This is a genomic window from Comamonas sp. NLF-1-9, from assembly GCF_019195435.1.
Taxonomy (GTDB): domain Bacteria; phylum Pseudomonadota; class Gammaproteobacteria; order Burkholderiales; family Burkholderiaceae_C; genus Comamonas_C.
The window spans coordinates 170,789-392,459 of record NZ_CP078069.1; the positions used below are offsets into that span (position 1 = coordinate 170,789).

The 221,671-nt window shown below is 67.3% G+C and carries 216 protein-coding genes, 7 tRNA genes and 1 pseudogene (1 of these 224 only partly in view); 115 read left to right on the forward strand and 109 right to left on the reverse strand.

Annotated features, from left to right (window positions below; genetic code table 11):
• Positions 1-285 precede the first annotated feature (285 nt).
• On the forward strand, positions 286-885 hold the full coding sequence (locus KUD94_RS00745; protein WP_218238023.1) for a hypothetical protein: 600 nt from the start codon (positions 286-288) through the stop codon (positions 883-885).
• A 61-nt stretch (positions 886-946) separates the two neighbouring features.
• On the opposite strand, the gene KUD94_RS00750 is transcribed toward KUD94_RS00745, so the two are convergent.
• From KUD94_RS00750 to KUD94_RS00780, 7 genes are all read right to left on the reverse strand, one after another.
• Complete coding sequence (locus tag KUD94_RS00750; protein ID WP_218238024.1) at positions 947-1,144, reverse strand: DUF2892 domain-containing protein; 198 nt, start codon at positions 1,142-1,144, stop codon at positions 947-949.
• A gap of 16 nt (positions 1,145-1,160) precedes the next feature.
• Complete coding sequence (locus KUD94_RS00755) at positions 1,161-1,370, reverse strand: DUF2892 domain-containing protein (protein ID WP_218238025.1); 210 nt, start codon at positions 1,368-1,370, stop codon at positions 1,161-1,163.
• 61 nt (positions 1,371-1,431) lie between these two features.
• Entirely contained in the window at positions 1,432-2,568 is a 1,137-nt protein-coding gene (locus KUD94_RS00760; RefSeq protein ID WP_218238026.1) for an NAD(P)/FAD-dependent oxidoreductase, read from the reverse strand.
• Positions 2,569-2,667: 99 nt separating this feature from the next.
• Positions 2,668-3,954: an NAD(P)/FAD-dependent oxidoreductase gene (locus KUD94_RS00765; RefSeq protein WP_218238027.1), complete on the reverse strand. Its 1,287-nt coding sequence runs from the start codon at positions 3,952-3,954 to the stop codon at positions 2,668-2,670.
• Positions 3,955-4,004: 50 nt separating this feature from the next.
• The gene (locus KUD94_RS00770; RefSeq protein ID WP_218238028.1) at positions 4,005-5,420 is read right to left on the reverse strand and encodes a TolC family protein; all 1,416 of its coding nucleotides are present in this window, start codon (positions 5,418-5,420) and stop codon (positions 4,005-4,007) included.
• Positions 5,417-8,659, reverse strand: a complete 3,243-nt coding sequence (locus tag KUD94_RS00775; protein ID WP_218238029.1) for an efflux RND transporter permease subunit — start codon at positions 8,657-8,659, stop codon at positions 5,417-5,419. Before KUD94_RS00775 ends, KUD94_RS00770 begins: the two co-directional genes overlap by 4 nt.
• Position 8,660: 1 nt before the next feature.
• Positions 8,661-9,674: an efflux RND transporter periplasmic adaptor subunit gene (locus KUD94_RS00780; RefSeq protein ID WP_255568936.1), complete on the reverse strand. Its 1,014-nt coding sequence runs from the start codon at positions 9,672-9,674 to the stop codon at positions 8,661-8,663.
• Positions 9,675-9,814: 140 nt separating this feature from the next.
• On the opposite strand from KUD94_RS00780, the gene KUD94_RS00785 reads away from it, so the two are divergent.
• The 5 genes from KUD94_RS00785 to KUD94_RS00805 all read left to right on the forward strand — a co-directional run bounded on the left by KUD94_RS00785 (position 9,815) and on the right by KUD94_RS00805 (position 13,931).
• Entirely contained in the window at positions 9,815-10,153 is a 339-nt protein-coding gene (locus KUD94_RS00785; RefSeq protein ID WP_218238030.1) for a helix-turn-helix transcriptional regulator, read from the forward strand.
• A gap of 123 nt (positions 10,154-10,276) precedes the next feature.
• A tRNA-Gly gene (locus KUD94_RS00790) sits at positions 10,277-10,350 on the forward strand.
• Positions 10,351-10,454: 104 nt separating this feature from the next.
• The gene (alaS, locus tag KUD94_RS00795) at positions 10,455-13,085 is read left to right on the forward strand and encodes an alanine--tRNA ligase (RefSeq protein WP_218238031.1); all 2,631 of its coding nucleotides are present in this window, start codon (positions 10,455-10,457) and stop codon (positions 13,083-13,085) included.
• A 2-nt stretch (positions 13,086-13,087) separates the two neighbouring features.
• Positions 13,088-13,426: a tRNA-binding protein gene (locus KUD94_RS00800; protein ID WP_146911741.1), complete on the forward strand. Its 339-nt coding sequence runs from the start codon at positions 13,088-13,090 to the stop codon at positions 13,424-13,426.
• 112 nt (positions 13,427-13,538) lie between these two features.
• On the forward strand, positions 13,539-13,931 hold the full coding sequence (locus tag KUD94_RS00805; protein ID WP_218238032.1) for a hypothetical protein: 393 nt from the start codon (positions 13,539-13,541) through the stop codon (positions 13,929-13,931).
• A gap of 16 nt (positions 13,932-13,947) precedes the next feature.
• Here KUD94_RS00805 and KUD94_RS00810 read toward each other — a convergent pair whose 3' ends face one another.
• A complete protein-coding gene (locus tag KUD94_RS00810) occupies positions 13,948-14,415 on the reverse strand; it encodes a winged helix-turn-helix transcriptional regulator (RefSeq protein WP_218238033.1) in 468 nt (155 codons plus the stop codon).
• 40 nt (positions 14,416-14,455) lie between these two features.
• Here KUD94_RS00810 and KUD94_RS00815 point away from each other — a divergent pair, with 40 nt between their 5' ends.
• A complete protein-coding gene (locus KUD94_RS00815; protein WP_218238034.1) occupies positions 14,456-15,868 on the forward strand; it encodes a D-amino acid dehydrogenase in 1,413 nt (470 codons plus the stop codon).
• Between the two features lie 101 nt (positions 15,869-15,969).
• Here KUD94_RS00815 and KUD94_RS00820 read toward each other — a convergent pair whose 3' ends face one another.
• The 4 genes and pseudogenes from KUD94_RS00820 to KUD94_RS00835 form a co-directional block, all read right to left on the reverse strand.
• Positions 15,970-17,163 carry an acetate/propionate family kinase gene (locus tag KUD94_RS00820; protein ID WP_218238035.1) on the reverse strand — a complete coding sequence of 398 codons (1,194 nt, stop codon included), beginning with the start codon at positions 17,161-17,163 and terminating at the stop codon, positions 15,970-15,972.
• Between the two features lie 32 nt (positions 17,164-17,195).
• Positions 17,196-18,155 (reverse strand): annotated as a pseudogene (locus KUD94_RS00825) (bifunctional enoyl-CoA hydratase/phosphate acetyltransferase); the annotation flags it as partial.
• 64 nt (positions 18,156-18,219) lie between these two features.
• Positions 18,220-19,053 carry an oxaloacetate decarboxylase gene (locus KUD94_RS00830; protein WP_218238037.1) on the reverse strand — a complete coding sequence of 278 codons (834 nt, stop codon included), beginning with the start codon at positions 19,051-19,053 and terminating at the stop codon, positions 18,220-18,222.
• A gap of 81 nt (positions 19,054-19,134) precedes the next feature.
• Positions 19,135-19,620 (reverse strand): nucleoside deaminase, encoded by a 486-nt coding sequence (locus tag KUD94_RS00835; protein ID WP_218238038.1) that lies wholly within the window; start codon positions 19,618-19,620, stop codon positions 19,135-19,137.
• A 62-nt stretch (positions 19,621-19,682) separates the two neighbouring features.
• Here KUD94_RS00835 and KUD94_RS00840 point away from each other — a divergent pair, with 62 nt between their 5' ends.
• Both KUD94_RS00840 and KUD94_RS00845 read left to right on the forward strand, forming a co-directional pair.
• Entirely contained in the window at positions 19,683-20,177 is a 495-nt protein-coding gene (locus KUD94_RS00840; protein ID WP_218238039.1) for a flavodoxin family protein, read from the forward strand.
• 86 nt (positions 20,178-20,263) lie between these two features.
• Positions 20,264-21,889 (forward strand): phosphoethanolamine transferase, encoded by a 1,626-nt coding sequence (locus KUD94_RS00845; protein WP_255568940.1) that lies wholly within the window; start codon positions 20,264-20,266, stop codon positions 21,887-21,889.
• A gap of 248 nt (positions 21,890-22,137) precedes the next feature.
• Here the strand turns inward: KUD94_RS00845 and KUD94_RS00850 are convergent, their stop codons facing one another.
• The 3 genes from KUD94_RS00850 to KUD94_RS00860 form a co-directional block, all read right to left on the reverse strand.
• Positions 22,138-22,719: a peroxidase-related enzyme gene (locus KUD94_RS00850; protein ID WP_218238041.1), complete on the reverse strand. Its 582-nt coding sequence runs from the start codon at positions 22,717-22,719 to the stop codon at positions 22,138-22,140.
• Positions 22,716-24,017, reverse strand: coding sequence for a class I SAM-dependent methyltransferase (locus KUD94_RS00855; RefSeq protein WP_218238042.1), 1,302 nt, complete (start codon positions 24,015-24,017; stop codon positions 22,716-22,718). Before KUD94_RS00855 ends, KUD94_RS00850 begins: the two co-directional genes overlap by 4 nt.
• A 236-nt stretch (positions 24,018-24,253) precedes the next feature.
• On the reverse strand, positions 24,254-24,565 hold the full coding sequence (locus KUD94_RS00860; RefSeq protein WP_218238043.1) for a c-type cytochrome: 312 nt from the start codon (positions 24,563-24,565) through the stop codon (positions 24,254-24,256).
• Positions 24,566-24,673: 108 nt separating this feature from the next.
• Here KUD94_RS00860 and KUD94_RS00865 point away from each other — a divergent pair, with 108 nt between their 5' ends.
• Positions 24,674-24,916 (forward strand): TIGR04438 family Trp-rich protein, encoded by a 243-nt coding sequence (locus KUD94_RS00865; protein WP_218238044.1) that lies wholly within the window; start codon positions 24,674-24,676, stop codon positions 24,914-24,916.
• A gap of 18 nt (positions 24,917-24,934) precedes the next feature.
• On the opposite strand, the gene ilvD is transcribed toward KUD94_RS00865, so the two are convergent.
• Positions 24,935-26,629: a dihydroxy-acid dehydratase gene (gene ilvD / locus KUD94_RS00870; RefSeq protein WP_218238045.1), complete on the reverse strand. Its 1,695-nt coding sequence runs from the start codon at positions 26,627-26,629 to the stop codon at positions 24,935-24,937.
• 165 nt (positions 26,630-26,794) lie between these two features.
• Between ilvD and KUD94_RS00875 the strand changes: the two genes are divergently transcribed.
• From KUD94_RS00875 to KUD94_RS00895, 5 genes are all read left to right on the forward strand, one after another.
• On the forward strand, positions 26,795-27,217 hold the full coding sequence (locus KUD94_RS00875) for a PaaI family thioesterase (RefSeq protein WP_218238046.1): 423 nt from the start codon (positions 26,795-26,797) through the stop codon (positions 27,215-27,217).
• 116 nt (positions 27,218-27,333) lie between these two features.
• Positions 27,334-28,116 (forward strand): 3-hydroxybutyrate dehydrogenase, encoded by a 783-nt coding sequence (locus tag KUD94_RS00880; RefSeq protein ID WP_218239146.1) that lies wholly within the window; start codon positions 27,334-27,336, stop codon positions 28,114-28,116.
• Positions 28,117-28,182: 66 nt separating this feature from the next.
• A complete protein-coding gene (lgt, locus tag KUD94_RS00885; protein ID WP_218238047.1) occupies positions 28,183-29,004 on the forward strand; it encodes a prolipoprotein diacylglyceryl transferase in 822 nt (273 codons plus the stop codon).
• Positions 28,994-29,815, forward strand: a complete 822-nt coding sequence (locus KUD94_RS00890) for an enoyl-CoA hydratase/isomerase family protein (RefSeq protein ID WP_218238048.1) — start codon at positions 28,994-28,996, stop codon at positions 29,813-29,815. Before lgt ends, KUD94_RS00890 begins: the two co-directional genes overlap by 11 nt.
• Before the next feature lie 52 nt (positions 29,816-29,867).
• Positions 29,868-31,433 (forward strand): malonyl-CoA synthase, encoded by a 1,566-nt coding sequence (locus tag KUD94_RS00895; RefSeq protein ID WP_218238049.1) that lies wholly within the window; start codon positions 29,868-29,870, stop codon positions 31,431-31,433.
• A 37-nt stretch (positions 31,434-31,470) separates the two neighbouring features.
• Here KUD94_RS00895 and KUD94_RS00900 read toward each other — a convergent pair whose 3' ends face one another.
• Positions 31,471-31,914 (reverse strand): universal stress protein, encoded by a 444-nt coding sequence (locus KUD94_RS00900; RefSeq protein WP_218238050.1) that lies wholly within the window; start codon positions 31,912-31,914, stop codon positions 31,471-31,473.
• A gap of 149 nt (positions 31,915-32,063) precedes the next feature.
• On the opposite strand from KUD94_RS00900, the gene KUD94_RS00905 reads away from it, so the two are divergent.
• The 3 genes from KUD94_RS00905 (at position 32,064) to KUD94_RS00915 (ending at position 35,590) form a co-directional block, all read left to right on the forward strand.
• Positions 32,064-32,576, forward strand: a complete 513-nt coding sequence (locus tag KUD94_RS00905) for a disulfide bond formation protein B (RefSeq protein ID WP_218238051.1) — start codon at positions 32,064-32,066, stop codon at positions 32,574-32,576.
• Positions 32,577-32,795: 219 nt separating this feature from the next.
• Entirely contained in the window at positions 32,796-34,334 is a 1,539-nt protein-coding gene (locus tag KUD94_RS00910; protein WP_218238052.1) for a 2-isopropylmalate synthase, read from the forward strand.
• Positions 34,335-34,498: 164 nt separating this feature from the next.
• On the forward strand, positions 34,499-35,590 hold the full coding sequence (locus KUD94_RS00915) for a D-alanyl-D-alanine carboxypeptidase family protein (RefSeq protein WP_218238053.1): 1,092 nt from the start codon (positions 34,499-34,501) through the stop codon (positions 35,588-35,590).
• 47 nt (positions 35,591-35,637) lie between these two features.
• Here KUD94_RS00915 and KUD94_RS00920 read toward each other — a convergent pair whose 3' ends face one another.
• From KUD94_RS00920 to KUD94_RS00930, 3 genes are all read right to left on the reverse strand, one after another.
• Entirely contained in the window at positions 35,638-36,396 is a 759-nt protein-coding gene (locus tag KUD94_RS00920; RefSeq protein WP_218238054.1) for a 3-hydroxyacyl-CoA dehydrogenase, read from the reverse strand.
• Positions 36,397-36,499: 103 nt separating this feature from the next.
• Complete coding sequence (locus KUD94_RS00925) at positions 36,500-37,567, reverse strand: extracellular solute-binding protein (RefSeq protein WP_218238055.1); 1,068 nt, start codon at positions 37,565-37,567, stop codon at positions 36,500-36,502.
• A 252-nt stretch (positions 37,568-37,819) separates the two neighbouring features.
• Positions 37,820-38,362 (reverse strand): phasin family protein, encoded by a 543-nt coding sequence (locus KUD94_RS00930; RefSeq protein WP_218238056.1) that lies wholly within the window; start codon positions 38,360-38,362, stop codon positions 37,820-37,822.
• A 219-nt stretch (positions 38,363-38,581) separates the two neighbouring features.
• Between KUD94_RS00930 and KUD94_RS00935 the strand changes: the two genes are divergently transcribed.
• The 6 genes from KUD94_RS00935 to KUD94_RS00960 all read left to right on the forward strand — a co-directional run bounded on the left by KUD94_RS00935 (position 38,582) and on the right by KUD94_RS00960 (position 44,774).
• Positions 38,582-39,049 (forward strand): thioesterase family protein, encoded by a 468-nt coding sequence (locus tag KUD94_RS00935; RefSeq protein ID WP_218238057.1) that lies wholly within the window; start codon positions 38,582-38,584, stop codon positions 39,047-39,049.
• Positions 39,050-39,059: 10 nt separating this feature from the next.
• The gene (gene pncB, locus KUD94_RS00940) at positions 39,060-40,259 is read left to right on the forward strand and encodes a nicotinate phosphoribosyltransferase (RefSeq protein WP_218238058.1); all 1,200 of its coding nucleotides are present in this window, start codon (positions 39,060-39,062) and stop codon (positions 40,257-40,259) included.
• 48 nt (positions 40,260-40,307) lie between these two features.
• The gene (locus tag KUD94_RS00945) at positions 40,308-41,720 is read left to right on the forward strand and encodes a sodium:proton antiporter (protein ID WP_218239147.1); all 1,413 of its coding nucleotides are present in this window, start codon (positions 40,308-40,310) and stop codon (positions 41,718-41,720) included.
• A gap of 17 nt (positions 41,721-41,737) precedes the next feature.
• A complete protein-coding gene (locus tag KUD94_RS00950) occupies positions 41,738-42,703 on the forward strand; it encodes a D-glycerate dehydrogenase (RefSeq protein WP_218238059.1) in 966 nt (321 codons plus the stop codon).
• Between the two features lie 64 nt (positions 42,704-42,767).
• Positions 42,768-44,387 (forward strand): DNA recombination protein RmuC, encoded by a 1,620-nt coding sequence (gene rmuC, locus KUD94_RS00955; RefSeq protein ID WP_218238060.1) that lies wholly within the window; start codon positions 42,768-42,770, stop codon positions 44,385-44,387.
• Positions 44,388-44,585: 198 nt separating this feature from the next.
• On the forward strand, positions 44,586-44,774 hold the full coding sequence (locus KUD94_RS00960; protein WP_218238061.1) for a hypothetical protein: 189 nt from the start codon (positions 44,586-44,588) through the stop codon (positions 44,772-44,774).
• Between the two features lie 46 nt (positions 44,775-44,820).
• Here KUD94_RS00960 and KUD94_RS00965 read toward each other — a convergent pair whose 3' ends face one another.
• Positions 44,821-46,101, reverse strand: coding sequence for an NAD(P)/FAD-dependent oxidoreductase (locus KUD94_RS00965; RefSeq protein WP_218238062.1), 1,281 nt, complete (start codon positions 46,099-46,101; stop codon positions 44,821-44,823).
• Between the two features lie 11 nt (positions 46,102-46,112).
• Positions 46,113-46,421, reverse strand: a complete 309-nt coding sequence (locus KUD94_RS00970; RefSeq protein ID WP_218238063.1) for a c-type cytochrome — start codon at positions 46,419-46,421, stop codon at positions 46,113-46,115.
• Between the two features lie 264 nt (positions 46,422-46,685).
• Between KUD94_RS00970 and KUD94_RS00975 the strand changes: the two genes are divergently transcribed.
• Positions 46,686-47,858: a cytochrome P450 gene (locus KUD94_RS00975; protein WP_218238064.1), complete on the forward strand. Its 1,173-nt coding sequence runs from the start codon at positions 46,686-46,688 to the stop codon at positions 47,856-47,858.
• 36 nt (positions 47,859-47,894) lie between these two features.
• On the opposite strand, the gene KUD94_RS00980 is transcribed toward KUD94_RS00975, so the two are convergent.
• The 14 genes from KUD94_RS00980 to KUD94_RS01045 form a co-directional block, all read right to left on the reverse strand.
• Positions 47,895-48,758 carry a TIGR00730 family Rossman fold protein gene (locus tag KUD94_RS00980; protein WP_218238065.1) on the reverse strand — a complete coding sequence of 288 codons (864 nt, stop codon included), beginning with the start codon at positions 48,756-48,758 and terminating at the stop codon, positions 47,895-47,897.
• A 77-nt stretch (positions 48,759-48,835) separates the two neighbouring features.
• A complete protein-coding gene (crcB, locus tag KUD94_RS00985) occupies positions 48,836-49,219 on the reverse strand; it encodes a fluoride efflux transporter CrcB (RefSeq protein ID WP_218238066.1) in 384 nt (127 codons plus the stop codon).
• 17 nt (positions 49,220-49,236) lie between these two features.
• Positions 49,237-49,968: a phosphoserine phosphatase SerB gene (gene serB / locus KUD94_RS00990; RefSeq protein ID WP_218238067.1), complete on the reverse strand. Its 732-nt coding sequence runs from the start codon at positions 49,966-49,968 to the stop codon at positions 49,237-49,239.
• A 25-nt stretch (positions 49,969-49,993) separates the two neighbouring features.
• Positions 49,994-50,983 (reverse strand): adenosine deaminase, encoded by a 990-nt coding sequence (locus KUD94_RS00995; RefSeq protein ID WP_218239148.1) that lies wholly within the window; start codon positions 50,981-50,983, stop codon positions 49,994-49,996.
• A 210-nt stretch (positions 50,984-51,193) separates the two neighbouring features.
• A tRNA-Pro gene (locus tag KUD94_RS01000) sits at positions 51,194-51,270 on the reverse strand.
• 25 nt (positions 51,271-51,295) lie between these two features.
• Complete coding sequence (locus KUD94_RS01005; protein ID WP_218238068.1) at positions 51,296-51,673, reverse strand: MerR family transcriptional regulator; 378 nt, start codon at positions 51,671-51,673, stop codon at positions 51,296-51,298.
• Positions 51,674-51,766: 93 nt separating this feature from the next.
• A complete protein-coding gene (locus KUD94_RS01010; protein ID WP_218238069.1) occupies positions 51,767-52,105 on the reverse strand; it encodes an integration host factor subunit alpha in 339 nt (112 codons plus the stop codon).
• On the reverse strand, positions 52,102-54,531 hold the full coding sequence (pheT, locus tag KUD94_RS01015) for a phenylalanine--tRNA ligase subunit beta (protein WP_218238070.1): 2,430 nt from the start codon (positions 54,529-54,531) through the stop codon (positions 52,102-52,104). The genes KUD94_RS01010 and pheT overlap by 4 nt, the downstream gene beginning before the upstream one ends.
• A 115-nt stretch (positions 54,532-54,646) precedes the next feature.
• A complete protein-coding gene (pheS, locus tag KUD94_RS01020) occupies positions 54,647-55,720 on the reverse strand; it encodes a phenylalanine--tRNA ligase subunit alpha (protein WP_218238071.1) in 1,074 nt (357 codons plus the stop codon).
• A 104-nt stretch (positions 55,721-55,824) separates the two neighbouring features.
• Positions 55,825-56,184, reverse strand: a complete 360-nt coding sequence (rplT, locus tag KUD94_RS01025; protein ID WP_146911700.1) for a 50S ribosomal protein L20 — start codon at positions 56,182-56,184, stop codon at positions 55,825-55,827.
• Positions 56,185-56,211: 27 nt separating this feature from the next.
• Complete coding sequence (gene rpmI, locus KUD94_RS01030; RefSeq protein WP_146914053.1) at positions 56,212-56,415, reverse strand: 50S ribosomal protein L35; 204 nt, start codon at positions 56,413-56,415, stop codon at positions 56,212-56,214.
• A gap of 176 nt (positions 56,416-56,591) precedes the next feature.
• Entirely contained in the window at positions 56,592-57,194 is a 603-nt protein-coding gene (infC, locus tag KUD94_RS01035; RefSeq protein WP_218238072.1) for a translation initiation factor IF-3, read from the reverse strand.
• An 81-nt stretch (positions 57,195-57,275) separates the two neighbouring features.
• Positions 57,276-59,195, reverse strand: a complete 1,920-nt coding sequence (thrS, locus tag KUD94_RS01040) for a threonine--tRNA ligase (RefSeq protein WP_218238073.1) — start codon at positions 59,193-59,195, stop codon at positions 57,276-57,278.
• Between the two features lie 222 nt (positions 59,196-59,417).
• Entirely contained in the window at positions 59,418-61,694 is a 2,277-nt protein-coding gene (locus KUD94_RS01045) for an arginine/lysine/ornithine decarboxylase (protein WP_218238074.1), read from the reverse strand.
• 147 nt (positions 61,695-61,841) lie between these two features.
• Between KUD94_RS01045 and KUD94_RS01050 the strand changes: the two genes are divergently transcribed.
• The 7 genes from KUD94_RS01050 to KUD94_RS01080 all read left to right on the forward strand — a co-directional run bounded on the left by KUD94_RS01050 (position 61,842) and on the right by KUD94_RS01080 (position 66,556).
• Positions 61,842-62,273 carry an NfeD family protein gene (locus KUD94_RS01050; protein ID WP_218238075.1) on the forward strand — a complete coding sequence of 144 codons (432 nt, stop codon included), beginning with the start codon at positions 61,842-61,844 and terminating at the stop codon, positions 62,271-62,273.
• A 51-nt stretch (positions 62,274-62,324) separates the two neighbouring features.
• Positions 62,325-63,242, forward strand: a complete 918-nt coding sequence (locus KUD94_RS01055) for an SPFH domain-containing protein (protein WP_218238076.1) — start codon at positions 62,325-62,327, stop codon at positions 63,240-63,242.
• A 42-nt stretch (positions 63,243-63,284) separates the two neighbouring features.
• The gene (gene pgsA, locus KUD94_RS01060) at positions 63,285-63,851 is read left to right on the forward strand and encodes a CDP-diacylglycerol--glycerol-3-phosphate 3-phosphatidyltransferase (RefSeq protein WP_218238077.1); all 567 of its coding nucleotides are present in this window, start codon (positions 63,285-63,287) and stop codon (positions 63,849-63,851) included.
• Between the two features lie 233 nt (positions 63,852-64,084).
• Complete coding sequence (locus KUD94_RS01065) at positions 64,085-64,357, forward strand: HU family DNA-binding protein (RefSeq protein ID WP_146911693.1); 273 nt, start codon at positions 64,085-64,087, stop codon at positions 64,355-64,357.
• A gap of 18 nt (positions 64,358-64,375) precedes the next feature.
• Positions 64,376-64,451, forward strand: a tRNA-Val gene (locus KUD94_RS01070).
• Positions 64,452-64,514: 63 nt separating this feature from the next.
• Positions 64,515-66,434: a SurA N-terminal domain-containing protein gene (locus KUD94_RS01075; protein ID WP_218238078.1), complete on the forward strand. Its 1,920-nt coding sequence runs from the start codon at positions 64,515-64,517 to the stop codon at positions 66,432-66,434.
• Positions 66,435-66,480: 46 nt separating this feature from the next.
• A tRNA-His gene (locus KUD94_RS01080) sits at positions 66,481-66,556 on the forward strand.
• Between the two features lie 252 nt (positions 66,557-66,808).
• On the opposite strand, the gene KUD94_RS01085 is transcribed toward KUD94_RS01080, so the two are convergent.
• From KUD94_RS01085 to gloB, 5 genes are all read right to left on the reverse strand, one after another.
• The gene (locus KUD94_RS01085) at positions 66,809-67,120 is read right to left on the reverse strand and encodes a HigA family addiction module antitoxin (RefSeq protein WP_218238079.1); all 312 of its coding nucleotides are present in this window, start codon (positions 67,118-67,120) and stop codon (positions 66,809-66,811) included.
• 12 nt (positions 67,121-67,132) lie between these two features.
• Positions 67,133-67,411 carry a type II toxin-antitoxin system RelE/ParE family toxin gene (locus KUD94_RS01090; protein WP_218238080.1) on the reverse strand — a complete coding sequence of 93 codons (279 nt, stop codon included), beginning with the start codon at positions 67,409-67,411 and terminating at the stop codon, positions 67,133-67,135.
• A 293-nt stretch (positions 67,412-67,704) separates the two neighbouring features.
• Positions 67,705-68,520, reverse strand: coding sequence for an alpha/beta fold hydrolase (locus KUD94_RS01095; RefSeq protein ID WP_218238081.1), 816 nt, complete (start codon positions 68,518-68,520; stop codon positions 67,705-67,707).
• Positions 68,521-68,561: 41 nt separating this feature from the next.
• A complete protein-coding gene (locus KUD94_RS01100; protein ID WP_218239149.1) occupies positions 68,562-70,088 on the reverse strand; it encodes a transglycosylase SLT domain-containing protein in 1,527 nt (508 codons plus the stop codon).
• Positions 70,085-70,861: a hydroxyacylglutathione hydrolase gene (gloB, locus tag KUD94_RS01105; RefSeq protein ID WP_218238082.1), complete on the reverse strand. Its 777-nt coding sequence runs from the start codon at positions 70,859-70,861 to the stop codon at positions 70,085-70,087. The genes KUD94_RS01100 and gloB overlap by 4 nt, the downstream gene beginning before the upstream one ends.
• Here gloB and KUD94_RS01110 point away from each other — a divergent pair.
• Together KUD94_RS01110 and rnhA are read left to right on the forward strand one after the other, a co-directional pair.
• Entirely contained in the window at positions 70,860-71,660 is an 801-nt protein-coding gene (locus KUD94_RS01110; protein WP_218238083.1) for a class I SAM-dependent methyltransferase, read from the forward strand. The genes gloB and KUD94_RS01110 overlap by 2 nt on opposite strands.
• Positions 71,657-72,106: a ribonuclease HI gene (gene rnhA, locus KUD94_RS01115; RefSeq protein ID WP_218238084.1), complete on the forward strand. Its 450-nt coding sequence runs from the start codon at positions 71,657-71,659 to the stop codon at positions 72,104-72,106. The genes KUD94_RS01110 and rnhA overlap by 4 nt, the downstream gene beginning before the upstream one ends.
• Before the next feature lie 93 nt (positions 72,107-72,199).
• On the opposite strand, the gene KUD94_RS01120 is transcribed toward rnhA, so the two are convergent.
• Entirely contained in the window at positions 72,200-74,449 is a 2,250-nt protein-coding gene (locus KUD94_RS01120) for a TonB-dependent hemoglobin/transferrin/lactoferrin family receptor (protein WP_218238085.1), read from the reverse strand.
• A gap of 238 nt (positions 74,450-74,687) precedes the next feature.
• Between KUD94_RS01120 and KUD94_RS01125 the strand changes: the two genes are divergently transcribed.
• Complete coding sequence (locus tag KUD94_RS01125; protein ID WP_370625876.1) at positions 74,688-76,409, forward strand: cytochrome D1 domain-containing protein; 1,722 nt, start codon at positions 74,688-74,690, stop codon at positions 76,407-76,409.
• Between the two features lie 151 nt (positions 76,410-76,560).
• On the opposite strand, the gene upp is transcribed toward KUD94_RS01125, so the two are convergent.
• The 3 genes from upp to KUD94_RS01140 all read right to left on the reverse strand — a co-directional run bounded on the left by upp (position 76,561) and on the right by KUD94_RS01140 (position 79,850).
• Positions 76,561-77,190, reverse strand: coding sequence for a uracil phosphoribosyltransferase (gene upp, locus KUD94_RS01130; protein WP_218238087.1), 630 nt, complete (start codon positions 77,188-77,190; stop codon positions 76,561-76,563).
• Positions 77,191-77,204: 14 nt separating this feature from the next.
• On the reverse strand, positions 77,205-78,179 hold the full coding sequence (locus tag KUD94_RS01135) for a pyridoxal-phosphate dependent enzyme (RefSeq protein WP_218238088.1): 975 nt from the start codon (positions 78,177-78,179) through the stop codon (positions 77,205-77,207).
• Between the two features lie 156 nt (positions 78,180-78,335).
• Positions 78,336-79,850: a helicase HerA-like domain-containing protein gene (locus tag KUD94_RS01140; protein ID WP_218238089.1), complete on the reverse strand. Its 1,515-nt coding sequence runs from the start codon at positions 79,848-79,850 to the stop codon at positions 78,336-78,338.
• A 63-nt stretch (positions 79,851-79,913) separates the two neighbouring features.
• Here KUD94_RS01140 and KUD94_RS01145 point away from each other — a divergent pair, with 63 nt between their 5' ends.
• The 7 genes from KUD94_RS01145 (at position 79,914) to KUD94_RS01175 (ending at position 84,820) form a co-directional block, all read left to right on the forward strand.
• Positions 79,914-80,633 (forward strand): YebC/PmpR family DNA-binding transcriptional regulator, encoded by a 720-nt coding sequence (locus tag KUD94_RS01145; RefSeq protein WP_218238090.1) that lies wholly within the window; start codon positions 79,914-79,916, stop codon positions 80,631-80,633.
• 27 nt (positions 80,634-80,660) lie between these two features.
• Positions 80,661-81,935, forward strand: coding sequence for a phosphoribosylamine--glycine ligase (gene purD / locus KUD94_RS01150; protein ID WP_218238091.1), 1,275 nt, complete (start codon positions 80,661-80,663; stop codon positions 81,933-81,935).
• Positions 81,932-82,870, forward strand: coding sequence for an oxygen-dependent coproporphyrinogen oxidase (gene hemF / locus KUD94_RS01155; protein ID WP_218238092.1), 939 nt, complete (start codon positions 81,932-81,934; stop codon positions 82,868-82,870). The genes purD and hemF overlap by 4 nt, the downstream gene beginning before the upstream one ends.
• A 100-nt stretch (positions 82,871-82,970) precedes the next feature.
• Positions 82,971-83,648: a ribosome silencing factor gene (gene rsfS / locus KUD94_RS01160; RefSeq protein ID WP_218238093.1), complete on the forward strand. Its 678-nt coding sequence runs from the start codon at positions 82,971-82,973 to the stop codon at positions 83,646-83,648.
• 12 nt (positions 83,649-83,660) lie between these two features.
• Positions 83,661-84,128 carry a 23S rRNA (pseudouridine(1915)-N(3))-methyltransferase RlmH gene (gene rlmH / locus KUD94_RS01165; RefSeq protein ID WP_218238094.1) on the forward strand — a complete coding sequence of 156 codons (468 nt, stop codon included), beginning with the start codon at positions 83,661-83,663 and terminating at the stop codon, positions 84,126-84,128.
• A gap of 83 nt (positions 84,129-84,211) precedes the next feature.
• Positions 84,212-84,502, forward strand: a complete 291-nt coding sequence (locus KUD94_RS01170) for a type II toxin-antitoxin system RelE/ParE family toxin (protein ID WP_218238095.1) — start codon at positions 84,212-84,214, stop codon at positions 84,500-84,502.
• A 15-nt stretch (positions 84,503-84,517) separates the two neighbouring features.
• Complete coding sequence (locus KUD94_RS01175) at positions 84,518-84,820, forward strand: addiction module antidote protein (protein ID WP_218238096.1); 303 nt, start codon at positions 84,518-84,520, stop codon at positions 84,818-84,820.
• A 144-nt stretch (positions 84,821-84,964) separates the two neighbouring features.
• Here KUD94_RS01175 and KUD94_RS01180 read toward each other — a convergent pair whose 3' ends face one another.
• The 5 genes from KUD94_RS01180 to KUD94_RS01200 form a co-directional block, all read right to left on the reverse strand.
• On the reverse strand, positions 84,965-85,906 hold the full coding sequence (locus KUD94_RS01180) for a hypothetical protein (RefSeq protein WP_218238097.1): 942 nt from the start codon (positions 85,904-85,906) through the stop codon (positions 84,965-84,967).
• On the reverse strand, positions 85,903-86,511 hold the full coding sequence (locus KUD94_RS01185) for a hypothetical protein (RefSeq protein WP_218238098.1): 609 nt from the start codon (positions 86,509-86,511) through the stop codon (positions 85,903-85,905). The genes KUD94_RS01180 and KUD94_RS01185 overlap by 4 nt, the downstream gene beginning before the upstream one ends.
• A 164-nt stretch (positions 86,512-86,675) precedes the next feature.
• Positions 86,676-87,503, reverse strand: a complete 828-nt coding sequence (locus KUD94_RS01190; RefSeq protein ID WP_218239150.1) for an ABC transporter permease — start codon at positions 87,501-87,503, stop codon at positions 86,676-86,678.
• Between the two features lie 5 nt (positions 87,504-87,508).
• Entirely contained in the window at positions 87,509-88,321 is an 813-nt protein-coding gene (locus KUD94_RS01195; RefSeq protein WP_218238099.1) for an ABC transporter ATP-binding protein, read from the reverse strand.
• Between the two features lie 6 nt (positions 88,322-88,327).
• Positions 88,328-89,353: an ABC transporter substrate-binding protein gene (locus KUD94_RS01200; protein WP_218238100.1), complete on the reverse strand. Its 1,026-nt coding sequence runs from the start codon at positions 89,351-89,353 to the stop codon at positions 88,328-88,330.
• Between the two features lie 99 nt (positions 89,354-89,452).
• Here KUD94_RS01200 and KUD94_RS01205 point away from each other — a divergent pair, with 99 nt between their 5' ends.
• The 3 genes from KUD94_RS01205 to KUD94_RS01215 are packed head-to-tail and all read left to right on the forward strand — an operon-like array spanning position 89,453 to position 92,201.
• Entirely contained in the window at positions 89,453-90,073 is a 621-nt protein-coding gene (locus KUD94_RS01205; RefSeq protein ID WP_218238101.1) for a nucleoside triphosphate pyrophosphatase, read from the forward strand.
• A gap of 29 nt (positions 90,074-90,102) precedes the next feature.
• Positions 90,103-91,584 (forward strand): ribonuclease G, encoded by a 1,482-nt coding sequence (rng, locus tag KUD94_RS01210; RefSeq protein WP_218238102.1) that lies wholly within the window; start codon positions 90,103-90,105, stop codon positions 91,582-91,584.
• Positions 91,585-91,619: 35 nt separating this feature from the next.
• The gene (locus tag KUD94_RS01215) at positions 91,620-92,201 is read left to right on the forward strand and encodes a DUF4124 domain-containing protein (protein ID WP_218238103.1); all 582 of its coding nucleotides are present in this window, start codon (positions 91,620-91,622) and stop codon (positions 92,199-92,201) included.
• 117 nt (positions 92,202-92,318) lie between these two features.
• On the opposite strand, the gene KUD94_RS01220 is transcribed toward KUD94_RS01215, so the two are convergent.
• The 4 genes from KUD94_RS01220 to lptF all read right to left on the reverse strand — a co-directional run bounded on the left by KUD94_RS01220 (position 92,319) and on the right by lptF (position 96,721).
• A complete protein-coding gene (locus KUD94_RS01220) occupies positions 92,319-93,470 on the reverse strand; it encodes a pyridoxal phosphate-dependent aminotransferase (RefSeq protein ID WP_218238104.1) in 1,152 nt (383 codons plus the stop codon).
• Between the two features lie 64 nt (positions 93,471-93,534).
• Entirely contained in the window at positions 93,535-94,476 is a 942-nt protein-coding gene (locus KUD94_RS01225) for a CysB family HTH-type transcriptional regulator (protein WP_218238105.1), read from the reverse strand.
• A 53-nt stretch (positions 94,477-94,529) separates the two neighbouring features.
• The gene (lptG, locus tag KUD94_RS01230; protein WP_218238106.1) at positions 94,530-95,630 is read right to left on the reverse strand and encodes an LPS export ABC transporter permease LptG; all 1,101 of its coding nucleotides are present in this window, start codon (positions 95,628-95,630) and stop codon (positions 94,530-94,532) included.
• Positions 95,627-96,721, reverse strand: a complete 1,095-nt coding sequence (lptF, locus tag KUD94_RS01235; protein ID WP_218238107.1) for an LPS export ABC transporter permease LptF — start codon at positions 96,719-96,721, stop codon at positions 95,627-95,629. Before lptF ends, lptG begins: the two co-directional genes overlap by 4 nt.
• 74 nt (positions 96,722-96,795) lie before the next feature.
• Here lptF and KUD94_RS01240 point away from each other — a divergent pair, with 74 nt between their 5' ends.
• The 4 genes from KUD94_RS01240 (at position 96,796) to KUD94_RS01255 (ending at position 101,041) form a co-directional block, all read left to right on the forward strand.
• Entirely contained in the window at positions 96,796-98,265 is a 1,470-nt protein-coding gene (locus tag KUD94_RS01240; RefSeq protein ID WP_218238108.1) for a leucyl aminopeptidase, read from the forward strand.
• 2 nt (positions 98,266-98,267) lie between these two features.
• The gene (locus KUD94_RS01245) at positions 98,268-98,627 is read left to right on the forward strand and encodes a hypothetical protein (RefSeq protein WP_218239323.1); all 360 of its coding nucleotides are present in this window, start codon (positions 98,268-98,270) and stop codon (positions 98,625-98,627) included.
• Positions 98,628-98,920: 293 nt separating this feature from the next.
• Positions 98,921-100,276, forward strand: a complete 1,356-nt coding sequence (locus KUD94_RS01250) for an FAD-dependent oxidoreductase (protein ID WP_218238109.1) — start codon at positions 98,921-98,923, stop codon at positions 100,274-100,276.
• 72 nt (positions 100,277-100,348) lie between these two features.
• Positions 100,349-101,041, forward strand: coding sequence for a Rieske 2Fe-2S domain-containing protein (locus KUD94_RS01255; protein ID WP_218238110.1), 693 nt, complete (start codon positions 100,349-100,351; stop codon positions 101,039-101,041).
• A 58-nt stretch (positions 101,042-101,099) separates the two neighbouring features.
• Here KUD94_RS01255 and KUD94_RS01260 read toward each other — a convergent pair whose 3' ends face one another.
• Positions 101,100-102,794 carry a thiamine pyrophosphate-binding protein gene (locus KUD94_RS01260; RefSeq protein ID WP_218238111.1) on the reverse strand — a complete coding sequence of 565 codons (1,695 nt, stop codon included), beginning with the start codon at positions 102,792-102,794 and terminating at the stop codon, positions 101,100-101,102.
• A 79-nt stretch (positions 102,795-102,873) separates the two neighbouring features.
• Here KUD94_RS01260 and ylqF point away from each other — a divergent pair, with 79 nt between their 5' ends.
• Complete coding sequence (gene ylqF / locus KUD94_RS01265; RefSeq protein ID WP_218238112.1) at positions 102,874-103,827, forward strand: ribosome biogenesis GTPase YlqF; 954 nt, start codon at positions 102,874-102,876, stop codon at positions 103,825-103,827.
• Here ylqF and KUD94_RS01270 read toward each other — a convergent pair.
• The 15 genes from KUD94_RS01270 to rpmB all read right to left on the reverse strand — a co-directional run bounded on the left by KUD94_RS01270 (position 103,824) and on the right by rpmB (position 115,533).
• Entirely contained in the window at positions 103,824-105,077 is a 1,254-nt protein-coding gene (locus KUD94_RS01270) for an MFS transporter (RefSeq protein WP_255568942.1), read from the reverse strand. The two genes, ylqF and KUD94_RS01270, sit on opposite strands and share 4 nt — an antisense overlap.
• A gap of 49 nt (positions 105,078-105,126) precedes the next feature.
• Positions 105,127-105,936, reverse strand: a complete 810-nt coding sequence (locus KUD94_RS01275) for a LytTR family DNA-binding domain-containing protein (RefSeq protein ID WP_218238113.1) — start codon at positions 105,934-105,936, stop codon at positions 105,127-105,129.
• Positions 105,933-107,024, reverse strand: coding sequence for a sensor histidine kinase (locus KUD94_RS01280; protein ID WP_218238114.1), 1,092 nt, complete (start codon positions 107,022-107,024; stop codon positions 105,933-105,935). The genes KUD94_RS01275 and KUD94_RS01280 overlap by 4 nt, the downstream gene beginning before the upstream one ends.
• The gene (locus KUD94_RS01285) at positions 107,021-107,503 is read right to left on the reverse strand and encodes a monooxygenase family protein (RefSeq protein WP_218238115.1); all 483 of its coding nucleotides are present in this window, start codon (positions 107,501-107,503) and stop codon (positions 107,021-107,023) included. The genes KUD94_RS01280 and KUD94_RS01285 overlap by 4 nt, the downstream gene beginning before the upstream one ends.
• Positions 107,500-108,159 carry a glutathione S-transferase family protein gene (locus KUD94_RS01290; RefSeq protein WP_218238116.1) on the reverse strand — a complete coding sequence of 220 codons (660 nt, stop codon included), beginning with the start codon at positions 108,157-108,159 and terminating at the stop codon, positions 107,500-107,502. Before KUD94_RS01290 ends, KUD94_RS01285 begins: the two co-directional genes overlap by 4 nt.
• A 6-nt stretch (positions 108,160-108,165) precedes the next feature.
• Positions 108,166-108,456, reverse strand: a complete 291-nt coding sequence (locus KUD94_RS01295) for a 2TM domain-containing protein (protein ID WP_218238117.1) — start codon at positions 108,454-108,456, stop codon at positions 108,166-108,168.
• A 13-nt stretch (positions 108,457-108,469) separates the two neighbouring features.
• On the reverse strand, positions 108,470-109,033 hold the full coding sequence (locus KUD94_RS01300) for a DUF6622 family protein (protein WP_218238118.1): 564 nt from the start codon (positions 109,031-109,033) through the stop codon (positions 108,470-108,472).
• A gap of 143 nt (positions 109,034-109,176) precedes the next feature.
• A complete protein-coding gene (locus tag KUD94_RS01305; protein WP_218238119.1) occupies positions 109,177-109,464 on the reverse strand; it encodes a DUF1330 domain-containing protein in 288 nt (95 codons plus the stop codon).
• A gap of 171 nt (positions 109,465-109,635) precedes the next feature.
• Positions 109,636-110,391, reverse strand: coding sequence for a cell division protein ZapD (gene zapD / locus KUD94_RS01310; protein WP_218238120.1), 756 nt, complete (start codon positions 110,389-110,391; stop codon positions 109,636-109,638).
• A 29-nt stretch (positions 110,392-110,420) separates the two neighbouring features.
• Positions 110,421-111,038, reverse strand: coding sequence for a dephospho-CoA kinase (gene coaE, locus KUD94_RS01315; RefSeq protein WP_218238121.1), 618 nt, complete (start codon positions 111,036-111,038; stop codon positions 110,421-110,423).
• Positions 111,039-111,044: 6 nt separating this feature from the next.
• Complete coding sequence (locus KUD94_RS01320; protein ID WP_218238122.1) at positions 111,045-111,941, reverse strand: A24 family peptidase; 897 nt, start codon at positions 111,939-111,941, stop codon at positions 111,045-111,047.
• Between the two features lie 3 nt (positions 111,942-111,944).
• Positions 111,945-113,162: a type II secretion system F family protein gene (locus KUD94_RS01325; RefSeq protein ID WP_218238123.1), complete on the reverse strand. Its 1,218-nt coding sequence runs from the start codon at positions 113,160-113,162 to the stop codon at positions 111,945-111,947.
• Positions 113,163-113,188: 26 nt separating this feature from the next.
• Positions 113,189-114,922 (reverse strand): type IV-A pilus assembly ATPase PilB, encoded by a 1,734-nt coding sequence (gene pilB / locus KUD94_RS01330; RefSeq protein WP_218238124.1) that lies wholly within the window; start codon positions 114,920-114,922, stop codon positions 113,189-113,191.
• A 187-nt stretch (positions 114,923-115,109) separates the two neighbouring features.
• Entirely contained in the window at positions 115,110-115,280 is a 171-nt protein-coding gene (gene rpmG, locus KUD94_RS01335) for a 50S ribosomal protein L33 (RefSeq protein ID WP_146911641.1), read from the reverse strand.
• A gap of 19 nt (positions 115,281-115,299) precedes the next feature.
• Positions 115,300-115,533 carry a 50S ribosomal protein L28 gene (rpmB, locus tag KUD94_RS01340; RefSeq protein ID WP_146911640.1) on the reverse strand — a complete coding sequence of 78 codons (234 nt, stop codon included), beginning with the start codon at positions 115,531-115,533 and terminating at the stop codon, positions 115,300-115,302.
• A gap of 269 nt (positions 115,534-115,802) precedes the next feature.
• On the opposite strand from rpmB, the gene KUD94_RS01345 reads away from it, so the two are divergent.
• Positions 115,803-117,566: a methyl-accepting chemotaxis protein gene (locus KUD94_RS01345; RefSeq protein ID WP_218238125.1), complete on the forward strand. Its 1,764-nt coding sequence runs from the start codon at positions 115,803-115,805 to the stop codon at positions 117,564-117,566.
• An 85-nt stretch (positions 117,567-117,651) separates the two neighbouring features.
• Positions 117,652-118,014, forward strand: coding sequence for a DsrE/DsrF/TusD sulfur relay family protein (locus KUD94_RS01350; protein WP_255568944.1), 363 nt, complete (start codon positions 117,652-117,654; stop codon positions 118,012-118,014).
• Positions 118,015-118,059: 45 nt separating this feature from the next.
• On the opposite strand, the gene KUD94_RS01355 is transcribed toward KUD94_RS01350, so the two are convergent.
• The gene (locus tag KUD94_RS01355; protein WP_218238127.1) at positions 118,060-118,518 is read right to left on the reverse strand and encodes a RidA family protein; all 459 of its coding nucleotides are present in this window, start codon (positions 118,516-118,518) and stop codon (positions 118,060-118,062) included.
• 52 nt (positions 118,519-118,570) lie between these two features.
• On the opposite strand from KUD94_RS01355, the gene KUD94_RS01360 reads away from it, so the two are divergent.
• Positions 118,571-121,069 (forward strand): DNA internalization-related competence protein ComEC/Rec2, encoded by a 2,499-nt coding sequence (locus KUD94_RS01360; protein ID WP_218238128.1) that lies wholly within the window; start codon positions 118,571-118,573, stop codon positions 121,067-121,069.
• A 4-nt stretch (positions 121,070-121,073) separates the two neighbouring features.
• Here the strand turns inward: KUD94_RS01360 and KUD94_RS01365 are convergent, their stop codons facing one another.
• From KUD94_RS01365 to KUD94_RS01375, 3 genes are all read right to left on the reverse strand, one after another.
• Positions 121,074-121,931, reverse strand: a complete 858-nt coding sequence (locus tag KUD94_RS01365; RefSeq protein ID WP_218238129.1) for a sulfurtransferase — start codon at positions 121,929-121,931, stop codon at positions 121,074-121,076.
• The gene (locus KUD94_RS01370) at positions 121,928-122,836 is read right to left on the reverse strand and encodes a DMT family transporter (RefSeq protein WP_218238130.1); all 909 of its coding nucleotides are present in this window, start codon (positions 122,834-122,836) and stop codon (positions 121,928-121,930) included. The genes KUD94_RS01365 and KUD94_RS01370 overlap by 4 nt, the downstream gene beginning before the upstream one ends.
• 68 nt (positions 122,837-122,904) lie before the next feature.
• Entirely contained in the window at positions 122,905-124,035 is a 1,131-nt protein-coding gene (locus tag KUD94_RS01375; protein ID WP_218238131.1) for an aromatic ring-hydroxylating dioxygenase subunit alpha, read from the reverse strand.
• A gap of 249 nt (positions 124,036-124,284) precedes the next feature.
• On the opposite strand from KUD94_RS01375, the gene KUD94_RS01380 reads away from it, so the two are divergent.
• From KUD94_RS01380 to KUD94_RS01395, 4 genes are all read left to right on the forward strand, one after another.
• Complete coding sequence (locus KUD94_RS01380) at positions 124,285-124,524, forward strand: exodeoxyribonuclease VII small subunit (RefSeq protein WP_218238132.1); 240 nt, start codon at positions 124,285-124,287, stop codon at positions 124,522-124,524.
• Positions 124,509-125,423, forward strand: coding sequence for a polyprenyl synthetase family protein (locus tag KUD94_RS01385; RefSeq protein ID WP_218238133.1), 915 nt, complete (start codon positions 124,509-124,511; stop codon positions 125,421-125,423). Before KUD94_RS01380 ends, KUD94_RS01385 begins: the two co-directional genes overlap by 16 nt.
• Before the next feature lie 78 nt (positions 125,424-125,501).
• Positions 125,502-127,403: a 1-deoxy-D-xylulose-5-phosphate synthase gene (dxs, locus tag KUD94_RS01390; RefSeq protein ID WP_218238134.1), complete on the forward strand. Its 1,902-nt coding sequence runs from the start codon at positions 125,502-125,504 to the stop codon at positions 127,401-127,403.
• A gap of 151 nt (positions 127,404-127,554) precedes the next feature.
• Complete coding sequence (locus KUD94_RS01395) at positions 127,555-128,637, forward strand: TRAP transporter substrate-binding protein (protein WP_218238135.1); 1,083 nt, start codon at positions 127,555-127,557, stop codon at positions 128,635-128,637.
• A 119-nt stretch (positions 128,638-128,756) separates the two neighbouring features.
• On the opposite strand, the gene KUD94_RS01400 is transcribed toward KUD94_RS01395, so the two are convergent.
• From KUD94_RS01400 to KUD94_RS01425, 6 genes are all read right to left on the reverse strand, one after another.
• Positions 128,757-130,613, reverse strand: coding sequence for a TRAP transporter large permease subunit (locus KUD94_RS01400; protein WP_218238136.1), 1,857 nt, complete (start codon positions 130,611-130,613; stop codon positions 128,757-128,759).
• Between the two features lie 19 nt (positions 130,614-130,632).
• Complete coding sequence (locus tag KUD94_RS01405; protein WP_218238137.1) at positions 130,633-131,256, reverse strand: TRAP transporter small permease subunit; 624 nt, start codon at positions 131,254-131,256, stop codon at positions 130,633-130,635.
• A gap of 151 nt (positions 131,257-131,407) precedes the next feature.
• Positions 131,408-132,484 (reverse strand): molybdenum ABC transporter ATP-binding protein, encoded by a 1,077-nt coding sequence (modC, locus tag KUD94_RS01410; RefSeq protein ID WP_218238138.1) that lies wholly within the window; start codon positions 132,482-132,484, stop codon positions 131,408-131,410.
• Positions 132,481-133,161: a molybdate ABC transporter permease subunit gene (modB, locus tag KUD94_RS01415; protein ID WP_218238139.1), complete on the reverse strand. Its 681-nt coding sequence runs from the start codon at positions 133,159-133,161 to the stop codon at positions 132,481-132,483. The genes modC and modB overlap by 4 nt, the downstream gene beginning before the upstream one ends.
• Positions 133,142-133,933 (reverse strand): molybdate ABC transporter substrate-binding protein, encoded by a 792-nt coding sequence (gene modA / locus KUD94_RS01420; RefSeq protein WP_370625904.1) that lies wholly within the window; start codon positions 133,931-133,933, stop codon positions 133,142-133,144. Before modA ends, modB begins: the two co-directional genes overlap by 20 nt.
• Positions 133,934-133,976: 43 nt before the next feature.
• Positions 133,977-135,221 carry a M20 aminoacylase family protein gene (locus KUD94_RS01425; RefSeq protein WP_218238141.1) on the reverse strand — a complete coding sequence of 415 codons (1,245 nt, stop codon included), beginning with the start codon at positions 135,219-135,221 and terminating at the stop codon, positions 133,977-133,979.
• Positions 135,222-135,328: 107 nt separating this feature from the next.
• Here KUD94_RS01425 and KUD94_RS01430 point away from each other — a divergent pair, with 107 nt between their 5' ends.
• The 6 genes from KUD94_RS01430 to KUD94_RS01455 all read left to right on the forward strand — a co-directional run bounded on the left by KUD94_RS01430 (position 135,329) and on the right by KUD94_RS01455 (position 141,852).
• Positions 135,329-136,834 carry a sigma-54-dependent Fis family transcriptional regulator gene (locus KUD94_RS01430; RefSeq protein WP_218238142.1) on the forward strand — a complete coding sequence of 502 codons (1,506 nt, stop codon included), beginning with the start codon at positions 135,329-135,331 and terminating at the stop codon, positions 136,832-136,834.
• Positions 136,835-137,187: 353 nt separating this feature from the next.
• Positions 137,188-137,961: an ABC transporter ATP-binding protein gene (locus tag KUD94_RS01435; RefSeq protein ID WP_218238143.1), complete on the forward strand. Its 774-nt coding sequence runs from the start codon at positions 137,188-137,190 to the stop codon at positions 137,959-137,961.
• 13 nt (positions 137,962-137,974) lie between these two features.
• Positions 137,975-138,688 carry an ABC transporter ATP-binding protein gene (locus KUD94_RS01440; protein WP_218238144.1) on the forward strand — a complete coding sequence of 238 codons (714 nt, stop codon included), beginning with the start codon at positions 137,975-137,977 and terminating at the stop codon, positions 138,686-138,688.
• Positions 138,689-138,724: 36 nt separating this feature from the next.
• Positions 138,725-139,942, forward strand: a complete 1,218-nt coding sequence (locus KUD94_RS01445) for an ABC transporter substrate-binding protein (protein WP_218238145.1) — start codon at positions 138,725-138,727, stop codon at positions 139,940-139,942.
• 37 nt (positions 139,943-139,979) lie between these two features.
• A complete protein-coding gene (locus KUD94_RS01450; protein ID WP_218238146.1) occupies positions 139,980-140,864 on the forward strand; it encodes a branched-chain amino acid ABC transporter permease in 885 nt (294 codons plus the stop codon).
• Positions 140,865-140,958: 94 nt separating this feature from the next.
• Positions 140,959-141,852: a branched-chain amino acid ABC transporter permease gene (locus tag KUD94_RS01455; RefSeq protein WP_255569283.1), complete on the forward strand. Its 894-nt coding sequence runs from the start codon at positions 140,959-140,961 to the stop codon at positions 141,850-141,852.
• A gap of 30 nt (positions 141,853-141,882) precedes the next feature.
• On the opposite strand, the gene KUD94_RS01460 is transcribed toward KUD94_RS01455, so the two are convergent.
• From KUD94_RS01460 to KUD94_RS01470, 3 genes are read right to left on the reverse strand one after another with little or no spacing between them, the layout of a single operon-like run.
• Positions 141,883-142,983, reverse strand: a complete 1,101-nt coding sequence (locus KUD94_RS01460) for a carotenoid 1,2-hydratase (RefSeq protein ID WP_218238148.1) — start codon at positions 142,981-142,983, stop codon at positions 141,883-141,885.
• Entirely contained in the window at positions 142,983-144,050 is a 1,068-nt protein-coding gene (locus tag KUD94_RS01465) for a PLP-dependent cysteine synthase family protein (protein ID WP_218238149.1), read from the reverse strand. The genes KUD94_RS01460 and KUD94_RS01465 overlap by 1 nt, the downstream gene beginning before the upstream one ends.
• A 26-nt stretch (positions 144,051-144,076) precedes the next feature.
• Entirely contained in the window at positions 144,077-146,650 is a 2,574-nt protein-coding gene (locus tag KUD94_RS01470; protein ID WP_218238150.1) for an FtsX-like permease family protein, read from the reverse strand.
• Positions 146,651-146,760: 110 nt separating this feature from the next.
• On the opposite strand from KUD94_RS01470, the gene KUD94_RS01475 reads away from it, so the two are divergent.
• Entirely contained in the window at positions 146,761-147,189 is a 429-nt protein-coding gene (locus KUD94_RS01475) for an Hsp20/alpha crystallin family protein (protein ID WP_218238151.1), read from the forward strand.
• An 81-nt stretch (positions 147,190-147,270) separates the two neighbouring features.
• On the opposite strand, the gene KUD94_RS01480 is transcribed toward KUD94_RS01475, so the two are convergent.
• The 3 genes from KUD94_RS01480 to KUD94_RS01490 are packed head-to-tail and all read right to left on the reverse strand — an operon-like array spanning position 147,271 to position 149,379.
• Positions 147,271-147,945 carry an ABC transporter ATP-binding protein gene (locus KUD94_RS01480; RefSeq protein WP_218238152.1) on the reverse strand — a complete coding sequence of 225 codons (675 nt, stop codon included), beginning with the start codon at positions 147,943-147,945 and terminating at the stop codon, positions 147,271-147,273.
• Positions 147,942-148,901, reverse strand: a complete 960-nt coding sequence (miaA, locus tag KUD94_RS01485; protein ID WP_218238153.1) for a tRNA (adenosine(37)-N6)-dimethylallyltransferase MiaA — start codon at positions 148,899-148,901, stop codon at positions 147,942-147,944. The genes KUD94_RS01480 and miaA overlap by 4 nt, the downstream gene beginning before the upstream one ends.
• A 40-nt stretch (positions 148,902-148,941) precedes the next feature.
• The gene (locus KUD94_RS01490; RefSeq protein ID WP_218238154.1) at positions 148,942-149,379 is read right to left on the reverse strand and encodes an HIT family protein; all 438 of its coding nucleotides are present in this window, start codon (positions 149,377-149,379) and stop codon (positions 148,942-148,944) included.
• Between the two features lie 356 nt (positions 149,380-149,735).
• Between KUD94_RS01490 and KUD94_RS01495 the strand changes: the two genes are divergently transcribed.
• The 5 genes from KUD94_RS01495 to KUD94_RS01515 all read left to right on the forward strand — a co-directional run bounded on the left by KUD94_RS01495 (position 149,736) and on the right by KUD94_RS01515 (position 156,783).
• A complete protein-coding gene (locus KUD94_RS01495; RefSeq protein ID WP_218238155.1) occupies positions 149,736-151,823 on the forward strand; it encodes a diguanylate cyclase domain-containing protein in 2,088 nt (695 codons plus the stop codon).
• Positions 151,824-152,008: 185 nt separating this feature from the next.
• Entirely contained in the window at positions 152,009-153,586 is a 1,578-nt protein-coding gene (locus KUD94_RS01500; RefSeq protein WP_218238156.1) for an ABC transporter ATP-binding protein, read from the forward strand.
• Complete coding sequence (locus tag KUD94_RS01505) at positions 153,573-154,646, forward strand: ABC transporter permease (protein WP_218238157.1); 1,074 nt, start codon at positions 153,573-153,575, stop codon at positions 154,644-154,646. Before KUD94_RS01500 ends, KUD94_RS01505 begins: the two co-directional genes overlap by 14 nt.
• Positions 154,646-155,566, forward strand: coding sequence for an ABC transporter permease (locus tag KUD94_RS01510; protein WP_218238158.1), 921 nt, complete (start codon positions 154,646-154,648; stop codon positions 155,564-155,566). The genes KUD94_RS01505 and KUD94_RS01510 overlap by 1 nt, the downstream gene beginning before the upstream one ends.
• A gap of 41 nt (positions 155,567-155,607) precedes the next feature.
• Positions 155,608-156,783, forward strand: coding sequence for a BMP family ABC transporter substrate-binding protein (locus tag KUD94_RS01515; RefSeq protein ID WP_218238159.1), 1,176 nt, complete (start codon positions 155,608-155,610; stop codon positions 156,781-156,783).
• Positions 156,784-156,846: 63 nt separating this feature from the next.
• Here KUD94_RS01515 and KUD94_RS01520 read toward each other — a convergent pair whose 3' ends face one another.
• Positions 156,847-158,232 carry an MFS transporter gene (locus KUD94_RS01520; RefSeq protein ID WP_218238160.1) on the reverse strand — a complete coding sequence of 462 codons (1,386 nt, stop codon included), beginning with the start codon at positions 158,230-158,232 and terminating at the stop codon, positions 156,847-156,849.
• Complete coding sequence (locus KUD94_RS01525; RefSeq protein ID WP_218238161.1) at positions 158,229-159,431, reverse strand: multidrug effflux MFS transporter; 1,203 nt, start codon at positions 159,429-159,431, stop codon at positions 158,229-158,231. Before KUD94_RS01525 ends, KUD94_RS01520 begins: the two co-directional genes overlap by 4 nt.
• 104 nt (positions 159,432-159,535) lie before the next feature.
• On the opposite strand from KUD94_RS01525, the gene KUD94_RS01530 reads away from it, so the two are divergent.
• The 12 genes from KUD94_RS01530 to KUD94_RS01585 all read left to right on the forward strand — a co-directional run bounded on the left by KUD94_RS01530 (position 159,536) and on the right by KUD94_RS01585 (position 171,486).
• A complete protein-coding gene (locus tag KUD94_RS01530) occupies positions 159,536-160,132 on the forward strand; it encodes a DUF1566 domain-containing protein (protein WP_218238162.1) in 597 nt (198 codons plus the stop codon).
• A gap of 4 nt (positions 160,133-160,136) precedes the next feature.
• Positions 160,137-160,688 (forward strand): DNA-deoxyinosine glycosylase, encoded by a 552-nt coding sequence (locus KUD94_RS01535; protein WP_255568950.1) that lies wholly within the window; start codon positions 160,137-160,139, stop codon positions 160,686-160,688.
• A complete protein-coding gene (locus KUD94_RS01540) occupies positions 160,688-161,446 on the forward strand; it encodes a spermidine synthase (protein ID WP_218238164.1) in 759 nt (252 codons plus the stop codon). Before KUD94_RS01535 ends, KUD94_RS01540 begins: the two co-directional genes overlap by 1 nt.
• Positions 161,447-161,467: 21 nt before the next feature.
• Positions 161,468-163,261 carry a GspE/PulE family protein gene (locus tag KUD94_RS01545; protein WP_218238165.1) on the forward strand — a complete coding sequence of 598 codons (1,794 nt, stop codon included), beginning with the start codon at positions 161,468-161,470 and terminating at the stop codon, positions 163,259-163,261.
• A 79-nt stretch (positions 163,262-163,340) separates the two neighbouring features.
• Positions 163,341-163,829, forward strand: a complete 489-nt coding sequence (locus KUD94_RS01550) for a tripartite tricarboxylate transporter TctB family protein (protein WP_218238166.1) — start codon at positions 163,341-163,343, stop codon at positions 163,827-163,829.
• 23 nt (positions 163,830-163,852) lie between these two features.
• On the forward strand, positions 163,853-165,364 hold the full coding sequence (locus KUD94_RS01555; RefSeq protein WP_218238167.1) for a tripartite tricarboxylate transporter permease: 1,512 nt from the start codon (positions 163,853-163,855) through the stop codon (positions 165,362-165,364).
• A 37-nt stretch (positions 165,365-165,401) separates the two neighbouring features.
• On the forward strand, positions 165,402-166,703 hold the full coding sequence (locus KUD94_RS01560; protein WP_218238168.1) for a DUF3422 family protein: 1,302 nt from the start codon (positions 165,402-165,404) through the stop codon (positions 166,701-166,703).
• Positions 166,700-167,638 (forward strand): DMT family transporter, encoded by a 939-nt coding sequence (locus tag KUD94_RS01565; RefSeq protein ID WP_218238169.1) that lies wholly within the window; start codon positions 166,700-166,702, stop codon positions 167,636-167,638. Before KUD94_RS01560 ends, KUD94_RS01565 begins: the two co-directional genes overlap by 4 nt.
• A 294-nt stretch (positions 167,639-167,932) precedes the next feature.
• Positions 167,933-168,862, forward strand: a complete 930-nt coding sequence (locus tag KUD94_RS01570; protein WP_218238170.1) for a branched-chain amino acid ABC transporter permease — start codon at positions 167,933-167,935, stop codon at positions 168,860-168,862.
• A 13-nt stretch (positions 168,863-168,875) separates the two neighbouring features.
• Positions 168,876-169,952 (forward strand): ABC transporter ATP-binding protein, encoded by a 1,077-nt coding sequence (locus KUD94_RS01575; RefSeq protein ID WP_218238171.1) that lies wholly within the window; start codon positions 168,876-168,878, stop codon positions 169,950-169,952.
• Positions 169,953-169,964: 12 nt separating this feature from the next.
• Positions 169,965-170,747 (forward strand): ABC transporter ATP-binding protein, encoded by a 783-nt coding sequence (locus KUD94_RS01580; RefSeq protein WP_218238172.1) that lies wholly within the window; start codon positions 169,965-169,967, stop codon positions 170,745-170,747.
• Between the two features lies 1 nt (position 170,748).
• Positions 170,749-171,486 (forward strand): ABC transporter ATP-binding protein, encoded by a 738-nt coding sequence (locus tag KUD94_RS01585; RefSeq protein ID WP_218238173.1) that lies wholly within the window; start codon positions 170,749-170,751, stop codon positions 171,484-171,486.
• Positions 171,487-171,510: 24 nt separating this feature from the next.
• Here the strand turns inward: KUD94_RS01585 and KUD94_RS01590 are convergent, their stop codons facing one another.
• Positions 171,511-171,930 (reverse strand): thioesterase family protein, encoded by a 420-nt coding sequence (locus KUD94_RS01590; RefSeq protein ID WP_218238174.1) that lies wholly within the window; start codon positions 171,928-171,930, stop codon positions 171,511-171,513.
• 58 nt (positions 171,931-171,988) lie between these two features.
• Between KUD94_RS01590 and KUD94_RS01595 the strand changes: the two genes are divergently transcribed.
• Positions 171,989-172,351 carry a DMT family protein gene (locus KUD94_RS01595; protein ID WP_218238175.1) on the forward strand — a complete coding sequence of 121 codons (363 nt, stop codon included), beginning with the start codon at positions 171,989-171,991 and terminating at the stop codon, positions 172,349-172,351.
• Between the two features lie 97 nt (positions 172,352-172,448).
• On the opposite strand, the gene KUD94_RS01600 is transcribed toward KUD94_RS01595, so the two are convergent.
• Positions 172,449-173,591 carry a hypothetical protein gene (locus tag KUD94_RS01600; RefSeq protein WP_218238176.1) on the reverse strand — a complete coding sequence of 381 codons (1,143 nt, stop codon included), beginning with the start codon at positions 173,589-173,591 and terminating at the stop codon, positions 172,449-172,451.
• Between the two features lie 52 nt (positions 173,592-173,643).
• On the opposite strand from KUD94_RS01600, the gene KUD94_RS01605 reads away from it, so the two are divergent.
• Positions 173,644-174,243 carry a hypothetical protein gene (locus KUD94_RS01605; RefSeq protein WP_218238177.1) on the forward strand — a complete coding sequence of 200 codons (600 nt, stop codon included), beginning with the start codon at positions 173,644-173,646 and terminating at the stop codon, positions 174,241-174,243.
• A gap of 100 nt (positions 174,244-174,343) precedes the next feature.
• On the opposite strand, the gene KUD94_RS01610 is transcribed toward KUD94_RS01605, so the two are convergent.
• The 8 genes from KUD94_RS01610 to KUD94_RS01645 all read right to left on the reverse strand — a co-directional run bounded on the left by KUD94_RS01610 (position 174,344) and on the right by KUD94_RS01645 (position 184,533).
• Entirely contained in the window at positions 174,344-175,249 is a 906-nt protein-coding gene (locus KUD94_RS01610; protein WP_255568953.1) for a DMT family transporter, read from the reverse strand.
• A 13-nt stretch (positions 175,250-175,262) separates the two neighbouring features.
• Positions 175,263-175,337, reverse strand: a tRNA-Arg gene (locus KUD94_RS01615).
• Between the two features lie 107 nt (positions 175,338-175,444).
• Positions 175,445-179,278: a translocation/assembly module TamB domain-containing protein gene (locus KUD94_RS01620; RefSeq protein ID WP_218238178.1), complete on the reverse strand. Its 3,834-nt coding sequence runs from the start codon at positions 179,276-179,278 to the stop codon at positions 175,445-175,447.
• 314 nt (positions 179,279-179,592) lie between these two features.
• Complete coding sequence (locus tag KUD94_RS01625) at positions 179,593-181,467, reverse strand: autotransporter assembly complex family protein (protein ID WP_218238179.1); 1,875 nt, start codon at positions 181,465-181,467, stop codon at positions 179,593-179,595.
• A gap of 158 nt (positions 181,468-181,625) precedes the next feature.
• Positions 181,626-182,813, reverse strand: coding sequence for a VWA domain-containing protein (locus KUD94_RS01630; protein ID WP_218238180.1), 1,188 nt, complete (start codon positions 182,811-182,813; stop codon positions 181,626-181,628).
• A 21-nt stretch (positions 182,814-182,834) separates the two neighbouring features.
• Entirely contained in the window at positions 182,835-183,434 is a 600-nt protein-coding gene (locus KUD94_RS01635; protein ID WP_218238181.1) for a GNAT family N-acetyltransferase, read from the reverse strand.
• Between the two features lie 3 nt (positions 183,435-183,437).
• Positions 183,438-183,677 (reverse strand): hypothetical protein, encoded by a 240-nt coding sequence (locus KUD94_RS01640; protein ID WP_218238182.1) that lies wholly within the window; start codon positions 183,675-183,677, stop codon positions 183,438-183,440.
• A 13-nt stretch (positions 183,678-183,690) separates the two neighbouring features.
• Positions 183,691-184,533: a MoxR family ATPase gene (locus tag KUD94_RS01645; protein WP_218238183.1), complete on the reverse strand. Its 843-nt coding sequence runs from the start codon at positions 184,531-184,533 to the stop codon at positions 183,691-183,693.
• A gap of 101 nt (positions 184,534-184,634) precedes the next feature.
• Between KUD94_RS01645 and KUD94_RS01650 the strand changes: the two genes are divergently transcribed.
• Positions 184,635-185,297 (forward strand): cytochrome c, encoded by a 663-nt coding sequence (locus tag KUD94_RS01650; RefSeq protein WP_218238184.1) that lies wholly within the window; start codon positions 184,635-184,637, stop codon positions 185,295-185,297.
• 65 nt (positions 185,298-185,362) lie between these two features.
• On the opposite strand, the gene KUD94_RS01655 is transcribed toward KUD94_RS01650, so the two are convergent.
• The gene (locus tag KUD94_RS01655) at positions 185,363-185,797 is read right to left on the reverse strand and encodes a DUF1841 family protein (RefSeq protein WP_218238185.1); all 435 of its coding nucleotides are present in this window, start codon (positions 185,795-185,797) and stop codon (positions 185,363-185,365) included.
• Between the two features lie 67 nt (positions 185,798-185,864).
• Here KUD94_RS01655 and KUD94_RS01660 point away from each other — a divergent pair, with 67 nt between their 5' ends.
• Entirely contained in the window at positions 185,865-186,707 is an 843-nt protein-coding gene (locus KUD94_RS01660; protein ID WP_218238186.1) for a fumarylacetoacetate hydrolase family protein, read from the forward strand.
• Between the two features lie 14 nt (positions 186,708-186,721).
• On the opposite strand, the gene kefC is transcribed toward KUD94_RS01660, so the two are convergent.
• The gene (gene kefC, locus KUD94_RS01665) at positions 186,722-188,590 is read right to left on the reverse strand and encodes a glutathione-regulated potassium-efflux system protein KefC (protein WP_218238187.1); all 1,869 of its coding nucleotides are present in this window, start codon (positions 188,588-188,590) and stop codon (positions 186,722-186,724) included.
• Positions 188,591-188,823: 233 nt separating this feature from the next.
• Here kefC and KUD94_RS01670 point away from each other — a divergent pair, with 233 nt between their 5' ends.
• Entirely contained in the window at positions 188,824-189,444 is a 621-nt protein-coding gene (locus KUD94_RS01670; protein WP_218238188.1) for a ParA family protein, read from the forward strand.
• Between the two features lie 8 nt (positions 189,445-189,452).
• Here KUD94_RS01670 and trmL read toward each other — a convergent pair whose 3' ends face one another.
• Together trmL and KUD94_RS01680 are read right to left on the reverse strand one after the other, a co-directional pair.
• Positions 189,453-189,935, reverse strand: coding sequence for a tRNA (uridine(34)/cytosine(34)/5-carboxymethylaminomethyluridine(34)-2'-O)-methyltransferase TrmL (gene trmL, locus KUD94_RS01675; RefSeq protein ID WP_218238189.1), 483 nt, complete (start codon positions 189,933-189,935; stop codon positions 189,453-189,455).
• Between the two features lie 31 nt (positions 189,936-189,966).
• Positions 189,967-190,674 (reverse strand): ComF family protein, encoded by a 708-nt coding sequence (locus tag KUD94_RS01680; RefSeq protein ID WP_218238190.1) that lies wholly within the window; start codon positions 190,672-190,674, stop codon positions 189,967-189,969.
• A gap of 35 nt (positions 190,675-190,709) precedes the next feature.
• On the opposite strand from KUD94_RS01680, the gene KUD94_RS01685 reads away from it, so the two are divergent.
• From KUD94_RS01685 to KUD94_RS01715, 7 genes are all read left to right on the forward strand, one after another.
• Positions 190,710-191,633 carry a class I SAM-dependent methyltransferase gene (locus tag KUD94_RS01685; protein WP_218238191.1) on the forward strand — a complete coding sequence of 308 codons (924 nt, stop codon included), beginning with the start codon at positions 190,710-190,712 and terminating at the stop codon, positions 191,631-191,633.
• A 324-nt stretch (positions 191,634-191,957) separates the two neighbouring features.
• Positions 191,958-193,121: a cytochrome c oxidase subunit II gene (coxB, locus tag KUD94_RS01690; RefSeq protein ID WP_218238192.1), complete on the forward strand. Its 1,164-nt coding sequence runs from the start codon at positions 191,958-191,960 to the stop codon at positions 193,119-193,121.
• A gap of 34 nt (positions 193,122-193,155) precedes the next feature.
• The gene (gene ctaD / locus KUD94_RS01695; protein ID WP_218238193.1) at positions 193,156-194,793 is read left to right on the forward strand and encodes a cytochrome c oxidase subunit I; all 1,638 of its coding nucleotides are present in this window, start codon (positions 193,156-193,158) and stop codon (positions 194,791-194,793) included.
• Between the two features lie 37 nt (positions 194,794-194,830).
• On the forward strand, positions 194,831-194,944 hold the full coding sequence (locus KUD94_RS01700; protein WP_218238194.1) for a cytochrome oxidase small assembly protein: 114 nt from the start codon (positions 194,831-194,833) through the stop codon (positions 194,942-194,944).
• Between the two features lie 3 nt (positions 194,945-194,947).
• Positions 194,948-195,574 (forward strand): cytochrome c oxidase assembly protein, encoded by a 627-nt coding sequence (locus KUD94_RS01705; RefSeq protein ID WP_218238195.1) that lies wholly within the window; start codon positions 194,948-194,950, stop codon positions 195,572-195,574.
• Positions 195,571-195,768, forward strand: coding sequence for a DUF2970 domain-containing protein (locus KUD94_RS01710; RefSeq protein ID WP_218238196.1), 198 nt, complete (start codon positions 195,571-195,573; stop codon positions 195,766-195,768). Before KUD94_RS01705 ends, KUD94_RS01710 begins: the two co-directional genes overlap by 4 nt.
• Before the next feature lie 52 nt (positions 195,769-195,820).
• On the forward strand, positions 195,821-196,702 hold the full coding sequence (locus tag KUD94_RS01715) for a cytochrome c oxidase subunit 3 (RefSeq protein ID WP_218238197.1): 882 nt from the start codon (positions 195,821-195,823) through the stop codon (positions 196,700-196,702).
• A gap of 81 nt (positions 196,703-196,783) precedes the next feature.
• Here the strand turns inward: KUD94_RS01715 and KUD94_RS01720 are convergent, their stop codons facing one another.
• Positions 196,784-197,011: a twin transmembrane helix small protein gene (locus KUD94_RS01720; RefSeq protein WP_218238198.1), complete on the reverse strand. Its 228-nt coding sequence runs from the start codon at positions 197,009-197,011 to the stop codon at positions 196,784-196,786.
• Positions 197,012-197,076: 65 nt separating this feature from the next.
• Here KUD94_RS01720 and KUD94_RS01725 point away from each other — a divergent pair, with 65 nt between their 5' ends.
• Genes KUD94_RS01725 through KUD94_RS01745 form a run of 5 tightly spaced genes read left to right on the forward strand, consistent with a single transcriptional unit; the run spans position 197,077 to position 201,211 of the window.
• Positions 197,077-197,790 carry an SURF1 family protein gene (locus KUD94_RS01725; RefSeq protein WP_370625905.1) on the forward strand — a complete coding sequence of 238 codons (714 nt, stop codon included), beginning with the start codon at positions 197,077-197,079 and terminating at the stop codon, positions 197,788-197,790.
• Positions 197,744-198,472, forward strand: coding sequence for a hypothetical protein (locus KUD94_RS01730; protein ID WP_218238200.1), 729 nt, complete (start codon positions 197,744-197,746; stop codon positions 198,470-198,472). Before KUD94_RS01725 ends, KUD94_RS01730 begins: the two co-directional genes overlap by 47 nt.
• Positions 198,469-199,644 (forward strand): heme A synthase, encoded by a 1,176-nt coding sequence (locus KUD94_RS01735; protein ID WP_218238201.1) that lies wholly within the window; start codon positions 198,469-198,471, stop codon positions 199,642-199,644. The genes KUD94_RS01730 and KUD94_RS01735 overlap by 4 nt, the downstream gene beginning before the upstream one ends.
• Positions 199,641-200,582, forward strand: coding sequence for a heme o synthase (cyoE, locus tag KUD94_RS01740; protein ID WP_370625877.1), 942 nt, complete (start codon positions 199,641-199,643; stop codon positions 200,580-200,582). The genes KUD94_RS01735 and cyoE overlap by 4 nt, the downstream gene beginning before the upstream one ends.
• A gap of 8 nt (positions 200,583-200,590) precedes the next feature.
• Entirely contained in the window at positions 200,591-201,211 is a 621-nt protein-coding gene (locus KUD94_RS01745; protein WP_218238202.1) for an SCO family protein, read from the forward strand.
• A 36-nt stretch (positions 201,212-201,247) separates the two neighbouring features.
• Here the strand turns inward: KUD94_RS01745 and rpoH are convergent, their stop codons facing one another.
• A complete protein-coding gene (gene rpoH, locus KUD94_RS01750; RefSeq protein ID WP_218238203.1) occupies positions 201,248-202,183 on the reverse strand; it encodes an RNA polymerase sigma factor RpoH in 936 nt (311 codons plus the stop codon).
• Between the two features lie 242 nt (positions 202,184-202,425).
• Between rpoH and cutA the strand changes: the two genes are divergently transcribed.
• The gene (gene cutA / locus KUD94_RS01755) at positions 202,426-202,824 is read left to right on the forward strand and encodes a divalent-cation tolerance protein CutA (protein ID WP_370625878.1); all 399 of its coding nucleotides are present in this window, start codon (positions 202,426-202,428) and stop codon (positions 202,822-202,824) included.
• 48 nt (positions 202,825-202,872) lie between these two features.
• Here cutA and KUD94_RS01760 read toward each other — a convergent pair whose 3' ends face one another.
• The 5 genes from KUD94_RS01760 to KUD94_RS01780 form a co-directional block, all read right to left on the reverse strand.
• Positions 202,873-205,521, reverse strand: a complete 2,649-nt coding sequence (locus KUD94_RS01760) for an EAL domain-containing protein (protein WP_218238204.1) — start codon at positions 205,519-205,521, stop codon at positions 202,873-202,875.
• Between the two features lie 385 nt (positions 205,522-205,906).
• Positions 205,907-206,239 (reverse strand): type II toxin-antitoxin system HicB family antitoxin, encoded by a 333-nt coding sequence (locus tag KUD94_RS01765; protein WP_218238205.1) that lies wholly within the window; start codon positions 206,237-206,239, stop codon positions 205,907-205,909.
• Positions 206,236-206,490: a type II toxin-antitoxin system HicA family toxin gene (locus KUD94_RS01770; protein ID WP_218238206.1), complete on the reverse strand. Its 255-nt coding sequence runs from the start codon at positions 206,488-206,490 to the stop codon at positions 206,236-206,238. Before KUD94_RS01770 ends, KUD94_RS01765 begins: the two co-directional genes overlap by 4 nt.
• A gap of 234 nt (positions 206,491-206,724) precedes the next feature.
• A tRNA-Arg gene (locus KUD94_RS01775) sits at positions 206,725-206,801 on the reverse strand.
• Between the two features lie 67 nt (positions 206,802-206,868).
• A complete protein-coding gene (locus KUD94_RS01780; RefSeq protein WP_218239324.1) occupies positions 206,869-207,171 on the reverse strand; it encodes a hypothetical protein in 303 nt (100 codons plus the stop codon).
• Between the two features lie 228 nt (positions 207,172-207,399).
• Between KUD94_RS01780 and rpsO the strand changes: the two genes are divergently transcribed.
• The 16 genes from rpsO to KUD94_RS01860 form a co-directional block, all read left to right on the forward strand.
• Positions 207,400-207,666 (forward strand): 30S ribosomal protein S15, encoded by a 267-nt coding sequence (gene rpsO / locus KUD94_RS01785; RefSeq protein ID WP_218238207.1) that lies wholly within the window; start codon positions 207,400-207,402, stop codon positions 207,664-207,666.
• A 217-nt stretch (positions 207,667-207,883) separates the two neighbouring features.
• Positions 207,884-210,121 carry a polyribonucleotide nucleotidyltransferase gene (gene pnp / locus KUD94_RS01790; protein WP_218238208.1) on the forward strand — a complete coding sequence of 746 codons (2,238 nt, stop codon included), beginning with the start codon at positions 207,884-207,886 and terminating at the stop codon, positions 210,119-210,121.
• A 69-nt stretch (positions 210,122-210,190) separates the two neighbouring features.
• Positions 210,191-211,189 (forward strand): NAD(P)H-quinone oxidoreductase, encoded by a 999-nt coding sequence (locus KUD94_RS01795; RefSeq protein ID WP_255568956.1) that lies wholly within the window; start codon positions 210,191-210,193, stop codon positions 211,187-211,189.
• 4 nt (positions 211,190-211,193) lie between these two features.
• The gene (gene tpiA, locus KUD94_RS01800; protein ID WP_218238209.1) at positions 211,194-211,967 is read left to right on the forward strand and encodes a triose-phosphate isomerase; all 774 of its coding nucleotides are present in this window, start codon (positions 211,194-211,196) and stop codon (positions 211,965-211,967) included.
• Between the two features lie 25 nt (positions 211,968-211,992).
• Complete coding sequence (secG, locus tag KUD94_RS01805) at positions 211,993-212,370, forward strand: preprotein translocase subunit SecG (RefSeq protein WP_218238210.1); 378 nt, start codon at positions 211,993-211,995, stop codon at positions 212,368-212,370.
• Positions 212,371-212,505: 135 nt separating this feature from the next.
• Positions 212,506-212,590 (forward strand) — tRNA-Leu (locus tag KUD94_RS01810).
• Between the two features lie 69 nt (positions 212,591-212,659).
• Positions 212,660-213,019, forward strand: coding sequence for an NADH-quinone oxidoreductase subunit A (locus KUD94_RS01815; protein ID WP_218238211.1), 360 nt, complete (start codon positions 212,660-212,662; stop codon positions 213,017-213,019).
• Positions 213,020-213,043: 24 nt separating this feature from the next.
• Positions 213,044-213,523 (forward strand): NADH-quinone oxidoreductase subunit B family protein, encoded by a 480-nt coding sequence (locus KUD94_RS01820; protein ID WP_146911550.1) that lies wholly within the window; start codon positions 213,044-213,046, stop codon positions 213,521-213,523.
• Positions 213,524-213,537: 14 nt separating this feature from the next.
• Positions 213,538-214,179, forward strand: coding sequence for an NADH-quinone oxidoreductase subunit C (locus KUD94_RS01825; protein WP_218238212.1), 642 nt, complete (start codon positions 213,538-213,540; stop codon positions 214,177-214,179).
• The gene (locus KUD94_RS01830) at positions 214,179-215,432 is read left to right on the forward strand and encodes an NADH-quinone oxidoreductase subunit D (RefSeq protein WP_218238213.1); all 1,254 of its coding nucleotides are present in this window, start codon (positions 214,179-214,181) and stop codon (positions 215,430-215,432) included. The genes KUD94_RS01825 and KUD94_RS01830 overlap by 1 nt, the downstream gene beginning before the upstream one ends.
• Entirely contained in the window at positions 215,429-215,920 is a 492-nt protein-coding gene (nuoE, locus tag KUD94_RS01835) for an NADH-quinone oxidoreductase subunit NuoE (protein ID WP_218238214.1), read from the forward strand. Before KUD94_RS01830 ends, nuoE begins: the two co-directional genes overlap by 4 nt.
• A complete protein-coding gene (gene nuoF / locus KUD94_RS01840; RefSeq protein WP_218238215.1) occupies positions 215,917-217,263 on the forward strand; it encodes an NADH-quinone oxidoreductase subunit NuoF in 1,347 nt (448 codons plus the stop codon). Before nuoE ends, nuoF begins: the two co-directional genes overlap by 4 nt.
• 14 nt (positions 217,264-217,277) lie before the next feature.
• The gene (gene nuoG, locus KUD94_RS01845) at positions 217,278-219,416 is read left to right on the forward strand and encodes an NADH-quinone oxidoreductase subunit NuoG (protein ID WP_218238216.1); all 2,139 of its coding nucleotides are present in this window, start codon (positions 217,278-217,280) and stop codon (positions 219,414-219,416) included.
• On the forward strand, positions 219,413-220,489 hold the full coding sequence (nuoH, locus tag KUD94_RS01850; protein WP_218238217.1) for an NADH-quinone oxidoreductase subunit NuoH: 1,077 nt from the start codon (positions 219,413-219,415) through the stop codon (positions 220,487-220,489). Before nuoG ends, nuoH begins: the two co-directional genes overlap by 4 nt.
• A 14-nt stretch (positions 220,490-220,503) precedes the next feature.
• Complete coding sequence (nuoI, locus tag KUD94_RS01855; RefSeq protein WP_146911543.1) at positions 220,504-221,019, forward strand: NADH-quinone oxidoreductase subunit NuoI; 516 nt, start codon at positions 220,504-220,506, stop codon at positions 221,017-221,019.
• A 38-nt stretch (positions 221,020-221,057) separates the two neighbouring features.
• On the forward strand, positions 221,058-221,671 hold the 5' portion of the coding sequence (locus KUD94_RS01860) for an NADH-quinone oxidoreductase subunit J (protein WP_218238218.1). 61 nt of this gene lie beyond the right edge of the window; 614 of the gene's 675 nt are visible here — the first part of the coding sequence; the start codon lies at positions 221,058-221,060; the stop codon falls past the right edge of the window.

Sequence of the window (221,671 nt, forward strand, 5' to 3'; positions counted from 1 at the left end):
GGAGGGCGCACGACGATGCCGGAGCTGTTCAGCTCTTGATGGTCGTGGTTTTGGTGGTGAACGCGCATGCCAGGTCGCCGTGCGGGGCGACGGGGTACAGCCGGAGTGACAGCGTGGCATACATGGCCCTGCATTTTAGGCCAAGCGGTTTTTGCACTGCAACATTGACCGCATCCGGGCTTTCGCAAAAAGGCAACATAGGGCCGCGCCCGGCGCGCCCTGCGCGGTGCCCGCCTATACTGCAGACGTTTTGAAACAATTGCAATTTCTTGTTGAGAGGCAGGCATGAAGCGCTGGATGGGCATGGTGGCGGTGGCGGCGCTCGCGGGTGCGGGCGGCGCGGGTGCGCAAACGATCTACGGCCAGTTGGGCACGACCGGCGCTACCGTCGGCTACGCGCAGCATTTCGAGGGCTTCAATCTGCGCGCCGACCTGAACTTCCTCAGCTATGGCCGCAACATCCATACGCGCCACATCGACTACGACGGCAAGCTCAAGTTCAGCTCCGTCGGTTTGTTCGGCGACTATTTCCTTGCCGGGCAGTTTCGCCTGACCGGCGGCTTTTTTCTCGGGCGCGACAAGATCGCGGTGGACGCCAGGGCCGAATCCATACTGCCTGGCGAATGGGTGCGCGGCGACATCCACACGCGCAATCTGCGGCCTTATCTTGGCGTGGGCTGGGGCTATTCGCCCAAGGCGAGCGGCCTGTCGTTTGCGGCCGATCTCGGTGCCAGCTATGGCGCGGTGCGCACCAGCCTGCAGGCTTCGCCCGGCATGGGCTGGACCCAGGGGCGGCTGGACCAGGAGCGCGCGGCGCTGGACGACAAGGCCAGCAAGTACAAATGGTTCCCGGTGGTGCGCGTGGGTCTGGCCTACCGCTTCTGAGTCGGCCTGCGCGGCAGTCCTGCGCCGCCGCAGCCTCGGGCCGCGGCGGCGTTCTCGTCTTTCACTCGGGCTTTTTCATCGGGCAGGTGCGTATGCCCAGCAGGCTGTAGGCCGGGCAGAAGCGAAACAGGCCGGTAGCGAGCGGCAGTACGCCAAGATAGCCCCACCAGCCCACGACACCGGTGGCGGCCAGGGCGATCAGCACGATGCCCACGAGGATGCGCAGGATGCGGTCGATGCCGCCGACATTGTTCAACATGGTTCTTCCTTTCGGTTCAGCAGCCGGGCTGGATGCCCAGCTTCTTGAGCATGTTGGCCATCAGACACCACTGCGTAAAGGCGCTCTGCAGCAGGTTCAGGCCGACAAATGCGGTGAATGCGAGCCACCACTGGCTCACAAAGACGGGGCTGCCCGGGATGCCCAGGGCGAGCGAGAGCAGGATGAAAAAGCCGGCTACGGCGCGGGTGACTCTCCAGGTGGTCATGGTGTGCTCCTTCAACAAAAAAATGCAATCGACGCGGGAGATGGGGTCTTGAGCGGGCCGCTCAGCGATAGCGTTCGAGGTAGCGCCGCTCGAAATGCGCCTTCGCCCAGTGCGCGGGGCGCAGCCAGGGCAGCGAGACGGTACGCGCCCCGGTGCGCCAGACCAGCTTGCCTTGCTCGAGCGTGTCGATGATGCACAGCAGCTCGGCCTTGAAGCCGGCAGTCTCCGGGCGGCCGGCCAGCGCGTCGATCAGGTTCTGCGCGGCGGCAGCCGCTTGCAGGTCGGCCATGTGGGCCTGCTTGGGCGCCCAGTCGGGGCCGGGAAAGCTGCCGGCGTCGCCGACGACGTAAGTCCTGTGCCAGCCCTGCACGCGGCATTGCGCGTCGGCGGCGATCAGGCCGCCGGGTGAGCGCGGCAGCGCGGTCGCGTCCAGCCAGGCCTTGCCGGTCATGCCGCTCATGAAGAGGATCAGGTCGGCGGGGATTTCGCCGCCCTCGGTCACCACCTTGTCCGCCTCGAAACGCAGCGGCTTGTGCCCCAGGTGCGTCTGAATGCCGCGGCGGCGCATCTCGGCGAGGATGCCTTGCACGGCCTGCTCGCCCAGGCGTTTGCCCGGCTCGGTCTTGGGGTGAAAGAAGGTGAGCGTGAATTTTTCGCGCCGACCCTCGCGGCGCAATTGCGTGTCGATGGCGAAGAGAAATTCGAACATCGGCCCGCCGCGCACCGCCGCAGGCTCCTTGGGGTTGCCGGAAAAGCCGACCGCGATCGAGCCGCCGCTCATCGCCTTCAGGCGCTCGCGAATCTTCTCGGCGGCGGCGATGCCCTCGCAGGGCGTGATGGCGTGCGCTATGCCGGGCAGCTTCTTGATGAAGCGCCCGCCGGTGGCGATCACCAGCGCGTCGTTGGCGATTTTTTCACCCGTACCGGTGAGCACGGTGCGGCCCTGGTCTTGCAGCCCCGTGACCTCGGCCGCGACGTGGCGCACCTTCATGCGCTCGAAGAAGGGCGCGAGCGGCACGACGAGGTCTTCGCGCTTTCGTTTGCCGCCGGGAATCCAGATGATGCCGGGCAGGTAGTGCAGCTCGGCCAGCGGTGAGACGAGCGTGATCGGCGCGGTGCACAGGCGTGCCCGCAGCTCGCGCACGGTGGACAGCGCGCCGAAGCCGCTGCCGAGGATGACGATTTCAGGAGTGCTCATGTGTTTCTCGGTTTGGGAGCGCCGTGGGGCATGGCGCATCATGAACCCGGCGCCTTGACCCTTTCAAGCACATCCATCGGCCGGGTGGCATCAAGGCGTTCACCGGGTTTTCTCCAGCCGCTCTATGCCCAGGGCCTTGAGCACGTGTTTCTCGTAAAACGGTTCGGGCGAGCCGGTCTTCATCTTGTGCATGAAGTATTTTTCGAAGGCGATCTTGCCCAGGTGCACCCACTTGCCCTTCTTGAACCAGTTGACGTTGCGCGGCGGGATTTGCGGCAGCGCGACGAAGGCGGCGCCGGTGTCGCCCATGTCGGCTAGGCAGATCGCGTTCCAGGTGGCCTTGGCGGTGGCGTCCTCGGGTCGGCCCGCAAGCTCGGCGGCGATGTTGTGGCAGATGGCCGAGACCATGGTCTCGATCATGTAGCCGGTCTTGGGCGCACCGGTGGGCACGGGCGTGACCTCGACCGGTGGGATGGCGACGCACACGCCGGCCGAGAAGATGTTGCGGTACTTCTTGCTGCGCTGGTACTCGTCGATCAGCACGAAGCCGCGCGGGTTGCACAGGCCTTCGACGGCAGCCACCGCGTCCACGCCCTTGAAGGCGGGCAGCATCATGCTGAACTTGAAGGGCAGCTCGTGCTCCTTCTTGGGCTGGCCGGCTTCGTCGAGTTCGGTGACGAACATCCTGCCCGCTTCCACGCGCGTGGTCTTGGCGTTGGTGATCCACTTGATGTCGAAGCTGCGCAGCTCGCTCTCCAGCAGCGTCTTGGAATCGCCCACGCCCGCCAGCCCCATGTGGCCGATCCAGGGCTCGCTGGTGACGAAGGTCAGCGGCACCTTGTGGCGCAGCTTTCTCTTTTGCAGGTCCTTGTTGAAGATGAAGGCGAACTCGTAGGCCGGGCCGAAGCACGAGGCGCCGGGCATCGCGCCGATGATCGCGGGGCCGGGGTCTTGCAGAAATTGCTGGTAGGCGGCCCAGGCGGCTTGCGCGTGATCGACGGTGCAGATCGATTGCGTGTACCCGCCCTGCGGGCCGCTGCCAGGCACTTCGTCGAACGAGAGCTTGGGGCCGGTGGTGATGATGAGGTAGTCGTAGGCCAGCTGCTCGCCGTTGGCCAGCGTCAGCAGCTTGCCCTCGGCGTCGATCTGGTCCACCTGCTGCGCGATGAAGGCGATACCTTTCTTGGCCAGACTGGGCGCGATGGGCATTGTCGTTTCCTGGCGCTCGCGCCAGCCCACGGCCACCCAGGGGTTGGACGGCACGAACTGGAAGTAATCGACCGCGTTGACGACGGTGATGCGATGCGTCTTGTCCAGCAGCGCGCGCAATTCGTAGGCGGCGGGCATGCCGCCGGTGCCTGCGCCAAGAATCACGATGTGGGCCATGTCTGTCTCCTGGTGGATGGTTGAAAGGGGCGTGTGACTGGGCGCGTGTTTCAGGGTTGGGGTGCGCTCGCGTCTTGCAGCGCGGCGGTGTCGAGCTGCCCCGCGCGCTCGGCCAGTTGCAGGCGCGCGAGCAGCGTGCCCACGCGCGCCTGCGCCAGTTGCAGGCGTGTGGCGGCGACGTCGTTGCGCGCACGCAGAACATCCAGCAGCGTGCGTTCGCCCGTTTCGTAGCCGGTGTGCGTGGCGTCCTCGCGCAGGCGGCTGGCGTCCAGCGCCGCTTGCAGCGCGCGGGTTTGCTGTGCGCCGGTGTGCATTGCCAGCCATGCCGCCTCTATGCTGCGCGCCAGTTGCTCGCGCGCGGCGTCTTCCTGCTGCTGTGCAGCAGCCAGGCGGGCGGCGGCTTCCTGTTCGCGGCCCGAGCGCATGCCGCCGGTGGAAATCGGGATCGTGAGCTGCACGCCCACCATCGCGTTCAGGCTGGTGTTGCGCGCAGCGCCGAAGTCGCCTCGGCCATCGAGCCGATCGTGCGCGGCCTGCGCGATCAGGTCCACGCTGGCGCGGCTGCCCGCAGCGTATTTGTCGAGCTCGGCCTGCGCCAGTTGTGTTTGCAGTTGCTGCTCGCGCAGCACCAGGCTCGTGTCTTCGGCCAGTTGCTGCCAGAGATCGAGTGCGCGCGGCTCGGGGCTGGCGCTGGCGGGCAGTTGCACCGCGAGGCGCTCGGGCGGCAGGCCCGTGATGTCGGCCAGTTCGCGGGTGCGCGTGGTGATGTCGGCCTGCGCGCCGGCGACTTGCGCCTGGATCAGGGCCAGTTCGGCGCCGGCCTCGTGCACCGCGGTGACGGGCGCGGCGCCGATGTCAAAGCGGTCTTGGGCTTCCTGCGCAGCGCTTTGCACGGCCTGGATCTGGCCTTGTAGCACGCGCAGTTTCTCTTGCGCCATCGCCAGATTCAAATAGCTGCTGGCGGTGCGCAGCATGGCGCTTTGGCGGGCCGCTTGCAGCGCGAGCTGCGCGCGATCGGCTTGCAGCGTGAGCTGATGCTGCTCGGCGCGGCGCGCCGGGTTGTACAGCGGCTGGCTGGCCTGCAAGGCCACGCGCGTGGCCGCGCCGCCGTGGATCGAGGTAGCGAAATCCACGCCGCTGGAGCTGCCCAGGCCGGGCGCGGAAAACTGCGCGCCGCGCATCTTCGTGTCGCTGGCGGCGAGGCCTGCCGAGGCGGTGAGCGCCAGTTGCGGGCGCCACAGCGCGCGCGCCTGCTGGCGCTGCGGTTCGGCCACGCCGGCGGCGGCGCGCGCGGCGGCGAGCTGGCGGTCGTGCCCCTCGGCCGCCTGCCAGGCTTGGGTGAGCGTGAGCGCGTGCGCGCTTGGGGCCAGCAGCAGGGCAGCGGCGAGCGGCAGCCAGAATTTCAGGCCAAATCGGCCTCTGACGCTTGCTGGGCAAGCGCGAGCAGCTATGGTTTTGATGGTCATGCGGCTTCTCCCTGGCCACGCACCACGTCCAGGTGCTTGCGGTAGGCCACGTAATAGAGCAGGGGAATGACGACCAGCGTCAGCACCGTGGAGACCGCGATGCCGAAGATCAGCGAGATCGCCAGGCCGTTGAAGATCGGGTCGCTCAGGATGAAGAAGGCGCCGAGCATTGCCGCCACGCCGGTGAGCAAGATCGGCTGCGCGCGCGTGATGGCCGACTGCACGATGGCCTGCTTGAATTCCATGCCCGCCTGCACCTGCAGCCGGATGAAATCCACCAGCAGGATGGAGTTGCGCACGATGATGCCCGCGAGCGCGATCATGCCGATCATGCTGGTGGCGGTGTACTGCGCGCCCAAGAGTGCATGCCCCGGCATCACGCCGATGATGGTGAGCGGGATCGGCGCCATGATGATCAGCGGCGTGAGGTAGGAGCCGAAGTGCGCGACGACGAGCAGGTAGATCAGGATGAGGCCCACGGCGTAGGCGGCGCCCATGTCGCGGAAGGTCTCGTAGGTGATCTGCCACTCGCCATCCCACTTGAGGCTGTAGGCGCGGTACGGGTCGGCAGGCTGGCGGATGAAATATTCATCGAGCCCCGCGCCATCGGGCGCGACGATGGTGTGGATCGCCGGGCGCGCGGCGAACATGCCGTAGAGCGGGCTATCGACCTTGCCCGCCATGTCGGCGACGACAAGATGAACCGGCAGCAAGTCCTTGTGATAGACCGGCTGCTCGCGCAGCGTGTCGCTGATCGTCACCAGCTCGCGGATGGGGATGAGCTGGCCGCCCACCGTGCGCACCGGCAGTTGCAGCAGCGCGTCCAGGCTGCCTTGCGCGCTGGCGGGCAGTTGCAGCACGATGGGCGTGGCGTATTTGCTCTGCGCGTCGTGCAGCCAGGTGGCGGCCTCGCCCGCCAGGCCGGCGTGCAGCGCGGAGACGATGGCAGCTTGCGACACGCCCATGAGCGCAGCCTTGCGCCGGTCGACCAGCACCAGTTGCCTGGGTGCATCGGCGATCGAGGAATCGTCCAGATCGACGATGCCCTGCGTTTTTTGTAGCGCTTGACGCACGTCCTGCGCCACTTTGCGCCGCCCTTGGGCATCAGGTCCGTAGATTTCGGCGACTATTGGAGCGAGCACCGGCGGGCCCGGCGGCACTTCCACCACCTTGACGTTGGCGCCCAGCCGGGCGCCGATCTCTTGCAGCGCGGGGCGCACGCGCATCGCAATCGCGTGGCTTTGCTCGCTGCGTTCGTGCTGGCCCAGCAGGTTGACCTGGATGTCGCCCACGTGGCCGCCGCTTCTCAGCTCGTACTGGCGCACCAGGCCGTTGAAGTTGATCGGCCCGGCGGTGCCGGCATAGGCCTGGAAATCGGTGACTTCGGGCAGGGTGGCGAGCATCGCGCCCAGCTCGTGCAGCACGGCGGCGGTGCGCTCGGGCGGCGTGCCTGCGGGCATGTCGACGATGACCTGGAACTCGCTCTTGTTGTCAAACGGCAGCATCTTCAGTTGCACCCAGCCGATGGCGGGTAGCAGCAGAGAGAGCGCGATCAGCCCGGCCACGGCGAGGCCCAGCAGCGCGCGCTTGCGCCGTCCGCGCCGGTCATCGAGCAGCGGGCGAAAGACGCGCTCGAACAGCGGCGCGAGGCGCGCCGCCAGCCCCGTGTGCTCTTGCGCCGCCGCGCCCGCGTGCGGCTTCATCCAGTGCTGCGCCAGCCACGGCGTGACGGTGAAGGCCACGGCCAGCGAGATCACCATGCCCATGCTGGCGTTGATCGGGATTGGCGCCATGTAGGGGCCCATCAGGCCGCTGACGAAGGCCATGGGCAAGAGCGCGGCAATGACGGTGAAGGTGGCGAGGATCGTCGGCCCGCCGACTTCATCGACCGCGCCGGGGATGAGTTGCAGCAAGGTTTTCTCGGGGTGCAGTGCCTGGTGGCGGTGGATGTTCTCGACCACGACGATGGCGTCATCGACCAGGATGCCGATGGAAAAAATCAGCGCGAACAGCGAGACGCGGTTGAGCGTGAAGCCCCAGGCCCAGGAGGCAAACAGCGTCGCCGCCAGCGTGAGGCCCACGGCGGCGCCCACGATCAGCGATTCGCGCCGCCCGAGCGCGAAGAACACCAGCGCGACGACGCTGAGCGTGGCGAAGATCAGCTTCTGGATCAGCTTTTGCGCCTTGTCGTTGGCCGTCGCGCCGTAGTCGCGCGTCTCGGCCACCTGCACGTCGGCCGGAATCACGGTGTTCTTCAGTTGCGTGACGCGCGCCATCACGGCCTGGGCCACGGCGATGGCGTTTTCGCCCGCCTTCTTGGTGATGGCCATGGTCACCGCCGGGTACTCCATGGCCTTGCCGTCTTGCACGATGCTGTGCCAAACGTAGCGCGTCGCGGGCGGCGGGCCGTCCTGCACGCTGGCCACGTCCTTGAGGAACACGGGCTTGCCGCCGTGGCTGCCGACGACGATGTCGGCCACTTCATCGGCACGGCTCAGGTGCGGCCCGGCCTCGATCGCCACGGCCTGGTTGCCCGTGAGCAGCTCGCCCAGCGGCAGTCCCTGGTTGGCCGACTGCAGCGCGCCGCGCAGCATCTCCACGGTGATGCCGCTGCCCGCCATGCGCACCGGGTCGAGCTGCACCAGCACCGCGCGCCCCGGCCCGCCTATGGTGCTCACCGTGCGCGTGCCGGGCACGCGCTTGAGCTCTACCTCCACGCTGTGCGCCACGCGCTCCAGGTCGTAGGCGCCGCTGTCCGGGTTCTGGCTGAAGAGCGTGAGCGTGACGATGGGCACGTCATCGATGCCCTTGGGCCGGATGATGGGTTCCAGCGCGCCCAGGCTGCGCGGCAACCAGTCGGCGTTGCTGCGCAACGTGTCGTGCAGGCGCACCAGCGCCTCGGTGCGCGGCACGCCCACCTTGAACTGCACCGTGAGCAGCGCCGTGCCGGGCTGGGAGACGCTGGTGACGTGCTCCACGCCTTGCATCTGCGCGAGCACCTGCTCGGCCGGCGTGGCAATCAGCGCCTCGACCTCGGCGACCGCCGCGCCGGGGAAGGGCACGATCACGTTGGCCATGGTCACGTCGATCTGCGGTTCTTCCTCGCGCGGCGTGACCAGCACCGCAAAAATGCCCAGCAGCAGCGCCACCAGCGCCAGCAGCGGCGTGATCTGCGCGTTCTGGAAGGCCTGCGCGATGCGGCCCGAGAGGCCCAGGGCGTGCTTGGTCGTGGTGCTCATCTCAGCGCGCCCGTGCAGCCACCTGCGGCTCTGTTGCCACCAACTCACCGGCGTTCAGGCCGCTGAGGATCTCGATCTGCTCGCCCGCCACCGGCCCCAGGCGCACCTGGCGCAGTTGCGGCTGGCCCTTGCTGTCTTGCACGTACACCCCCGTCATCTCCGCGCGGCGCACCACGCTCGCGGCGGGCACGAAGAGGCGCGGCGCGGCGCCCGGCGTGCCCGCGCCCTCGAACCACAGGCGTGCGAAGGCCCCGGGGACGGCACCCGGCAGCTGGGCGGGCAGGTTCACGCGCACCGTGCTGGTGTGGCTTTGCGCATCGGCCGTGGGCAACACCTGCACCTGCGCCATGGCGATTGCGCTGCGTTCCTTGCCCGCGCCGGGCAGCTCCACCAGCACCTGCGTGACGCCGCGCAGTGCGGCCACTTGCGCCTGGGTGAGCGCGGCCGTCACGCGCAAGGCGCCCGGGTCGATCAAGGTGATGAGCGGCTTGCCCGGCAGCGCCATGTCGCCCAGCGTCACAGGCACGCTGGCGACGACACCGTCAAACGGCGCGCGCAGTACGTGCAACCCGGTCTGCGTGCCGGCCAGCGCCGCCTGCGCCTGCAGCGCCTTCACCTGCGCCTGGCTGGCCTGCCACTGCGCCTGGGCATGGTCCAGCGCCGCCTGGCTGATGTAGCGCCTGGCAAAAAGCTGCTGCTGGCGCTCGTATTCCTTGGCCGCCGCTGCCGCCTGCGCCTGCGCGGCCACTACCTGCGCGCTGCTTGCGGCTGCGCCCTGGCTGGCCATGCGCGCGTCAATGCGCAGCAGCTCCTGCCCGGCCTTGACGGGTTCGCCCGCATGCACGTGCACGGCGGTGATGCTGCCCGCCACCTGCGCGGCGAGTGTCGCGTCGCGCACCGCTTCCACCTTCGCGTCGCTGCTTTGCAAGGGGGAGGCCTTGCTGGCCTGGACCGGCGCCCACTTCAGCGCGGCGGCATCGGCCGCGTGGCCCCAGGGCGCGAGTACGACCGTCAAAAAAGCAGCGGTGAGGGCGGCGCGCCAGCGGTGAGAGTGCATATCGGCGGACTGGATGGAGTTCATTGATGTACGATTGATTATTTACGCATTCACGCAATTAGTCAACAAGAGTATAATGCAGCCATGGAGATAGCGTCATGAAGCACATGCCTGCCGAGGTCATCGATCAAGTGGCCGCCTACTTTCAGGTGCTGGCCGAGCCCACGCGGCTGCGCCTGCTCAATCTGCTGCGCGAGCGCGAATACAACGTGGGCGAGCTGGCCCAGGCCTGCGGCTATACCTCGGCCAACGTCTCGCGCCACCTCTCGCTCATGAGCAAGCACGGCATCGTCGCGCGCGAAGAACGCGGCACCAGCGTCTACTTCCGCATTGCCGACGAGCGCGTGGACGAGCTGTGCGAACTGGTCTGCGGCAGCATCGCCAGCCGCATGCAGGCGGCCAGCGCCGTGCACGATGCCTTCAAGGCCTTGATCTGAGGCAAGGCTGGACAAGCCCCAGGCGCGTGGCGCACCCCGGCCTGCTGCGCTTTGCGCTTTGCCGCCTCTTGCCCTGCCGGGCGCGCCGGCGTGCCCGCCGTGCCTTAGAATCTGCGGTCTTGCGCGGGTGTAGTTCAATGGTAGAACGGCAGCTTCCCAAGCTTCATACGAGGGTTCGATTCCCTTCACCCGCTCCACCGAACAAGGCGCTTTGCACGAGCGCCTTTTTCATTGGTGCCATTCGCTATCGATTGATGAGCTGCTCGCGCATGCAGCACGGGCGCCAGAGGCATAAATCGCAATGAAATCGCAGAACCCGCCGACCAGCGTTGCACAAATCCGCCAGAGCTTTCTGGACTTCTTCGCCGCGCGCGGCCACACCATCGTGCCCTCCAGCCCGCTGGTGCCGGGCAACGACCCGACGCTGATGTTCACCAACAGCGGCATGGTGCAGTTCAAGGACGTATTCCTCGGCACCGACCAGCGCCCCTACACGCGCGCCACCAGCGTGCAGGCCTGCCTGCGCGCAGGGGGCAAGCACAACGACCTGGAAAACGTCGGCTATACCGCGCGCCACCACACCTTCTTCGAGATGCTGGGCAACTGGAGCTTTGGCGACTACTTCAAGCGCGAGAGCATCGAATGGGGCTGGGAGCTGCTCACCCAGGTCTACGGCCTGCCGCCGGAAAGACTGCTGGCCACCGTCTACCACGAGGACGACGAGGCCTACGACATCTGGACCAAGGTGATCGGCCTGCCGCCAGAGCGCGTGATCCGCATCGGCGACAACAAGGGCGGCAAGTACAAGAGCGACAACTTCTGGATGATGGCCGACACCGGCCCCTGCGGCCCGTGTTCGGAGATCTTCTACGACCACGGCCCGCACATCCCCGGCGGCCCGCCCGGCAGCCCCGATGAAGACGGCGACCGCTTCATCGAGATCTGGAACCACGTGTTCATGCAGTTCAACATGGCGGCGGACGGCTCGGTCACGCCGCTGCCCGCGCCTTGCGTCGATACCGGTATGGGCCTGGAGCGGCTGGCCGCCATCTTGCAGCACGTGCACAGCAACTACGAGATCGACCTGTTCCAGGCCTTGATCGCCGCTGCCGCGCGCGAGACCGGCTGCGCCGACCTGAGCAACCCCTCGCTCAAGGTGATTGCCGACCATATCCGCGCCACCGCTTTCCTGGTCAGCGACGGCGTGATCCCGGGCAACGAAGGCCGTGGCTATGTGCAGCGGCGCATCATCCGCCGCGCCATCCGCCACGGCTACAAGCTGGGGCAAAAGACCCCGTTCTTTCACAAGCTCGTGGCCGACCTGGTCGCGCAAATGGGCGAGGCCTACCCGCGCCTTGCCGAGCAGCAGGCGCACATCACCGGCGTGCTCAAGACCGAGGAAGAGCGCTTTTTCGAGACGCTGGCGCATGGCATGGAAATCCTCGACGCGGCACTGGCCGGCGGCGCGACGACCCTGCCCGGAGAAGTCGCCTTCAAGCTGCACGACACCTACGGCTTTCCGCTGGATTTGACCAACGACGTCTGCCGCGAGCGCGGCGTGGCGGTCGATGAAGCGGGCTTTGACGCCGCGATGCAGCACCAGAAGGAGCAGGCGCGGGCGGCGGGCAAGTTCAAGATGGACAAGCTGCTCGACTACCACGGCGACGCCAATACCTTCACCGGCTACGAGCATCTGGCAGAAGATTCAAAAATCGTAGCTATCTACGCAGGCGGGGAAAGCGTCAGCGAGCTGAAAGAGGGTGAAAACGGCGTGCTGGTGCTGGACGTGACGCCGTTCTACGCCGAATCCGGCGGCCAGGTGGGCGACGCGGGCGTCATCGGCGCGGGCGGCGCGCGCTTTGCGGTGCACGACACGCAAAAAATCAAGGCCGGCGTCTTTGGCCACCATGGCGAGCTCGCTTCGGGCAGCCTCAAGGTGGGCGATGCGGTGCAGGCGCAGGTCGATGCCGAGCGGCGCGCCGCCACCATGCGCAACCACAGCGTCACGCACCTGATGCACAAGGCGCTGCGCGAGGTGCTGGGCGCGCACGTGCAGCAAAAGGGCTCGCTGGTCGATGCCGACAAGACGCGCTTTGACTTTGCGCACAACCAGCCGGTGACGGCGGCGCAGATCCAGGAGGTCGAGCGCCGGGTGAATGCCGAGGTGCTGGCCAATACCGCGACGCAGGCGCGCGTGATGGACATCGAAGCGGCCAAGGCCACCGGCGCGGTGATGCTGTTCGGCGAAAAATACGGCGAGAGCGTGCGCGTGCTGGACATCGGCAGCAGCCGCGAGTTCTGCGGCGGCACCCACGTCGCGCGCACCGGCGACATCGGCTTGTTCAAGATCGTCATGGAGGGCGGCGTGGCCGCCGGCATACGCCGGGTGGAGGCGATCACGGGCGCGAATGCGCTGGCCTACCTGCAAGGGCTGGAGGCCACGGTGCGCGACGCCGCCGCTGCGCTCAAGGCCCCGACGGAAGAGCTCAGGCAGCGCATTGCCGCCACGCTGGAGCACGCCAGGGGGCTGGAGAAGGAGCTCGCCCAGCTCAAGGGCAAGCTCGCCGCGAGCCAGGGCGATGAGCTTGCGGCGCAGGCGGTTGAAGTCAAGGGCCTGAAGGTGCTGGCCGCGGTGTTGCCTGGGGCCGACGCCAAGGCCTTGCGCGAGACCATGGACAAGCTCAAGGACAAGCTCGGGGCCGCAGCCATCGTGCTTGCCGCGGTCGATGGCGACAAATTGCAGATTGCCGCTGGCGTGACCAGGGCCGAAACCGCCAAGCTCAAGGCGGGCGATCTGGTCAACTTCGTCGCCCGGCAGGTGGGCGGCAAGGGCGGCGGCAAGAGCGACATGGCCATGGCCGGCGGCAGCGACGCCGCCGCGCTGCCGGCGGCGCTGGCCAGCGTCCAGGCCTGGGTGGCAGAGCGCCTCTAGCCATGGCAGAGATCGGCTGGGACGACTTCACCAAGGTTGAGCTGCGCGTGGGCCGCATCGTCGCCGCCGAGGTGTTCAAGGAAGCGCGCAAGCCCGCCTACAAGCTGCAGGTGGATTTCGGCGCCGAGATCGGCGTGAAGAAGTCCAGCGCCCAGATCACCGCGCACTACACGCCCGAGGCACTGCTCGGGCGCCTGGTGGTGGCGGTGGTGAACTTCCCGCCCAAGCAGATCGGGCCGATGCGCTCCGAATGCCTGGTGACGGGCTTTCACGACGCGGCTGGCCAGGTGCTGCTGTGCGTGCCCGATGGCGATGTGCCGCTGGGCACGCGCCTGCTCTGAGCACCGCGCCGCTGCAAACTTCCTGAACATGGTGCGAGTTGCTCTTTGTTTGATAGCTGCTGGCGCGCTTGCTGCCTGCGCCAGCGACCAAAAACAACCGGATACTTCGGCGGTGCGGCCCGTCGCCGCGCCGGCTGCCTGCCCCGATCTGCTGCGCTGGGGCGCGCCCGAGCTCTACGGCCGCTGGCAACTGCAACTGCCCGATCTGGGCCAGCAGGGCACGCTGGTGCTGCGCCGCCATCCCGAATTCGGCGCCAGCCTGCGCGGCGAGTTCGAGATTGCCGGCCTGCGCTCCATCGCCTCGGGCGACCTCGAAGAGGGCGAATTCAACCTGGACGAGTCGCGCGACGGCAAGAGCCTGTTTGCCTTCTGGAGCGGGCGCCTCGTGCCCCATGCCTGCGGGCGCGAGATTCGCGGGCAGATGCAGCAGCTCGACCGCCCGGGCGCGCCGGGGCGCGAAAGCCGCTTCGTGCTGCGTCGCCTGAACGCGGCGCCCGGCTGGTAGGCAAGGGCGCGGCGCGCTACAAGCCCACGGGCAGTGGCCCGTTTTCCTGGATTTCCTCCATCACCACATAGCTGTTGCTCTGCGCCGGCACCGGAATCTGGCGCAGGATGTGGCCCAGCAGCTCGCGGTATTCGCGCATCGCCGACAGACGCACCTTGAGCAGGTAGTCAAAGCTGCCCGAGATCAGATGGCATTCGAGTACGCGCGGCTCCAGCAGCAGCGCCTGGCGCACCGCCTCGAAGGTCTGGGCGGACTTGGCCGACAGCGTCAGCTCCACGAAGACGATCAGGCCGCGCCCCAGCGCCTCGGGGTTCACGCGCGCGTGGTAGCCCTGGATCACCCCTTCGCGCTCCAGGCGTCTGACGCGCTCGGTGCAGGGCGAGGCGCTCAGGCCTATGCGCTGCGCCAGCTCGGTCATGGGCAGGCGGCCCTCGCGCTGCAGGGCTTCGAGGATTTTCCGGTCGATGCGGTCAAGCTCAATCATGTTCACTGCCTCGTTAGGCCACGTTCAGTGATTTTCACTGATGTTGCGGCATTTGGCCACGTATTTCAGTGAGACTTGCTGCGCGCTATTGCCTAAACTTTCAGCACAGCAGCGACTCAGACGCAATTCGGAGGCACACATGAAGGTTCTGGTTCTTGGCGGCGGCGTGATCGGTGTCAGCACGGCTTATTACCTGGCGCGTGCGGGGGCGGATGTGACGGTGCTCGAGCGCGAAAGCGGCGTGGCGCTGGAAACCAGCTTTGCCAATGCCGGCCAGGTCTCGCCCGGCTATAGCACGCCCTGGGCCGCGCCCGGCATTCCGCTGAAGGCGCTCAAGTGGATGTTCCAGAAGCACGCGCCGCTGGCCATCCGCCTCGACGGCTCGATGTTCCAGCTGCGCTGGATGGCCATGATGCTGCGCAACTGCACCGATGCGCGCTACGCGGTGAACAAGGAGCGCATGACGCGCATCGCCGAATACAGCCGCGACTGCCTGCGCCAGCTGCGCGAAGACACCGGCATCGCCTACGAGCAGCGCACCCAAGGCACGCTGCAGGTGTTTCGCACGGCCAAGCAACTGGCGGCCGCGCACCGCGACACCGAGGTGCTCGACGAATGCGGCGTGCCCTACCGCCTGATGACCGACCCGGCCGACCTCGTCCAATACGAACCGGCGCTGGCGCACGCGAAGGGCCTGGTCGGCGGCCTGCAGTTGCCGGGGGACGAGACCGGCGACTGCCAGCGCTTTACCGCCGCGCTGGCCGAAAAAGCCATCGCGCTGGGCGTGAAGTTCCGCTTCGGCGTGCAGATCGCCGAGCTGCAGCAGCGCGGCGGCCAGGTGAGCGGCGTGCGCCTGGCGGGTGAGGCCGCCGAAGTGCTCACCGCCGACCGCTACGTGCTCGCCCTGGGCAGCTACAGCCGCGCCATGGCGACGGGGCTGGGGCTCGATCTGCCGGTCTACCCCGTCAAGGGCTATTCGCTCACCATCCCGCTGGTCGACGAGAGCCGGGCGCCGGTTTCTACCGTGATGGACGAAACCTACAAAGTGGCCATCACCCGCTTTGATGAGCGCATCCGCGTCGGCGGCATGGCCGAGCTCGGCGGCTTTGACCTGCGCCTGAACCCGCAGCGCCGCGCCACGCTGGAGATGGTGACCAAGGGCTTGTTTGCCGGCGGCGGCGACCTGCCTGCGGCCACGTTCTGGACCGGCCTGCGCCCGATGACGCCGGACGGCACGCCCATCGTCGGCGCGACGCACTTGTCCAATCTGCTGCTGAACACCGGACACGGCACGCTGGGCTGGACCATGGCGGCGGGCTCGGGCAAGCTGGTCGCCGACCTCACGCTGGGCCATACGCCCGACATCTCGACTTCTGGCCTGGGCGTCGACCGCTATGGCAAGAATAGCGGCTCGCGCAATCCGGGCCTGGGCCACAAGCCGGTTCATGCCTGAATCTGCCTGGGCTCTAGCAGTGGCTTCAGGCACGAACGGCCTTCGGCGGAACTTGCTCGCGCCGAGCTGAAACCGGTCGGCTTCGGTCTGCGGATGCGGCTTCAGTCGCCAAGCCCCAGCAGTTCGCTCGCCTGCGTCGCCGCCATCCATTCCTCGTTGGTCGGCTCCACGCCCACGATCACGCGGCTGGCGCCGCTTGCGATCACCGGGGCGTGAGCCGCATTGGCGGCGCCGTCCAGCTGCACGCCCAGCCAGGCCAGAGGCGCGCAGATGCGCGCGCGCAGCACGTCGTTGTGCTCGCCGATGCCGGCCGTGAAGACCAGCATGTCCAGGCCCCCGAGCACGGCGGTGAGCGCGCCGATTTCGCGCACGATGCGGTGTACGTAAAGTGCAAGCGCCAGGCGCACGCGCTCGTTCGTCGTCTCCAGCGGCAGCAGCTCGCGCGGATCGGGCGAGACGCCCGAGACGCCCAGCAGGCCGCTGTCGTGGTAGAGCATCCGCGCCACTGCCTCGGTGCCCAGGCCTTGCTCTTGCATCAGATAGATCACCGCGCCGGGGTCGATCGCGCCGCAGCGCGTGCCCATCATCAGGCCGTCCAGCGCGGAAAAGCCCATGGTGGTCGCCACGCTCTTGAGCCCGTGCATCGCGCACAGGCTGGCGCCGCTGCCCAGGTGCGCCACGATGGTGCGCCCGCGCGCGGCCTCGCCGTGGCGCTCGGGCAGGGCGTGGGCCATGTAGTCGTAGGACAGGCCGTGAAAACCGTAGCGGCGCACGTCCGCCTGCCAGGCCGACCAGGGAAGGGCGAACATCTGCTCGACCTGCGCCGTGCTCTGGTGGAACGCGGTGTCAAAGCAGGCCACCTGCGCCACCGTGGGGTGCTGCGCCAGGATCAGGCTCATGGCCTTGAGCGGGAAGGGCTGGTGCAGCGGCGCCAGCGGAATCAGTGCGCGCAGCGCGTCGATCAGCGCCGCACTCACGCGTGTGGGCGCAAAGTAGCGCTGGCCGCCATGCACCACGCGGTGCACCACGGCTGCGAGTCGGCCCTGGCCGGCGATGTGCTGCTGGACGCGCTCCAGGATGAGCTCCAGCGCCGTGGTGTTGGGGTGCGTGGCGTCCAGCGCCACGGGCTGCGAGGGCGCGTCGCTCAGGTCGAGCACGGGCCGCGCCTGCCCTATGCCTTGCACCTTGCCGCCCCAGGCGGGCTGGCGCGGCAGTCGGCGCTGGCCGGCCTGGAACAGCGCGAACTTGATGCTCGACGAGCCGCAATTGAGCGCCAGGATCCAGTCGGTGTTCATCGGTATCTCCCTTGGCATGCAGGGGCGCTCGCTCAAGGCGGGGCGCTGCGCCAGCGCTCGGCCAGCAGCAGCGCAATGGCGCAAGAGGCCAGGCGCGTGGCGCGCGAGTCGGCGCGGCTGGTGAGCACCACGGGCACGCGCGCGCCCATGACGATGCCCGCGCTCTGGGCCCCGCCGAGAAACTCCAGTTGCTTGGCCAGCATGTTGCCGCTCTCCAGGTCGGGCACGACCAGCACGTCGGCCTGCCCGGCCACGCGCGAGGCAATGCCCTTGACCTGCGCGGCCTGCGGCGAGACGGCGTTGTCGAAGGCCAGCGGCCCGTCGAGCACGCCGCCGCTGATCTGCCCGCGGTCGGCCATCTTGCACAGCGCGGCCGCGTCCAGCGTCGAGGGCATGCGCGGGTTCACCGTCTCTACCGCCGCAAGAATCGCGACCTTGGGCTTGCTCACCCCGATCACCTGCGCCAGCGCGATCGCGTTGCGCACGATGTCGGCCTTGTCGTCGAGCGTGGGCGCGATGTTGATCGCCGCGTCGGTGATGATGAAGGGACGCGGGTAGCTGGCGATCTGCATCAGGTAGCAATGCGACAGGCGCCGCTTGGTGCGCAGCCCGGCCTCGCTTGCGAGGATGGCGCCCAGGTATTCGTCGGTGTGCAGGCTGCCTTTCATCAGCGCCTGCACTTCCCCCTTGCCAGCGAGTTGCGCCGCACGCGCCGCGGCCGCATGGCTGTGCGGCACGTCGATGACTTCGCAGCCGGCCAGCTCCACGCCCGCCTTGCGCGCGGCGGCGCGCAGCTTGGCCTGGGGCGCGACCAGCACCGGGGTGATGAGCCCGGCCTCGCGGGCGTCCATCGCGCCGCTCAGGCTCAGCGGGTCGCAGGGGTGTACTACCGCCATGCGCACCGGCCGTTTGCCGCGCACATCGGCAATCAGGCGGGCGATGCTGCTCTGTGGTGTGGCGGCTCGGCTGGTGGGCATGGGGCGGCTCGTCGTTGCGGGCAAAGAGCGCATGGTATGCGAGGCGCACCCGGCCAGGTCGCGCAGGGCCGCCGACGTCTCAAGCGCGAAACAGCTGGTTGAGCTCGCGCCCCGGCGCCGCGCCCGCAAAGCCATCGAAGCGCCCGTGCTCGGCCAGCTCTTGCGCCGCACGCATGAAGCCGCCCCAGGCGGCACGCGCCAGGCCTCCACCCACGCTCACGCGGCGCACGCCCAGCTGCGCCATGTCGGCCATGGTGAAGTCGCTGGCGCCGCCGATCAGCACGTTCACCGGCTTGGGCGCGCAGGCCGCGACCACGGCGGCAATCTGCTCGCGCGTGTGCAGTGCCGGGGCGTAGAGGCAGTCGGCGCCGGCCTCGGAGTAGGCGCGCAGGCGGGCGATGGCGTCGTCGATGTCGGGGCGGCCGACGAAGAAATTTTCTGCGCGGCCGATCAGCATCACGTCCTGCCCGCTGGCGTCTATCGCCTTGCGTGCCGCGCGGATGCGCTCAGCCCCGAGCGCGATGTCAAAGAGCGGCGCGTCGGGCTTGCCGCTGGAGTCTTCGATGGAGACGCCAGCTATGCCGGTATCGATCGCCAAGCGCACGTGCCGTGCCACGTCCTCGGGCGCATCGGCAAAGCCCTTTTCGAAGTCGGCGTTCACCGGCAGCGCGGTTGCCGCGACCATCTCGCGCAGGTGGCCGAGCACCGCGTCCAGCGACATGCCGCCATCAAAGCTGCCGCGCGACCAGGCCCAGCCCGAGCTCGTCGTGGCCAGCGCCTTGAAGCCCAGGTGCGCCAGATAGCGCGCCGAACCCGGGTCCCAGGGGTTGGGCAGCGCGAAGCAGCCCGAGGCGTGCAACTGGCGAAACGCGGCGCGCCGCTGCCGGATTTGCTCGGCGGTGGGGATGGTCATGGCGTGGTCTCCTTTGCGCCATTGTGCGGCGCCGGCGCAACCCGCGTGGTCGTGTGGCGATGGCGGCGCGACTATGCCCGCTCAGGCTTGCGCCGGCCAGGGCTCGTCGCCGTAAAGCTGGGCCGCGCGGATGCCGGTGGCAAGGCGTAGCAGCGGCAGCGGCGGGGGTTGCAGCGGCATGCGCAGGCGCTGGTAGCTCGCTTCGCTGGAAAGCTGCCAGGGGGCGGCATCGGCATTGTCGAAGGCAAAGAACACCTGCCGCGCGCCGGCCATGACGATGGCGGCCAGGCACATCGGGCAGGGGTGGCCGCTGGCGTAGACGTCGCAGCCGCGCAGCTGCGGCTCGCCCAGCGCGCGGGTGGCGGCGCGCAGCGCCTGCATTTCGGCGTGGGTGCTGGGGTCGTGCGTGCGGTGGATCTCGTTCACGCCGCTGGCCAGCGTCTGGCCGCCGCGTGCGATCACGGCTCCAAAGGGCTGGCCGCCCTCCTGGCGGTTGCGCCGCGCCAGCTCCACGGCGTGGCGCAGCAGGGCGGTGTCGGTATCGGTGTGCGTGGGTGTAGGGCTCATGGCCGGTGTGTAGCAGATGCGCGCAGCGCTTTCAAGGCGGGCAATGCCGGCACAATCGCCGCATGCTCAAATGCCTGCTCATGGTCTATCACACGCTCACCGGCGGCACGCTGCAAATGGTGCAGGCCGCGCGCGCGGGCGCCGAAGGTGAAGCCGAGCTAGAGGTGCGCATGCTGCAGGCCGCGCAGACCGGCGTGGACGAGGTGCTGGCCGCCGACGGCTATCTGTTTGCCACGCCGGAAAACCTGGCGAGCATGAGCGGCATGATGAAAGACTTTTTCGACCGGACCTACTACGGCGTGCTCGAGCGCATTGCCGGGCGCCCCTATGCAGCCATGGTCTGCGCCGGCAGCGACGGCGCGGGCGCGGCGCGGCAGATTGCGCGCATTGCCACGGGCTGGCGCCTCAAGGCCGTGGCCGAGCCGCTGATCGTCTGCACGCACGCGCAAAGCCCCGAGGCGATTCTCGCGCCCAAGCAGATCGCGCAGTCCGAGCGCGCGCGCTGCGCGGCCCTGGGCGAAGCGCTGGCCAGCGGACTGGCGCTGGGCGTGTTTTGAGCGGCCGGCACGCGCCGATGTCGGCAGATTCTCCGGGGCACGGGGCAGGGCGGCCAGGCGGCGCGCGCCGCTGGCTCGTCGGCCCAATGTCCGCCCAGCGCGCGGCGCTGTATTTGAGCCTGTATCTGCTCCTGGCCGCCAACTGGCCGCTGTGGCTGGAGCTCGCGCGCATTGCCAGTGCACCGGCGGAGCTTGCGCGCCTGGTGCTCGGCATGGCGGGCCTCAGTATGGCCGCCACGCTGCTGGTGCTCGCGCCGCTGGCGTGGACGCGCGCGGCGCGCTGGCTCTGGCCGCTGGTGCTGCTGGTGGCCGCCATCGCGCAGTACTACATGCTGATCTACAAGGTGGCGATGGACCCCGGCATGCTGGCCAACGTGCTGCAGACCGACGTGCGTGAGGCGCGCGACCTGCTCTCCTGGCGCATGCTGGCGGCGCTGGTGCTGGTTCTGCTGGTGCCTGGCCTGTGGCTTGCGCGCCTGCGCCTTGCGCCCGCGCCCTGGTGGCGCCAAGGGCTGGGCAATGGCTTGCTGCTGGTGCTGGCGCTGGCGCTGGCCGCGCTCAGCGTCGCCCTGGGTTCGCGCGACCTGGCGCCGCTGATGCGCAACCACACCGCGCTGCGCTATCTGATCAACCCGGCGGCACCGCTGTTTTCCACTGGCGTGGCCATCCATGAGCGCTGGTTCAGCCGCCCGCGCACGCTGGTGGGAATGAGCGATGGTGCGGCCCTGGGCGCGAGCTACGCGCCGGGGCAGCGGCCGCTGCTCTTCGTGCTGGTGGTGGGCGAGACGGCGCGCGCCGACCACTTTGCGCTCAACGGCTATGCGCGCGACACCAACCCCGAGCTGGCGCGCCGCGAGGTGCTGAGCTGGCGCCAGGTGTTTGCCTGCGGCACCAGCACCTATGCGTCGCTGCCCTGCATGTTCTCGCCGCTGGGGCGCGAGGCCTTCATCGCGCGCAGCCAGGACTACGAGAACCTGCTGGACGTGGTCCAGGCTGCGGGCCTGGCGGTGCTGTGGCTGGACAACCAGGGCGGCTGCAAGGGTGTGTGCGAGCGCGTGCACTTTGCCGATGCGATCGATGGGCTGGATGCGCAGCAGCGCGCCCGCCTGTGCCAGGGCGGCGAATGCAGCGATGAAGCCATGCTTGCCGGGCTGGACACCCGCATCGCGGCGCTGCCAGAGGCGCAGCGCGCGCGCGGCGTACTGCTGGTGTTGCACCAGATGGGCAGCCACGGCCCGGCCTACTACAAGCGCTCGCGCCCCGAGGAAAAGCGCTTTGCGCCCGAATGCCGCACCGAGGTGCTCTCCGACTGCGACCATCAGGCGCTGATCAACAGCTACGACAACTCCATCGTCGCGACCGACGCCTTTCTCGCGCGCACGCTGGACTGGCTGCAGGCGCGCGAGCGCGAGAACGACACCGGCATGCTCTACCTCAGCGACCATGGCGAGTCGCTGGGCGAATACGGGCTGTTCCTGCACGGCATGCCCTACGGCATTGCGCCCGATGCGCAAAAGCACGTGCCCATGATCGGCTGGTTCAGCGCCCCTTTGCGCGCGCGCCTTGGGCTGTCGACCGATTGCCTGCGCGCCGGTCTGGACCAGCGGCTGACGCACGACTATCTCTACTCCAGCATGCTCGGGGCGCTGGACCTGCGCTCGCCCAGCTACCAGCGCGCGCTCGATGTGCTGGCGCCGTGCCGCAGGCCTTGATGCGCCGGTCTTGCGCCGCAGCATGAGCGGTGCGCGCACAGCTCCTTCCCCCTTTGGGGGAAGGCGGGATGGGGGCGGCCGGATGCTGATCTATTGGTTGCGTTGCAGCGCGAACTTGCTGGCCCTCACCCCGGCCCTGCCCCAGAGGGGGAGGGAGTCAGGGCGCACGGGGGTATTCAGGTCAAATACGGCCCAAACGCTTGTTGCACAAGCGCGAACAGCTATGGATACAGGAACGACGCAGAGGCTCAGGCCTTCTTCTCGCGCGGCAGGCGGCCCATCAGGTAGAACTCGGGGTTGGGCTCGATGTGGGCAAAGCTTGCCATGCGGTTGGACAGGCCGAAGAAGGCGCTGATCGCCGCGATGTCCCAGATGTCCTCGTCGTCAAAGCCGTGCGCATGCAGGCGTTCGAAGTCGGCCTCTTCGACCTCGGCCGAGCGCTGGCTGAGCTTGAGTGCGAAGTCCAGCATCGCGCGCTGGCGCGGCGTGATGTCGGCCTTGCGGTAGTTGGCCGCGACCTGGTCGCTCACGAGCGGCTGCTTTTCGTAGATGCGCAGCAGCGCGCCATGCGCCACCACGCAGTACAGGCACTGGTTGGCGCTGCTGGTAGCGACGACGATCATCTCGCGCTCGCCCTTGGTGAGGCTGCCTTCCTCCTTGAGCATCAGCGCGTCGTGGTAGGCAAAGAAGGCGCGCCATTCGGCCGGGCGGCGCGCCAGCGCGAGAAAGACATTGGGGATGAAGCCGGCCTTTTCCTGCACTTCGAGGATGCGCGCGCGGATGTCCTCGGGCAAGCTGGCCAGTTCGGGTACGGGGTAGCGTCGTGTCATGGCTGTCTTCGCGGTGTCGCGCCCGCCTGGGGCGGGGCGTAGATGTATTCGCGGTTGAACGGGTACTGGCTCTGCGCGCCGGCGATCGGTCCGCTGTCGCGCTGGCCGTCGGGGCGGGTCATGAGAATCTGGTGCAGCGCCACCCAGCCCTGCTCGAAGCCCAGCGCGCAGCCCGCCAGATACAGGCGGTAGGCCCGCAGCACCTTGTCGCCGCGGTCTTCGCCGTGCTGCGCCACGAGGATTTCACGCGCGCGCGCGAGCTGCGCCTCCAGCGCGTCCGACCAGGCCCAGAGCGTGCGCGCGTAGTGCGGGCGGATGTTTTCCGTGTCCACCATCTCCAGGCCTGCGCGGGCAATCTCCTGCAGCGCCACGCTCACGTGCAGCAGCTCGCCGCCGGGGAAGATGTAGCGGTCGATGAACTCGCCCATGCCCGCGCCCAGCCCGGTGTTGTCCAGGCCGCCGGCGGTGATGCCGTGGTTCATCGCCAGGCCTCCGGGCTTGAGCAGGCGCTGCAGAGTGGAAAAGTAGGTAGGCATTTGCGCGCGGCCCACGTGCTCGAACATGCCGATGGAGGAGATCTTGTCGAAGGGCTCGTCCACCTGCAGCTCGCGGTAGTCCTGCAACAGCACGCGCACGCGCCCGCTCAGGCCGCGCTCTTCGATGCACTTTTGCACGTAGGCGTACTGGTTCTTGGACAGGGTGATGCCCGTGCCCTGCACGCCGTAGTGCTCGGCCGCCCACAGCAGCATGCCGCCCCAGCCCGAGCCCACGTCCAGAAAGCGCTCGCCTGGCTGCAGGCGCAGCTTGCGGCAGATGTGGTCGAGCTTGGCTTCCTGCGCCTGCGCGAGCGTCATGTCCGGCGTGCGGTAGTACGCACAGGAATACACGCGCCAGGGGTCGAGCCAGAGCGCGTAGAAATCGTCCGAGACGTCGTAGTGGAACTGGATGTTCTCGGCGTCCTTGGCCGTGGTGTGGCGCGCGCGCGAGACGTACCAGACCAGGGCCTGGCGCCACCATGTGGTGTGTTCGTCGTTCACCGGGTCGCTCTGCAGCAGCGCCTGGGCCGCGAGCATCAGATCGCGCACGCTGCCTTCGAACTGCACCCGCCCTTCAACGATCTCCGCACCCACGGTGCCGATCGCGCCCGAAGCGAGCGCCGCCACGGCGGCGGGGTCGTGCAGGCTCAGGCGCAGCGCCGCGTTGGCAGAACCGAGGTGGTCACCGCCGGGCAGCACGATGCAGATGGGAATGGGCGACTTTTCCAGCCTGGCCTCAAGCGAGCCGTAGGGCGGCATCATGGCGCAGTTCTCCTTCAATGCGAGCACAAAACCGGGAGAGGGTCTGCAAGACCCTCGCGCGCTGGCGACCACCGCAGGAAGTCGTGCAGACCCCCCGCGCATGGTCGCCTTGCCACTCGCAAATATAAAGGCATGCAGGCGCTTGCGTGCAAGCGCTGCGCGCCGCCCCCCGGCGGCGCAAAAGAAAAGGGCCGCCAGGCACAAGCCTGGCAGCCCTAGCACCGGCGCTTGCCGGATCACTTCATCGACAGAATCCAGTCCACCAGCTGCTTGGCTTCGGCCTGGCTCACGTTCTTGTTGGCCGGCATGGGAATGGGGCCCCACACGCCCTTGCTGCCTTCGAGCACGGCCTTGATGAGCTGCGCCTCGGCGTCCTTCTGGCCGGCAAACTTCTTGGCCACGTCCTTGTAGGCCGGACCCACTACCTTCTTGTCCACCGCATGGCAGGACATGCAGTTCTTGGACTTGGCCAGCGCGGCGGCATCCTGCGCAAAAGCGGGTGCGGATGCGGCGAATGCGACGGTGAGGGCGATCAGGGCGGCTTTCATGGTGTTTCCCTTCAGAAGGTTGGTGGAAATACGGGTTGGATAACGCTATTCTAGTGACCGAGGTTGACTTGACCAGTTCATTTACCCATCTTTAACCCGAGGTAACTTGTGTACACACTGATTCTGGGCGTGCTGCTGGTGCTTCTCAAGTACCTGGAAATCGGGCCGGTGGCGGGCTGGTCCTGGTGGTGGGTCTTGTCGCCTTTTGCCGTCACCTTCGCCTGGTGGGTCTGGGCCGATGCCACCGGTTTCACCAAGCGCAAGGCCATGGAAAAGATGGATCAGCGCAAGCGCGAGCGCGTGCAGCGGCAGAAGGAATCCATGGGCATGGCGCCGCGTCGCCGGCGCTGAGTGCCGGGGCGCGGCAGTTCACTCAAACGCATCGAGCACCGCGCCGCGGCTGGCCGTCGAGGCGTTGCGCGCGAACTTGGCCAGCACGCCGCGCGTGTAGCGCGGCGCGGGCGCCTTCCAGGCGGCGCGCCGGCGCGCGATTTCCTCGTCGGAAACGTTGAGTTGCAGCAACAGCTCACGCGCATCGATGGTGATCGAATCCCCTTCCTGCACCAGGGCTATCGTGCCGCCCACGGCCGCCTCGGGGGCCACGTGGCCTACCACCATGCCCCAGGTGCCGCCCGAAAAACGCCCGTCGGTGATCAGGCCCACGCTCTCGCCCAGGCCCTCGCCGATCAGTGCGCCGGTGGGCGCGAGCATCTCGGGCATGCCGGGGCCCCCCTTGGGGCCGAGGTAGCGCAGCACCATCACGTCGCCGGCCTGGATCTTGTGCTCCAGGATGGCCGCCAGGGCGGATTGCTCATCGTCGAACACGCGCGCCGGGCCGGTGATGACCGGGTTTTTCAGGCCGGTGATCTTGGCCACGCAGCCTTCGGTGCTGAGGTTGCCCTTGAGGATGGCCAGGTGCCCTTGCGCGTACAAGGGCTGGTCGATGGGGTGGATCACCTTCTGGTCGGCACGCGGCGCATCGGGCACGTCCTTGAGGGTTTCGGCGATCGTCTTGCCGGTGATGGTCATGCAATCACCGTGCAGCAGGCCGGCGTTGAGCAGCATCTTCATCACCTGCGGGATGCCGCCGGCCTTGTGCAAGTCCACCGCCAGGTATTGGCCGCTGGGTTTCAGGTCGCAGAACACCGGCACCTTCTTGCGGATGCGCTCGAAGTCGTCAATGCTCCATTCCACCCCCGCCGCATGGGCGATGGCCAGGAAGTGCAGCACCGCGTTGGTCGAGCCGCCTACGGCCATGATGACCGCGACGGCGTTTTCGATGGCCTTCTTGGTGACGATGTCGCGCGGCTTCAGGTCTTTCTTGATCGCCTCGATCAGCACCTTGGCCGATTCGCGCGCGGAATCGACCTTCTCCTGGTGCGGGTTGGCCATGGTGGAGGAGTAGGGCAGGCTCATGCCCAGGGCTTCGAAGGCGCTGCTCATGGTGTTGGCGGTGTACATGCCGCCGCAGGAGCCGCAGCCGGGGATGGCGTTTTGCTCGATTTCCTTGAGCTGGCTGTCGTTGATCTTGCCGGCGGCGTTCTCGCCCACGGCCTCGAAGACGCTGACGATGTTCAGGTCGCAGCCGTTCACGCAGCCGGGCAGGATGGTGCCGCCATACACATAGATGCTGGGCACGTTGGCGCGCAGCATGCCCATCATGCCGCCGGGCATGTTCTTGTCGCAGCCGCCGATGACCACGCAGCCGTCCATCCACTGGCCTTGCACGCAGGTCTCGACGCAGTCGCTGATCACCTCGCGGCTGACCAGCGAGTACTTCATGCCCTCGGTGCCCATGGCCATGCCGTCGCTGATGGTGGGCGTGCCAAACACCTGGGCGTTGCCGCCGGCCTCGCGGATGCCTTCAATGGCGGCGTCGGCCAGGCGCTGCAGGCCGGCGTTGCACGGGGTGATGGTGCTGTGGCCGTTGGCCACGCCGACCATGGGCTTCTTGAAATCCTCTTCCTTGTAGCCCATGCCGTAGAACATGGAGCGGTTGGGCGCGCGGGCCTTGCCTTCGGTAATATGGGCGGAGCGGTGGTTGATGGCTTTCGGGTCGGTCATGGCAGGGAGTGTGGGCGCACGGGCCGCAGGTTGCAGGACAGTGGCCCGAGTGTAGTGCCTGCCAACAGGCCTGCAGACTCTGCGGGGATTTGAATCAAATAGGCCTCCAGCGCGTGCGGACAAAGCGCCGGTAGCTATTAAAAACATAGTTTTTCCAGGAGAGCCATGAGCGCAATGCACGACAGGGTGGCGCGCAATTTCGCCGCCCAGGGCCTGATGAAAACGCTGGGCGCGCGGCTGGCGCGGGTGGACGACGGCGAGGTGCAGATCGAGATGCCCGCCAGCCCCGCGCTCAGCCAGCAGCTGGGCTATGCGCACGCGGGCGCGGTCACCAGCATCGTGGACAGCGCCTGCGGCTATGCGGCGCTGACGCGCGCGCCCGAGGGCTGCGACGTGGTCACGGCCGAATTCAAGGTCAACTTCCTGCGCCCGGCATTGGGCGAGCGCTTTGTCGCCGTGGGCAAGGTGGTGAGCGCGGGCAAGACCATGGGCGTGTGCACCGGCGAGGTGCGCGCCTATCGCGAGGGCGCGCAGGAGTACAAGGTGGTCGCGCTGATGCAGGCCACCATGGTCTTCGTGCGGCCCTGAGGCGCCGGCCTCGCGGCGCCGGCGCTTGACAAAACGCCCGATCGCCCCCATCTCATGGCGTGTTGATCAGGAGAAAAGCCATGAGCGAAAAACAAACCGTCCAAGCCACCACCACGCTGAGCCTCAAGGGCAAGACCGCCCTCGTCACCGGCGCCGCAAGCGGCCTGGGCAAGCGCATTGCCGAAGTCTTCGGCGAGGCCGGCGCCAATGTCGTGGTCGCCGACCTCAAGCAGGAACAAGCCCAGGCCACGGCCGACGAGATCGCCAGGAAGGGCGTCAAAACCATGGCCGTCGCCATGGACGTGACCGACGAGCAGGCGGTGGACGATGGCTTTGCAAAGGTGCAAAAGCAGTTGGGCGAGGTCGACATCCTGGTGAGCAATGCCGGCATCCAGATCGTCGCGCCCATCCAGGATTTCAAATTCTCCGACTGGAAGAAGCTGCTCGCGGTGCACCTCGATGGCGGCTTCCTCACCTCGCGCGCCGCGGTGCGCCAGATGATCGCCTCGGGGCGCGGCGGCAGCATCATCTTCATGGGTTCGGTGCACTCCAAGGAAGCCTCCAAGCTCAAGAGCCCCTACGTCACCGCCAAGCACGGCCTGGAAGGCCTGGCCAAGGTCATCGCCAAGGAAGGTGCGGCGCACAACATCCGCAGCAACGTGATCTGCCCCGGCTTCGTGCGCACGCCGCTGGTGGAAAAACAGATCCCCGAGCAGGCGCAGGAGCTGGGCATCAGCGAGGATGAGGTGATCAAGAACGTGATGCTCAAGGAAACGGTCGATGCCGAATTCACTACCGTGGACGACGTCGCGCAGGCCGCGCTGACCTTCGCGAGCTGGCCAAGCAATGCGCTGACCGGCCAGTCGCTGGTCGTGAGCCACGGCTGGTTCATGCAGTAATCCAGCGCCCATGGCGCGCGACCGGGGCAGGGCGGGCGGCGGGCGCGCTGCTGCACAATCGCCGCCATGCTGATCTACCCCCGCATCGATCCGGTGGCCCTGCAGCTCGGGCCGCTGGCGATCCACTGGTATGGCCTGACCTATCTGGCCGCCTTCGGGCTGTTCCTGTGGCTGGGCAATTTGCGCCTCAGGCACCAGCCCTATGCGTCGATGCGCGGCGACGCGGCCTGGACGCGCAAGGACGTGGAAGACATGCTCTTCCTCGGGGTGCTCGGCGTGATCGTCGGCGGGCGCCTGGGCTACTGCCTGTTCTACAAGCCCGGCTATTACGCCAGCCATCCGCTGGAGATTTTTGCCGTCTGGAAGGGCGGCATGAGCTTTCACGGCGGCATGCTGGGCGTGGCGCTGGCGATGATCTGGTATGCGCACACACGCCGGCGCCCCTGGCTGCAAGTGATCGACTTCGTTGCGCCCTGCGTGCCCACGGGCCTGGCGGCAGGGCGCATAGGCAATTTCATCAATGGCGAGCTGTGGGGGCGCTTTGCCTCGCCCGATCTGCCCTGGGCCATGGTGTTTCCGCAAAGCGGCTCCATGCAGCCGCGCCATCCCTCGCAGATCTACCAGTTTTTGCTCGAAGGCCTGCTGCTCTTCGTGCTGCTGTGGCTCTACGCCCGGCGCCCGCGCAAGAGGGGCGAAGTGACGGCGGCCTTCCTCGTCGGCTACGGCGTGCTGCGCTTCACGGCCGAGTATTTTCGCGAGCCCGACGACTTCCTCGGTCTGCTGTCGCTCGGCCTGAGCATGGGGCAGTGGCTGTGCATCCCTATGGTGCTTGCGGGCGTGCTGCTGTGGCTGTGGGCGCAGCGGCAGGGGGCGGCGCATGGCGGGTGAGATTGCACTTGCGGCGGCAGATGCGCACGGCGTCCTGCGCGTCACGCTGCGCCACGGCGGGCGCCTGAACGCAATGACGCGCGCCATGTGGCGCGAGCTGCGCGCGGTGTTCGAGCGCATCCAGGCCGATGATGAGGCGCGCTGCGTGCTGCTGCAAGGCGAGGGCGAGGCGTTTTGCGCGGGCGGCGACATCTCCGAATACCCGGCGTTTCGCTTTGATGCGCAAACGCTGCGCGATTTTCACGAGGGCGAGGTCTGGGGCGGCCTCTCGGCGATGCTCGCGTGCGAGGTGCCCATCGTCGCGGTGATACGCGGCCCCTGCATGGGCGCGGGCGTGGAGATCGCGAGCTGCTGCGACATCCGCCTGGCCGAGGCGGGCGCGCGCTTTGGCGCGCCGATCGCGCGCCTGGGCTTTCCCATGGCGCCGCGCGAGGCGCTGCTGGTTGCAAGCCGCCTGGGCGACGCGCTGGCGCGCCAGATGCTGCTCGCGGCCAGCAGCTTCGATGCGGCCGCGCTGCACGCGAGCGGTTTCCTGGCCGAGGTGCTCACGCCGCCAGAGCTGCACGACAAGGCCGAAAAACTGGCCCGCCAGATCGCCGCGCTGGCACCGCAGGCGGCGCGGCTGAACAAGCGCGTGCTGCACTCGATTTTTGAAAGAAACATGGCTTTGGCGCTGGATGGACAAGCGTCAGCAGCTATGGTTTCAGGAGTTGAAGACGCTTACGCCTACGCGCCGAGCCGCGAGCACCGCGAAGGCATAGAGGCATTCCTCGCCAAGCGCAAACCCCGTTTTACGGACGACGTCCATTGAAGCCGCCCCGGCAAATTCAAGCTGAAGCGGGCTGGATCCGCAGGAGTCTTTGATGCAGTTCCCCTCGCAAAACCTCTACAGCGCCCTGCGCGCCGCCTTCCCCAAGAACCTGGACGCGACGGCGGTCTTTGCCAGCACGCCCGAGGGCGCGCCGCTGAACTACTCCTGGGCCGATCTGGAGCACGCCAGCGCGCGCATCGCCAATCTGCTTGCATCGCTGCAACTGCCGTCCGCGAGCCGCATCGCGGTGCAGGTCGAAAAATCGGTCGAGGCCATGCTGCTGTACCTGGCGGTGCTGCGCGCGGGGCATGTGTTCTTGCCGCTGAATACCGCCTACCAGCAGGCCGAGATCGAATACTTCATCGGCAACGCCGAGCCCGCCGTCGTCGTCTGCACGCCGCAGAACTTCGGCTGGGTGTCAAGAATCGCGTTCAAGGCGGGCACGCACAGCGTCTTCACGCTGGGGCAAAACCGCGACGGCAGCCTGCTCGAGCGCGCCGCGCATTGCAGCGACCAGCACACGCCGGTGGCACGCGGCAAGGACGACCTGGCGGCCATCCTCTACACCAGCGGCACCACGGGGCGCAGCAAGGGCGCGATGCTCACGCACGGCAATCTGCTCTCCAACGCCCTGGTGCTCAAGGACTACTGGGGCTGGGAAAAAGACGACGTGCTGATCCACGCGCTGCCCATCTACCACGCGCACGGCTTGTTCGTCGGCGTGCACGGCGCGCTGATCAATGGCAGCGCCATGGTCTGGTTCAACAAGTTCGATGCCAAGGCGACGATCGCCGCCTTTGCGCGCGCCACGGTCTTCATGGGCGTGCCCACGCTGTACGTGCGCATGCTGGCCGAGCCAAGCCTGACGCGCGCAGCGGCGGCGCACATGCGCCTCTTCATCTCCGGCTCGGCGCCGCTCCTGGTCGATACCTTTGCCGCCTGGCAAGAGCGCACCGGCCACACCATCCTGGAGCGCTACGGCATGAGCGAGACGGTGATGCTGTGCTCCAACCCCTATGCGGCCGATGCACGCCATGCAGGCCAGAGCGAGCGCCGGGGCGGCACCGTCGGCTTTGCCCTGCCCGGCACCGAGCTGCGCGTGGTGAGCGAGGAGGGCGAGCTTTTGCCCGCGGGCGAGATCGGCAACATCGAGGTGCGCGGCCCCAACATCTTCAAGGGCTATTGGCAGATGCCCGAAAAGACCGCGCAGGAATTCGCCGAGGGCGGCTGGTTCAAGACCGGCGACGTCGGCCAGCAGGACGCGCGCGGCTACGTCACCATCGTCGGGCGCAGCAAGGACCTTTTCATCAGCGGCGGCTTCAACGTCTACCCGGCCGAGATCGAGAGCTTCATCAACGAGCTGCCCGGCGTGATGGAGAGCGCCGTGGTTGGCGTGGCGCATGCCGACTTTGGCGAGGTGGGCGTGGCCGTCGTCGTGCCGCGCGCCGGTGCCGCGCCGGACGCCGAAGCCATCATCGCCAAGCTGCGCGGGCAGCTCGCGCACTTCAAGGTGCCCAAGCGCTGCTTCATCGCCGCCGAGCTGCCGCGCAACAGCATGGGCAAGGTGCAAAAGAACCTGCTGCGCGAGCAATACCGTGATTTGTTCCTGAAAGCATAGCTGCCAGCGCAATCGGGGCGGGCGCTTCGGCCTTGTTTCATCTGAGAACCAGCACCGGTATCTCGGCATGCGTGAGCACGTTTTGCGTCTCGCTGCCCAGCAGCAGGCGCTTGACGCCGCGCCGCCCGTGCGAGGCCATGACGATCAGGTCGCAGCCATTCTTGCGCGCGGCCGCGAGGATGGCCTCGGCTACCTGGTCGGAGCGCGGCGTCAGGGTCTTGACCATCACGCCTTCCTCGCTGCCGCGCTTCTTGACGCGGGCCAGCGCCGCCTGCGCCTCGTCGCGCCATTGTTCCTCGATCTGGCGGATCTGCTGCTCGTCCAGGGCCAGGCCGCCGTCGAAGAACTTGCGCGGATAGCGTGGCAGCACGCGCAGCGCCAGCACGCGCCCTCGGCTGAGGGCGGCCAGCTGCAGGCCGTGCTCCACTGCCTTGTCGGACAGGGGCGAGCCATCGGTGGCAATCAGGATGCGTTGGTACATGGTCAGTGCTCCGGGTTGAACTCTCGGGCGCCGCGCCGCTCAGTACAGGCCAGGCGCCGGCGGTGCCCGAGAATACCCACACTGCGGGCCGGCGGACGGTCGGGTCGCGCCGCTTCCTGCCTGCGGCTTTTGCCAGAGAAAGAAAAAACGTGCTCTTCAGCCTCATAGCTCAGACCCCGCGCCGCCTGTTGGCGCTCATCAGCGCCGCCTGCCTGGCCATGCTGGCCTTTGGCATGTATCTACAGTACGGCCAGGGGCTCGAGCCCTGCCCGATGTGCATCGTGCAGCGCTATGCCTTGATCGCGGTAGCGGTCTTCACCGGCCTTGCAGCGGCCCGCGGCGGCACGCCCTGGCGCATGGTCTGGAGCCTGATGGCCCTGCTGGGCGCGGGCTTTGGCGCCTTCGTTGCGGCGCGCCAGAGCTGGCTGCAGTGGTATCCGCCCGAGGTCGCCACCTGCGGGCGCGACTTCTACGGCATCATCGAAAACTACGCGCTCAGCCGCGCCATTCCGATGATCTTTCGTGGCTCGGGCGACTGCACCGTGGTGGACTGGCGCTTTCTCGGCGGCTCCATCGCCAACTGGTCCTTCATCTGCTTCACGCTGTTTGGCCTGCTCCTGATCGCGCTGCTCGCGCGCAGCGTACGGGCACGCACCGCGTGACTGCGCCTGTGCTACATTTGCGCGCATGAATTCGCCTGCCACCCTGCCGACCCGCTCCGCCGCTGCGGCGCTGCTGCTGGCACTACTGGCGCTACTGCCATAGCAAGCGGGCCGACGCGTTCACCGTTTTTTTCCATCGATTCGAATCTCCCACGGCCCGCATGCTCCAGCAGCGGGCCGTTTTCATTCGTGTTGCTGGTGGCAAGGAGCAAAGAAACCATGACCGACAAACTCATCATCTTCGACACCACCTTGCGCGACGGCGAGCAGTCGCCCGGCGCCAGCATGACGCGCGACGAGAAGCTGCGCATCGCGCGCCAGCTCGAACGCCTGAAGGTGGACGTGATCGAAGCCGGTTTTGCCGCCAGCAGCAATGGCGACTTCGAATGCATCCAGGCGATTGCGCGCGCGGTGAAGGACTCCACCGTCTGCTCGCTGGCGCGCGCCAACGACCGCGACATCGCGCGCGCGGCCGAGGCGCTGGCGGACAGCCAGAACGCACGCATCCACCTGTTCATTGCCACCAGCCCGCTGCATATGGAAAAGAAGCTGCGCATGACGCCCGAAGAGGTGTTGGAGCAGGCGCGTCTTTCCACCCGCTTTGCGCGCAATTTGCGCGACGACATCGAATTCAGCGCCGAGGACGGCTACCGCAGCGACATCGACTTCCTGGCGCGCGTGTGCGAGGCGGTGATCAAGGAAGGCGCGACGACGATCAACATCCCCGACACCGTGGGCTACGGCGTCCCCGAGCTCTACGGCAACTTCATCAAGACGCTGCGTGAAAAAGTGCCAGGCAGCGACAAGGCCGTCTGGAGCGTGCACTGCCACAACGACCTGGGCATGGCGGTGGCCAACAGCCTGGCGGGCGTGAAGATTGGCGGCGCGCGCCAGGTGGAATGCACCATCAACGGCCTGGGCGAGCGCGCGGGCAATTGCTCGCTCGAAGAAGTCGTCATGGCGGTGAAGACGCGCCGCGACTACTTTGGCCTGCAAGTGGGCATAGACACGACGCAAATCCTCGCGGCGAGCAAGCTCGTGAGCTCGACCACCGGCTTCGTGGTGCAGCCCAACAAGGCGGTGGTCGGCGCCAACGCCTTCGCCCACGCCAGCGGCATCCACCAGGACGGCGTGCTCAAGGCGCGCGACACCTACGAAATCATGCGCGCCGAGGACGTGGGCTGGTCGGCCAACAAGATCGTGCTGGGCAAGCTCTCCGGGCGCAACGCCTTCAAGCAGCGCCTGCAGGAGCTGGGCGTGGAGCTCGAATCCGAGGCCGAGACGCTGGCCGCGTTTTCCCGCTTCAAGGAGCTCGCGGACCGCAAGAGCGAGATCTTCGACGAGGACATCCTGGCGCTGGTCAACACCGGCACGCGCGTGGCCGAGCATGAGCAATACGGCTTCGTGTCGCTGTCGCAGCACAGCGAAACGGGCGAGCGTCCCAAGGCCGACATCGTCTTCACCGTGAGCGGCAAGGAGGTGCGCAGCAGCGCCGAGGGCAACGGCCCGGTGGATGCGTCGCTGCGCGCGATCGAGGCGCACGTCAAGAGCGGCGCAGAGATGACGCTGTACTCGGTGAACGCGATCAATGGCTCGACCGACGCCCAGGGCGAAGTCACGGTGCGCCTGCAAAGCGGCGGGCACGTGGTCAATGGCTCGGGCGCCGACCCGGACATCATCGTCGCATCGGCCAAGGCCTACCTGAGCGCGCTCAACCGCCTGCACCACGGCGGCGACAGGGTGGCCGCCCAAGGCTGAAGGGGGTAGGGGGCAAGGCACCGCCTGGCCCCGATTCAGCGTTGGCCGGCTGGCCTGAGCGCTCCTAGAATGTTTTTAAGAAGGGCGCGCAAGATATTGTCCTTGCGCGCCTTTTTTTGCGTATGTACACTTGCGCGCAGTTTTCTCGATTTCTGGAGTATTTCATGCGTGCAAGCACTCGCCCCGGCTCGCGTTGCCTGCAATGGTTGTCCGCCGCGCTGCTCGCCCTGGCGCTGACGGCGCCCGGGGCTCAGGCAGCCGGCAAGAAGGCGCCGGCCAAGAAGACCGTGGCCAGCAGCCAGGTCAAGCGCGCTCCCGCCAAGGCGACGGCGCACAAGGCCGCTCCCAAACGCAAGGCCCAGACTTCCGTCGCCCAGCGCAAGACGCGCGCGGCAAGCCGCAAGCACCATGTGGCGGCCGCGCCCGCTGTGTTGTCGGTCGGGCAGAAGATGGGCCTGCATGCCACCGCCGATCCGCTGGCGCTGGCCTCCAGCGTGGCGCTGGTGGTGGACCAGGATACGCACGAGGTCTTGCTAAGCAAGAACGACGAAGCGGTGCTGCCCATCGCCTCGCTCACCAAGCTGATGACCGGCCTGCTGATTTCCGAGGCCGAGCTGCCGATGGACACGCCGATCACCATCACCCAGGCCGATGTCGATACCGAGAAGGGCAGCCGCTCGCGCCTGGCGGTGGGCACGACGCTCACGCGCGGTGAACTGTTGCACCTGGCGCTGATGTCCAGCGAAAACCGCGCCGCCCATGCCCTGGGGCGCACCTACCCCGGGGGGCTCGCGAACTTCGTGCAGCGCATGAACGCCAAGGCCGCGCAACTGGGCATGCACGACACGCACTATGTGGAGCCCACGGGGCTGTCGAGCCAGAACCGCTCCAGCGCGCGCGACCTGGCGCGGCTGGTGGGTGTGGCCTACGACGATGCGCTGCTGCGCGAGCTCACCACCTCGCCCGGCTACGAAGTGGAGGTGGGCAGCCGCACGCTGCAATACAACAACACCAACCGGCTGGTGAAGAGCCCGGCCTGGGACATTGGTCTGCAAAAGACCGGCTATATCTCCGAAGCCGGGCGCTGCCTGGTGATGCAGGCGGAGATCGCGGGGCGCAAGCTCATCATGGTGTTCCTCGACTCGGCCGGCAAATTCAGCCGCCTGGCCGATGCCGAGCGCGTGCGCTCCTGGCTGCAGGCCAGCCCGCGCCCGGCGGGCCACAAGGTGGCCAATTCGTTTGCAACCAATGGCTGAGCGCGCTGCACGCTGATCCATGTACATGGCCCCCCGGGGGCCATGTGTCATTTCGGGGCCAGGCGGATCGCGCCGTCCAGGCGTATCACCTCGCCATTGAGCATGTCGTTTTCAAAGATGTGGCAGACCAGCTTGGCGTAGTCCTCGGGCGTGCCCAGGCGGCTCGGGAAGGGCACGCCTGCGGCCAGCGCATCCTGCACTTCCTTGGGCATGCCAAACAGCATGGGCGTGCCGAAGATGCCCGGTGCTATCGTCATGTTGCGAATGCCGCTGCGCGCCAGGTCGCGCGCGATCGGCAGCGTCATGCCGACGACCCCGCCCTTGGATGCGGAATAGGCCGCCTGGCCGATCTGCCCGTCGTAGGCCGCGACGCTGGCGGTAGAGATGATGGCGCCGCGCTCGCCCGTGAGCTCGGCCTCGTTCCTGGCCATGGCCTCGGCCGCCAGGCGAATCATGTTGAAGCTGCCCACCAGGTTCACCGTGATGGTCTTGGTGAAGGTGGCCAGCTGGTGCGCCCCGTTCTTGCCTACGGTACGCTCGGCCGGTGCGATGCCGGCGCAGTTGACCAGACCCATGAGCTTGCCCAGCGCCGTCGCCTTGGCCACTACCGCCTGGCCGTCGGCTTCGCTGCTGACGTCGCAGCGCACGAAATGGCCCTTGATCTCGCGCGCGACCGCTTCGCCCTTGTCGGTCTGCATGTCTGCAATCACCACGGTGGCGCCGCGTGCGGCCAGCATGCGCGCCGTGCCCTCGCCCAGGCCCGAAGCGCCGCCCGTGACGATGAATACCTTGCCTTTGATGTCCATGGGGTCCTCATGTAGTTGACGTTCACGTCAATTATCGCCGCGCGATGAAAAAAGCCCGGCTAGGCCGGGCTGCAAAACCTTGGATGGCAGAGCTGCTGGCGCTTCAGCGAAAACCGGCGCGGTCGAGCATCTGCTGCACGCGCGCCATGTTCTTGCCGACGACCGAGATGTGGATGGTTTCGGTCTTGAAGGGCTTGCCGCCGGTCATATCCTGCAGCGCGGTGTTGTCAAACTTCACCCCCTTGGCCGCGGGCCATTCGTTGTTGCCGTTGGCAAAGTAGTTCTGCGCCTCGGGGCTGGCCAGGTATTCGAGGAACTTGATCGCGTTTTGCGGGTGCGGCGCATGGCGCGCCACCGCGCCGCCGGCGATGTTCACGTGCGTGCCCCAGGAATCCTGGTTGGGAAACACCGCAGCGACCTTGGCGGCCACGGCCTGGTCCGCCGGCTTGTCCGAGCGCATCAGGCGCGCCAGGTAGTAGCTGTTGCTGACCGCGATCTCGCACTCGCCGGCGGCCACCGCGCGGATCTGGTCGGTGTCGCCGCCCTTGGGCGGGCGCGCCATGTTGGCCACCACGCCTTTGAGCCAGGCTTCGGTTTTGGCTTCGCCCATGTGCTCGGCCAGGGTGCCGAACAGGCTCAGGTTGTAGGGGTGCGAGCCCGAGCGGATGCAGACCTTGCCCTTGTTCACCGGGTCGGCCAGCTTCTCGTAGCTGTCCACGTCCTGCGCCTGCACCTTGTCCTTGGCGTAGACGATGATGCGCGCGCGTGTGGACAGGCCAAACCACTGGATGCCGCCGTCCGCGTCGGGCGTGGCGCGCAGGTTGGCGGGGATGAGCTCTTCGAGCAGCTTGGAGCGCACCGGCTTGAACAAGCCGTCCTGTTCGCCGCGGTAAAAGCGCGCGGCATCGACCAGCAGGATCACGTCGGCGGGCGAGGCGCTGCCCTCGGCCTTCAGGCGCGCCATGATGCCGGCGTCGTCGGCGTCGACGCGGTTGATCTTGATGCCGGTGGCCTTGGTGAAGCCCTCGTAGAGCATTTCGTCGGACGGATAGTGGCGCGCCGAATACAGGTTGAGCACCTGCTGCGACGCATCGGCCGCATCGGCGGCGCCTGCCGCGCCGCCCAGGGCGACGAGGCAGGCCGCCAGAAGGGTCTTGAGGGAGGAAATCATGGGCTTGTGGTCGCTGAGGTTCTGAAAGCCCGAATCATAATTCAAATGAGAATGGTTATCAGTGCATTTGCACTCGGCTTGACCTGGCGCAAAAAAAAGCCCGGCATGAAGCCGGGCTTGAAGGGATCCAGAAATTGACATTTCGTGAGGATCCAAGGAGACAACCGAAACAGGTGGCTCGTTGCCAAGCCATGGTGGCGATTTTAAGGGTAAACCCTTGTCTCTATCAATCGCCCTGTTGTATTTGTGCGATCAGCGCTTGCGGCCGGCAGCGGCCACCTTGCTGGCGCTGGTGCTCACGGCGTTGAAGTTGGCTTCGGCCATGTCGGTGGCTTGCTTGACGGCCTTTTGTACCGACTCGAAAGCGTTGTTCGCGGCCGACACGGCGCTCTTGAACACGGCCACCGAGGTCTCGGTGCCGGCAGGGGCGTTGCGCGCGGTGCTGTCCACGAAGTTGGTGAACGCACGCTGGGCTTCGTTGGCTTGCGCTTCGAAAGCACGGCCAAACGCGCTGCCGGTGCCGGCGGCGATGTCGTACAGATGACGGCTGTAGGCCAGGGTCTTCTCGGCCAGGGGCTGGAACAGGCTGGCTTGCAGCGTCAGCAGCTCCTGGGCGTCCTTGGCGGACAGCACGGCCTGGGCGTGGGTGTTGGCTTCCGAGAGCGCGGCGCGCGAGGCGGTCACGTTCAGCTCGATCAGCCTTTCAACGCCTTCGAAGGCTTGGCTGGTCAGGCCGAACAGGGTTTCGAGGTTGGCCTTTTGGGCAGCCAGAATTTGTTCTTGCGGCAAAGACATGGTGATACTCCTGATCAAAGATCCGCCTTGTGGGCGGGGGTTCATGGAACTGCTCTGATCAACTTATGTTGCAGTGCAGCATGACTCGAATTATAGGGATGCACAGCGCGATTGCAAGGCTTTTTTGTTGCAGTGCAACATTTATTTGTTCCAAAGTGTTTTTCCGCTATCCGGGCGGCGCGCGGGACGCTTCCGGGCTGCTGGCACAATGAAGCACCCATGGCAGCGTCCCTGAGCTCCCCGGCGCCTGAGCGCCCCGTCCCGCCCGCGCGCGGGGACTACCGCGTCTTTCGCTCCATCCCCACGCGCTGGAGCGACAACGACGTCTACGGTCACGTGAACAACGTCGTCTACTACAGCTGGTTCGACACGGCGGTGAACGCCTGGCTGATCGAGCGGGGGGTGCTGGACATCCATGGCGGCGACACCGTGGGTCTTGTCGTGCACACGCAGTGCCATTATTTTGCGCCGCTGGCCTTCCCGCAGACGGTGGAGGCCGGCCTGCGCGTGGTGCAGATCGGCCGCAGCAGCGTGCGCTACGAGCTGGCACTGTTTGCCCAAGGGGCGCCGCTGGCAGCGGCTTGCGGGCATTTCGTCCATGTGTACGTGGGCCGCAGCGACCAGCGCCCACGGCCCTTGCCCCAGAAGCTGCGCCAGGCCTTGCAAGAGCTGTGCGCCGCGCACTGATGGAACAAGCATGATCATCCACAGCCTGCTGGATACCGACCTGTACAAGTTCACCATGATGCAGGTGGTGTTGCACCACTTCCCCGGTGCGCAGGTGCAATACCGCTTCAAGTGCCGCACGCCCGGAATCGATCTGGCGCCCTGCGTGGACGAGATCCGCGCCGAGATCCGCGCGCTGTGCAGTCTGCGCTTCAGCGAGGAAGAGCTTGCCTACCTGGCCTCGATGCGCTTCATCAAGAGCGACTTCGTGGACTTCCTCGGGCTGTTTCGGCTCAATGAAAAGTACATCGATGTCACGCCCCTGCCCACGGGCGAGATCGACATCAGCATCGTCGGGCCCTGGTTGCACACCATCCTCTTCGAGATTCCGGTGCTCTCCATCGTCAACGAGGTGTATTTTCGCCAGCGCTACCCCGAGCCCGATTACGCCGAAGGGCGCCGGCGCCTGGCGACCAAGGTGGCGCAGCTGCACGGCCCGGGGCTGGAGGCGCTGAAGATCGCCGACTACGGCACGCGCAGGCGCTTTTCGCGCGTGTGGCACGAAGAGCTGCTGCGCACCCTGGCCGAGCGCCTGGGCGTGGAGGACAAGCGCCGGGGCCTGGGCGGCAAGCTCGCGGGCACGAGCAACGTGCTCTACGCGATGAAGCTGGGCATGACGCCGCTGGGCACCATGGCGCACGAATACCTGCAGGCCTGCCAGGCGCTGGGCCCGCGCCTGCGCGACACCCAGGTCTACGGCTTCGAGGTCTGGGCCAAGGAGTACCGCGGCGACCTGGGCATTGCGCTGTCGGACGTCTACGGCATGAACGCCTTCCTGCGCGACTTCGACCTGTACTTTTGCAAGCTCTTCGATGGTGCGCGCCACGACAGCGGCGACCCCTTTGCCTGGGGCGAGCGCATGCTGCAGCATTACCGAGACAACCGGGTCGATCCGCTGTCCAAGATACTCATCTTCAGCGACGGCCTGACGGTGCCGCGCATCATCGAGCTCTACCGGCGCTTTCACGGGCGCTGCCAACTGGCGTTTGGCATAGGCACCAACCTCACCAACGACCTGGGCTACGAGCCGCTGCAGATCGTCATCAAGATGACGCGCTGCAACGGCCAGCCGGTGGCCAAGCTGTCGGACGCGCCGGGCAAGAACATGTGCGACGACGAGAAATACCTGGCCTATCTGCGCCAGGTGTTCAACATTCCCGGCCCGGCCTGAGCCAGCGTGGGCGGGCAACAAGACAAGGAGAGACAAGCGATGAGGTCGATGAGGGCAGGACGGGCGGCGGCCCTGGTCATGCTGGCGCTGGCGCCCATGGTGTGCGCGGCCGCCGAGGTGGACGGCGGCCAGCTTGCGGTCTGGTGGGGCGTGCCTTTTGCCGGCGTGCTGCTGTCGATAGCGCTGCTGCCGCTGCTCGCGCCGGTGCTCTGGCACCATCATTACGGCAAGATCACCGCGGCCTGGGCGCTGGCCTTCTTCATTCCGTTTGCGCTGCGCTTCGGCTGGGAGAGCGCGGGGCAGGGCCTGGTGCATGCGCTGGTGGCCGAGTACATCCCCTTCGTGATCCTGCTGACCGCGCTGTTCACCGTGGCCGGGGGCATCTACATCCGCGGCAACCTGCGCGGCACGCCGCTGCTGAACACCGGGATTCTGGCGGTGGGCGCGGTGCTGGCGAGCTTCATGGGCACGACCGGCGCGTCGATGCTGCTGATCCGCCCCTTGATCCGCGCCAACGACAACCGCCGGCATGTGGTGCATGTGGTGGTCTTTTTCATCTTCATCGTCTCCAACGCCGGCGGCTCGCTCACGCCGCTGGGCGATCCGCCGCTGTTTCTGGGCTTTCTGAAGGGCGTGAGCTTTTTCTGGACCGCCGAGCACGTGATCTTCGAGACCCTGTTCCTGGTGGGCGTGCTGCTGGCCTTGTTCTTCGCGCTGGACAGTTGGCTGTTTGCGCGCGCAGGCGAGCTCGATCGCCCCGACCCGACGCCCGACGCGGCCGAGCCGGCGCTGGGCTTTGACGGCAAGATCAACTTCCTGCTGCTGCTGGTAATCGTCGCGCTGGTGCTGCTCAGCGGCGTCTGGAAGTCGCCCCTGCAATGGGACGTGGCCGGCACGCCGGTAGGCCTGCCCTCGCTGGTGCGCGATCTGGGCATGGTGGCGGTGACGCTGGCTTCGCTGGCGCTCACGCCGCACGCGGTGCATGAGGCCAACCAGTTCAGCTGGGGCCCGATGCAAGAGGTGGCCAAGCTGTTTGCCGGCATCTTCCTGACCATCATTCCGGTGATCGCCATGCTGCGCGCCGGCGTTCAAGGCCCCTTCGGCCCCATCGTCGCGGCCGTCACCGGCGCCGACGGGCAGCCGATTCCGGCGATGTATTTCTGGGCTTCGGGCATGCTCTCGTCGGTGCTGGACAACGCACCTACCTACCTGGTGTTCTTCAACACCGCCGGGGGCGACGCCGCGACGCTCATGAGCACGCATGCGCAGACGCTGGCGGCGGTGTCCATAGGCTCGGTCTTCATGGGCGCGATCACCTACATCGGCAACGCGCCCAACCTCATGGTCAAGGCGATCGCCGAAGACCGCGGCGTGAAGATGCCCAGCTTCTTCGGCTACATGCTCTGGTCGGTCGGCATCCTGGTGCCGTTGTTCATCGCCATCACCTGGATGTTTTTCTGAGCGAGGGGGCAAAGCCCATGTCCAAAGCGCAAGTGCTGGTTGCCTGTGTCGTCTTTCCCGAGGTGCTCGACGCGCTGCGTGCGCACTTCGAGGTGCAGGCGATCGGCGAGGGCGAGGTCTGGCACCAGCAGGACTTCGTGCAGCGCCTGGCGGGCAAGCAGGGCGCCTTCATCACCGGCGCGCACCGCATCGACGCCCAGGCGCTGGCGGCGGCGTCCGAGCTGAAGATCGTCGCCAACATGTCCGCGGGCTACAACAACCTGGACGTGGCGGCGATGACGGCCGCGGGCGTGGTCGGCACCAATACGCCCGACGTGCTGACCGAAACCACGGCCGACTTCGGCTTTGCGCTGCTGATGGCCGCCGCGCGGCGCATGCTCGAGGCAGAGAAATTCCTGCGCGCCGGGCGCTGGCAGCGCTGGCGCTACGACATGTTTGCCGGGCGCGACGTGCACGGCAGCACGCTGGGCATCCTTGGCATGGGCCGCATAGGCCAGGCCATCGCTCAGCGCGGCGCCTGGGGCTTTGGCATGGAGGTGCTCTACCACAACCGCCACCGGCTCGATGCGCGCACCGAAGAGCTGTGCAAGGCGCGCTACGTCGGCATGCAGGAGCTGCTGGCCGAGTCCGACCATCTGATGCTGGTGCTGCCCTACACCGCGCAGGCACACCACATCATCGGCGCGCCAGAGCTTGCGCGCATGAAGCCCACGGCCACGCTGGTGAACATCGGCCGCGGCGGCCTGGTCGATGAAGACGCGCTGGCGCGCGCGCTCGCGGACGGCCGTCTGGCGGCGGCCGGGCTGGACGTGTTTGAGGGCGAGCCTCGGGTGAACCCCGCGCTGCTCAAGCTGCCCAACGTGGTTCTGACCCCGCACATCGCCAGCGCCACCGTGCCCACGCGTCGGGCCATGGCGCAACTGGCTGCGGACAACCTGATTTCCTTCTTCGCCGGCAGCGGCCCGCTGACACCGGTGAATTGAGCATCAAACAGGGCTCCAGCGCTTGCTCATCAAGCGCGACTAGCTATTGTTTTCGTAGTTGATCATGGCTCTGGAATGGATTCTTGCCCTGGCGCTGCTGGCGCTGGTGCTCTTGCTCCTGGTGGCGCTGCTGCTGCGCCGCCCGCGCGTGGCGCTGCCGCCCGAGTGGCTCGAGCGCCTGCAGGCGCTGGAAGCGGCGGCGCAGGGCACGCAGCTCGTGGTGGCGCGCAACGACGGTGCGCTCAGCGCCATGCGCGAGCAACTGCATGCCTTCAGCGAGGCCACGCGCGGCCTGCTCGACGAGCGCCTGGCCCAGGCGCGCGAGGAAGCCCGCGCCAGCCGGGGCGAGCTGCAGGCCGCCTTCAGCGCGCTGCAATCGCACCTGGAGCAACTGCTGGCGCAGGCGCGCGGCGAGCAGACGCAGGCGCTCGCGGCCTTTCGCAGCGAGTTGTCGGCCACGGTGCAGCAACTGGTGAGCGACAGCGCGCAGTCGCGCGAGGGCGTGGCCGCCAGCACCGAAGCCATGGCGCAGCGCATACAGCAGCGTTTTGACGCGCTCGCCGAGGTGCTGCGCGGCAGCTTTGATTCGCTCAAGGGCGATCTGCACGGGCAACTGGGCGCCAGCTCGGCCACGCTCAAGGAGCAACTGGGCAGCACCACGCAGGAGCTCACGCGCCAGCTCTCCGGCCTGGTCGCAAGCCACCAGCAGGGCGGCGAGGCGCTGCGCAATGCCTTGAACGAGCGCCTGGCCGCGATCCAGGGCGACAACGCCATGCGGCTGGAGGAAATGCGCCGCACCGTCGATGAGAAACTGCACGCCACGCTGGAGCGGCGCCTGGGCGAATCCTTCAAGCTCGTGAGTGAACGCCTGGAGCAGGTGCACAAGGGCCTGGGCGAGATGCAGACCCTGGCCGGCAGCGTGGGCGACCTCAAGCGCGTGATGACCAACGTCAAGGCGCGCGGCACCTGGGGCGAGTTGCAACTGGCCGCGATCATCGACAACGTGCTCACCGCCGAGCAGTACGCGCGCAACGTCAAGACCGTGCCGGGCAGCGACGAGCTGGTCGAGTTCGCCATTCGCCTGCCGGGCCGGGGCCAGGACACGCCGGTGTGGCTGCCGGTCGACTCCAAATACCCGGTGGAGCACTACCAGCGCCTGCTCGATGCCCAGGACGCGGCCGACAAGGCGGCCATCGCGGCGGCGGGCAATGCCTTCGAAACCTCGATCCGCTTCGAGGCCAGAAAGATCTCGGCCAAGTACGTGGCGCCGCCGCACACCACGGATTTCGCCATCCTCTACCTCTCGACCGAGGGCTTGTTTGCCGAGGTCATGCGCCGCCCCGGCCTGGTGGAGGCGGTGCAAAACGAGCTGCGCGTGATGATCACCGGCCCGGCCAACTTTGCCGCCATGCTCTCGAGTCTGCAGATGGGCTTCAAGACGCTGGCAATCGAGCAGCGCTCGGCCGAGGTCTGGAGCGTGCTGGGGCAGGTCAAGACCGAGTTCGCCAAGTTTGGCGATGCGGTGGAAGCCACGCGCAAATCCATCGACGCGGCCGCGCGCAAGTTCGAGCAGGTGGACGTACGCACGCGCGCCATCCAGCGCCGGCTGCGCAGCGTGCAGGAGCTGCCGGCGCCGCCGTCGCCCGAGCCGCGCCTGCCCGACATGGACGACGAGCCCGCCTGAAGCGCCCAAGAGGTGCCAGGCGAGGTCCCAGGGCAGCGCGGCAGAGCGCGTTTGTCCTACACGCCGTGGCGCGCCCGGCCTACGGCGCGCGCGGCGTGCGCGCTGCAGCATGGAGCGCAAGGCAAAGCTGCCCCGCGCTGGCGCACAGGGCGCGAGGCAGGCGCGCCGATCGAGACAGCCGCAACTTCGGAGGACAGCATGCCCAGAGGTGACAAATCCGCCTACACCGACAAACAGAAACGCCAGGCCGAGCACATCGAGGACAGCTACGAAAAGCGCGGCGTGGACAGCGACGAGGCCGAACGCCGCGCCTGGGCCACGGTGAACAAGCAGTCGGGCGGCGGCAAGAAGTCGGGCTCGGGGCGCAAGCACCACGGCGACAAGTGAAAAAGGGGCGCAGTGCGCCCCTTTGCCACGTCCGAAGTCGCCGCGTTCAGGCCAGCGCGTCGGCCCAGATGTTGTTCGCCCAGGCAAGGGCAAAGCGCCCCTCGATTTCGGTCGGCGCGGCCGACAGACCGCCCGAGCCCTCCACGCTCAGCATGGTCTTCTTGGCCGCGTCGTAGCGGTGCACGCTGGCCACGTGCACCACGTCGCTCTCGCTCACGAAGCTGTAGCAGGTGTTGTTGTAGATCGGCAGATTGCCCGGCTGCCTGCCCGAGAGCAGCGCAACCACCGCGGCCGCCGCTACCTTACCGTGCTGGTTGGCCATGTGACCCGACTTGGGCATCAACGGCGCGCTCTGGGTGCAATCGCCCAGCACGTGCACGCCCTTGGCCTGGATGTGTTCCATGCTCAGCCAGTCGACCTCGCACCAGCGCTTGTTGGCGGTGGCCAGGCCCGCCTTGACCACCACGTCGCCCGAGCGCATCGGCGGAATCACGTTGAGCACGTCGGCCTTGATGTCGTCGTTGAAGTCGAACTTCAGCGTCTTCGTGGCCACGTCCACGTCGGTGAGGCGGTGCTTGGGCCGGTAGTCGATGATGCCCTTGTAGCGCTCGGCCCACGCGGCCTTGAACAGCTTGCCCTTGGAGGTCACGTCGTCGTTGGCGTCCAGCACCAGCACCTTGGACCTGGGCTTGGCGTGCTTGAAGTAGTTGGCCACCTGGCAGGCGCGCTCGTAGGGGCCGGGCGGGCAGCGGTAGGGCGCGAGCGGAATGCTCATGGCAAACACGCCGCCGTCGGGCATGGCCTCGAGCTGCTGGCGCAGCGCCAGCGTCTGCGGACCGGCCTTCCAGGCATGCAGTACCTGGTCCTGCGCGCCGGCCTTGTTCATGCCGGGCAGTTGCTCCCACATGAAGTCGACGCCGGGTGAGAGAACCAGGCGGTCGTAGGCCAGGGTGCCCCCGCCAGCGAGCCTGACCTGGCGCGTGTCCAGGTCGATGCCGCTGACCCGGTCGCGCACCACTTTCACGCCATGGCGCGCGCTCAGGTTGTCGTAGGGCGTGGTGATGTCGGCCATGGTCTTGGTGCCGCCCAGCACCAGGTTGGAGATCGGGCAGGAGACGAAGGCCGCGTTCGGTTCGACCAGCGTGACCTCGACCTTGCCCTCGGACCACATGCGGATGTACTTGGCCGCAGTGGCGCCGCCGTAGCCGCCGCCGACCACGACGACCTTGCCCCCTGCAGTACCGCCCACCGAGGCGCAGCCTGCCAGGCCCAGCGCGGAGACGGCCGAAACGGCCGAGCCGGCACGAATGAATTGACGACGATCCATGGTGTGCCTCCTCATTTCTTCTGCGCGGCGAAGTAGCCGGCGATGGCGCTCAGCTGCTCATCGGTATAGCCCTTGGCCAGCTGCTGCATGATGGTGGACGGCGCGCTGCCATTCTTGTAGGCGAGCAGCTTGTCGGTCATGTCGGCCTGGTTTTTGCCGGCCAGCGGCGGCATGCCCTTGAGGGCGTGGCCGTCGGTGCCGTGGCAGTTGGCGCAGCCGGCGGCCCAGCTGCGCACCTGCAGCGGGTCGGACTGGGCCTGGGCAAGACCGGCGGTGGTCATGAGACCGACCGCAAGGGTGGCGAAAAGCATTCTTTTCATGGTTTGGCGTCCTCCTGTGGACATTGGGGGGCGGAAAATCATTGGTACCCAGCGGGTGCGGGCATCGTAAGCCGGCGCTTATATGTGTCCTCCAAGGGTTTACCCTTGGTTCTTAGCCATTGATTTCATAAGCAAAAACCCCGGCAGGCAATGGCCTTTGGTGCTGCATGGAGATGGTTTTTGTGCTTGCCGGGGGTGTGACATAGTCGGGTTTTCCCTTAAGGCGCCGCACGAGGCGTTTTTTTGAGTGCCGCTTTCAATGCCATGACCGAATGTTCAAGCTCAGACTGGGATGTGCGCAGCGACGAGGTGCAGCGCAATCCGATGGCGGCATACGACCGCTTGCGCGAATCGCACGGCATGGCGCAATCGCAGGTGCTGCACACCTCGGTGTTTCGCCACGCCGACGTGCTGGCCGTGGTGCAGGACCACGCGCGCTTCAGCAGCGTGGTGTCTGCGCATGTGGCGGTGCCCAACGGCATGGATCCGCCCGAGCACACGCGCTACCGGCGCCTGATCGAGCCCTACTTCGCGCCCGAGCGGGTGGCCGCGATGCGCCCGCTCTACCAGCGCCTGGCGCAAGAACTGCTGGCCCAGACGCGCCAGACGCATGCAGGCCAGGCCTTCGACTTCATCGCCACCTGCGCCTTGCCCTATGCGGCACGCACGCAGTGTGCCTTCCTCGGCTGGCCGCTGGCGCTGGAGGGCGTGCTGTGCGACTGGATCGCCCAGCACCATGCGGCGGTGTTCGCGCAAGATCGAGCACGCCTGGCGCAGCTCGGCCAGGCCTTTGAAGCGCTGATCGAGCGTCTGCTCGACGAGCGCGACGCCGGCGCCGACGGCCCGCCGCGCGACGCGACCGAGGCGCTGATGCGCGAGCGCATCGATGGCCAGCCGCTGGCGCGCAGCGCCATAGCGAGCATCCTGCGCAACTGGACCGTGGGCGAGATCGGCACCATTGCCGCCTCCGTCGGCATCCTGGCCGACTGGCTGGCCCGCCACCCCGGGCTGCAGCAGCAACTGCGCGCCGAGCCCGCGCTGCAGGCCGAGGCGATCGAAGAGATCCTGCGTCTGCACGGGCCGCTTGCGGTGAACCGCCGCGTGGCGCGCTGCCCGGTGCACCTTGGCGGGCACGACTTTCAGGCCGGCGAGCGCGTCACCGTGCACTGGGGCGCGGCCAACCGCGACCCGCGCGTGTTCGAGGCGCCGGGGGAATTTCGCTTTGGCCGCGATCACGCGCGCAACCTGCTCTACGGCGCGGGCATCCATGTCTGCCCCGGCGCGCCACTGGCGCGGGCGCAACTGGCGCTGTGGCTGCAGGCCTTGCTCGGCGCCACCAGGCACTTGGCGCTGGCCCAGCCGCAGCAGCCGGCGCAGTACGCGCGCTACCCGGCCATGGGCTTCGAGCGCCTGGCGCTGGTGCTGGACTGGGCCTGAGGCGCGGGCGCCGCCAGGGACTTGTTCAGCGTCGCCCTAGGCCGCGTAGAAGCTGCGGATGATCTCCCAGGCCTGCTGCGCGTCGTCGGTGACGTGAAACAGCCGCAGGTCTTCCTCGTGGATCGTGCCTTCTTCGACCAGCACGTCCAGGTGCAGCACGCGGCTCCAGAACTGCGAGCCGAAGAGCACGATGGGCACAGGCTTGGCCTTGCGCGTCTGCACCAGGGTCAGCACCTCGAACAATTCGTCGAGCGTGCCAAAACCCCCGGGGAAGACGACCAGTGCCTTGGCGCGCATCATGAAATGCATCTTGCGCAGCGCAAAGTAGTGGAACTTGAAGGCCAGTGAGGGTGTGATGAAGCGGTTGCAGCTTTGCTCGTGCGGCAGCGTGATGTTCAGCCCTATGCTGGGCGCGCCCACGTCGTGCGCGCCGCGGTTGGCCGCTTCCATGATGCCCGGGCCCCCGCCCGTGCAGATGGTCAGGCGCTCGGCCGGCGGGCGGCCTTGGCTGTATTCGGACACGTGGCGGGCAAACCGGCGTGCCTGCTCGTAGTAGTGCGAGCTCTTGAGTTTGCGCTCGGCCAGCGTGATCGCGCGCGCGTCGCCGCCGGCGCGCGCGGCATCGAGCTGCGCCTGCGCCTCCTCGGGCGCGAGCGTGCGCGCGCTGCCATAGACCACTACGGTGCTCTCGATCTCCTGGGCCGCCAGGTCCAGATCGGGCTTGAGCAGTTCAAGCTGAAAGCGGATGCCGCGCGTCTCGCGCCGCTGCAGGAACTCAGGGTCGATGAAGGCCAGTCGGTAGGCGTCGGGCTTGAGCGGGTCGCTGTCGAGCGGGCCGTGGTCCAGCTCGCCCCACATCTGCATCAGGCGAGGGTCGCGAAGTTCGGTATTGGCGTCCATGGTTTCATTATAAAAATCGGAGTCTTCCCATTATGCTGCCTGCGAAAGGCGCTATTTTTATGGGAGTAATTGCGGCATCATGCCGCCCTGAGCCAGGGCGTCAGGCTGTGCAGCCCCAGCCAGGTCATGGTGAGCGAGCCCGCCAGGTGGAGCATGGCCGCCAGCAGCGCCAGGCCCAGCCGCCCTTGCATGAGCAGTGCCAGCACCTCGGCGGAGAAGGTGGAAAAAGTGGTGAGCGCGCCCAGAAAACCGGTCACCAGCGCCAGGCGCCAGAGCGGGTCGAGCTGCGGCAGCGCCTGCAGTGCGGCGATTGCCAGCCCCACCAGGTAGCCGCCCAGGAGGTTTGCCGCCAACGTGCCCCAGGGCAGCAGCGCGCCCGGGGTGTTCAGCCACAGCCCCAGCGCCCAGCGCAGCAGCGCCCCGAAGCTGGCGCCCAGACAGATGGCGGCGGCGGAAAGCATGCGCCGGCCCGCCCGCTTCAGGCACGCGCGGGTGCGAAGACTTCCAGCAGCCGGTCCAGCCCGCCCTGGTCGATTGCCACATTGGCGCGCGCGCGCACCGCGGGCTTGGCGTGCCAGGCCACGGACAGGCCGGCGGCTTCCATCATCTGCAGGTCGTTGGCGCCGTCGCCCATGGCCATGGTCTGCGCCGGGGCAATGCCCATGAGCGAAGCCAGCTCCAGCAGGGCGCGGCGTTTTTCCGCGCCGTCGCAAATGTCGCCCCAGACCTGGTCGACCATGCGGCCCGTCAGCCGCCCGCCGCGCAGCTCCAGCACGTTGGAGCGCGCAAAGCGCATGCCTAGACGCGCCTTCACCCGGTCGGCAAAAAAGCTGAAGCCGCCCGACACCAGCAGCGTGGCCACGCCGGCGCCGTGCAGCACCTGCATCAGGCGCTCGGCACCGGGGTTCAGCCGCAGGCGCTCGGTGTAGACGGCCTCCAGCTGCTCGACCGTGACGCCCTCGAGCAGCGCCACGCGCTGGCGCAGGCTTTCCTTGTAGTCGCTGATCCGGCCCTGCATGGCCGCTTCGGTGATGGCAGCGACCTCGGCCTTGCGACCGACGGCGGCGGCGATCTCGTCCACGCATTCGATGCCGATCAACGTCGAATCCATGTCGCAGGCCAGCAGTTGGTAGTCGGACAGGTGCAGCGGCGTGGTGATGCCCTGCACCACCAGGCCGGGCGCAATTTCGCGCGGGGTGTTGGTGTTCATGATGGGAGGAATTATCGGCCGCGCTTCAGTGCGCAAAGCGCTCGAACACCTCGCCCAGCTGGTCCATCCAGCGCGCCTTGGCGCTGGTCGGGGCAAAGCTTGCCTCGAAACTGTTGGCGGCCAGCTGCCAGGCGTGCGGCGCGCCCATGCCGGTCGCGGCAAAGACCTGGTGCAGGTTGTCGTTCAGATAGCCGCCAAAGTAGGCCGGGTCGTCCGAATTGGCCGTGGCTGCCAGGCCCGCGTCGAGCAGCGCCTTGAGATTGTGCTGGCGCAGGTCGGGGAAGACCTGCAGCTTCTGGTTGGACAGCGGGCAGACGGTGAGCGGTACGCGCTCGGCCGCCAGGCGCTGCATCAGCGCCTTGTCGTGCACCGCCTGCACGCCGTGGTCTATGCGCTCGGCATGCAACAGATCGAGCGCCTGCCAGATGTAGGCCGGCGGCCCTTCCTCGCCGGCGTGGGCGACGATGTGAAACCCGAGCTCGCGGCAGCGCGCGAACACGCGCTGGAATTTTTCCGGCGGGTGCCCGAGCTCGCTGGAATCGAGCCCCACGCCAATGAAGTGCTCGCGCAGCGGCAGCGCTTGCTCCAGGGTTTCAAAGGCCTCGCGCTCGCTCAGATGGCGCAGAAAGCTCAGGATCAGGCGGGCGCTGATGCCGTGGCGCTGCTGCGCCTCTTCGCAAGCGCGCGCCAGGCCGCGCACCACGCTGTCCATCGCCACGCCGCGCTCGGTGTGGGTCTGGGGGTCGAAGAAGATTTCCGCGTGCACTATGTTATCCATAGCTGCTCGCGCAAGATAGGCAAGCGCCATCTCGTAAAAATCCTCTTCGGTCTGGAGCACGCCCGCGCCCTGGTAGTACAGGTCGAGAAAGCTCTGCAAGTCGCTGAAGGCGTAGGCGCTGCGCAAATCCTGCACGCTGGCGTAGGGCAGGGCGATGCCATTGCGCCGCGCCAGCTCGAAGATCATTTCCGGCTCGAGCGAGCCCTCGATGTGGATGTGCAGCTCCGCCTTGGGCATGGCGGCAAGCAGCGCGTTCAGGCGTTCGGGGGCGATGCGGGGCAGGTTCTGGGGCACGTCGGGCTCCGTCGGCTAAAGACAGGTCTGAACATACCATCGGCGCGCTCCGGCTGACGCCCGGGCGCGGCGCGACGGCCAGCTTGAAGCAGCGCAAGCGGGCAAAAACGGGCAAGGGCCCCTGGCCGGATGGCGAGGAGCCCTTGTCGTGATTGGTCGGCGTGGCGGGATTCGAACTCGCGACCCCTTGCACCCCATGCAAGTGCGCTACCAGGCTGCGCTACACGCCGAAAGACGCAGATTGTAGCCTGCCTCTCAGGCCTCGGAGAGCAGGCTGCGAATTTCTTCGAGCTGCTGGCGCAGCTGCAGCGCGCTGAGCGGCGCCTGGGTGTCGGCCTGGCTTTGCAGCTGCAGTTCGTGCGCGGCGCTGCCCGCGCCCGAGAGCTCTTGCAGGCGATTGCGCGCGCCGCTGATGGTGAAGCCCTGCTCGTACAAGAGCTCGCGAATGCGGCGGATCATCAGAACCTCGTGGTGCTGGTAGTAGCGCCGGTTGCCGCGGCGCTTCATCGGGCGCAGCTGGGTGAATTCCTGTTCCCAGTAGCGCAGCACGTGCGCCTTGACCTTGCACAGGTCGGCCACTTCACCGATGGTGAAGTAGCGCTTGGCAGGTATCGGCGGCAGTTGCAGGCTCATGGCTATCCGGGCAGAAAGACGCGCAGCAAACCCGCAAGGGTACAGCAGACGCCCGGGTTCCTGCACGCGCGGGCGCCTTGGCGCCCGCACGTGTCATTTCTGCAGCTGTTCCTTGAGCTTGTTGCTGGCGTGAAAGGTGACCACGCGGCGCGCTTCGATCGGGATGACTTCGCCGGTGCGCGGGTTGCGCCCCGGGCGCGGCGCCTTGGTGCGGATCTGGAAGTTGCCGAAGTTGGACAGCTTCACGTCTTCGCCGCGGCTCAGGCTCTGGACGATGAGGTCGAAGAAGGCGTCGACTATGTCCTTGGCTTCGCGCTTGTTCAGCCCGATCTGCTCGAACAGCAGCTCGGCCAGGTGGGCCTTGGTGAGTGCCGGCGTTTCCAGGCTTTCGACGGCCAGCTCGATCTCGGGCGGGGCAGTGGGCGTGTTCATCGCAGTCGCGCTCCGGTGTGGTGGGCCAGTGCCTGCAGCACCTGCTGCACGGCGGTGTCGATGTCGGCATCGGTCAGCGTCGTCTGGCTGCTCTCCAGCGTCAGGCGGATGGCCAGGCTCTTTTCGTCCGCTGCGATGGCCGCGCCGGTGCTGCCGGGGTGCGGGCGAAACACGTCGAACAGCACGCACGAGCGCAGCAGCCCGCCCGGCAGCGCGCCGCGCGCCGCCTGCATGACTTGCGCGTGGCCGACGCTCTCCTTGACGACGATGGCGATGTCGCGCTCCACATGTTGCAGCCGGCCCACGGGGTGAAAGAGCGGCACCGGGTGCTCGCGCACCGCATCGAAATCGAGCTCGAAGAGCATGGGCGCGTGCGGCAGGCCCCAGCTCTGGCGCCAGCGCGGATGCAGCTCGCCCACATGGCCTATCGGCCGCCCGTCCAGCAGCACGCGCGCGCAGCGCCCCGGGTGCATGGCGGGGTGCTCCGCGGCCTCGAAGTCGGGCTGCAGTGCGCTGAGCAGCGCCTGCACGTCACCCTTGATGTCGAAGAAGTCGACCAGACGCTCCTTGCTGCCCCATTGCATCGGCACGCTGCTGCCGTAGGCGAGCGCGGCGATGCGCACCGGCTGGGCGTAGCCCTGCACGCTGGTGTCGCTGTCGGGCACAGTCGCGTCGCGCCGAAAGACGCGGCCGACCTCGAACACGCGCACGCGCGCGGCCTTGCGGTCCAGATTGGACTTGAGCACCTGCATGAGCGAGCCCAGCAGACTCGAGCGCATGACGCTCATCTGGCTGGCGATGGGGTTGAGCAGGCGAATCGGCGCGTCGTTGCCGGCGAGCTCCTGCTCCCAGCGCTCCTGCACGAAGCTGAAATTGATGGTTTCCTGGTAGCCCAGCGCGGCCATCTCGCGGCGCACCGCGTAGCGGCTGCGCCGGCTCTCGGGGCGCAGGCGCGGGGCGATGCGGCCCAGCGGCGCCTCGGTGGGCAGCTTCTGGTAGCCGATGATGCGCGCCACCTCTTCGATCAGGTCTTCTTCCAGGCGCAGATCGAAGCGGTAGCTGGGCGGGGTGACTTCGATTACGCCCTCGCGCTGCTGCACCGCCAGGCCCAGGCGCTCGAGCGCATCCACGCACTGCGCCTGGCTGAGCGCCATGCCTGTGACCTTGCTCGCGCGCGCCACGCGCAGCAGGACCGGCGCGGGCGCGGGCAGCCGGGCGCGCTGGTCGTCGATCGGGCCGCAGACGGTCTCGGGCGTGCCGCAGATGGCCAGCACCAGCTCGGTGATGCGCTCGATGTGCTCCACGGTGTGCTCGGGGTCTACGCCGCGCTCGAAGCGATGGCCGGCGTCGGTCGAGAAGTTGAAGCGGCGCGAGCGCCCGGCAATCGCCTCGGGCCACCAGAACGCGGCTTCGATGAAGATGTCGCGCGTGGCATCGCCCACGGCCGTGGCCTCGCCGCCCATGATGCCGGCGAGCGACTCCAGCGTGCGCTCGTCGGCAATCACGCCGATGCTTTCATCCACGGTCACGGTATTTCCGTTGAGCAGCGCAAGGGTTTCACCCGCCTTGCCCCAGCGCACGGTGAGGCCGCCTTGGATCTTGTCCAGGTCGAAGATGTGCGAGGGCCGGCCCAGCTCGAACATCACGTAGTTGGAGATATCCACCAGCGGCGCCACGCTGCGCTGGCCGCAGCGCGCCAGGCGCTGCACCATCCACTGCGGGGTTTGCGCGCGCGGGTTGACCCGGCGCACCACGCGGCCGGAAAAGCGCCCGCACAGATCGGGCGCCTCGATGCGCACCGGCAGGCGGTCGTCGATGGCGGTCGCGGCCTTGGAGAACTGCGGCGTTTTCAGCGGCGCGCCGGTGAGCGCCGAGAGCTCGCGCGCCACGCCGTAGACGCTGAGCGCATGCCCGAGGTTGGGCGTGAGCTTGAGCGTGAAGAGCGTGTCGTCCAGTTGCAGGTGCTCGCGGATGTCCTGACCCAGCGGCGCGTCGGCAGCCAGTTCCAGCAGCCCGCCGTGGTCGTCGGACAGCTTGAGCTCGCGCGCCGAGCACAGCATGCCGTGGCTTTGCACCCCGCGCAGCTTGCCGACCTTGATGTGAAACGCCTTGCCGTCTTCGCCCGGCGGCAGCTCGGCGCCCACCAGGGCGCAGGGCACGCGAATGCCCACGCGAGCATTGGGTGCGCCGCAGACGATGCTGAGCAGCTGCGGCCCGCCCACGTCCACCTGGCACACGCGCAGGCGGTCGGCGTCGGGGTGCGGCTCGGCGGCCTTGATCTGGCCGACCACCACGCCGGAAAACGGCGGCGCGACGGGGCGGGTTTCTTCCACCTCCAGCCCGGCCATGGTCAGGGTGTCGGCCAGCGCCTGGGTGCTCAGCGGCGGATTGCAGAATTCGCGCAACCAGGATTCGGGGAATTGCATGTTCGGGTACTCTGGGGTGCTCTGAAACGAATAGCTGCCAGCGCCTTAATATCAACGATTTCAAACAAAAAACATCTTGAAATCCAGTGCGGACGTGCGCTAGCAGCTCTCCTTTTTACTGAAACTGCGACAGAAAGCGGATGTCTCCGTCAAAAAACAAGCGCAGGTCATTCACGCCGTAGCGCAGCATGGTCAGGCGGTCCGGCCCCATGCCAAAGGCAAAGCCGATGTAGCGCTCGGGGTCGAGCCCCATGTGGCGCACCACGTTGGGATGCACCTGGCCAGAGCCGGCCACTTCCAGCCAGCGTCCGGCAAGCGGCCCGGAAGGGAATTGGATGTCGATCTCGGCGCTGGGCTCGGTGAAGGGGAAGAAGCTGGGCCGAAAGCGCAGCACCAGATCGTCGTTTTCAAAAAACGTCTTGCAAAAGCCGGTAAAAATCGTCTTCAAGTCGGCAAAACTCACGTTCTCGCCCAGCCACAAGCCTTCGCACTGGTGGAACATCGGCGAATGCGTGGCGTCCGAATCGACACGGTAGGTGCGCCCCGGGGCGATCACGCGGATGTCGGGCAGGGAGCCGTCCCAGGGTTTGCCCGCACGCGGGTCGAACCCGGCCGCATGCTTGCGGATGTGCGCGTGGGCATAGCGCACCTGCATCGGGCTGGTGTGCGGGCGCAGGTTCAGCGGCAGGCCGTCGCTGCTTTTGCCGTCGATGTAGAAGGTGTCCTGCATCGAACGCGCTGGGTGGTTGGGCGGGTTGTTCAGCGAGGTGAAGCTGAACCAGTCGGTCTCGATCTCGGGGCCGTCGGCCACGTCAAAACCCATGGAGCCGAAGATGGCCTCGATGCGCTCCATGGTCAGCGTCACCGGGTGCAGGCTGCCCACGCCGCGGGTGCGCCCCGGCAGGCTCACGTCCAGCGCCTCGGCTTTCAGATGGGTCTCAAGCTCGGCATCCTGCAGCGCCTGGCGGCGGGCGCCGAGCGCGGCCTCGATGGCCTGCTTGGCCGCGTTGATCGCCGCGCCGCGCGTGCGCTTTTCCTCGGGCGAGAGCTGGGCCATGCCCTTCATGAGCTCGGTCAGGCGCCCCGACTTGCCCAAGAACTGCGCCTTGGCGTTCTCCAGCTCGGCGGCCGTGGGGGCGGCGTTCAGTTGCTCTTGCGCGCTTGCAACCAGGGTGTCCAGATCAGTCATGAAAAACTCGGGCAGAAAGAAACGGGGGCCAGTGCCTTTTCAAGCCCTGGCCCCCGTGAGAGAAGCGTCGGCAGCTATCACAAAGATAGCAGCCGCGCAGGAACTCAGGCCGCCAGCCTGGCCTTGACCTGCTCCACGATGCCGGCAAAGGCGGCTTCGTCGTGCACCGCGAGATCGGCCAGCATCTTGCGGTCGATCTCGATGGCGGCCTTCTTCAGGCCGTTGGTGAACTGGCTGTAGGTCAAGCCCTGGGCACGCACGGCGGCGTTGATGCGGGTGATCCACAGACGACGGAAGACGCGCTTCTTGTTGCGGCGATCGCGGTAGGCGTACTGGCCCGCCTTCATCACCGCCTGCTTGGCGATGCGAAAGACGTTGCCGCGGCGACCACGGAAACCCTTGGCAAGGGCGAGAACCTTTTTATGACGGGCGCGGGCCGTCACACCACGTTTGACGCGAGGCATGTGTTTACTCCTGGTTCGTCAAGTTGATTACAGACCGGCCATGGGCATCATCCTGGCGATGGAGCCCATGTCACCGTCATGCACCGCCACCGTGCCACGCAACTGGCGCTTGTTCTTGGTGCTCTTCTTGGTCAGGATGTGGCGCTTGAACGCCTGGCCCCGCTTGACGGTGCCACCTGGACGAACGCGGAAACGCTTCTTCGCGCCGCTCTTGGTCTTCATTTTGGGCATTTGCATGCTCCTTCTTCATTTGTGCTCGCGAGGCGTTTGCACACCGCTGTGCAAACTTGCAGGCCCCGAGCCACTTCTGAAACGTGCCGCCGCTTGCGCCGCAGCCCGTGCGGCAGCGCTCTCGCGCCGCCTGTTGGCGCGCCGGCAGTGCCGCCGCGCCACATCTTGCCTCTTGCCTACGCCGTGGTTGCGGCGTTGCTGCCCGCGCTCTTGGCGCTGGCTTGCTTCTTGCGCGCCGGCGCAATCATCATCACCATCTGGCGGCCTTCGAGCTTGGGAAACTGCTCCACCTGGATGGTGTCGGCCAGCTCGTCGCGCAGGCGGTTGAGCAGGGCCAGGCCCAGTTCCTGGTGGGTGATCTCGCGGCCGCGAAAGCGCAGCGTCACCTTCACCTTGTCGCCTTCGCCCAGAAAACGGCGGATGTTGCGCAGCTTGATGTTGTAGTCGCCTTCATCGGTACCGGGGCGGAACTTCACTTCCTTGATGTCGATGACGGTCTGCTTGGCCTTGGCCTCGGCCGCCTTCTTCTGCTCCTGGTACTTGAACTTGCCGTAATCCATCAGGCGGCAGACGGGCGGGTGGGCCGTGGCGGCAATCTCCACCAGATCCACGTCCAGATCGCCCGCCATGCGCAGGGCTTCCTGCAGGCTCACGATGCCTATGGCCTCATTGTCCGGTCCGGTCAGACGCACTTCAGGCGCCATGATTTCCCGGTTCAGCCGGTGCTTGCGCTCCTCGCGGTGACGGCGATCACGGTATTCAGTAGCGATGGTTTTCACCTCTGTTCAATTTGACTACGAAAAGCGTAGCCGCTTGCGCACATGCGACGTGCACCAAAGCGTGGTTGCAACCACGAAGAATCAGGCTTTGGAGGCGATGTCCCGTGCGATCCGTTCGACGAAGGCGTCGAGAGACATCACGCCCAGGTCCACATTGCCCCGGGCACGTACCGCAACGCTGCCAGCGGCCTTTTCCTTGTCGCCCGCGACCAGGATATAGGGCGGCTTTTGCAGCGCTTGCTCACGTATTTTATACGTAATCTTCTGGTTGCCCAGCGCCGTCACCACCCTAAGATCTTGATTCGGCAACGCTTTTTGCAGCTTTGCGGCAATTTCGCGACAGTAGTCGGCCTGTGCATCCGTGATGTTGAGCACCGCGACTTGCACCGGCGCGAGCCAGGCGGGCAGGGCGCCCGCGTGCTGCTCGATCAGGATGCCGATGAAGCGCTCCAGAGAGCCGACGATGGCGCGGTGCAGCATCACCGGGCGATGGCGCGCGCCGTCCTCGCCCACGTATTCGGCGTCCAGGCGCTCGGGCATGGAGAAGTCCACCTGGATCGTGCCGCACTGCCACTGGCGCCCGATGGCGTCCTTGAGCGTGTACTCGATCTTGGGGCCGTAGAACGCGCCTTCGCCGGGTGAGAGCTCGTAGTCGCAGCCTGTGGCCTTGAGACTCTCGATGAGCGCCGCCTCGGCCTTGTCCCAGACTTCGTCCGAGCCTATGCGCGCCTCGGGGCGCGTGGCGATCTTGTAGATGATGTCGTGGAAGCCGAAGTCCGCATACACCTTCTGCAGCACGCGCGTGAAGGCGAGCACCTCGTCCTGGATCTGGTCTTCGGTGCAGAAGACGTGGCCGTCGTCCTGCGTGAAGGCGCGCACGCGCATGATGCCGTGCAGGCCGCCTGTGGGCTCGTTCCTGTGGCAGGCGCCAAACTCGCCATAGCGCAGCGGCAGGTCGCGGTAGCTCTTCACGCCCTGCTTGAAGATCAGGATGTGGCCCGGGCAGTTCATCGGCTTGAGTGCGTATTCGCGCTTTTCCGACTCGGTCGTGAACATGTTTTCACGGTACTTGTCCCAGTGGCCCGTCTTTTCCCACAGGCCCTTGTCCAGGATCTGCGGCGCCTTGACCTCCTGGTAGCCGCTGTCGCGGTAGACGCGCCGCATGTACTGCTCCACCTGCTGCCAGATCGCCCAGCCGCGCGGGTGCCAGAACACCGTGCCCGGCGAATGCTCGTCGATGTGAAACAGGTCGAGCTCGCGCCCCAGGCGCCGGTGGTCGCGCTTTTCCGCTTCCTCCAGCATGCTGAGGTAGGTCTGCAGGTCTTCCTTGCTGGCCCAGGCCGTGCCGTAGATGCGTTGCAGCATCTCGTTGCGGTGGTCGCCGCGCCAGTAGGCGCCGGCCACCTTCATCAGCTTGAAGTGCTTGAGCTTGCCTGTGCTGGGCACGTGCGGGCCGCGGCACAGGTCCTCGAAGCTGCCCTCACGGTACAGGCTCACCTCCTCGCCCGCCGGGATGCTGGCGATGATCTCGGCCTTGTAGTGCTCGCCCAGGCCCCTGAAATATTCGACCGCGGCGTCGCGCGGCAGCACGCGGCGCACCACCGGCTCGTCCTTGGCGGCGAGTTCGGTCATGCGCTTTTCGATTGCAGCCAGGTCTTCCGGCGTGAACGGGCGCTTGTAGCTGAAGTCGTAATAGAAACCGTTTTCGATGACTGGGCCGATCGTCACCTGGGCGTCGGGGAACAGCTCCTTGACCGCATAGGCCAGCAGGTGGGCCGTGGAGTGGCGTATCACGTCCAGGCCCTCGGCGTCCTTGATGGTGAGGATGGCCACTTGGCTGTCGGCGGCGATCGTGTAGGCCATGTCGACCACCTTGCCGTCGACCTTGCCGGCAATCGCGGCCCGCGCCAGAGCCGCGCCGATCGAGGCGGCGACTTCAGCGATGGTGACGGGCCCGGGAAACTGGCGCTGCGAACCGTCAGGTAGCGTGATCTGAACCATGGCGTGAGTCCCTTGCATAGCGGTGGGTGATCAAGACAACAAAAAGCGCGGAACAAGGTCCGCGCTTCTGGTGGGAAAGAGAAAGGCTTTCGGGCAGGCGCGAACCATCAGCCCAGCGGGCCGGTTTCCTTTGCGGTGGTAGTTCGCGGTGTCATAACCGGGTATGCCTTTCTTGCCCTTGCTGTCTCGATGAAGCTGTCCATTTTAACGCCAAGGGCAAATTCAGGCGACGCAGTCCGCAAAATAATGCATGGTGCCGTCTTCGTCCTTGAGCTCCACCAGGCCATGGATGTCGGTATCGAAGCCGGGGCACAGGCGCGAGAACTCGCGCGCGAACTTGAGGTAGTCCACGATCTTGCGGTTGAACACCTCGCCCGGAATGAGCAGAGGTATGCCCGGCGGATAAGGCGTGATCAGGCTGGTGGTGATGCGCCCTTCAAGGTCGTCGATGGCCACGCGCTCAGTCTTGCGCGCGGCGATGTGCGCAAAAGCGTCGCTCGGCTTCATCGCCGGGGTCAGCGGCGACAGGTACATCTCGGTGGTCAGGCGCGCCACGTTGTAGCGCGCATACAGCTCGTGCACGTGCTGGCACAAGTCCTTCAGGCCCATGTGCTCGTAGCGCCGCTGCTGTTGGCTGAACTCGGGCAGGATGCGCCACATCGGCTGGTTCTTCTCGTAGTCGTCCTTGAACTGCTGCAAGGCGGTGAGCATGGTGTTCCAGCGGCCCTTGGTGATGCCGATGGTGAACATGATGAAGAAGCTGTAGAGCCCGGTCTTTTCCACCACCACGCCGTGCTCGGCCAGGTATTTGGTGACGATGCTCGCCGGAATGCCCATCTTGTGGAACTTGCCGTCCAGGTCCAGGCCGGGCGTGACGATGGTGGACTTGATCGGGTCGAGCATGTTGAAGCCGTCGGCCAGGTTGCCAAAGCCGTGCCACTTGCTGCCGTTCTTCTTGCTCTTGCCGTCGCTGCGGATGATCCAGTCGTCGGCCCGGCCTATGCCTTCTTCGGCGATCTTCTCCGGCCCCCAGACCTTGAACCACCAGTCGTCGGCGCCGAATTCCTCTTCCACCTTGCGCATCGCGCGGCGGAAGTTCAGCGCTTCGAGGATGGACTCTTCCACCAGCGCGGTGCCGCCCGGCGGCTCCATCATGGCCGCGGCCACGTCGCAGCTCGCGATGATGCTGTACTGCGGCGAGGTGGAGGTGTGCATCAGGTAGGCCTCGTTGAACAGGTGCCAGTCCAGCTTGGTGCTCTGGCTGTCTTGCACCAGTACGTGGCTCGCCTGGCTGATGCCGGCGAGCAGCTTGTGTATCGACTGGGTCGAATACACCACCGACTGCTTGGGCCGTGCGCGCTTCTTGCCCATCGCGTGGTAGCTGCCATAGAAGGGGTGAAAAGCCGCATGCGGCAGCCAGGCCTCGTCAAAGTGCAGGTTGTCCACATAGCCGTCGAGCATCTGCTTGATGGTCTCGGTGTTGTAGAGCACGCCGTCGTAGGTGGACTGGGTGAGCGTGAGGATGCGCGGGCGCACCTTCTTCGGGTCGACGCCCTTGAGCAAGGGGTTGGCGCGGATCTTGGCCTCGATGGTGGCCGGCTCGAACTCGGACTTGGGGATGGGCCCGATGATGCCGAAGTGGTTGCGCGTGGGCTTGAGGAACACCGGTATCGCACCCGTCATGATGATGGAGTGCAGGATGGATTTGTGGCAGTTGCGGTCCACCACCACCACGTCGCCGGGCGCGACCGTATGGTGCCAGACGATCTTGTTGCTCGTCGAGGTGCCATTGGTCACGAAGAAGCAGTGGTCGGCGTTGAAGATGCGCGCGGCATTGCGTTCGCTCTCGCCGATCGCGCCGTTGTGGTCCAGCAGCTGGCCCAGCTCTTCCACCGCGTTGCACACGTCGGCGCGCAGCATGTTCTCGCCGTAGAACTGGTGGTACATCTGGCCTATCGGGCTCTTGAGAAAAGCCACGCCGCCCGAATGGCCCGGGCAGTGCCAGGAATACGAGCCGTCCTCGGCATAGTCGAGCAGCGCCTTGAAGAACGGCGGCTGAATGCCTTCCAGGTAGCCCTTGGCCTCGCGGATGATGTGCTTGGCCACGAATTCCGGCGTGTCCTCGAACATGTGGATGAAGCCATGCAGCTCGCGCAGGATGTCGTTGGGCAGGTGCCGGCTGGTGCGGGTTTCGCCGTAGATGTAGATCGGCACGTCGGCGTTCTTGCGCCGCACCTCCTCGATGAAGGCGCGCAGGCTGTGGATGATCGGGTCCTGCCCCGAGCCCAGCGTGATTTCCTCGTCGTCGATCGACAGGATGAAGGCGCTGGCGCGGCTTTGCTGCTGGGCAAACTGCGTCAGGTCGCCGTAGCTCGTGACGCCAAGCACCTCGAAGCCTTCCGCTTCGATGGCCTGCGCCAACGCGCGTATGCCCAGGCCCGAGGTGTTGTCGGAACGGTAGTCCTCGTCGATGATGACAATCGGAAAGCGAAATTTCATGGGCCGGCTCCGGCGTGCGCGCAATGACAAAATGGCGCGAAGTGTAGGTAAAAAGCCAGCTTGCCAAGACCGCTGGCGGGCGGTTCAAGGACAATGCGTATGCACCCCGCCACACCCATACCCTAACGCGAAACAGGAGGCTTTGCCATGGAACTCAGTGCTGCAAGCTTGTGGTGGCTGGCCACGGGGGTCGTGGTGATCGTCGAGCTGCTCAGTGGCACGTTGTATTTGCTGATGCTTGCGCTGGGCCTGGCAGCGGGCGCCGTGGCTGCGCATCTGGGCCTGGGCGGCGTGGCTCAGATCGTCGCCGGCGCCGTGGTGGGCTCGGGCGCGGTGTTTGCCGCATACTGGCTCAAGCGCCATCGACCCGGCGACCCGCCGGCCCGGGCCGACCGCGCGGTCAACCTCGACGTGGGCGAGCGCGTGCGCATCGACGCCTGGGCCGAGGACGGAACCGCTGTGGTGAAATACCGCGGCGCCAACTGGACGGCGGTGCACCGGCCCGGCGTGCAGGCGCTGCCCGGCATGTACCGCGTCGTCGAGCTGGTGGGCAACCGCCTGATGGTGGAGCCTGTTTGAATGCAGCAGGCCTTGGGGCCTGCAGGATTTGCAACCTGGGTGGGAGTCGTCATGGAAGTTGCCATTGCCATATTCATCATCGCGGTGATCTTCATCGTGCGGGCGGTCAAGATCGTGCCCCAGCAGAACGCCTGGGTGGTCGAGCGCCTGGGCAAATACGCGGGTACCCTGGCCCCGGGGCCGAAATTCATCATCCCCTTCATCGACCGCGTGGCCTACAAGCACAGCCTGAAGGAGATTCCGCTGGATGTGCCCAGCCAGGTCTGCATCACGCGCGACAACACGCAGCTGCAGGTGGACGGCATCCTGTACTTCCAGGTGACCGACCCGATGCGCGCCAGCTACGGATCGAGCAACTACGTCGTTGCCGTCACGCAGCTGGCCCAGACCACGCTGCGCAGCGTCATCGGCAAGCTGGAGCTGGACAAGACCTTCGAGGAGCGCAACATGATCAACGCCCAGGTGGTGGACGCCATCGATCAGGCGGCGCTCAACTGGGGCGTGAAGGTCTTGCGCTACGAAATCAAGGACCTCACGCCGCCGGCTGAAATCCTGCGCGCGATGCAGGCGCAGATCACCGCAGAGCGGGAAAAGCGCGCGGTCATCGCTACCTCCGAGGGCAAGCGCCAGGAGGAAATCAACCTGGCCGAAGGGCAGAAGCAGGCCGCCATCGCCAGGTCCGAAGGGGAAAAACAGGCGCAGATCAACAACGCCGAAGGCGAGGCGGCCGCCATCACGGCCGTTGCCGCGGCCACTGCCGACGCCATTGAGCGCGTGGCCGCCGCCATCCGCCAGCCGGCGGGCGATCAGGCGGTGCAGCTCAAGGTGGCAGAAAAGGCGGTCGATGCCTACAGCCGGGTGGCCTCGGACGCCACCACCACGCTGGTCGTGCCGAGCAACATGACGGAGGTGTCGGCCTTGATCACCTCAGCCATGAAGATGGTGCAGACGGGGCAGCGCCCGGCCTGAGTCAGCGGCGCGCAGACACTCGCCGCGCTGCGGGACGCACGCATGTTCTTCACCATCCCCACGCTGCTGACCTGGGCGCGCATCGTCGCCATTCCGCTGATCGTCGGCGTGTATTACCTGCCGCTGGAGATGGTGCTGCGCAACCAGGTGGCGACGGCGCTGTTCGTGGTGTTTGCCGCCACCGACTGGTTCGACGGCTATCTCGCGCGCAAGCTCAACCAGACCTCGGCCTTTGGCGCGTTTCTGGATCCGGTGGCGGACAAGTTCCTGGTCAGCGCCTCCCTGCTGGTGCTGGTGCACCTGGCTCGGGTGGACGTGTTCGTCGCGCTCATCATCATCGGGCGCGAGATCGCCATCAGCGCGCTGCGTGAGTGGATGGCGCATCTGGGGGCGAGCAAGAGCGTAGCGGTGCACATGCTGGGCAAGGTCAAGACGGCGGTGCAGATGATCGCGATCCCGTTTCTGCTCTTTGATGCACCGGTAGCCGGTGTGCTGGACACGGGCGTCTGGGGCAAATGGCTGATCTGGCTGGCGGCCGTGCTCACCATCTGGTCCATGGTCTATTACCTGCAGCGCGCCTTGCCCGAGATCCGGGCGCGCACCCGCTGAAGCCCAGGCGGCAGGCGCGGCGGGAAGGCGAGGGCAAATGCGACTAGAATTTGCCCGGTCACCAAGCGGGTTCAGACGGATTGACACCCGAAAAGGCGACGGTTTTAATGTACGCGGCTGCCATGGCCGACATGCGTTTTCCCCTGTGGGCGCCGGCGCCTGGTCTGGAGCCGGCGGGCAGGCGCGAACCCGAATCACGACCCACCACTACCCTTTTTCAAGAGAGGCATCTTGTGAACAAGACCGAATTGATCGAGCACATTGCAAACCATGCTGATATCTCCAAGGCCGCCGCAACGCGTGCACTGGAGTCCACCATCGATGCGGTCAAGAAGACCCTGAAGAAGGGCGGCACGGTGTCGCTCGTCGGTTTCGGTACGTTTGCGGTTGGCAAGCGCGCGGCGCGCACGGGACGCAACCCGCGCACCGGCGCCAGCATCAAGATCAAGGCGGCCAAGGTGCCCAAGTTCCGTCCGGGCAAGGCCTTGAAAGACGCCTTGAACTGACCGGCGGTTGATGAATCAGGGTGCTTAGCTCAGTTGGTAGAGCGGCGCCTTTACACGGCGTAGGTCGGCGGTTCGAGACCGTCAGCACCCACCATTCACAACGCGAAGGCGAACGTCGAGTTCGCCTTTTGTTTTGTCGCTCGAGAGTACCCAGTCCATGTTCGAAGCCATACGCAAGCATTCCAAGATCGTCATGGGGATCTTGTTTTTGCTCATCATCCCTTCCTTTGTGCTGTTTGGCATCGACGGCAACTACTTCGGCGAGAAAAGTCCTGCAGTGGCGAGCGTCGACGGCAAGCCCATCACCCAGGCCGAATGGGACAACGCCCACCGCAACGAGAGCGACCGGCTGCGCGCGCAGCAGCCCGGGCTGGACGGCAAACTGCTCGACTCGCCGCAGGCGCGCTACGCCACGCTCGAGCGCATGGTGCGCGACCGGGTGCTCGCCGCAGCCGCGCAGCACATGCATCTGGCCGTCAGCGACGCCCAGCTGGCGCGCGAACTGCAGGCCATCCCGGCGATCGCCCAACTGCGCAAGCCCGATGGCAAGCTGGACGTCGACGCCTACCGGGCGCTGGTCGGCGCCCAGGGGCTGACGCCCGAAGGCTTCGAGATGCAGATGCGCAGCGACTTGTCCGTCGCTCAGGTGCTGGGCGGGGTGGTCTCCACCAGCTTCGTCAGTCCGGCCGAAAGCGAGCTGGGCATGCAGGCGCTGCTGCAGCGGCGCGAAGTGCAGATTGCGCGCTTTGATGCGCAAAAGTACGCCTCCGAAGTCAAGGTGGACGATGCCGCGCTGCAAGCCTATTACCAAGCCCATACCGCGCAGTTTCGCCAGGCCGAGGAAGCCAGCATCGAGTACGTCGTGCTGGACATGGACGCGATCAAGGCCGGCATCACGGTCAACGAGGACGACCTGCGCACCTACTACAAGGAAAACCAGGACCGGTTGGCGGGCAAGGAAGAGCGCCGCGCCAGCCATATCCTGATCAACGCGCCCAAGGATGCGCCCGCTGCCGAGCGCGAGGCGGCGCGCAAGAAGGCCGAGAGCCTGCTGGCCGAGGTTCGCAAGGACCCGGCGCGCTTTGCCGCGATCGCCAAGGAAAGCTCCCAGGACCCGGGCTCTGCAGCCCAGGGGGGCGACCTGGGATATTTTGCACGCGGCGCCATGGTCAAGCCGTTTGAAGATGCGGTGTTCTCCATGCACAAGGGCGACATCAGCGACCTCGTCGAGACCGATTTCGGCTACCACATCATCGAGCTGACGGACGTCAAGCCGCCCAAGATACCCAGCTTTGAAGAGGCGCGCCCGGCGCTCGAGGCAGAGCTGCGCCAGCAACAGGCGCAGCGCAAGTTCGCCGAAGTGGCCGAAGCCTTTTCCAACATCGTCTATGAGCAGCCCGACAGCCTGCAACCGGTAGCCGACAAGCTGCATCTGAAGGTGCAAACCGCCTCCGGCCTTGCGCGCACGCCCGCCCCCGGTGCCCAGGGCGTGCTGGCCAACGCGCGCTTCCTCGACGCCTTGTTTGCGCCCGAGTCGCTGCAGAGCAAGCGCAACACCGAGGCGGTGGACGTAGGCAGCAACGAATTGGCAGCGGGCCGCATCATCTCCTACCAGCCGGCGCAGACCCTCCCGTACGAGCAGGCCAAGGACCGCGTTCGCGCCGCCTATGTCGCTGCCAAGTCGGCAGAGCTGGCCACCGCCGAGGGCGAGGCCAAGCTGGCCGCCTGGCGCGAGCAGCCCGCGAGCGCCAGCGGGCTGGCTGCGGCAATCACCATTGCCCGCGACCAGCCGGCCGGCCAGCCCGCCGCGCTGGTGGACGCAGTACTGCGCGCATCCGCCGACACGCTGCCCGTCTGGGTCGGCGTAGGGCTGGGCGAGCAGGGCTATGCCGTGGTCAAGATCGAACGCATCGTGCCCCGCGAAGAGGCCGATGCCCAGCAGCAAGCCCTGGCCCAGCAATACCTGCAAGCCTGGACCCAGGCCGAAGCGTTGGCGTACTACGAGCTGCTCAAGCAGCGCTACAAGGTGCAGATCAAGGTCCCGCGCCCCGCGGCCGAGGCCGCGGAGGAAGACTGAGCGCGCGGGGGACCACGGGAATTACCGCCTATAATCACGCGCTTTGGTGGCTGTAGCTCAGTTGGTAGAGTCCAGGATTGTGATTCCTGTTGTCGTGGGTTCGAGCCCCATCAGCCACCCCAGATAAACAAAAGAAACCCCGCTATGTAAAAAGTAGCGGGGTTTTTCTTTGCGTGTCGTTTTTAGGCAATCTGTAGCTTGGCTGCCGCCCTTCGGGGCCTGCCGCAACACCTGCCGGCCTCATTCGGCATCGGGATACCAGTTTCCCGGCTTCATGGGACGAGCCTATTGCAAGCTGACAACCAGCTCGGGCGAAGCTTTGCGCTGTCGCGCGGGACGCTGCGAAGGATCGCGCCGGAGATTCACGGTTTTCGTCAGCTCATCGCCGGCGCGGGGCGAACGTGCATCGGGTTTGTCTTGAACCGCTGCGCGGCCTGCCACACGTCGTAGGCGCTTTGCTGTGCCAGCCACGCGCGGGCATCGCCGCCACGGGCAGCGCCGAGCCAAGCCTCAAGGCGCAAGGCCATGTCCGGCGAGATTGCTGCGCGGCCGTTGAGTACCCGGGACAAGGCCACGCGGGAAACGTCAAGCTGCCGGGCAGCCTCGGTCACGGTCAAGCCCAGCGCGGGCAGCACGTCATCGCGCAGCGTCAGGCCGGGGTGCGGCGGGTTGAACATCGCATTCATGGCGGCGCTCCTTCAGTGGTAGTCCATGTAGTCAACCAGCACCGCATGCACACCCTCAAAGGCAAACACCATGCGCCAATTGCCGTTGACCGAAACGGCCCAATGCCCTTCAAGACCACCGCGCAGTGGGTGCAAGCCCCAGCCGGGAAGATTCATGTCCTGGGGCGCCTGGGCGCTATCGAGCCGTGCCAGTTGCCGTGCAAGCTTTGCGGCGTGGGCGGCTTGAATGCCTGCCTTGCTGCCGCGCTCGAAAAAGGCTTGCAGGCCCTTGTGCCGAAACGACTGGATCACGCCGTTACTGTATCGCGTAGCGATTCAGGATGCAACCGCGGCGCGCAGCTTGCGCTGCTCCTTGCTGGCGTCGAACTGCGCCCGGGCCTGTTCCGGAATCCATGCCTCGAACTTTTCATGCTGCAGGCGCAGCAGCCCGCGCGGGCGTACGCGGCGGTGTTTTCGGCGGTGGCGTTGTGCTTGTGGCTGCCGGGCCGAGCCTGCAACATCCATTGGCCGTCTACGACGCCTTGCTGACGATGAGGGGCCGACTTTGCGCTGCCGGGATGCAGCCTCCTGGCAGGCTGCCCTTGTCACGTGCGGCCGATGTGCTGCAGGTTGAGCAAGGCCGCCTCGATCGCTGCGGCTGTGGTGCGCGGTTGCTCCATTGGAAAGAGGTGGCTGCCGTCCAGCATCATGATGCGCCCGCGGGTGATTTTCTGCGTCAGGCCCAGGCCGACCTGGCGCATCTCGTGTGAGCCGCGGGCGCCGATGAAGGCGGCCGGGCACTGCAGCGGGTGGCGGCGCAGGAGCTGTTCCAGATTGTGCGGGACGGTGTTGTAGATCTGCGTCTCCACGTCGCGGTCAAAGCTCAGTGCGCAGCCTGTGTCGGTGTCGGTGAGGCCGGCGGCTACGTAGTCGTGCAGTACCGCGCTGTCCCATTGGGCAAAGGCCTTCTTGCGCTGGAAGTGGGCGAGCGCTTCCTCGCGGCTCGGCCAGCTCTTGCGCCGTGCGCGGCTGATCCGCCCGGGGGTGAGGGCGCCTATGGCCTGAACCTGTTTGGCAACGCCGACGGCGCCCGCTTTCCAGCCGCCGACCAGGGGTGAATCTAGCAGCAGCACGCCGCGCGCCAGGTCCGGATGGCGCGCTGCCGCCATCAGGCTGAGGTAGCCGCCAAGCGAGTGCCCGACGAGGTAGGCGCGCTCGCCGCTTTGCTGCTGCAGCGCCGCTGCGTGGTCGGCCAGCTGCTGCACCAGATGGGGCCAGTTGCTCGTGACCGGGTAGCGCGGGTCGTGGCCGTAGCGCTCGACCGCACTGAGCCGAAAGCCGCGTTCGCGCAGATGGCCAAACAGGATGCGGTAGGTGCCCGCCGGAAAGCTGTTGGCGTGCGAGAAGACGATCTGGGTCATGGCGAGCAGGGGGCGGCGCCCGGGTCTGGCGACGGCGCCGCTCAGCGCGCCTTGCGCTTGGGCGTGGCCGCACGCGCGGGACGCGCTGCGCCCTTGTGGGAAGGGCTGGCCTGGCGGCGGCTGGCCGCGGCCGGGCGCGCGGCGGCGCGTTTGCCGGGCTTGGCATGGGAGGGCGCCGCAGCGCGCACCGGCAGGTAGAGCACGACGGTTTCGCCGGGCTTGAAATGGCTGGTGGTCTTGAGGTCGTTCCAGTTGGCCACGTCGCCGGGGTTGACGTGGAAGCGCCGGGCGATGCTGGCCACGGTGTCCTTCTTGCCGGCGCGCACGGTGCTGCGCCGGATGGTGCTCTCGGGCGCGAGCGCGATCTGCCCGTTGTCGGCGATGCTGCCCGCGACGTCGGCCAGAGTTTCGGCAGAGCGCGGCACCATGAGCGCCGAGCCCGCCTTGATCATCATGCGCGGCGGGATGCCGTTGATGGTGCGCAGGTCCGCCTCGCTCATGCCGGTGCGCCGTGCGGCGGAGGCCACGCTCATCGTGGCCGGCGCGGTCCATACCGTCCAGCTGGCGAGCTGCCCTTCGTTGGACTGCTGAAAATTGCGCCGGAAGGCCTGCGCGCTGTCCCAGGGCAGCAGAACCTGCGGCACGCCGGCGGCCAGGATGACCGGGCGGTGCAGCGAAGGATTGAGCGCGCGAAAATCCGCTTCGCTGATGCCGGCCAGGCGCGCGACCAGCGCCACGTCGATGTCGCGCGTAATCTCGACGACGTCGAAATACGGGTGATTGCCTATGGCCGGCAGCTCGATGCCGTAGTGCTGAGGCTGTGCGACGATGTTCTTCACAGCCTGCAGCTTGGGCACGTACAGACGCGTTTCCGCCGGCAGACCGAGTTCGCCGTAGCTCGTGCCCAGGCCCGCCTTTTCATTGCGCGCGATGGCGCGGGCCACATTGCCCTCACCCCAGTTGTAGGCGGCCAGCGCCAGGTGCCAGTCGCCAAACATGCCGTAGAGCTTTTGCAGATAGTCCAGCGCCGCGCGGGTGGAGGCGAGCACGTCGCGCCGGTCGTCGCGAAAGGCGTTCTGCTTGAGGTCGAAATAGCTGCCTGTGGCCGGCATGAACTGCCACATGCCGGCGGCCTTGGCGCTGGAGACGGCCTGCGGGTTGAATGCGCTCTCGATGTAGGGCAACAGCGCAAGTTCCGCCGGCATGCTGCGCCGCTCCAGCTCTTCAACGATGTGAAACAGGTATTTGCTCGAGCGCTCGGCCATGCGCTGGATGTAGTCGGGGCGGGTGGCGTACCACTGCTCGCGCTCGAGCACCAGATCGCCCGTGAGGTCGGGCATGGAAAAGCCCCGGCGGATGCGCTCCCACAGGTCGGCCGGCGCGTCCACGCGCGCCACGCCCAGGTAGGCTGCCTGCGCGGAGGTGATGGACTGCAGCGGCGCGCTCGGGTACAGCGGTGTGCGCTCGGCGGTGCTGCTCGGGGTGTCGGCTTCGGTATCGCCGGGAACGCTTGCACACCCGGCCAGGGCAAGCAGGCAGATGGCGGCCAGCAGGCGCAAGAAGTTCATCGGAAATCGTTCTTCCATTGGCGCAGGCTTGCCAGCACGGCAACCGGGTCCTGCGGATCGGTGCCGGGCGCGTGCGCCTGGGCGGCCTGGCGCACCGCGGCTTCGGCGGTGCGCACAAAGGGGTTGATCGCGCGCTCGATGGCGATGGTCGAGGGCAGCGTGGGCAGCCCCGCCTCGCGCAGTTGCCGGCAGTGGGCCAGGTAGTCGGCCAGCGCGCGGTTGTCCGGCTCGACCGCCTGGGCAAACGCGAGGTTGGCCAGGGTGTACTCATGGGCGCAGCACACCCGGGTGTCGCCAGGCAGCGCGGCCAGGCGGCTGAGCGAGGCGTGCATCTGCGCCGGCGTGCCTTCAAACAGCCGCCCGCACCCGCCGGAAAACAGGGTGTCGCCGCAAAACAGCACCGGCGCGCCGTCCAGGCTGGCGCAGTAGTAGGCGATGTGTCCGGCGGTATGGCCGGGCACGTCCAGCACCGCTAAGCTCAGGCCCAGCGCCTGCAGCCGCTCGCCGTCGCGCAGCGCGGTGAAGGGCTCGGGGATGGCTTCGCGCGTCGGGCCGAAGACCTGGGCGCCCCAGTGAGCGCGCAGCTCGGCGACGCCGCCGGTGTGGTCGCCGTGGTGGTGGGTGACTAGAATCGTGCGCAATGACAATCGCATGCTGCGCAGCGCCTGCTCCACCGGCGCTGCATCGCCCGGATCGACCACCAGGGCGTCACGCCCATCGTGCACCATCCAGATGTAGTTGTCGGAGAAAGCGGGCAGTGGCAGCAGTTTCATGAGCGGCAAAATTATAGGTTTCAGCGATTGGCTTGGTTCCCCCGCAGGGCGCTATCTGCTGCAGTGGCAGCAGGAGCGCCACGACGAGCTGGTGGCCGACCTCTTCGGCTACCATGCGCTGCAGCTGGGCATGCCGCAACTGCAAGGCCTGCGCGCCAACCGCATGCAGCACCGCTGGCTGGCGCTGGCCGCGGGCGATGCCGGGCAGCAAGACGGAGCGATCGCGCCTTCCCTGCGGGCCGACGCGGTGCAACTGCCGTTCGAGCAGGCCAGCCTCGACCTGGTGCTGATGCCGCACACCCTGGAACTCAGTGTGAGCCCGCATGCGGCGCTGCGTGAAGCAGCGCGGGTGCTGGTGCCCGAAGGGCGCCTGATCGTCAGCGGCCTCAATCCCTGGAGTCTGTGGGGCGCGCGGCAAAGGCGCATGCAATGGTATAGGCGTCTGGGCGCGCGCGGGCCGCTGTTCGTGCCCGAGCTGGAAGAGTTCTTTTCGCCCTGGCGCCTGGGCGACTGGATGCGCCTGCTCGATCTGGAGGTGGAATCGGTCAGCCTGGGCTGCTTTCGGCCCAGCTTTCAAAGCGCCCGCTGGCTGCAGCGCATGGCCTGGATGGACCGCCTGGGCCCGCACGGCTGGTCTCTGCTCGGCGCCGCCTACGTGATGGTTGCGGTCAAGCGTGTGCTCGGTGTGCGGCTGCTGGAGCCCGCCTGGCGCGCGGCCCCGGCGGCCGCCAAAGCGGTGCCGCTGGCGCGCTTTGAGGCTGCCGGGCGCAGCGGCGAGGGCATGGGTGGCCCGCGATGAGCGAGCGCGTGCAGATCTATACCGATGGTGCTTGCAAGGGCAACCCCGGCCCCGGCGGCTGGGGCGCGCTGCTGCGCTATGGCGGCACCGAAAAAGAACTGTGCGGCGGCGAGCGGCTGACGACTAACAACCGCATGGAGCTGATGGCGGTGATCGAGGCGCTCTCCGCGCTGCGCCGCCCTTGCAGCGCCGACATCCATGTGGACAGTCAGTACGTGCGCCAGGGCATCACCCAGTGGATACATGGCTGGAAGAAGAAGGGCTGGCGCACCGCCGCGGGCCAGCCGGTGAAGAACGTCGAACTCTGGCAGCGCCTGGACGCGCTGGCCCATGGCGCGGGCCATGAGCTGAGCTGGCACTGGGTCAAGGGGCATGCGGGCGACCCGGGCAACGAGCGCGCCGACGCCCTGGCCAACCGCGGCGTGCAGCAGGCGCTGCAGGCATGAGCGCCGGCAAAGCGTGGACTATCAAAAAAGATAGCTTGTAGCGCACGCCTAGCAAGCGTTTGAGCCGTTTTTTGCTCTTGTTCACTTTCCGGCTCAGAAATCCTTGACCAGCGACACCCGCAGGCTGCGCCCCGGCTGGGTGTAGGCATCGAGCACCGCCGAGCTCGCCGACTGGCCGTACACGTCCGACCAGAGCCAGTACTTGCGGTTGGTCAAGTTGTGGATCGCCAGGTTGAGCCGCGTGTCCTTGGCCAGGCGCCATTGCCCGCCCACGTCCAGCGTGGTGAAGGAGGGCGTCGCGAACTGCAGATCAGGCTTGGAGTTGAAGATGGCGCTGTTGTCGATGTCGCCCGGCTTCTTGGCCTGGCGGTATCTGAGATTGGCCCACAGCGACCAGGGTGCGGTGTCGTAGCGCACGCCCAGCGTGGCCTGGGCCGGGTCCACTGAATTGAGCGGCCGGCCGGTTTCACGGTTCTTGCCGCGCGCCATGCCCCAGGAGAAGCTGCTCGACAGGCGCCCCTGGCCCAGTACGCCCCAGTCGTAGCTGCCCTTGAGCTCGAAGCCGTGGATGCGCGCGCGCCCTACGTTCACCGACTGGAAGTAGCGGGTGTTGCCCACTTCCTTGATGAATTCCGCGTCCACGATGAGGTTGGAGTAGTCGTTGACGAAGGCGGTCGCATCCAGCTTCAGGCGCTCGTATCGGGCGCGCGCGCCGATCTCCAGGCCGCGGCTGCGCTCGGGCTGCAGATTGGGGTTGGGCTGGATCACCACGCGCGAGCCCGGCACCACGACCTCGAAGTGGTCGTTGAGCTGGCCGGGTTCGGGCGCGCGCAGGCCTTGCGAGTATTGGCCGAACAGGCTCCATTCGGAGCTGGCGCGCCAGAGCACGCCCAGCTTGGGCAGCACGGCCGCCTTGGACAGCGACTTGCCCGGCTGCGCCGCCGGCGGATAAAAGCCGCTCTGGCTGGTCACGTCGATGGCAAAGTGGTCTATGCGCAGGCCGGGTGTGAAGGTCCAGTCGCCCCAGACGGTTTCATCCTGCAGGTACAGCGCGCTGGTGCTCTCGCGGGTGTCGGGAAAGCGCTTGAGCGGGAACACGTCGGGCGGCAGCGGCGCCAGGCCGTCGTAGAGGTTGCTGATGTCGTTGCGGGTGTATTCGGCGCCATAGGCCAGGCGGTGGCTCCAGTCGCCCGCGCGCAGCACCTTCTCGGCCTGCAGGCCCAGCTGCCACAGGCGTTCCTGGTAGCGGTTGTCGCGCACGCGGTGCACGCCGCTGTGGAGGTCGCTCGTGCCCACGCGGCGCGACTTGCCCTGCTGCGCCGCGACGATGGTGCGCAGCTGGTCGGCCCAGCCGCTGGCGATGTCGTAGCGCGCGTCCCAGGTCAGGCGATCGCGCGTGGCGTCGTAGCGCGAGCTCTCGCTGAGCACGTCGCCCGGTTTGCTGGGCACGGGCGTGCGGCTGGACAGCAAAGCCACGTCCGAGTCGCGGCCCACGTGCTCGAAGCCGAGCACATGGCGCTGGCCGCCGCCGGGGCTGATCACCACCTTGGCCAGCAGCGCCTGGTCGCCGTCGTTCTGCGGGTTGGCGCTGGTGCGCCGGCTGTCGGGCGCGTCGTTGTCGCCCATGGTCTTTTGTGCGTGGGCGCGGCGTACCTGGGCGCTCAGCATCCACTGCACGCTCTCGCTCGCCTTGCCGGCCAGCGTGCCGGCCAGCAGCTTGCCGTCGTCCTCGCTGCCGTACTGCGCGGCAACGCGCCCGCCTAGGGTCCGGTCCTCGCCCAGGAAGTCCTGCGGGTCGAGTGTCACGAAGTTGACCACGCCGGCCAGGCCGTCCGAACCATAGAGCGCCGAGGCCGGACCGCGCAGCAGTTCGATGCGCTTGAACAGCTCCAGCGAGAGGTATTCGCGATCGAAGATGGCCGAGCGCGAGACGTAGCTGCGCGGCATGCGTATGCCGTCTACCGTCATCAAGACGCGGTTGCCGCCGATGCCGCGGATGTTGATGCCGGTATTGCCGTCGCGCGCAAAGGCCGATGAAGAGGCGCCTACGGCCAGGCGCGCCGGCGCGGTGCGCACCGAGGTGTTGGGCAAGTCTTGCAGGGCGTCGCGCAGGCTCTGGCTTTGCTGCTCTTCGAGCTGCTCGGCGGTGATCACGTCGATGGACTGTGGCAAATCATCCACAGCCTGCTCCTGCATCGAGCCGCTGACGACCATGGAGGGGAGCGGGGCGCTGGCAGTGCTCTGGGCCAGTGCGGGGCTGGCGAGCGTGCAGGCAAGCACGCTGGTGAGCGCCAGAAGGTGCAGACGCAGTGGCGGCCGGGAGGGGCGGGGCTGGGGTTTCATGGTGCGGCGAGGGAGTGAGAATCGGGGGAAAGGATTCAGGGGTAAACCCTAACATCAACCGCGGGTTGTCCAAAGGTATCACCCTTGCAGCTATAGGCAGAATTTTTTGGTATACCTTTTGAAGTAGTTTGGCAAACCATACGGATAATGGCCGCAAGGTCGCCGGAACATTTGCCGCCCCCGGATGGCTCACTACAGGAGACAAGGTGGCGTTTTCTCACGCAAGAGAGGATGGACAATGAAACTCCGCCCGATGACGACCCTCGCAGTGCTGGCCATGGCCGCCATGGCAACGACGGCGATGGCACAACAGAAGAAGGGGGCGGTGCTGCCCCAGACCGAGATCAACCTGCAGGCCGGCTCCTCCCCCGTGGGCGAGGCGCTGATGCACCAGAACTCCAACCCCAAGGCCCCGGCCATGACCAAGGAGGAGTTCGACCAGGCGCGCCAGATCTACTTCGAGCGCTGCGCCGGCTGCCACGGCGTGCTGCGCAAGGGCGCTACCGGCAAGGCGCTGACGCCGGACATCACCATCGACAAGGGCACGGACTACCTCAAGACCTTCATCGCCTACGGCTCGCCGGCCGGCATGCCCAACTGGCAGACCTCGGGCGAGTTCGACGAGGCGACGGTGGATCTGATGGCGCGCTACATCCAGCAAGACCCTCCCACGCCGCCGGAGTTTTCGCTGGAAGACATGGAAAAGAGCCGCAAGGAAATCGTGCCCGTGGCCCAGCGCCCGACGAAGAAGATGAACAAATACAACATCGAGAACATTTTCTCGGTGACGCTGCGTGACGCCGGCGAGGTGGCCCTGATCGACGGGGACACCAAGGAGATCATCAACATCGTCAAGACCGGCTATGCGGTGCACATCTCGCGCATGGGCGCCAAGGGCCGTTATCTGTACGTGATCGGGCGCGACGCGCGCGTGAACATCATCGACCTGTGGATGGAAAAGCCCGACAACGTGGCCGAGATCAAGGTCGGCTTGGAGGCGCGCTCGATCGAGACCAGCAAGTTCAAGGGCTGGGAAGACAAGGTGGCGATCGCCGGCACCTACTGGCCGCCGCAGTTCGTGCTGATGGAGGCCGAGACCCTCAAGCCGCTGAAGATCGTCTCCACCCGCGGCATGACGGTGGACAACGAATACCACCCCGAGCCGCGCGTGGCTGCCATCGTCTCCAGCCACCAGAAGCCCGAATTCCTGGTCAACGCCAAGGAAACCGGCAAGATCTGGACCGTGGACTACACCGATCTGAAGAACCTCAAGACCAAGCAGATCGATGCTGCCAAGTACCTGCACGACGGGGGCTTTGACAGCACCGGACGCTACTTCCTGACGGCGGCCAACTCCTCGGACAAGATCGCGGTGGTGGACACCAAGGAGAGCAAGCTGGCGGCGCTGATCGACGTGGGCAAGATCCCGCACCCGGGGCGCGGCGCCAACTTCAAGCACCCCAAGTTCGGTCCGGTCTGGGCCACCTCGGGTCTGGGTGACGAGAGCATCTCCATCATCGGCACCGACCCCAAGGGTCACAAGGCCAACGCCTGGAAGGTGGTGCAGAAGCTCGAAGGCCAGGGCGGCGGGTCGCTCTTCATCAAGACCCACCCCAAGTCGAACAACCTGTGGGTGGACACCACGCTCAACCCCGACGCCAAGGTCAGCCAGAGCGTGGCGGTGTACGACATCCGCGACCTGAGCAAGAAGCCGCAGGTGATCGACATCGCCGCTTGCGCCGACCTCAAGGACGACGGTGCCAAGCGCGTGGTGCAACCCGAGTACAACCGCAACGGCGACGAAGTCTGGTTCTCCGTCTGGAGCGCCAAGGACAAGCAGTCGGCCCTGGTGGTGGTAGACGACAAGACGCGCACCTGCAAGACGGTGATCAAGGACGCCAAGCTGGTCACGCCGACCGGCAAGTTCAACGTCTACAACACCCAGCACGACGTGTATTGAACGCGTGGCCTGCGGCGCAGGCCGCAGCCCTCAAGCACTCTGAAGGCCGGCAGCGATGCCGGCCTTTTTGCTGCTGGCGCGCAGCAGGCAGCGCCGGGCGCCTTGAATGCAAGCGCCGCACGGGCACGCCTGCCGGCTCGCCCGGCGCGTGCTATTTGGTGCCGAAGATGCGGTCGCCCGCGTCGCCCAGGCCGGGCAGGATGTAGCCGTGCTCGTTGAGCTGGCGGTCGATGGCCGAGGTATAGATCGGCACGTCCGGATGCGCCGCCTGCAGCGTGGCGATGCCTTCAGGCGCGGCCAGCAGGCAGACGAACTTGATCGAGCGCGGCCCGGTCTGCTTCAGGCGCGTGAGCGCGGCGCTGGCGGAGTTGCCGGTGGCAAGCATGGGGTCGACGACGATCACGTCGCGCTCCTTCATGCCCGAGGGCATCTTGAAGTAGTACTCCACTGCCTGCAGCGTGGCCGGGTCGCGGTACAGGCCGATGTGGCCTACGCGCGCGCCGGGCACGACGTCGAGCATGCCGTCAAGAAAGCCGTTGCCCGCGCGCAGGATGGACACCAGCACCAGCTTCTTGCCGTCGATCACCTTGCCGGTGGTGGTCTCCAGCGGCGTTTCGATCTCGATGTCCGACAGCGGCATGTCGCGCGTGACTTCGTAGGCCATCAGGGTGGCGAGCTCGCCCAGCAGGCGGCGAAAGCTGTTGGTGCTGGCGTCCTTGCGGCGCATCAGCGTGAGTTTGTGCTGCACCAGCGGGTGATCGATGACGTGGATGTTGCTCATGAAGAGAATCAAGCTCAGTCGGAAAGGAAACGGGCGTAGCGCGACAAGTCCACGTTGCCGCCGCTGATGACCACGCCCACGCGCTTGCCGTGCAGGTCCACCACGCCGCTTTGCGCGCCGGCAAAGGCGAGCGCCCCGGTGGGCTCGGCCACCAGCTTCATGCGCTGGGCCAGAAAGCGCAGCGCCTCCAGCATCTGCGGGTCCGATGCCGACAGGATCTGCGGCTGTACCTGGCGAATGATCTCGAAGGCGGTCGGCGCGAGCGCCGGCGTCTGCGCCGCGTCGGCGATGGTGCGCGGGTGCGCGACGCTGACAATCTGCCCTTCGGCCAGCGATCGGCTGGCGTGGCCGGCCGCTTCGGGCTGCACGCCGAACACCTCGCAGTCGCTGGCGGCGGCGCGCACCGCCAGCAGGCTGCCGGCAAGCAGGCCGCCGCCGCCCACGGGCACGAAGAGGTAGTCGAGCCTGGGCACCTGTTGCAGCAGCTCCAGCGCCGCCGTGCCGTGGCCGGCAATGACGGCCGGATGGTCCGAGGGCGGCACGATGCTCAGGCCGCGCTCCTGCGCCAGCCGTCGGCTCAGCGCCTCGCGGTCTTCGTGCTCGCGCTGGTAGGTCACCACTTGCGCGCCATAGCCGCGGGTGGCGGCAAGCTTGGCGGCGCTGGCGTCCTCGGGCATGACAATGAGCGCCTCGGTATCGTGCAGGCTTGCGGCCAGAGCCACCGCCTGCGCATGGTTGCCCGACGAGTAGGCCAGCACGCCCTTGCTGCGCCGCTGCTGCTCGAGTTGCGCCAGCGCGCAATAGGCGCCGCGAAACTTGAAGGAGCCGGTGCGCTGCAGGTTCTCGCACTTGAAGTACAGCGCGGCGCCGAACAGCCGGTCTATGGTGGTGGAGCGCAGCACCGGCGTGGGGTGTGCCACGCCCTCGAGCAGGCGGGCGGCGGCCAGGACATCGGCGGGAGTGGGCAGGGGCGTGGCGGGCGTGGGCATGGTCTCAAGGCCTTGCAGATTTTGAATCAAAACCGGCTCCAGCGCCCGTGGATAAAGCGCTGGCAGCTATGAAAACAGGGTGGTGCCAGGTTTTGCGCTCCATTGGTGAATTCTGTCAAACGGGCCAAGGTCTCGTTCGTCCTTAGATCGCGGGGCTCAGCGGCGTTTGCCGCCGGTCAGGCTGCCCAGCGCGCCGCGCAGCAGCTCGCGCCCCATGCGCCGGGCTTCGCCCTTGATGACGCTTTGCACCAGGCCGTCGTACTGCCCGCCGCGCGGGCCGGTGCGGCCAAACAGGGCTTCCTTGACCATGGTGCCTATGCCGTCGAACATGCCGCCGCCCTGGGCCGGAGCAGGCGCGGCCGCGCCGGCGCCAGGGGAGGCGGACGCAGTGGCCTGGGCGCCGCGCGCGGCCAGCATCTCGTAGGCCGACTCGCGGTCTACCGGCGTGTCGTAGCTGCCGGCGACGAGCGAACTGGCGATCAGCGCCTGGCGCTGCTCGGGCGTGATCGGCCCGAGCTGGCTGCCCGGCGGCAGCACGTAGACGCGCTCGGTCTCGCTCGGGCGCCCCTTGGCGTCCAGCAGGCTCACCAGCGCCTCGCCCACGGCCAGCTCGGTGATCGCGGCCTCGATATCGAGCCCCGCCTTGGGCCGCATGGTGCTGGCCGTGGCCTTGACGGCCTTCTGGTCGCGCGGGGTGAAGGCGCGCAGCGCGTGCTGCACGCGGTTGCCCAGTTGCGCGAGCACGGTGTCGGGAATGTCGATCGGGTTTTGCGTCGCAAAGTACACGCCCACGCCCTTGGAGCGCACCAGGCGCACGACGAGCTCGATGCGTTCGACCAGCACCTTGGGCGCGTCGGCAAACAGCAGGTGGGCCTCGTCGAAGAAGAAGACGAGCTTGGGTTTTTCCGGGTCGCCGATCTCGGGCAGGCGCTCGAACAGCTCGGAGAGCAGCCACAGCAGAAAGCTCGCGTACAGGCGCGGCGCGTTCATCAGGCGGTCGGCGGTGAGGATGTTGACCACGCCCCGGCCGCCCACGGTCTGCATGAAGTCCTCGATGTCGAGCATGGGCTCGCCGAAGAACTGGTCGCCGCCCTGGGTTTCGATCGTGAGCAGGCCGCGCTGGATCGCGCCTATGCTGGCCGCGCTGATGTTGCCGTACTGCGTGGTGAAGCTCTTCGCGTTGTCGCCCACGTGCTGCAGCATGGCGCGCAGGTCTTTAAGGTCGAGCAGCAGCAGGCCGTTGTCGTCGGCGATCTTGAAGACCAGGTTGAGCACGCCCGACTGCGTGTCGTTCAGGTCCAGCATGCGCGCCAGCAGCAGCGGGCCCATGTCCGAGATGGTGGCGCGCACCGGATGGCCTTGCTGGCCGAACACGTCCCACAGCGTGGTCGGGCAGGCCACGGGCTCGGGCGTGGGCAGGCCGCGCTCGGCAATCACCTCGGCGAGCTTGCCGCTGATTTGGCCCTTTTGGCTTATGCCGCTAAGGTCCCCCTTGACGTCGGCCATGAAGACCGGCACGCCGATCGCGGAAAACTGCTCGGCCAGGGTCTGCAGGGTCACCGTCTTGCCGGTGCCGGTGGCGCCGGTGATCAGGCCGTGGCGGTTGGCAAGACCGGGCAACAGCCTGCATTGGGTGCTGCCGTGTTGTGCTAGCAGAATGGGCTCGGCCATGACATGCTCAAAAGTAGAATCACAGGCTGCAGATTAAACCAGAGTAGTTGGAAGGAAGACCTTGTGGCAGGACACAGCAAATGGGCCAACATCCAGCACCGCAAGGGGCGCCAGGATGAAAAGCGCCAGCGCATCTGGACCCGCGTGGTGCGCGAGATCATGGTGGCTGCACGCGCCGGCGGGGGCGACCCCAGCGCCAACCCGCGCCTGCGCCTGGCCATAGACAAGGCCAAGGCCGCCAACATGCCGGCCGACACCATCAAGCGCAACATCGACAAGGCCACGGGCAACCTGGAGGGCGTGAGCTACGAGGAAATCCGCTACGAGGGCTATGGCATCGGGGGTGCCGCCATCATCGTGGACACCATGACCGACAACCGCGTGCGCACCGTGGCCGACGTGCGCCACGCCTTCAGCAAGCACGGGGGCAACCTCGGCACTGAAGGTTCGGTGGCTTTTCAGTTTCGCCATTGCGGCCAGTTGGTGTTTGCACCGGGCACCGACGAGGAGCAGGTGATGGAAGTCGCGCTCGAAGCGGGCGCCGACGACGTGATCACCGACGAGGAAGGCGCGATCGAGGTGCTGACCGAGCCGGGCGACTTCGAGGCCGTCAAGCAGGCCTTGCAGGACGCTGGCCTGAACCCCGAGGTGGCCGAAGTGACCATGCGCGCGGAAAACACCATAGAGCTGGCCGGCGAGGACGCCGAGCGCATGCAAAAACTGCTGGACGTGATCGAAGACCTGGACGACGTGCAAAACGTCTACCACAACGCGGCGCTGTGACGCTTTGCGTCTGCCGGACTGGACCCCATGAAAATCCTCGTGATCGGCGGCGGCGGGCGCGAGCACGCGCTGGCCTGGAAGCTGGTGGACTCGCCCAAGGCCAGCATGGTGTACGTGGCGCCGGGCAACGGCGGCACGCAGCTGTCGCCGCGGCTGGAAAACCTGCCCATCACCGACGTGCAGCAACTGGCCGACTGGGCGCAGGACAACAAGATCGGCCTGACCGTGGTCGGCCCCGAGGCGCCGCTGGCCGCCGGCGTGGTCGACGTGTTTCGCGCCCGGGGCTTGCGCATCTTCGGCCCGACGCAGGCCGCCGCGCAACTGGAGAGCTCCAAGGCCTTTTCCAAGGCCTTCATGCGCCGCCACGGCATCCCCACGGCCAATTACGACGTCTTCACCGACGCTGAAGCGGCGCATGCCTTCATCGAGCGCCTGGGCGCACCCGTGGTCGTCAAGGCCGACGGCCTGGCTGCGGGCAAGGGCGTGGTGGTGGCCACGAGCCTGGCCGAGGCGCATGCCGCGGTGGACGCGATGCTGGTCGATGCCCGCTACGCCGGCGCGCAAGAGGGCGCGGCGCGCGTCGTCATCGAGGAATTCCTCACGGGTGAGGAGGCGAGCTTCATCGTGCTCTCGGACGGGCGCGACGTGGCGGCGCTGGCCACGAGCCAGGACCACAAGCGCCTGAACGACGGCGACCAGGGGCCCAACACCGGCGGCATGGGTGCGTATTCGCCCGCGCCCGTGGTCACGGCCGACGTGCATGCGCGCGCCATGCGCGAGGTCATCCTGCCCGCGGTGCGCGGCATGGAAAAAGATGGCCTGCCCTACACCGGCTTTCTCTACGCGGGCTTGATGATCGACGCCCAGGGCCAGCTCAAGGTGCTGGAATTCAACTGCCGCCTGGGCGACCCCGAGACCCAGCCCATCCTGATGCGGCTGAAGTCCGACCTGCTGGACCTCCTCAACGCCGCCGTCGACGGCAAGCTGGCCGACGTGGAGCTGCAGTGGGATCGGCGCACCGCGCTGGGCGTGGTGCTGGCCGCCGCCGGCTACCCCGACAGCCCGCGCAAGGGCGACGCCATCACCGGCCTGCCGCTCGAGCAGGACGACGCCATGGTCTTTCATGCGGGCACGCAGCTTGAAGACGGCACACTGCGCACCTCGGGCGGGCGGGTGCTGTGCGTGACCGCCTTGGCCGACAGCGTGCGCCAGGCGCAGCAGCGCGCCTACGAGGTGGTGCGCGGCATCCATTTCGACGGCGCGCAATACCGCAAGGACATAGGACACAAGGCCATCAAATGAGTCAATTCAACCCTGCGGGCACGGTGCAACCCGTTCGCAGTTACCTGGTAGGTTTGCAGGCGCGCATCATCCACGCGCTGGAAGAGGTGGAAGGCACGGGCGGCGCACGCGCCATCTCCGACGCCTGGGAGAAAGCCCCGGGCGAAAAGCTGCAGGGCAATGGCATCACCCGCATCATCGAAGGCGGCCTGGTGTTCGAGCGCGCCGGCTGCGGCTTTTCCGACGTGAGCGGCCCGCAGCTTCCGCCCTCGGCCACGCAGCACCGGCCCGAGCTGGCTGGCGCGCCCTTCGAGGCCATGGGCGTGTCGCTGGTCTTTCATCCGCGCAACCCCTATGTGCCCACGGTGCACATGAACGTGCGCATGATCGCCGCCGGTCACCCGGGGCAGGAGCCGGTGTGCTGGTTTGGCGGCGGCATGGACCTCACGCCCTACTACGGCTTTGACGAAGACGCGGTGCACTTTCACCGCGTCTGCCGCGACGCCCTGGCGCCGTTTGGCGACGAGCTGTATCCGCGCTTCAAGACCTGGTGCGACGACTACTTCTGCAACAAGCACCGCGGCGAGCAGCGCGGCATAGGCGGCATCTTCTTCGACGACTTTTCCGAGCTCGGCTTCGAGCAGAGCTTTGCCATGCTGCAAAGCGTGGGCGATGCCTTTCTCACGGCCTACCTGCCTATCGTGCAGGCACGCAAGAACATGCCTTACGGCGAGCGCGAGCGGGCCTTCCAGCTCTACCGGCGCGGGCGCTATGTCGAATTCAACCTGGTCTGGGACCGCGGCACGCACTTCGGCCTGCAATCGGGCGGGCGCACCGAATCCATCCTGCTGTCCATGCCGCCCAAGGCCGCCTGGAGCTACCGGCGCAAGATGGCGCCAGGTTCTCCGGAAGAGCGGCTGACCAGTCATTTCCTCAAACCAAGACAATGGATTTGATAGCTGCTCGCGCTTGCATGACGGGCGTTTGAGCCCGATTTGATCTGAAAAGCCAAATCCTGCACACTGTGTACATTCAACCAGCCAAAGAACACCATCGATGAGCACTGCACCCGCCACGGACGCTGCCGCCAAGAAATCCCTCACCAAACTGCAGCGCGCCATCGTTGACGGCCTGGAAGACGTGAAAGCGGTGGACATCCGGGTGTTCGACACCGAACACCTCTCGCCCCTTTTCGAGCGCGTGATCGTTGCCAGCGGCAACACCAACCGCCAGACCAAGGCCCTGGCCGCAAGCGTGCGCGACAAGGTGCGCGACGCCGGCTTTGCCAAGCCGCGCAGTGAGGGTGAAGACAACGGCGAGTGGATCATCATCGACTGCGGCGCGGCCGTCTGCCACATCATGCAACCGGCCATCCGGCAGTACTACCGTCTGGAGGAAATCTGGGGCGAAAAACCCGTGCGCATGAAGCTCGGCGCCGCCAAGCCGCGCGCCGCCGTCGCCTCACCGGACGCAAGCCCTGCGCCCGCGCGCAAGACACCTGCGCGCAAGGCTCCCGCACGCAAGACTGCTGCGACAGCCGCAGGCAAGACCCCAGCCAGGAAGACCGCAGTCGCCAAAAAGGCTGCGGCCAGCGGCAAGAGCACCGCGGCCCAAAAGCTGCCCGCAAAGAAAGCTGCGACGCTCAAGACCGTAGTGGTCAATGCGCCCACCGCCAAAAAGCCGACCACTCCGCGCGCCGCCGCCAAAAAGACCAGCAAGACGGCCGGCAGGTAAGGCCCGCCGCCCGTGCGCCTTGCCATCATCGCCGTCGGCCAGCGCATTCCCGCCTGGGCGCAGACCGCCTACGACGACTACGCCAAGCGCTTTCCGCCCGAGCTGAAGGTCGAACTCAAGGCGGTCAAGACCGAGCCGCGCGGCTCCAAGACCTTGCACACCCTGCAGGCCGCCGAGCGCGAGCGCATCGAGGCCGCCATGGCCCGCGGCAGCCATCGCGTGGCGCTGGACGAGCACGGCACGCGCCTGACTACCCAGGCCCTGGCCGCGCGCCTGAAGGCGTGGCAACTGGCCGGCGCCGACGTGGCCCTCCTCATCGGCGGCCCCGACGGCCTGGACCCGGCGCTGCTGCAGTCCGCGCACGAGCGCATTCGCCTCTCGGACCTGACCCTGCCGCATGCGCTGGTGCGGGTGCTCTTGATCGAGCAGCTTTACCGCGCGTGGTCGGTGAACGCGGGGCATCCCTACCACCGGGAGTGATGCGTTGCGCTGGTCATGCCTCCATTTGACGCTCCGACCTGCAGTCGCTTGATGGTTCGTATCCTGTTATATACAATCCGCCCATGTTGGTCATCCACACCACTGAGACATTCGACCGCTGGTTCGAATCCCTGCGCGACAGGCGCGCGGCGCAACGTATACAGGCGCGTATCGACCGGGCAGAAGACGGGAATTTCGGCGATTGCGAGCCCATTGGTGAGGGCGTCTCGGAAATGCGGATCCACCACGGCCCCGGCTATCGGGTTTATTTTGTGGGGCGCGGTATGGAGGTCGTGATCTTGCTGGCAGGCGGCAACAAAGCCAGCCAAGGCAAGGACATCAAGACCGCCTTGGAACTGGCGCGACGACTATAGAAAGAGAGTGCACACATGGAACCCCTCAAACTGCGCAGGTGGGACAGCGCGGAGCATCTCAAGACCGAAGAGGACATGGTGCTGTATCTGCAAGCCTGCATGGAAGAGGCGGGAGACGACGCCGCCTTCATCGCCAAGGCGCTTGGCAATGTCGCCCGCGCCCGTGGCATGACCCAGCTCGCCAAGGAGACCGGTCTGGGCCGCGAAAGCCTCTACAAGGCGCTGTCGGGCGAAGGCAACCCGAGCTTTGGCACGATCCTCAAGGTCATGCACGCGCTGGGCATCAAGCTGCAGGCCCAGGCAGCGGACCCAGCCTGATCCTGCCCTACAAGCGCTCCGTCCCCCTGCCTTCGGCTGCCAGACCATCAGCCGTTTCTAGATCACGCCCACGACTTCGTCCAGCGCCAGCGCAAAAGCAGTGAGCACCAGAATCCGCGTTTCACGGGAAAACCCGTTTGAAGTTCACGTAGTTTTCAGGGCGAGCACGGGGTTTCTGTCATCTTGTTCCAATACGTCCAGGTATTCGTCGCCGTTGATCCCACGCGTACGCAGAAAGTCAATCAAATAGGGTTTGCTGGCAGCGCTGTCGCTGGCGTCACGAAGCACCGCGATCGTTTCCATTGCCCTCCTGGGATCCAGGTTGTTGAAGGAAACGGGAGTCAGCCGGTCAAACAATTTCTGGTAGCTGGCGGCGATGGTTTCCGCAGTACGTACTGTGTGATTGAGTTCGTTGCCGCGCAGTCCGCAGTCGATGCGCACGTTGTTGCAAAGCATCAGCGAGTGTGTGAGTTGCCAGAACTGGTCGGAGGCGATCGGTTCCTTCTGTGAAATCAGGGCTAATGCTTCACCATCAAAGTATGCTGATTGATCCGCCATCATGGCTGCGATCTCTCGGTATTCCCTTTGGGGGTTGGATAGATCCTTGGCGAACCTTGCGCGCTCCACCAGCCCACCAGTACGAGATATCTGCGCACGCAGTTCTCTGTGACGCTGGTTTGCAAAACCGGTCTCGATGAGACCAGCCATCTGATTCAATTGCTCATCGAGATCGTTAAAGCGTTTGCGTGTATATACAAAGCCGGCGACGCTGACCCCGATCCCTGCCAGTGATAACCCCAAGGTTGTGACCTGCAGGCTCTGCAGCGCTTCGACCATGGCCTTGATCTTGCTCACCTGGACGGCGGTATAGATACCCGATCCAGCGTTCACGGCGTTGGAAACGAGCGAAACCGGAGCGAGTATCGGAGAAGCCAATGACGAAAGCGCTTGCTGGGCAATGCCGGTTTCCTGCAAGTGCGCCACGATCTTTCCCGTACCGGCACTTTTCAGAATGGCCCCGTACCGGACCAGTTCGCCCGTTGCCAGTTTCGCTACGTATTGCGCTGGAATTTCAAAGGGGATCATTTTTTGGATTCCTGCATCAATTGATCGCTCATGCGTGTTGCTTGATCGCGTAGCTCTGCAGCCAAGCCCCCTGGCTCGAGCAGCCAGCCCTTGAGCGCATGGGCGATCTCATCGCGAGCGGAAGACTTCACTTTCAGCCCGGAGAGAAAAAAATCCATGGTTTCAAGGCGTTTCCTGTCGAAAGTTGGCTGCAGTGGCAGGCGGTGTGCGCTCTTTTGAGCGAGCATGGCCAGTGACGCTTCGAGGCGGTCAAGGCATGCATGCATGGGTTTCGTGATCCGCTGGATGGTCCCCTTCAGAAGGAGCTTGTTTGCGGGATCCGCGAACAACTCCATGAACAGGCGGCCAATCAGGCCTTTCTCGTTGAGCCTTTTGTCAACGCACTTGATCAATTCGGCATGCAGTGTCACCGCAGCATGGGTGATATCCATGTGCGCTTCGTCGCGCCAATCTAGAAGCTCCCGTCGCAATGCGAGTGTTGACAGGTGATGCGCATTGATCAGCGGCTCGATGCGTTCCTCTTTGGCGTTGGCACCAACCGGATCCACCCCGGGTTGGGCGGCAGGGGCGGGAGCCTCTTTTGACCGGAAAAGACGAAATCGCATCCTGATTCTGGAACGAGCAGGTTGGACCCAAGGTGGCAAAAATCAATGGAACCACAAGTGGCAGTTTGAATTGTTTGATATCAAAGGCCGGATGGGGAAAACGACGGAGAATCATGCCCTGGTCGAGTACGCATTGGCATGCGTCTGCTTTGGGGAACTTGGGTTCACAAGCGCTCCGTCTCCCCCGCCTTCGGCTGCCAGACCATCAGCCGCTTTTCTATCGCGCCCACGGCCTCGTCCAGCGCCAGCGCAAAAGCGGTAAGCACCAGGATGCCCGCCATCACGGTGTTGATGTCAAAACTGCCCTCGGCCTGCAGGATGAGGTAGCCCACGCCTTGGCTGGAGCCCAGGTATTCACCGACGACGGCGCCGACGAAGGCCAGGCCCACGCTGGTGTGCAGCGAGCTGAAGACCCAGCTCGTGGCGCTGGGCAGGTAGACGTGGCGCAGCAGCTGGCGCTGGCTGGCGCCCAGCATGCGGGCATTGGCCAGCACCACGGGGCTGACCTCCTTCACGCCCTGGTAGACGTTGAAGAAGACGATGAAGAACACGAGGGTCACGCCCAGCGCTACCTTGGAGCCCATGCCAAGGCCGAACCAGACCGCGAAGATGGGCGCGAGGATGATGCGCGGCATGGCGTTCATGGCCTTGATGTAGGGGTCCAGAATGGCCGACGCCATGGGCGACAGCGCCAGCCACAGGCCGCAGGCCAGGCCCCCCACGGCGCCAATGGCAAAGGCCATCACGGTTTCAGCCAGCGTCACCCACAGGTGCCGGTAGATGTCGGCGTCGGTGAAGAACCAGTCGCGGATCACGCCGAAGATCTTCAGCGGCTCGCCGAAGAAGAAGGCCGCCTGCCGGTCGTTGTCGAACATGAAGGGCGGGATCAGCCCCGGCTTGGTCATCACGTGCCAGAACACGAAGAGCAGCACCAAGAGGCCAAGCTGCCACAGGCGCAGCGTTGCCGGGCGCGGTTTGATCAGATTCCACATGCGCTTCATGCCTTCTTGAGTTGCTGCGCGTAGCCCTTGAGCACCTCTTCGCGCAGCTCGGCCCAGATGGCCGCGTGCAGCTCCAGGAAGCGCGGCTGCATCTTCACCTCGGCCACGTCGCGCGGGCGCGGCAGATCGATGGCGAATTCACCCATGGGGTGCGAGGCCGGGCCGGCGCTCAAGACGACGACGCGATCGCTCATGGCGATGGCCTCGTCCAGATCGTGGGTGATGAAGAGCACCGCCTTTTTCTTGGCATGCCACAGGTCGAGCACCTCGTTTTCCATCAGCTGGCGCGTCTGGATGTCGAGCGCGGAAAAGGGCTCGTCCATCAGGATGATGTCGGGGTCGAGCACCAGGGTTTGCGCGAGACTTGCGCGCTTTCGCATGCCGCCGCTCATCTGGTGCGGGTAGCGGTCGCCAAAGTCCGCCAGGCCCACGCGCGCCAGCCAGGCCTGCGCCTGCTCGCGCGCCTCGGCCTCGCTCGCGCCGCGAAACTGCAACCCGGCCATGACGTTTTGCAAGGCCGTGCGCCAGGGCATCAGGCTTTCGGCCTGGAACATGTAGCCCGCGCGCCGGTTGATGCCTGCAAGCGGCTCGCCAAAAATGCGGACGCTGCCTTCGCTGGGGGTGAGCAGCCCGGCCGCGACGTTGAGCAGCGTGCTCTTGCCGCAGCCCGTAGGCCCTACCACGCTGACGAATTCGCCCGCGCCTACGGTCAAGTCCACGCCTTGCACGGCGGTGTAGCGCTGGCCGGGGTTGTCCTTGCTCACGAAGGTGCAGGCAACCCCCTGCAGCACGATGGCAGCAGTCGTCATGCGCGCTCAGCCCTTGGGGTACTTGGCGTTGGCCTTCTTGGCAAACGCATTGGTGTAGAGCGCATCCAGGTCGACCTTGGCCGCGGCGATCTTCTTGTCTATGCTGGCCATCGCGCGATAGGCCGTGGCCGCGCCCTTGGCCGGGAACAGGCCGTCGTGCGACAGCGCCTGCTTGGCCGCGAGGAAGCCGTCGATATAGACCGCGCGGTCGCCCAGCAGATAGCTCTCGGGCACTACCTTGATCACGTCGCCCGCGCCCGCCTGCTGGATCCACTTGTCGGCGCGCACGATGGCATTGGCCAGCGCCTGCGCGGTGTGCGGGTTCTTGTCCAGAAAGGGCTGGGGCGCGTACAGGCAGGCGGCGGGCATGGGGCCGCCAAAGACTTTTTCGGCTTCGTCAAGCTTGCGCGTGTCCGAGATGATCTTCAGGTCGCCCGAGCGCGCCAGCAGCGTGGCAACCGGGTCGAGGTTGGAGATCGCGTCGATCTGGCCCGAGCGCATCGCGGCCACCGCGCCGCTGCCCGCGCCCACGCCGACAAAGCTCACGTCCGTGGGTTTGAGCCCGCCCTTGGCCAGCACGAAGTTGGCCACGATGTTGGTCGAGCTGCCCGGCGCGGTGACGCCGATCTTCTTGCCCTTGAGGTCGGCAATGCTCTTGTAGTCGGGCATGGTCTTGGGGTTCACGCCCAGCACGATCTGCGGCGCCGCGCCCTGCAGCACGAAGGCGCGCATCGGCTGGCCCTTGAGCTGCATGCTGATGGTGTGCTCGAACGCGCCCGAGACCACGTCGGCGCTGCCGCCCACCACCGCCTGCAGCGCCTTGGAGCCGCCGGCAAAGTCGACGATGGTCACGTCCAGCCCCTCGTCCTTGAAGTAGCCAAGCTCCTCGGCGATGGTCAGCGGCAGGTAATAAAACAGGTTCTTGCCGCCGACCGAGATGGTGATCTTGGTCTTCTCGGCTGCCTGCGCCAGGGCCAGGCCGGGGAGGGCGGCAGCGGCCAGGCCGGCTGCAATCAGTTCGCGTCTTTGCATGGGGTGTCTCCGTTTGGTGTCGAACGCCGAAAATCATAGCCCGTGTCGCGGCGCCGGCGCGGGGCAACAGGCACAGGGCCATGTCGGACAATTTGCGCCATGCCCGATTTCATCTACCTTGCCTCGCAAAGCCCGCGCCGCGGCCAGCTGCTCGACCAGCTGGGCGTGCGCCATCTCCCCTTGCTGGCCAATGCGCCGGGCGATCAGCCTGAAGACGCCGAAGCGCTGGAGCAAGTGGCGCGCGGCGAAGCGCCGGCCACCTATGTGCAGCGCATCACCGGCCTGAAGCTGGACGCGGCGCTCGCACGGCGCGAGCGCCGCGGCCTGGCGGCCGCGCCCATCCTCTGCGCCGACACCAGCGTGGCGCTGGGGCGCGAGATTCTGGGCAAACCGCAGGATGCGCAGGATGCGGCGCGCATGCTCGCCCGCCTCTCGGGGCGCGAGCACCGGGTGCTGAGCGCCGTGGCCCTGCAGCTTGACGGGCAAAGACGCCTCACGGCGCTGTCCGTCTCGCGCGTGCGCTTTGCGCCGCTGAGCGCGCGCCAGATCGATGCCTACGTGGCCAGCGGCGAGCCGCTGGGCAAGGCCGGAGCCTACGCCATCCAGGGCGCGGCGGCGCAGCATGTGCAGCATCTGAGCGGCAGCTATAGCGGCGTCATGGGCCTGCCGCTGTACGAGACGGCGCAATTGCTGCGCCTGGCCGGCGTGCTGGCGTCTTGATGCATGATGCCGGGACAAAGAAGGCCAAGATGCAAAACGACATACTGATCAACTGGTCGCCGCAGGAGACGCGCGTGGCGGTGGTTGAAAACGGGGCGGTGCAAGAGCTGCACGTGGAGCGCACGCTGGAGCGCGGCCTGGTGGGCAACATCTACCTGGGCAAGGTCTCGCGCGTGCTGCCGGGCATGCAGTCGGCCTTCATCGACATCGGCCTGGAGCGCGCGGCCTTTCTGCATGTGGCCGACGTCTGGCAGCGCGGCGAAAACGGCGAAGGCGCGCCGCGCCGGGGCGAATCCCAGGTGCCGATGGAAAAGCAGGTCTTTGAAGGCCAGCCCCTGATGGTGCAGGTCATCAAGGACCCGATAGGCAGCAAGGGCGCACGCCTGTCCACGCAGATCAGCGTGGCCGGACATCTGCTCGTGTTTCTGCCCCAGGACAACCACGTGGGGGTGTCGCAAAAGATCGCCGCCGAAGAGCGCGAGGCGCTGCGCGAGCGCCTGCTGCACCTGGTGGCCGAAGCCGGCGCCGAGGCCAAGGGCGGCTTCATCCTGCGCACCAACGCAGAGGACGCCAGCGACGCCGAGCTGCGCGAAGACATCGCCTATCTGCGCAAGACCTGGGCCGGCATACGCGCCGCCGCCCAGCGCCTGCCCGCGATGTCGCTGCTGCACCAGGACCTGAGCCTGCTGCAGCGCGTGCTGCGCGATCTGGTGGGCGAGCACACGCAAAGCGTGCGCATCGACTCGCGCGAGCAGTTTGCCGCGCTGCAGGCCTATGGCCGCGAATACATGCCCAAGGCGGTCGAGCGCCTGCAGTTGTACAAGGGCGAGCGCCCGATCTTCGACCTGTTCGGCATCGACGAGGAAATCGCCCGGGCGCTGGGTCGGCGGGTGGAGCTCAAGTCCGGCGGCTACCTGATCGTCGACCAGACCGAGGCGCTGACCACCATCGACGTGAACACCGGCGGCTATGTGGGCGCGCGCAACTTCGACGAAACCATCTTCAAGACCAACCTGGAGGCCGCAGGCACCATCGCGCGCCAGCTGCGCCTGCGCAACCTGGGCGGCATCGTGGTGGTGGACTTCATCGACATGGCGCGCCCCGAGCACCAGGAGATGGTGCTCGATGAACTCAAAAAGCACTTGCGGCGCGACCGGGTCAAGACCGTGGTCGGGGGCTTTTCTCCGCTCGGCCTTGTCGAGATGACGCGCAAGCGCACCCGCGAATCGCTGGCCCACATGCTCTGCGAGCCTTGCCCGACCTGCCACGGCGTGGGCGAGATCAAGACCGCGCGCACCGTCTGCTACGACATCCTGCGCGAGGTGTTGCGCGAGGCGCGCCAGTTCAACCCGCGCGAATTCCGCGTGATCGCCGCGCCCAAGGTGGTGGAGCTGTTTCTGGACGAGGAGAGCCAGCACCTGGCCGGCCTGTCGGATTTCATCGGCAAGCCGATCTCGCTGCAGGCCGAAGGGGCGCTGCGCCCGGGGCAGTACGACATCGTGCTGATGTAAGACGCTAGCGATAGCGGAGATCTGAGGAGGGCGACGTGAGATTTTTTGTTTTGCTGTTCTTGTGGTTGTCGGTTGTGTCCGCCCCTGCAGCGGCACAGATCTACAAATGCCCAGACCCGAGTGGACGAACGGTGATTCAGCAAATGCCCTGTGAAGGCGGGAAGACTCTGGATGTGAGGCCTGCGAGCGGCCCAGCAGATGCGCGCGCTGCTGCAAAGGCGCGAGGCGACCTGGAACGCATGAAATGGGACAACGAGGTAGCCCTTGCTATCAACATGCGCAAACCCTTGGTCGGAATGACGCGCAGCCAGGTCGACCGAGCCTTGGGCCCGCCAAAAAAAGTGAATGCCAGCAATATCCAGGGCGTTTTGTACGATCAGGTGATCTATGAAACGCCTCATGAAACTTGGTATGTTTACACCAGAGATGAGGTAGTGACCTCGATACAACATCAGCCGGGTATCCCGGTTGGCAGGAGAGCGCAAGTGGGCGAGCGCTGCCCTTCGGCAAAAGAGATACGGGATGCGGAGGTTTCGGCATCCAGCATTGCCTTGAGCACGGAAGAACGCGTCGAGCGTCAGAAAGCCATTGCCCAGATGCGTGCCTGTGGCCGCTGACCTGGCGCCCAGCGCCAATTCGATCGGACGCTTGGTTTCTTCTATAAAGAGAGCTGCCAGCGCTTGATGGGCAAGCGTTTGAGGCCGATTTGACTGATATTTTCCAGGCCAAGCCACTCACAGCTTGCACAGCCGCACGAGCGCCTCGCGCAGCGTCTCGTCGCGTTTGGCGTAGCAAAAGCGCACCACGCGCTGGTCAAACCCGTCGGCGTAGAAGGCCGAGAGCGGAATCGCCGCGACGCCGATCTCGCGCGTGAGCCATTGGCAGAACTCGGCGTCGGGCAGGTCGCTCACGCCGGAGATGTCCACGCACTGAAAGAAGCTGCCCGAGGACGGCAGCAGCTTGAGGCGTGAGCCCGCCAGCCCCTCGCGAAACAGATCGCGCTTGGCCTGGTAGAAGGCGCTCAGGCCCTGGTAGCTGGCGGGATCGGCCATGTAGGCGGCGATGCCGTGCTGCATGGGTGTGTTCACGCTGAAGACGTTGAACTGGTGCACCTTGCGAAACTCCGCCGTCAGCGCGGCAGGGGCGCAGACCGAGCCCACTTTCCAGCCGGTCACGTGCAGCGTCTTGCCAAAACTCGACACCACGAAGGCGCGCTCGGCCAGGCCGGGAAAGCGCGCGCTGCTCTGGTGCTGCGCCCCGTCGTAGACCATGTGCTCATAGACCTCGTCGGAGAGCAGCAGCACATTGGTGGGCGCGAGCACCTCTTGCAGCGCGCGCATGTCCTCGGCCGTCCAGACGCTGGCGCTGGGGTTGTGCGGAGTGTTGACGATGAGCAGGCGCGTGCGCGGCGTGATGGCGGCGGCGATCCTGGCGATGTCCGGCCTGAAGCTCGTCGGCGTGAGCGGCACGTGCACCGCCACGCCGCCGGCGAGCGCGATGCTCGGCAAATAGCTGTCGTAGCAGGGGTCGAGCACGATCACCTCATCGCCCGGGTGCACGCAGGCGAGGATGGCAGTGAGGATGGCCTGCGTGGCGCCAGCGGTAATGGTCACCTCGGCGTCCACGTCGTAATGCCTGCCGTACAAGGCTTCGGTCTTTTGGCTGACCACCTCGCGCAGCGCGCGCACGCCGGCCATGGGCGGGTACTGGTTGTGCCCGGATTGCATGGCCTGGGTGACGGCCCCGGTCAGCGCCGCATCGCAGGAAAAGTCAGGGAAGCCCTGGCCGAGGTTGACCGCGCCGTGCTCTGCAGCCAGGGCGGACATGACGGTGAAGATGGTCGTGCCCACCTCGGGCAGGCGGCTGGGAATGGCGGGGGTCGTCATGGAAAGTGCGGGGGTGTTGGCGCTCGGGCGTGGGGCGGGCGGCCATGGCAGCGCCGCAGCGGTTTCAAAGTACGTAGTCTTCGGCCTGGCCGGACATCGCGCGCTCTATCAGCTGGCGGTTCAGGCGGTCGCTGGCAAGCTCCGCCAGGCGGTAGACGAAGTGGCGCAGCCAGGCGCCGCGCTTGAAGGCAATGCGCGCCACGCTGTGCCCGAAGAGGTGGCCCGTGGGGCGGGCGATCAGGTCGGGCGGCAGGCCTTCGCGCGTGGCCATTTCGGCGACGATGCCCACGCCCATGCCCAGGCGCACGTAGGTGTTGATCACGTCCGAATCCATGGCTTCGAGCACCACGCGCGGCTGCAGCCGGCGCGCGGCGAAAGCGCTGTCGATGCGGCTGCGCCCGGTGAACGAGGGGTGGTAGGTGATGAGCGACTCGTGCGCCAGGTCTTCGATGTCGATGCGCTCCTTGCGCGCCAGCGGGTGCGTCGTGGGCAGCACCAGCACGTGCTGCCATTCGTAGCTGGGCAGGGTCACCAGATCAGGGTAGTCGGCCAGCGACTCGGTGGCCATGCCGATCTCGGCCACTTCGTCGAGCACCATGCGCGCCACCTCGTCGGGCTTGGCCTGGTGCAGGCTGATGTTCACCTTGGGGTATTGCTCGCGCAGCTTGGCCACTGCCGGCGGCAGCACGTAGCGCGCCTGGGTGTGGGTGGTGGCGATCGAGAGCGTGCCGCTGTCCTGGGCGCTGAACTGCTCGCCGATGCGCTTGAGGTTGCCCACCTCGCGCATGATCACCTCGATGCTCTTGAGCACATGCTCGCCTGGCTCGGTGATGCGCTTGAGGCGCTTGCCGTGGCGCGCGAAGATGTCCACGCCCAGTTCGTCTTCCAGCTCCAGGATGGCTTTGGAGACGCCCGGTTGCGAGGTATGCAAGGCTTTGGCGGCCTCCGTCAGGTTGAGCTGGCGGCGGGCGGCTTCCCGGACGAAGCGAAATTGGTGCAGGTTCATAACCTAAACGGAATATAAAACGCGTTTATTATGCATTCTACGTGCGGCGCAAGCTATTGCCGCAAGACCAGCCAGCCAAAGGCGCCAAGCGAGAGCACCGAATAAATCAAGCCCGGCGCGGCCGCGCTCAGCCAGGGCGACCAGTTCTGCAGATTGCCCGCAAAACCGAAGACGTTGTTCAGCAGGAAGAAGCTGATGCCGGCCATCACCCCGCCAAACACATAGGCCGCCATGCCGCCGGAGCGAAAGTGCAGATAGGCAAAGGGCAGCGACAACACCACCATCACCAGGCAAGACAGCGGGTAGAACACCTTGTGCCAGAGCTCGATCTCGTAGCGCTGCGCCGTCTGGCCGTTGGCTTGCAGGTGGCGCACGTACAAAAACAGGTCGAGCGTAGCCATCTTCTGCGGGTTCAGCAGCGAGGCCGCCACCATCGAAGAGGTGATGCGCGTCGGCCAGAGCCATTGCGCGTCGCTCTCGCGCAGCACGCGCGCCGCGTCGGTGCCGGTGTGCAGGAAGGTGTTGCGCGCCACCTGCGTGAGCTGCCAGCCGTCCTCGGTGAAGCGCGCCTCGTCGGCGCGCACGCTCATCGCCAGGTGGCCGTCGGCATTGAAGGCGAAGATGCGCACGCCGCGCATGCCGCCGCCGGGCTCGAGCGCGCGCACGTTCACCGCGTAGGAGCGCTCGCCCTGCTGCTCCTTGAGCCAGGCGCCGGTGAGGCCGGTGCTCAGCGGCCCGAACTGGCGCGCGCGCACGATGTCTGCGGCGCGCTCGCTTGCCGGCGCCACATAGTCGCCGATGGCGAAGGTGCCCAGCGCAAACACCATGCCAAGCAGCGCCGCCGCGCCCAGCGCGCGCCAGGGCCCGAGCCCGCTGGTGCGCATGATGGTGAATTCCGAGTTCTGCGCCAGGCGCGCCATCACGAAGATGGTGCCTATCAGCACCGTGATGGGCAGCAGCTCGTAGACGTGCTGGGGCTGGCGCAGCAGTACGTACACCAGCGCGCTCGACAGCGAATAGCCCGGCCCGACCGAGCCGGCCACGCGCAGCTCGTCGACCATGTCAAAGAAGAAGAACAGCGCGATGAAAGCCAGCGTGACGAAGCCCACGCTGAGCGCGATCTCGCGAAACAGGTAGCGGCGCAGGGTCTTCATGCCGTGCGCCTCGCCGGCAGCAGCGTGCGCCAGCTCCAGTGGTTGTGGCGCAGCAGCAGGATCGCCATGCCCAGCGCCAGCACGCTGCCATGCAGCGCCAGCATCAGCGCGGGCAGGCTCAGGCGTTCGGCCTCCACCCAGCGCTGGCCGACGTTCATCAGGTTGTAGTAGGCCATGAAGGCAAACAGCGCGGCCATGACGCCGGCGCTGCGCCCCGCGCGCGGCTGCACCACCGCCAGCGCCAGGCCGAGCACCACCAGGTTCAGCACCGCGAACACCAGGCCCAGGCGCCAGCCCAGCTCGGCCAGCAGCGCCGGCGCGCCGCTGGTGGCAAGCTCCCAGGAAGCGGTAGTCTTGGCCGAGGGCGCGCCCGGCACGCCGCCCTGGGCGTTGCCGACCTGCGTGCCGTATTCGGCAAACTCGCTCACGCGCAGGCCGGGTTTGTCCAGCATCATCTCCACGCGTTCACCGTTGTTCAGGATGGCGATGCGCTGGCCGTCCTGCACCTTCAGGCGCGCGCTCTGCGCCGAGGTCACGCTCTCGCGCTCGGGCGTGGTGGAGGCGATGAAGATCTTGCTCGCCGCGTTGGCCCCGGGCGTGTCCTTGTCGATGAAGAAGACGCGCGTGCCGCCGGCGGTCTCCTGGAATTCGCCGGGGGCGATGCGGTCGACGTCGCTGCGCTGCTCGTAGCGCGTCTTGAGTTCGTCGATCTGCTGGTTGGCCCAGGGCCAGACGACCAGCGCCAGCGCCCCCACCGCCAGCGTCACCGGCCAGGCAAAGCGCAGCAGCGGCGCGAGCACCTGCAGCAGGCCGCGCCCGGCGCCGAACCAGATCACCATTTCGCTGTCGCGGTACATGCGCGCCAGGGTGCTGACGATGGCCACGAACAGGCTCAGGCTCAGTATCGTGGGCAGGTGCCCGAGCACCGTGAAGCCCATCACCAGCAGCACGTCGGCGGGTGCCACCCCGCCGCGCGAGGCCAGGCCCAGCGTGCGCACCAGCATGATGGTCATCACCACGGTGACCAGCACGATAAGCGTCGCGCCGAAGCTGCGGGCCAGCTCCTTGCGGATGGATGAATCGAATAACATTGATTGGAGACCGACCAGGCGAGGGGCGCGCCGCCCGCCCGGACGCACGGCAGCCGCTGAAGAGAAAGACCACCATGGATTTTGAACTGAAAACGATGTCGCTCGCCGCAGCGCGCACCGAGCGCTGCGATTTGCTGGTGCTGCTGGTGGGCGAGGGCTTCGAGCCTGCGCAGGACGCGCTCTCGGCGCTGGCCGCGCTGGCGCTCAAGCAGGGCGACCTGAAAACCAGCGCGGCGAGCATGCTGCAGTGTTATGCCCCGCCCACGGTCGCGGCGCGCCGTGTGGTGCTGCTGGGCAGCGGCAAGGGCAGCCCGGCCGAGCTGCGCAAGGCGGCTCTGGCGCTCGCGCCGCTGTTCAAGGCAGGCAAGACGCTCAAGCGCGCGGCCTTCATCTTTGCCCAAGCGCCCGCGCAGGAAGCATTGGGCGCGCTGGTGCGCTCGCTCGCGCAGGCGAGCTATGTCTACACCACTACCAAGGGCAAGGCCGAGCCGCGCACGCTCGCGCGCGTGACGCTGGGCGTGCCGCAGGCGGCGCCGCTGCGCGCGGCCTTCGATGCGGCCGTGGGCGTCGTCGTCGGCGTGGAGTTCGCCCGCGAATGGGCCAACCGCCCGGCCAACCATGCCACGCCCACGCTGCTGGGCGAAGCTGCGCGCTCGCTCGCGCGCCAGGGCCTGATCCGCTGCAAGCTGCACGGACCCGAGCAGGTGGCCAAGCTCGGCATGGGCGCCTTCCTGGCGGTGGCGCAGGGCTCGGCCGAGCCGCTGCGCTTCATCGAGCTGCACTACCAGGGCGCGGCCAGGTCCGAGGCGCCCGTGGTGCTGGTGGGCAAGGGCATCACCTTTGACGCCGGCGGCATCTCCATCAAGCCGGCTGCCGGCATGGACGAGATGAAATTCGACATGGGCGGCGCGGCCAGCGTGCTGGGGACTTTTCGCGCGCTGGCCGAACTCAAGCCCAGGATCAATGTGGTGGGCCTGATCCCGAGCTGCGAAAACCTGCCCGGCGGCAAGGCCGTCAAGCCCGGCGACGTGGTCACGAGCATGAGCGGGCAGACCATAGAAATCCTGAACACCGACGCCGAAGGGCGGCTGGTGTTGTGCGACGCGCTGGAGTACGCGCGCCGCTTCAAGCCGGCGGCGGTGGTGGACCTGGCCACGCTCACCGGCGCCTGCGTGATTGCGCTCGGCGGCGTGCGCAGCGGGCTGTTTGCCAACGACGAAGAACTGGCCGCGCGCCTGCAGGCGGCGGGCGAGGCCGCGCTCGACCCCTGCTGGCGCATGCCGCTGGACGAGGACTACGGCGAAGGACTCAAGAGCGCCTTTGCCGATGTGGCCAACGTGGCCGGGCGCGAGGCCGGCGCGGTGACCGCGGCCAAATTCCTGCAGCGCTTTGTCGGCGACTTTCCCTGGGCGCACCTGGACATCGCCGGCACGGCCTGGAAGTCCGGCGCGGCCAAGGGCGCGACGGGCCGCCCTGTCGGGCTGCTGGTGCACTATCTGCTGGGCCTGGCCGAGAGCGCCCCCGGCGCGCAGCGGCGCAAGTGAACATGGCCCGCACCCACGCGCCGCCGCGCTTTGTGCCCACGCTGACCGACGTGGTGCAAGTGCCCGAGGCCGCGCAGCAGCCGGCTCGCGCGTCCCCGCCCGCGCCTCTGACTCCGGCGCAGCCTGCGCCCGTGCCGTCCGCGCCAGTGTCCATGCCGCCCTCCTGGGCCGCGCGGACGGCGCCCGCGGCGGCGCAGGCGACGCTGGCTTCGCCGGCGATCAGCCCCGAGCTGGTTGCCGAAATCGCCGACCGCGTGCAGGCCGTCTTGCAGGAGCGCATGGCCCTGGCGCTGCAGTCGGCCTTGCGCGACATGCGCCCGCTGGTGCACGACGCGGTGATCCAGGCGCTCAAGCAGCGTTGAGCACCACGGCGCAGGGCGCTTGTTCAGCGTCGCCTTAGACCAAACAGCCGTGTGGCGCTACGATTTTTTGCTTATTTTCTAATATGCCCGCGCGTTGATACATGTGCCTACAATGAAACGCAGAGGGACAAACGCATGCGTTCGTAGGTCCCGGCTCCAGTAGTCTGCGGTTGGCAGTGCACCAGACCATGCGCCTGATGTTCGTTTGATTTGCCGTTTTCTCTGTCCGGTGGCTAGAGGGTGTTGCGTGAAGCTCCTTCACGGTTTTTCACCACGACACACAGGAGAGAGCAATGTCAGATCGCAGAGGTTTCTTGAAGAGCAGCGGGCTGGCCCTGGCCGCTGGTGCCACGGGTGTGGCAGTGGGCACCAGCGGCTGCGCGACGGCGGCGGCGCCGGCGGCCCCGGCCGTGGTCACGCGGCGCCTGGCCGACCTGCCCCAGGCCCGGGGCCCCAGGCTGGTAGTGGTCGGCGGCGGCACATCGGGGCTGACCATCGCCAAGTACGCCAAGAAGGAATTCCCCGGCTTTGACGTCGTGCTGGTGGAAAAGCGCGACATGTATTCCTCCTGCTTTACCAGCAACCTCTGGTATGCGGGGCTGATCACGCTGGAGAACCTGGCCAACCACAGCTTCCTCGATGCGGCGGTCAACAACCACTACATCTACTTCAACGCCACGGTCACGGGGCTGGATCGCGCGGGCAAGACCCTGGTGACCAGCGAAGGCGACATCAAGTACGACTACCTGGTGATCGCCCCGGGCATCTCCTACGACTACGACAAGATTGGTGTCTCCGACATCGACACCAAGACCGCGCTGCGCCAGATCTACCCGGGCGGCTTCGTCTCGCCGACCGAGCACGTCACGCTGCACCGCAAGATCCGCGAGTTCGAGGGCGGCACCTTCGTGCAGACCGTGCCCGGCGGCAACTACCGCTGCCTGCCCGCGCCCTACGAGCGCGCCTGCCTGATCGCCTCGCTCATCAAGAAGAACAAGCTCAAGGGCAAGGTGGTGATTCTGGACGCCAACCCCGACGTGACCATCAAGGCCAAGGGTTTCCATGCGGCGTTTGACGAGCTGTACAAGGGCATCATCGACTACAAGCCCAATTCCGCCGTCAAGGGCGTGAACGTGGCCAAGCGCACCATAGAGACCGACTTCGACAGCGTGCAGTTCACCGACGCGGCGATCTACCCCAACGTGCGCGCCTCCACGCTGATCGAGCAGCTTGGGCTGGTGGCACCGGCGACCAAGTCCAACCAGAAGGAAGCGGACATCGACACGCGCTTCTACAACCTCGTGGGCGACACCTCGGTGTACGTGACCGGCGATTCGCGCCCGCACCCCTACTCCAAGAGCGCCAACACGTCCAACACCGAGGCGCACTACGTGGCCAAGGTGCTGGCCGCGCGCGCCCAGGGCAAGGAGATTGCTTGGAGCACGCCCGAGACCATCTGTTATTCGGTGGTCAACGCCTTCCCGATGCAGGCGATCTCGGTCAAGGCGCACTATGTGTACGACGCGGGCAAGGATGCGATCACCGGCTTCTCGCCCGACACCCAGGTGTTCGAGAATCGCGACGCCGCCAAGGGCCAGGCCACGCTGGAATGGGCCAAGGGCTTGTACCGCGACATGTTCAACGCCTGAGGGCGCGCAGCGTCATTGAGGCCCGAGGGGCCACCGGCCGGTGGCCTCTTTTTGCATACCGCAGGAGGCGCGATGGACCGCAGATGCTTCACGCAGTGGTGTACCGGCGCGGTGCTGGGGCCAGGCCTTGCCGGCTGGGCTGCGGCGCTCGAGGACTACCCCCGCACCCTGCTGGTGCACCCCGACGGCGCGCCGCTGAAGGCGGCCGAGGTGAGCACCCGGGAGGCGATGGTGTTTGCCTACCCGCTCAAAGGCGTGCCCTGTTATCTCATCAATCTGGGTGAACGCAGCGCCGCCACCGGGCCGCTGGCTTCGCCCGACGACGGCGACTACAGCAACCCGCAGGGCGTAGGCCCGAAGGGCACGCTCGTGGCCTTCGTGGCGATCTGCACTCATCAGCTCAGCTACCCGACGCCGGCCGCCAGCTATCTGCGCTATGCCGCATCCGGCAGCGAGCTTGCCGGCGGGCCGGGGCGCATCGTGTGCTGCGCGCACGGCAGCGTCTACGATCCGGCGCATGGCGCCGCGCCCGTCTCCGGACCGTCGCAATACCCCTTGCTGCCGGTGCGCCTGGAGCACGACGCGGCCAGCGACAAGCTGTACGCCACCGGCGCGCTGGGGCGCAGCTTCTTCGAGCGCTTTTTCCAGAATTTCAAGGGTGAGCTGATCGAGCGCCACGGCCCCGGGGTTTATCGCCAGGAAGTCGAGGGCGACGCGGTCACCGTGCCGCTCAGCACCTATTCACGCCTGGTGCCGGCCTGCTGAAGGGGGCGGGCGCCCCTGGCGCAGGTCTGCCGCGTGCCGGCCAGCGCCGCGCGCGGCTTCAGTTCGCGCCAGCGCCCGTTGCGCTGCGGCGCAGCGCATCGAGCGTGGTGCCCGGCGTGATCGCCTGCGGATCGATCAGGCAGTGGATCAGCGCCGGCTTGCCGCTGGCGCGCGCGCGGGCCAGCGCGGGGGCGAAGTCCTCGGTGCACTCGACGCGCTCGCCGTGCCCGCCAAAGGCCTTGGCATAGGCGCAGAAGTCGGGGTTCTGCAGCTCGGTGGCGCTGACGCGGCCGGGGTAGTGGCGCTCCTGGTGCATGCGTATCGTGCCGTACATGCCGTTGTCCAGCACGATGACGACGATGGGCAGGTCGTACTGCACTGCGGTGGCGAACTCCTGCCCGTGCATGAGAAAGTCGCCATCACCGGCGAAGGCCAGCACCTCGCGCGCGGGCCACAGGCTCTTGGCGCCGAGCGCCGCTGGCAGGCCATAGCCCATGGAGCCGCACACCGGCGCGAGCTGGCTGGCCCAGCGAGTGAAGGGCCAGAAGCGGTGCACCCAGGTGGTGAAGTTGCCCGCGCCGTTGCAGACGATGGTGTCGGCCGGCAACACCTCGCGCAGGTGCTGCATGACCGCGCCCATCTGCAGCCGCCCGGGAATGGTGACGCTGCGCGCGTCGCTCCAGGCCAGCTCGTCGGCGTGCGCCTGCCGGGTGTGCGCGGCCCAGGCGGGCGCGGCCGGGGGCGCAAGGCCTGCCAGGGCGCTGGCCATCGCCCGGGGCGTGGCGTGGATCGCCAGCTGCGGCTGGTAGAGCCGCCCCAGCTCCTCGGCGCTGGCATGCACATGGATCAAGGCCTGGCCCGGCACGGGAATGTCCCACAGCGCATAGCCTTGCGAGGGCACGTCGCCCAGGCGGGTGCCCAGCGCCACGATCAGGTCGGCCGCCTTGATGCGCTGCAGCAGTTGCGGGTTGGTGCCTATGCCCAGGCCCCCCGCGTGGCTTGGGTGACCGGCAGGAAAGAGCATCTGGCGGCGGAAGGTGGTGGCCACGGGCAGCTGCCAGCGCCCGGCAAAGGCGGCAAGGTCTTGCACCGCCTGCGCCGACCAGCGGCTGCCGCCGACCAGCACCATGGGGCGCTCGGCCTGGCGCAGCTGCGCCGCCAGCGCATCCAGCGCGGCGGCGTCGGGGGCGATCTCCAGCGCCGCGCTGGGCAGGGCATCGGGCACGCTGACCTTGTCGCTCAGCATGTCCTCGGGCAGCGCCACGACGACCGGGCCGGGCCGGCCGTTCATGGCCACGTGAAAGGCCCGTGCGACCAGCTCGGGAATGCGCCGCGCATCGTCGATCTGCACCGCCCACTTGGCGAACTGGCTGAACAGCGCCGGGTAGTCCACTTCCTGGAAGGCGTCGCGGTGCATGGCCTCGCGCGCGATCTGGCCGACGAAGACGATCAGCGGCGTGGAGTCCTGCTGCGCAATGTGGATGCCTGCCATGGCGTTGGCAATGCCCGGCCCGCGCGTGACGAAGCAGATGCCGGGCCGCCCGGTGAGCTTTCCCTGGGCCTCGGCCATCATCGCCGCGCCGCCTTCCTGGCGGCAGACGATGACGCGGATGGCGCCGCCGTGCAGCGCGTCGAGCACGGCCAGATAGCTCTCGCCGGGCACGCAAAACAGCTGCTCGACGCCTTGCACGCGCAGCTGGTCCACGAGCAGCTGTGCGCCGGTACGGGCGGGCGGGGTAGTGGATTCGGACATTGCAGGCTTTGCACGGGAAGGCGGATGCCAGCCATTATCCTTGGCCAAGTTTTTCTGCTTCGCCCCCAAGGCACTTCCCATGGCCATCCAGTGGTTCCCCGGTCACATGCACCTGACGCGCCAGGCGATTGCCGAGCGCGTGAAAAGCATCGACGTGCTCATCGAGCTGCTCGACGCGCGCCTGCCGGGCTCCAGCAGCAACCCGCTGCTGGCCGAGCTGGCCGGGCACAGGCCCACGCTCAAGGTGCTCAACAAGCAGGACCTGGCCGACCCGGCGCGCACCCAGGGATGGCTTGCCTGGTACGGCGCGCAGGCGGATACGCGTGCAATCGCGCTCGATGCGTCCGAGCGCGCGCCCGCGCGGCGCCTGATCGACGGCTGCCGCGCGCTGGCGCCGCTGCGCCGCGGCATGGCCCGGCCGATGCGCGTGATGATCGTGGGCGTGCCCAACGTGGGCAAATCCACGCTGATCAACACGCTGGCGCGCAAGGCCCAGGCCAAGACCGGCGACGAGGCGGGCGTGACCCGGCAGGAGCAGCGCATCGTGCTCGACGACGACTTCTACCTCTGGGACACGCCGGGCATGCTCTGGCCGCGCATCATCGTGCCCGAAAGCGGCATGCGCCTGGCCGCCAGCGGCGCCGTGGGGCGCAACGCCTACGACGAGCAGGAGGTCGCGCTGGACCTGCTGGCGTATCTGAAAATTTACTATCCGAATCCGCTTGCAGCCCGCTACCAGCTTGCGCTGGCAGCTCCTGAAATCGTAGAAATGCACGACGACGAATTGCTGCAGCAGATCGCCCGGCGCCGGGGCGCACTGATGGCTGGCGGCAAGCTCGACTGGCAAAAGGCCGCGGAGATCGTGCTGACCGACTTTCGCTGCGCGGCCATCGGCCGCCTCACGCTGGAGACACCCGAGGAATACGCCGCGTGGCTTGCCACCGGCCAGGCCAGGGACGCCGAGCGCCAGCAGCGCCGAGAGGAGCGCCGGCGCCAGCGCGGCGGGCCGGGGCGCGGCGGCGCGCGGCGCTAAGGAGCGAGTGCGCGCGGCTGCGGCAGCAGCGCAAAACCGGCGGCCGACAGCGCCAGCCACAGCGCAATGCAGCCCATGACCACGGCGAAGGGGTCGGTGTCCGCGCCCGCCGCCCAGGTGGCGATGGCGCCAGTAGCCCATTGCATCAGCGCCACGCCCATGAACATGGCCATGGTGAAGGCGGCCATGGCGCGGCCGGTCATCTGCGGCGCGTAGGCGATGCGCACGTCGGCGTACTGCAGCACGATGTAGCCGCTGGCCAAGCCTATGGCCAGCATGCAGGCGATGTCGAGCCAGGCCAGACGCCCCAGCGCCAGCAACGCAAACAGCGCGGCGCTGGCCAGCGTCCAGCCCACCAGCCAGCGCCGGCGCCGCGCCGGGCCGGGGTCCAGGCGCCCGAACAGCAGCGGGCCGACGAGCGCCAGCAGCGACAGCGCCACTGCCACGTTGCCGCTTTGCACCAGGCTGTAGCCGTGGCGCGCGACCAGCATCGGCCCCATCCACAGCCCGCGCAGCGTGATCAAGGCGGCATAGCTGGTGCTGGCCAGCACCACGATGCCCCAGGTGTGCGGCAGCAGAAAGAGCGCGGCAAAGCGGCCGAGCGCCTGGGCTGGCGACTCCGCGGCCGCGCCCGCGGCGCCAGTGCGCGCCGGCTCGAACACCGAGCGCCAGATCCATAGCCAGGCCAGCAGCGCCAGCGCCGCCAGCACCCAGAAGCCCGCGCGCCAGGAGCTGCGCTCTATCACCCAGGCGAGCGGCGTGCCGGTGAACAGCATGCCCAGCGTGCCCAGCGACATCGCCATGCCCGAGACGGCGGCAAAGCGCTGCGGCGCAAAGTGGCGCGCAATGAAGACGGTGCACACCAGAAAGGCCGGCGCGCAGCCCAGCCCGATCAGCACCTGCGCCAGCGTCAGCGGCAGATAGCCCGGGGCCAGCGCCGAGATCAGCGCGCCCGCGATGCACAGCGGGAAGGCCGCAAGAATGGTGCGGCGCACGCCATAGAGGTCGATACCGATGCCCATGAAGAGCTGCATCGCGCCAAAGGCGAAGTGAAACGCGCCGGAAAACACGCCGAGCTCGCGCGCATTCAGGCCGAAGTCCGCCTGCAGCGGCGGCGCCATGATGGCTGCCACGGTGCGAAACGCCTGGCTCAGCGCAAACGCGCCGACCAGCGCCAGCAGCATCCACAGCGGCGCGCGCGCTGGCACGGGGTGCGCGGGTTCGGCCTTCACGGTGCAAGTCTCGGGCATGGTGCCAAGGCTAGCCTGCAGCTGGGCGCCAGTGCTGTCGCTTGCGGCACTACATGGCCTTGAACAGCGGCGCGTACACGCGGCTGACCGCAAGGCGTTCGGGCCGCTGGTGCAGCTCCAGCGTGATGCGCCCGGCTTCATCGCGCCGCGCGGCGCGGATCGCCTCCACGCGCACCAGGGTGCCGCGGTGGATCTGCCAGAACTCGTCGGGGTCGAGCTGCGCCGCGATCTCTTTCAGCGGGGTGCGCAGCAGGTGCTCGCGCTCGGCGGTGAGCACGCGCACGTATTTGTCTGCCGCTTCGAAGTACAAGACCTGCGCCAGCGGCACCAGTTGCACCGACTGGCCGCTGCCGGCCTGCAACACCTTGAGCGCTCGCGCCGGCGCGGCGCCCGCCTGCCCGCCCGACGTGGGGGGTTGCGCCAGCAGGGCGCGCAGCTGGCGCAGCGTGGCTTCTTCGCTGGCTGGCGCGCCCAGCGCCTGCTGCAGCTTGTGCACCGTCTTGTGCAGGCGCTCGTCCTGTATCGGTTTGAGCAGGTAGTCGCTGGCCTGCGCCTCGAAGGCCTGCACCGCGTACTGGTCGTAGGCGGTGGTGAAGACCAGCAGCGGCAGGCGCTGCGCGGCGGGCCAGGCGTCGAAGAGTTCGGCCGCGGCCTCCAGCCCGCTCTGGCCGGGCATGCGGATGTCGAAGAACAACAGCTCGGGGCGCAGCGCCAGCGCCTCGCGCACGGCGCTCAGGCCGTCGCCCACCGTCGCCACCACCGTCAGCTGCGGCCAGGCGCGGGCCAGCGCCTGCTGCAGGGCTTGTGCCAGCAGGGGCTCGTCTTCGGCGATCAGGGCGCGCACGGCGGGCTGGTTCATGGGGCGGAAATATTCAAAGGAAATACGATGTTTGCGCAGGTGTGGCCTGCGCCATCAGCTATCAATTCAAGAGTCGCTGCCGGCCCGTAGAGCGTCCGCAGCCGCTCGCGCACCTGGGCCAGGCCAAAGGCGCGCCCGCCGGCCGTGCCGCCTGCCGCCGCACCCGCGGCCAGCGGCCTGCCGCTGTTGCACACCTGCAGCGCCAGCATGTTCGTGCCGCCGACAGTCTGCGTGCGTGCGCTCACGCGGATCCGCCCGCCCTGCACCTCGGGTTCCAGCCCGTGGCGGATGGCGTTTTCCACCAGGGGTTGCAGCAGCAGCGGTGGCACCGGCACATCGGCCAGCGCCGGCTCGAACTCCAGCGCATAGTGCAGACGCGGCCCCATGCGCACGGCCATCAGCTCAAGGTAGTCCTTCAGGCGCGCAAACTCGTCGGCCAACGGGTGCAGCGTGGCACGCGAGGCGCCGAGCGTCGCGCGCAGGTAGGCGATCAGGTGGTCGAGCATGCGCTGGGCGCGCGCCGGGTCGCTGGCCACGAGCACGCGCAGATTGGCCAGGGTGTTGAACAACATGTGCGGCTCGAGCTGCGCTTCGAGCAGCTTCAGGCGCGCCTCGGCCGCGTCGCGCTCGGCGGCGGCAATGCCGGCCTGCAGCGCAGCTTGCTTGCCGTGCGTGAAGAAGTAGAAGCTGGCCACCGCGCCGGCCGCGATGGTGACCAGCAGGCCCAGGGTGAAGTCGCCCCGGTGCGTGCCACCGGCCTCGCCCAGCAGCGCGCGCGCCAGGTTGTTGCCGCCGAAATAGCCCGCAGCGATGCCGACCGCGGTGAGCACTACGCCGCGCCAGCCCTTGGGCCAGCCGTGGCCGCGGCCCTCGGGGTCGCGATGGCACAGGTGCGCGGGCACGAGCAGCCGGCCAAACTCGATCACCGCCCAGATCACCAGCCCTATGGCCGCCGAATGCACGAGCTGCACGCCGTAGCTGCTGCCGCTCCAGATCGCCGTGGTGAATACCGCCACGACACAGCAAAAGGCCAGCACCTGCAGGCCGTGGCGCAGCGCGTCGCGCCAGTCCACGAGCGGCGTGCTCACGCGCGCGGCTCCGCTGCCCGGGCGGCCTGTGCCCGGCCACGGGCCGAGAACATGGTCCCTTGCGCCGGCTGCTGCGGCGCAAAGCGCAGGAAGCCGACGTCGCGCTGCATGTCGATGTACACCGCCTCCATGCCGCCGCGCATGAAGTAGCTTTCGTGCCAGAAACCGGTGCCGCCCGAATCGCGCAGGAAGTCCCGCCACCAGCGGCGGTGCGGGTCGGAGCGCGTCCAGGCCTGCAGCGCGTCGAAGTCGCGCCAGTACTGGCGCATGCCCACGTGCGGCGGCAACAGCGAGAACACGAAACTCTCGTGCAGCAGCAAGCCGTCGGGCTGCTCGGCCACCGAGCGGGCGATCTTCGGGCCGAAGCCGAGCAGGGTTTTCAGGCCGGCAAATGCCTTGACCTGCATGCCCAGCACGATCACCACCAGGTCGGGGTAGGCGCGCAGATCGACGGTGCGGCGCTGGCTGCCCGCCGTCATGGGCGCTCCCGGGCTTGCGCGCGCTGCAAGGCCGGGCGCGCCTCGATGCGCGCAAGCCAGTCGCTCAGGCGCGGGTGCTCGGCCTGGTTCAGGCCGGCGCGCTGGCGCGCCGCCATCAAGGGGTAGCTCAGCTGCACGTCTGCCGCACTGAAGGCGTCACCCGCGAACCAGTCGCGCCGGGCAAGCTCGCTTTCCATGTAGCCCAGATGCAGCTTGAGCTGCGGGCCGACGAAGCCCTTCATGACCTGGTTTACGATGCTGCGCGCGATCGGCTTGGCGAAGAAGGGCATGGGCGCTGCGGCAATGCGCTCGAACACCAGCTTGAGCAGCAGCGGCGGCATGGCCGAGCCCTCGGCGTAATGCAGCCAATAGCGGTAGCGCGCAAAGTCGGCGCTGCCGCGCGGCGGTGCCATTTGCTCTGCGCCGAAGCGCTCGACCAGGGTTTCGATGATCGCGCCCGATTCGGCCAGCGTCTCGCCGTCGACCTGCACCACCGGGGACTTGCCCAGCGGGTGGATGCGCTTGAGCTCGGGCGGCGCCAGGAGGGTTTTGGGATCGCGCTGGTAGCGCACGATCTCGTAAGACTGCCCCAGTTCTTCAAGCAGCCACAGGATGCGCAGCGAGCGCGAGGCGTTCAGGTGGTGGACGATGATCATGGCGGCTCACAGGCGCGGGGTGCGCGCAAGCTTATCGCGTTCGGCCTGCAGCAGGCGCTCATGGAGGCCGGTGGTGCTGCCCAGCCAGACCGCCAGGCCATGGATCGCCAGCCCCAGGCCCCAGCCGGCCAGCGGGTACAGCGCCCACGACTGATGGGTGTGCCAGGTGAGCAAGGCCAGGGCGGCGTTGACGCAGACATAGACCAGCGCGTGGATCAGCCAGCCCAGCTTGGCCCCGGCGCGTCGGCGTGCCAGGCGCTCGATGCGCTCGTCTTCGGTGGCGGCGGTGTGTCTCATGGCCGGGCTCCGTTCAGTACTGCGCGGCAGCCAGGGCAGAGGCGCCGCCGCGGGCAAGTCGCAACACGCTCAGCGCCCGGGCCGAGAAGAAGCCCGTGAGTGCGCCATACAGTGCAGCCACGGTGAGCGCAAAACCCAGGTTCTGCGCGAGCGGGGGCTCCATGGCCAGCTGCACGCCTATGCCGTACTTCATCAGGAAGACGACGAGGATCAGCACCATGCTCACCCAGCTGCCGGGCAAGTGAGCGCTGCGTGTCTCGGGATTCCAGCGTGTGCCCGCGGGCGGCGCGAGCCGGCTGGCGGCCAGCAGCACGAGCGCCGCGCAGACCGCCCACACGCCGAACAGCGCCGCCAGGTGGCCGCTCGCGCCGAAGGCCGATTGCACACCCCACAGGGCCAGGCCCGTCATGGCAACCGGCAGCAGTACCAGACGCGGCACGCCAAGCTCGCGTTCGCGCGTGGCGGAAAAGCCGAGCCAGAGCAGGGCGGCGAGCAGTCCCCCGACCCAAGGCGGCGTGCCGCGCACGATGTCGGTGATGGCTTCGGGGTGCTCAGAGAGCAATTGGGTGAGCAGCATGGGTGTGTTCCCTTGAACAGTGGTGGACAGGGAACGCACTGTGCATCTGCGCCGGCAGGGCTTCCAGCGCCATGCGACGAAGCGCGCCATCCGCGGCGCGGCCTGCTGCGGGGCGGCGCGAGCTGCGCCGCACGCCCGCGCTCTCAGCTGCGGTAGGACAGCAGCAACACCTCGGCCGCCTGCTCGCGCACCGGCAGCAGCGCCTGGTAGGCATCGGAGTGGAACCAGCGCTCTATCGCGTCGGTGTCCGGAAAGCGGATCACGACGATTTCCGGGTGTGCCAGCTCGCCCGAATACGTGGCCGCGCGTTCACCGCGAAACAGCAGTTCGGCGCCCCAGGGTGCGAGCGTGGCGGGCACCTTGCTGCGGTATTCGGCCCATTTTTGTGCGTCCTTGACGCTGACGTGGCCCACGAGATAGGCATCTGGCATGGCGTGCTTCCTTGTGCGGGGTGTGTGCGCGGACCCAGGGCGGGAGGGCGCCCTCCGGTGCGGCGCGCGGCTGCATGCGCTCTTGCATTCAAACGCCGGACTTGTCTGGCTTGCCCTGCTGCGCAGCCGGGCGGCCTGCCGCTTCGCGTAATCCTTGAAGGCAAACCCGCGTCAAGCGCAAAGAGTCAGCTCGAACGCCGTGTCCTGGGTAGAGGGCACCAGTTTGCCATCGCCGTCGTGCTGCAGCAAGCGCACCGAGACGATCAGCCGGTTGCCGCTGATCTCGGGAATCAGGTGCAGCGAAGGGTCCATGCGCAGGCGCAGCAACTGGAAGGTGCGACCGGGCGGCAGGTTCTGCTGGAACTGGCCGCGCTCGGCCGCCACCTTCTGTGCGGTGCCGGAGTCGCGCAGCAGGTGCAGCAGCAGATAGACCGGATCGGCCAGCGGCGCCAGCGTGCCGGCCCAGATCTGCAGGTCGTGCTGGCGCCGATCGGCGCTCTGGTGCTGCCAGGCGTGGTAGGCGGGCAGATCAAAGCTGCAGGTACCGCCGGGTATGCTCATGCGGGTGCGCACGCTGGCGAGCCAGTCGTTGTCCAGCAGCGCCTGGCCGGCCTTGCCGCTCTGGCCATTGAGCATGGCAAAGCAGTGCTGCAACTGGCCGAGCACGGATTCGAGCGCATCCTCGGCAATCGAGGGAATGCCGCGGTAGCTTTCAAACACCGCGCGCTGCTTGTCCAGGTCCTTGAGCAGGTCGGTCTTGAGGTCGGCACGCGCCGCCACGTCCATGACTTCGAAGATCGTCGCCAGCGCATAGTGGTGGTCCAGCGGGTGGCTGCGTGGGATCAACTCAGCCAGACGCCTCAGCAGGTGCTCCAGCCGCAGATAGGTTCTCAGACGTTCGTTGAAGGGATATTCGTACAGGATCACGCTGCGAACTTTTCAAAATGCGCGCTGCATCATAGCCCGAACGACCGTGCAATCTGGTGTGCCTTTGTACGCAGATCGGCGAGCGTCGTGCCCGCGCCGTTGAACACCACCCAGTCGGCTGCGGCGAGGCGCTGCAGGCGCGGACTCTGCGTGGCCATGATGGCGCGAATGGCGTCTTCCTGCAGATTGCTGCGCTCGCGCACGCGCTCGATCTGCGTGGCCGGCGGGCAGTCGACCACGGCGACGCCGTCGAGCCGCGCCGGCCAGTGCTTCGATTCGGTCAGCAGCGGGATGTCGAGCACGATCAGGCGCCGGCCTTCCTGCTGCGCCTGGCGGCAGGCCTGAGCGATGGCCGCGCCCACCAGCGGATGAACGATGGCCTGCAGGCGTTCGCGCGCGTGTGCATCCTCGAACGCCAGGCGGCGCATGCGTTCACGGTCCATGGCGCCGTCGGAAGCGATGAAGGCGGGGCCGAACTGCGCCGCGATCGCCGCGATGGCCGCACCGCCGGCGGCCGTGACCGAGCGCGAGAGCGCGTCGGCGTCCACCAGCGCCGCGCCGCGCTCGGCCAGCATGGCGCTGAAAGTGCTCTTGCCGCTGCCTATGCCGCCGGTGACGCCAAGGCGAAAGCCGGGCCGCGCCGCCATGAGCGCTCAGGCCGCCAGGCCCAGCACGCCGAGCAGCCCATGCATGACCTGCTGCGGGCCCCAGAGCAGGGCGACGAAACCGCCACCGGCCAGAAAAGGCCCGAAGGGCACGTACTTGCCCTCGTGCAGCCCGCCCCTGAGCTTGAGCGCCACACCCACGACCGCACCGACGACCGAGGCCAACAAGATGATGGGCACCAATGCCTGCCAGCCGAACCACGCACCCAGCGCGGCAAACAGCTTGAAGTCGCCATAGCCCATGCCTTCCTTGCCGGTAGCGAGCTTGAAGGCCCAGTAAACGCTCCACAGCGAGAGGTAGCCGCCCATGGCGCCCAGGACCGCGTCGGTGAGCGCAACGCCGCTGTAGTGCAGAAGGCTCGCGAGCAGCCCGCCCCAGAGCAGCGGCAGCGTGATGTCGTCGGGCAGCAAGGTGGTGTCCCAGTCTATGCAGGCGGCGGCCACCAGCGCGGCCGAGAACGCGCTCCAGGCCAGGCCCGCCGGGCCCAGGCCCCAGTGCAGGCCGCAAAAGAAGAACAGCAGCCCGGTGGCGAGTTCTACCGCCGGATAGCGCAGGCTGATGGACTTGCCGCAGCCCGCGCAGCGCCCGCGCAGCGCCAGATAGCTGAAGACGGGGATGTTTTCAAACCAGCGTATCGGGTGCGCGCAGTGCGGACACTGCGAGCGCGGCACCAGCAGGTTGTACGCCGCAGGCTGCGGCGCTGCCTGCGCTGGCGCCGCCGCACCGTCGGAACTTTGCTGCTCCGCGGCCCAGGCCGCGCACTCCTGGGCCCACTGGTTGTGCATCATGCGCGGCAGGCGGTGGATCACCACGTTCAGAAAGCTGCCGATCAGCAAGCCCAGGACGCCGAGCAGCGCGGCGTCCGTCCAGACCGAAGCCGTCATGCTTCAGACCACCTGGCCGAGCTTGAAGATGGGCAGGTACATGGACACCACGATGCCACCGATGATGGTGCCCAGGAAGACGATGATGATGGGCTCGAGCAGGCTGGACAGGCCCTTGACCATCTCGTCGACCTCGTCCTCGTAGAAATCCGCCGCCTTGCCCAGCATGTGATCGATCGAGCCCGACTCTTCACCGATGGCGCACATCTGCAGCACCATGGAAGGGAAGACGTTGGCATTGGTCATCGCGGCGGTGAGGCTGGTGCCGGTCGAGACCTCCTGCTGGATCTTGTCGGTGGCAACCGCGTAGACCGCGTTGCCGGCCGCGCCGCCGACCGAATCGAGCGCTTCGACCAGCGGCACGCCGGCGGCGAACATGGTCGAGAGCGTGCGCGTCCAGCGCGCCACCGCCGACTTGTTGATCAGGTCGCCGAAGATCGGAATCTTGAGCAGGAAGCGGTCCATCGCCATCTGCATCTTCTCGCTGCGCCGCCAGGCCTGCATGAAGAAATAGAAACCGCCGCCCAGCACGCCGAAGATCAGCCACCAGTACTGCACGAAGAATTCGCTCATGGCCATGACGATGAGCGTGGGGGCGGGCAGGTCGGCGCCGAAGGAGGTGAACACCTCCTTGAAGGCCGGAATCACGAAGATCATGATCACCGTGACCACGACGAAGGCGACGATGATCACCGAGATCGGGTACATCAGCGCAGACTTGATCTTGCTCTTGATCGCCTCGGTCTTTTCCATGTAGGTGGCCAGGCGATCGAGCAGTGCCTCCAGGATACCGGCGGCTTCGCCCGCCTCCACCAGGTTGCAGTACAGGCTGTCGAAGTACATCGGGTACTTGCGAAAGGCCGAGTTCAGCGAGGTGCCGGTCTCCACGTCGTTGCGGATGTCGTTGAGCAGCTTGGTCACGCTCGGGTTGGTGTTGCCGCGCCCGACGATGTCGAAAGCCTGCAGCAGCGGCACGCCCGCCTTCATCATCGTCGCCATCTGGCGCGTGAACAGGGCGATGTCCTTGGGCTTGATCTTCTTGCCCGAGCGCATGCGCCGCTTCTTGATCTTGGTGGGCATCACGCCCTGGCGGCGCAGACTGGCCTGGACCTGGTTTTCGCCGCCGGCGCGCAACTCGCCGCGCACGATCTTGCCGTTGCGGTCCTTGCCCTCCCACTCGAATACGAAGTCCTTGATGCCTTTGGCCGCAGCGGTTGCCATGTTTGGTGCTCTCCCGATACTGTGTCTTATTCGTTGGTGACGGCCAGCACCTCTTCGAGCGAGGTGAAGCCCGCCTTCGCCTTGTGCAGGCCCGACTGGCGCAGCGAACGCACGCCTTCGGCACGCGCCTGGGCGGCGATCTCGAGTGCGCTGCCGTCGGCCAGGATGATGCGTTGCAGCTCTTCGGAGATCGGCATCACTTCGTAGATGCCGACGCGTCCCTTGTAGCCGTTGTTGCAGGCCGAGCAGCCCACCGGCTTGTAGGTGACCCAACTGCCGTCGATGTCTTCCTCGCGAAAACCTGCCTCGACCAGACTTTCGTGCGGAATGTCGGCCGGCTGCTTGCATTGCGGGCACAGGCGCCTGGCCAAGCGCTGCGCGGTGATGAGAATCACGCTGGAGGCGATGTTGAACGGCGCAATCCCCATGTTGCGCATGCGCGTGAGCGTGGTCGGCGCGTCGTTGGTGTGCAGCGTGGAGAGCACCAGGTGGCCGGTCTGCGCGGCCTTGATGGCGATGTCGGCGGTTTCCAGGTCGCGGATTTCACCGACCATGATGATGTCCGGGTCCTGGCGCAGGAAGGCCTTGAGCGCGACGGCAAAGGTCAGGCCCGCCTTTTCGTTGACGTTGACCTGGTTGACCCCTGGCATGTTGATTTCCGAAGGGTCTTCGGCGGTGGAGATGTTCACGCCCGGCTTGTTCAGCAGGTTCAGGCAGGTGTAGAGCGAGACCGTCTTGCCCGAGCCGGTGGGGCCGGTCACCAGGATCATGCCGTAGGGGCGGTTGATCGCGGCCAGCAGGCGCTCTTTTTCTTCGGGTTCGTAGCCGAGAGCGTCGATGCCCATGCGCGCGCTGCTCGGATCCAGAATGCGGATGACGATTTTTTCGCCGAACAACGTGGGCAGGGTGCTGACGCGAAAGTCGATGACCCGGTCGGGCCCGACCTTGAGCTTCATGCGCCCGTCCTGGGGCACGCGCTTTTCCGAGATATCGAGGCGCGAGATCACCTTGATGCGCGAGGCGAGCTTGTCCTTGATGGCCACCGGCGGAGAGGTGATCTCCTGCAACTCGCCGTCGACGCGAAAGCGCACCCGGTAGTTGTGCTCGTAGGGCTCGAAGTGCAGGTCGGAGGCACGCATGTTGAATGCGTCCAGCAGCATCTTGTGCAGAAAACGCACGACCGGCGCGTCTTCGACGTCGGCGCCTGTGGTGTCCGGCGCTTCGGCTTCTTCCTCGACCGGTCCGTCGTCGAACTCGAAGTCGCCGCCGGTGATGCTGTCCAGGCTCTCGGAGACGCTCTTGGTCGTCGCCTCGACCAGCCGCAGCAGCTTGTCGTATTCGCCGACCACCCAATCCACGCCGAGCTGGGTGGTGAACTTGATCTTTTCCGCGGCTTCCTGGTTGGTCGGGTCGGCGGTGAGTGCGATCAGCCGGTTGCTGCGCTTGGCCAGGGCGACGACCTTGTAGGCCTGGCAGAGCTTGGCGTCGAGCAGGTCCCGGGGCAGGTGGGCGGCGTCCAGCGCGTCCACGTCGAGCAGCGGTGCGCCAAAGGTGTTGGACAGCGTCTGCGCCAGATCACCGGCGCTCAGGGTCTTGGCGGCGAGCAGCTCGGCAATGAAGCTGTTGCGGCTGGCCTGCGCCTTGCGCGAGATGTCTTCGGCGCTGTTTTGCGCCAGCTTGCCTGCCGACATGAGCGCACGCGCCAGGCTGGGCAATGCCACGGCTGCTGCTTCTTTCTGGGCGGTACCGGCGGTGGCCATTTCTGTCTTGCTGCGATGGGAAGATGCCAAAAGTCATCCTATCATCGTTGAAGGTTTCCCTGATGTACAGGAAAGCAGCCTGCGCTGGGGCCCAAGTGCTGCCGCAGTGTTTGGAATTTGCCGCAGACAAGAAAAAACCGCCAGGCCCGCAAGGGCCGTGGCGGTTTGTGCCAAGGGCAAGCCAGGCTTACTTGAGCTTGGTTTCCTTGTATTCGACGTGCTTGCGCGCCTTGGGGTCGAACTTCATGATCGACATCTTCTCGGGCATCGTCTTCTTGTTCTTGGTGGTGGTGTAGAAGTGGCCGGTGCCGGCCGTGGATTCCAGCTTGATCTTTTCGCGTCCGCCTTTGGCAGCCATGGTCTTTCCTTTCAGTGAATCAGGCCTGGCCGCGTGCGCGCATGTCCGCGAGCACGGCGTCGATGCCGTTCTTGTCGATCAGGCGCAGCGCGGCGCTGGACACGCGCAGGCGCACCCAGCGGTTCTCGCTTTCCACCCAGAAGCGCTTGTACTGCAGATTGGGCAGAAAACGGCGCTTGGTCTTGATGTTGGAGTGGGAGACCTTGTGTCCCACCTGGGGCTTCTTGCCCGTGACTTCACATACGCGTGCCATGCGGACACTCCGTTCTTTTCAACGATGGCGGGCGGCGGATCCTTGCACTGAAGGCGCGCCTGCCATCTCACCTCGCCAGGAAATTCCGGGTGGCGGTGGCCCGGTGCCGCGCAACGCCCCATCGATTACGGTGAAGGGCCTCTCGTGGCAAAGCCGGGCATTATAACCGGGGCGCGGTCTGTTGCCCAGCCGACTCTGCACGCTATGGACAAGGGCGGCGCTGGCGCGCTGTAATGGCGCGAACCAAAAATGCCGACAGGGGTTATGCGATGAAGGGATTGACTCTGGCTGCCAAGCTCTGGCTGGCGGTTGCGGTGATCGTGCTGGGTTTCAGCGCCGTGGTCGCGGGCGCCGGCTGGCGTTCCGGGCAGACTTCGGCGGCCTCCAACGCGCTCAACGAAGAGATGATGCAGCGCGTGAGCACCGCCACGCGCTGGATAGGGCTGGCCGAGACCAATGCCGCGCGCACGCTGGCGCTGGCGCTGAGCAGCGAGCCCGCCGTGGCCAGCGCCTTCAAGGAGGCCATGGCCGCCACTTCGGCCGAGATATCCGAGATGCAAAAGCGCCTGCTGGCCTTGAATCTCTCGGCCGACGACCGTGCAGCGATGGAGCGCGTTGCCGAGGCCCGCAAGACCATGATGGCGGCGCGCGAGCGGGTCAACCAGCTCAAGGCGGCGGGCGATGCGGACCTCGCCAGCCAGGTGCTGCAAAACTACGTGCCGGCCTCGGACGCCTACCTGAAGACGCTCGCCGACTTTGTCCAGCTGCAGCAGCTGGCGGTGCAGCAGGCCCGGGCGCAGGCGGCCCGGACCAGCATGGACACGGTCAGGATGGCGGCCGTCCTGGTGGCCGTCTTGCTGCTCGCCATCGTGGTGGGTGCCTATTTCCTCATCCGCAACATCCGCGCGCCCCTGGCCCAGGCCAATGGCATGGCGGCGCGCATTGCCACGGGCGACCTGAGCGCGCGCAGCAGCGCCGGCCAGCGCAGCGACGAGTTCGGCCAGCTGCTGCAGTCGCTGGAGAGCATGCGCGCGTCCCTCGCGCACATGGTGCACGACGTGCGCCAGAGCGCGGACAGCATTGCGGTAGCCAGTTCGCAGATCGCCAGCGGCAACCAGGACTTGTCGGCACGCACCGAAGCCGCCTCCAGCAGCCTGGAGCAGACCGCGGCGGCGATGGAGGAGTTCACCAGCACCATCGCGCAAAGCGACGCCACCGCGCGCCAGGCGAGCCAGATGGCGGGCAGTGCCAGCTCGGTGGCCGAGCGCGGCGGCTCGGTCGTCTCCGAGGTGATTTCCACCATGGGCGAGATCCAGAGCAGCAGCCACAAGATTGCCGACATCATCGGCGTGATCGACTCCATCGCCTTCCAGACCAACATCCTCGCGCTCAACGCCGCGGTCGAGGCGGCACGCGCCGGCGAGCAGGGGCGCGGCTTTGCCGTGGTGGCCAGTGAGGTGCGCGCGCTGGCCGGGCGTTCGGCCCAGGCGGCCAAGGAGATCAAGGAGCTGATCGGCTCCTCCGTGGAACGCGTGGAAGACGGCTCGCGCCTGGTGCAGGGCGCGGGCGAGACCATGCAGGAGGTGGTGCAGGCGGTGCAGCGCGTGACCGAGATGATGGGCGAGATCACCGCCGCCTCGGCGCAGCAGAGCGCGGGCGTGGGCGAGGTCAACCAGGCGGTGGGCCAGCTCGACCAGATGACGCAGCAAAACGCCGCGCTGGTGGAAGAGAGCGCGGCGGCGGCGCAAAGCCTCAACGAGCAGGCCCAGCACCTGATGCAGGTGGTCGCGGCGTTTCGCGTGGGCGACGAGCCGGCGCGCCCCGCGCCTGCGGCTGCGCAGCCAGTGCGGGCAGCAAAAACCATTGCAGCGCCCGCACGCGCCGCTGGCCCCGCTGCACGCAAGCTGGCCGCAGCACCGGCCCAGAGCCGCGCCCAGCCCGCAACGCGCAAGATCGCCGCGCCGGCGCCCATGCCCACGCCAGCGCCTGCCAAGGCGCCCGATCACGAAGAGGGCGAGTGGGAGAGTTTCTGAGCCGCGCCAAAACCCCGGTCCGGGGCACAAAAGCGCCCCGCGCCCTAGCATGTGCGGCGATGCAACCCCCCGAAGGAAACGGACCGTGAGCGAACAGAAAATCGTCGTCATCATCAACTCCGCGCCCCATGGCAATGAAGCCTGCCTCTCCGGCCTGCGCGTGGCCGGGGCCCTGGCTGCGCGCGCCGAGGTCGTGGACTTGCGCGTGCTGTTGATGTCGGACGCCACCGTGGCGGTCCTGCCGCACCAGCAGGACAACGCCGGCAACATGATCGAAGCGCTGGTGAGCGAGCTGGCCAGCGCCGCCAATGCCAGCGTGCACCTGTGCCGCACCTGCGCCCAGGCGCGTGGCCTGCTCGAGCTGACGCACATCGAGGGCGTGCGCATCGCCACCCTGTCGGACCTGTCCGAATGGGTGGTGCAGGCCGACAAGGTGCTCACTTTCTGAATCTGGACGCGCGCGCTCGCCGTCGGTGCGCGCGCCCGGCCGCGTTCAGACGAGCTCGGCGATCAGCTCGATTTCCACGCAGGCGCCCAGCGGTATCTGGGCCACGCCAAAGGCGCTGCGCGCATGCTTGCCGGCGTCGCCAAAGACTTCGCCCAGCAGTTCGCTCGCGCCGTTGGTCACCAGGTGCTGCTCGGTGAAGTCGCTGCTGGAATTGACCAGGCTCATTACCTTGACGATGCGCTTGACGCGGCCCAGATCGCCGTCGCAGGCCGCTTGCAGCGTGGCCATGAGCTCGATCGCGATGCCGCGCGCCGCCGCCTTGCCCTCTTCGGTGCTCATGTTCTTGCCCAGCTGGCCGACCCAGGGTTTGCCGTCCTTGCGCGCCAGATGCCCGCTCAGAAAGACCAGCTTGCCGCTGTGCACGAAGGGCACGTAGGCGGCTGCGGGCACGGCCACGGCCGGCAGGGTGATGTTCAGGGCCTTGAGTTTGTCGTAGACGCTCATCCTTGTTCCTCGGAGCAAAAGGCCAAGTGTTGCACAGTAGCATGGCGCCTCCATGCGCCACGCCCACGCCCGCACCGACCGTCCCGCCGCCGCCGGGCCTGGGCCGCGGGCGCCCTGGCATCTGCCGGCGCTGCTCGGCGGCGCGCTGCTGGGCACGGCGCTGCAGCTGCAGCAGCCTGAGCTTTGGCCTCTTGCCTGGTATGCGGGCCTGTGCGCGCTGGCGCTCGCCGGCTGGCTGTGGAATCTGCGCGCCGGCCGGCCCGGTGTGCGCTGGACGGCGCTTGCCTGGCTGGTCGGGGCGCTGCTGGCCTTTGCTGCCTGCGGCGCGCGCTCGGCGGTGTTTTCCGCGCAGGCGCTGGCGCCCGAACTCGAGGGCGTGGACCTGCGCCTGAGCGGCGTGGTCGCCGCCATGGTGCAGCGCAGCGACAGCGGCGACGTGCGCTTTCGCCTGGCGCTGGAATCGGCCGAGCGCGAGGGCCAGCCCGTAGCCCTGCCGAAGCTGATCGAGCTCACCTGGTACGCCAGCAACCATGGGCACAACGAGCGCCCCGTGCCCGCCATCGCCGCGGGCGAGCGCTGGCGGCTCTCTGCGCGGCTGAAGGCGCCGCACGGCACGCTCAACCCGCACGGCTTCGACGTCGAGCTGTGGATGTGGCAGCAGGGTGTGCAGGCCAGCGGCTACGTGCGCACCAGCGAGCGCCTGGACGCCCGCCTGGGCGCGCCCGAGCGCCTGGCCACGACCTGGCAGTTTCCCGTCGAGCAACTGCGCCAGCGCGTGCGCGATCGCATCACCGGGTATCTGACGCAAGGCGTGCAAGACCCGGCGCGGCTGCGCGCGGCCGGCGTGGTGGCGGCGCTGGTGACGGGCGACCAGCGTGCGATCGAGCGCAGCGACTGGGATTTGTTTCGCGCCACGGGCGTCGCGCACCTCATGAGCATCTCGGGTTTGCACATCACGATGTTCGCCTGGCTGGCGGCCCTGCTGCTTGGCATGCTGTGGCGCCGCTCGGCCTGGCTGTGCCTGCGCTACCCCGCGCCTTCGGCGGCGTTGCTGGGCGGCGTGGTGCTGGCCGGGGCATACGCACTCTTCAGCGGCTGGGGCGTGCCGGCCGAGCGCACGCTCTTGATGCTCGCCACGGTCGCGCTGCTGCGCCTTTCGGGGCGCGAATGGCCGTGGCCGCAGGTCTGGCTGCTGGCCTGCGCGGTGGTGCTGGCCTTCGACCCCTGGGCCATGCTGCAGGCGGGCTTCTGGCTGAGCTTCGTGGCGGTAGGCGTGTTGTTCGCTACCGATATGAGAGCTGTTGGTGCATATGGGACGGGCGCTGGAGCCCGGTTTGCCTTGATGTTGCGGGAACAGGCGGTGCTTACCTTGGCGCTGGCGCCGCTCACCCTGGCGCTGTTTGGCCAGGTTTCGCTGGTGGCCCTGGTGGCCAATCTGCTGGCGATACCGTGGGTCACGGTGCTGGTCACGCCGCTGGCCATGCTGGGCGTGGTCTTTGCGCCGCTGTGGCAGGCTGCGGCGTGGTGCGTGCAACTGCTTTCCCTGTGGCTGACCTGGCTGGCAAGCTGGCCGCTGGCGCAGCTCACGCTGGCCCAGGCGCCGCTGTGGGCGGGCGCGGCGGCGGTGCTCGGCGCCATCGTGCTGGTGCTGCGCCTGCCCTGGCCGCTGCGCCTGCTCGGGCTGCCGCTGATGCTGCCGGCCTTCTGGTGGCAAGCGCCGCGGCCGCCGCCGGGGCAGTTCGAGGTGTTGGCGGTCGACGTGGGCCAGGGCCAGGCGGTGCTGGTGCGCACCGCCGGCCACAGCCTGCTCTACGACGCCGGTCCGCGCTACGGTGCCTTCAGCGACGCGGGCCAGCGCGTGCTGGTGCCGCTGCTGCAGGCGCTGGGCGAGCGGCCGCAGCGCGTGCTGCTGAGCCATTCCGACAGCGACCATGTGGGGGGCGCCGCCTCGGTGCTGGCCCATTTGCCGCGCGCACAGGTGCTGGGCTCGATTCCCCTGGATCACCCGCTGCAGGCCTTGCGCGCGATAGCGCCCTGCGCCGCCGGGCAGCAATGGCGCTGGGACGGCGTGCGCTTTGCCATGCTGCATCCGCCGGCGGGCGACGTCGCACCCGCGCAGGGCAAGTCAAGCACCAATGCGCGCAGCTGCGTGCTGCACATCGAGGCCGAGGGCGGCGCCAGCGCGCTGCTCACCGGCGACATCGAGCGCGCGCAGGAGCTCGCGCTGGTGCACGCGGCAGCGCCGCTCGCGGCCGATCTGCTGCTCGCGCCGCACCACGGCAGCAAGACCTCGTCGAGCGCGGCCTTTCTCGATGCGGTGCAGCCGGCCGTCGCGTTGGTGCAGTCGGGCTATCGCAATCGCTTCGGCCATCCGGCGGCGCCCGTGGTGCAGCGCTACCAGGAGCGCGGCATCACCCTGGTCGCGAGCCCGCGCTGCGGAGCGGCGCTCTGGTCGTCGGCCAGTGGCGAGCTGCGCTGCGAGCGCGAGCACGCGCGGCGCTACTGGCACCACCGGCCGGCGGACGTCGCGCCGCAAGAAGAGGGGGAGTGATCTTTCAGCCGGTGGCCACGGGCCGCGTGCGGTCGGCGCACCACGCGCTCCAGCTGCCCGCGTAGAGCGCGGCAGGGGCGTAGCCGGCCAGCTCCATCGCCAGCAGGTTGTGGATGGCGCTCACGCCGCTGCCGCACTGGTGTACGACGCTGGCGGCATCGCGCCCTTGGAGCACGGCGTCGAACTCGGCGCGCAGCTCGCCCGCGCTCTTGAAGCGGCCATCGGGCGCGAGGTTGTCCATCCAGGGGCGGTTCAGTGCGCCGGGGATGTGCCCCGCCACCGGGTCCAGCGGCTCGACCTCGCCGCGATAGCGCTCGCCCGCGCGGGCATCGACGAGGGTTTGCCCCGACTGGCCGAGCTGCGCCAGCACCTGGGCGGTATCGAGCAAGCGGCGCAGCGGCGCGCGCGCGCTGAAGTCGCCCGGCGCGCGCGGCATTTCCTCGTGGCTGGAGCTGGCACCGCCCGCCGCCAGCCAGGCGGCAAAGCCGCCGTCGAGCACCGCCGCCGCATCGTGCCCCAGCCATTTGAACAGCCACCAAAGCCGCATGCAGGGCATGGAGCCGTTGCGGTCGTAGACGACGGCCTGCATGCCATTGGAAAAGCCCACGCTCGCCAGCCAGGCGGCAAAGCGCTCGCGCGTGGGCAGCGGGTGGCGCCCGCCGCTGGCGCTCGGGCCGCCGGCGGCGCTCAGATCGCGGTCCAGATGCGCGTAGATGGCGCCCGGGATGTGCGTCGCGTGGTAGTCGGCGATGCCGCGTTCGGTGTCGGCCAGGTCAAAGCTGCAGTCAAAGACCATCAACGGCGCGCCCGCTTGCATCAGGGCTTGCAGTTCGTTGGCGGTGATCAGGTGGGTGTGGCTCATGGGGATTTTTGGGTCGTGGTGGCCGAGCGGGTTCGCAGCACGCCGGCGGCGATCGCGCTCAGCACGATGAGCGCCATGCCCAGCCAGGCGATGAGCGGCAGGTATTCGCCGAACACCAGCATGCTGTAGATGCTGGCGAAAATCAGGCCCGAGTATTGCAGGTTGGCCACCAGCAGCGTGCCCCGGCTGCTCGATGCGCGCGAGAAGGCCATGGTCATGCACAGCTGCCCGCCCGCAGCGAACAAGCCCAGCGGCAAAAGCCAGAGCGCAGGCCAGCCCGCAAAGGCCGACACGCCGGTGAACGCCATCGCGCCCAGGCCGGCAACGCTGCAGCCCAGCGCGAAGTAGAAGACGGTGCGCGTCTCCGGCTCGCCCAGGCGCGACAGCGCCACGACCTGCATGTAAGCGAGCGCCGCGCACATGCCGCCTAGCAGCCCGACCACGGCGGCAAAGCCCTGGTTGCCGTCCACCGTGGGCCTGAGCATCATCACCACGCCGACAAAGCCCAGCAGCACGCAGGCCACGAGCGTGAGCGGCACCGGCGGGCGCGGCTGGGCGCCCGAGGGGCGCCAGCTCAGCATCGCGCCCCCGACGATGAAGGCGGCGATCCAGACGCTGCTCATGTAGCCAAAAGTCATGGCCGTGGGCAGCGGCAGCCAGATGATGGCGTAGAACGATGCGGCGAGCGCGGTCACGCCGATGAAGCTGCGCCAGGCGTGCATGCCCGGGTAGCGCGTCTTGAGCGCGATGCCCTGGCGGCGCGCCAGCCACCAGAGCATGGCCATGCTGATCAGGCCGCGCCAGAACACCATCTCGAAGGCGGTGAAATGCGGCGCCGCCAGCTTCACGCAGACCCCCATGCTGGCGAAGAAGAAGGCCGCCAGAACCATCCACAGCGCTTGCATGGGGTTTTGAATGAAATGCGGCCCAAACGCTTGCGGCACAAGCGCTGGCAGCTATGGTTTCAGGGGGTTTACAGCGCGTCGCCCATTCTGGCGCGGTACCACTCGTGAAAGTGGCGCATGCCGTCTTCCAGCGGGCTCTGGTAGGGGCCGACCTCATTCGCCCCGCGCTCGAGCAGCGCGCGCCTGCCCTGGTCCTCGCGCTCGCCTATCTCGTCGTCCTCGATCGCGGTTTCCATGTAGGCGGCCTGCTGCGCCTCGATGAACTCGCGCTCGAAAGCGTGAATTTCCTCGGGGTAGTAGAACTCGACCAGGTTCAGCGTCTTCTGCGGCCCCATCGGATGCACCGTGGAGACGGTGAGCACGTGCGGATACCACTCGACCATGATGTGCGGGTAGTAGGTGAGCCAGATCGCGCCGCGCTCGGGCTTTTCGCCGCCGCGGTAGCGCAGCAGCACCTCGTGCCAGAGCTTGTAGGCGTCGGTGCCGGGCTTGCCGAAGGTCGGCGCCACGCCCACGGTCTGCACCGAGTATTCGCGCTCGAACTGCCAGTGCAGGTCATCGACAGTGACGAAGTTGCCCAGGCCCGGGTGGAAGGGGCCAACGTGGTAGTCCTCCAGATAAATCTCGATGAAGGTCTTCCAGTTGTAGTTGCACTCATGCATCTCGGCGCGGTCGAACACGTAGCCGTCAAACGACAGGTCGGCGGCCACGCCCATGCCGGCGAGATCAAGGGCGATGTCGCGCCCGTTGTCCTCGAACAGCAGGCCGTTCCATTCACGCAGCGGCCAGCTCTGCAGGTTCAAGCCCGGGTTGCTGGCAAAGTGCGGCGCGCCCAGCAGCTTGCCGCCGCCGTCATAGGTCCAGCGGTGAATGGGGCAGACGATGTTGCCTCCCGCGTGGCCCTTGCCTTCAGTGTTCAGGTTGCCCTGGCCGCTCAGCATCAGCGCCTGGCGGTGGCGGCAGCAGTTGGAGATGAGCTGGATCTTTCCTTCGGGGCTGCGCACCAGCGCCCGCCCGCCCTTTTCCTGCGCCAGCACGTAGTAGTCGCCCGGCTCGGGCGCATTCAGGCTGTGGCCGACGTAGCGCGGCCCGGGCGCGAAGAGCAGCGCACGCTCGCGCCGGCACAAGGCCTCGTCGAAGTAGCTGGAAACCGGGAGTTGGCTGGCGGCCTGCTGCAGTTGAAGACTTAAATCAGACATGGATGTCGTGACCTGAAGCCCCCCACAGGGAGGTGGCGCGTGCATGCACGGGCCCGAGAAAACGAAACCGGCAAGGGCACGGCATGCCGAAGCCGGTCTGGGCGAAAGCGGCGATTATAAAGGCGGGGCCTGGTGCGCGCCGGCGCGCGCCCCTCGCGCAGGCGCGCACCATCGGGGACTTGCCCAGCGTCGCCCTAAAATGTCCCGTTCCGTTCGCCAGCCGCTGGCGCGTTTGCGTTGGATCTGCCCATGCCCAAGGCCCTTGCCAAGACCCCCCCCGCCGAACCTGAAAGCTATGAGGCAGCGCTGCAAGAGCTCGAGGCTCTGGTCGCGCGCATCGAAGCGGGGCAGTTGCCGCTCGAGCAGATGCTCGCGAGCTACCAGCGCGGCGCGCAGCTGCTGCAGTTCTGCCGCCAGCGGCTGGACGCGGTGCAGGAGCAGATCAAGCTGCTCGACGGCGGGGCGCTCAAGCCATGGACTCCCGAGTGACGCCGGGCAGCGCCAACGCTTTCGTGGCCGCCGACTGGGTGCGCGAGGCGCAGCAGCGCGTGGAGCAGGCGCTCTCGGACTGGGTGCCAGCCATCACCCCGGCCGACCTCGGCGTGGCCATGCGCTATGCGGTGATGGGCGGCGGCAAGCGCCTGCGCCCGTTGCTGGTGCTCGCTGCCTGCATGGCGGTGCGCGGCAACCACGACGCGGCGCTGCGCGCGGCCTGCGCGGTGGAGCTGATCCATGCCTATTCCCTGGTGCACGACGACCTGCCCTGCATGGACAACGACGTGCTGCGCCGCGGCAAACCCACGGCGCACGTGCAGTTCGGCGAGGCGCGCGCGCTGCTGGCCGGCGACGCCCTGCAGGCCCTGGCCTTTGAGCTGCTGACCCCGCCCGAGGGCGTGCCGCCAGCCATGCAGGCCGAGCTGTGCCGCCTGCTGGCGCGCGCTGCCGGCGCCCACGGCATGGCGGGCGGCCAGGCGATAGACCTGGCCAGCGTCGGCCGGGCGCTCGGTCAGGGCCAGCTCAGCGAGATGCACCGGCTCAAGACCGGCGCTCTGCTGCAGGCCAGCGTGCTCATGGGCGCGGCCTGCGGCGCGGTGGACGTGCGTGCACGCCAGGCGCTGGCGCAGTATGGTGCGGCCCTGGGCCTGGCGTTCCAGGTGGTGGACGACGTGCTCGACTGCACCCAGGATTCGGCTACGCTGGGCAAGACGGCGGGCAAGGACGCGGCCTGCGGCAAGCCTACCTTCGTCTCGCTCATGGGGCTCGAAGGGGCGCGTGCGCACGCGCAGGAGCTGCTCGATGAAGCGCGCCAGGTGCTGCGCACCAGCGGCCTGGTCGAAACCCAGGCGCTGGTGGCGCTGGCCGAGATGGTGGTGGAGCGCCAGCACTGAGCAGGCCATGCGCGGAATTTTAATGAAATCGGGCTGTAACGCTTGACATACAAGCGCTTGCAGCTATCAAAACAGGATATGGCGACTACCGAATACCCCTTGCTCGAGAGCGTGAACGACCCCGTGGACCTGCGCAGCCTCACGCGCGCGCAGCTCAAGCAACTGGCCGACGAGTTGCGCGCCTTCGTGCTGCAAAGCGTGGCCAGGACTGGCGGGCATTTGTCGTCCAACCTCGGCGTGGTCGAACTCACGATCGCGCTGCACGCGGTCTTCAATACGCCCGAAGACCGCCTGGTCTGGGACGTGGGTCACCAGTCCTATCCGCACAAGATCCTCACCGGCCGACGCGCTCGCATGGGCACGCTGCGCCAGCTCGGCGGCCTGTCGGGTTTTCCGATGCGCTCGGAGAGCCCTTACGACACCTTCGGCACCGCGCATTCCTCGACCAGCATCTCCGCCGCCCTGGGCATGGCGGTGGCCGCGCGGCAAAAGGGCGAGGAGCGCCACGCGATCGCGGTCATAGGCGACGGCGCGATGACCGCCGGCATGGCCTTCGAGGCGCTGAACAACGCCGGCGTGGCCGACGCCAATCTGCTCGTCATCCTGAACGACAACGACATGAGCATCAGCCCGCCGGTGGGCGCGCTCAACCGCTACCTGGCGCAGCTCATGAGCGGGCGCTTTTATGCCAAGGCGCGCGACGTGGGCAAGAGCGTGCTGCGCGGCGTGCCGCCGCTGCTGGAGCTGGCCAAGCGCCTGGAGCAGCAGGCCAAGGGCATGGTGGTGCCGGCCACGCTGTTCGAGAACTTCGGCTTCAACTACATCGGCCCGATCGACGGGCACGACCTCGATTCGCTGATTCCGACGCTGGAGAACATCAAAGGCCTCAAAGGCCCGCAGTTCCTGCACGTGGTCACGAAGAAGGGCCAGGGCTACAAGCTGGCCGAGGCCGACCCGGTGGCCTACCACGGCCCGGGCAAGTTCGACCCCCAGATCGGCCTGGTCAAGCCCGAGGCGCCCGCGCGCCAGACCTTCACCCAGGTCTTCGGCCAATGGCTGTGCGACATGGCAGACAAGGACGAGCGCCTGGTCGCCATCACGCCGGCGATGCGCGAGGGTTCGGGCATGGTCGAGTTCGAGCGGCGCTTTCCCGGGCGCTACCACGACGTGGGCATCGCCGAGCAGCACGCGGTGACTTTCGCGGCGGGCCTGGCCTGCGAGGGGCTCAAGCCGGTGGTGGCGATCTATTCCACGTTTTTGCAGCGCGGCTACGACCAGCTGATCCACGACGTGGCGCTGCAGAATCTGCCCGTCGTGTTCGCGCTCGACCGTGCGGGCATCGTCGGCGCCGATGGCGCAACGCATTGCGGGGCCTTTGACATTGCCTACGCGCGCTGCATCCCCAACATGGCCGTGGCCTGCCCGGCCGATGAGCGCGAATGCCGCCAGTTGCTCAGCAGCGCCTTTGCGCAAGACCATCCGGTCACCGTGCGCTATCCGCGCGGCGCCGGCGTGGGCGTGGCGCCGCTGCCCGCGCTCGACGGTCTGCCCTATGGCAAGGGCGAGCTGCGCCGCCAGGGCCAGCGGGTGGCCATCCTGGCCTTCGGCACGCTGCTGTACCCGGCGCTCGAAGCCGCCGAGCGGCTGAACGCCACGGTGCTCAACATGCGCTGGGCCAAGCCGCTCGATACCGAGCTGCTGGCGCGCACCATTGCCACGCACGAGGCGCTGGTCACGGTGGAAGAGGGCGTGGTCATGGGCGGTGCGGGCAGCGCCGTACTCGAATGGCTCGCGCAGCAAGGCAGCGTGCTGCCGCTGCTGCAACTGGGCCTGCCCGATGCCTTCATCGAACACGGCGACCCGGCCCGGCTGCTGTCGCTGCTGGGGCTGGATGCGGCGGGGCTGGAGCGCAGCATCCGCCGGCGTTATCCGGCGCTGGTGGCACCGGCCCCGGCCCTGCGCGCCGTCGGTGAACATTGATGTGCCCGATCTTGCATTTGCGCCTGGTTACTTGCGATAACATGGCGCGTTGAGTGGCCGGGGAGCGCCGCCGGCAGCGCATGCTGCGCGGGCAGTGCACGTCCATTCGGTCGTGTCTGGCATTTCATTTTTTCAACAAGGAGTCAAGCCCATGGATCGTCGTTCCCTCATCAAGAATGCCGGCATTGCCGGCGTGCTGGCCACCGGCATCGCGCCCGCGGTGCATGCCCAGGAAACCGTGCGCTGGCGTCTGGCCACGAGCTTTCCCAAGGCGCTGGAAACCCTGCACGGCTGCGCCGTGAAGTTCGCCGAAACCGTCAAGGCCATGTCGGGCGGCAAGTTTGAAGTCTCGGTGCACGCCGCGGGCGAGCTGATCCCGGCCTTCGGCATCGTTGATGCGCTGGCCGACGACTCGATCGAAATGGGCGAGACCGCTGCCTACTACTACACCGGCAAGGACCCGTCCTTTGCCTTCAGCTGCGCCATTCCCTTTGGTTTCACCGCGCAGCAGAACCAGGCCTGGAAGCTGCATGGCAATGGCCACAAGCTGCTTGACGCCTTGTTCGAGAAGTACAACTTCCATGCGCGCAGCGCGCTCAACACCGGCACGCAGATGGGCGGCTGGTACCGCAAGGAGATGAACAAGCCCGAGGACTTCAAGGGCCTGAAGATGCGTCTGGGCGGCGGCGTATTCGGTGAATCCATGGCCAAGCTCGGCGTGGTGTCGCAGAACATGCCCGGCGGCGACGTCTACCAGGCGCTGGAAAAGGGCACGTTGGACGCGGCCGAGTTCGTCGGCCCCTACGACGACGCCAAGATGGGCTGGAACAAGGTGGCCAAGTACTACTACTACGGCGGCTGGTGGGAAGGCGGCGCCGACCTGGAGTTCTTCATCAACAACAAGGCCTACGCCAAGCTCTCGCCCGAATACAAGGCCATGGTCAATGCGGCCATGGACGTGGCCTACAACGACGGCACCTCCAAGTACCTGTACCTGAACCCGATCGCGCTCAAGCAACTGGTGGCCAGCGGCACCCAGCTCAAGCGCTTCAACAAGGAGATCGTGCAGGCCGGCTTCAACGCCGCGCAAGAGGTCTACGCCGAGCACAGCGCCAAGGACCCGCAGTTCAAGAAGATCTACGACGACATCCGCAACTTCCAGCGCGACCAGATCCTCTGGAACCGCATCTCGGAGCTGGTGTTCACCCAGGACATGGCCTCGCTCAAGATCTGAGTGCCGAGCGCGCCCCGCACGGGTCGCTTCCGGAAAAAAAAGAGACCGCAGCCGTGATGGCTGCGGTCTTTTTTTTGTCCGCACGCCGCCACGCAGCGGCGCGTGCGGCCTGCCTGGCGCTACTTGCGCAAGGATTCCTGGATCGCCTTCATCGGGTCCTCGGGCTCCCCGCCGACCGGGCCGAAGGCGCCGTCTTGCGCCGCCCCCGGCAGGCCGGAGCCGCCCTGCGGCGCGCTGCTGGCGCCGCCGCCATCTGCGGGCGCGGGCGCGGGCGTGGACTGCTCGAACAGCCCGGGCAGGCTGTTGAAGTCCGAGTTGCGCTCGGTCTCGTTCAAGTCCTGCAGCATCTGCTGCTGCACCGCGTTCATGTCCACCTGCACCGGTTTGTCGAGTCCGCCGGTGACCAGCGCCGGGAAGGCAATCATCAGCGCCACCATGGTCAGCTGCAGCAGCAGGAAGGGGATCGCGCCCTTGTAGATCTGCATGGTCGTGACCGGCTCCATGGTCTTGCCGGTGTGCGTGTCCACATAGGGCTTTTCAGGCGCGACCGAGCGCAGGTAGAACAGCGCAAAGCCGAACGGCGGGTGCAGGAAGGAGGTCTGCATGTTCACCGCCAGCAGCACGCCAAACCAGATCAGGTCTATGCCCATCTTGTCGGCAATCGGGGCCAGCACCGGGACGACGATGAACGACAGTTCAAAGAAGTCCAGGAAGAAGGCCAGGAAGAACACCATGATGTTCACGAAGATCAGGAAGCCGAGCTGCCCGCCGGGCAGCTTGGACAGCAGGTGCTCGACCCAGACCGGGCCGTCGGCCGCCTGGAACACCATGCTGAAGATCGTCGCGCCCACCAGGATGAACATCACGAAGGACGCCAGCTTGGTGGTGGTATCGAGCGCCTGGCGCAGTAGCTTCCAGGACAGGCGCTTGCGCATGGTGGCCATGATCAAGGCGCCCATTGCGCCCATGGCGCCGCCTTCCGTGGGGGTGGCCACGCCGAGGAAGATGGTTCCCAGCACCAGGAAGATGAGCAGCAGCGGCGGAATCAGCACGAAGGTCACGCGCTCGGCCAGCTTGGACAGCAGACCCAGGCCGGTGACGCGGTTGATCACCGCGATCAGCCAGCCGACAAAGCTGCCGCCGCACATGGCCACGACGATCTTCTCGTCGGTGGGCACGAACTCGACCAGCTCGCCCTGCCACCAGGTATGGATGGCGGTCATCTCGTGCGCCAGCAGCACGCCCACGGCCACGCAGAAGACGAACAGCACGGTCAGCGAGGTGTAGCCGTGGCTGCCGCTGGGCTCGATGAAGGTGCGCGCCTCGGGCGGCAGGGCCGGCACGGTCTTGGGCTTGAAGATGGCCAGCCCCACCACCCACAGGATGTACAGCCCCATCAGCGTGAAGCCCGGGATGAAGGCGCCCTTGTACATGTCGCCCACGCTCTTGCCCATCTGGTCGGCCAGCACGATGAGCACGAGCGACGGCGGGATGATCTGCGCGAGCGTCCCCGAAGCGGCGATCACCCCGCTGGCCAGACTGCGGCTGTAGCCGTAGCGCAGCATGATGGGCATGGAAATGAGACCCATCGAGATGACCGAAGCCGCGACGACGCCGGTCGTGGCCGCCAGCATCGCGCCGACCAGCACCACGGCGAGCGCCAGGCCGCCGCGCATCGGCCCGAACACCTGACCGACAGAGTCCAGCAGATCTTCGGCCATGCCACTGCGCTCAAGAATCAAGCCCATGAGCGTGAAGAAGGGCACGGCCAGCAGCGTCTCGTTGGCCATGATGCCGATCAGGCGCAGCGGCAGCACCGAGAGGATGGCGGTGGGAAAGATGTCCAGATAGACCCCGAGCGCGCCGAAGGCCAGGCCCGCCGCGCCCAGCGAAAACGCCACCGGAAAGCCCAGGATCAGAAAGCAGATCAGCCCGATGAACATGATCGGGGCGAAGTTGGAAGCAATGAATTGCATGGCTGCGTGCTCCGGCGTGTCAGTGGGCCGGAGCCTGGCTGGGCCCGGGCTTGGCAGCCTTGGCAGCGCTTTCCTGGCGCAGCGCCTCGATCAGCTCCTGCTCGTCCGATTTCTCATCGGGCTTGATGGTCGGATCCGGCCCCTTGCCCAGCGCGAAGGCAATGCACTTGATCAGTTCCGACCAGCCCTGCAGCAGCAGCAGCGTGAAGCCCAGCGGCAGGGCCAGCCACACCGGCCAGCGGATCAGGCCGCCGGGGTTGTTCGACATCTCGCCGCTCTGGTACATCTGCAGGGTCAGCGGCGTGACGTAGTACAACACCATCAGGCACACCGGCGTGAGGAAGAACACCAGGCCGAACATCTCTATGGCCAGTTGCACCTTCTTGGGGAAGTGGCTGTTGAGCACGTCGATGCGCACGTGCTCGCGCTTGAGCAGCGTATAGCCGGCGGCAATCAGGAAAGACCAGGCAAACAGATACCACTGCACCTCGAGAAAACCGTTGGAGCTGTAGTTGAAGATCTTGCGGATCACCGCGTTGACGGCGCTGATCACGGTCGCGCCGAAAATCAGCCAGATCGCGTACTTGCCGATAAACATGTTGAGTCTGTCTATGGCCCGCGATAGCGAGAGCAAAGCCTGCATGGTGTCTCCAAAAAAACCGCTGGGCATGCGTGCCACTGGCGGGCCGTCATGCAACTGGCGCGGCCGTGCACGCATCCGCTGCGGGGCGTGCAGGCAACAGAGGCAGGATTCTAAGGGCCTGCCTTGCGTGTAACTGAATTTGTCGCGGCGTTCAATCCATCAGCGCCATGCCCTTGATCTGGGCATACAGGCTCTCGCCGGTCCGCAGCCCCAGGTGCACGCATGAATGGCGGGTAATGCGCGCCAGCAGCGGCGTGCCGGCGCAGTCCAGCCGGGCCAGCACCTGGCCAGGGCCGTCCGGCACCAGGTCGCTCAGGCGCACCGCCAGCACGTTGAGGATGCTGCAGTCCTGCGGCGCCTGGCGCGCCAGGCTCACGTCGCGCGCGGCCACGCGCAGGCGCACCGGCGCGCCAAGCGGCAGGCTGCGCGTGCTCACCAGGCGCAGCGTGCCGCCGCCAAAGCGCACGCTCAGCAGATAGTCGCCGGGGTCGTAGGCGGCCACCGTGCCGGCCACCAGGGCGCTGGCATCGCGCGCATGCGCCAGCGGCAGATCGGGCTGGGCGAGCAGGCTGGCGGCCGCGCCCTGGGCGCGCACGCGGCCTGCCTCCAGCACCACCAGATGGCTGGCCAGGCGCGCCACCTCGTCGCTGGCATGGCTCACGTAGAGCACGGGAAGGTCCAGCTCGCGCTGCAATTGCTCCAGATAGGGCAGTACCTCGGCCTTGCGCGCTTCGTCCAGCGCGGCCAGGGGTTCGTCCATCAGCAGCAGGCTGGGGCTGGCCGCCAGCGCGCGTGCGATGGCCACGCGCTGGCGCTCGCCGCCCGAGAGCGTGTGCGGCATGCGCCCCAGCAGGCCAGGCAGGCCGAGCAGCTCGACCGCCCGCTCGAGCGACACCCGCTGGCGCGCCGGGGGCTGGCGCCGCTGGCCGTATTCCATGTTGCGGCGCACCGTGAGGTGCTCGAACAGGCTGGCTTCCTGAAACACATAGCCCAGGTGGCGCCGGTGCGTGGGCAGCCACACGCCGCGCGCGTCGTCCTGCCAGAGCGCATCGCCCAGCGCGACCTGTCCCCGCGCGCGGCTCAGCCCGGCGATGGCGCGCAGACAAGTGGTCTTGCCGCAACCCGAGGCGCCATACAGCGCGGTGACGCCGCGTGCCGGCAAGTCCAGGTCCACGTCCAGGGAAAAGCCCGGGCGCGCAAGCTGCAGGCGGGCACGCAGGCCGCTCATTGCAGTCGCCCCCGGGGCTGCAGCCAGTGCAGCAGCACCAGCACGACGAAGGCGAAGCCGAGCATGCCGGCCGAAAGCCAATGGGCATGGTCGTACTGCATGGCTTCCACATGGTCGTAGATCTGTACCGACACCACGCGGGTCTTGCCGGCGATGTTGCCGCCTATCATCAAGACCACGCCGAATTCGCCTACCGTGTGGGCGAAACTGAGCACGGCGGCGGTGATGAAGCCCGGGCGCGCCAGCGGCAGCGCCACGCTGAAGAAGCGGTCCAGCGGCGCGGCGCCGAGCGAGGCCGCGGCCTCCAGCGGGCGCTGCCCCACTGATTCGAAGGCGCGCTGCAGCGGCTGCACCGCAAACGGCAGCGAATAAATGATGGAGCCCACCAGCAGGCCGCCGAAGCTGAAGGGCAGGCGGCCCAGCCCGATCGCCTCGGTGAGTCGCCCGAGCGGGCTCTCGGGACCGAGCGCGACCAGCAGATAAAAGCCGATGACCGTGGGCGGCAGCACCAGCGGCAGCGCAACCACCGCGCCCACCGGCGCGCGCCAGCGCGAGCGCGTATGTGCCAGCCACCAGGCGATGGGCGTGCCGAGCAGGAGCAGCGCGGCCGTCGTGAGACTCGCCAGCTGCAGCGTCAGGGCGATGGCCGACCAGTCCTCAGGGGAGAGCGTAACCATAGGAGTGGATGATGGCGCGCGCCGCTTCACCCTGAAGAAAGCGCAGCAGCGCCGCCGCTGCCTCGTTGGCTGCGCCCTGTCTGAGCACGATGGCGTCCTGGCGCAGCGGATCGTGCAGGGCGGCGGGAACCTGCCAGGCCGAGCCGGCGCTCAAGCGTCCGTCCCGCACCACTTGTGAGCGCGCGACAAAGGCCAGCTCGGCATTGCCCGAGGCGGCAAACTGCCAGGCCTGCGCGATGCTTTCCCCTTGCACGATGCGCGCTTGCAGCTCTGCGGCCAGCCCCAGCGCCTGCAGCGTCTGCATGGCTGCGGCGCCGTAGGGCGCGAGCCGCGGGTTGGCGATCGCCAGGTGGCGCCAGCCGGTCTGGCGCAGCACCGCGCCCCCGTCGTCCACATAGCCCGCCTGCTTGCTCCACAGCACGAGCTCACCGATGGCGTAGGTGAAGCGCGTTGCCTCCTGCGCCCAGCCTTCGCGCGCAAGGCGCTGCGGCGTCGCCTGGTCCGCCGACACCAGCACGTCAAAGGGCGCGCCATGCACGATTTGCGCATAGAACTTGCCGGTGGAGCCGAAGGAGAGCGACACCGTGTGCGGCGTCTGCTGCTCAAACCGCGTCGCGATCTCCTGCATGGGAGCGCTGAAGTTGGCCGCCACCGCCACCAGCGCATGCGCCGCGTGGGCAGCCGGCGCGAGCAGCGCCAGCGCGCCCGCGGCCATCGCCCGGCGCAGGGTTGTGCCGGGCAGCAGCGGTGCGCGACGCTCGGCTCTGGCCATGGGCGTGGACATCGGCGCGGGCAGGGCGGCAGGCCAGCGGCGCTCAGGCGGGGCGCGCCGGCGCCCGATCGGCGGGCGGCGTGTGCGCGAGCCAGGCCTGTGCCAGGCGCACCCAGTAGCTCGCGCCCAGCGGGATCAGCTCGTCGTTGAAGTCGTAGTGCGGGTTGTGCAGGGTGCAGGGCCCGGCGTCGTGCCCGCCGCCGGCGTAGCTGCCGCGGTGCGCGCCGTCGCCGTTGCCGATGAAGCAGTAGGCGCCCGGGCGCTCTTGCAGCATGTAGGCGAAGTCTTCCGCGCCCAGCGTCGGCTCCTGGTTGCGGGTGCGCTCGGCGCCCACGAGTTCGCGCATCACCTTCCGGCAAAACTCGGCCTCGTAGGCGGTGTTGATGGTCGGCGGATAGTTGCGCTGGAACTCGAAGTGGTGGCTCGCGCCGAAGGCCGCGCACAGGCCTTCGGTGATCTCGCGCATGCGCCGCTCTATCAGATCGAGCGTCTCGAAGCTGAAGGTGCGCACCGTGCCCTGCAGCTCGCAGGCGTCGGGGATCACGTTGTTGGCCTCGCCCGCGTGGATCATGGTCACCGAGATCACGCCGGCATCGACGGGCTTGCGGTTGCGCGAGACGATGGTCTGGAAGGCCTGCACCAGCTGGCAGGCGATGGGCACGGGGTCGGTGCCCATGTGCGGCATCGCGGCATGTCCGCCCTTGCCGCTGATGGTGATGCGAAATTCGTTGCTCGAACCCATGACCGGCCCGCTGCTCACCGCCAGCACCCCGGCGGGCACTCCTGGCCAGTTGTGCATGCCGAACACCGCCTCCATAGCAAAGCGGGTGAACAGGCCGTCGCCGATCATCTCGCGCGCGCCGCCGCCGCCTTCTTCGGCCGGCTGGAAGATCAGGTAGACCGTGCCGTCGAAGTCGCGTGCGCTCGCCAGGTACTGGCCCGCCGCCAGCAGCATCGCGGTATGCCCGTCGTGGCCGCAGGCGTGCATCTTGCCGGGGCGCGTGCTCGCATGGGCGAAGGTGTTGAATTCGGACATCGGCAGCGCGTCCATGTCGGCGCGCAGACCCAGCGCGCGGCCGCTCTTGCCGCCGTCGCGGCCATGTACCACGCCGACCACGCCAGTCCTGCCCAGGCCGGCATGGACCTCGGCGCCCCAGTGGCGCAGCCGCTCGGCCACCAGCGCTGCGGTGCGCTCTTCCTCGAAACACAGCTCGGGGTGCGCGTGGATGTCACGCCGCAGTTGGGTCAGCGCCGCAGCCTGCGCGAGTATCGGTTCGATCAGCTTCATGCTGGCAGTCTAGCGGCGCGGCCAGGCCTGCGTAAGCCCCCGCCGCCTGCCGCATGCACGGCCGCGTGCAGGCCGGGCGCCGCCGCGCGAGCCGCTACCATCGCGCCATGCCTGCCGACGTGCCGCACACCGCGCAACTGCCCCTGGAGCCGCAAGGCATTCTCGACCTTGCGGTGCGCTCGATGTTCCAACTGCTGTCCAGCCTGAGCCAGGGCATGTTCATCATCGACGTGCATGCACGCATCGTCTGGGTCAACGAGGGCTACCGGCGCTTTCTGCCGGCGCTGGGGCTGAATTCGATCGACGACTTTCTCGGTCACCTGGTCGAGGAGGTCATACCCAACACCCAGATGCGCCGCGTGCTGGAAACCGGCAAGCCGGTGCTGATTGATCTGCTGACCAACCGCGCGGGCACCTTCGTCGTCAGCCGCCTGCCGCTGCTGGGCGAGGGCGGGGCGGTGATAGGCGCGATCGGCATGGTGTTGTTCGACCAGCCCGAGACCACCTTGCAGCCGCTGATTGCCAAGTTCGCGCGCCTGCAACAAGACCTGGAGGATGCGCGGCGCGAGCTCGCGGTGCAGCGCAGCGCGCAGCCCCTGGGCGGGCGGCGCGCCAAATACACGCTCGCGGGTTTCATCGGCACGAGCAGCGCCGCCGTCGAGGTCAAGCGCCGCGCGCGCAGGGCGGCGGTCTCCAGCAGCCCGGTGCTGCTGCTCGGAGAAACCGGCACGGGCAAGGAATTGCTGGCCCACGGCATCCATGCCGCCTCGGCGCGCGCTGCGCGCCCCTTCGTGAGCGTGAACATCGCGGCGGTGCCGGACACCTTGCTCGAGGCGGAATTCTTCGGCTACGTCGCCGGCTCGTTCACCGGCGCGGACCGGCGCGGGCGCGAGGGCAAGTTCAAGCTGGCCGACGGCGGCACGCTGTTTCTCGACGAGATCGGCGACATGCCGCTGGCCCTGCAGTCCAAGCTGCTGCGCGTGCTGCAGGAAGCGGAAATCGAGCCGCTGGGCAGCAACCAACTGGTGCCCGTGGACGTGCGCATCATCGCCGCCACCAGCCGCGATCTGCCCGCGCTGGTGCGCGAAGGGAAGTTTCGCGAGGACTTGTACTACCGGCTCAACGTGTTGCCGATCCGCGTGCCGCCGCTGCGTGAGCGGCGCGAGGACATCCCCGCGCTGGTGGAGGTGCTGGGTGAAGACCTGGCCCAGCGCAGCGGCGCGGTGCAGCCCGAACTGCTGCCCGAGGCCATGGCGCTGCTACGTGCCCAGACCTGGCGCGGCAACATCCGCGAGCTGCGCAACGTACTCGAGCAGGCAGTGCTCAGAAGCGATTCGCTGGCCATCGATGCGGGGCAGCTCGAAGCGGTGCTGCGTGAATCGGGCCAGGAACCGAGCGTCCCGGCGGCGGCCGCGCCGCTCCCCGCCATGCCCGCACCCCACGATACCGAGGCATTGCTGCGGCCCCTGGCCGAGCAGGTGCAGGAGCTCGAGGGCCGCGCCATCGCCGCGGCGCTGCAGGCATGCCGGGGCAACAAGGCGCTGGCAGCGCGCCAGCTGGGAATCTCGCGCGCCACCCTCTACGATCGGCTCGGCGCAATGTCAAATAATTGAACGCGTGCCTGAAATAGAGACAAAAAATGCTTGTATTTCAGCCGGCCCACTTGAACGCTTGCTTGGACCCGGCATGCAGGGCTTGCTGTCCGGGGTATGGCATGCTTCATGCATCCCGTCTTGCGGCGATGGCGCTTGCAAGTGGGCGAATGGCGCTGTGGCTGCACAGCCTTTCGGCTTGCACGCACAAGGGGCGCGGCAGGCCATGACAAGGGTTAACCCTTTTGTTTTTCAGGACCATAGGCGTTTATCCCGAGGTGAACGCCATTCAACAGGGTTTACGATGCGACGCGGCAAGACAAGGGAGGCATACGGCGGTTCCGCAGTGGTTTGGCGGTGCGCGCTGTCCGGCAATGGGTGAATACATTCTCGAAACCTCGCACCTGACCAAGGAGTTCAAGGGCTTCACTGCAGTGAGTGACGTCAAGCTCTCGGTCAGAAAGGGCGCGATCCATGCGCTCATCGGCCCCAACGGCGCGGGCAAGACGACCTGCTTCAACCTGCTCACCAAGTTTCTTGAGCCCACGCGCGGCAAGATCCTGTTCGAGGGCGTGGACATCACCAGCGAGAAGCCGGCCCAGGTGGCGCGCCGGGGCATGGTGCGCTCGTTCCAGATTTCGTCGACCTTCCCCTACATGACGGTGCTGGAGAACGTGCGCGTCGGCCTGCAGCCCACGCTGGGCACGAGCTACAACTTCTGGCGCTCCTCGCGCACGCTGGACCAGCTCAACGGCCGGTGCATGGAGCTGCTGGAGCACGTCGGTCTGGCCGAGTTTGCCCATCTCAAGGCCATGGAGCTGCCCTACGGCCGCAAGCGGGCGCTGGAAATTGCCACAACGCTTGCCGTTGACCCCAAGCTGCTGCTGCTCGATGAGCCCACGCAGGGCATGGGCCATGAGGACGTGGAGATGATCACCGAGCTGATCAAGAAGGTGGCGGCCAACCGCACGGTGCTGATGGTGGAGCACAACATGGGCGTGGTCGGGCGCATTGCCGACACGATCACCGTGCTGCAGTTCGGCCAGGTGATCGCCGAGGGACCGTATTCGGAGGTGTCGCGCAATCCCCAGGTGCTCGAGGCCTACATGGGCAGCAGCAACGAGGCGCTCGCCGGCATCGGCGAATGAGGGCAGGCAGACGATGAACGCATCCCAAACGACCGCCATCCGCTTCAAGGACGTGCAGGCCTGGTATGGAGAGTCCCACATCCTGCATGGCGTCAACTTCCACGTGCAGGCCGGCGAGGTGGTCAGCCTGCTCGGGCGCAACGGCGCGGGCCGCACGACCAGTCTGCGCGCGCTCATGGGCCTGGTGGGCCGGCGCAGCGGCAGCATAGAGATCAACGGCGTGGATACGGTGAGCATGGCGCCGCACCAGATCGCGCGCCTGGGCGTGGGCTACTGCCCGGAAGAGCGCGGCATCCTCACCTCGCTGAGCTGCGAAGAGAACCTGCTGCTGCCGCCCAAGGTGGCCGAAGGCGGCATGGGCGTGGACGAGATCTATGCCATGTTCCCCAACCTGCAGGCGCGCCGCGCCAGCCCCGGCGGGCGCCTGTCGGGTGGCGAGCAGCAGATGCTGGCGGTGGCGCGCATCCTGCGCACCGGGGCCAAGATCCTGCTTCTCGACGAAATTTCCGAAGGCCTGGCGCCCGTTATCGTGCAGGCGCTGGCGCGCATGATCCGCGAGCTGCGCACCCGGGGCTTCACCGTGCTCATGGTCGAGCAGAACTTTCACTTTGCCGCGCCGCTGGCCGACCGCTTCTACATCATGGAGCGTGGCCAGATCCTGCGCGAACTCAGCGCCGCGGAGCTGCAAGGCAACATGCAGACCCTGCACCAGTACCTGAGTGTCTGATTTCCCAACCCTGCATCACCTACGAGGAGATATCTGATGAAACGCAAATTGCTGTGTTCCCTGATTGCCGGCATCGGCCTGGCTGCCGGCGGCCTGGCGCACGCCGAGGTGAGCGGTGGCGTGGTGAAGATCGGGGTGCTCTCGGACATGTCCGGCCCCTATGCCGACCTCTCCGGCCCGGGCTCGGTCGTCGCGGCCAAGATGGCGGCCGAGGACTACGTCAAGCAGACCGGCTCCAAGCTCAAGATCGAGGTCGTCTCGGGCGATCACCAGAACAAGCCCGACGTCGGCTCCAGCATCACGCGCAAGTGGATCGACTCCGAAGGCGTGGACATGATCCTGGACGTGCCGACCTCCTCGGTGATGTTCGCCGTCGCCGAAGTGGTCAAGGAAAAGAACAAGGTGCTGGTGGACTCGACCGGCGGCTCCTCGGACATGACCGGCAAGTCCTGCAACGCCAATACCGTGCACTGGACTTACGACACCTGGATGCTGGCCCATGGGACGGGCTCGGCCGTGGTCAAGAGCGGCGGTGACAGCTGGTTCTTCCTGACCGCCGATTACGCCTTCGGCCACGCGCTCGAGAAGGACACCTCCGAGGTCGTGAAGAACAACGGCGGCAAGGTGCTGGGCAGTGTCAAGGTGCCGCTGGGCACGACGGACTTCTCGTCCTTCCTGCTGCAGGCCCAGGGCTCCAAGGCCAAGATCGTCGGCCTGGCCAACGCCGGCAACGACACCATCAACTCGATCAAGCAGGCGGCCGAGTTCGGCATCGTCAAGGGCGGCCAGAAGATGGCCGGTCTGCTGGTGTTCATCAGCGACGTGCACGGCCTGGGCCTGCAGACCGCGCAAGGCCTGCAGTTGACCGAGACCTTCTACTGGAACCAGGACGACGGCGCGCGCGCATGGTCCAAGCGCTTTGGCGAGCGCCATGGCGGCAAGATGCCGACCTCGGCCCAGGCAGGCGTGTACGCCGGCATGCTGCACTACCTGAAGGCGGTGGACGCACTGCAGGAGGATGCCGACGGCGCCAAGGTGGTGGCCGAGATGAAGAAGCTGCCCACGGACGATCCGCTGTTCGGCAAGGGCGTGGTGCGCGAAGACGGTCGCAAGATCCATCCCGCCTACCTGTTCGAGGTGAAGACGCCGGCCGAGTCCAAGGGCCCCTGGGACTACTACAAGCTGGTGCAGACCATCCCGGCAGACCAGGCCTTCCGTCCGCTCAAGGACGGCAATTGCCCGCTGGTGAAGTAAGAGCGGCGGATATCGAAGAGAAGCGGGGCGTTACCCAATGGACATATTCGGCATTCCCGTGCAGGCCTTGATGGGGCAGCTGCTCATCGGGCTGATCAATGGCTCCTTCTACGCCCTGCTCTCGCTCGGGCTGGCCGTGATATTCGGCCTGCTCAACATCATCAACTTTGCCCACGGCGCGTTCTACATGATGGGCGCGTTCGGGGCCTATCTGCTGCTCAACAAGCTGGGCCTCAATTACTGGTGGGCCCTGCTGCTGTCCCCGATCATCGTCGGGGCGGTGGGCGTGGTGCTCGAGCGCACCATGCTCAAGCGCCTCTACCAGCTCGATCACCTCTACGGCCTCTTGCTCACTTTCGGGCTGGCGCTGATCATCCAGGGGCTGTTTCGCAATGAATTCGGCTCCAGCGGCCTGCCCTACGCGATACCGGCGCAGCTCTCGGGCGGGCAGAACCTGGGCTTCATGTTCCTGCCCAACTACCGCGCCTGGGTCATCGTCGCGTCCCTGGTCGTGTGCCTGCTGACCTGGTACGTGATCGAACACACGCGCCTGGGCGGCTATCTGCGCGCCGCGACCGAAAACCCGCAACTGGTGCAGGCCTTCGGCATCAACGTGCCGCGCATGATCACGCTCACCTTCGGTTTCGGCGTGGGTCTGGCGGCGCTGGCCGGAGTCATGGCCGCGCCCATCTACCAGGTCGGGCCGCTCATGGGGGCCGACCTCATCATCGTCGTGTTTGCCGTGGTGGTCATAGGCGGCATGGGCTCGATCATGGGCGCCATCGTCACCGGCTTCGGCCTGGGGCTGGTCGAAGGCCTGACCAAGGTCTTCTACCCCGAGGCTTCCACTACCGTGATCTTCGTCATCATGACCATCGTGCTGCTGCTGCGACCGGCAGGGCTGTTTGGCGCAGAAAAGTAAATCCATGAACACAGCAGTGAGTACCCCGGTACACGCTTCCGCGGCCGAGCTGGAAAAGGCCGCGCGGCGCACCCATTTGACGGTGTTCGTCCTCATGATGGTGGTGCTGATCGCCGCGCCCTTCCTCGGCGTCTATCCGGTCTTCATGATGAAGGTGATGTGCTTTGCGCTGTTCGCCTGCGCCTTCAACCTTTTGCTCGGCTTTGGCGGCCTGTTGTCCTTCGGTCATGCGATGTTTCTCGGTGGCGCCGGCTATGCGGCCGCGCATTCGGCCAAGGTCTGGGGCTTCACGCCGGAGCTGGCCGTTCTCTTTGCCACTGCCTGCACTGCCGCGCTCGGCTGGGTGACGGGCCTGCTGGCGATCCGCCGCCAGGGCATCTACTTTGCGATGATCACGCTGGCGCTGGCGCAAATGGTGTTCTTCTTCAGCCTGCAGGCGCCCTTTACCCACGGCGAGGACGGCATCCAGGCGGTGCCGCGCGGCAAGCTCTTCGGCCTGATCGACTTGTCGCAGCCGACCGCGATGTACATCTTCGTGCTGCTGATCTTCGTGATCGGGTTCGCGCTCATCTACCGCATCGTGCATTCGCCCTTTGGCCAGGTGCTTCAGGCGATACGCGAGAACGAGGCACGGGCGATCTCGCTGGGCTACGACGCCGACAAGTTCAAGCACCGTGCCTACGTGCTGTCGGCCACGCTCTCGGGCCTGGCGGGCGCGACCAAGGCCATCTTGTTTCAACTGGCTTCACTCACCGACGTGCACTGGGGCATGTCGGGCGAGGTGGTGTTGATGACGCTGGTGGGCGGCATGGGCACGATCTTCGGGCCGGTCGTCGGCGCGGCGGTGATCGTCACCATGCAGAACTACCTGGCCGAGCTGGGCGCCTGGGTGACCGTGGTGCAGGGCGTGATCTTCGTCATCTGCGTGCTGCTGTTTCGCCGCGGCATCGTCGGCGAGATCGGCAACTGGCTCAAGAAGTCGCTCTGAGCGTCACTTGGGCCGCCGGCAGTCCGCGTTTCAGCGCAACTGCAGCGGCTGGGCGTAGCCCGTCATCTCCAGGTAGCCGCGGCCGATTTCCCTGTCGGCTTCGTCGCGCAGCGTGCTCAGGCCTTCCCAGTAGATTGCGCCGGTGGAGGCGCGGCTGTCGAGCTCCTGGTCGTCGAGCAGTGCGGTGATGCCATAGTTGCCGGCAGGCGTTTGCAGCCGCCAGCGCACGGGGTAGCGCGCCCCGCTCAGGGCGCTGCGCCAATGGCCTTGCGCCGTGAAGCGCACCTCGTCGCTGCCGAAGACCTGCACCGGCGCGTCGCCCGAGGGGCGCAACGAGCCGCCGGCCCACAGCGCGCTGCCGTCGGCGCGGCGCAGCTGAAAGGCGGTGAGCGCGCCGCCGCCGCGCAGATTCATGCCGATCCAGTCCCAGCCCACGGCATCGGGGGCAAGCAGGGTTTCGCTCCACTCGTGATCCATCCAGGCACGGTTGTCCCAAGCCTCGCCGCTGGTGAGTGGCATGCGCTGCCCGGCTACGCTCAATGCACCTGCAAGCTGCAGCTGCGGCTGGCTCACGTAGTAGCTGGCTTCATCAGGATGCGGGCCTTTGCGCGAAAGGCCGGCGTCGCCCTGCAGCAGCGGCGCCTGGGTGCTGCTGGCGTCGATCTCCAGCGCAAAGTCGGCGGCGCCTGCCCGGATGGCGTAGCGGCTGTCGCCCGGCCCGCCGTGGGGCGTGCGCGTGAGCGACCAGTCTTGCAGCCGAATCGCGCAGTCGGTGCTGGAGGCCTCGGCCACGCCCCAGCCTGCGCGCGCCACGCGCTGGTCGTGCAGCAGGCGGCCGCGGCGCAGGTCGGTGACCGCGGCATGGGCAAACAGCAACTGGCGCGCGGCAAAGCGCGATTGCAGGGATTGCGCCGCGTCCACGCGCGAGCGAAAGAAGGTGATCTGAAAGCCCCACAAGCCCTCGGCCGTGCGCGCCTGGCCGGTGATGTACCACCATTCGGTGCGCAGTTCGGGGTGGCTGCCGTGGTCGCGCGGAAACCGCAGCGTGCGCACCGGCAGGGCCCAGGCCGCAGCATTGAAGCCAGGCAGGCCGAGCGCGCCCAGGCCGCGCAGCATCTGGCGGCGCCGCATCAGGTGAGCAGGCCCTGCAAGCGGGCCTCGGCGCCCGCGCAGTCGCCCAGGGTGTTCTTCACCCACGCGTCGTCGTGGTAGGTGTTCAGATAGCGCTCGCCCGCGTCGCACAGCAGCGAGAGGATGGAGCCTTGCTCGCCCCGGCGGCGCATCTCGTTTGCCAGGGCCATCATCACCGAGAAGTTGGTGCCGGTCGATGGCCCGACGCGCCGCCCGAGAATGCGCGAGAGCGCGCGCATCGCGGCGATGGAGTCCACGTCTTGCACGACTTCCATGCGATCGACCAGCGAGCGGATGAAGCTCGGCTCGACGCGCGGGCGCCCTATGCCTTCGATGCGTGACCCACACGCGGTGAGCGCGGCGTCGCCACTGGCCCAGTAGTCGGCGAAGACCGAGCCGGCCGGGTCGGCCACGCACAGGCGCGTGGCGTGGCGCTGGTAGCGCGTGTAGCGGCCTATGGTGGCGCTGGTGCCGCCGGTGCCTGCGGCCACGACGATCCAGCTCGGGACGGGATGGCGCTCGCGCTGCATCTGCTCGAACATGCTCTCTGCGATGTTGTTGTTGCCGCGCCAGTCGGTGGCGCGCTCGGCGTAGGTGAACTGGTCCATGTAGTGCCCGCCGCTCTCCTGCGCGATGGCGCGCGCCGCGTCGTAGACCTGGGCAGCGGTGTCCACGAAGTGGCAGCGCCCGCCGTGGAATTCGATCAGCGCGACCTTCTCGGCCGAGGTGTTGCGCGTCATCACCGCGACGAAGGGCAAGCCGAGCAGGCGGGCGAAGTAGGCCTCGCTCACGGCGGTGGAGCCGCTCGATGCCTCGACGATGGTCGAGCCCTCGTGCACCCAGCCGTTGCACAGCGCATACAGGAAGAGCGAGCGCGCCAGGCGGTGCTTGAGGCTGCCCGTGGGGTGGGTCGATTCGTCTTTGAGGTACAGGTCTATCCCCGCGCTGGCGTAGCCGGGCAGCGGAATCGGGATCAGGTGGGTGTCGGCGCTGCGCTGGTAGTCGGCCTCGATGCGGGCCACGGCCTGGTGCAGCCAGGTGCAGGTGGAGCAGGTCTGGGGTTTCATGGCCGGATTGTGACGCGCGTGGCGGACTACCAGTCTTCCTTCACGGCCAGCACCGCGTCGCGGCCTGCGGCCGCCAGGCCGGTGAGCCAGGCAGTGAGGGCGCCGGCCACGACCACGGCCGCCGCCAGCAGCGCCAGGCGAGTCCAGGGCACGACCGTGTCCATGCTCCAGTGAAAGCTCTGCGGGTTGACCACCCGCACCAGCACCAGCGCCGCCAGCAGCCCGAGCGCAGTGCCCGCGGCCGCGCCCACTGCCATCCAGGCCGTGCCTTCGCCGCTCACGACCGCGAGGATTTGCCGGCGCGTCAGGCCCAGGTGGGTGAGCAAGCCGAACTCCTTGCGCCGCGCCAGCACCTGGGCCGACAGGCTCGCGGCCACGCCAAACAAGCCTATGCCCACGGCCACCGCCTGCAGCCAGTAGGTGACCGCAAAACTGCGGTCAAAGAGCTGCAGGGTGTGGGCGCGGATGGCGTCGGTGCGGCTGAATTCCAGCGCCTGCGCCGCGCCGCCGCGGGCGCGCAGCGCGGCCAAGACCGCATCCTGCAGCGCGCCTAGGCTGCTGCCCGGCGCGGGCCAGAGCGCCAGTTCGCTCGCACGCTCGTCGCCGCTCAGGCGGATGAAGTCCGCGCGCGCCATCACCGCCGCGCCCGTCTGGCGCACGTAATCGCGCCACACGCCAGATATGAAAAAGAGAGCTTCTTGCGCTTGCGGGGATTGGGTTTGCGGCCGAAATGCCTTGGAAAATTCGGGCCAGTCCCGACCCGGGCGCACGCCGTAGAGGTCCAGCACCGCCTCGCTCACGTACAGCGGGATGCGCCCGGGCGGCGCGGGCACCGCGGCCTGGGTCAGGGGCAGGCTGCGTTCGGCTTGCGCGTCCAGCGGGCGCGCCAGGATCGCCAGCGGCGGCAGGCTGGCCGACAGGCGCAGGCTGCTGGTGCGCAGCGCCTGCACCCGCTGCACCTGGGGCAGGCGCTCCAGCGCCTGAACCAGCGCGGCAGAGAACACCGCGCCGTCGTCGCCCTGGGCGGCGCCGCTTGCACGCAGATAGGCGGGCGCGGGCAGCATCGCGTCCAGCCATTGCTGAACCGACTGGCGAAAGCTCGTGACCATCACCGTGAGTGCCACCGCCAGGCTGAGCGCGGCGACCACGCCGCCCACGGTCGCCGCCGTTGCGCCACGCGTGCGCCGGGCGCGCTCGAGCGCCAGCAGCGCGAGCGCATGGCGGCCGGCCCAGGGCGCGAGCACGCCGAGCAGCCACTGCGTGAGCCAAGGCAGCAGCGCAATGCCGCCCACCAGCAGCAGCGCGACCGAGGCATAGGCCCCGAGCGCCATGCCCGCCACCGGCGGTGCCTGCGCCAGCAGCGCGCTGGCCGCCAGCATGGCCAGGCCGGGCAGCGCCAGGCGGTGCACGCTGGCGCCAGGCAGCGCCATGCCCAGACCCTTGAGCGTCTGCGCCGGCGGCAGGCGCTGGGCGCTGCGCGCCGGCCACCATGCGCCGGCCCAGGCGGCGCCCAGGCCGAGCAGCGCATAGGCGAGGGCGGCGCCGTTGCTCCAGTGCAGTCGGCTGGTGCCGGAAAAATAGCCGCCGCCCAGGTCGCCTCCGGCCAGGCGCAGCGCCAGCGCGGCCAGCAGCGCCCCCAGCAGCACGCCCAGCAGGCTGCCCAGCAGGCCCAGCGCGCTCGCTTCGCGCAAGACCAGCCACAGCCGCTGGCGCGGCGTCGCGCCGAGCACCGCCAGCAGCGCAAACTGCGGCTGGCGCCGCGCCACCGCCAGCGCCTGCACCGAAAACACCAGATAGGCGCCGGTGAACAGCGCAATCAGCGCCAGCACCGTGAGGTTGACCCGGTAGGCGCGCGAGAGCTGGTCCATCTGGCTGCTCTCCGCCTGGGGCGTGCTCAGCAGCAGGGCGTCGGCCTGCGCCGGCGTGAGCGCAAGCGAGCGCAGCAGCGCCTGCTGCGTCGCGCCCGGCACAAGCTGCAGGTCCACGCGGCTGAGCCAGCCGCCCTGGCCGAGCAAGTCCTGCGCCGCGCCGATGTCCATCACCGCCAGCGGGCCACCGCCGGCGGCCACGCTGCCGGCCACCGCCACCGGCAGGCGCTGCAGCCCCACCTGCAGCTCTACAGTGGCGGGGCCCCGGGGCAAGTCCAGCGCCTGCAGCGCGCTGGCGTTCAGGAACACAGTGGCGGCGGCAAAGAGGCTGGTGCGTGCGCTCTCGGGCCAGGGGCGGGGCATGAGCGCCGGCGCCATGCCGGGCAACACCAGGCTGTCGACCGCGAGCAGGCGCAGCGGGCTCTGCTGCGCGCCGGCGCTCGCCTGCACGCGCGCTTCCAGCACCGGGTTGGCGCGCAGCACCAGCGGGCTTTGCACCAGAGCGCCAAAAAGCGCCTCGGGCAGCCGGCCCTGGCGCGCGCGCACCTGCAGGTCGCTCTGGCCGCTGGCGGCGCGCGTGGCCTGGGCAAATTCGGTAAACGCGCTGGCGTTGATCAACTGCACCGCCAGCGCCAGCGCCACCCCGAGCATGATGGCCAGCACCGCCGCGAGGGCGCGCCAGGGGTGGCGGCGCAAGTCCTGCCAGGAGAAGCTGAGGAAGAGGCCGCGCATGGGCGCCGATTGTCCGCCGCCGCTCGCGCCCCTTGAAACGCGGCCAGGGGCGCGCATCTTGGGTGCATGCCGCCATACGCGCGGCCAGTTCACCCTCAAGGAGTTACGACATGAATGCATTGATGACCCGCGGCAGCCTGTTCGACGACTTTTTCCGTGACATCGCGCCCGGTTTTTACGTGCGCCCGCTGCACGGTGATGCGCTGCCCCAGCCCTCGCAAATCCGCGTCGACGTCAAGGAAGACGACGCCAGCTACTGCGTGCAGGCCGAGCTGCCCGGCGTGCCCAAGGAGGACATCCAGGTGTCCATCGACGGCGCCGTGGTCACGCTGCGCGCCGAGGTGCAGCAGCACGACGAGAAGAAGGACGGCGAGAAGGTGCTGCGCAGCGAGCGCTATTTCGGCTCGGTCGCGCGCAGCTTTCAGCTGCCCATGGAAGTCGACGCTGCCAAGGCCAAGGCCAAGTACGACAACGGCGTGCTGACCCTGAACCTGCCCAAGAAGACCGAAGGCAAGGTGCAGCGCCTGGCAGTGGAATAAGCTGCAGCCGCGCCGGCTTGCGGCGCGTGCACTGCGCCTGACACAGGCCTTGCTGCCCCCGGCAGCAAGGCCTGTTGCGTTTCAGGTTGGCGCCAGCGGCTGAATGCCTGCGGCGGTCAGGCGCAGTGCGCGGTCGGCGCGCGCGGCCGCGGCGCTCGCATGCGTGACGAGCACCAGCGCCGCCTGGTGCTCGCGCGTCTGGGCGATCAGCAAGTCCATGGTGCGCGCGGCCGTGCCCGGGTCGAGGTTGCCCGTGGGTTCGTCTGCCAGCAGCAGGGGCGGGCGGTGCACCAGCGCGCGTGCAATCGCCACGCGCTGCAACTGGCCGCCGCTGAGCTGCTGCGGCAGGCGCTCGCCCAAGCCTTCGAGGCCGACGGCGGCCAGCATCTGCTGCACCCGCGCCGCGTCGGGGCGCTTGAGCAAGAGCAGCGGCAGCGCCACGTTCTGCGCCACGCTCAGGTGCGGCAGCACGTGGAAGGCCTGAAACACGAAGCCCACATGGGCGCGGCGCCAGAGCGCGCGGGCGGCGTCGTCCAGCGGCCCGAGGTCTATGCCATCAAACACCACACGCCCTTCGTCCCAGGTGTCGAGCGCGGCCAGGCAGTTGAGCAGCGTGGACTTGCCCACGCCCGAATCGCCGACGATGGCGACAAACTCGCCGCGCTGCACCTGCAGGTTCACCCGCTCGAACACGGTCTGGCCGGCGTAGCGGCGGGCCAGGTTCTCGGCCGCGATCAGGGGCAGGGCGGCGTTCATGCGGGCAGCCACCTGAGCACGGCCTGCACCAGCCGCGCGCTGGCGTCGGGCGCATCGGCGGCGATCACCTGGCGCGCCGGCATGGCGCGCAGCCAGGTGAGCTGGCGGCGCGCAAGCTGGCGCGTGGCGGCCGCGCCGCGCTCGGGCAACTCGGCCAGGGGTAAGGCGCCGTCCAGCGCCTGCCAGCACTGGCGGTAGCCGACGCAGCGCATGCTCGGCAGCTCGGCATGCAGATCGGCGCGCGCGCGCAGGCCGCGCACCTCGTCCAGCAGGCCTTGCTGCAGCATGGCGTCAAAGCGCAGGCCTATGCGCCGGTGCAGCCAGCTGCGGTCTGCGGGTTCAAGAGAAAAAATGGCGTTTTCGCTGATGGGACAAGCGCCATCAGCTATCGTTTGACTAGCAATGAGTGCGGACAGCGGGCGCCCGCTCAGCCGCCAGACCTCGAGCGCACGCTGGATGCGCTGGCTGTCCGCAGGCGCCAGGCGCGCGGCGGTGTCGGGGTCTACCCGCGCCAGCTCGGCATGCATCGCGGGCCAGCCGATGCGGGCGGCACGCGCATCGAGCTCGGCGCGCACCGCGGCATTGGCCGGGGGCAGGGCGGCCAAACCCTGCATCAAGGCCTTGAAGTACAGCAGCGTGCCGCCCACCAGCAGGGGCAGCGCGCCGCGCACCTGGATGGCGCCGATCAACGCAACCGCGTCGCGCACGAAGTCGGCGGCGCTGTAGCTCTGCGCCGGGTCGCGGATGTCCAGCAGATGGTGCGGCGCCTGGGCGCGCTCAGCGGCCGTGGGCTTGGCCGTACCTATGTCCATGCCGCGATAGACCAGGGCCGAATCGACGCTGATGATCTCCACCGCCAGGCCGCGCTCGGCGAGCGCGCGCACCAGCGCCAGCGCGGCGGCCGTCTTGCCGCTTGCGGTGGGGCCGCTCAGGGCCAGGGCGGGCAGTGCGGACATGGGGCGCTCCAGGCTCGCAGGCACGCAGCGGGGGCTGCGGCTAGAGCGCGGCCCTGAGCTGCCCGGCGTAATCCGCAAGGACGTCGGCCGGCGGGTCCTTGCGCGGCCAGGTGTAGGCAATGCCGTCGTCCGCATGGCGCGGCACCACGTGCATGTGAAAGTGCCCCACGGTCTGGCCGGCCACCGCGCCATTGGCCTGCAGCAGCATCAACCCCTCGGGCGCGAAGGCGGCGCGCACCGCTGCGGCGATGCGGTGCACGGTGTGCATCACGGCGGCGGCCTGCTCGGGCGTGGTGTCCCAGAGCGTGGCGGCGTGCTGGCGCGTGGCCACCAGCACGTGCCCGGGGTTGATTTGCCCCAGGTCCATGAAGGCGATGCTGTGCTCGTCCTCATACACCTTGGCGCTGGGGATTTCGCCCGCGATCAGACGGCAGAAGATGCAGCTGCCGGGGGCAGAGGTATCGACGAAATGGGGCATGGCGGTTTCGGTGCGACAAAAACGCGGCCATTGTCTCCCGAGTGCGCCGACCGCGCGGGGCTACCGATGGCAGCCCGCGAACATCAGGGTTTTCCTTGGCGGGTTTCAGGGTTGCACCCGAGCCGATGGGCCGGCGCCCATGCCTATAGTTCAGGCGCAAGCTTTGAATGGTTCTTTGCGCGCCCGCCGCCGCAAGCGCTGTGCAGACCCTGCCGGCTGCGGCAGCAAGCGCGTGCGCAAACAGCCATTTCGGGCGTCGCCCTGGCCGTCGGCGTGGTGCCGGCGGCAACCGCTTTCTTCATGTTCGTGCTTCTTGTCCTCATGCCTGCAGCAGCCCCTCGCGCATCGGAGTCGCGATGACGCCTCCCGCGTCCGAGCCGGCGGCGCCCGACGAGTCCGCGCCCCTGCACGTCTGGGGCCCGGGCCCCCTGGTGCGCTCGCTCGCGGTGCTGCTGGTGGCCGTGGCGGTGGTTGCGGGCGGGCTTTCCGCCTGGCTGGTCTCGCGCAGCAGCGAGCCGCAGGCGCTGCAGCGCATCCTCGACCAGGATGGCGGCGAGGTGGAAATGCTCGCGCGCATGCTCTCGAGCAAGATGGAGCTCAATTTCAAGATGCTCGCGGCGCTCGCCGACGGTCTCACGCCGCAGGTGCTGGGCTCCACGGCGCGGCTGCGCGCCTGGTTGCTGCAGGCACGCCCGGGCGGGCGCCTGTTTGAATCGGTGGCGGTGCTGCGCGCGCCCGAGGCCGATGGTCTGCAGATGCAAGGCGCCAACGTGAGCGCGATCGAGCAGCTCGAAGACGCCGAGCAGGCGCTGGCGCGGCGCGCCTGGCAAGAGGGCAAGCCGCTGGTCTCTGGCGTGCTCGGCGGGCGTACCGCACAGGCTCGCCTGGTGCTGGCCTTGCCGGTGCTGGGCGAAGATGGCCACACCCAGGCGCTGGTCACCGGCAGCCTGCGCCTGCAGTCGCAAAACCTCTTGCCGCCCTCGCTTGCGCTGCCCGAGCGCGAGAACACGCGCTACCTGGTGTTCACGCACGAGGGGGTGATCGTCTCGCACCCCGATCCGGCGCGCGTGCTCGGCCTGGTGCGCGACGAGCCCGAACTGGCCACGCTGTTTTCCGGCAAGGACAGCGCGGCGGCGCTGGCGCAGCCCGGCCGCGTGGTGCTGGGCGACGGCACCGTGGTGGGCTGGGCGGTGGTGGGCCTGCCGGGCTGGACGGTGACGCGCGTGAACCATGCGCCCTCGCTGCTCAAGCCGCTGATGGCCGCCGAGCAGCGCCTGTGGTGGCTGGTGGCAGCCGGCGTTGCGCTGGTGGCCGTGGCGGCGCTGCTGGTGCTGTGGTGGCTGATGCGCCCGCTCACGCTCTTGCGCCAGCGCGCCCGCGCGGTGCTCGCGGGCGAGCATCCGGCCAGCGTCCCCTGGGAGCGGCAGAACGCTGCGCGCGCGCGCGGCGAGGTGCAGGACGTGGTGCGGGTGTTCGCCCGCCTGGTGCAGCTGCGCCGCCAGCAGCAACGCAGCGCGCTGGCGCTGGCGCGCCAGCTCGAGGCGGTGCTCGAGCACGTGCCCCTGGGCATCGTGCTCACCCACGCCCAGCGCATCGAATTGGCAAGCGGCCAGGCCTGCCGCCTGCTGGGCAGCACGCCCGGGCAACTGGTGGGGCGCGATCTGTTGCAGCTCGTCGCCGATGCCCCGGCCGGGCAAAGCGTGGCCGAGCGGGTGCGCGCCGACTTCGCCGCGCACGGGCGCTTTCACGGCGAACTGGCCCTCACGCGGCGCGATGGCAGCACCTTCTGGGCCCAGGTGCAGGGCGAGCCGGTGCACCTGGGCGACCTGAGCGCCGGGGTGATCTGGCTGCTGGAAGACGGCTCGGCCGAGCGCGAAGCGCGCCTGCAGCACGACTGGGCGCGCTGGCACGACCCGCTGACCTTCCTGCCCAACCAGGCGGCGCTGGTGCGCAAGCTGCCGCTGCTGCTGTCCGACCAGGTGGCCCACGGCGCGGCGCCGGCGGGCGCGCCCGCGCCCGAGGTGGTGGGCGCGCTGCTGCACGCCGACCTGGACCACTTCACGCTGATCAACGAACTGGCCGGGCACGACGCCGGCGACGACGTGCTGCGCTACCTGGCGCGCATGCTGCAGTCGCTGGTGCGCCAGATGGGCTGGGTGGCGCGCCTGGGGGGCGACGAGTTCGCGGTGGTGCTGCCCGGCGCCGACCTGGAGCGCGCCAGCGCGCTCGCCGAGAAGCTGCGCGCCGCGGTCGCGCAGTGGGAGCCCACTTACCACGGGCGCAGCTTTTCGCTCAGCCTGAGCATGGGTCTGGTGCTGTTGCGCCCGGGCGACGCGGTGACCGACGTTCTGGCCAGCGCCGACATGGCTTGCTACGGCGCCAAACGCCAGGGACGCAACCGCGTGCAACTGGCGCAGTCGGGAGCAGCGGCCAACGCCGCGTGAGCACGCCAGCCCATGGAAACCCGGATACCCGGCCATCGTGTATGCAATTATGGTGTACATCTATCGCATGCACTTTGCTGGCATGATGGCGCCAGCGCCCCTGCAGTGACCGAAAATGACACGCTCCGGCCCCGGCCCCGCAGCTGCGGACAGGCGGCCCATTCCTAGAAGAGAGGCTTTATCGCATGGCGCCCTTGCATGTCCCTGTCGTTCCCGAAGCCGCCGTGGCGCGGCTGGAGCTCAGCGGGATCACCAAGCGCTACCCTGGCGTGGTCGCCAACGACGGCGTGTCGCTGAAGGTGCAGCCCGGAGAGATCCACGCGGTGCTCGGTGAAAACGGTGCCGGCAAGAGCACCTTGATGAAGATCATCTACGGCGCCGTCAAGCCCGACGCGGGCGACATGCACGTCGATGGGCGTCTGGCGCTGGTGCGCAACCCCCAGGCCGCGCGCCAACTCGGCATCGCGATGGTGTTTCAGCACTTCAGCCTGTTCGAGACGCTTTCCGTGGCCGAGAACGTCTGGCTCGGGCTGGACAAGACGCTCTCGCTGGCCGAAGTCTCGCGGCGCATCGCCGCCACTGCCGCAACCTACGGCCTGGAGGTGGACCCCGAGCGCCCGGTGCACACCCTGGCCGTGGGCGAGATGCAGCGCGTGGAGATCATCCGCGCGCTGCTCGCGGGCCCGCGCCTCTTGATCCTGGACGAGCCTACTTCGGTGCTCACGCCGCAGGCGGTGGAAAAGCTGTTTGTCACGCTCAGGCGCCTGTCCGACGAAGGCTGCTCCATCCTCTACATCAGCCACAAGCTGCACGAGATCCGCGCGCTGTGCAGCGCCTGCACGGTGATGCGCGCGGGCAAGGTCACGGGCGTGTGCGATCCGCGTGAGGAAACCAACGCCTCGCTCTCGCGCCTGATGATCGGCGCCGAGCCGCCGCCGCTCACCCACGTGCCGCGCGAGCCGGGCGCGCCGGTGCTGGCGGTGAGCGCGCTCAGCCTTACGCGCGAATCGCCCTTCGGTGTCGATCTGGAAAACATCTCGCTCACGGTGCGCGCGGGTGAGGTACTGGGCATTGCCGGGGTCTCGGGCAATGGCCAGCGTGAACTGCTGTTTTCGCTCTCCGGCGAAGACAGGCGTGCGCCTGCAGCTTCCATTTCAATAGCGGGCAAGGCGGCGGGGCGGATGAGCCCCTCGGCGCGGCGCGCGCTGGGCCTGCACTTCGTGCCCGAAGAGCGCCTGGGCCGGGGCGCGGTGCCCGAGATGAGCCTGGCGCACAACCTGCTGCTCACGCGCAAGGAGGCCGTCGGCCGCCTGGGCTGGCTGCGCATGCGCGCGCTGCGCCGCCAGGCGGCGGACATCATCGGGCGCTTTCGGGTCAAGGCCGCGGGCACGCACGCGGCGGCCCGGTCGCTGTCGGGCGGCAACCTGCAAAAGTACATCATGGGGCGCGAGATCGACGCGCGCCCCAGACTGCTCATCGTCTCGCAACCGACCTGGGGCGTGGACGTGGGCGCCTCGGCGCAGATTCGCGGAGAAATCCTGGCGCTGCGCGACGCCGGCTGCGCGGTGCTGGTGGTGAGCGAGGAGCTCGATGAGCTGTTTGAAATCTGCGACCGCCTGCACGTCATCGCCAAGGGCCAGCTCTCGCCGAGCCTGGCGCGCAAGGACGCCAGCGTCGAGCAGATCGGGCTGTGGATGAGCGGGCTGTGGCCGGGGTCCGAAGGCGCGCTGGCGCAGCAGGAGGTGGCCCATGCTGCGGCTTGAACTGCGCCCCACGCCGTCGCGCACCTGGGCCTGGGCCTCGCCGCTGCTGGCGCTGGCCATCACGGTGCTGCTCGGCGTGCTGCTGTTTACCCTGCTGGGCAAGGACCCGGTCAAGGGCTTGATGGTGTTCTTCTGGGAGCCGATCAAGTCGCGCTACGCGCTCGGCGAGCTGGGCGTGAAGGCTACGCCGCTCCTGCTGATCGCGCTGGGCCTGGCGGTGTGTTTTCGCTCCAACATCTGGAACATCGGCGCCGAGGGGCAGTACGTGATCGGCGCCATCTTCGCCGGGGGCGTGGCGTTGCTTGCCGGCAAGGAGACGGGGCGCTGGATCGTCGTGGCGGTGCTCCTGGCCGGCGTGGTGGGCGGCATGCTCTGGGCGGGCATCGTGGCGCTGCTGCGTGACCGCTTCAATGCGGGCGAGATCCTGGTCAGTCTGATGCTGGTCTATGTGGCCATCCAGGTGCTCAACTACATGGTGTTCGGCCCTTGGAAGGACCCCATGGGCTACAACTTTCCGCAGACGCGCACCTTCGAGGCGGTGGCGCGCATCCCCAAGCTCATGACGGGCTCGCGCGTGAACATCGGCGCATTGATCGCGCTGGCGGGCGCGGCGCTGCTGTGGCTGTATCTGTTTCGCACCCGGGCAGGCTACGCGCTGCAGGTTGGCGGCGTGGCGCCGGCGGCGGCCCGCTATGCCGGGTTTTCCTCGCGCGCGGCGCTGTGGACGGCGCTGCTGCTTTCGGGCGCCACGGCAGGCCTGGCGGGCGCGCTGGAGGTGGCCGGCCCGGTCGGCCAGCTCACGCCCTATATCCCGGTGGGCTACGGCTTTGCCGCCATCATCGTCGCCTTTGTCGGACGGCTGCATCCGCTGGGCATGGTGCTGGCGGCGATATTGATGAGCATGTTCTACATCGGCGGCGAACTCGCGCAGTCGCGCCTGGGCCTGCCCAAGTCGCTCACCGACGTGTTTCAGGGGCTGCTGCTGTTTTCGCTCATGGCTTGCGATACCCTGGTCAACTACCGCGTGCGCCGCGCCAGCGGCCTGAAGGGGGTGCGGTGATGGACGCCTATCCTCTGCTCTTTGCCTCTACCCTCGCCGCGGGCACGGTGCTGGCGCTGGCGGCGCTGGGCCTGCTCATCAACGAAAAATCCGGCGTGGTGAACCTGGGCGCCGAAGGCATGATGCTGTGCGCCGCCATTGCCGGCTTCGCTACCGTGGTGCATACCGGCAGCGACACGCTGGGCTTTGTGGCCGGCATGGCGGCAGGCGCGCTGCTGGCCGCGGCCTTCGGCTGGCTGGTGATCTGGCTCAACGCCAACCAGTACGCCACGGGCCTGGCGCTGACACTGTTCGGCGCGGGCTTCTCCGCCTTTGTCGGCATCAACTACGTGCAGGCGCAGATGCCGCCGCGCCCGCGCTTCAACTGGCTGGGCCTGGGCGATCTGCCCATCATCGGGCCGGCGCTGCTGCGCCAGCACCCGCTGGTGTACTTCGGCATTGCGCTCACCGTCTTTCTGATCTGGATGCTCTACCGCACCCGCGTCGGCCTGGTGCTGCGCGCGGTGGGCGAATCGCCCGAATCGGCGCATGCGCTGGGCTATCCGGTGCGCCGCATCCGCATGACGGCGGTGATCGCGGGTGGCGCGCTGTGCGGCCTGGCGGGGGCGTTTTTGTCCATCATCTACACCCCGTTGTGGGTCGAGGGCATGGTCGCGGGCAAGGGCTGGATTGCGCTGGCGCTGACTACCTTCGGCACCTGGCGTCCGGCCCGGGTACTGCTGGGCGCCTACCTGTTCGGCGGCGTGACCATGCTGCAGTTCTACCTGCAGAGCCAGGGCTCGCCCATCCCCAGCCAGCTGCTCACGGCGCTGCCTTATCTGGCCACGGTGGTCGTGCTCGCGCTGATTTCACGCAATCCGACCTGGATTCGTGTCAACATGCCGGCCTCGCTGGGCAAGCCGTTTCATCCCGGGTCTTGAGTTTTCCAGTGGTTGCTTTTCATTTTCAGGAGGACAGTCTGATGATCGACATGAACAAACGCACGGCCCTGCGCCTGGCCATGGTGTCTGCCGCTGCGCTCACCATGGTCGCCTGCGGGCAGAAGGACGAGCCCGCGCCGGCACCTGCCGCCGCGCCCGCCGAAGCCCCAGCGGCGGCCGCGCCTGCGCCAGCCCCCGCCGAGCCGCTCAAGGCCGCGTGGATCTACGTCGGGCCGGTGGGCGACGGCGGCTGGAGCTTTGCGCACGACAACGCGCGCAAGGCGGTCGAGAAGGACTTCCCCGGCAAGCTCGTTACCAGCTTCGTCGAGAACGTGCCCGAGGGCGCCGACACCGAACGCGTGGCGCGCGACCTCGTGGCCCAGGGCAATAAGCTGATCTTCGGCACCAGCTTCGGCTTCATGGAGCCCATGGCCAAGGTCGCCGAAGACAACCCGGACGTGAAGTTCGAGCACGCCACCGGCTACAAGAGCTCGGCCAACATGCGCACCTACGACAGCCGTACCTACGAGGGCGCTTTCCTCGCCGGCGTGGTGGCGGGCGCCATGACCAAGGCCAATGTGCTGGGCGTGGTCGGCACCGTGCCGATTCCTGAAGTGGTGCGCAACATCAACAGCTTCACGCTGGGCGCGCAGGTGAGCAACCCCAACATCAAGACCATGGTGGTCTGGATCAACGAGTGGCACAACCCGCCCAAGGAAACCGAAGCCGCCACCTCGCTGATCAACGGCGGCGCCGACGTGCTGTTCCAGAACACCGACTCGCCCGCCGTGCTCAAGACGGCCGAGTCCATGGGCAAGCGCGCCTTCGGCTGGGATTCGGACATGACCGCCTACGGCCCCAAGGCGCACCTGGCTTCGGCCATCATCAACTGGGAGCCCTACTACAAGAAGGCCGTGGGCGAGGCCCTGGACGGTACCTGGAAGACCGGCCCCAACCAGTGGTGGGGCGTGAAGGAGGGCGCGATCGACCTGGTCTCGATCGCCGACGACGTGCCCGCCGAAGCCAAGGCCAAGGTGGATGAGCTCAAGGCCGGCCTGAAGGACGGCAGCTACCACATCTGGAAGGGCCCGCTGGCCGACAACACCGGCAAGGAAGTGCTGGCCGAAGGCAAGGTCGCCGACGACGACTTCCTGCGCGCCATCAACTACTTCGTCAAGGGCGTGGAAGGCAAGGTGCCGGGCACCGACGGCAAGTAAGCCGCGCCTGCGCCGCAATCGGGGCCGCCGCGTGCGGCCCTTTTTTGTCCGCGCCCGGGGCCCTCAGGTCTTCACGCGCAGCGAGCTGCACACACCGGCGCACAGCGCGCAGCCCGCGGCCACCAGCAGCGCCAGGCTCTCGGCGCTGCCGTCGTGGCCCGGGTGCAGCGTGAAGATGGCCGCCAGGATCACGGCGCCCAGGGTCTGTCCGGTGAGGCGCGCCGTGCCCAGCATGCCGCTGGCGCCGCCGCTGCGGTGCAGCGGGGCCGCGCTCACGATGGTGTGGTTGTTGGGCGACTGAAACAGCGCAAAACCTGCGCCGGCCAGGGCCAGGCGCCAAGCCACGTCGGCATTGGCCGGATGCGCGGGCATGAAGGACAGCGCCGCCAGACCGCAGGCGAACACCGCCATGCCCAGGCCGCCGAGCATGCCGTCGTGGTAGCGCCCGATCAGGCGCCCCGCGATCGGCGCGACGATAGCCGTCGCCAGCGGCCAGGCGGTAATCAGCAAACCGGCCTGCAAGTGGCTGTGGCCGTACGCCTGCAGCAACAAAAACGGGAGCGCGAGAAAGCTCAGCATCTGCGCGCAGAAGGCGGCCACGGAGGACGCCATGGAGAGCGCGAACACCGGTATGCGCAGCAAGTCCACGGGAAACAACGGCACGCTGCGCCGCCACTGGCGCCCCAGGTGCAGCGCACCCACCGCGATGCCGCCGCCCAGCAGCCACCAGCCGACGGGCGCGGCGGCGGGCATGGCCTCGCCGCGCTGGGTGAGCTCGGAGCCGCCGAGAAACAGCAGGCCGAACATGGTCGCATTGAGCAACACGTCGAAGGCCGAAAACCGCGCCGGCGGCGCGGGTGACGCCGGGTTGCGCGGCAGCACCCGCCCGGCACGCTGCCAGGCCAGCACGCCCAGGGGCAGGTTGAGCGCAAACAGCCAGGGCCAGCTGGCCACCGAAAGGATCACCGCCGAGACCGTCGGCCCGGCCATGGCCGAGACCGCCACCACCAGCGAATTGAGCGCCATGCCGCGCCCCAGGCGGCCCGCGGGATAGATCAGGCGCACCAGCGCCGAATTGACCGCCATCACGCCCGAGGCGCCCAGCCCCTGCAGCGCGCGCGCCGCGATCAGCGTGCCCATGCTCGAGGCCGCCATCGCCGCGATTGACGCCAGTGCGAACAGCAGCATGCCCGCGCGGTACACCCGCCGGTATCCGATGCGCTCGCCCACGGCGGCCAGCGGCAGCAGCGACACCAGCACCGCGAGCTGGTAGGCATTGACCACCCAGACGCTTTGCGCCGCGTTCATCTGCAGTTCACGGGCGATGTCCGGCAGTGCCAGGTTGACGATGCTGGTGTCGAGCACCGCCAGCGTCAGGCCCAGCAAGATGACGCGCATCGCGCCCGAGCGCAGCGGCTCGGGCAGGCCGTCGCTCACGGGCGCGTTCATGGCGCGTGTGCCGGCCCGCGCCGCCGGCCGAAGGTGACCCAGGTGAGCGCCACGCCAATCAGCGCGCCCATTGCCATGCCAGTCACCATGGGCAGCGGGCTGCCGCTGGCAAACAGGCCCGCCAGCGCCATGGCCACCGTGCCGACCAGCATCTGCAGCGTGCCCATCAGTGCGGAAGCCGTGCCCGCGATCGGGCCGTGGTCGTCCAGCGCCAGCACCGCGGTCGTGGGTATCACCAGCCCCATGCAGCCGCTGGCAATGAAGTACAGGACGATCAGCACCCACATGCCGTCGGCGCCCAGCATGAAGCAGGCGAGCAGCAGCACCAGGGCCAGGCCTGCGCCGCTGGCGGCCCAGACGGTGACGCGCTCCAGACCAAAGCGCCGCCCCAGCCGCGCGGTGAACTGGGCGGTGACGAAGAAGGCGGCCGCGTTGGTCGAAAACGCCAGGCTGTACTGCACCGGCGTGAGGCCGTAGTGGTTGATGAAGACAAAGGGCGAGCCCGCCAGGAAGACGAAGAAGCCCGCCATGGTGAAGCTGCCTATGCCTACCAGACCCAGGTAGCGCGCATCGCGCAGCAGCGTCCAGTAGGCCTGGGCGGCGCCCGCGAGCGTGCCGCGGCGCCGCTGCGCGGGCGAGAGCGTCTCGGGCAGGGCGCGCTGCACCACCAGCACGCCGGCCGCACCCAGCAGCGCGACCACCCAGAACACCCCGCGCCAGCCGACCAGCGCAATCACGCCGCTGCCGGCCAGCGGCGCAAGCAGGGGCGAGACGCTGAACACCAGCATCAGCAGCGCCATCAGCCGTGCGGCCTCGTTGCCGGTGTGCAGGTCGCGCACGATGGCGCGCGGAATCACCGTGCCGGCCGCCGCGCCCAGTCCCTGCAGAAAGCGCAGCAGCACCAGCGCGCGGATGTCGCTGGCCAGCGCGCAGGCCACGCTGGTGGCAACGAAGAGCGCCAGGCCAAAGTACAGCGGCGGCTTGCGCCCGAACATGTCCGACAGCGGCCCGTAGGCCACCTGGCCTATGCCCAGTGCAAGAAAGAAAGAGGTCAGGCTCCATTGCACCGGGCCGACCCCGGCGTGCAGGCTCTGGCCTATGTCCGGCAGCGCCGGCAGGTACATGTCGATGGCGAACGGCCCTATGGCCGAGAGCAGGCCCAGCACCAGGGCCATGCGAAAGAAGGCTGAAAAGGGCATCACGGCGATTGTCCACGCCATGGCTGCGGCGTGCTGTCGCGCCCGGAGCGGCGGCGCGCTTGCCCTGGGCGGCATGCGGGCGACAATCGGCCTGGAGCCCTCCCATGCAGATGCACACCCTCTCGCGCCGGCTGGCGGCGGCCGGCGCAGTCTTGCAGATGTCCCTCGCCCTGGCGCAGGGCGGCTCGCCCGCGCCCGCACCGCCAGCATCGCCCTGGGTGGTGTCGGCCGATGGCGCGCTGGTTGTGGACACGCGCTCGCACCTGGCCTGGGAGCGCTGCGTCGTCGGCATGCAGTGGGACGGACGCGGCTGCCGCGGGCGCGCGCGCTTGCTGACTTTTTCCGAGGCCAAGGCGCTGGCGAGCGAGCGCTGGAAGGCCGAGGGCGTGCGCTGGCGCCTGCCGCGCGTGCCCGAGCTGCGCCGGCTGGTGCAGCGCGGCGGAGCGCAGCAGGGCGTGGATCCGCAGCTTTTCCCCGATGCGCCCGGTGGCCTGCACTGGAGCGGCACGAGCAGCGTGAACGCCGGCGCCGTCAACCCCTACGCCTACGACAACGTGATGCGTGGCGGCCGGGGCGGCGACACCCTGAGGGTGCGCAGCGCCTGGGCGGTGGACATGGACAGCGCCCAGGGCCATGGCGACGTGCCGCACGCCAGCGCCCTGGTTGTGCGGCTGGTGCGCCCTGCGCCCCGGGGGCGCTGAGCCCGTGGCCCGCGCCGCGCGTCCGCCGGCCCCCGAGCCCCTGCTGCAAGGCCTGGCGCCGCTGGTTGGCGTGCACACCCGCGTGCTGGTGCTGGGCAGCTTTCCGGGCGTGGCTTCGCTGCGGGCGCAGCAGTACTACGGCCACCCGCAAAACCAGTTCTGGCGGCTGCTGGCCGCGCTCTGGCCGCAGCAGCCCATGCCTGGGCCGCAAGACTATGCGGGGCGCTGCGCCTGGGTGCTGGCGCGCGGCCTGGGTATCTGGGACGTGTACGCCGCCTGCCTGCGCGAAGGCAGCCTGGACACGAACATACGCAACGCCCGGCTCAACGATTTCGCCGGTCTGCGCGCGCGCCTGCCGCAGCTTGCGGCCATCGCGCACAACGGCGGCGAGAGCTTTTCGCGCGCGCGGCGCGTGCGTGAGGGCATGGGGCTGGCGCCCGATTCGCCCATCGCCTCGCTGCGCCTGCCTTCCACCAGCCCGGCCAATGCCTCCTGGAGCTTCGCGCGCAAGTGCGCGGCCTGGGAGCAGGCCTTCACGCAATACGGACTGCTCTGATGCCACGCAAACCCCCGATCGAACTGCCCGAGGTCAGCATCTCCGACGACGGCGAGCTGCGCCATCTGCATCTGGGCACGCCCTGGATACAGGGCTCCATGCGCGTGGACGCGCCGTTTGACATCGCGCTCGAATACGTGCAGCGCATGATGGCCTGGCTGCTGTTCGTCGAGCCCGACAGCGTGCCCCGTCGCCGCGCGATGCAGCTCGGGCTCGGGGCCGGGGCCATCACCAAGTTCTGCTGCAAGCGCCTGCGCATGCACGCCAGCGCGGTGGAGCTCAACCCGCAGGTGGTGCAGGTGTGCCGCAGCTGGTTCAAGCTGCCGCCCGACGGCGCGCGCCTGACGGTGGTGCTGGCCGACGCGGGCGCGGAGATTCGCAAGCCGCAGTACCTCGGGCGCATCGACGCGCTGGCGGTGGACATGTACGACGACGACGCGGCCGCGCCCGTCCTCGACAGCGCGGACTTCTACCGCGACTGCCGCGCGCTGCTGACCGACGACGGCTGCATGACGGTGAACCTGTTTGGTCGCAGCAGCCACTACGAAGACAGCCTGGCGCGCATCTGCGAAGCCTTTGGCGCGCAGGCCGTCTGGGCTTTTCGGCCCACGCGCGAAGGCAACACCGTGGTGCTGGCCCAGCGCCACGCAAGCCGGCCCAAGCGGGCATTGCTGCTGCAGCGCGCCCAGGCGGTGGAAGAGCGCTGGGGCCTGGTGGCGCGCAAATGGCTGCGCACCCTCAAACCCGTGGCGCCGTGATTTTTGCGGCACCATAGCGCCATGAGCTCTGCTACCACCACGCACCCGAATCGCCCCCGCCATCATCCGCAGGGCCCGCTGCACTGGCGCCAGGTGGTGGACTGGCTGTGCGAAGACGGCGTGATCTCGGAAGACCAGGCCGAGCGCACCGTGGAGCGCTGCGCCAGCGCCGAGAGCAGTCAGCACCCGCTGGTGCGCCTGGCCAGCGTTTCGATGGCGCGTGCCAGCGACGGCAAGGTGCTGGACCTGGATGCGCTGACCGAGTTCGTGGCCGGGCGCGCCGGCCTGCCGTTCTTGCGCATAGACCCGCTCAAGGTCAACGTCGGGCGCGTGGCCGAGGCCATGAGCGCGAGCTACGCCGAACGCCACAAGATCCTGCCGGTGCAGATCTCCAACACCGAGATCGTCGTGGCCACGGCCGAGCCCTTCATCACCGATTGGGTGGTAGAAATCGAGCGCCAGGCCAAGCGCAGCGTGCGCAGGGTGCTATCAAATCCGAAGGATATCAGCCGCTTCACGGCGGAGTTCTATGCGCTGGCCAAGTCGGTGCGTTCGGTGCAAAAGAGCGGCTCCAGCGCCGCCGGCAGCAGCTTTGAGCAACTGGTGGAGCTGGGGCGCGCCAATCGCCAGCTCGACGCCAACGACCAGGGCGTGGTGCGCGTGGTCGATTGGCTGTGGCAGTACGCGTTCGACCAGCGCGCGAGCGACATCCACATGGAGCCGCGGCGCGAGCAGGGCGTGATCCGCTTTCGCATCGACGGGGTGCTGCACACCGTCTACCAGATTCCGATCGGCGTGCTCAACGCCATGGTCGCGCGCATCAAGCTGCTCGGGCGCATGGACGTGGTGGAAAAGCGCCGCCCCCAGGACGGGCGCATCAAGACGCGCAACCCCGGCGGGCAGGAGGTGGAAATGCGCCTGTCCACCCTGCCCACGGCCTTTGGCGAGAAGATGGTGATGCGCATCTTCGACCCCGACAACACCGTCAAGGACTTGAGCGCGCTGGGTTTCACCGCGCACGACGCGACGCGCTGGGAGCAGCTCATCGCCCGCCCGCACGGCGTGATTCTGGTCACCGGCCCCACGGGTTCGGGCAAGACCACCACGCTGTATTCCACGCTCAAGCGCGTGGCCACGGAAGAGGTGAACGTCAGCACCGTGGAAGACCCGATCGAGATGATCGAGCCGAGCTTCAACCAGACCCAGGTGCAGCCGCAGATCGATTTCACCTTTGCCGAGGGCTTGCGCTCGCTCATGCGCCAGGACCCGGACATCATCATGGTCGGCGAGATCCGCGACCTGGAAACCGCCGAGATGGCGATCCAGGCCGCGCTCACCGGCCACCTGGTTTTCAGCACCCTGCACACCAACGACGCGCCCAGCGCCATCACGCGCCTGATGGAGCTGGGCGTGCCCTACTACCTGATCAACGCCACGCTGCTCGGGGTGCTGGCGCAGCGCCTGGTGCGCACGCTGTGCACGCACTGCCGCCGGCGCGAGCGCGACGCCGACCCGGCCGAGATCGCCGAGATCATCAGGCCCTGGAAGCTCAGCGGCGGCTACCGCGCCTACCGCCCGGTAGGCTGCATCGAATGCCGCATGACCGGCTTTCGCGGACGCATGGGCATCTACGAGCTGCTCACCGTGACCGAGGCGCTGCGCGGCAAGATCTCGCAAAGCCCCTCGATCGACGAGCTGCGCCGCCAGGCGGTGAGCGACGGCATGCGTCAGCTGCGCCTGGCCGGGGCGCTGCGCGCGGCCGAGGGCGCGACCACGATAGGCGAGGTGGTGGCCGCCACGCCGCCGCTGCAATGAGGCGCACCGCGCCGGCGAGCGCCGCTGCAGGGCCTGCGCAGATAATTCGCGCCTTGTCGCGTGAGAGCGGGTAGGGCTCGTGAAGATCAAGAACGAGAAGGACTTCTTCGCCGGATTGCTGTTTCTGGTGCTGGGCACGGGCTATGCCTGGGGCGCTACCGGCTACACCCTGGGCAGCGCGGCGCGCATGGGCCCGGGCTATTTCCCCTTGCTGGTGGGCGTGCTGCTGGCGCTGCTGGGCGTGCTCATCATGTTCAAGGCGCTGGTGATCGAGACCGAAGGCGGCGGGCGCGTCGGCGCCTGGGCCTGGCGCCCGCTGTTCTTCATTCTCGGCGGCAACCTGCTGTTCGGCCTGCTGCTCGTGGGCCTGCCCGCCTGGCACATCCCGGGCATGGGGCTGATGGTGGCGATCTACGCGCTGGTGCTGGTCGCCGGCATGGCCAGCCGCGAATACCGGCTGCGCGATGCCCTGGTGCTGGCCACGGTGCTGGCCGCCGGCTGCTACCTGGTCTTCGTGCAGGCGCTGAACATGCACCTGCCGGTCTGGCCGCAATTCCTCACGGGCTGAATGCCGCCGCCGAGACCGCTCGCATGGAACTGCTCGACCACTTGATCCTGGGCTTTGGCGTCGCCTTCACCTGGCAGAACCTGGTGTATTGCTTCGTCGGCTGCTTTCTGGGCACCTTGATCGGCGTGCTGCCGGGCATTGGGCCGCTGGCGACGATTGCCATGCTGCTGCCGGTGACCTACGCGCTGCCGCCGGTGGCCGCGCTGATCATGCTCGCCGGCATCTACTACGGTGCGCAGTACGGGGGTTCGACCACGGCCATCCTGGTTAACCTGCCGGGCGAGGTGTCCTCGGTGGTCACGACCATAGACGGCTACCAGATGGCGCGCCGGGGCCGGGCCGGGCCGGCGCTGGCCTCGGCGGCCATCGGCTCGTTCTTTGCGGGCTGCGTGGGCACGGTGGTGCTGGCGGCGTTTGCGCCGCCGCTCACTGAGCTGGCCTTCAAGTTCGGCCCGGCGGAGTATTTCTCGCTCATGGTGCTGGGTCTGATCGGCGCGGTGGTGCTGGCCTCGGGCTCGCTGCTCAAGGCCATAGGCATGATCGTGCTCGGGCTGATGCTCGGCCTCGTGGGCACCGACGTGAATTCGGGCACGGTACGCTTTGCACTGGACATTCCCGACCTGATCGACGGCATCGACTTCGTGCCTATCGCCATGGGCATCTTCGGCTATGGCGAGATCATCGCCAACCTCTCGCGCCCGGCAGAGCATCGCGAGGTGTTTGCCGCCAAGGTCGCTGGCCTCATGCCCACGGCCGAGGATTTCCGGCGCATGCTGCCCGCGATGCTGCGCGGCACGGCGCTCGGTTCGGTGCTGGGCATCCTGCCGGGGGGCGGGGCGGTGCTGTCTTCTTTTGCTTCCTACACGCTGGAGAAGAAGACGCGCCTGGGCGAGGGCGAGCTGCCTTTTGGCGAGGGCAACATCCGCGGCGTGGCGGGGCCCGAATCGGCCAACAACGCCGGGGCGCAGACCTCCTTCATTCCGATGCTGACCTTGGGCATTCCGCCCAATCCGGTGATGGCGCTGATGATTGGCGCGATGACCATCCACAACATCCAGCCCGGGCCGCAGGTGATGAGCAGCAACCCCGAGCTGTTCTGGGGGCTGGTGGCCTCGATGTGGATAGGCAATCTGATGCTCGTCGTGCTCAACCTGCCGCTCGTGGGCATCTGGATCAAGCTGCTCACCGTGCCCTACCGCTGGCTGTTTCCATCCATCGTGCTGTTTTGCGCGCTCGGGGTCTACACCAACAACAACAACCAGTTCGACATCTGGATGGTGGCGCTCTTCGGCCTGGTCGGCTACGTGTTTCACAAGCTCGAGCTCGAAGCCGCGCCGCTGCTGCTCGGCCTGATCCTCGGGCCGATGATGGAGGAGTACCTGCGCCGCGCGCTGCTGCTCTCGCGCGGGGACTGGAGCGTGCTCTTCACCCGGCCGCTGTCCGCGGGGCTGTTGATCGCCTCGGCGCTGATGGTCGCCGTGGTGCTGCTGCCGGCCGTCAGCAGGAAGCGCCAGGAGGCCTTCGTCGAAGACTAGGCTGGCGCCGCGCAGGCGGCGCTTTCGGAGACCTTGCATGACCGCACCTACCGCGCCGCCTTCGCATCCCCAGCGTGCGCTGCTGCACGCGGAGATCCATGCGCGCCCGCCCCAGCCCATCACCGCCCCGCAGGCGATCAGCCATGTGGTGATGTGGGCCGACGCGCCCGAGCGCGACGCGAGCCATGCCCATCTGGCAGTGCTGCTGCAAGAGCGCGGTCTGGCGCCGCCGCAGGCCGGCTCGACGCATTGGCGCGTCGAGCTGGGGCCCTTGCGCGTGGTCTGCGAGATGCACACCGAGTTCGTCTCTTGGACCTTCGCGACCGCGCTGGCGGCGCCCGACGGTCTTGGCCAAGAGCCGCCCGCCGCCGCCTTGAGCGCGCTGCCTGGTGAATGGCTTGCCGGCCTGCCGGGGCAGTGCCTGTGCCGGCTCAACCTCTGGGTGCTGGAGCGGCGCAGCCACGCCGACGGGCCGCTGGTGGCGCAGGTGCTGCAAGAGGGCACGCTGGTGGCGTCCTGCGTGGCGGGCGGGCAGGCCGAGGTCTACACCGACTTCGCGCTGCGCGCCGACGGCAGCTCGCGCATGGTGCTGCTGGCGGGCAACCTGTCGCCACGGCGCCTGGGGCGCACGGTGCAGCGCCTGCTGGAGATGGAAACCTACCGCATGACCGCGCTGCTGGGCCTGCCGCTGGCGCGCGATGCGGCGGGGGCCCTGGCGCGGGCCGAGCGCGAGCTGGCGCAGCTCGCGGAAGCCATCCGCCTGGCCGACCGCGACGCCGAGCCCCGGCTGCTCGACGAGCTCACCCGTCTGGCCGGCCAGGTCGAGAGCCTGTACGCCGCCACGCATGCGCGGTTCTCCGCCAGCAGCGCGTATTTCGACCTGGTGGCGCAGCGCATCCGCGAGCTCGGCGAGACGCCGCTGGCCGGCCTGCAAACCCTGGGCGAGTTCATGGACCGGCGCCTGAGCCCGGCGCGCAACACCTGCGAATGGGCGGTGCGCCGCCAGAATGCGCTGTCCGAGCGCGTCTCGCGTACCAGCAATCTGCTGCGCACGCGCGTGGAGATCGCCCAGCAGCAAAGCAGCCAGCAATTGCTCGCGGCGATGAACCGGCGCCAGGACATGCAGCTGCGCCTGCAGTCCACGGTGGAAGGCCTGTCGGTGGCCGCGATCACCTACTACGTCGTCGGCCTGATCAGCTATCTGGCCCAGGGCGCGCAGGCGCTGGGCTGGCCCTGGAGCGCGCCGGCTACCGCCGCCACGGCCATTCCTGCCGTTGCGCTGGCGGTCTGGTGGTCGCTCAGGCGCATGCATCGGCGCCTTTTCAGGAATATGCATTGAAACCGGCTCAAACGCAGACGGGCAAAGCGCCAGCAGCTCCTGAAAACGCAGCACACGGGCTTTTGCTCGCGGCGCTCGGCGCGGTCGCGTTCAGCGGCAAGGCGATCATCGTCAAGCTCGCCTATCGCTACGGCGTCGATGCGGTCACGCTGCTGATGTACCGCATGCTGTTTGCGCTGCCCATCTTCCTCGTCATGGCCTGGTGGGCCGGGCGCGGTCAGCCGCGCCTGTCGGCGCGCGACTGGCGCGGCATCGTCGGGCTCGGGGTGTGCGGCTATTACCTTGCGAGCTTTCTGGACTTTGCCGGGCTGGCCTACATCTCGGCGGGGCTGGAGCGGCTCATCCTCTACCTGAACCCGACCATCGTGATGTTGCTCGGCTGGCTGCTCTATGGCGAGCGCATGGGCCGCGGCCAGATGCTTGCCATGCTGCTGAGCTACTGCGGCGTGGTGCTGGTCTTTGGCGTGGAGGCCATGTCGGGCAGCAAAGCCGGCGGGCATATCGCCTGGGGCGTGCTGCTGGTGTTTGGCAGCGCCCTGAGCTATGCCTTCTACCTCGTCTACAGCGGCGCCATGGTGCGGCGCGTGGGCGCGCTGCGCCTGGTGGGCCTGGCCACCAGCGTGGCCAGCGTCTGCTGCGTGCTGCAGTTCCTGCTGGTGAGGCCGCTGTCGGCGGCGCTGGTCGCGCCCGAGGTGATCTGGCTGTCGCTGCTCAATGCCACCGCCTGCACCGCCGCGCCGGTGCTCATGGTGATGCTGGCGATTGAGCGCATCGGCGCGGCGCTGACCGCGCAGACCGGCATGCTCGGACCCTTGTCCACCATCGTGCTCGCGGCTTGGCTGCTGAGCGAGGCGATCACGCCCTCGATGATCGCCGGCACCGCCCTGGTGCTGGCCGGCATCTATCTTTTTACGCGCGCCGGCAGGGCGCGCTAGTGTGGTCTTCCAAGGGAAAACCCGTGTCTCTGCCCTGCGGGCGCCGGGTCATACCGTGCCAAAATCGCGCCCGCCGACCTTCCGGATCGTTTTTGCCGGGGGTCGTTTGTCAAACGCGTGTGAAGGCGTGATTCCGGTCCGGGCCCAAAAGGCCGTGGTGCCGGCTTCACGGCACGGTCTGCAAGTGCCGTCCAGTCCTGCTCGGGGGCTGGCGGTGGCGCCCCAGGCTGCGGCAAGCAGGCGGCACCTCGTGCCGTGTGTGCGCTGACGCACCACCCTAGAAGGACTGTCTTTATGGAAATCCTGCTGCAGCAGATCATCAATGGTCTGGTTCTGGGCAGCATGTACGCCCTCATCGCGCTGGGCTACACCATGGTCTACGGCATCATCCAGCTCATCAACTTCGCCCATGGCGAGGTGCTGATGTTCGGGGCGTTGATCAGCTGGACCTGCGTGGGCTACATGCAGGAGCACATGACTTACCTGCCCGGCTGGGCCATGTTGCTGATTTCGATGCTGATTGCCTGCGTGCTGGCGGCGGTGCTCAACTTCTGCGTGGAAAAGGTCGCCTACAAGCGCCTGCGCAACAGTCCGCGTCTGGCGCCCCTGATCACCGCCATCGGCATGTCGCTGTTCCTGCAGACGGTGGCGATGATGATCTGGAAGCCGACCTACAAGCCCTATCCGGCGCTGCTGCCGGTGGAGCCCTACTTCATCGGCGGCGCGGTGATCACGCCGACGCAGATCCTCATCCTCTCGATCACCGTCGTGTCGCTGGCGCTGATGGTCTACGTCGTCGGCTATACCAAGCTCGGGCGTGCGATGCGCGCCACCGCGGAGAGCCCGAGCGTGGCATCGCTCATGGGCGTCAAGCCGGACATGGTGATCTCGGCCACCTTCGTGATCGGCGCCATCCTGGCCGCCATCGCGGGTGTGATGTGGGCGGCCAACTACGGCACCGCCTTTCACACCATGGGCTTCCTGCCCGGCCTCAAGGCCTTCACGGCGGCGGTGTTCGGCGGCATCGGCAACCTGGCCGGGGCCGTCATCGGCGGCGTGCTGCTGGGGCTGATCGAGGCCATAGGCTCGGGCTACATCGGCGACCTGACGGGCGGCGTGCTGGGCAGCCAGTACACCGACATCTTTGCCTTCATCGTGCTCATCATCATCCTGACGCTGCGCCCCTCGGGCCTGCTGGGTGAGCGTGTCGCGGACCGCGCCTGAGAGGAGACGACACATGGACAAGAAAGTCATCAAATACCTCGCCTGGGGCATAGGACTGCTGGTGCTGCCGCTGATCCTGCAGCAGTTCGGCAACGCCTGGGTGCGCATCGCCGACCTGACGCTGCTCTACATCATGCTGGCGCTGGGGCTGAACATCGTGGTCGGCTACGCCGGACTGCTCGACCTGGGCTACGTCGCCTTCTACGCCGTGGGGGCGTTTGGCTATGCGCTGCTGGCGTCGCCCCATCTGACGGACAACTTCCCGGCGATTGCCGCGATGTTCCCGCAGGGCCTGCACATCTCGATCTGGTGGGCGATGCCGCTGGCGCTGCTGCTGGCGGCCGTCACCGGCGTGATCCTGGGCATACCGGTGCTCAAGCTGCGCGGCGACTACCTGGCCATCGTGACCCTGGGCTTTGGCGAGATCATCCGCATCTTCATGAACAACCTGGACCAGCCGCTGAACATCACCAACGGCCCCAAGGGCATTGCCAACGTGGACCCGGTGCACATGTTCGGCATCAATTTTTCCAAACCGCACAGCCTCTTCGGGCTGGAAATACCCTCGGTCACGCTGTACTTCTACCTGATCGTGGTGCTGATGCTGCTGACGGTGTTCATCTGCTACCGGCTGCAGGATTCGCGCATAGGCCGTGCCTGGATGGCGATCCGCGAGGACGAGGTCGCGGCCAAGGCCATGGGCATCAACACGCGCAACATGAAGCTGCTGGCCTTCGGCATGGGCGCGTCTTTTGGCGGCGTCTGCGGCGTGATCTTCGGCGCCTTCCAGGGCTTTGTCTCGCCCGAGTCCTTCAGCCTGATGGAGTCGATCATGATCGTCTCCATGGTGGTGCTCGGCGGCCTGGGGCACATCCCCGGCGTGATTCTGGGCGCCATCCTGCTGGCCGCGCTGCCCGAGGTGCTGCGCTACGTGGCCGGGCCGCTGCAGGAGCTGACCGGCGGGCGGCTGGACGCGGCCATCCTGCGCCAGCTCCTCATCGCCTCGGCCATGATCGTCGTCATGCTGATGCGCCCGCGTGGCATCTGGCCTTCGCCCGAGCACGGCAAATCGCTGGTGCGCAAATCCTGAATCGGCAAAGTCATGACACAAGCATCCAACGAGATAGTGCTCAAGGTCTCGGGCATCTCCAAGCGCTTTGGCGGCTTGCAGGCGCTCTCGGACGTGGGCATCACGATACGCAAGGGCCAGATCTACGGCCTGATAGGCCCCAACGGCGCCGGCAAGACCACTTTCTTCAACGTGATCACCGGTTTGTATACGCCCGACAGCGGCAGCTTCGAGCTCGGCGGCAAACCGTATGCGCCACACGCGGTGCACCTGGTGGCCAAGGCCGGCATTGCGCGCACTTTCCAGAACATCCGCCTGTTTGCCGAGATGACGGCGCTGGAGAACGTCATGGTCGGGCGCCATGTGCGCACGCACTCGGGTCTGTTCGGCGCGGTGTTTCGCAGCAGCGGCTTTCGGCGCGAGGAAAAGGCCATCCTGCACCGCGCGCGCGAGCTGCTGGAGTACGTGGGGTTGTCGGAGTACGCCGACTACAAGGCGCGCACGCTGTCCTACGGCGACCAGCGGCGCCTGGAGATTGCCCGCGCACTGGCTACAGACCCGCTCCTGGTGGCGCTGGACGAGCCGGCCGCCGGCATGAACGCGACCGAGAAGGTGGCGCTGCGCGAGCTGATCGACCGCATCCGCGGCGACGGCAGCACCATCTTGCTGATCGAGCACGACGTCAAGCTCGTCATGGGCTTGTGCAACCGCGTCACGGTGCTGGACTACGGCAAGCAGATTGCCGAAGGCACGCCGGCCGAGGTGCAGAAGGACCCCAAGGTGATCGAAGCCTATCTGGGCACGGGAGGGCATTGAAATGGCAGACAAGGACAAGCCCGTGCTGCTGAGCGTCAAGGGCCTGAAGGTGGCCTATGGCGGCATTCAGGCGGTCAAGGGCATAGACATGCAGGTGCGCGAGGGCGAGCTGGTGTCGCTCATCGGCTCCAACGGCGCGGGCAAGACCACGACGATGAAGGCCATCACCGGCATGCTGGGCGCAAGCGACGGCGACATCGAATACCTGGGCCGCCCCATCAAGGGCCGCGGCCCCTGGGACATGGTCAAGGAAGGCCTGGTGATGGTGCCCGAGGGCCGCGGCGTGTTCGCGCGCATGAGCATCACCGAGAACCTGCTCATGGGCGCCTACACGCGCGACGACCAGGCCGGCATCGCCGAGGACGTGGAAAAGGTCTTCGGCATCTTTCCGCGCCTGCGCGAGCGCAAGAACCAACTGGCCGGCACCATGAGCGGCGGCGAGCAGCAGATGCTGGCCATGGGCCGCGCGCTGATGGCGCGGCCCAAGGTGCTGCTGCTCGACGAGCCTTCCATGGGCCTGTCGCCCATCCTGGTGGACACCATCTTCGAGGTGGTGCGCGACGTCTACGCGCTTGGGGTGACCATCGTGCTGGTCGAGCAGAACGCCAGCCGCGCGCTGGCGATTGCCGACCGCGGCTACGTGATGGAGTCGGGCCTGCTTACCATGGAAGGCACGGGCGAGGAACTGCTGGCCGACCCGCGCGTGCGCGCCGCCTACCTGGGCGACGAATCGAGCTGAGGCTGCGGGGCGCGCCGGGCGCCTTCAGCTCACCAGCCGGCGCAGCTCGTCGGGCAGCGGCATGGACTTTTGCCGCGGAAAATCCACCCAGACCACGGTGGCGCCGCCGGTGGCGTGCACCACACCCGGCTGGTCGCTGCGCTCCATCACCGCCCAGGTGTCGAAGGACGAGCGCCCGGGCTTGCTCACGTAGGTGCGCACCAGCACCTCGGCGGGAAATTCAAGCTGGCGGATGAAGTTGCAGAAGGCGTTGGCAATCACCACGCCCTCGCCCTGCGGGTTGATCGGGCAGCCGGCCGCCATCAGCCAGTCCAGCCGCGCAATTTCCATGTAGCGGAAATAGACGGTGTTGTTCAGGTGGCCCATCGCATCCATGTCGCCCCAGCGCATGACGATGGTGCTCTGGTGCACCAGTTTTTTCTCTTCGGGCAGTTCGATTCTCATGGCGCGATTCTGGCGTGTAATCACGCCTTCGGCCGTCACCCCCCGGACAGCGCACGCCATGAGCTGGCTTCACACCCTTCCCGTTTCCCTGCAGACCATCTTGCTGCTGGCAGCCAGCAACGTCTTCATGACCTTTGCCTGGTATGCCCACCTGAAGAACATGAGCAGCTTCCCCTGGTGGGCCGCAGCGCTGGCCAGCTGGGGCATTGCGCTGTTTGAATACCTGCTGCAGGTACCGGCCAACCGCATCGGCCATACCGAATTCAGCGTGGCCCAGCTCAAGATCATGCAGGAGGTGATCACGCTGTCGGTGTTCGTGCCGTTTGCGCTGCTCTATCTGCACGAGCCGCTCAAGTGGGACTACCTCTGGGCCGGTCTGTGCCTGATGGGCGCGGTGTACTTCATGTTTCGCGGCGCCTGAGCCCGGCCAGCTCAGATCGCTGACAGGGCGCAAGCGCTTGCCGTGGGGAGCCACCTGCGCTCAAGGCGCCGGACGCCGCGCCGTTCGCGCGCCTCGTTCAAAAGCGGAACACCGCCGCTGCGCCGGTGTCGGTGGGCATGCGGCCGGCCGGCACCATCACCACCTCGCCGCCGGTGCGCAGCACCTGCTCGGCCAGGTCGTCCAGCAAGTCGTCGGTTTGCGGGTCGTCGAGCTGGCCTGCGGTGAGCTTGCCGCTGTGCGCGTCGAAGCGCCCCGGCACCAGCCGGTCGGCTTCGACCAGCAGCGTGGCCACGCGGCCTTGGGCGGCCGCCTGGGCGATGTCGTCGAGCAGGTTGGAACCCTGCCCCTGGGCCGACGCGGCGCCGTAGCGATCGACCAGGTCGGACAGGCGCTCCAGGTAATACGGCTGCAGCAGCGCCCAGGCGCGCTCGCGCAGCGCATCGACGTCCAGCGCCTCGGGGTTGATGTCGATCGCCTGCGGCAACAACTGGGCGTTCTTGCTCACGGTGCGAAACAGATGGTGGTGCTCGGGCAGCGCCGCGAGGATCAGCGGCATGCCGTTCGCCTTGCCATTGCGCCGAATCAGCGCCTGGTCCACGGCGCGGAAGAATTGCTCGATGTCCCGGTCGGCCGCGTCCTGCTTGACGTCGGTGCCTTGCCAGGCAGCGTCGCCCTGCGGCCCGTAGGTGCGGTGCGCGCCTTCGCGGCTGTCGGCCTCCAGGCCCAGCATGTCGGCGGCCGTTTGCGCCGCCCCGTCCAGCGCCTGCACCTGCACCAGACCGTCGCGGTTGCCTTCGTACAGCGTGAAGCGGTCGCGGCTCAGACCCAGCACCTGGAATCGGTCGGCCGACTGGGTAATGCGCACCAGCGGCTTGGTGTGAAAGCTGTCGGCCACCACGGCCAGCTCAGCGACCGGGCGCGGCAGGCGATAGACGCGAAACAGCCCGGGCGCGCTCAGCACCGCCAAGCCATCACTGGTGTGGTTCCAGAAAGCGTCCTCGCCCGCCAACACCTCGAACGGCGCGAGCAGCGGCGCTACCTCCCGCTGCGGGTACTTCTGGCGCAGCGACTCTTCGAGCTGCTTGACCAGGTTGCGAAACCGGATCGGGTCTTGCACCTTGTCGGGGTGCTGGCGGTGGGTCGGCTGGTACAGCGACAGGCAGGGCGTTTGCGCGGGCTTCAACAGCAATTCGGGGTAATCATGGTTCAGGGAATGCATGGCGGAGCCTTTCAAAATTAGACAAGGAAAATCTGCACGGCGGTGCGCAGACTTGAGCCGCAGAAAATTCCAGGAACAGATTCCGGGCTTTTTCGAGTTTTCGGGCCCGCAAAATGCGGTCCGGAAGACGCCCATGAAACTTCCTGATCGGGGAATTCATATACCTTGCGGCAATCCGCGTTTTTGCAAGCCGATCCGCTGCCGGCCCGGCAAGGCCCGTACCTGCAATATTTCCCGGCCGCTGACAGGCCGAACAGGCGACTGCTCCAGCTTGCCGCGTGTCACGATACAAAAAGCGCACGGCGTCGCTCCTGCGCTGCTTCAAGGCAGAAGACCCATGTTCATGCCGGCCATGCCAATGGCAGAAAACGGGGCCTGCCCCCCCGAATATTCCGCGCAGGGAAATAGCTTCCTTTCAGGTGCAAATGCCAAACCGGCGATTTCTGAAAATGCCTCTTGCCCCATCGGTTGGGCTGCCCAAAGCAACTATTGCGTGGCCAATTCGCCAGACCCGAAAATCGTCATTCCCAAGAACAGCCCTTGCCCTGCAGGCTACGGCGCACAGGGCAACCAATGCGTTTGCATCAAGCAGGGCGCGCGCCACGCAATTGCAGCCCGAGCTGCGTTTCGTTGTGGTTGCCCTACGCGCTGACGGGTGCAGGCTGGCGGGACGTTTGCGCCGTTTTTCTCATTGTTCGACCTGCCCAGGATCAAAGTGAGAAACACTGCATCTGCAGCTCACCGAGCGCCACTCATGCACGTTCTGCGGCGGGCTTTCGATGCCTGGAGGCCAGCAGCGCCAGCGCCACGCCGCCGGTGATGCCCAGGGTGGCGAGCACCAGCCGCGTGGTGATGGCTTCGCCGATGAAGACCACGCCGCCCGCAGCCGCGATCGCCGGCACCGTGAGCTGCACCAGCGCGGCGCGCGAGCGCGAAAGCCGGGGCAGGGCGCGGTACCAGATGATGTAGCCCAGCCCCGAGGTGATCGCGCCCGACACCAAGCCCAGGGCCACGCCCTGCCAGCTTGGGCGCAGGCGCAGCAGCCCGATGGCGATCAGCACCAGACCGGCCGGCGCGCTGCGTGCGAAGTTGCCGGCGGAATCGGCTACCGGCGCCTGCGAGCCGCGCCCCACCAGGCAGTACGCGCCCCAGGCCACGCCGGCGACCGCCATCAGCGCCGCGCCCAGCAGCGGCGGCGCCACGAGTCCGGGCGAGACCAGATAGACCAGCGCGGCAAAGGCGATGGCCATGCCCAGCCATTCCAGCGGCGCGGGCCGCTCGCCCCGGTACACCGCCCAGGCGAGCATGCCTATCTGCACGAAGGCAAACAGGATCAGCGCGCCCGGCCCCGTAGGCACCATGACGTAGGCCACGGAGAAGGTGGCCGCATACAGCGTGAGCGAGAAGGCCCCTTGCCAGTTGCCGCCCAGCCAGCCAGCAGGCAGCCTGGCAGGCGCACCGACGCCCCGGGCAGTGCCTGCCTGCTTGCGCCGCGCATGCCAGAGCGCGGCGCACACCAGCACGGCGGCGCCGGCGCTCAGGCGTATGCCGGTGTAGGCCAGGGGGTCGATGGCGCCGTCCGACAGCGCCATGCGCGCCAGCACCGAATTGGCGGCGAAAGCCAGCATGGCGATGGCGGTGAGGAGGGCGGTCTGCACGCTGCGCAGCAAATGGCGCCTCCGGCAGGAATCGAACCTGCATCTGGCGCTTAGGAGGCGCCCGTTCTATCCATTGAACTACGGCGGCGGAAAACGGCCGATTGTACGGGCATGCCCGTGGCGGGGAAAATCGGGGCTATATAAAATTGATAGCTGCCAGCGCTTGTGGGTCAAGCGTTGCAGGCCAATTTGGCCTCAATCATAGCGCAGGGTGTAGATCAGGTCGAGCGCGCTTTGCGCCCCGGTCTGCCCGCGCAGCGTCAGGCTGCGCGACAGGTCCAGGAAGATGTAGAGCGTGCCCATGGCGCCGGCCAGGCTGTGTTCGTAGGCGACGTAAAGCCTGCGCGAGAGGCGCTTGCCCAGCGTGAGCGCGGCGCCGTTCAGGCCGCTCGCGCCGTCGGGGCCGCGAAAGCCGATCTCGTCGAGCCCCAGGCGCTGCGCCACGCCGCCGGCCGGATCGCCCCCGCCGCTGAGCAAGGCCAGCGCCGCCTGCTGCATCAGCGCGGCTTCGGCCCCGCCGGCGGCGGCGCTGCGCCCCAGCACCAGCCAGGAGAGCTTTTCCGCGTCCGGCATCTCGGGGTCGGAGTACAGCCGCGCGCGCGGCGCCAGCGCGCTGCCGCTGACCTGCACGCCCACGCGCTCGCTGATCTGCGGGCGCAGCGCCAGGATGTCCAGCTGCGGGTTGTCCGCCGCGCCGGAAAAGCGCAGCAGCCCGGTTTCCACGTCCAGCACCTGGCCCCAGGCGCGGTAGCGTCCCTGCTCGGTGCGGATCTCGCCCAGCACGCGCGGCATGGGGCCGCTCTTGCCGTCGCTGGTGATCCTGAGCTGGCCCTTGAGCCGCGTGGTCAGGCCGTGGCCTTGCACCGCGAAGTCGTCGCCCAGATCGAGCTCGATGTCCATGGCCGGCGCGCTGGCCGCGTGGACCCGGGTGTCCTCTTCGGTCTGCTCCGTGGGCGCGTCGCCGCCGTGCACCACCACGTCATCGCTCAGCTTGGGCGCGCTGTCGTCGGGCAGCAGAATGCTTGCGCGGTCCGCCTTGAGCTGACCGCTGAGCATCAGCTGTCCATCCTGCAGTTGCGCGTGCAGCTTGCCCGACAAGCTCAACTGGCGGTCGGCGCGCACTAGCAGTTGCAGTGCCTCGGCCTCGGCGTTCATGTCCATGCGCACCTGCGCGCCCTGCCAGGTGATCAGGCCGCTGCCGCGCAGGCTGCCGCCGTCGCTGGGCGCGCGCGTCAGATTGCCGCTGGGCCCGAGGATGCGTGCGCCGCTGCCGCTGCCGCCGCGCACGAAGAGTTCGGTGACCTGCAACTGCTCGCCCTGCAGGCGGGCGCGCACCCGCCCGTCGCGCAGGTCGATGCCGTCGATCACCGAGCGCACCGCAAAGTCGTCGGCGCTGAGCGTGCCGCTCAGTTGTGGCGAGCCCAGGCTGCCCGCCAGCTGCACCTGCGCGCCCAGGCTGCCGTGCACGCGCCAGCCCGGCGGCGCGAACATGGACCACACGCCCACGTCGGGCAGCGCCGCGTGCGCGCTCCCGGACAGCGGCGCGTCCTGTGCAAGCCGCCAGGCGCCGCCCACGCGCTCCAGGGGCAGGCGGGCTTCTGCGCTGGCCTGGCCGGCGCGCTCGCTGTCCCAGGCGGCGTCCAGTTTGAGCTCGCGCTCGTCTGCAAGCATTTGCAGCTGCAACTGGCGCAGGCCGGCGGCGCTGCTCTGGCCTTCGATCGGCAGTTGCAGGTCGCCGCCGCTGCGCCGCAGCGTGACGCTGGCCTGCAGCGCCTCGCCCATCTGCACGTCCCAGTCGGCGGCCAGCACCAGGTCGCCACCCAGGCCCAGGCGCTGCAGCAGCGGCGTGGGCTCGGCGTCCAGCGCGTTGGCCCAGGCCAGCGGCAAGTCGCGCAGGCTGCCGTGGCTGCTCAGGCGCAGCGCCGAGGGCTGGTCACCCCCCGAGGGCAGGCTCAACTGCACCGGGTCGGCCTGCAGCGTCGCGCTGCCCGCTTGCGGCCCCTGGAGGCGAGCGGCAAGCGGGCCGGTCTCGATCTTGAGCCCGCCCGCACTTTGCACCGCGAGCGTGAGCGGCGCCTGCAGTTGCAGCCGCCAAGGTCCCGGGCGCCGGCCCTGGCGTGCCTGCAGCGAGAGCTCGGAGAGTTGCGCCTGCCAGCGCCCCTGGCCCAGCACGCCGGCGCTGCCCCGCAGTTGCACGCTGGCGCTGAGCATGGCCTCGTCCTGACCCTGGCTGGCGCTGGCGCCCAGGCTCAGCGCCATGTTCGCGGGCGTGCCCTCCAGGCGGGCTTGCAGTTGGCGCAGCGCCAGCGGGGCGCCAGCGGCGGGGCGGTAGTCCAGTTGTGGCAGCTCCAGTGTGGCCTGGAGCGTGGGCGCGTCGGCGGCGCTCTTTCCCTGGGCGGCGTCCAGCAGCGTCTGCCAGCCGCCCTGCCACTGGGCCTGCAGCTGCCCCTGTCCCTTGAACTGGGCTTGCGTCAGTTCGCTCGGCAGCGGCAAGGGCAGGGGCAGCGCGCCCAGCCACTCTTGCAGCGCCTGCGCGCTCTTGAGCGCGAGCTCGATTTCGCCCTTGCCACGGCGCGGCGCCAGCTCGCCCTGCAATTGCAGGCTGGCGCCGGGCACACTGGCGCTGAGTTGTCCGCTGCCGGCGCGCGCCGCCAGGTCGAGCCTGAGCTCGCTCGCCTGCAGCCTGGCCTGCAGCGCGGCCAGCGTCAGCGTGGAGACGTTCAGCGCTTCTTCCTGCCAGCGGGCCTTGAGCTGCAAGCGCTCAAACTGCCAGCGGTCGCGCTGGTGCGCGGCGGCGGCGCTCAGGCTGGCCTGCAGATCCAGGCCGTCCTTCAGCGAACCAGAAGCGCTGATCTCGCCATTCACCGGCGCGGCTTGCAGTTGCCGGTGCAGCAGAGCGGGGTTCAGTGCGTGCACGCCGAGCCTGGCTTGCAGCTTGCCGCTTTCAAGCTCGTAGCGCGCCTGCTGCAGCTCGATGTGGCCGCTGCCCACTTCGAGGCGGGCGCTGTGCAGCGCGAGCAGCGAGCCGTCAAACCGGGCGCTCGCCTGCAGCGCGCTCAAGGGCAGGCGGCCCGCGTCCCAGGGGCCGGCTAAATCATTGGTCAAATCGGCCTGTAACGCCCACCCTGCCTGCGCTAACTGCTCCTGTGGTTGTAGCGAAAGCTGCCCGGCGAGTGCGGTCTGCGGCGCGCCCGGCCAGAGCAGCGCGAGGTTGAGCGCCTGCAATTGCGCGCTGGCTTCGTGCAGCGGCTGCGCGGCCCAGGGCAGCACGGTCGCGCTGGCCTGCGCCTGCAGCGGATTGCCGTCTTCACCCTTGAGCTGGGCGCTCAAGGCCAGGCGCGCAGCGCGCCCGGACAGCGGGCCAGCGGCCCGTAGCTGTGCGCTGGCTGCCACGGGAGCGCCGTCGGGCGCCAGCCGGGCTTGCAGACTGGCCTGCAGTGCCGCCTCGAGCTGCATGGGTGCGGCGCCCTGCAGGCTGGCCTGCAGTTGGTAATTGCCCTCGGCAAAGTGCAGCTCGTCGATGCGCAGCCGATGCTCGCGCCCGTCCCAGTCGTAGTGGCCGCGCAGTGCGGTGATCGTAGGCGGCGCGCCTTCGCCCGGTGCGCTCCAGACGATTTCGTCGGCCGACAGCGGCGTGCTGATGCGCAGCGGCAGCACCACCTGCTGCAGCGGCGTGCTCTCTTCAGGCTCCGGGTCGGGGCGCGGTTGCGGGGCAAGAGCGATGCGCTGCGCGTGCAGCTCGGTCACGAGCAGCTCGCCGTGCAGCAACGCCAGCGGCTGCCAGGCGATGCGCAGCCCCTGCAGTTGCAGCGCCAGGCCGGGTTGGCTGAAATGCACTTGTCCGATCTGCCCGCCATGCAGCAGCGTGCCGCGCACCTCCCTGGCGTCGAGCTGCATCGGCGCGGGCAGCTCGCGCGTGGCCAGGCGCAGTACGGTGGCGAGCGAGCCCTCGCTGCCCGCCCAGCCCCAGAGCGCGGCCAGCGCGGTGAGCAGCAGAAGCACCAACGCCACCAGCGCGCGGCCCAGCATGCGCCAGGCGCGCCGCCGCGGCCGCACTGCGGGAGCGGGTGGGGATGGGTTGGGCTTGGGTGCAGTCAAGGCAAGAGAGCGCAGCCCCTGGGGCCACGAGAAATTTCAGCGCCTGGCCTCAGGCCGCCGGCCACACGCAGGGCGGGCGCTGCGCCGGCCGCGTGCGGGCGGATTGGCCTTGCGCCCCGCCAGCGCCGCTGCGCCGGTTACGGAGGCGAGCGCGCAAGCAAAAAGCGCGCTGGCGGCCAGGTGCATGGCCTGGATTCTTGCAGATTCCCCGGCATCCGGTGTGCCCGGCGGCCGCGCCTGTGGCCTCAGAAGCTGAAGCCCAGGCGCAGGTGCAGCCTGAGCTTGCGCGATTGCACGCCCCAGGCAAGGTCGGCCTGCAGCGGCCCCACCGGGCTGGTCCAGCGCAGGCCTGCGCCTACGCCTACGCGCGGGCGCATCTGCGCCGGCGTATCGCCGACTGCGCCCATGTCGACGAAGGCGGCGGTCTCGAAATCGGTGAGGTTGCCCGCCAGCGCAATCGGCCGCTGCCATTCGACGCTGGCCACCGTCATGTAGCGCCCGCCATAAATCTGGTCGCCCTGCACACGCGCGCCTATGCTTTGCCAGGCGTAGCCGCGCACGCTGGTGTCGCCGCCGGTCAGGAACAGCAGTGTCGCCGGCAGCGCCGCCTGCTTGCGCGCGAGCAGCGCGCCGCCCTCCAGACGCAGGGCAATGCGGCTGCTGCGGCTGATGTGTTCGTTCATCTGCACCCGCCCCAGCCCGATGAAAGTCAGGCCGCGCAGGCGTGCGCGCACGAAGGGGTCGTGCGAGCTGCGCAGCGTGGTGCCCGCGCCGAGCTCGGCCGCCACTGCCCAGCCGCGCGTGGGGGCCGTGGGCCGGTTCAGGTGTTGCAGCGTCCAGCCCCAGTTGGCGCTGAATGTGGCGGCCATGGGCGGGGCGTCCTCGCCGTGGCTGCGGCTCAGGTCGTACTGCAGCCACTGACTGCGTTCGATGTGTTCACTGCTCTGGTTGCGGCCAAAGCGCCACTGGGTGCTGTCGGTGACGAAGCTGCCGGTGGTTTCGCGCTTGAGCAGCGCGCCGCCGCTCCAGCGCCAGCCTTCGGCGTTGGGCAGGCCCATCCAGTCGCTGGACAGGCTCTTGAGCTTGTTGCTCAGCTGCACCTTGCTGAGCGCGCGCCAGCCCAGCCAGGGCAGGCGGTTGTGCGTGTGGTCCAGCGACAGCCGCGCGCCGCTGTCGGTGGAAAAGCCCACGCCGAACACCGCCTTCTGCAGCTTAGCCTCGCGCACATGGGCGATCACCGGCGCGCTCACTTCGCCGGGCGCATCGCCGGGCTCGGCCTTGGCCTCGTCGGTTTCGAGCGTGAGGAAGACGCTGTCGTAATAGCCGCTCGAAGCCAGGCGCTGCTGGGCGTCGAGCAGCGCGCTTTCGCTGTAGATCTCGCCCGTGGGCAGGCGGGCGATGCGCGCGGTGCCGGTGCTGTCGTAGCGCTCGCCGCCTTCGATGGTCAGCGTGCCGAAGCGGTAGGCCGGGCCGCTCGCGTAATCGACGCTGAGCTCGGCCTCGGCCGCATCGGCGTCGATGTCGGCGCGGCTGTCGGCAATGCGCGCTACCGGGTAACGCCGCTGCTGCAGGCTGCGCAGCCCCTCGGTCTTGGCCTGGCTCCAGTCGTGCTGGGTGAAGGCGGCGCCCGGTTGCAGCGCAAAACTGTTTTGCAGGCGCTGCTCGCGGCGTGCGCGCGCCGCTTCGTCGCCGTCGGGACTGCTGAGGCTGATCTTCGTGCTGCGGATGTGCGTCTGCGCGCCGGTTCGCACGCTGACGGTGATCTGTGGCGGCTCGCTGTCGGAGGTGTTGAGCGTGATCTCGGGCTCGAAGTAGCCCAGCGTGGCCAGCAGTTCACGAGCGTTGTCGGGCACCGTCAGGCTCAGGCGCTGCAGCTCGCTTGCGGTCAGGTCGGGTAGCAGCAGGTAGCGCTGCAGCTCCAGGTGCTTTTGCAACAGGGTCTGCGCCGCCGGGTCATCGGCCTCGACCCGCAGGGTGAAGGTGGGCGGCGGCGCGGCGGCCTCATCGTCCTGCGGCGCAGCCGCTCCCGGCATCAGGCTGCAGGCGCCCAGCAGCAGCGCCAACGCCAGCATGAGCAGCCCTTGCAGGCGGCGTGCGGGCGTGGAAAAGGGCAGGGTCATGGTCGAGATTGTGGCAAACGCCGCCCGAGGCAAGCGGCGTGCCCGGCGCGCCGGGCGTGCGGCGCGCGGGGGAGGTCAAGCGTAGCAGCACGGGGGCCGCGCGGCGCCGGCTGCCGCGTTGAACGGGTGCGGGCGGCGCGAAGGCGATGCCAGCCAGCCTACTTGGAGAGCATGCGCATCGCGTCTTCCAGGCCCTTGAGCGTGAGCGCAAACATGCGCTGGCCCATGAGCTGCTGGACGATGGCAATGCTCTGGCGGTACTGCCACACCCCTTGCGGCTCGGGATTGATCCAGACGAATTTCGGAAACGCGTTCGTCAGGCGCTGCAGCCATTCGGCGCCGGCTTCCTCGTTGTTGTATTCCACGCTGCCGCCGGGCTGCAGGATCTCGTAGGGGCTCATGGTCGCGTCGCCCACGAAGATCAGCTTGTAGTCCTTGTTGTACTTGCGGATGATGTCCCAGGTGGGGAATTTTTCGGCGAAGCGCCGACGGTTGTTCTTCCACAGGTAGTCGTAGACGCAGTTGTGGAAGTAATAGAACTCCAGGTGCTTGAACTCGGCCTTGACGGCGGAAAACAGCTCCTCGACGCGCTGGATGTGCTCGTCCATGGTGCCGCCCACGTCCATGAGCAGCAGCACTTTCACGTTGTTGTGGCGCTCGGGCACCATCTTGATGTCCAGCCAGCCGGCATTGGCCGCCGTGCTGCGGATGGTGTCCGGCAGATCCAGCTCGAGCTCATTGCCCTCGCGCGCGAACTTGCGCAGGCGCCGCAGCGCAACCTTGATGTTGCGCGTACCGAGCTCTTGCGTGTCGTCGTAGTCGCGGTAGGCCCGCTGCTCCCACACCTTCACCGCGCTCTTGTTCTTGCCGCTGCCTCCGATGCGCACGCCCTGCGGGTTGTAGCCGCCGTGGCCAAACGGGCTGGTGCCGCCCGTGCCTATCCACTTGCTGCCGCCCTCGTGGCGCTCCTTCTGCTCTTCCAGGCGCTTTTTCAGCGTCTGCATCAGTTCGTCCCAGCCCATCTTTTCGATCGCTGCCTTCTGCTCGGGCGTGAGTTCGCGCTCGAGCATCTGGCGCAGCCAGTCGGCCGGAATCTTCTTGCTGAAGTCGGCCAGCAGTTCGACGCCGTGAAAGTAGGCGGCAAAGGCGCGGTCGAACTTGTCGTAGTGCTTTTCGTCCTTGACCAGCACGGTGCGCGCGAGGTGATAGAAATCGTCCATGCTCCACGCATCGCTCGACAGCGGCCCGACCACGCCGGCCTTGAGCGCCTGAAGCAGCGCGAGGAACTCCTTGACCGATACCGGCAGCTTGGCGGCGCGCAGGGTGTAGAAGAAGTCGATCAGCATGGAATGTCGTTCAAACGCCCGTCAAGTGTGCGTGTGGCGCTCCAGTAAATAGAGCAACTGCGCCCGCGCCTCGGGCCATTCACCGGCGCGCATGCTGTACATCACGGTGTCGCGGATGCTGCCGTCGCGGCGCAGCGCGTGGCCGCGGATCACGCCGTCCTTGCGCGCGCCCAGGCGCTCGATCGCGCGCTGGCTGGCAAAGTTGTAGTTGTCGGTGCGCCAGCCCACCACGTGGCAGCCCAGGGTGTCAAAGGCGTGGCCCATCATCAGCAGTTTGCAGCTGGTGTTCACGTGCGTGCGCTGCACGCTCTGGGCATACCAAGTGTAGCCAATCTCCACGCGGCGCACCGCGGGGAGGATGTCGTGGTAACTCGTGCTGCCCAGCACGCGCTCGCTGGCCTCGTCGATCACGGCAAAGGCAAAGCGCTTGCCCGCCGCGCGCGCCGCCAGCGCGGTTTCGATGTAGGCGCGGGTGTCGGCGGGCTCGGGCACGGAGGTCACGCGAATGCGCCAGAGCGCGCCATCGGCAGCGGCGGCCGCAAGGCCTGCTTCGTGCGCGAGCGCCAGCGGCTCCAGGCGCAGGCCGCGATCGCGCAAGGTGACGGGTTGGACAAAGCTCATGGGTCAGTCCTCGGTGCGGGGGTCGGGTCGCTCGGCATGACCGTGTCCGTCACACCAGTGGCGTGCGGCGCCGATGCCGATGCCGCCGCCCAGGCCTACGGCGGCGATCGCCACGATGGCGCGCGTGCCGTAGGGGTCCAGCAGCAGGTCGATGCCGAGCTCGCGCGCCAGCGCATAGCCGAGCAGCGCCCCGGCGATGAAGCCTGTGGCCTGCGCCAGGGGGCGAACGAAGCGCTCAGGCATGCTTGTGTGCAAGTCAGCGGTTGCGCTGGTTCATGAAGACGAGCTTCTCGAACAGGCTCACGTCCTGCTCGTTCTTGAGCAGCGCGCCTACCAGCGGCGGCACCGAGACTTTGGCGTCGGGGCTTTGCAGCGCCTCGATCGGTATCTCCTCGGCCAGCAGCAGTTTCAGCCAGTCGAGAAACTCGCTGGTCGAAGGCTTTTTCTTCAGGCCGGGCAGGCCGCGCACCTCGTAGAAGGACTTCATCGCCGCATCGAGCAGCGCGCCCTTGAGCCCGGGAAAGTGCACCTCGACGATCTTCTTCATCGTCTCGGCCTCGGGGAACTTGATGTAGTGAAAGAAGCAGCGGCGCAGAAACGCGTCGGGCAGCTCTTTTTCATTGTTCGAGGTGATGAAGACCAGCGGGCGGTGTTTGGCCCGCACCATCTCGCGCGTCTCGTAGCAGTAGAACTCCATGCGGTCGAGCTCGCGCAGCAGGTCGTTCGGGAATTCGATGTCGGCCTTGTCGATCTCGTCGATCAAGAGCGCTACCGGCTGCTCGGCGGTGAAGGCCTGCCAGAGCACGCCTTTGACGATGTAGTTGTCTATGTCCTTCACGCGCTCGTCACCGAGTTGCGAGTCGCGCAGACGGCTCACCGCGTCGTACTCGTACAGGCCTTGCTGCGCCTTGGTGGTGCTCTTGATGTGCCACTGCAGCAGCGGCATGGACAGCGCCTGCGCGACCTCCTCGGCGAGCATGGTCTTGCCGGTGCCCGGCTCGCCCTTGACGAGCAGCGGACGTGCGAGCGTGATCGCGGCGTTGACCGCCAGCATCAGGTCGGCGGTGGCGACGTAGTGGGAGCTGCCTTGGAATTTCATGCGGGAAACTGCGTAGGGTTCGGACGTGCAGCGAACGGCGAGTGCTGCCATAATCTTTGGCACGCCAACAAAAGAGACAACCCACAGATTGTGTCCGCAAAATGAATAAAGCATTGACTTTCGGTTGGGCCGTGGTGGTCGCTTTGGCGACCACTACCGTTTTTGCACAAGAGGCCAAGGGGGACGCCACTGCGGGGGCGCAGAAGAACGCGATGTGCATCGGCTGCCACAACATCGTCGGCTACAAGGCGAGCTTTCCCGAGGTCTACAAGGTTCCGATGATCTCCGGCCAGAACGCGGCCTACATCAGCGCCGCGCTCGAGGAATACAAGAAGGGCGAGCGCAAGTTCCCCACCATGCGCGGCATCGCCATCACGCTGACCGAGCAGGACATGGCCGACCTGGGTGCGTTCTACGCCGCCGACGGCAAGCAGATCGAAGTGCCCGAGAAGCCCGCGACGGCGCCCGGCGAGCAAGTGGCCCAGTTGCTGGAAAAGGGCGCTTGCGTCTCATGCCATGGCGAGAACTTCTCCAAGCCGATCAGCGACGCCTACCCCAAGATTGCCGGCCAGCACCCCGACTACCTCTACGTTTCGCTGCGCGGCTACAAGAACCCCAAGGAAGGGCCGTACTCCGGGCGCAACAACGGCGTGATGAGCGGCATCGCCGCCCAGTTCAGCAACAACGAGCTGCGCGCGCTGGCCAATTACATAGGCTCGCTCGACGGCCAGTTGCAGATCGTGCCCGAGCCGCGCTTTCGCTAAAACCAGCGCGCGCCAGTCACCAGCCCGCCGCCGTGCGGGCTTTTTTTCGGCCCGCGCGGACTGGTTCAGTCGCGCGTGGCGCGCCGCTGCACGCAGGCAAGGTAGGCGTCGCCGTCGGGCGCTCGCCCGCTCTGCTGGGCCTCCCAGAGCATGCTGCCCAGGCACTCCATCGCCGCATGGTGGGCTTCGTGCAGCGAACCCAGGCGGGCACTGAGCAGCTCCACTGCCTGGCGTATGCCGCGTGGCTGGTCGATGCTGCATTGCTCGCTGATCGACAAGTGCATGGACAGATGCAGGAAGGGGTTGGTGTGGCCCGGGCGCGCGTCGTAATTGGTGGCGATGGCGGCGGCCTCGTCGCTCAAGTCTGCCTGGTACTCGGGGTGTTCCTGCAGCCACAGCCCGGCCAGGGTCTCGATCGCCTCCAGCGGCGCGCCCTCGCGCTGTTTGCGCTGGACGGTGCAAAAGAAACGGCGCACGTCGGCCTGGGTGGGATTGAACATCGAAGAAGCGCTGCGGGTGCGGGGGTGCATCTATTATTGGCCGATTCGACTATCCGGAGCGATCGACATGAAACTGGCCAGTGTGCAGATCCAGGGGCAGGTCCGCACCGCCGTGGTGCAGGACGCGCAGGCGGCCTTGATTGGCGCGCCCGGCGAAGACCTCGGTGCGCTGCTGCGCGCGGGGACCACGAGGGCAGGCTTTGCCGCGCTGGCGACGCAGTCCAGTGAGCGGCATGCGCTGTCCGCGCTGCAGTTCCTCGCGCCGGTGCTGCGCCCGGGCAAGGCCGTCTGCGTGGGGCTCAACTATGCCGACCACACCCGGGAAAGCCGCATGGAGCAGCCCGCGCACCCCACGCTCTTCATGCGCTGCGCGAGCAGCCTGGCGGCGCACGAGAGCGCGGTGCACCGCCCGCCCGGTGACGACAGCCTGGACTTTGAAGGCGAGATGGTGGTGGTGATAGGCACCGGCGGGCGGCGCATCCCGCGCGAGGCGGCGCTCGGCCACGTGTTCGGCTATGCGGTGGGCAACGACATTTCGGTGCGCGAGTTCCAGTTCCGCTCGCCGCAATGGACGCTGGGAAAGAACGTGGACGGCACCGGCCCCTGGGGGCCGTGGGTGGTCACGGCCGATGCGCTGCCGCCTGGCGGCGCCGGCCTCAAGATAGAGACCTGGCTCAACGGGCAGGCCATGCAGTCGGCCAACACCCGCGACATGATCTTTGACGTGGCCACCCTCATTGCCAGCGTGAGCGAGGCGATGACGCTGGAGCCGGGTGACATCGTCTTTTCCGGCACGCCGGCCGGGGTCGGCATGGGCCGCACGCCGACGCGCTACATGCAGCCGGGCGACGTGGTCGAGGTGGCCATAGAGCGTCTGGGGCTGCTGCGCAATCGCATCGTTGCTGCTTGAGGCGGGCGCTCTGCTCATGCGGCGTCCGGCGTGTCCTCCTCGGCCGGCGGCGGCGCAGCGTCGTTGGCCGGGCGCTCGCGCAGGCGCTCCTCGCGCTCGCGCGCCATCTGCTCGACCAGCTGCTCGCGCCCCTGCTTGGCCGCGGCGACGAAGCGCTCGCGGTCCTTGTGGTGCGGGTACAGCCGCTCGGCCAGCTCCAGGTTGTAGGCGCGAAAGCGCTCCACCGTGTGGCGCGATTCCATCTCGCCCAGACCCATGCATTGCAGCACCGCCTTGGCGCTGTGCAGGCTGGATTCGAACAGCTCGCGCTCGACCAGCGTCACGCCCAGATCGCGCAGCGCATGCCAGTGCGAGATGTCGCGTGCGCGCGCCACGATCTGCAACTGGGGAAAGTGCTTGCGCGCCACCTGCACGATCTTGATCGACTGCTGCGGCGTATCGACCGCCACCATCAGCACGCGCGCATGTTCGGCGCCGGCCTTGCGCAGCAGGCGCGCGCGCGTCGCATCGCCGAAGAACACCCGGTAGCCGAAGGTGCGCGCGACCTCGAGCATTTCCACGCTGTGGTCCAGCACCGTGGTCGGTACACCCTGGGCCAGCATCACGCGCGCCACGATCTGGCCGTAGCGCCCGAAGCCCGCGATGATGACGGGCGCGCGCTGCGGCTCGACCAGGGCCGCGTCCGGCGCGCCCTGGTGCGGGTTGATCTGCGCGTAGTGGCGTTGCAGCGCACGGTCCATGGGCACCAGCAGCAGCGGCCCCAGCAGCATGGACAAGGTGACCGCCGCGATCAGCATGGAGCCGATGTCCGAGGGCAGGGCCTGGAAGTTCATCGCCGTCTGGAACACGACGAAGGCGAACTCTCCGCCCTGGGTGAGCAGCAGCGTGAACACCGGGCGCTCCTGCTCGGGCATGCCGGTGGCGCGCGCCAGGAAGTAAATCGCCAGCGCCTTCAGGCTCAGGAAGCCCGCGACGAGCGCCAGCATCTTCAGCGGGGAAGCCAGCAGCACGCCAACGTCGATGCTCATGCCCACCGCGATGAAGAACAGGCCCAGCAGCAGCCCCTTGAAGGGCTCGATGTCGGTTTCCAGTTCGCTGCGGTATTCGCTGTCGGCCAGCAGCACGCCGGCCAGAAAGGCGCCCAGCGCCATGGACAAATCCATCACCACCATCAGCATGGCGATGCCGACCACGAGAAACAGCGAGGTCGCGGTGAAGATCTCCGGCGTCTTGCTCTGCGCCACCCAGCGCAGCACCGGGCGCAGCATCAGCCGCCCGCCCAGGATGATGGCGCAGACCACGCCCAGGGTCTTGAGCACCTCGGCCAGCAGCGCCTCGCCGGTGCCGGGCAGCGCGTTGCCGGTTGCGCCCAGCAGCGGCAGCAGCGCCAGGATGGGAATGGCCGCGATGTCCTGAAACAGCAGGATGGAAAACGCGTGCTGCCCGCCCTCGCTGCGGATCAGGTTGCGCTCGGCCAAGATCTGCAGGGCGATTGCGGTAGACGACAGCGCCAGCCCCAGCGCCGCCACCAGCCCGGTGCGCCAGGGCAAGCCCCAGAGCCAGGCCGCCGCGCCCAGCAGCAGCGTGCAGGAGAGCATCTGCGCGCCGCCCAGGCCGAAGATGGGCCGGCGCATGCTCCACAGTCGGCTGGGCTGCAGCTCAAGGCCGATCAGGAACAACATCAGCACCACGCCGAATTCGGCAAAGTGCAGGATGTCTTGCACGTTGCTCACCAGCGCCATGCCCCATGGGCCTATGGCAATGCCCGCGACCAGATAGCCAACGATGGCGCCCAGACCCAGCGCGCGCGTGAGCGGCACGGCAATCACCGCGGCCGCCAGATAGGTGAAGCCGTAGGTGAGCCAGACGGGCGCTTGTGCCATGGTGAGGGTAGGAGCGTGGGTGCTGGGCAGGACGGGCGGCGCGCGGGCGCCATGCAGACAGAAGCGATTTTGCGGCAAGCGCGTTGACCGGCGGGTGCGCCGGCGCTGCTGCGTTAGAGTAGCCGCAGCCGATGGGCGCCGCCATGCCGCCGTGCAATGCAAGATTCATAGCACGCAGCGCTTGTCCGGCAAGCGTTTGAGGCTGATTTGTTGCAGAAGTTGAGAGGTGGACCATGGCGTTGATTGCGGTAGCGAACCCCAAGGGCGGGGTAGGCAAGTCCACGCTGGCCACGAACATCGCCGGCTACTACGCAAGCCGCGGTCTGGACGTGGCCCTGGGCGACATCGACGGCCAGCAGTCGGCACGCTGGTGGCTGCAGCAGCGCCCCGCGGCCGCGCGCCCGATCACGCTGTGGGAAGCGAGCCCCGACTGGCTCGGCCGCCCGCCACGCGAAGCACAGAGCGCAGTGCTCGACACCCCGGCCGGTCTGCAAGGCTGGCGCCTCAATGACGTGCTGCGCAAGGCCGACCGCGTCGTCGTGCCGCTGCAAGCGAGCGTCTTCGACATTTTTGCCACGCGCCAATTTCTTGACGAGCTGCACGAGATGCACGCAGGCCAGCCCGAGCGCATAGGCATAGTCTGCATGCGGGTGGACCCGCGCACCCACGCGGCCGATCAGCTGCAGGAGTTCGTGGCCACGCTGGGCCTGCCGGTGCTCGGCCAGTTGCGCAATACCCAGAACTACGTGCACCTGGCGGCCCATGGGCTGACGCTGTTTGACGTTGCGCCCGGGCGCGTGGCGCGCGATCTGGAGCAGTGGCGGCCGCTGTGCCGCTGGCTGGACGCGGTCTGAGTCCGCTTTCAGCGCGGGCCGTCGGCGGCGCCGGCAAAGCCGTTTTGCCGCCAGGCTTCGAACACCGTGACGGCTACCGCGTTGGACAGGTTCAGGCTGCGCTGATCGGGCCGCATCGGCAGGCGCAGTTGCTGCTCGGGCGCAAAGCGCTCACGCAGCCAAGGCGCGAGGCCGCGCGTTTCCGAGCCGAACACCAGCCAGTCGCCTGGCTGAAAGGCAACTTCGTGGGCCGCGCGCCGCCCCTGTGTGGTCAGCGCGAACATGCGCTGCGCCGGCGGCTGTTCCTCGGCGAGCAGCGCCTGCCAACTGGCGTGGCGCCGCACCTCGGCCCACTCGTGGTAGTCCAGCCCGGCGCGGCGCAGCAGCCTGTCTTGCATGGAGAAACCCAGGGGCTCGACCAGATGCAGGCGGCAGCCCGTGTTGGCCACCAGGCGAATCACGTTGCCCGTGTTGGGCGGTATCTCCGGCTCGACCAGGACGACGTGGAACATGGGCGCGATTGTCGCGCGCTCGTGCGCAGCCTCAGGGCGTGCGCGCAAACACCAGCGCGCCCACGCTGAGGGCGCCGCCAGCGCGCAGCACATCGGCGGCCGCATGCAGACTCGCGCCGGTCGTCATCACGTCGTCGACCAGCAGCACGCGCTGCCCCGGCAGTCGTGCCAGCGCCGCCGGTGTCAGCCTGAATGCGCCCTGGAGGTTGCGCAGGCGCGCGCGCCGGTCCAGCTCCGTCTGGGCCGTGGTGTCGCGCGAGCGCGCGAGCCAGTGCACCTGCAGCTTGCCGCGCGCGAGCGCGCGTGCCAGCAACTGCGCCTGGTTGTAGCCGCGTTCGCGCAGCCGCTGCGGCGCCAGGGGCAGCGGCACGAGGGCGTCGCAGGCGCCAAGCATCTCGCGCGCATCGGGGCGGCTGCGCATCAGCTCGGCCAGCGCCAGCGCCACGCCGGGTGCGCCGTGGAACTTGAGTTGAGTGACCAGGCCAGACCAGGGCCAGCCGTAGTCCACTACCGCAACGCAGGCATCAAGCCCCGAAGGCTCGCGCAGGCAGTGCCCGCATACCTGGACGCCATCGGGCAGCGGCAGGGCGCAGCGAGGGCAGCGCCGGCGCGGCTGCGCGAGGGCGCTCGCGCAGCCGCTGCAGATGCGCTGCGCCGGCCAGGCGTGGCAGACGACGCAGCGGCTGGGCAGCCGCCCGGCCCAGGCCAGCGATGTCCCCAACAGCCGCGTGAAGAGCATGGGCTCAATATACTCGCGCGGGTTTGCAGGACGCCATGCCGGAAAAAGCCCCACCCTCGATAGACCCCGCCGCTGCGGCCCGCTGGCATGCCCTGGCGTCCGAGCCTTCGCCTTGGCTGCACGAGGAAGTCGCGCGCCGCATGCAAGAGCGGCTCAGCTGGATCGTGCGCCCGCCGGACAACTGGTGCCATTGGGACCCGGTGCGCGGCGGCCTGCAGGCGCATGCGACGGTTGCCGCCGGTCTGCCGCGCGCGCCGCAATGGATCCACGAGACTTCCAGCGCAGCCGCGCGGGCGGTGGCGCGCCGCGCCCTGGAGCCCGCGTGGTGGAGCGCCGCACGCTGGCTCGGCCCGCGCCAGCACTTTGCCGAGCCCGCGCCGGCGAGCATGCAGATGGTCTGGGCGAACATGGCGCTGCACATGAGCGCGCAGCCCCAGGCGCTCGTCGCCCAATGGCATCAGGCGCTCGCGCCCGATGGCTTCCTGATGTTCTCCTGTCTTGGGCCGGACACCGTGCAAGAGCTCAGGGCGCTGTATGCGCGCCTGGGTTGGCCGCAGCCCGGCCACAGCTTCACCGACATGCACGACTGGGGTGACATGCTCGCCGCCGCCGGCTTTGCCGAACCGGTGATGGACATGGAGCGCATCATCCTGACCTTTGCCAGCCCCGAACGCCTGCTGCAGGAGCTGCGCGGGCTGGGGCGCAATCTGCATCCCGAGCGCTTTGCCGCATTGCGCGGGCGTCGATGGAAGCGCGAGCTCGAGCGCGCCATTGCCGAGCACCTGCCGGACGCGAAGAACGAGGGGCGCCTGGCTCTGACTTTCGAAATCATCTACGGGCACGCGTTCAAGCCGGCAGCGCGCGCTCCGCGCGAGCAGCGCTCCTGGACCAAGACCAAGGCAGAGTACCTCGCGCAGATGGGTGCCAATCCGCTTGTCAAGCAACACCCTGACGCATAAGTGGTTAGAATTTTCGACTGACAAGAAACGTTGGCCCTGCCTGTCGGTGTGAGCCCGCCCAGCGCCGACTGCAGCGTCCGCCTGGCGTGTGAAACCCGCGCTCGGGAGCCGCCGCAAACGGAGACAAGGTGCCACACAGCGTGGCCCGGATGGACATTGAACGTGTCAAGAATCATGCATGTGCGCCGCCGCGCTGCGGCGCAAACCTTTCGTCGTACACAGCATTCGGGGCGGTCCGCATCTTCCGTGATGCGGGCGCTTGCCGCCCGTGGTGCATGGGCTGTGGCCCATGCTGAACGTGCTTTGCAGAGAAGTGGGAGAACTATGAGAAGCATTTCCAACCGGCTGGCTGCGCCCTTGCTCGTGTGTGGCGCCTGGCTGGCAAGTACCGCCCAAGCGGTCCAGGACCTTCCCGGCGGACCGGCGGTCAACCAGCTCAATCTGCACCCGCCGGTCACCAAGATCGCCGAGGCGCAAAGCGATCTGCACTGGATGCTTCTGATCATCTGCACGCTGATCTTCATCGGCGTATTCGGCGTGATGTTCTATTCGGTGATCAACCACCGCAAGTCGCGCGGCGCCCAGTCGGCCAATTTCCATGAATCCACCCTGGTCGAAGTGACCTGGACGGTCGTGCCCTTCCTGATCGTGATCGGCATGGCGGCACCGGCCACCAAGGTCATCGTGGCCCAGAAGGACACTACCAACCCCGACATCACGATCAAGGCCACCGGCTACCAGTGGAAGTGGGGCTACGACTACCTTGCGGGCGAAGGCGAGGGCATAGGCTTTCTCTCCACCATCGACCCCGAGCAGCGCGCCCTGTCCAGCGCCGGAACGCCCAAGGGGGACGACTACCTGCTCAAGGTGGACAACCCCGTGGTGGTGCCGGTCAACAAGAAGGTGCGCGTGATCACTACCGCCAACGACGTGATCCACTCCTGGTTCGTGCCCTCCTTCGGGGTCAAGCAGGATGCGATTCCCGGCTTCGTGCGTGACACCTGGTTTCGCGCGGAAAAGATCGGTGACTACTACGGTCAGTGCGCCGAGCTCTGCGGCAAGGAGCACGCCTACATGCCGATCCACGTGAAGGTGGTCTCGGGCGAGGACTACACCAAGTGGGTGGATGAGCAGCACAAGAAGGCCGCGGCCTTGCTGGACGATCCGAACAAGGTCTGGGAACTGGCGCCGCTGGCAGAGCGCGGCGCCAAGGTGTATGCGGCCAATTGCGCCGCCTGCCATCAGCCCAATGGCCAGGGTGGCGGGGCGATCAAGGCGCTCGATGGTTCGGCCATCGTCAAGAGCGACGACCACGCCAAGCAGATCCAGATCGTGCTGCACGGCGCGGCCAACGGCGCCATGCCGCCCTGGAATGCGCTGAGCGACACCGACCTGGCGGCAGTCGTCACCTATACCAAGAACGCTTGGTCCAACAAGACCGGCCAGGTGGTTCAGCCTTCCGAAATCGTGGCCCAGCGAGCCAAATGAGTGCTGATGCACAACGCGTAACGAGGAGTCGAGCATGAGTGCAGTTTTGGACAATCACGGCCAGGTGGGCGGCCTCGCGCAGGGGCACGACGACCACCACCACATGCCTACGGGCTGGCGTCGCTGGGTGTTTGCCACCAACCACAAGGACATCGGCACGATGTACCTGCTGTTCTCCTTCACCATGCTGATGGTGGGAGGCACGCTGGCCATGCTGATTCGCGCCGAGCTGTTCCAGCCGGGCCTGCAGATCGTGAATCCGGAGATGTTCAACTCCTTCACCACGATGCACGGCCTCATCATGGTGTTCGGCGCCATCATGCCGGCCTTCGTCGGCTTCGCCAACTGGATGATTCCGCTGCAGATCGGCGCCTCGGACATGGCGTTTGCGCGCATGAACAACTTCAGCTTCTGGCTGCTGGTGCCCGCCGGTCTGATTCTGTCGGCCACCTTCTTCATGCCGGGCGGCGCGCCCGCCGGCGGCTGGACGCTGTATGCGCCGCTGTCGCTGCAGATGCCGATGTCGCTGGATTACGCCATCTTCTCGCTGCACATCATGGGCGCTTCGTCCATCATGGGGGCGATCAACATCATCGTGACCATCCTGAACATGCGCGCGCCGGGCATGAAGCTCATGCAGATGCCGATGTTCTGCTGGGGCTGGCTGATCACCGCCTACCTGCTGCTGGCGGTGATGCCCGTGTTCGCCGGCGTGCTCACCATGACGCTGACCGACCGCCACTTCGGCACCAACTTCTTCGTCGCCGCCGGCGGCGGTGATCCGGTCATGATGCAGCACATCTTCTGGTTCTTCGGCCACCCCGAGGTCTACATCATGATCCTGCCGGCCTTCGGCATGATCAGCGAAATCATCCCGGCCTTCGCGCGCAAGCGCCTGTTCGGCTACACCTCCATGGTGTATGCGATCGCGGCCATCGCCACGCTGTCGATGATCGTCTGGGCGCACCACATGTTCACCGTGGGCATGCCGGTCACGGGTCAGCTGTTCTTCATGTACGGCACCATGCTGATCGCGATTCCGACGGGCGTGAAGGTGTTCAACTGGACCGCCACGATGTGGCGCGGCTCGATGACCTTCGAGACCCCCATGCTCTGGGCGGTGGGCTTCATCTTCGTGTTCACCATCGGCGGCTTCACCGGCGTGATTCCCGCGGTGGTGCCGGTGGACACCCAGATCCAGGACACCTACTACATCATTGCCCACTTCCACTATGTGCTGGTGGCGGGTTCGCTGTTCGCGATCTACGGCGCCTTCTACTACTGGTCGCCCAAGTGGACCGGCTACATGTACAACGAGACGCGCGGCAAGATCCACTTCTGGTGGTCCATGATCTCCTTCAACGTCGCCTTCTTCCCCATGCACTTCCTGGGGCTTGCCGGCATGCCGCGCCGCTATGCCGACTACCCGATGCAGTTCGCTGACTTCAACATGATCGCTTCCATCGGCGCCTTCTTCTTTGGCCTGGCCCAGGTGTACTTCTTCCTTGCCGTCGTGGTGCCGCTGATGCGCGGCAAGGGCGAGAAGGCGCCCCAGCGTCCCTGGGAAGGTGCGGTCTATGGCCTGGAGTGGGAACTGCCTTCGCCGGCGCCCTTCCATTCCTTCACCACGCCACCCAAGCTCGACGCGAGCGCCACGCGCATCGTCGGCTGAGGGTGCAAGGGCACAGCGCCGACAGGAGAGAGTGACGATGTCTGGTCAGGACCAGCGTAAACGCAATCTGCGCCTGGGCTTGATCCTGGCGTCGATCGTGCTCGCGCTGTTTTTCGGCATCATGGTGCGCTGGGCGCTGCTGGGAGGCTGAGCGGTGAACCTCGGTGTTGAAAACGCCAAGATGGTGGGCAAGCTGCTGGTGGTAGCTTGCGGCATGTTTGCCTTCGGCTACAGCCTGATTCCCTTGTACAAGGCAATCTGCGAGGTCACGGGCATCAACATCCTCTCGCGCCAGGAGGGCCAGGTGCCGGGCAATGCCTACACCGGCGAATCGGCCAAGACACTGGCCAACAACACCCAGGTCGATCGCTCGCGCACCATCACGGTGCAGTTCGACGCCAACGCCCGCGGCCCCTGGCATTTCAAGCCGGAAAAGACCAGCCTGCAGGTGCACCCGGGCGAGCTGGCCACGGTGATGTACGAATTCCAGAACGTGCAGGACAGGCGCATGGCGGCGCAGGCCATTCCAAGCTACGCCCCGCGCCAGGCCGGCCCGCATTTTCACAAGCTTGAATGCTTTTGCTTCAGCCAGTACACGCTCGATGCCGGCGAGAAGAAGCAGTGGCCGGTGACCTTCGTGATCGATCCCAAGCTGTCCAAGGACGTGCAGACCATCACGCTGTCCTACACCTTCTTCGAGGTCGGTGGTCGCACGCCGGCCGCGCCGCAATCGACCGCCGCCCTGGTGCCGGCTGCAGCCGCGCTGCAGGCGGGTTCATGAGTCGCAAGGCGGAGCGCAGTTCATGGTTGCAGACGCTGCGCATCGTCGCCTGGTCGCTGGTCGGCATACGCAATGGCAGTCGGCATCACGAGGACCAGCGCAAGGTCGGCGTGGTGGCGCTGATGTTTACTGCGCTGGGCGCGGTGCTGCTGTTCGTGCTGGCGCTGCTGGCGCTGGTGCACTGGGTGGCCTGAGCGCCGCGCGTTAACGAATGTTGAATGAGAAATTGAAGATCGAGGAGCTGAAATGAGCACATCTACCCCAGGGGTCACCCCGTATTACTTTGTGCCCGAGCCTTCGCGCCATCCGATCACGGCGGTCTTCGGGCTGTTCTGGATGATCGTGGGCGCGGCCAGCTGGATGAACGGCTATGGCTGGGGCAAGTGGGCACTGCTGTTCGGCGTGCTCTGGTGGCTGGGCGTGCTGTTCCAGTGGTTTCGCGATGCCGCGCACGAGAGCGAGGCCGGGCTCAACAGCCGGCGCATCGACGTCTCCTACCGCTGGGGCATGAGCTGGTTCATTTTCTCGGAGGTGATGTTCTTCGGCGCCTTTTTCACCGCGCTGTGGTGGGGGCGGGCGCACTCGGTGCCTGAGCTGGGCAACCTGGAGCACGCCATACTCTGGCCCGACTTCAAGGCCATATGGCCGAGCGTCGCAGCCGGCGCTACCGGGTCGCCCGGGGACATCATCGAGCCCTTCAGCACCGTTGGGCCGTTCTGGCTGCCGACCATCAATACCGCGCTGCTCCTCACCTCGGGCGTGACGCTGACCATCGCGCACCATGCGCTGCTGGCCAACAACCGCAGCAAGACCATTGCCTTCATGTGGGTGACGGTGCTGCTGGGCCTGACCTTCCTGTGCATTCAGGGCTATGAGTACTACCACCTCTACACCGAGCTCAACCTCAAGCTCGATTCAGGCATCTACGGCTCCACCTTCTTCATGCTCACGGGCTTTCACGGCTTTCACGTCTTCGTCGGCATGGTGACGCTGTTCTTCATCACCATGCGGCTGCAAGCCGGGCACTTCACGCCGCAGCACCATTTCGGGCTGGAGGGTGCGGCCTGGTACTGGCACTTCGTGGACGTGGTCTGGCTCGGTCTGTACATCCTCGTCTACTGGATGTGAGCAAGACGGCGGCGCGCGCCGCCAGCCAGGCACCAGGGCGCCGCGAGGCGCCTTTTTTCCGCCCCTGCGCGGCCGGCCCCTTCAGGCCTTGCCCGCAAGCAGGCCGGTCGGGTGGATGTAGCCCAGCTTGTAGGCCGCCAGCAGGCAGACGAAGAGCACGATGGAGAGGATGACGCGCACCGCAAGCGCATGGGCCATGCGCGTGCTCGATGGCTGGTCGTCCTTGGGGTCTCCGCGCACCATGAAGACGTACGCGGCCCCGAGGCTGGCGATAATGGCAAGAAATGCCAGGGCAATGATGATTTTCATGGTGGGTGCTTCCGATGATTGATGCGGGGCGCTCGGCGTCCGGTGTGCACTTTGCCTTGATTGCCGTGTTGGCGCTGGCGATCGCCGTGGCAACCGGCTGGCTTGGTAGCTGGCAATTGTCGCGCGCGCACGAGAAACTTGCCGCGCACCAAGCCATGCTCGAGCGTGAACAGCTTGCGCCCTGGTCCGGCCCGCAGTTGCTCGCCGCGCTGGCGCAAGACCCGGCGCTGGCGCAGACCCAGGCCTACCATCCGGTACGGCTGCGCGGGCGCTGGCTTGCGGACGCGACGGTGTATCTGGAAAACCGCCAGATGCACGGCAAGCCCGGCTTCTACGTCTATACGCCGCTGCAGCTGGCGGAAAGTGGCCAGGTGCTGGCGGTACAGCGCGGCTGGGCACCGCGCGACTTCAACGACCGCGCCCGGCTGCCGCAGCTGCCCGAGCCCGAAGGCGAGGTCGTGCTGCAGGGACGCATTGCCGGCGAGCCCGGACGGCTTTTCGAATTTGCCGAATCCGCCGATGCCCGGGGCGCGGGTGAGATACGGCAGAATCTGACGATCGCCGCCTACGCGGCCGATTTTTCGCTGGATCTGCTGCCCTTGAGCGTGGCGCAGACCGGCGCGGCAAACGATGGCTTGTTGCGTGACTGGCCCGCGCCGGACAGCGGCGTGGACATGCACTATGGCTACGCCTTCCAATGGTTTGGGCTCTGCGCCCTGGTGATTGTGCTTTATGTCTGGTTCCAACTCATCCGACGCCTTGGCGGCCGCCGCCGCTGAATCGACCGATCCGCTGCAGCTGACGGTGCACAGCCTGCCGGGCGCCCACGAGGCCCGGCGGCTGCCCGACTCGCGCAAGGGTCGCTGGCAGCTGTGGCTGATGCTGGCCGTTTGCGTGGCGCCGGTGCTCGCCTCGTATCTGGCCTACTACGTGGTGCGCCCCAGTGGCGGCTTGCTCAACTTCGGCGAGCTGATCGAGCCGCAGCGGCCCATGCCGCAGGCCCAGCCCATCCAGGCGCCGGACGGCTCGGCCGGGGTGCTGGGTGATCTGCGCGGCCAGTGGTTGTTGCTCAGCGTGGCCGGCGGGGCCTGTGACGAAGTCTGCCGCAACAACCTCTACTTTCAGCGGCAGTTGCGCGAGAGCCTGGGAGAGGGGCGCGAGCGCATAGACTGGGTTTGGCTCGTCACCGACGACATCGCCCCACCCGAGGAGATCCGCGATGCCTTGCGCGACGCGACGGTGCGCCGCATCGACGCGCAGGCGCTGGGCCAGTGGCTTGCGCCTTCGCAAGGCCATGCGCTGCCTGAGCAGCTCTATCTGGTCGATCCCCAGGGCAACTGGATGATGCGCTTTCCGCCGCAGTTGACGATCGCCAGCGCCGAGCGGGTGCGCAAGGATTTGTCGCGCCTGCTCTATGCCTCCGCCGCCTGGGATCGGCCGGGCAGGGGAGAGGGCAAATGAACGCTGCGCACACCGCGCTCTACGATTGGGCGCCGGTCTGGGAGTTGCTCGCCTTCGGCGCGCTGATCGCCCTGTTTCCGCTCGCCTGGACCGCCTGGCGCCACCGCCATGGCAGTGGCTCGCGGCGGCTGCAGGCGCTCACCGTGCTCACGCTGTTTCTCACTTTCGATCTCGTGCTCTTTGGCGCCTTCACGCGCCTGACCGATTCCGGCCTGGGCTGCCCCGACTGGCCGGGCTGTTATGGCCAGTCCAATCCGCTTGGGGCCAACGCCGAAATCAGCGCGGCACAGGCTGAGCTGCCCAGCGGGCCGGTGACGCACACCAAGGCATGGATAGAGATGATTCACCGCTACCTCGCGACCAGCGTGGGCGCGCTGATCGTCGTGCTGACGATTGCGGCGTGGTGGCAATGGCGCCGTCACCGCCAGGGCATGGTACCGGCCCCGGTGCTGGGCCGCTGGTGGATGCTAGCTACCTTTGTCTGGGTTTGTCTGCAGGGCGCGTTTGGTGCTTTGACGGTGACGATGCGGCTGTTCCCGGCCATCGTCACGCTGCATCTGCTGGGCGGCGCGGTGTTGCTGATGCTGCTGTGCGTGCCGGCGGTGCGCCTGAGCCTGGCAGTGGAGGGTCGCTCGGCCGTGCCGGTTGCGCGCGGGCTGCGCCATTGCCTTGTCGCCTGCATGCTGCTGGTACTCGTGCAGCTGCTGCTGGGCGGCTGGGTCAGCACCAACTATGCGGTGCTTGCCTGCACCAGTTTCCCGACCTGCCAGGGCAGTTGGTGGCCGCCGATGGCCTTTGCCGAAGGCTTTCAGCTCTGGCGTGAGCTCGGCCTGCGCGCCGACGGCAGCCACATCAGCTTCGAGGCCTTGACCGCGATCCACTACACACACCGGCTGGCGGCCTACCTGGTGCTGCTGGCGCTGGCGGTGGCGGCCGTGCAACTGCGCCGCCGCGCGCCGGCGCTCGCCGCGCAATCGCGTTGGCTGTGGCTGCTGCTGGTGCTGCAGTTTCTCACCGGCCTGTCCAACGTGGTGCTGGACTGGCCGCTGGTGGCCGCGGTCTTGCACACCGGGGGCGCGGCCGCGCTGCTCGTGGTCTTGACCTGGGCGCTGACAGCGAGCACCAGCGCGCCCGCCGCGCACCCGTCCCGCACCGCAGGAGCTTCTGCATGACAGCAGCACATACCTCCGACACCCCCGCGCCCCGCGCCGACGCCGCGATGAAGACCGCGCGCCCCTTGCCCACGCGCGCGCGCCAGTTTTATGCGCTCACCAAACCCGGGGTGGTGCAGCTCATCGTCTTTTGCGCCTTCATCGGCATGGTGATGGCGGTGCCGGGCTGGCCTACGGCGCGCGAATGGTTGAGGATGGCGATCGCCAGCTTTGGCATCTGGTGCGTCGCTGGCGCAGCGGCGGCGTTGAACTGCATCATCGAGCAGTCCATGGATGCGCGCATGAAGCGCACCGCCTGGCGCCCCACCGCGCGCGGCGAACTGAGCAACCGGCAAACCCTGGGGTTCGCAGCCGTGCTGGGCCTGGTCGGCTGCGTCGTGCTGCAGGTGGCGATCAACGCGCTCACCATGTGGCTGACCTTCGCCACTTTCGTCGGTTACGCCATCATCTACACCGTGGTGCTCAAGCCGATGACGCCGCAGAACATCGTGATCGGCGGCGCATCCGGGGCCATGCCGCCGGTGCTGGGCTGGGCCGCGATGACGGGGCAGGTGGGGCCAGAGGCGTGGATCATGTGCCTGATCATCTTCCTGTGGACGCCGCCGCATTTTTGGGCGCTGGCGCTGTACCGGGTGGAGGACTACCGCAAGTCCGGCCTGCCCATGCTGCCGGTCACCCACGGGAACCAATTCACCCGGCTGCACGTCTTCCTGTACACATGGGTTTTGTTCGCGGGTTGCCTGATGCCCTTCGTCTACGGCATGAGTTCCTGGATCTACCTCGCGGCGGCCGTGGTGCTGAGTCTGATCTTCTGCTGGTACGGCTTTCGGCTGTGGCGCGATTATTCCGATGCACTCGCACGCAAGACATTCCGCTTTTCCATCATGCATTTAAGCCTGCTGTTTCTGGCGCTGCTGGTGGACCACTACGTGTTCTGAGCCTTGCAATGCACAAACGCAGATTCTTCAAATTCATAGCTGCTGGCGCAGCATCAGCAAGCCTTGCAGGCCTTTTTGCTGCATGTACCGAGGCGCCCAAGCCGGAATTCAAGGGGGTGGACATCACCGGCGTCGACTACGCGCGCGACCTGCCGCTGACCGATCAGTTCGGCGAGCGGCGCCACATCAAGGACTTTGCCGGCAAGGTGGTGGCGGTCTTCTTCGGCTATACCCATTGCCCCGACGTCTGCCCGACCACGATGAGCGAGCTCGCGCAGGTCAAGGCCGAACTCGGCATCGATGGCGACAAGTTCGTGGCGGTCTTCGTCACGGTGGACCCCGAGCGCGACACGCCGGAGATCCTCAAGGCCTACATGGCCAACTTCGATCCGGCCTTCATTGCGCTGCGGGGCAGCCCCGAAGAACTTGCCGCAGTGGCCAAGGACTTCAAGATCTTCTACAAGCAGGTCGAGGGACCGACTCCGACCAGCTACACCATGGACCATTCGGCGGGCATGTACATGTTCGACCCGAGCGGCCATCTGCGGCTGTTTCACCGCTACGGCAGCCCGGTGCAGGCGCTGGTGGACGACACGCGCACCCTGCTCGCGGAAAAGCGCAGCAGCTGAGGCGCGCGCGGCTACGCCAGCGGCCTGGCCAGCGCCTCAGGCGTACTGCACCAAGGCCTTCTTCATCTTCTTCATCGCTGCCACCTCGATCTGGCGGATGCGCTCGGCGCTCACGCCGTACTCGGCCGCCAGGTCGTGCAGCGTCATGCCGCCAGAGCCGTCGTCGTTGACGTTGAGCCAGCGCTCTTCGACGATGCGCCGGCTGCGCTCGTCGAGCTCCTGCAGCGCGGTGGCGATGCCTTGCGTGGCCAGGGTGTCGCGCTGGCGCGATTCGATCACCCGCGTCGGCTCGTAAGCGGCGTCGCTGAGGTAGGAGATCGGGCCGAAGCTCTGCTCGCCGTCGTCGCTCGGGGCCGGGTCGAGCAGCACGTCGCCGCCCGACATGCGCGTTTCCATCTCCATGACTTCTTCGCGCTTGACCTTGAGCTGCTCGGCCATGGCGTCGATCTCGTGCTCGGAGAGGGTTTCGCGGTAGGTTTCGGCGTTCTCGGCCTCGGCCTTGAATTCCTGCTTCATCGAGCGCAGATTGAAGAACAGCTTGCGCTGCGCCTTGGTGGTTGCCACCTTGACCATGCGCCAGTTCTTCAGGATGTATTCGTGAATCTCGGCCTTGATCCAGTGCATGGCGTAGCTGACCAGGCGCACGCCCTGGTCGGGGTCGAAGCGGCGCACGGCCTTCATCAGGCCGATATTGCCTTCCTGGATCAGGTCGCCATGGGGCAGGCCATAGCCCAGATATTGCCGCGAGATGGAAACCACCAGCCGCAGGTGCGACAGCACCAGCCGGCCCGCAGCCTCCAGGTTGTTGTCTTCGCGCAGTTGGCGTGCAAAACGCTGCTCTTCGTCGAGCGTGAGCATGGGCAAACGATTGACCGCGGTGATGTATGCGTCCAGGTTGCCCAGCGGTGGCACCATGGCCCAGGGGTTGGCAGGCGTCAGGGCGGTGCTGGTACGGGCTTCGGACAGTGTCATGGGGGGCGGTCCTTTCTGTGTCTTGGTCTAAATGTTAGCACTCGCTTAGGTAGAGTGCCAAAACCGAAGTTCCCCCGAATGTCAGGTTCCGAAGGGTGCCTAGTGCGGGCAAATGGCGTGCGCGCCCGGTGGTGCGCCGGGCGTCGCGTGCCTTTCAAGCGGCGGGTTGGCCTGCGTCGGGCGCGGCTGGCGGTCAGCGCGGCGCTGGGGTAGTCTGGCAGCGGCCACACGCTGGCCAAACCATGAACGAAACCAAGCCTGCTGCGCGGCAGTGGGCCGTGAATGAGGAGCCAGGAGCGATGCTGGGACTTGAGACTATCGCGATCGTGAGCACCACGGTCGCACAGGCGCACGATGCCGAGCGGCTTGCGGCCCTGGCGCTGCAGCAGCGCCTGGCGGCCTGCGTGCAGGTGGCGCAGGTGCAATCGCATTACCGCTGGAAGGGCGCGCTGCAGCGCGAAGCCGAGTGGCGGCTCGACGGCAAGACGACGCAGGCGCAGGCGCCGGCGCTGCTGGCCTTGCTGCGCGCCCACCATCCCTACGAACTGCCCGAGCTGGCGGTGCACACCTGCGAGGTAAGCAACGCCTACGCCGACTGGGTGCGCGCCGAAACCGGCCAAGCCCTGCCCGGTGCCGGCTAGGCTTGAGCAGCGCGCGGCCGCGGCCCCGAAGGCAATGCCGGCGCCGCTTCAGAGCTGGGCGCGCACGGCCACCTCGAAATCGGCCAGCGGCACCGGGCGGCCGAACAGATAGCCCTGAAACTTGCGGCAACCCTGGTCGAGCAGCAGCGCGTGGTGCGCCTGGGTTTCCACGCCTTCGGCCACGACGGTGAGTTGCAGCGAGTCGGCCAGCGTGATGATGCTGCGCGCAATCGCCGCATCGGTGGGGTTGTCCAGCATGCCGCGCACGAAGCCCTGGTCGATCTTCAGTTCGGACAGCGGCAGGCGTTTGAGGTAGCCCAGGCTGGAGTAGCCGGTGCCGAAGTCGTCGAGCGAGAGCCACAGCCCCAGCGTGCGCAGCTGCTGCATGATCTCGATCACGCCCTGCACGTTGCTCAGCAGCACGCTTTCGGTCAGCTCCAGCCGCAGCCGCTCGGGGTTGGCGCCGCTGCGCGCAAGCAGACTGGCGAGCTCGCCGGCAAAACCCTCCTGCAGGAATTGGCGTGCGCTGATGTTGAGCGACAGGCTCAGGGGGCGCAGCTCTGCCTGGGCCTGCCAGCGCGCCTGCTGCTGCATGCCGGCCTGCAACACCCATTGGCCGATTTCCATGATCTGCCCGGTCTCTTCGGCGAGCTGGATGAACTGCGCCGGCCCCACCAGGCCGTGCACCGGGTCGTTCCAGCGCAGCAGCGCCTCGGCGCCGACGATGCGCCCGATCTCGTCCACCTGGGGTTGGTAGTAAAGCTCGAACTGGGCGTGCTTGAGCGCCTGATGCAGCCGGCTTTGCAGGCCGGCGCGCGCATTGGCCGCGGCCTGCATGTGCGGGTCGAAAAAGCGCAGCGTGTTGCGCCCTTCGTCCTTGGCGCGGTACATCGCCAGGTCGGCGTGCTTGAGCAGTTCGTCCGCGCTGGCGGTGTGCTCGTCGATCAGCGCGATGCCCAGGCTCGCCGTCAGCTGCTGCTCCTGCCCCTGCAGCTCGTAGGGGCGGCGCAGTTGCGCAAGCAGTTTTTCGGCCAGCGGCCGCAGCACCGCGGGCGCAGGTATGCCCGAGCTGCCCAGGTGCGGCAGCAACACCACGAATTCGTCGCCCCCCAGACGCGCCACGGTGTCCTGTTCGCGCACGCTGGACTGCAGGCGCCGCGCGGTCTGCATCAGCACCTGGTCGCCGGCTTCGTGGCCGTGGCTGTCGTTCAGCGTCTTGAAGTGGTCCAGGTCGAGAAAGAAGAGGGCGGCAAACGAGCCGTTGCGCCGGCACTCGAGCAGCACCTGCTGGACGCGATCGACCAGCAGCCGCCGGTTGGGCAGGCCGGTCAGGGCGTCGAAGTAGGCGAGGTAGCGCGCCCGCTCCTCGGCCGCCTTGCGCACCGAAATGTCGATGTCTATGGAAAAGGCTTCGGGCGGTTGCCCCTGCACCTGGATCAGCGCGTGGCTTGCATACACGTCGACTTCGCTGCCGTCCTTGCGGCGCACCCGCGCCTCGCCCGGCGGGATGGGGCTGCCGGTGCTGAACATGCGCGCCGACGCCGCGCGCGCCCGCACCACGGTGTCGGGGCGCACCACCAGGCTGACGATGTCCTTGCCCAGCACCTCTGCCGCGGTGTAGCCGTAGAGCTGCTCGGACGCGCCGTTCCAGAAAGTGATGCTGCCATCGGCCAGATAGCCCTTGACCGAGACCATGGGCAGGTTGCTGAGCACGCTGCGAAAGCGTTCTTCGGACTCGCGCAGCAGCACTTCGGAGCGCACCTGGTCGGTGCGGTCGCGTGCGATGAACACCACCGCATCGCGCCCGCGCACCGGCACGCCCACGGGCTGGCAGCGGCCTTCGAAGTGGCGCGGGCCCGCCGGCGTGGTCAGGGTGTATTGCAGCGTCTGGGCCTGCCCGCTGTGCACGGCGCGGGTGATGGTCTCGTGTGCGCGCCGCGCCACTTCGGGCGGCAGCTGGTCGTCGATGTTCTGGCCCGGCAATTGCGACAGCGGCGCGGTGGCCAGCGAGGCGTCGGAGGACATGACCTCCAGATAATTGCCATCGACATCGATCAGCATCAGCAGGTCGGGGGCCGAGCGGGTGACGGCTTGCAGGCGCGCGGCAGTCTCGGCCAGCGAGGCTTCGGTACGCAGGTGGCGCTCGATGTCGCCCAGCATCCAGCCCAGCAGCGCCGTCGCGGGCGCCAGCACGGTGAGAAAGGGCAGGGCGAGCCTGCTGTTGACGTGCGCGACGGTTGCAGGATCGAGCGCCTGAAACAGTGCGAGCGCGAGCAGGTGCAGCAGTACGCCAAAGCCCAGATAGTGCAGTACGCCGCGCCCGACGTAGCCCCGCTGGCTGGCCCAGCGGTAGAGCAAGCCGAGTGCGCTCGACGCCACGATGACCAGGCTGCCCACTACCAGGCCGCTGCCGCCCAGGGCAATGCGGGCGGCGGCGGCCATCACGGTGGCGATCAGCGCCGGCAGCCAGCCGCCAAACAGCGCGGCCATGGCCAGCACCACGGAGCGCGCGTCAAAAAAGACGCCGGGCGCAAGCTGCAGCGGCGTATACATGCCGACGATGCAGATGCCGCCGAACAGCAGGCCAGACAGCACGCGCCCGGGCAAGGGCTCACGTATCGTCAGGCGCGCCAGCACGCTCTGCAGGAAACACAGAGCCAGCAGGAGGGCCGCGCCTTGGATCAGTGCCAGTGTCATCGTCGCCGCGTGTCAAACCGGGGCTGGTGGTGCATGCATCATCGGCGAAATCCCCGGCCGGGTAAATTGCAGCCGAACTGGCGGCGGCTGGCCATGGCATGCCGCATGCAGCGCCCGCCGGGCGGCTCCCCAGCCAGCCATGGATGCGGGCAGCGGCGTGCAGAAAAGGAAAAGGGGTTTCAGTCTGCGGACTGAAACCCCTCGTCTTTTTTGGTGCGGCTGGCAGGAATCGAACCCACGGCCTCTTGGTTCGTAGTTTTGCAGTCGCTCGCAAGTAGTTGATTTTTATGGTTCTGACGCCATCCGTTCCCATGGATTGCGCGCCGTCGTATGCAGGGTTTGTCGTGCATGTCCCCTCGGATTTCCCATCAATCCAGCATCAACATCAGGCCAGCGTTGCATTGCGAAACACTTCAGCAGCCCACTGGTTGAGGCTTTGCCCGCGTGCCTGCGCGGCGATTTGCGCCTGCAGGTGAACCTCAGGCGGCACGCGCAGCATCATGTTGCCGCTGGCGGGCTTGAGCGGCTGCTTGCCGCTCTTGGCGCAGGTGGCCAGGTAGTCATCGACGGCTTCCTCAAACGCCGCGCGCAGTTCGGCCACGGTTTCGCCATGAAAGCCAATCACGTCGGCAATGCCGAGGATGCGGCCAGCGAAGATGGCGTCGCGCTCATCGAACCCGACACGGGCGGTATAGCCTTTGTGGGTCATGGTGTTCATGGTTTCACTCCGATCAAGGTCAGAAAATCGCGGGCCTGCTCCACTTGGTACGCCTTGGCCTCCTTTGCCGGGTGGGGGCGATGGAAGGCGGCGACGTGGCCGTCCTTCACGAATCGCACGCGGTTGCCATTGCCCTCTACCAACGCACACCCCGTGGCCATGAGCAGGGATTCGATGGCTGCCCATTCCAGCGTCTTGCCGGTGGGTTTGGCAAACACGGCTTCAAGAGTCTTGCGCTGCCTGCCGTTCATGCGCCGGATGATAGCAAGTAGTGCAATCTGTTGCAATCACTTTTTGCAATCATCTGTGCTGTCGTTCGCCACGGCGGAAATGGCTGTGCGAGGCATACAGAGGAAATCAGGTCAATGGGAATCGCCGTAGCAGTTCATCAGGGGCGACGACTTGCCCAAAGCTCCCCAAGCAGTTTTCCGATCAGGAAAAGGAAAAGGGGTTTCAGTCTGCAGACTGAAACCCCTCGTCTTTTTTGGTGCGGCTGGCAGGAATCGAACCCACGACCCCTTGGTTCGTAGCCAAGTACTCTATCCAGCTGAGCTACAGCCGCGAAGCGCGCAACTATAGCACAGCATTTTGGCCTTCGCAGGCAAACCGGGCGGGGTTTTTTGCAGGTTTCAGCGTTTGGCGTAGCCCAGGCAGGCGCCGGCGTTGGGCATGCCCTGGCATTCGCGGTACAGGCGTTTTTCGCGCTCGGCGGTGCTCTCGCCCGAATGGTTTTGCGAAGGCTTGACCCGGGTGCTGCGCTTCTTGGCCGGTGCATGCGTCGCGGACGCTGCCTTCTTGTTCTTGCTGGCGCCCTGGGCGCCGGGCGCAAGCGCGAGCAAGCTGGTGGCGGCAATGGCCAGCGTGAGCCCGCGCAGCGCTGCACGCAGCGCAGGGGCGGGCAAACGGGGGCGTGCAGGGGCGGGACGCGGCATGGTTTTGCCCAGGGTTTGAAGGGAGCGCAGATGGTGGCACGGGTGCGCGCCGGCAGGCACGGGGTTTGCAAGCATGGCCGCAAAGGGGCCGGCGCCGTATAATCTGCGGGTTTTGCATGGTGCAGAACGCACGCCAGAGGCCCTTCCAGCTGCTGGCGCAAGTCACACCGGAGCCTGCGCGGCGCGCCCATGCGCGCTGCAGCCAGCGCCCAATTTTCAGGAAACATCATGATCTCTTCCACAGCCAAGGCCGAGGTAGTCAAGGCCAATGCCCGTTCCGCCACGGACACGGGCAGCCCCGAAGTGCAAGTGGCGCTGCTCACCGCGCGCATCAACGAACTGACCCCGCACTTCAAGCAGCACGTGAAGGACCACCATGGCCGCCGCGGTCTGCTGCGCATGGTGAGCCGTCGGCGCAAGCTGCTCGACTACCTCAAGGCCAAGGACGCCGAGCGCTATACCGCGCTGATCGCCAAGCTCGGCCTGCGCAAGTAAGCGCCGGGCCACGGGACGACGCCTGTGCTGGTGAACCTGGCCCAGGCGTTTTCTTCTTTTCGCAAGGACCTCAGGCAGAGCGAAGCTGTGTCATTCCAAATGGGTATTGGCTCTTTTTTGAGAGCTGCCAGCGCCCGTCTGGAATGGCATCGCGATCTGTTTGACCTTGAAACCAAGGCTGCACAAGCGCCAGCAGCTACCTTTTCAGGAGTTAACGATGACCATCTTCAACAAGATCACCAAGACCTTCCAATGGGGCCAGCACAGCGTGACGCTGGAAACCGGCGAAGTCGCGCGCCAGGCGGGCGGCGCCGTGCTGGTGCGCATGGACGACACCGTGGTGCTGGCCACGGTGGTCGGCTCCAGGAACCCCAAGCCGGGCCAGGACTTCTTCCCGCTGACGGTGGACTACATCGAGAAGACCTATGCCGCCGGCAAGATTCCCGGCAACTTCTTCAAGCGCGAGGCCAAGCCCAGCGAGCATGAAACCCTCACCAGCCGCCTGATCGACCGCCCGATCCGCCCGCTGTTTCCCGAAGGTTTCTACAACGAGGTGCACGTCGTCATTCACACCGTCTCGCTCAACCCCGAGGTGGACGCCGACATCGCCGCGCTGATCGGCACCAGCGCGGCGCTGGCGATTTCGGGCATTCCGTTCAACGGCCCGATCGGCGCGGCGCGCGTGGGCTACATCAACGGCGAATACGTGCTCAACCCCGGCCAGACCGAGCGCAAGAACAGCCAGCTCGATCTGGTCGTCGCCGGTACCGAATCGGCCGTGCTGATGGTTGAATCCGAAGCCCAGCAACTGCCCGAAGACGTGATGCTGGGCGCTGTGGTCTATGGCCACGAGCAGGGCAAGATCGCGATCAACGCCATCCATGAGCTGGTGCGCGAAGCCGGCAAGCCGGTCTGGGACTGGCAGGCGCCGGCCAAGGACGAAGCCTTGATCGCCAAGGTCAACGAACTGGGCGAAGGCCTGCTGCGCGCGGCCTACCACAACCGCAACAAGCAGCTGCGCACCCAAGCCTGCCGCGAGGCCTATGCCGCAGTCAAGGCGGGCCTTGCCGAGCAGGGCGTGGAGTTCGACGCGGTGAACGTGGACAACCTGCTGTTTGAACTGGAAGCGCGCATCGTGCGCAGCCAGATCCTCGCGGGCGAGCCGCGCATCGACGGGCGCGACACGCGCACCGTGCGCCCCATCGAAATCCGCACCGGCGTGCTGCCGCGCACCCACGGCTCGGCCCTGTTCACGCGCGGCGAGACGCAGGCGCTGGTACTGACCACACTGGGCACCGAGCGCGACGCGCAGCGCATCGACGCGCTGGCCGGCGAATACGAAGACCGCTTCCTGTTTCACTACAACATGCCGCCCTTTGCCACTGGCGAGGTCGGGCGCATGGGTTCGACCAAGCGCCGCGAGATCGGCCACGGGCGCCTGGCCAAGCGCGCGCTGATTGCCTGCCTGCCGAGCAAGGACGAGTTTCCCTACACCCTGCGCGTGGTCTCCGAGATCACCGAATCCAATGGCTCGTCGTCGATGGCTTCGGTCTGCGGCGGCTGCCTGTCGCTGATGGATGCGGGCGTTCCGATGAAGGCGCACGTCGCGGGCATCGCCATGGGCCTGATCAAGGAAGACAACAAGTTCGCGGTGCTCACCGACATCCTGGGCGACGAGGACCACCTGGGCGACATGGACTTCAAGGTCGCCGGCACCACGGCCGGCATTACCGCGCTGCAGATGGACATCAAGATCCAGGGCATCACCAAGGAAATCATGGAGGTCGCGCTGGCCCAGGCCAAGGAAGCGCGCATGCACATCCTCGGCAAGATGCAGGAAGCGCTGGGCGGCGCCAAGGAAGAGATTTCCAGCTTCGCGCCCAAGCTCTACACCATGAAGATCAACCCCGAGAAGATCCGCGACGTGATCGGCAAGGGCGGCGCCACCATCCGCCAGTTGACCGAGGAAACCGGCACGCAGATCAACATCGAGGAAGACGGCACCATCACCATCGCCAGCAACGACGCCGCCAAGGCCGACGAGGCCAAGCGCCGCATCGAACTCTTGACGGTCGAGGCCGAAGTCGGTCAGGTCTATGAAGGCCCGGTCACCAAGATCCTGGACTTTGGCGCGCTGGTGAACATCCTGCCCGGCAAGGACGGGCTGCTGCACATCAGCCAGATCGCGCACGAGCGCGTCGAGCAGGTCAGCGACTACCTGAAGGAAGGCCAGATCGTCAGGGTCAAGGTGCTGGAAACCGACGACAAGGGCCGCGTCAAGCTGTCCATGAAGGCGCTGCTGGAGCGCCCCGCGCGCGAAGACCGCGCCGAGGGCGACAACGGCGGGCGCGGCAGCTACGGCGAGCGCGGCCATCGCCGCAACGGGCGCGAACATGAGCGCGCCCCGCGCGACGAAGCGCCGCGTGACGAGTCCGGCGCTCAGGGCGAGGCCTGAATATATTTAAAATGATAGCTGCAAGCGCTTGTCCAGCAAGCGTTTGCGCCTGATTTGGTTTAAATTTTCATGAAGGACGTGATGCGCGCCGTGGAGATCGCCGGCTTTGGCCCGGCGCAGAACCTGCGCCTGGTCGAGCGGCCGCTGCCGCAGCCCGGCGCGGGGGAGCTCCTGATCCGCGTGAGCGCCAGCGGCATCAACCGGCCCGACGTGTTGCAGCGCCAGGGCCGCTATCCGCCGCCGCCAGGCGCTTGCGACCTGCCGGGGCTGGAAGTGGCCGGCGTCATCGTGCGCGGTGACGAAGCGGCGATGGCGCACGCCGGCCTCAAGATAGGCGAGCGCGTCTGCGCGCTGCTGACCGGCGGCGGTTATGCCGACCACTGCGTCGCGCCCGTGGCGCAGTGCCTGCCGGTGCCGGATGGCCTGAGCGACGTGCAGGCGGCATCGCTGCCGGAAAACTATTTCACCGTCTGGAGCAACGTGTTCGACCGCGGCCGGCTGCAGGCCGGCGAGACCCTGCTGGTGCAAGGCGGCTCAAGCGGCATAGGCGTGGCTGCCATCCAGCTGGGCAAGGCCTTTGGCGCCACGGTGCTGGCCACGGCCGGCAGCGACGAAAAATGCGCCGCCTGCCTGCGCCTGGGGGCCGACGCCGCGATCAACTACCGCACGCAGGACTTCGTGGCCGAGGCGCAGCGCCTCAGCGCAGGGCGCGGCGTGGACGTGGTGCTGGACATGGTCGCGGGCGACTACATCGCGCGTGAAGTGCAGTGCATGGCCGAAGACGGGCGCATCGTCATCATTGCGGTGCAGGGCGGCACGCGCGCCGAGTTCAACGCCGCCCTGGTGCTGCGCAAACGCCTGGTGATTACCGGCTCGACGCTGCGCGTGCGCCCCGTCGCCTTCAAGGCAGCCATCGCCCAGGCGCTGCGCGAGCGGGTCTGGCCGCTGCTGGCCAGCGGCGCGGTGCAGCCCGTCATCCACGCCAGCTTTGCGGCGGCGCAAGCCGCCGACGCCCACCTGCTGATGGAATCCAACCAGCACATCGGCAAGATCGTCCTGACCTGGTAAACGCATGAGCACACGTCCCAAATTCATTGCCGGCAACTGGAAGATGAACGCCAGTCTGCAGGCCAACGCCGCGCTGCTGCAGGCGCTGCGCCAGGGTCTGCAGGGGCAGGAGCCGAACTGCCGGATTGCCGTGGCCGTGCCCGCGCCTTATCTGGCGCAGGTTGGCCGGCTGCTGCAGGGCAGCGCAGTGGCGCTCGGCGCGCAGGATGTCTCGCGCCACGACAAGGGCGCCTATACCGGCGAGGTCTCGGCGGCGATGCTGGCCGACTTTGGCGTGCGCTACTGCCTGGTCGGGCATTCCGAGCGGCGCCAATACCACGGCGAGAGCGATGCCGACGTTGCCGCCAAGGCCGCCCGGCTGTTGGCACACGGCATCACGCCCGTGGTGTGCGTGGGTGAGACGCTGGCCGAGCGCGAAGCGGGCCAGACGCTGGCCGTGGTGCAGCGCCAGCTGGACGCGGTGCTCAGCGAGCTGGGCAGCGCCGCCGAGGGCATCGTCGCGGCCTACGAGCCGGTCTGGGCCATAGGCACGGGCCGCACCGCCACGCCCGAGCAGGCCCAGCAGGTGCATGCGGCGCTGCGCGGCCAGCTCGTCGCGGCGCTGGCGGCGGCGGCCGAGCCGATCCCCGTGCTCTATGGCGGCAGCATGAACCCGGGCAACGCGCCAGAGCTGCTGGCCCAGGGCGACATCGATGGCGGCCTGATCGGGGGCGCGGCCCTGAAGGCCGAAGACTTCCTGAAAATCATCAGCGCAGCGCAAGCTGCACAAGCGCAATAAGCTACAAGTTCCGGAGCAAACTCCCATGCATCTTCTGCTCAACATCGTTTTCGCCGTGCAAATGCTCGCGGCCATCGCCATGGTGGCGCTGATCCTGGTGCAGCACGGCAAGGGCGCCGACATGGGCGCGGCCTTTGGCAGCGGCAGTGCCGGCAGCCTGTTCGGCTCCAGCGGCAGCGCCAACTTCCTCTCGCACACCACGGCGGTGCTGGCCACCGTTTTTCTGGTGGCCACGCTCACGCTCGCCTACTTCGGCAACCAGCGCCCGACGGACAACAGCGTGGGCAGCGTGCTGGAAACGCCGGCGGCGGTGGTGCCAGCCACGCCTGCCGCGAGCGCGCCAGCGAGCGAAGTGCCGGCCGACAAGCCGGGCAGCGACAGCAGCCAGATCCCGACCAAATGAGCGCCCGGCGCTCGCATGAAAAAGCCTGCAGGCACGCCAGTGTGAGGGTTTTTACCGGGTAGAATCGTCCGTTGTCCGGGGCTTTGAACATCGAACAGCAGTTCGACCCTCTTGCAGTCCCGGCAGCTACAGCATGCCGTCGTGGTGGAATTGGTAGACACGCTATCTTGAGGGGGTAGTGGCGAAAGCTGTGCGAGTTCGAGTCTCGCCGACGGCACCACCTTCAAGGTCGGATGGTTTCCTTTGCAGGGCGTGACCATGCGGCCTTTGTGAAAAGCAGATCGACCCGATGAACCTTGACGCCTACCTCCCCGTACTCTTGTTCATTCTAGTCGGCCTGGCGATCGGGGTCGTGCCGCTCGTGCTGGGCTGGATCCTCGGCCCCAACCGGCCCGACCCGGCCAAGAACTCCCCCTACGAATGCGGTTTCGAGGCCTTCGACGACGCGCGCATGAAGTTCGACGTGCGCTACTACCTCGTCGCCATTTTGTTCATCCTCTTTGACCTCGAAATCGCCTTTCTCTTCCCCTGGGCCGTGGCGCTGCGCGAAGTGGGCATGGCGGGTCTGATTGCCGTGTTCGTTTTCCTCGGCATCCTGGTCGTGGGGTTCATCTACGAATGGAAAAAGGGCGCGCTCGAGTGGGAATGAGGGTTCGTCTGAAGGGTATTTGTCATGATTGAAGGCGCGATGAAGGAAGGCTTCGTCACCATGAGCTACGACGCCGTGGTGAACTGGGCCAAAACCGGCTCGCTGTGGCCCATGACTTTCGGTCTGGCCTGCTGCGCGGTCGAGATGATGCACGCCGCCGCCGCGCGCTACGACCTGGCGCGCTTTGGCGCCGAGGTGTTTCGCGCGAGTCCCCGCCAGTCGGACCTGATGATCGTCGCCGGCACGCTGTGCAACAAGATGGCGCCGGCGCTGCGCAAGGTCTACGACCAGATGGCCGAGCCGCGCTGGGTGATCTCCATGGGCTCGTGCGCCAACGGCGGCGGCTACTACCACTACAGCTATTCTGTGGTGCGCGGGTGCGATCGCATTGTGCCCGTGGACGTCTACGTGCCGGGCTGCCCGCCCACGGCAGAGGCCTTGATCTACGGCATCATCCAGCTGCAGCAGAAGATCCGCCGCACGCAAACCATCGCGCGCGCTTGAGAAGGGGCATCGACATGACGGATGTGGCAATACGCCCCGAAGAACTGCGCGATACCGTGGCCCGGGTGCTCGGTGCCAAGGCGCGCGAGGTGACGCTGGTGCTCGGCGAGGTCACGGCCGTCGTGCCCGCGGCCGACTACCTGGCGGCGATGCAGCTGCTGCGCGATGCGCCCGAGTGCAAGTTCGACCAGCTCATCGACCTGTGCGCGCTCGACTATTCCACGTGGCGCGACCTCGGTGCCGAGGGCCCGCGCTTTGCCGTGGTCGTGCACCTGCTGTCCGTGGCGCTGAACCAGCGCCTGCGCGTGCGCGTCTTCTGCCCCGACGACGACTTTCCCGTGCTGCCCTCGCTGTGCCCGATCTGGAGCAGCGCCAACTGGTTCGAGCGCGAAGCCTTCGACCTGTACGGCGTGGTCTTCGACGGCCACGAGGACTTGCGCCGCATCCTCACCGACTACGGCTTCATCGGCCACCCCTTCCGCAAGGACTTTCCGCTGTCGGGCGAAGTGGAGATGCGCTACGACGAGACCCAGCGGCGCGTGCTCTACGAGCCCGTGAGCATAGAGCCGCGCGAGGTGACGCCGCGCGTCATCCGGGAAGAACACTACGCGGGCCTGGACCGCGGCGACCAGTGGCTGGGCGGAGTCAATCGCTAATGGCTGAAATCAAGAACTATTCCCTGAACTTCGGCCCTCAGCACCCGGCCGCGCACGGCGTGCTGCGCCTGGTGCTGGAGCTCGACGGCGAGGTCATCCAGCGCGCCGACCCGCACATCGGCCTGCTGCACCGCGCCACAGAAAAGCTCGCCGAGCACAAGACCTACATCCAGTCGCTGCCCTACATGGACCGGCTCGACTACGTCTCGATGATGTGCAACGAGCACGCATATTGCCTGGCCATCGAGAAGCTGCTGGGCATCGAGATCCCGATCCGCGCCAAGTACATCCGCGTGATGTTCGCCGAGATCACGCGCCTCATGAACCACCTGATGTGGCTGGGTTCGCACGGCCACGACTGCGGCGCATCGACGATGCTGCTGTGGACTTTTCGCGAGCGCGAAGACCTCTTCGACATGTACGAGGCGGCTTCCGGCGCGCGCATGCACGCGGCCTATTTCCGCCCGGGCGGCGTCTACCGCGACCTGCCCGACACCATGCCGCAGTACAAGCAGAGCAAGGTCAAGAGCGCCAAAGCCATCGAGGAGCTCAACCGCAACCGCCAGGGCTCGCTGCTGGACTTCATCGACGACTTCACCCAGCGCTTTCCGGCCTGCGTGGACGACTACGAGGTGCTGCTGACCGACAACCGCATCTGGAAGCAGCGCACCGTCGGCATAGGCGTGGTCACCCCCGAGCGCGCGCTCAACCTCGGCCTCACCGGCCCCATGCTGCGCGGCTCCGGCATTGCCTGGGACTTGCGCAAGAAGCAGCCCTACGAGGTCTACGACCAGATGGATTTCGACATCCCCGTGGGCAAAACGGGCGACTGCTACGACCGCTATCTGGTGCGCGTCGAGGAAATGCGCCAATCCAACCGCATCATCAAGCAGTGCGTCGATTGGCTGCGCGCCAACCCCGGCCCGGTGATCGTGGACAACTACAAGATCGCCCCGCCGCCGCGCGTCAAGATGAAGACCGGCATGGAGGACTTGATTCACCACTTCAAGTTCTTCACCGAGGGTTTTCGTCTGCCCGTGGGCGAGACCTATGTCGGCACCGAACACCCCAAGGGTGAATTCGGCATCTACCTGGTGAGCGACGGCGCGAACAAGCCCTACCGCCTGAAGATCCGCGCGGCGGGCTTTGCCCACCTGGCCGCCTACGACGAGCTGGTGCGTGGCCACATGATTGCCGATGCCGTGGCCATCATAGGCACGATGGACATCGTGTTCGGAGAGATAGATCGATGATCAGCGAAGCAACCCGCGCGCGCTTTGCCCGCGAAGTGGCCAAGTACCCGGCCGAGCAAAAGCGCTCGGCCGTGATGGCCTGTCTTGCCATCATCCAGCAGGAGCAGGGCTGGATCAGCCAGGAGAGCGAAGTCGCGGTGGCCGCCTATCTCGACCTGCCGCCGATCGCGGTGCATGAGATCACCACCTTCTACAACATGTACAACCAGAAGCCCGTCGGACGCTACAAGCTGGCGGTCTGCACCAACCTGCCCTGCCAGCTGCGCGGCAGCCAGCAGGCGATGGAGCACCTGGAGGCCAAGCTGGGCGTGAAGATGGGTGACACCAGCGCCGACGGCATGTTCACGCTGCAGGAGTGCGAATGCCTTGGCGCGTGCGGCGATGCGCCCGTGATGCTGGTCAACGACCGCAGCATGTGCAGCTTCATGGACAACGGCAAGCTCGACACGCTGGTCGACGGGCTGCGCAGCGCGGAGGGCAAGGCATGAGCACGGTGGAACAGCTCTTGTCGTCCTTTCAGGCGCACGGCCAGGAGTCGTGCTTCCACGGACGCCATATCCAGCCGCAAATCTACGCGGGGCTCGACGGCAGCAACTGGCGCCTGAAAGACTACGAGGCGCGCGACGGCTACAAGGCGCTGCGCAAGATCCTTGGCGCCGATGGCGGCGCGAAGATGACGCAGGACGAGGTCATCGCCACGGTCAAGGCCTCGGGCCTGCGCGGGCGCGGCGGCGCGGGCTTTCCCACGGGCCTGAAATGGAGCTTCATGCCGCGTCAGTTCCCCGGAGCCAAGCACATCTGCTGCAATTCCGACGAGGGCGAGCCCGGCACCTTCAAGGACCGCGACATCCTCATGTACAACCCGCACATCGTCATCGAAGGCATGGCGATCGCGGCCTACGCCATGGGCGTGAACCTGGCCTACAACTACATCCACGGCGAGATCTTCATTGCCTACGAGCGCTTCGAAGAGGCGCTCGAAGAAGCGCGCGCCGCCGGCTACCTGGGCGAGAACATCCTGGGCAGCGGCTTCAATTTCGAGCTGCATGCGCACCATGGCTTTGGCGCCTACATCTGCGGCGAGGAAACCGCGCTGCTCGAGTCGCTCGAAGGCAAGAAGGGCCAGCCGCGCTTCAAGCCGCCGTTTCCCGCGAGCTACGGCCTGTACGGCAAGCCGACCACGGTGAACAACACCGAAACCTTTGCCGCGGTGCCCTGGATCTTTCGCCACAGCGCGCAGGAGTACCTGGAGTGCGGCAAGCCCAACAACGGCGGCACCAAGATCTTCTCGGTCTCCGGTGACGTCGAAAAACCGGGCAACTACGAAATCCCGCTGGGCACGCCGTTTCCGGTGCTGCTCGAGCTCGCCGGCGGCGTGCGCGGCGGGCGCCAGCTCAAGGCGGTGATTCCCGGCGGCTCGTCCTCGCCCGTGCTGCCGGCCGCGCTGATGAACGAATGCACGATGGACTACGACAGCATAGCCAAGGCTGGCTCCATGCTGGGTTCGGGCGCGGTCATCGTGATGGACGAGACGCGCGACATGGTCGAATGCCTGGTGCGCCTGTCCTACTTCTACATGCACGAGTCCTGCGGCCAGTGCACGCCCTGCCGCGAAGGCACGGGCTGGCTCTGGCGCATGGTGCACCGCATCCAGAACGGCCAGGGGCGCCCCGAGGACATCGAAAAGCTCGATGAGGTGGCGTTCAACATCATGGGCCGAACCATCTGCGCCCTGGGGGACGCCGCGGCCATGCCGGTGCGTGCCATGATCAAACACTACCGTCACGAGTTCGTGGCCAAGATCGAAGCAGCCCAGGCTGCGGCGGCCTGATCGCGGGAAGAGTTATGGTTGAAATCGAACTGAACGGCAAGAAGGTCGAGGTGCCCGAGGGCAGCATGGTCATGCATGCGGCCGAGATCTCTGGCACCTACATCCCGCACTTTTGCTGGCACAAGAAGCTCTCCATCGCAGCCAATTGCCGCATGTGCCTGGTCGACGTCGAGAAGGCGCCCAAGCCGGTTCCCGCCTGCGCCACGCCGGTGACCAACGGCATGGTGGTGCGCACCCGCACGGACAAGGCGGTGAATGCGCAGAAGTCGGTGATGGAGTTCCTGCTCATCAACCACCCGCTCGATTGCCCGGTATGCGACCAGGGCGGCGAATGCCAGTTGCAGGACCTGGCTCTTGGCTATGGCATGTCGGCCTCGCGCTTCACCGAGGAAAAGCGCGTCGTCCTGCCCAAGGAGGTCGGTCCGCTGCTGTCGCTGCAGGAGATGACGCGCTGCATCCACTGCACGCGCTGCATTCGCTTTGGCGAAGAGATCGGCGGCATCATGGAGCTCGGGATGGTCAATCGCGGCGAGTTCGCCGAGATCACCACGATCAAGGGCGATACCGTCGACTCCGAGCTCTCGGGCAACATGATCGACATCTGCCCCGTGGGTGCGATCACCAGCAAGCCGTTTCGCTTCAGCGCGCGCACCTGGGAGCTCTCGCGCCGCCGCTCGGTCTCGCCGCACGACTCGACCGGCGCCAACCTCAACGTGCAGGTCAAGAACCACAAGGTGTTGCGCGTCGTTCCCTACGAGAACGAAGACGTCAACGAGTGCTGGCTCGCCGACCGCGACCGCTTTTCCTACGAGGCGCTCAATTGCGACGAGCGCCTGACCAAGCCCATGATCAAGCAGGGCGGGCAGTGGCAGGAGGTGGACTGGCAGACCGCGCTGGAATACGTCGGCAACGGCCTGCGCGACATCATCGCCGAGCATGGCGCGAACAGCGTGGGCGCGCTCGTCAGTCCGCACAGCACGCTCGAAGAGCTGTACCTGGTCAAGCAGCTGCTCAACGGCCTGGGCAGCCAGAACATCGACCACCGCCTGCGCGCGGCCGAGTTCCCGACCAGGCACGGCGTGCGCTGGCTGGGCACTTCCATCGCTTCGCTCAGCACGCTGCAGTCGGCTCTGGTGCTGGGCTCCAACCTGCGCAAGGACCATCCGCTGTTTGCCCAGCGCATACGCCAGGCGGTGCGCAAGGGTGGTTGCAGCGTCAACGCGATCAATGCGGTGGATTACGACTGGGCCATGGCCATGGGTCAGGTGCTGCTGGCTCCGGCTTCGGGCTGGGTGGCGGCGCTGGCCCAGGTGGCTGCGGCCATCGCAACGCAAAAAGGCGTGGCCGCACCGGCTGCCACAGGCGAGCCCGGTGCCGAGGCCAAGGCGATTGCCGCAGCGCTGCTGAGCGGCGAGCGCAAAGCCATCTTGCTGGGCAATGCCGCAGCGCACCACGCCAAGGCATCGAGCCTGCTGGCGCTGGCGCAGTGGATAGGCAGCCAAACCGGCGCGAGTGTCGGCTACCTGTGCGAAGCGGCCAACACCGTGGGCGCGCAATGGGTCAAGGCCGAGCCGGGCGAGGGCGGGTTGAACGCCGGTCAGATGCTCGCGGGCGCGCTCAAGGCGGCTGTGCTGTTCAACACCGAGCCCGAATTCGACTCGGCTGCCGGCCCCGCCGCCGCCCAGGCGCTGAGCCAGGCCGGCATGGTCGTGACCCTGAGCCCGTTCAAGGCCAACATGGCCTTCAGCGACGTGCTGCTGCCGATCGCGCCGTTCACTGAAACCTCGGGCACTTTCGTCAATGCCGAAGGCCGCATCCAGAGCTTTCACGCCGCAGCCAAGGCGCTGGGCGATACCCGCCCCGGCTGGAAGGTGCTGCGCGTGCTGGGTACGCTGCTGGAGATCGAGGGCATGCAGTGGGAAGCCTCGCAGGACGTGCTCGCAGCGATCACCGGAGCCGCCGCCGGCGAGCTGCGCTTCGTGCCCGCCGAGGTGCTGGACAACACGACCGATGCGGCGCTGGTGGCCGACAGCGGCCCGGTCCCCGAGCCGGTGTCTGCAAGCATCTACCAGCTTGACGGACTGGTGCGGCGATCGCGCCCGCTGCAGATGACGGCCGATGCCCACGCTGCGCGTGAAGGGGGTGCTTCGTGATCGACAGCATCTACAACTCCGGCCTGCAGTTGAGCAGCGCGCCCTGGTGGACGGGCGCGGGCTGGCCCGTGGTCTGGGCGCTGGTGAAGATCGTCTGCGTCGTCGTGCCGCTGCTCGTCGCAGTGGCCTACATGACGCTGTGGGAGCGCAAGCTGCTGGGCTACATGCAGGTGCGCCAGGGCCCCAACCGCGTCGGTCCCTGGGGCTTGCTGCAGCCGTTTGCCGACGGCATCAAGCTGCTCACCAAGGAGCTGATCCAGCCCACGGCTTCCAGCAAACGGCTGTTCTGGCTGGGCCCAGTGCTGGCCATCATGCCGGCGCTGGCCGCCTGGGTGGCGATACCGTTTGCGCCCCACATGGCGGTGGCCAACATCGATGCGGGCCTGCTGCTGATCCTGGCGATCACCTCGATCGAGGTCTACGGCGTCATCGTCGCCGGCTGGGCGTCGAACTCCAAGTACGCGATGCTCGGCGCGCTGCGTGCCTCGGCGCAGATGGTGAGCTACGAGATCGCCATGGGCTTTTGTTTCCTGGTGGTCATCATGGTTACGGGCAGCCTGAACCTGACCGAGATCGTGCTGATGCAGGGCCGCGGCCACATGACCGAAGTGGGGCTGGGCTTTCTGTCCTGGAACTGGCTGCCGCTGCTGCCCATATTCCTGGTCTATCTCGTCTCCTGCGTCGCCGAAGTCAACCGCCATCCCTTCGATATGACCGAAGGCGAGTCCGAGATCGTCGCCGGCCACATGGTGGAATATTCCGGCATGGGCTTTGCCATCTTCTTCCTGGCCGAATACGCGGCCATGTGGCTGGTGTCCACGCTGGCCGTGATCATGTTCCTGGGCGGCTGGCTTTCGCCCATCGGCGCGCTGGACTTCATTCCCGGCTGGATCTGGCTGGCGCTCAAGACCGGCTTCGTCGTTTCATGTTTCATCTGGATCCGCGCCACGTTCCCGCGCTACCGCTACGACCAGATCATGCGTCTGGGCTGGAAGGTCTTCATTCCGGTCACGCTGTTCTGGCTGGTCGTGGTGGGCGCCTGGCTGATGTCGCCGCTGAACATCTGGAAATAACCGGAGGACCGTTCATGGCTGCCGTTGCTGAAGAAAGCTCGACCTTCGTGCTCAAGGACTTTCTCAAGAGCTTCATGCTCTGGGAAATCGCCAAGGGCATGATCCTGACCGGGCGCTATGCCTTTCGCCGCAAGGTCACGCTCGAATACCCCGAAGAGCACACGCCGCTGTCGCCGCGTTTTCGCGGCCTGCACGCGCTGCGCCGCTACGACAACGGTGAAGAGCGCTGCATCGCCTGCAAGCTCTGCGAAGCGATCTGCCCGGCGCTGGCGATCACCATCGAGTCCATCCAGCGCGAGGACGGCACGCGCCGCACCACGCGCTACGACATCGATCTGACCAAGTGCATCTTCTGCGGCTTCTGCGAAGAAAGCTGCCCGACCGACTCCATCGTCGAGACGCACATCCTGGAATACCACGGCGAAAAACGCGGCGATCTCTACTTCACCAAGGAGATGCTGCTGGCCGTGGGCGATCGCTACGAGCCCGAGATTGCCGCCGCCAGGGCGGCCGATGCGAAGTACCGCTGAACGCTGTCATCGCGTGAACCACTGAAAAGAACCGATTCATGGACGCTCAAGCCGGCTTCTTCTATCTGTTTTCCGCCGTGCTGCTGTACGCCGCGCTGCGCGTCGTGACCGCGCGCAACCCGGTGCATGCGGTGCTGCACCTGATCCTGGCCTTTTCCCAGGCTTCGGGCATCTGGCTGCTGCTCAAGGCAGAGTTCCTGGCCATCGTGCTGGTGCTGGTCTACGTCGGCGCGGTCATGGTGTTGTTCGTCTTCATCGTGATGATGCTGGACATTCGCATCGATACGCTGCGCAGCAGCCTCTGGAGCCATCTGCCGCTGGCGGCCTTTGTCGGCGGCCTCATCGCCTTCGAGATGGCGGCCGTGCTGATGACCGGCTTTCGCGGCGTGGATGAGCCCAAGGCCTTGGCGGCGGCGGTCGATGCGGCCGGGCGGCTGGTGCCCTACTCGAACACCCGCGAACTGGGCAAGCTGCTCTACAGCGAATACCTCTATCCCATCGAGGTCGCGGCCATGATCCTGCTGGTGGCGATGATCGCCGCCATTGCGTTGACCCTGCGCCATCGCAAGGACACCAAGGCGATCGACGCTTCGCTCGCGGTGCGCGTGCGCCCGCAGGACCGCCTGGTCGTGGTCAAGCTGCCGGTGACCCA

Bases quoted from the DNA above. Each gene is read 5' to 3' on its own strand.
- KUD94_RS01515 (WP_218238159.1), top strand. From the start codon at position 155,608: ATGATCGACATGAACAAACGCACGGCCCTGCGCCTGGCCATGGTGTCT.
- KUD94_RS00975 (WP_218238064.1), top strand. From the start codon at position 46,686: ATGACCGAATGTTCAAGCTCAGACTGGGATGTGCGCAGCGACGAGGTG.
- KUD94_RS01440 (WP_218238144.1), top strand. From the start codon at position 137,975: ATGAACGCATCCCAAACGACCGCCATCCGCTTCAAGGACGTGCAGGCC.
- KUD94_RS01445 (WP_218238145.1), top strand. From the start codon at position 138,725: ATGAAACGCAAATTGCTGTGTTCCCTGATTGCCGGCATCGGCCTGGCT.
- KUD94_RS00775 (WP_218238029.1), bottom strand. From the start codon at position 8,659: ATGAGCACCACGACCAAGCACGCCCTGGGCCTCTCGGGCCGCATCGCG.
- KUD94_RS01650 (WP_218238184.1), top strand. From the start codon at position 184,635: ATGAATAAAGCATTGACTTTCGGTTGGGCCGTGGTGGTCGCTTTGGCG.
- KUD94_RS01455 (WP_255569283.1), top strand. From the start codon at position 140,959: ATGATGGTGGTGCTGATCGCCGCGCCCTTCCTCGGCGTCTATCCGGTC.
- serB (WP_218238067.1), bottom strand. From the start codon at position 49,968: ATGAACACCAACACCCCGCGCGAAATTGCGCCCGGCCTGGTGGTGCAG.
- KUD94_RS01225 (WP_218238105.1), bottom strand. From the start codon at position 94,476: ATGAACCTGCACCAATTTCGCTTCGTCCGGGAAGCCGCCCGCCGCCAG.
- KUD94_RS01220 (WP_218238104.1), bottom strand. From the start codon at position 93,470: ATGACGACCCCCGCCATTCCCAGCCGCCTGCCCGAGGTGGGCACGACC.
- pilB (WP_218238124.1), bottom strand. From the start codon at position 114,922: ATGGCCACCGCCGGTACCGCCCAGAAAGAAGCAGCAGCCGTGGCATTG.
- rplT (WP_146911700.1), bottom strand. From the start codon at position 56,184: ATGCCTCGCGTCAAACGTGGTGTGACGGCCCGCGCCCGTCATAAAAAG.
- thrS (WP_218238073.1), bottom strand. From the start codon at position 59,195: ATGGTTCAGATCACGCTACCTGACGGTTCGCAGCGCCAGTTTCCCGGG.
- lptG (WP_218238106.1), bottom strand. From the start codon at position 95,630: ATGAAGACCCTGCGCCGCTACCTGTTTCGCGAGATCGCGCTCAGCGTG.
- KUD94_RS01745 (WP_218238202.1), top strand. From the start codon at position 200,591: ATGCACAAACGCAGATTCTTCAAATTCATAGCTGCTGGCGCAGCATCA.
- KUD94_RS00760 (WP_218238026.1), bottom strand. From the start codon at position 2,568: ATGAGCACTCCTGAAATCGTCATCCTCGGCAGCGGCTTCGGCGCGCTG.
- KUD94_RS01530 (WP_218238162.1), top strand. From the start codon at position 159,536: ATGCAGATGCACACCCTCTCGCGCCGGCTGGCGGCGGCCGGCGCAGTC.
- cyoE (WP_370625877.1), top strand. From the start codon at position 199,641: ATGACAGCAGCACATACCTCCGACACCCCCGCGCCCCGCGCCGACGCC.
- KUD94_RS01660 (WP_218238186.1), top strand. From the start codon at position 185,865: ATGAAACTGGCCAGTGTGCAGATCCAGGGGCAGGTCCGCACCGCCGTG.
- KUD94_RS00750 (WP_218238024.1), bottom strand. From the start codon at position 1,144: ATGTTGAACAATGTCGGCGGCATCGACCGCATCCTGCGCATCCTCGTG.
- KUD94_RS01395 (WP_218238135.1), top strand. From the start codon at position 127,555: ATGGATCGTCGTTCCCTCATCAAGAATGCCGGCATTGCCGGCGTGCTG.
- KUD94_RS00930 (WP_218238056.1), bottom strand. From the start codon at position 38,362: ATGTCTTTGCCGCAAGAACAAATTCTGGCTGCCCAAAAGGCCAACCTC.
- KUD94_RS01570 (WP_218238170.1), top strand. From the start codon at position 167,933: ATGGAAATCCTGCTGCAGCAGATCATCAATGGTCTGGTTCTGGGCAGC.
- nuoE (WP_218238214.1), top strand. From the start codon at position 215,429: ATGATCAGCGAAGCAACCCGCGCGCGCTTTGCCCGCGAAGTGGCCAAG.
- KUD94_RS01540 (WP_218238164.1), top strand. From the start codon at position 160,688: ATGCCACGCAAACCCCCGATCGAACTGCCCGAGGTCAGCATCTCCGAC.
- KUD94_RS01260 (WP_218238111.1), bottom strand. From the start codon at position 102,794: ATGTCCGAATCCACTACCCCGCCCGCCCGTACCGGCGCACAGCTGCTC.
- KUD94_RS00935 (WP_218238057.1), top strand. From the start codon at position 38,582: ATGGCAGCGTCCCTGAGCTCCCCGGCGCCTGAGCGCCCCGTCCCGCCC.
- KUD94_RS01140 (WP_218238089.1), bottom strand. From the start codon at position 79,850: ATGGCCGAGCCCATTCTGCTAGCACAACACGGCAGCACCCAATGCAGG.
- KUD94_RS01125 (WP_370625876.1), top strand. From the start codon at position 74,688: ATGAAACTCCGCCCGATGACGACCCTCGCAGTGCTGGCCATGGCCGCC.
- KUD94_RS00960 (WP_218238061.1), top strand. From the start codon at position 44,586: ATGCCCAGAGGTGACAAATCCGCCTACACCGACAAACAGAAACGCCAG.
- KUD94_RS01580 (WP_218238172.1), top strand. From the start codon at position 169,965: ATGACACAAGCATCCAACGAGATAGTGCTCAAGGTCTCGGGCATCTCC.
- KUD94_RS01345 (WP_218238125.1), top strand. From the start codon at position 115,803: ATGAAGGGATTGACTCTGGCTGCCAAGCTCTGGCTGGCGGTTGCGGTG.
- KUD94_RS01640 (WP_218238182.1), bottom strand. From the start codon at position 183,677: ATGCCTGAGCGCTTCGTTCGCCCCCTGGCGCAGGCCACAGGCTTCATC.
- crcB (WP_218238066.1), bottom strand. From the start codon at position 49,219: ATGCTTTCCGCCGCCGCCATCTGTCTGGGCGCCAGCTTCGGGGCGCTG.
- KUD94_RS01385 (WP_218238133.1), top strand. From the start codon at position 124,509: ATGGACTCCCGAGTGACGCCGGGCAGCGCCAACGCTTTCGTGGCCGCC.
- KUD94_RS01600 (WP_218238176.1), bottom strand. From the start codon at position 173,591: ATGCATTCCCTGAACCATGATTACCCCGAATTGCTGTTGAAGCCCGCG.
- KUD94_RS01050 (WP_218238075.1), top strand. From the start codon at position 61,842: ATGGAACTCAGTGCTGCAAGCTTGTGGTGGCTGGCCACGGGGGTCGTG.
- KUD94_RS00950 (WP_218238059.1), top strand. From the start codon at position 41,738: ATGTCCAAAGCGCAAGTGCTGGTTGCCTGTGTCGTCTTTCCCGAGGTG.
- KUD94_RS01470 (WP_218238150.1), bottom strand. From the start codon at position 146,650: ATGCGCGGCCTCTTCCTCAGCTTCTCCTGGCAGGACTTGCGCCGCCAC.
- rpmB (WP_146911640.1), bottom strand. From the start codon at position 115,533: ATGGCACGCGTATGTGAAGTCACGGGCAAGAAGCCCCAGGTGGGACAC.
- KUD94_RS01005 (WP_218238068.1), bottom strand. From the start codon at position 51,673: ATGAGCCTGCAACTGCCGCCGATACCTGCCAAGCGCTACTTCACCATC.
- KUD94_RS01520 (WP_218238160.1), bottom strand. From the start codon at position 158,232: ATGAACGCGCCCGTGAGCGACGGCCTGCCCGAGCCGCTGCGCTCGGGC.
- KUD94_RS01710 (WP_218238196.1), top strand. From the start codon at position 195,571: ATGAGTCGCAAGGCGGAGCGCAGTTCATGGTTGCAGACGCTGCGCATC.
- coxB (WP_218238192.1), top strand. From the start codon at position 191,958: ATGAGAAGCATTTCCAACCGGCTGGCTGCGCCCTTGCTCGTGTGTGGC.
- KUD94_RS01450 (WP_218238146.1), top strand. From the start codon at position 139,980: ATGGACATATTCGGCATTCCCGTGCAGGCCTTGATGGGGCAGCTGCTC.
- KUD94_RS01380 (WP_218238132.1), top strand. From the start codon at position 124,285: ATGCCCAAGGCCCTTGCCAAGACCCCCCCCGCCGAACCTGAAAGCTAT.
- purD (WP_218238091.1), top strand. From the start codon at position 80,661: ATGAAAATCCTCGTGATCGGCGGCGGCGGGCGCGAGCACGCGCTGGCC.
- KUD94_RS00800 (WP_146911741.1), top strand. From the start codon at position 13,088: ATGGCAGAGATCGGCTGGGACGACTTCACCAAGGTTGAGCTGCGCGTG.
- KUD94_RS00995 (WP_218239148.1), bottom strand. From the start codon at position 50,983: ATGCCCAAGGCGGAGCTGCACATCCACATCGAGGGCTCGCTCGAGCCG.
- lptF (WP_218238107.1), bottom strand. From the start codon at position 96,721: ATGTTATTCGATTCATCCATCCGCAAGGAGCTGGCCCGCAGCTTCGGC.
- KUD94_RS00830 (WP_218238037.1), bottom strand. From the start codon at position 19,053: ATGACCATCCCCACCGCCGAGCAAATCCGGCAGCGGCGCGCCGCGTTT.
- KUD94_RS01765 (WP_218238205.1), bottom strand. From the start codon at position 206,239: ATGAACACCATGACCCACAAAGGCTATACCGCCCGTGTCGGGTTCGAT.
- KUD94_RS01120 (WP_218238085.1), bottom strand. From the start codon at position 74,449: ATGAAACCCCAGCCCCGCCCCTCCCGGCCGCCACTGCGTCTGCACCTT.
- KUD94_RS01830 (WP_218238213.1), top strand. From the start codon at position 214,179: ATGGCTGAAATCAAGAACTATTCCCTGAACTTCGGCCCTCAGCACCCG.
- KUD94_RS01095 (WP_218238081.1), bottom strand. From the start codon at position 68,520: ATGACCCAGATCGTCTTCTCGCACGCCAACAGCTTTCCGGCGGGCACC.
- KUD94_RS01245 (WP_218239323.1), top strand. From the start codon at position 98,268: ATGGCCCGCACCCACGCGCCGCCGCGCTTTGTGCCCACGCTGACCGAC.
- gloB (WP_218238082.1), bottom strand. From the start codon at position 70,861: ATGAAACTGCTGCCACTGCCCGCTTTCTCCGACAACTACATCTGGATG.
- KUD94_RS01645 (WP_218238183.1), bottom strand. From the start codon at position 184,533: ATGAAATTCCAAGGCAGCTCCCACTACGTCGCCACCGCCGACCTGATG.
- kefC (WP_218238187.1), bottom strand. From the start codon at position 188,590: ATGGCACAAGCGCCCGTCTGGCTCACCTACGGCTTCACCTATCTGGCG.
- KUD94_RS01575 (WP_218238171.1), top strand. From the start codon at position 168,876: ATGGACAAGAAAGTCATCAAATACCTCGCCTGGGGCATAGGACTGCTG.
- dxs (WP_218238134.1), top strand. From the start codon at position 125,502: ATGGCGACTACCGAATACCCCTTGCTCGAGAGCGTGAACGACCCCGTG.
- KUD94_RS01195 (WP_218238099.1), bottom strand. From the start codon at position 88,321: ATGACGACTGCTGCCATCGTGCTGCAGGGGGTTGCCTGCACCTTCGTG.
- KUD94_RS01425 (WP_218238141.1), bottom strand. From the start codon at position 135,221: ATGAAGCTGATCGAACCGATACTCGCGCAGGCTGCGGCGCTGACCCAA.
- KUD94_RS01285 (WP_218238115.1), bottom strand. From the start codon at position 107,503: ATGACGGCGGGCAGCCAGCGCCGCACCGTCGATCTGCGCGCCTACCCC.
- rnhA (WP_218238084.1), top strand. From the start codon at position 71,657: ATGAGCGAGCGCGTGCAGATCTATACCGATGGTGCTTGCAAGGGCAAC.
- rmuC (WP_218238060.1), top strand. From the start codon at position 42,768: ATGGCTCTGGAATGGATTCTTGCCCTGGCGCTGCTGGCGCTGGTGCTC.
- ylqF (WP_218238112.1), top strand. From the start codon at position 102,874: ATGGCCATCCAGTGGTTCCCCGGTCACATGCACCTGACGCGCCAGGCG.
- KUD94_RS01465 (WP_218238149.1), bottom strand. From the start codon at position 144,050: ATGAAACCCCAGACCTGCTCCACCTGCACCTGGCTGCACCAGGCCGTG.
- alaS (WP_218238031.1), top strand. From the start codon at position 10,455: ATGAAATCGCAGAACCCGCCGACCAGCGTTGCACAAATCCGCCAGAGC.
- KUD94_RS01180 (WP_218238097.1), bottom strand. From the start codon at position 85,906: ATGATCCCCTTTGAAATTCCAGCGCAATACGTAGCGAAACTGGCAACG.
- KUD94_RS01670 (WP_218238188.1), top strand. From the start codon at position 188,824: ATGGCGTTGATTGCGGTAGCGAACCCCAAGGGCGGGGTAGGCAAGTCC.
- modC (WP_218238138.1), bottom strand. From the start codon at position 132,484: ATGAGCGGCCTGCGTGCCCGCCTGCAGCTTGCGCGCCCGGGCTTTTCC.
- KUD94_RS01100 (WP_218239149.1), bottom strand. From the start codon at position 70,088: ATGAACTTCTTGCGCCTGCTGGCCGCCATCTGCCTGCTTGCCCTGGCC.
- KUD94_RS01730 (WP_218238200.1), top strand. From the start codon at position 197,744: ATGTCTGGTTCCAACTCATCCGACGCCTTGGCGGCCGCCGCCGCTGAA.
- pgsA (WP_218238077.1), top strand. From the start codon at position 63,285: ATGTTCTTCACCATCCCCACGCTGCTGACCTGGGCGCGCATCGTCGCC.
- KUD94_RS00910 (WP_218238052.1), top strand. From the start codon at position 32,796: ATGACCGACAAACTCATCATCTTCGACACCACCTTGCGCGACGGCGAG.
- tpiA (WP_218238209.1), top strand. From the start codon at position 211,194: ATGAGCACACGTCCCAAATTCATTGCCGGCAACTGGAAGATGAACGCC.
- KUD94_RS01365 (WP_218238129.1), bottom strand. From the start codon at position 121,931: ATGAGCCACACCCACCTGATCACCGCCAACGAACTGCAAGCCCTGATG.
- rpoH (WP_218238203.1), bottom strand. From the start codon at position 202,183: ATGACACTGTCCGAAGCCCGTACCAGCACCGCCCTGACGCCTGCCAAC.
- KUD94_RS01780 (WP_218239324.1), bottom strand. From the start codon at position 207,171: ATGCCGCGTCCCGCCCCTGCACGCCCCCGTTTGCCCGCCCCTGCGCTG.
- KUD94_RS01560 (WP_218238168.1), top strand. From the start codon at position 165,402: ATGACCGCACCTACCGCGCCGCCTTCGCATCCCCAGCGTGCGCTGCTG.
- KUD94_RS01325 (WP_218238123.1), bottom strand. From the start codon at position 113,162: ATGGCAACCGCTGCGGCCAAAGGCATCAAGGACTTCGTATTCGAGTGG.
- rng (WP_218238102.1), top strand. From the start codon at position 90,103: ATGCAAAACGACATACTGATCAACTGGTCGCCGCAGGAGACGCGCGTG.
- KUD94_RS01505 (WP_218238157.1), top strand. From the start codon at position 153,573: ATGCTGCGGCTTGAACTGCGCCCCACGCCGTCGCGCACCTGGGCCTGG.
- KUD94_RS01525 (WP_218238161.1), bottom strand. From the start codon at position 159,431: ATGCCCTTTTCAGCCTTCTTTCGCATGGCCCTGGTGCTGGGCCTGCTC.
- rsfS (WP_218238093.1), top strand. From the start codon at position 82,971: ATGAGCACTGCACCCGCCACGGACGCTGCCGCCAAGAAATCCCTCACC.
- ilvD (WP_218238045.1), bottom strand. From the start codon at position 26,629: ATGACCGACCCGAAAGCCATCAACCACCGCTCCGCCCATATTACCGAA.
- KUD94_RS01630 (WP_218238180.1), bottom strand. From the start codon at position 182,813: ATGCTGATCGACTTCTTCTACACCCTGCGCGCCGCCAAGCTGCCGGTA.
- rpsO (WP_218238207.1), top strand. From the start codon at position 207,400: ATGATCTCTTCCACAGCCAAGGCCGAGGTAGTCAAGGCCAATGCCCGT.
- pnp (WP_218238208.1), top strand. From the start codon at position 207,884: ATGACCATCTTCAACAAGATCACCAAGACCTTCCAATGGGGCCAGCAC.
- KUD94_RS01435 (WP_218238143.1), top strand. From the start codon at position 137,188: ATGGGTGAATACATTCTCGAAACCTCGCACCTGACCAAGGAGTTCAAG.
- modA (WP_370625904.1), bottom strand. From the start codon at position 133,933: ATGGCCAGAGCCGAGCGTCGCGCACCGCTGCTGCCCGGCACAACCCTG.
- KUD94_RS01700 (WP_218238194.1), top strand. From the start codon at position 194,831: ATGTCTGGTCAGGACCAGCGTAAACGCAATCTGCGCCTGGGCTTGATC.
- trmL (WP_218238189.1), bottom strand. From the start codon at position 189,935: ATGTTCCACGTCGTCCTGGTCGAGCCGGAGATACCGCCCAACACGGGC.
- KUD94_RS01475 (WP_218238151.1), top strand. From the start codon at position 146,761: ATGAATGCATTGATGACCCGCGGCAGCCTGTTCGACGACTTTTTCCGT.
- KUD94_RS00860 (WP_218238043.1), bottom strand. From the start codon at position 24,565: ATGAAAGCCGCCCTGATCGCCCTCACCGTCGCATTCGCCGCATCCGCA.
- KUD94_RS00815 (WP_218238034.1), top strand. From the start codon at position 14,456: ATGTTGCGGCATTTGGCCACGTATTTCAGTGAGACTTGCTGCGCGCTA.
- KUD94_RS01355 (WP_218238127.1), bottom strand. From the start codon at position 118,518: ATGAGCGTCTACGACAAACTCAAGGCCCTGAACATCACCCTGCCGGCC.
- KUD94_RS01815 (WP_218238211.1), top strand. From the start codon at position 212,660: ATGAACCTTGACGCCTACCTCCCCGTACTCTTGTTCATTCTAGTCGGC.
- KUD94_RS01085 (WP_218238079.1), bottom strand. From the start codon at position 67,120: ATGAATGCGATGTTCAACCCGCCGCACCCCGGCCTGACGCTGCGCGAT.
- KUD94_RS00770 (WP_218238028.1), bottom strand. From the start codon at position 5,420: ATGACCATCAAAACCATAGCTGCTCGCGCTTGCCCAGCAAGCGTCAGA.
- KUD94_RS01635 (WP_218238181.1), bottom strand. From the start codon at position 183,434: ATGAGCTTTGTCCAACCCGTCACCTTGCGCGATCGCGGCCTGCGCCTG.
- KUD94_RS00850 (WP_218238041.1), bottom strand. From the start codon at position 22,719: ATGACACGACGCTACCCCGTACCCGAACTGGCCAGCTTGCCCGAGGAC.
- KUD94_RS00970 (WP_218238063.1), bottom strand. From the start codon at position 46,421: ATGAAAAGAATGCTTTTCGCCACCCTTGCGGTCGGTCTCATGACCACC.
- KUD94_RS01555 (WP_218238167.1), top strand. From the start codon at position 163,853: ATGGAACTGCTCGACCACTTGATCCTGGGCTTTGGCGTCGCCTTCACC.
- rpmI (WP_146914053.1), bottom strand. From the start codon at position 56,415: ATGCCCAAAATGAAGACCAAGAGCGGCGCGAAGAAGCGTTTCCGCGTT.
- KUD94_RS01760 (WP_218238204.1), bottom strand. From the start codon at position 205,521: ATGACACTGGCACTGATCCAAGGCGCGGCCCTCCTGCTGGCTCTGTGT.
- KUD94_RS01405 (WP_218238137.1), bottom strand. From the start codon at position 131,256: ATGCAGGCTTTGCTCTCGCTATCGCGGGCCATAGACAGACTCAACATG.
- coaE (WP_218238121.1), bottom strand. From the start codon at position 111,038: ATGGCGGCGCGGCCCGGCTTTCGCCTTGGCGTCACCGGCGGCATAGGC.
- KUD94_RS01375 (WP_218238131.1), bottom strand. From the start codon at position 124,035: ATGTCTGATTTAAGTCTTCAACTGCAGCAGGCCGCCAGCCAACTCCCG.
- KUD94_RS01290 (WP_218238116.1), bottom strand. From the start codon at position 108,159: ATGATCATCGTCCACCACCTGAACGCCTCGCGCTCGCTGCGCATCCTG.
- KUD94_RS01320 (WP_218238122.1), bottom strand. From the start codon at position 111,941: ATGACGGCTTCGGTCTGGACGGACGCCGCGCTGCTCGGCGTCCTGGGC.
- KUD94_RS01250 (WP_218238109.1), top strand. From the start codon at position 98,921: ATGTCAGATCGCAGAGGTTTCTTGAAGAGCAGCGGGCTGGCCCTGGCC.
- KUD94_RS01045 (WP_218238074.1), bottom strand. From the start codon at position 61,694: ATGAAATTTCGCTTTCCGATTGTCATCATCGACGAGGACTACCGTTCC.
- pheS (WP_218238071.1), bottom strand. From the start codon at position 55,720: ATGACTGATCTGGACACCCTGGTTGCAAGCGCGCAAGAGCAACTGAAC.
- KUD94_RS00765 (WP_218238027.1), bottom strand. From the start codon at position 3,954: ATGGCCCACATCGTGATTCTTGGCGCAGGCACCGGCGGCATGCCCGCC.
- KUD94_RS01190 (WP_218239150.1), bottom strand. From the start codon at position 87,503: ATGTGGAATCTGATCAAACCGCGCCCGGCAACGCTGCGCCTGTGGCAG.
- cutA (WP_370625878.1), top strand. From the start codon at position 202,426: ATGAACGAAACCAAGCCTGCTGCGCGGCAGTGGGCCGTGAATGAGGAG.
- KUD94_RS00755 (WP_218238025.1), bottom strand. From the start codon at position 1,370: ATGACCACCTGGAGAGTCACCCGCGCCGTAGCCGGCTTTTTCATCCTG.
- KUD94_RS01545 (WP_218238165.1), top strand. From the start codon at position 161,468: ATGAGCTCTGCTACCACCACGCACCCGAATCGCCCCCGCCATCATCCG.
- KUD94_RS01300 (WP_218238118.1), bottom strand. From the start codon at position 109,033: ATGCTGCTCACCCAATTGCTCTCTGAGCACCCCGAAGCCATCACCGAC.
- KUD94_RS00875 (WP_218238046.1), top strand. From the start codon at position 26,795: ATGAGCGCAATGCACGACAGGGTGGCGCGCAATTTCGCCGCCCAGGGC.
- lgt (WP_218238047.1), top strand. From the start codon at position 28,183: ATGCTGATCTACCCCCGCATCGATCCGGTGGCCCTGCAGCTCGGGCCG.
- KUD94_RS01175 (WP_218238096.1), top strand. From the start codon at position 84,518: ATGGAACCCCTCAAACTGCGCAGGTGGGACAGCGCGGAGCATCTCAAG.
- KUD94_RS01510 (WP_218238158.1), top strand. From the start codon at position 154,646: ATGGACGCCTATCCTCTGCTCTTTGCCTCTACCCTCGCCGCGGGCACG.
- KUD94_RS00925 (WP_218238055.1), bottom strand. From the start codon at position 37,567: ATGATTTCCTCCCTCAAGACCCTTCTGGCGGCCTGCCTCGTCGCCCTG.
- KUD94_RS01400 (WP_218238136.1), bottom strand. From the start codon at position 130,613: ATGCAATTCATTGCTTCCAACTTCGCCCCGATCATGTTCATCGGGCTG.
- KUD94_RS00820 (WP_218238035.1), bottom strand. From the start codon at position 17,163: ATGAACACCGACTGGATCCTGGCGCTCAATTGCGGCTCGTCGAGCATC.
- KUD94_RS01055 (WP_218238076.1), top strand. From the start codon at position 62,325: ATGGAAGTTGCCATTGCCATATTCATCATCGCGGTGATCTTCATCGTG.
- KUD94_RS00845 (WP_255568940.1), top strand. From the start codon at position 20,264: ATGTCCGCCCAGCGCGCGGCGCTGTATTTGAGCCTGTATCTGCTCCTG.
- KUD94_RS01590 (WP_218238174.1), bottom strand. From the start codon at position 171,930: ATGAGAATCGAACTGCCCGAAGAGAAAAAACTGGTGCACCAGAGCACC.
- pheT (WP_218238070.1), bottom strand. From the start codon at position 54,531: ATGCAATTCCCCGAATCCTGGTTGCGCGAATTCTGCAATCCGCCGCTG.
- KUD94_RS01240 (WP_218238108.1), top strand. From the start codon at position 96,796: ATGGATTTTGAACTGAAAACGATGTCGCTCGCCGCAGCGCGCACCGAG.
- upp (WP_218238087.1), bottom strand. From the start codon at position 77,190: ATGAGCAACATCCACGTCATCGATCACCCGCTGGTGCAGCACAAACTC.
- KUD94_RS01200 (WP_218238100.1), bottom strand. From the start codon at position 89,353: ATGCAAAGACGCGAACTGATTGCAGCCGGCCTGGCCGCTGCCGCCCTC.
- nuoF (WP_218238215.1), top strand. From the start codon at position 215,917: ATGAGCACGGTGGAACAGCTCTTGTCGTCCTTTCAGGCGCACGGCCAG.
- KUD94_RS01110 (WP_218238083.1), top strand. From the start codon at position 70,860: ATGAGCGGCAAAATTATAGGTTTCAGCGATTGGCTTGGTTCCCCCGCA.
- secG (WP_218238210.1), top strand. From the start codon at position 211,993: ATGCATCTTCTGCTCAACATCGTTTTCGCCGTGCAAATGCTCGCGGCC.
- nuoG (WP_218238216.1), top strand. From the start codon at position 217,278: ATGGTTGAAATCGAACTGAACGGCAAGAAGGTCGAGGTGCCCGAGGGC.
- KUD94_RS01205 (WP_218238101.1), top strand. From the start codon at position 89,453: ATGCCCGATTTCATCTACCTTGCCTCGCAAAGCCCGCGCCGCGGCCAG.
- miaA (WP_218238153.1), bottom strand. From the start codon at position 148,901: ATGTCCGCACTGCCCGCCCTGGCCCTGAGCGGCCCCACCGCAAGCGGC.
- KUD94_RS00855 (WP_218238042.1), bottom strand. From the start codon at position 24,017: ATGATGCCGCCCTACGGCTCGCTTGAGGCCAGGCTGGAAAAGTCGCCC.
- KUD94_RS01490 (WP_218238154.1), bottom strand. From the start codon at position 149,379: ATGCCCCATTTCGTCGATACCTCTGCCCCCGGCAGCTGCATCTTCTGC.
- pncB (WP_218238058.1), top strand. From the start codon at position 39,060: ATGATCATCCACAGCCTGCTGGATACCGACCTGTACAAGTTCACCATG.
- KUD94_RS01255 (WP_218238110.1), top strand. From the start codon at position 100,349: ATGGACCGCAGATGCTTCACGCAGTGGTGTACCGGCGCGGTGCTGGGG.
- KUD94_RS00745 (WP_218238023.1), top strand. From the start codon at position 286: ATGAAGCGCTGGATGGGCATGGTGGCGGTGGCGGCGCTCGCGGGTGCG.
- KUD94_RS00785 (WP_218238030.1), top strand. From the start codon at position 9,815: ATGAAGCACATGCCTGCCGAGGTCATCGATCAAGTGGCCGCCTACTTT.
- KUD94_RS01735 (WP_218238201.1), top strand. From the start codon at position 198,469: ATGAACGCTGCGCACACCGCGCTCTACGATTGGGCGCCGGTCTGGGAG.
- KUD94_RS01270 (WP_255568942.1), bottom strand. From the start codon at position 105,077: ATGCCCGAGACTTGCACCGTGAAGGCCGAACCCGCGCACCCCGTGCCA.
- KUD94_RS00835 (WP_218238038.1), bottom strand. From the start codon at position 19,620: ATGAGCCCTACACCCACGCACACCGATACCGACACCGCCCTGCTGCGC.
- KUD94_RS00965 (WP_218238062.1), bottom strand. From the start codon at position 46,101: ATGGATCGTCGTCAATTCATTCGTGCCGGCTCGGCCGTTTCGGCCGTC.
- KUD94_RS01010 (WP_218238069.1), bottom strand. From the start codon at position 52,105: ATGAACACGCCCACTGCCCCGCCCGAGATCGAGCTGGCCGTCGAAAGC.
- modB (WP_218238139.1), bottom strand. From the start codon at position 133,161: ATGGTTACGCTCTCCCCTGAGGACTGGTCGGCCATCGCCCTGACGCTG.
- KUD94_RS01500 (WP_218238156.1), top strand. From the start codon at position 152,009: ATGGCGCCCTTGCATGTCCCTGTCGTTCCCGAAGCCGCCGTGGCGCGG.
- KUD94_RS01275 (WP_218238113.1), bottom strand. From the start codon at position 105,936: ATGAACCAGCCCGCCGTGCGCGCCCTGATCGCCGAAGACGAGCCCCTG.
- KUD94_RS01185 (WP_218238098.1), bottom strand. From the start codon at position 86,511: ATGCGATTTCGTCTTTTCCGGTCAAAAGAGGCTCCCGCCCCTGCCGCC.
- KUD94_RS01170 (WP_218238095.1), top strand. From the start codon at position 84,212: ATGTTGGTCATCCACACCACTGAGACATTCGACCGCTGGTTCGAATCC.
- KUD94_RS01680 (WP_218238190.1), bottom strand. From the start codon at position 190,674: ATGCTCTTCACGCGGCTGTTGGGGACATCGCTGGCCTGGGCCGGGCGG.
- nuoI (WP_146911543.1), top strand. From the start codon at position 220,504: ATGGCTGCCGTTGCTGAAGAAAGCTCGACCTTCGTGCTCAAGGACTTT.
- KUD94_RS01720 (WP_218238198.1), bottom strand. From the start codon at position 197,011: ATGAAAATCATCATTGCCCTGGCATTTCTTGCCATTATCGCCAGCCTC.
- KUD94_RS01460 (WP_218238148.1), bottom strand. From the start codon at position 142,983: ATGCGGCGCCGCCAGATGCTGCGCGGCCTGGGCGCGCTCGGCCTGCCT.
- KUD94_RS01820 (WP_146911550.1), top strand. From the start codon at position 213,044: ATGATTGAAGGCGCGATGAAGGAAGGCTTCGTCACCATGAGCTACGAC.
- KUD94_RS01715 (WP_218238197.1), top strand. From the start codon at position 195,821: ATGAGCACATCTACCCCAGGGGTCACCCCGTATTACTTTGTGCCCGAG.
- KUD94_RS00980 (WP_218238065.1), bottom strand. From the start codon at position 48,758: ATGGACGCCAATACCGAACTTCGCGACCCTCGCCTGATGCAGATGTGG.
- KUD94_RS01495 (WP_218238155.1), top strand. From the start codon at position 149,736: ATGACGCCTCCCGCGTCCGAGCCGGCGGCGCCCGACGAGTCCGCGCCC.
- hemF (WP_218238092.1), top strand. From the start codon at position 81,932: ATGAGTCAATTCAACCCTGCGGGCACGGTGCAACCCGTTCGCAGTTAC.
- KUD94_RS01430 (WP_218238142.1), top strand. From the start codon at position 135,329: ATGCCTGCCGACGTGCCGCACACCGCGCAACTGCCCCTGGAGCCGCAA.
- KUD94_RS00915 (WP_218238053.1), top strand. From the start codon at position 34,499: ATGCGTGCAAGCACTCGCCCCGGCTCGCGTTGCCTGCAATGGTTGTCC.
- KUD94_RS01620 (WP_218238178.1), bottom strand. From the start codon at position 179,278: ATGCTGGGCCGCGCGCTGGTGGCGTTGGTGCTTCTGCTGCTCACCGCG.
- KUD94_RS01625 (WP_218238179.1), bottom strand. From the start codon at position 181,467: ATGACCCTGCCCTTTTCCACGCCCGCACGCCGCCTGCAAGGGCTGCTC.
- ctaD (WP_218238193.1), top strand. From the start codon at position 193,156: ATGAGTGCAGTTTTGGACAATCACGGCCAGGTGGGCGGCCTCGCGCAG.
- KUD94_RS00810 (WP_218238033.1), bottom strand. From the start codon at position 14,415: ATGATTGAGCTTGACCGCATCGACCGGAAAATCCTCGAAGCCCTGCAG.
- KUD94_RS00900 (WP_218238050.1), bottom strand. From the start codon at position 31,914: ATGTACCAACGCATCCTGATTGCCACCGATGGCTCGCCCCTGTCCGAC.
- KUD94_RS00945 (WP_218239147.1), top strand. From the start codon at position 40,308: ATGAGGGCAGGACGGGCGGCGGCCCTGGTCATGCTGGCGCTGGCGCCC.
- KUD94_RS01795 (WP_255568956.1), top strand. From the start codon at position 210,191: ATGAAGGACGTGATGCGCGCCGTGGAGATCGCCGGCTTTGGCCCGGCG.
- KUD94_RS01075 (WP_218238078.1), top strand. From the start codon at position 64,515: ATGTTCGAAGCCATACGCAAGCATTCCAAGATCGTCATGGGGATCTTG.
- KUD94_RS01360 (WP_218238128.1), top strand. From the start codon at position 118,571: ATGCGCCACGCCCACGCCCGCACCGACCGTCCCGCCGCCGCCGGGCCT.
- KUD94_RS00890 (WP_218238048.1), top strand. From the start codon at position 28,994: ATGGCGGGTGAGATTGCACTTGCGGCGGCAGATGCGCACGGCGTCCTG.
- KUD94_RS01655 (WP_218238185.1), bottom strand. From the start codon at position 185,797: ATGTTCAATCCCACCCAGGCCGACGTGCGCCGTTTCTTTTGCACCGTC.
- KUD94_RS01305 (WP_218238119.1), bottom strand. From the start codon at position 109,464: ATGCCAGATGCCTATCTCGTGGGCCACGTCAGCGTCAAGGACGCACAA.
- KUD94_RS00840 (WP_218238039.1), top strand. From the start codon at position 19,683: ATGCTCAAATGCCTGCTCATGGTCTATCACACGCTCACCGGCGGCACG.
- KUD94_RS01135 (WP_218238088.1), bottom strand. From the start codon at position 78,179: ATGCCCACGCCCGCCACGCCCCTGCCCACTCCCGCCGATGTCCTGGCC.
- KUD94_RS01770 (WP_218238206.1), bottom strand. From the start codon at position 206,490: ATGAACGGCAGGCAGCGCAAGACTCTTGAAGCCGTGTTTGCCAAACCC.
- KUD94_RS00895 (WP_218238049.1), top strand. From the start codon at position 29,868: ATGCAGTTCCCCTCGCAAAACCTCTACAGCGCCCTGCGCGCCGCCTTC.
- KUD94_RS01585 (WP_218238173.1), top strand. From the start codon at position 170,749: ATGGCAGACAAGGACAAGCCCGTGCTGCTGAGCGTCAAGGGCCTGAAG.
- KUD94_RS01825 (WP_218238212.1), top strand. From the start codon at position 213,538: ATGACGGATGTGGCAATACGCCCCGAAGAACTGCGCGATACCGTGGCC.
- KUD94_RS00920 (WP_218238054.1), bottom strand. From the start codon at position 36,396: ATGGACATCAAAGGCAAGGTATTCATCGTCACGGGCGGCGCTTCGGGC.
- KUD94_RS01595 (WP_218238175.1), top strand. From the start codon at position 171,989: ATGAGCTGGCTTCACACCCTTCCCGTTTCCCTGCAGACCATCTTGCTG.
- KUD94_RS01295 (WP_218238117.1), bottom strand. From the start codon at position 108,456: ATGAGACACACCGCCGCCACCGAAGACGAGCGCATCGAGCGCCTGGCA.
- KUD94_RS01370 (WP_218238130.1), bottom strand. From the start codon at position 122,836: ATGCAAGCGCTGTGGATGGTTCTGGCGGCCTTCTTCTTCGCCAGCATG.
- rpmG (WP_146911641.1), bottom strand. From the start codon at position 115,280: ATGGCTGCCAAAGGCGGACGCGAAAAGATCAAGCTGGAATCCACGGCC.
- KUD94_RS01480 (WP_218238152.1), bottom strand. From the start codon at position 147,945: ATGAACGCCGCCCTGCCCCTGATCGCGGCCGAGAACCTGGCCCGCCGC.
- KUD94_RS01685 (WP_218238191.1), top strand. From the start codon at position 190,710: ATGCCGGAAAAAGCCCCACCCTCGATAGACCCCGCCGCTGCGGCCCGC.